Source organism: Pseudomonas sp. TWP3-2 (assembly GCF_049897765.1).
GTDB lineage: Bacteria > Pseudomonadota > Gammaproteobacteria > Pseudomonadales > Pseudomonadaceae > Aquipseudomonas.
This window is the reverse complement of record NZ_JAFCWW010000011.1, coordinates 1-169,140: the sequence shown is the minus strand read 5'-3', so window position 1 is coordinate 169,140 and position 169,140 is coordinate 1. Positions and strand designations below refer to the sequence as shown.

Annotated in this window: 149 protein-coding genes, 3 tRNA genes, 1 other RNA gene and 3 pseudogenes; 88 read left to right on the top strand and 68 right to left on the bottom strand. The window is 58.9% G+C overall.

Annotated features, from left to right (window positions below; genetic code table 11):
- Positions 1 to 226 precede the first annotated feature (226 nt).
- Entirely contained in the window at positions 227 to 1,252 is a 1,026-nt protein-coding gene (locus ACP7EE_RS18055; RefSeq protein ID WP_426235652.1) for an AraC family transcriptional regulator, read from the bottom strand.
- A 332-nt stretch (positions 1,253 to 1,584) separates the two neighbouring features.
- Here ACP7EE_RS18055 and ACP7EE_RS18050 point away from each other — a divergent pair, with 332 nt between their 5' ends.
- Both ACP7EE_RS18050 and ACP7EE_RS18045 read left to right on the top strand, forming a co-directional pair.
- Positions 1,585 to 1,851 carry a hypothetical protein gene (locus tag ACP7EE_RS18050; RefSeq protein ID WP_426235650.1) on the top strand — a complete coding sequence of 89 codons (267 nt, stop codon included), beginning with the start codon at positions 1,585 to 1,587 and terminating at the stop codon, positions 1,849 to 1,851.
- 254 nt (positions 1,852 to 2,105) lie between these two features.
- Positions 2,106 to 2,339, top strand: a complete 234-nt coding sequence (locus tag ACP7EE_RS18045) for a hypothetical protein (protein WP_426235649.1) — start codon at positions 2,106 to 2,108, stop codon at positions 2,337 to 2,339.
- A gap of 53 nt (positions 2,340 to 2,392) precedes the next feature.
- Here the strand turns inward: ACP7EE_RS18045 and ACP7EE_RS18040 are convergent, their stop codons facing one another.
- Positions 2,393 to 2,776, bottom strand: a complete 384-nt coding sequence (locus ACP7EE_RS18040) for a DUF6124 family protein (RefSeq protein ID WP_426235647.1) — start codon at positions 2,774 to 2,776, stop codon at positions 2,393 to 2,395.
- 477 nt (positions 2,777 to 3,253) lie between these two features.
- On the opposite strand from ACP7EE_RS18040, the gene ACP7EE_RS18035 reads away from it, so the two are divergent.
- Positions 3,254 to 3,481: a FitA-like ribbon-helix-helix domain-containing protein gene (locus ACP7EE_RS18035; RefSeq protein WP_426235645.1), complete on the top strand. Its 228-nt coding sequence runs from the start codon at positions 3,254 to 3,256 to the stop codon at positions 3,479 to 3,481.
- A 201-nt stretch (positions 3,482 to 3,682) separates the two neighbouring features.
- Here the strand turns inward: ACP7EE_RS18035 and ACP7EE_RS18030 are convergent, their stop codons facing one another.
- On the bottom strand, positions 3,683 to 4,387 hold the full coding sequence (locus ACP7EE_RS18030; RefSeq protein WP_426235663.1) for a methyl-accepting chemotaxis protein: 705 nt from the start codon (positions 4,385 to 4,387) through the stop codon (positions 3,683 to 3,685).
- Positions 4,388 to 4,588: 201 nt separating this feature from the next.
- Positions 4,589 to 5,467: pseudogene (locus ACP7EE_RS18025) on the bottom strand (methyl-accepting chemotaxis protein); the annotation flags it as partial.
- A gap of 401 nt (positions 5,468 to 5,868) precedes the next feature.
- Here ACP7EE_RS18025 and ACP7EE_RS18020 point away from each other — a divergent pair.
- Together ACP7EE_RS18020 and ACP7EE_RS18015 are read left to right on the top strand one after the other, a co-directional pair.
- Positions 5,869 to 6,537: a histidine phosphatase family protein gene (locus ACP7EE_RS18020; RefSeq protein ID WP_426235643.1), complete on the top strand. Its 669-nt coding sequence runs from the start codon at positions 5,869 to 5,871 to the stop codon at positions 6,535 to 6,537.
- Positions 6,534 to 7,373: a phosphatase PAP2 family protein gene (locus tag ACP7EE_RS18015; RefSeq protein WP_426235641.1), complete on the top strand. Its 840-nt coding sequence runs from the start codon at positions 6,534 to 6,536 to the stop codon at positions 7,371 to 7,373. The genes ACP7EE_RS18020 and ACP7EE_RS18015 overlap by 4 nt, the downstream gene beginning before the upstream one ends.
- Here ACP7EE_RS18015 and ACP7EE_RS18010 read toward each other — a convergent pair.
- The 12 genes from ACP7EE_RS18010 to ACP7EE_RS17955 form a co-directional block, all read right to left on the bottom strand.
- Positions 7,324 to 8,757, bottom strand: coding sequence for an ArnT family glycosyltransferase (locus tag ACP7EE_RS18010; protein ID WP_426235639.1), 1,434 nt, complete (start codon positions 8,755 to 8,757; stop codon positions 7,324 to 7,326). The genes ACP7EE_RS18015 and ACP7EE_RS18010 overlap by 50 nt on opposite strands.
- Before the next feature lie 68 nt (positions 8,758 to 8,825).
- The gene (gene rimJ / locus ACP7EE_RS18005) at positions 8,826 to 9,413 is read right to left on the bottom strand and encodes a ribosomal protein S5-alanine N-acetyltransferase (protein WP_426235637.1); all 588 of its coding nucleotides are present in this window, start codon (positions 9,411 to 9,413) and stop codon (positions 8,826 to 8,828) included.
- Between the two features lie 217 nt (positions 9,414 to 9,630).
- Entirely contained in the window at positions 9,631 to 10,059 is a 429-nt protein-coding gene (locus ACP7EE_RS18000) for a DUF6124 family protein (RefSeq protein WP_426202670.1), read from the bottom strand.
- 150 nt (positions 10,060 to 10,209) lie between these two features.
- Positions 10,210 to 11,166 (bottom strand): hypothetical protein, encoded by a 957-nt coding sequence (locus tag ACP7EE_RS17995; RefSeq protein ID WP_426235635.1) that lies wholly within the window; start codon positions 11,164 to 11,166, stop codon positions 10,210 to 10,212.
- 99 nt (positions 11,167 to 11,265) lie between these two features.
- Positions 11,266 to 11,662, bottom strand: a transfer-messenger RNA (tmRNA) gene (gene ssrA / locus ACP7EE_RS17990).
- 97 nt (positions 11,663 to 11,759) lie between these two features.
- The gene (locus ACP7EE_RS17985) at positions 11,760 to 12,035 is read right to left on the bottom strand and encodes a hypothetical protein (protein WP_420647533.1); all 276 of its coding nucleotides are present in this window, start codon (positions 12,033 to 12,035) and stop codon (positions 11,760 to 11,762) included.
- Between the two features lie 206 nt (positions 12,036 to 12,241).
- Positions 12,242 to 12,523, bottom strand: coding sequence for a hypothetical protein (locus tag ACP7EE_RS17980; RefSeq protein ID WP_420647534.1), 282 nt, complete (start codon positions 12,521 to 12,523; stop codon positions 12,242 to 12,244).
- Between the two features lie 129 nt (positions 12,524 to 12,652).
- Positions 12,653 to 15,463: an FAD-binding and (Fe-S)-binding domain-containing protein gene (locus ACP7EE_RS17975; protein ID WP_426235633.1), complete on the bottom strand. Its 2,811-nt coding sequence runs from the start codon at positions 15,461 to 15,463 to the stop codon at positions 12,653 to 12,655.
- Positions 15,460 to 16,131, bottom strand: a complete 672-nt coding sequence (locus ACP7EE_RS17970; RefSeq protein WP_426202660.1) for a LutC/YkgG family protein — start codon at positions 16,129 to 16,131, stop codon at positions 15,460 to 15,462. The genes ACP7EE_RS17975 and ACP7EE_RS17970 overlap by 4 nt, the downstream gene beginning before the upstream one ends.
- On the bottom strand, positions 16,131 to 17,585 hold the full coding sequence (locus ACP7EE_RS17965; protein WP_426235631.1) for a LutB/LldF family L-lactate oxidation iron-sulfur protein: 1,455 nt from the start codon (positions 17,583 to 17,585) through the stop codon (positions 16,131 to 16,133). Before ACP7EE_RS17965 ends, ACP7EE_RS17970 begins: the two co-directional genes overlap by 1 nt.
- The gene (locus tag ACP7EE_RS17960; protein WP_426235629.1) at positions 17,582 to 18,406 is read right to left on the bottom strand and encodes a (Fe-S)-binding protein; all 825 of its coding nucleotides are present in this window, start codon (positions 18,404 to 18,406) and stop codon (positions 17,582 to 17,584) included. The genes ACP7EE_RS17965 and ACP7EE_RS17960 overlap by 4 nt, the downstream gene beginning before the upstream one ends.
- 150 nt (positions 18,407 to 18,556) lie before the next feature.
- A complete protein-coding gene (locus tag ACP7EE_RS17955) occupies positions 18,557 to 20,251 on the bottom strand; it encodes a lactate permease LctP family transporter (protein ID WP_426235627.1) in 1,695 nt (564 codons plus the stop codon).
- A gap of 261 nt (positions 20,252 to 20,512) precedes the next feature.
- Between ACP7EE_RS17955 and ACP7EE_RS17950 the strand changes: the two genes are divergently transcribed.
- Positions 20,513 to 21,280 (top strand): FCD domain-containing protein, encoded by a 768-nt coding sequence (locus tag ACP7EE_RS17950; RefSeq protein ID WP_420647540.1) that lies wholly within the window; start codon positions 20,513 to 20,515, stop codon positions 21,278 to 21,280.
- A 150-nt stretch (positions 21,281 to 21,430) separates the two neighbouring features.
- On the opposite strand, the gene smpB is transcribed toward ACP7EE_RS17950, so the two are convergent.
- Positions 21,431 to 21,913 (bottom strand): SsrA-binding protein SmpB, encoded by a 483-nt coding sequence (gene smpB / locus ACP7EE_RS17945; protein ID WP_008088297.1) that lies wholly within the window; start codon positions 21,911 to 21,913, stop codon positions 21,431 to 21,433.
- A 119-nt stretch (positions 21,914 to 22,032) separates the two neighbouring features.
- Between smpB and ACP7EE_RS17940 the strand changes: the two genes are divergently transcribed.
- From ACP7EE_RS17940 to ACP7EE_RS17930, 3 genes are read left to right on the top strand one after another with little or no spacing between them, the layout of a single operon-like run.
- Positions 22,033 to 23,436 carry a sodium-dependent transporter gene (locus ACP7EE_RS17940; RefSeq protein ID WP_426235625.1) on the top strand — a complete coding sequence of 468 codons (1,404 nt, stop codon included), beginning with the start codon at positions 22,033 to 22,035 and terminating at the stop codon, positions 23,434 to 23,436.
- A 7-nt stretch (positions 23,437 to 23,443) separates the two neighbouring features.
- A complete protein-coding gene (locus ACP7EE_RS17935) occupies positions 23,444 to 23,878 on the top strand; it encodes a type II toxin-antitoxin system RatA family toxin (protein WP_420647542.1) in 435 nt (144 codons plus the stop codon).
- A complete protein-coding gene (locus ACP7EE_RS17930) occupies positions 23,871 to 24,185 on the top strand; it encodes an RnfH family protein (RefSeq protein WP_426235623.1) in 315 nt (104 codons plus the stop codon). The genes ACP7EE_RS17935 and ACP7EE_RS17930 overlap by 8 nt, the downstream gene beginning before the upstream one ends.
- 60 nt (positions 24,186 to 24,245) lie before the next feature.
- On the opposite strand, the gene ACP7EE_RS17925 is transcribed toward ACP7EE_RS17930, so the two are convergent.
- Complete coding sequence (locus ACP7EE_RS17925) at positions 24,246 to 24,773, bottom strand: outer membrane protein assembly factor BamE (RefSeq protein WP_420647544.1); 528 nt, start codon at positions 24,771 to 24,773, stop codon at positions 24,246 to 24,248.
- Positions 24,774 to 24,870: 97 nt separating this feature from the next.
- Here ACP7EE_RS17925 and fur point away from each other — a divergent pair, with 97 nt between their 5' ends.
- The gene (gene fur, locus ACP7EE_RS17920; RefSeq protein ID WP_016771770.1) at positions 24,871 to 25,275 is read left to right on the top strand and encodes a ferric iron uptake transcriptional regulator; all 405 of its coding nucleotides are present in this window, start codon (positions 24,871 to 24,873) and stop codon (positions 25,273 to 25,275) included.
- Positions 25,276 to 25,350: 75 nt separating this feature from the next.
- Here fur and recN read toward each other — a convergent pair whose 3' ends face one another.
- Positions 25,351 to 27,024 (bottom strand): DNA repair protein RecN, encoded by a 1,674-nt coding sequence (gene recN, locus ACP7EE_RS17915; protein ID WP_426235621.1) that lies wholly within the window; start codon positions 27,022 to 27,024, stop codon positions 25,351 to 25,353.
- A gap of 240 nt (positions 27,025 to 27,264) precedes the next feature.
- Between recN and grpE the strand changes: the two genes are divergently transcribed.
- The 7 genes from grpE to greA all read left to right on the top strand — a co-directional run bounded on the left by grpE (position 27,265) and on the right by greA (position 37,298).
- Entirely contained in the window at positions 27,265 to 27,831 is a 567-nt protein-coding gene (grpE, locus tag ACP7EE_RS17910; RefSeq protein ID WP_426202647.1) for a nucleotide exchange factor GrpE, read from the top strand.
- Between the two features lie 102 nt (positions 27,832 to 27,933).
- Positions 27,934 to 29,850: a molecular chaperone DnaK gene (dnaK, locus tag ACP7EE_RS17905; RefSeq protein WP_426202646.1), complete on the top strand. Its 1,917-nt coding sequence runs from the start codon at positions 27,934 to 27,936 to the stop codon at positions 29,848 to 29,850.
- Positions 29,851 to 30,145: 295 nt separating this feature from the next.
- Complete coding sequence (dnaJ, locus tag ACP7EE_RS17900) at positions 30,146 to 31,270, top strand: molecular chaperone DnaJ (RefSeq protein ID WP_426202644.1); 1,125 nt, start codon at positions 30,146 to 30,148, stop codon at positions 31,268 to 31,270.
- Between the two features lie 9 nt (positions 31,271 to 31,279).
- On the top strand, positions 31,280 to 32,086 hold the full coding sequence (gene dapB, locus ACP7EE_RS17895) for a 4-hydroxy-tetrahydrodipicolinate reductase (protein ID WP_426202642.1): 807 nt from the start codon (positions 31,280 to 31,282) through the stop codon (positions 32,084 to 32,086).
- A 258-nt stretch (positions 32,087 to 32,344) separates the two neighbouring features.
- A complete protein-coding gene (carA, locus tag ACP7EE_RS17890; RefSeq protein ID WP_426235618.1) occupies positions 32,345 to 33,481 on the top strand; it encodes a glutamine-hydrolyzing carbamoyl-phosphate synthase small subunit in 1,137 nt (378 codons plus the stop codon).
- 122 nt (positions 33,482 to 33,603) lie between these two features.
- The gene (carB, locus tag ACP7EE_RS17885) at positions 33,604 to 36,825 is read left to right on the top strand and encodes a carbamoyl-phosphate synthase large subunit (RefSeq protein ID WP_426235616.1); all 3,222 of its coding nucleotides are present in this window, start codon (positions 33,604 to 33,606) and stop codon (positions 36,823 to 36,825) included.
- Entirely contained in the window at positions 36,822 to 37,298 is a 477-nt protein-coding gene (greA, locus tag ACP7EE_RS17880) for a transcription elongation factor GreA (protein ID WP_420647552.1), read from the top strand. Before carB ends, greA begins: the two co-directional genes overlap by 4 nt.
- Positions 37,299 to 37,503: 205 nt before the next feature.
- On the opposite strand, the gene ACP7EE_RS17875 is transcribed toward greA, so the two are convergent.
- Positions 37,504 to 37,812 carry a YhbY family RNA-binding protein gene (locus ACP7EE_RS17875; RefSeq protein WP_426202637.1) on the bottom strand — a complete coding sequence of 103 codons (309 nt, stop codon included), beginning with the start codon at positions 37,810 to 37,812 and terminating at the stop codon, positions 37,504 to 37,506.
- A 101-nt stretch (positions 37,813 to 37,913) separates the two neighbouring features.
- On the opposite strand from ACP7EE_RS17875, the gene rlmE reads away from it, so the two are divergent.
- The 16 genes from rlmE to ACP7EE_RS17795 all read left to right on the top strand — a co-directional run bounded on the left by rlmE (position 37,914) and on the right by ACP7EE_RS17795 (position 53,558).
- A complete protein-coding gene (rlmE, locus tag ACP7EE_RS17870) occupies positions 37,914 to 38,543 on the top strand; it encodes a 23S rRNA (uridine(2552)-2'-O)-methyltransferase RlmE (RefSeq protein ID WP_201228023.1) in 630 nt (209 codons plus the stop codon).
- A 202-nt stretch (positions 38,544 to 38,745) separates the two neighbouring features.
- Positions 38,746 to 40,653, top strand: coding sequence for an ATP-dependent zinc metalloprotease FtsH (ftsH, locus tag ACP7EE_RS17865; protein WP_426235661.1), 1,908 nt, complete (start codon positions 38,746 to 38,748; stop codon positions 40,651 to 40,653).
- Between the two features lie 8 nt (positions 40,654 to 40,661).
- Positions 40,662 to 41,513, top strand: coding sequence for a dihydropteroate synthase (gene folP, locus ACP7EE_RS17860; protein WP_426202634.1), 852 nt, complete (start codon positions 40,662 to 40,664; stop codon positions 41,511 to 41,513).
- Between the two features lie 16 nt (positions 41,514 to 41,529).
- The gene (gene glmM / locus ACP7EE_RS17855) at positions 41,530 to 42,867 is read left to right on the top strand and encodes a phosphoglucosamine mutase (RefSeq protein ID WP_426235614.1); all 1,338 of its coding nucleotides are present in this window, start codon (positions 41,530 to 41,532) and stop codon (positions 42,865 to 42,867) included.
- 65 nt (positions 42,868 to 42,932) lie between these two features.
- The gene (gene tpiA, locus ACP7EE_RS17850; RefSeq protein ID WP_420647557.1) at positions 42,933 to 43,688 is read left to right on the top strand and encodes a triose-phosphate isomerase; all 756 of its coding nucleotides are present in this window, start codon (positions 42,933 to 42,935) and stop codon (positions 43,686 to 43,688) included.
- A gap of 4 nt (positions 43,689 to 43,692) precedes the next feature.
- Positions 43,693 to 44,076, top strand: coding sequence for a preprotein translocase subunit SecG (gene secG / locus ACP7EE_RS17845; RefSeq protein WP_011332406.1), 384 nt, complete (start codon positions 43,693 to 43,695; stop codon positions 44,074 to 44,076).
- A 23-nt stretch (positions 44,077 to 44,099) separates the two neighbouring features.
- A tRNA-Leu gene (locus ACP7EE_RS17840) sits at positions 44,100 to 44,185 on the top strand.
- Between the two features lie 97 nt (positions 44,186 to 44,282).
- Positions 44,283 to 44,359, top strand: a tRNA-Met gene (locus tag ACP7EE_RS17835).
- Between the two features lie 139 nt (positions 44,360 to 44,498).
- Positions 44,499 to 44,957: a ribosome maturation factor RimP gene (gene rimP / locus ACP7EE_RS17830; RefSeq protein ID WP_426202630.1), complete on the top strand. Its 459-nt coding sequence runs from the start codon at positions 44,499 to 44,501 to the stop codon at positions 44,955 to 44,957.
- A 59-nt stretch (positions 44,958 to 45,016) separates the two neighbouring features.
- A complete protein-coding gene (nusA, locus tag ACP7EE_RS17825; protein WP_426202628.1) occupies positions 45,017 to 46,498 on the top strand; it encodes a transcription termination factor NusA in 1,482 nt (493 codons plus the stop codon).
- A gap of 27 nt (positions 46,499 to 46,525) precedes the next feature.
- Positions 46,526 to 49,051, top strand: coding sequence for a translation initiation factor IF-2 (gene infB / locus ACP7EE_RS17820; protein WP_420647560.1), 2,526 nt, complete (start codon positions 46,526 to 46,528; stop codon positions 49,049 to 49,051).
- Between the two features lie 160 nt (positions 49,052 to 49,211).
- Complete coding sequence (gene rbfA, locus ACP7EE_RS17815) at positions 49,212 to 49,613, top strand: 30S ribosome-binding factor RbfA (protein ID WP_008088344.1); 402 nt, start codon at positions 49,212 to 49,214, stop codon at positions 49,611 to 49,613.
- Positions 49,614 to 49,617: 4 nt separating this feature from the next.
- Positions 49,618 to 50,535, top strand: coding sequence for a tRNA pseudouridine(55) synthase TruB (gene truB, locus ACP7EE_RS17810; RefSeq protein WP_420647561.1), 918 nt, complete (start codon positions 49,618 to 49,620; stop codon positions 50,533 to 50,535).
- Between the two features lie 143 nt (positions 50,536 to 50,678).
- Positions 50,679 to 50,948, top strand: a complete 270-nt coding sequence (rpsO, locus tag ACP7EE_RS17805) for a 30S ribosomal protein S15 (protein WP_003177875.1) — start codon at positions 50,679 to 50,681, stop codon at positions 50,946 to 50,948.
- 193 nt (positions 50,949 to 51,141) lie between these two features.
- Entirely contained in the window at positions 51,142 to 53,247 is a 2,106-nt protein-coding gene (pnp, locus tag ACP7EE_RS17800) for a polyribonucleotide nucleotidyltransferase (protein WP_426235611.1), read from the top strand.
- A gap of 238 nt (positions 53,248 to 53,485) precedes the next feature.
- A tRNA-Thr gene (locus ACP7EE_RS17795) sits at positions 53,486 to 53,558 on the top strand.
- A 4-nt stretch (positions 53,559 to 53,562) separates the two neighbouring features.
- On the opposite strand, the gene ACP7EE_RS17790 is transcribed toward ACP7EE_RS17795, so the two are convergent.
- The gene (locus ACP7EE_RS17790) at positions 53,563 to 54,057 is read right to left on the bottom strand and encodes a hypothetical protein (RefSeq protein ID WP_426235609.1); all 495 of its coding nucleotides are present in this window, start codon (positions 54,055 to 54,057) and stop codon (positions 53,563 to 53,565) included.
- 276 nt (positions 54,058 to 54,333) lie between these two features.
- Here ACP7EE_RS17790 and ACP7EE_RS17785 point away from each other — a divergent pair, with 276 nt between their 5' ends.
- The gene (locus ACP7EE_RS17785) at positions 54,334 to 54,633 is read left to right on the top strand and encodes a DUF6388 family protein (protein WP_420647564.1); all 300 of its coding nucleotides are present in this window, start codon (positions 54,334 to 54,336) and stop codon (positions 54,631 to 54,633) included.
- 51 nt (positions 54,634 to 54,684) lie between these two features.
- Here the strand turns inward: ACP7EE_RS17785 and nadC are convergent, their stop codons facing one another.
- Entirely contained in the window at positions 54,685 to 55,533 is an 849-nt protein-coding gene (nadC, locus tag ACP7EE_RS17780) for a carboxylating nicotinate-nucleotide diphosphorylase (protein WP_420647565.1), read from the bottom strand.
- A 295-nt stretch (positions 55,534 to 55,828) separates the two neighbouring features.
- On the opposite strand from nadC, the gene ACP7EE_RS17775 reads away from it, so the two are divergent.
- The 5 genes and pseudogenes from ACP7EE_RS17775 (at position 55,829) to ACP7EE_RS17755 (ending at position 61,739) form a co-directional block, all read left to right on the top strand.
- Positions 55,829 to 58,018: a DUF1631 domain-containing protein gene (locus tag ACP7EE_RS17775; RefSeq protein ID WP_426235607.1), complete on the top strand. Its 2,190-nt coding sequence runs from the start codon at positions 55,829 to 55,831 to the stop codon at positions 58,016 to 58,018.
- A gap of 65 nt (positions 58,019 to 58,083) precedes the next feature.
- Entirely contained in the window at positions 58,084 to 58,644 is a 561-nt protein-coding gene (gene ampD, locus ACP7EE_RS17770; protein ID WP_426235605.1) for a 1,6-anhydro-N-acetylmuramyl-L-alanine amidase AmpD, read from the top strand.
- The gene (ampE, locus tag ACP7EE_RS17765; protein WP_426235603.1) at positions 58,641 to 59,474 is read left to right on the top strand and encodes a regulatory signaling modulator protein AmpE; all 834 of its coding nucleotides are present in this window, start codon (positions 58,641 to 58,643) and stop codon (positions 59,472 to 59,474) included. Before ampD ends, ampE begins: the two co-directional genes overlap by 4 nt.
- A 267-nt stretch (positions 59,475 to 59,741) precedes the next feature.
- Positions 59,742 to 60,833: pseudogene (locus ACP7EE_RS17760) on the top strand (methyl-accepting chemotaxis protein); the annotation flags it as partial.
- A complete protein-coding gene (locus ACP7EE_RS17755; RefSeq protein ID WP_426235658.1) occupies positions 60,810 to 61,739 on the top strand; it encodes a methyl-accepting chemotaxis protein in 930 nt (309 codons plus the stop codon). The pseudogene ACP7EE_RS17760 and the gene ACP7EE_RS17755, both read left to right, overlap by 24 nt.
- An 8-nt stretch (positions 61,740 to 61,747) precedes the next feature.
- On the opposite strand, the gene ACP7EE_RS17750 is transcribed toward ACP7EE_RS17755, so the two are convergent.
- Positions 61,748 to 62,524 carry a TatD family hydrolase gene (locus ACP7EE_RS17750; protein WP_426235601.1) on the bottom strand — a complete coding sequence of 259 codons (777 nt, stop codon included), beginning with the start codon at positions 62,522 to 62,524 and terminating at the stop codon, positions 61,748 to 61,750.
- Between the two features lie 3 nt (positions 62,525 to 62,527).
- Positions 62,528 to 63,642 (bottom strand): annotated as a pseudogene (gene cra / locus ACP7EE_RS17745) (catabolite repressor/activator).
- A 180-nt stretch (positions 63,643 to 63,822) separates the two neighbouring features.
- Between cra and ptsP the strand changes: the two are divergent.
- The 4 genes from ptsP (at position 63,823) to ACP7EE_RS17725 (ending at position 71,486) form a co-directional block, all read left to right on the top strand.
- A complete protein-coding gene (ptsP, locus tag ACP7EE_RS17740; RefSeq protein ID WP_426235599.1) occupies positions 63,823 to 66,684 on the top strand; it encodes a phosphoenolpyruvate--protein phosphotransferase in 2,862 nt (953 codons plus the stop codon).
- A complete protein-coding gene (gene pfkB, locus ACP7EE_RS17735) occupies positions 66,684 to 67,625 on the top strand; it encodes a 1-phosphofructokinase (protein ID WP_426235597.1) in 942 nt (313 codons plus the stop codon). Before ptsP ends, pfkB begins: the two co-directional genes overlap by 1 nt.
- A gap of 11 nt (positions 67,626 to 67,636) precedes the next feature.
- Complete coding sequence (locus ACP7EE_RS17730; RefSeq protein ID WP_426235595.1) at positions 67,637 to 69,370, top strand: PTS fructose-like transporter subunit IIB; 1,734 nt, start codon at positions 67,637 to 67,639, stop codon at positions 69,368 to 69,370.
- A 574-nt stretch (positions 69,371 to 69,944) separates the two neighbouring features.
- Entirely contained in the window at positions 69,945 to 71,486 is a 1,542-nt protein-coding gene (locus tag ACP7EE_RS17725) for an alkaline phosphatase D family protein (protein ID WP_426235593.1), read from the top strand.
- A 229-nt stretch (positions 71,487 to 71,715) separates the two neighbouring features.
- Here ACP7EE_RS17725 and ACP7EE_RS17720 read toward each other — a convergent pair whose 3' ends face one another.
- The 3 genes from ACP7EE_RS17720 to ACP7EE_RS17710 all read right to left on the bottom strand — a co-directional run bounded on the left by ACP7EE_RS17720 (position 71,716) and on the right by ACP7EE_RS17710 (position 77,324).
- Positions 71,716 to 72,081: an endonuclease domain-containing protein gene (locus ACP7EE_RS17720; RefSeq protein WP_426235591.1), complete on the bottom strand. Its 366-nt coding sequence runs from the start codon at positions 72,079 to 72,081 to the stop codon at positions 71,716 to 71,718.
- A 262-nt stretch (positions 72,082 to 72,343) separates the two neighbouring features.
- Positions 72,344 to 74,872, bottom strand: coding sequence for a PepSY domain-containing protein (locus tag ACP7EE_RS17715; RefSeq protein WP_426235589.1), 2,529 nt, complete (start codon positions 74,870 to 74,872; stop codon positions 72,344 to 72,346).
- Between the two features lie 130 nt (positions 74,873 to 75,002).
- Positions 75,003 to 77,324, bottom strand: a complete 2,322-nt coding sequence (locus ACP7EE_RS17710) for a TonB-dependent receptor (protein ID WP_426235587.1) — start codon at positions 77,322 to 77,324, stop codon at positions 75,003 to 75,005.
- 207 nt (positions 77,325 to 77,531) lie between these two features.
- Between ACP7EE_RS17710 and ACP7EE_RS17705 the strand changes: the two genes are divergently transcribed.
- The 4 genes from ACP7EE_RS17705 (at position 77,532) to ACP7EE_RS17690 (ending at position 82,471) form a co-directional block, all read left to right on the top strand.
- Positions 77,532 to 78,212, top strand: coding sequence for a Fe2+-dependent dioxygenase (locus tag ACP7EE_RS17705; protein ID WP_426202605.1), 681 nt, complete (start codon positions 77,532 to 77,534; stop codon positions 78,210 to 78,212).
- Positions 78,209 to 78,982, top strand: a complete 774-nt coding sequence (locus ACP7EE_RS17700) for a tetratricopeptide repeat protein (RefSeq protein ID WP_426235585.1) — start codon at positions 78,209 to 78,211, stop codon at positions 78,980 to 78,982. The genes ACP7EE_RS17705 and ACP7EE_RS17700 overlap by 4 nt, the downstream gene beginning before the upstream one ends.
- 204 nt (positions 78,983 to 79,186) lie before the next feature.
- Positions 79,187 to 81,451 (top strand): alpha-xenorhabdolysin family binary toxin subunit A, encoded by a 2,265-nt coding sequence (locus ACP7EE_RS17695; protein WP_426202603.1) that lies wholly within the window; start codon positions 79,187 to 79,189, stop codon positions 81,449 to 81,451.
- A gap of 123 nt (positions 81,452 to 81,574) precedes the next feature.
- A complete protein-coding gene (locus ACP7EE_RS17690) occupies positions 81,575 to 82,471 on the top strand; it encodes a hypothetical protein (RefSeq protein ID WP_426202601.1) in 897 nt (298 codons plus the stop codon).
- 49 nt (positions 82,472 to 82,520) lie between these two features.
- On the opposite strand, the gene ACP7EE_RS17685 is transcribed toward ACP7EE_RS17690, so the two are convergent.
- The 5 genes from ACP7EE_RS17685 to ACP7EE_RS17665 all read right to left on the bottom strand — a co-directional run bounded on the left by ACP7EE_RS17685 (position 82,521) and on the right by ACP7EE_RS17665 (position 87,505).
- A complete protein-coding gene (locus tag ACP7EE_RS17685; RefSeq protein WP_420647583.1) occupies positions 82,521 to 83,684 on the bottom strand; it encodes a type III PLP-dependent enzyme in 1,164 nt (387 codons plus the stop codon).
- A 369-nt stretch (positions 83,685 to 84,053) separates the two neighbouring features.
- On the bottom strand, positions 84,054 to 85,211 hold the full coding sequence (locus ACP7EE_RS17680) for a betaine/proline/choline family ABC transporter ATP-binding protein (RefSeq protein WP_420647584.1): 1,158 nt from the start codon (positions 85,209 to 85,211) through the stop codon (positions 84,054 to 84,056).
- Positions 85,208 to 85,861 carry an ABC transporter permease gene (locus tag ACP7EE_RS17675; RefSeq protein WP_426235583.1) on the bottom strand — a complete coding sequence of 218 codons (654 nt, stop codon included), beginning with the start codon at positions 85,859 to 85,861 and terminating at the stop codon, positions 85,208 to 85,210. Before ACP7EE_RS17675 ends, ACP7EE_RS17680 begins: the two co-directional genes overlap by 4 nt.
- Before the next feature lie 13 nt (positions 85,862 to 85,874).
- Positions 85,875 to 86,768 (bottom strand): glycine betaine ABC transporter substrate-binding protein, encoded by an 894-nt coding sequence (locus ACP7EE_RS17670; protein ID WP_426235581.1) that lies wholly within the window; start codon positions 86,766 to 86,768, stop codon positions 85,875 to 85,877.
- Between the two features lie 20 nt (positions 86,769 to 86,788).
- Positions 86,789 to 87,505, bottom strand: coding sequence for an ABC transporter permease (locus ACP7EE_RS17665; RefSeq protein ID WP_420647587.1), 717 nt, complete (start codon positions 87,503 to 87,505; stop codon positions 86,789 to 86,791).
- Positions 87,506 to 87,835: 330 nt separating this feature from the next.
- On the opposite strand from ACP7EE_RS17665, the gene ACP7EE_RS17660 reads away from it, so the two are divergent.
- The 3 genes from ACP7EE_RS17660 (at position 87,836) to ACP7EE_RS17650 (ending at position 91,241) form a co-directional block, all read left to right on the top strand.
- A complete protein-coding gene (locus ACP7EE_RS17660) occupies positions 87,836 to 89,419 on the top strand; it encodes a peptide chain release factor 3 (RefSeq protein WP_426235579.1) in 1,584 nt (527 codons plus the stop codon).
- Between the two features lie 226 nt (positions 89,420 to 89,645).
- Positions 89,646 to 90,839 (top strand): MFS transporter, encoded by a 1,194-nt coding sequence (locus ACP7EE_RS17655; protein ID WP_426235577.1) that lies wholly within the window; start codon positions 89,646 to 89,648, stop codon positions 90,837 to 90,839.
- A 156-nt stretch (positions 90,840 to 90,995) separates the two neighbouring features.
- On the top strand, positions 90,996 to 91,241 hold the full coding sequence (locus tag ACP7EE_RS17650; RefSeq protein ID WP_420647590.1) for a hypothetical protein: 246 nt from the start codon (positions 90,996 to 90,998) through the stop codon (positions 91,239 to 91,241).
- A gap of 213 nt (positions 91,242 to 91,454) precedes the next feature.
- Here ACP7EE_RS17650 and ACP7EE_RS17645 read toward each other — a convergent pair whose 3' ends face one another.
- The 8 genes from ACP7EE_RS17645 to ACP7EE_RS17610 all read right to left on the bottom strand — a co-directional run bounded on the left by ACP7EE_RS17645 (position 91,455) and on the right by ACP7EE_RS17610 (position 102,181).
- Complete coding sequence (locus ACP7EE_RS17645; RefSeq protein WP_426235575.1) at positions 91,455 to 92,435, bottom strand: peptide ABC transporter ATP-binding protein; 981 nt, start codon at positions 92,433 to 92,435, stop codon at positions 91,455 to 91,457.
- Positions 92,435 to 93,403 (bottom strand): ABC transporter ATP-binding protein, encoded by a 969-nt coding sequence (locus ACP7EE_RS17640; RefSeq protein ID WP_426235573.1) that lies wholly within the window; start codon positions 93,401 to 93,403, stop codon positions 92,435 to 92,437. Before ACP7EE_RS17640 ends, ACP7EE_RS17645 begins: the two co-directional genes overlap by 1 nt.
- Positions 93,404 to 93,413: 10 nt before the next feature.
- Positions 93,414 to 94,337: an ABC transporter permease subunit gene (locus tag ACP7EE_RS17635; RefSeq protein ID WP_426202583.1), complete on the bottom strand. Its 924-nt coding sequence runs from the start codon at positions 94,335 to 94,337 to the stop codon at positions 93,414 to 93,416.
- A gap of 10 nt (positions 94,338 to 94,347) precedes the next feature.
- A complete protein-coding gene (locus tag ACP7EE_RS17630; RefSeq protein WP_042557626.1) occupies positions 94,348 to 95,358 on the bottom strand; it encodes an ABC transporter permease subunit in 1,011 nt (336 codons plus the stop codon).
- A 73-nt stretch (positions 95,359 to 95,431) separates the two neighbouring features.
- On the bottom strand, positions 95,432 to 97,027 hold the full coding sequence (locus tag ACP7EE_RS17625; RefSeq protein WP_426202581.1) for an ABC transporter substrate-binding protein: 1,596 nt from the start codon (positions 97,025 to 97,027) through the stop codon (positions 95,432 to 95,434).
- 77 nt (positions 97,028 to 97,104) lie between these two features.
- Positions 97,105 to 98,481, bottom strand: a complete 1,377-nt coding sequence (locus tag ACP7EE_RS17620; protein WP_420647595.1) for an OprD family porin — start codon at positions 98,479 to 98,481, stop codon at positions 97,105 to 97,107.
- A gap of 178 nt (positions 98,482 to 98,659) precedes the next feature.
- Positions 98,660 to 100,258, bottom strand: coding sequence for an ABC transporter substrate-binding protein (locus tag ACP7EE_RS17615; RefSeq protein WP_426202578.1), 1,599 nt, complete (start codon positions 100,256 to 100,258; stop codon positions 98,660 to 98,662).
- 297 nt (positions 100,259 to 100,555) lie between these two features.
- A complete protein-coding gene (locus ACP7EE_RS17610) occupies positions 100,556 to 102,181 on the bottom strand; it encodes an ABC transporter substrate-binding protein (RefSeq protein ID WP_420647597.1) in 1,626 nt (541 codons plus the stop codon).
- Between the two features lie 1,114 nt (positions 102,182 to 103,295).
- Here ACP7EE_RS17610 and ACP7EE_RS17605 point away from each other — a divergent pair.
- On the top strand, positions 103,296 to 103,652 hold the full coding sequence (locus tag ACP7EE_RS17605) for a DUF6124 family protein (RefSeq protein ID WP_426235571.1): 357 nt from the start codon (positions 103,296 to 103,298) through the stop codon (positions 103,650 to 103,652).
- A 186-nt stretch (positions 103,653 to 103,838) separates the two neighbouring features.
- Here ACP7EE_RS17605 and ACP7EE_RS17600 read toward each other — a convergent pair whose 3' ends face one another.
- Positions 103,839 to 104,555, bottom strand: a complete 717-nt coding sequence (locus ACP7EE_RS17600) for an SIMPL domain-containing protein (RefSeq protein ID WP_426235569.1) — start codon at positions 104,553 to 104,555, stop codon at positions 103,839 to 103,841.
- A gap of 710 nt (positions 104,556 to 105,265) precedes the next feature.
- Here ACP7EE_RS17600 and ACP7EE_RS17595 point away from each other — a divergent pair.
- The 4 genes from ACP7EE_RS17595 (at position 105,266) to ACP7EE_RS17580 (ending at position 109,863) form a co-directional block, all read left to right on the top strand.
- A complete protein-coding gene (locus ACP7EE_RS17595) occupies positions 105,266 to 106,534 on the top strand; it encodes an ATP-binding protein (RefSeq protein WP_426202571.1) in 1,269 nt (422 codons plus the stop codon).
- Positions 106,527 to 107,087 carry a response regulator transcription factor gene (locus tag ACP7EE_RS17590; protein WP_426202569.1) on the top strand — a complete coding sequence of 187 codons (561 nt, stop codon included), beginning with the start codon at positions 106,527 to 106,529 and terminating at the stop codon, positions 107,085 to 107,087. Before ACP7EE_RS17595 ends, ACP7EE_RS17590 begins: the two co-directional genes overlap by 8 nt.
- 96 nt (positions 107,088 to 107,183) lie before the next feature.
- Complete coding sequence (locus tag ACP7EE_RS17585) at positions 107,184 to 108,911, top strand: ABC transporter ATP-binding protein/permease (RefSeq protein WP_426202568.1); 1,728 nt, start codon at positions 107,184 to 107,186, stop codon at positions 108,909 to 108,911.
- A gap of 205 nt (positions 108,912 to 109,116) precedes the next feature.
- Positions 109,117 to 109,863, top strand: coding sequence for a FadR/GntR family transcriptional regulator (locus ACP7EE_RS17580; protein WP_426202566.1), 747 nt, complete (start codon positions 109,117 to 109,119; stop codon positions 109,861 to 109,863).
- Positions 109,864 to 109,870: 7 nt separating this feature from the next.
- Here ACP7EE_RS17580 and ACP7EE_RS17575 read toward each other — a convergent pair whose 3' ends face one another.
- The 4 genes from ACP7EE_RS17575 to ACP7EE_RS17560 all read right to left on the bottom strand — a co-directional run bounded on the left by ACP7EE_RS17575 (position 109,871) and on the right by ACP7EE_RS17560 (position 111,668).
- Positions 109,871 to 110,224, bottom strand: coding sequence for a hypothetical protein (locus tag ACP7EE_RS17575; RefSeq protein ID WP_426235567.1), 354 nt, complete (start codon positions 110,222 to 110,224; stop codon positions 109,871 to 109,873).
- 231 nt (positions 110,225 to 110,455) lie between these two features.
- Positions 110,456 to 110,659, bottom strand: coding sequence for a hypothetical protein (locus ACP7EE_RS17570; protein ID WP_426235565.1), 204 nt, complete (start codon positions 110,657 to 110,659; stop codon positions 110,456 to 110,458).
- A gap of 77 nt (positions 110,660 to 110,736) precedes the next feature.
- Positions 110,737 to 111,075 carry a hypothetical protein gene (locus tag ACP7EE_RS17565; RefSeq protein WP_426235563.1) on the bottom strand — a complete coding sequence of 113 codons (339 nt, stop codon included), beginning with the start codon at positions 111,073 to 111,075 and terminating at the stop codon, positions 110,737 to 110,739.
- A 218-nt stretch (positions 111,076 to 111,293) separates the two neighbouring features.
- Complete coding sequence (locus tag ACP7EE_RS17560; protein WP_426235561.1) at positions 111,294 to 111,668, bottom strand: hypothetical protein; 375 nt, start codon at positions 111,666 to 111,668, stop codon at positions 111,294 to 111,296.
- A 248-nt stretch (positions 111,669 to 111,916) separates the two neighbouring features.
- Between ACP7EE_RS17560 and kdgD the strand changes: the two genes are divergently transcribed.
- The 5 genes from kdgD (at position 111,917) to ACP7EE_RS17535 (ending at position 118,677) form a co-directional block, all read left to right on the top strand.
- Positions 111,917 to 112,828, top strand: coding sequence for a 5-dehydro-4-deoxyglucarate dehydratase (gene kdgD, locus ACP7EE_RS17555; protein ID WP_420647605.1), 912 nt, complete (start codon positions 111,917 to 111,919; stop codon positions 112,826 to 112,828).
- Between the two features lie 59 nt (positions 112,829 to 112,887).
- Positions 112,888 to 114,333: an aldehyde dehydrogenase family protein gene (locus ACP7EE_RS17550; RefSeq protein WP_426235559.1), complete on the top strand. Its 1,446-nt coding sequence runs from the start codon at positions 112,888 to 112,890 to the stop codon at positions 114,331 to 114,333.
- A 219-nt stretch (positions 114,334 to 114,552) separates the two neighbouring features.
- Positions 114,553 to 115,917 carry an MFS transporter gene (locus tag ACP7EE_RS17545; protein ID WP_420647607.1) on the top strand — a complete coding sequence of 455 codons (1,365 nt, stop codon included), beginning with the start codon at positions 114,553 to 114,555 and terminating at the stop codon, positions 115,915 to 115,917.
- A gap of 11 nt (positions 115,918 to 115,928) precedes the next feature.
- Positions 115,929 to 117,482: a galactarate dehydratase gene (gene garD, locus ACP7EE_RS17540; RefSeq protein ID WP_426235557.1), complete on the top strand. Its 1,554-nt coding sequence runs from the start codon at positions 115,929 to 115,931 to the stop codon at positions 117,480 to 117,482.
- 253 nt (positions 117,483 to 117,735) lie between these two features.
- Entirely contained in the window at positions 117,736 to 118,677 is a 942-nt protein-coding gene (locus ACP7EE_RS17535; protein ID WP_426235555.1) for an AEC family transporter, read from the top strand.
- Between the two features lie 8 nt (positions 118,678 to 118,685).
- Here ACP7EE_RS17535 and ACP7EE_RS17530 read toward each other — a convergent pair whose 3' ends face one another.
- From ACP7EE_RS17530 to gatC, 6 genes are all read right to left on the bottom strand, one after another.
- Positions 118,686 to 119,063, bottom strand: a complete 378-nt coding sequence (locus tag ACP7EE_RS17530; protein ID WP_426235553.1) for a carboxymuconolactone decarboxylase family protein — start codon at positions 119,061 to 119,063, stop codon at positions 118,686 to 118,688.
- Entirely contained in the window at positions 119,060 to 120,121 is a 1,062-nt protein-coding gene (locus ACP7EE_RS17525; RefSeq protein WP_426235656.1) for a calcium/sodium antiporter, read from the bottom strand. Before ACP7EE_RS17525 ends, ACP7EE_RS17530 begins: the two co-directional genes overlap by 4 nt.
- 46 nt (positions 120,122 to 120,167) lie before the next feature.
- Positions 120,168 to 120,539 (bottom strand): septal ring lytic transglycosylase RlpA family protein, encoded by a 372-nt coding sequence (locus ACP7EE_RS17520; RefSeq protein ID WP_426235551.1) that lies wholly within the window; start codon positions 120,537 to 120,539, stop codon positions 120,168 to 120,170.
- A gap of 188 nt (positions 120,540 to 120,727) precedes the next feature.
- Positions 120,728 to 122,173, bottom strand: a complete 1,446-nt coding sequence (gene gatB, locus ACP7EE_RS17515) for an Asp-tRNA(Asn)/Glu-tRNA(Gln) amidotransferase subunit GatB (protein WP_426235549.1) — start codon at positions 122,171 to 122,173, stop codon at positions 120,728 to 120,730.
- A gap of 10 nt (positions 122,174 to 122,183) precedes the next feature.
- Positions 122,184 to 123,635 carry an Asp-tRNA(Asn)/Glu-tRNA(Gln) amidotransferase subunit GatA gene (gene gatA / locus ACP7EE_RS17510; RefSeq protein WP_420647614.1) on the bottom strand — a complete coding sequence of 484 codons (1,452 nt, stop codon included), beginning with the start codon at positions 123,633 to 123,635 and terminating at the stop codon, positions 122,184 to 122,186.
- Between the two features lie 16 nt (positions 123,636 to 123,651).
- Positions 123,652 to 123,939 (bottom strand): Asp-tRNA(Asn)/Glu-tRNA(Gln) amidotransferase subunit GatC, encoded by a 288-nt coding sequence (gatC, locus tag ACP7EE_RS17505; RefSeq protein WP_007976465.1) that lies wholly within the window; start codon positions 123,937 to 123,939, stop codon positions 123,652 to 123,654.
- Positions 123,940 to 124,150: 211 nt separating this feature from the next.
- Here gatC and mreB point away from each other — a divergent pair, with 211 nt between their 5' ends.
- From mreB to tldD, 8 genes are all read left to right on the top strand, one after another.
- Entirely contained in the window at positions 124,151 to 125,188 is a 1,038-nt protein-coding gene (gene mreB / locus ACP7EE_RS17500; RefSeq protein ID WP_002555108.1) for a rod shape-determining protein MreB, read from the top strand.
- Between the two features lie 141 nt (positions 125,189 to 125,329).
- The gene (mreC, locus tag ACP7EE_RS17495; protein ID WP_426235654.1) at positions 125,330 to 126,436 is read left to right on the top strand and encodes a rod shape-determining protein MreC; all 1,107 of its coding nucleotides are present in this window, start codon (positions 125,330 to 125,332) and stop codon (positions 126,434 to 126,436) included.
- On the top strand, positions 126,436 to 126,927 hold the full coding sequence (gene mreD, locus ACP7EE_RS17490; RefSeq protein ID WP_420647615.1) for a rod shape-determining protein MreD: 492 nt from the start codon (positions 126,436 to 126,438) through the stop codon (positions 126,925 to 126,927). The genes mreC and mreD overlap by 1 nt, the downstream gene beginning before the upstream one ends.
- A gap of 43 nt (positions 126,928 to 126,970) precedes the next feature.
- On the top strand, positions 126,971 to 127,567 hold the full coding sequence (locus ACP7EE_RS17485) for a Maf family protein (RefSeq protein ID WP_426235547.1): 597 nt from the start codon (positions 126,971 to 126,973) through the stop codon (positions 127,565 to 127,567).
- Positions 127,568 to 127,625: 58 nt separating this feature from the next.
- Positions 127,626 to 129,083 (top strand): ribonuclease G, encoded by a 1,458-nt coding sequence (rng, locus tag ACP7EE_RS17480; protein WP_420647617.1) that lies wholly within the window; start codon positions 127,626 to 127,628, stop codon positions 129,081 to 129,083.
- A gap of 75 nt (positions 129,084 to 129,158) precedes the next feature.
- Entirely contained in the window at positions 129,159 to 132,962 is a 3,804-nt protein-coding gene (locus tag ACP7EE_RS17475; protein WP_426235545.1) for a YhdP family protein, read from the top strand.
- 58 nt (positions 132,963 to 133,020) lie between these two features.
- Complete coding sequence (locus ACP7EE_RS17470) at positions 133,021 to 133,881, top strand: carbon-nitrogen hydrolase family protein (protein ID WP_426202541.1); 861 nt, start codon at positions 133,021 to 133,023, stop codon at positions 133,879 to 133,881.
- A 5-nt stretch (positions 133,882 to 133,886) separates the two neighbouring features.
- Positions 133,887 to 135,329, top strand: coding sequence for a metalloprotease TldD (gene tldD, locus ACP7EE_RS17465; RefSeq protein ID WP_426202538.1), 1,443 nt, complete (start codon positions 133,887 to 133,889; stop codon positions 135,327 to 135,329).
- Positions 135,330 to 135,380: 51 nt separating this feature from the next.
- Here the strand turns inward: tldD and yjgA are convergent, their stop codons facing one another.
- Positions 135,381 to 135,905 carry a ribosome biogenesis factor YjgA gene (yjgA, locus tag ACP7EE_RS17460; RefSeq protein ID WP_420647621.1) on the bottom strand — a complete coding sequence of 175 codons (525 nt, stop codon included), beginning with the start codon at positions 135,903 to 135,905 and terminating at the stop codon, positions 135,381 to 135,383.
- Positions 135,906 to 136,013: 108 nt separating this feature from the next.
- Here yjgA and pmbA point away from each other — a divergent pair, with 108 nt between their 5' ends.
- The 4 genes from pmbA to ACP7EE_RS17440 all read left to right on the top strand — a co-directional run bounded on the left by pmbA (position 136,014) and on the right by ACP7EE_RS17440 (position 139,522).
- Positions 136,014 to 137,360 carry a metalloprotease PmbA gene (gene pmbA, locus ACP7EE_RS17455; RefSeq protein WP_426235543.1) on the top strand — a complete coding sequence of 449 codons (1,347 nt, stop codon included), beginning with the start codon at positions 136,014 to 136,016 and terminating at the stop codon, positions 137,358 to 137,360.
- Between the two features lie 184 nt (positions 137,361 to 137,544).
- Positions 137,545 to 137,985 carry a hypothetical protein gene (locus ACP7EE_RS17450; RefSeq protein ID WP_426202534.1) on the top strand — a complete coding sequence of 147 codons (441 nt, stop codon included), beginning with the start codon at positions 137,545 to 137,547 and terminating at the stop codon, positions 137,983 to 137,985.
- Position 137,986: 1 nt separating this feature from the next.
- On the top strand, positions 137,987 to 138,598 hold the full coding sequence (locus tag ACP7EE_RS17445; protein WP_426235542.1) for a superoxide dismutase: 612 nt from the start codon (positions 137,987 to 137,989) through the stop codon (positions 138,596 to 138,598).
- Between the two features lie 30 nt (positions 138,599 to 138,628).
- Positions 138,629 to 139,522 carry a ZIP family metal transporter gene (locus tag ACP7EE_RS17440; protein WP_426235540.1) on the top strand — a complete coding sequence of 298 codons (894 nt, stop codon included), beginning with the start codon at positions 138,629 to 138,631 and terminating at the stop codon, positions 139,520 to 139,522.
- Between the two features lie 4 nt (positions 139,523 to 139,526).
- Here the strand turns inward: ACP7EE_RS17440 and ACP7EE_RS17435 are convergent, their stop codons facing one another.
- The 10 genes from ACP7EE_RS17435 to ACP7EE_RS17390 all read right to left on the bottom strand — a co-directional run bounded on the left by ACP7EE_RS17435 (position 139,527) and on the right by ACP7EE_RS17390 (position 146,542).
- Positions 139,527 to 139,802, bottom strand: coding sequence for an HPr family phosphocarrier protein (locus ACP7EE_RS17435; RefSeq protein ID WP_420647626.1), 276 nt, complete (start codon positions 139,800 to 139,802; stop codon positions 139,527 to 139,529).
- Positions 139,803 to 139,817: 15 nt separating this feature from the next.
- Positions 139,818 to 140,675, bottom strand: a complete 858-nt coding sequence (rapZ, locus tag ACP7EE_RS17430; RefSeq protein WP_420647627.1) for an RNase adapter RapZ — start codon at positions 140,673 to 140,675, stop codon at positions 139,818 to 139,820.
- A gap of 2 nt (positions 140,676 to 140,677) precedes the next feature.
- Positions 140,678 to 141,142, bottom strand: a complete 465-nt coding sequence (gene ptsN / locus ACP7EE_RS17425; RefSeq protein ID WP_426235537.1) for a PTS IIA-like nitrogen regulatory protein PtsN — start codon at positions 141,140 to 141,142, stop codon at positions 140,678 to 140,680.
- An 11-nt stretch (positions 141,143 to 141,153) separates the two neighbouring features.
- The gene (gene hpf, locus ACP7EE_RS17420; RefSeq protein WP_047299778.1) at positions 141,154 to 141,462 is read right to left on the bottom strand and encodes a ribosome hibernation-promoting factor, HPF/YfiA family; all 309 of its coding nucleotides are present in this window, start codon (positions 141,460 to 141,462) and stop codon (positions 141,154 to 141,156) included.
- Between the two features lie 73 nt (positions 141,463 to 141,535).
- Positions 141,536 to 143,029: an RNA polymerase factor sigma-54 gene (locus ACP7EE_RS17415; protein WP_420647629.1), complete on the bottom strand. Its 1,494-nt coding sequence runs from the start codon at positions 143,027 to 143,029 to the stop codon at positions 141,536 to 141,538.
- Between the two features lie 175 nt (positions 143,030 to 143,204).
- The gene (lptB, locus tag ACP7EE_RS17410) at positions 143,205 to 143,930 is read right to left on the bottom strand and encodes an LPS export ABC transporter ATP-binding protein (RefSeq protein WP_007953572.1); all 726 of its coding nucleotides are present in this window, start codon (positions 143,928 to 143,930) and stop codon (positions 143,205 to 143,207) included.
- Entirely contained in the window at positions 143,930 to 144,475 is a 546-nt protein-coding gene (gene lptA / locus ACP7EE_RS17405; RefSeq protein ID WP_426235535.1) for a lipopolysaccharide transport periplasmic protein LptA, read from the bottom strand. The genes lptB and lptA overlap by 1 nt, the downstream gene beginning before the upstream one ends.
- Positions 144,462 to 145,034, bottom strand: a complete 573-nt coding sequence (gene lptC / locus ACP7EE_RS17400) for an LPS export ABC transporter periplasmic protein LptC (RefSeq protein WP_426235533.1) — start codon at positions 145,032 to 145,034, stop codon at positions 144,462 to 144,464. Before lptC ends, lptA begins: the two co-directional genes overlap by 14 nt.
- Positions 145,035 to 145,042: 8 nt before the next feature.
- Positions 145,043 to 145,567, bottom strand: a complete 525-nt coding sequence (locus ACP7EE_RS17395) for a KdsC family phosphatase (protein WP_426235531.1) — start codon at positions 145,565 to 145,567, stop codon at positions 145,043 to 145,045.
- On the bottom strand, positions 145,568 to 146,542 hold the full coding sequence (locus ACP7EE_RS17390) for a KpsF/GutQ family sugar-phosphate isomerase (protein WP_426235529.1): 975 nt from the start codon (positions 146,540 to 146,542) through the stop codon (positions 145,568 to 145,570).
- A gap of 275 nt (positions 146,543 to 146,817) precedes the next feature.
- Between ACP7EE_RS17390 and ACP7EE_RS17385 the strand changes: the two genes are divergently transcribed.
- The 10 genes from ACP7EE_RS17385 (at position 146,818) to hisC (ending at position 154,782) form a co-directional block, all read left to right on the top strand.
- Positions 146,818 to 147,630, top strand: a complete 813-nt coding sequence (locus tag ACP7EE_RS17385; RefSeq protein WP_420647634.1) for an ATP-binding cassette domain-containing protein — start codon at positions 146,818 to 146,820, stop codon at positions 147,628 to 147,630.
- Positions 147,630 to 148,427: a lipid asymmetry maintenance ABC transporter permease subunit MlaE gene (mlaE, locus tag ACP7EE_RS17380; RefSeq protein ID WP_420647635.1), complete on the top strand. Its 798-nt coding sequence runs from the start codon at positions 147,630 to 147,632 to the stop codon at positions 148,425 to 148,427. Before ACP7EE_RS17385 ends, mlaE begins: the two co-directional genes overlap by 1 nt.
- Positions 148,427 to 148,894: an outer membrane lipid asymmetry maintenance protein MlaD gene (mlaD, locus tag ACP7EE_RS17375; protein ID WP_420647636.1), complete on the top strand. Its 468-nt coding sequence runs from the start codon at positions 148,427 to 148,429 to the stop codon at positions 148,892 to 148,894. The genes mlaE and mlaD overlap by 1 nt, the downstream gene beginning before the upstream one ends.
- A gap of 11 nt (positions 148,895 to 148,905) precedes the next feature.
- On the top strand, positions 148,906 to 149,559 hold the full coding sequence (locus ACP7EE_RS17370) for an MlaC/ttg2D family ABC transporter substrate-binding protein (protein WP_420647637.1): 654 nt from the start codon (positions 148,906 to 148,908) through the stop codon (positions 149,557 to 149,559).
- Positions 149,556 to 149,870, top strand: a complete 315-nt coding sequence (locus ACP7EE_RS17365; RefSeq protein WP_426235526.1) for an STAS domain-containing protein — start codon at positions 149,556 to 149,558, stop codon at positions 149,868 to 149,870. Before ACP7EE_RS17370 ends, ACP7EE_RS17365 begins: the two co-directional genes overlap by 4 nt.
- A 115-nt stretch (positions 149,871 to 149,985) precedes the next feature.
- Positions 149,986 to 150,225, top strand: a complete 240-nt coding sequence (locus ACP7EE_RS17360; RefSeq protein WP_420647639.1) for a BolA family protein — start codon at positions 149,986 to 149,988, stop codon at positions 150,223 to 150,225.
- 22 nt (positions 150,226 to 150,247) lie between these two features.
- Positions 150,248 to 151,513, top strand: coding sequence for a UDP-N-acetylglucosamine 1-carboxyvinyltransferase (gene murA, locus ACP7EE_RS17355; RefSeq protein WP_150595035.1), 1,266 nt, complete (start codon positions 150,248 to 150,250; stop codon positions 151,511 to 151,513).
- Between the two features lie 127 nt (positions 151,514 to 151,640).
- Positions 151,641 to 152,276, top strand: coding sequence for an ATP phosphoribosyltransferase (hisG, locus tag ACP7EE_RS17350; protein WP_420647640.1), 636 nt, complete (start codon positions 151,641 to 151,643; stop codon positions 152,274 to 152,276).
- A gap of 125 nt (positions 152,277 to 152,401) precedes the next feature.
- The gene (gene hisD, locus ACP7EE_RS17345) at positions 152,402 to 153,727 is read left to right on the top strand and encodes a histidinol dehydrogenase (protein WP_426235524.1); all 1,326 of its coding nucleotides are present in this window, start codon (positions 152,402 to 152,404) and stop codon (positions 153,725 to 153,727) included.
- 2 nt (positions 153,728 to 153,729) lie between these two features.
- Entirely contained in the window at positions 153,730 to 154,782 is a 1,053-nt protein-coding gene (gene hisC, locus ACP7EE_RS17340; protein WP_426235522.1) for a histidinol-phosphate transaminase, read from the top strand.
- A gap of 230 nt (positions 154,783 to 155,012) precedes the next feature.
- Here hisC and ACP7EE_RS17335 read toward each other — a convergent pair whose 3' ends face one another.
- The 3 genes from ACP7EE_RS17335 to algW all read right to left on the bottom strand — a co-directional run bounded on the left by ACP7EE_RS17335 (position 155,013) and on the right by algW (position 159,096).
- Entirely contained in the window at positions 155,013 to 155,732 is a 720-nt protein-coding gene (locus ACP7EE_RS17335) for a DUF4198 domain-containing protein (RefSeq protein ID WP_426235520.1), read from the bottom strand.
- Positions 155,733 to 155,742: 10 nt separating this feature from the next.
- Entirely contained in the window at positions 155,743 to 157,848 is a 2,106-nt protein-coding gene (locus tag ACP7EE_RS17330; RefSeq protein WP_426235518.1) for a TonB-dependent siderophore receptor, read from the bottom strand.
- Between the two features lie 87 nt (positions 157,849 to 157,935).
- A complete protein-coding gene (algW, locus tag ACP7EE_RS17325; protein WP_426235516.1) occupies positions 157,936 to 159,096 on the bottom strand; it encodes a Do family serine endopeptidase AlgW in 1,161 nt (386 codons plus the stop codon).
- A 103-nt stretch (positions 159,097 to 159,199) separates the two neighbouring features.
- Between algW and ACP7EE_RS17320 the strand changes: the two genes are divergently transcribed.
- The 3 genes from ACP7EE_RS17320 to cysN all read left to right on the top strand — a co-directional run bounded on the left by ACP7EE_RS17320 (position 159,200) and on the right by cysN (position 162,920).
- Positions 159,200 to 159,958 (top strand): Nif3-like dinuclear metal center hexameric protein, encoded by a 759-nt coding sequence (locus ACP7EE_RS17320; RefSeq protein WP_426235514.1) that lies wholly within the window; start codon positions 159,200 to 159,202, stop codon positions 159,956 to 159,958.
- Between the two features lie 136 nt (positions 159,959 to 160,094).
- On the top strand, positions 160,095 to 161,012 hold the full coding sequence (gene cysD, locus ACP7EE_RS17315; protein WP_007912374.1) for a sulfate adenylyltransferase subunit CysD: 918 nt from the start codon (positions 160,095 to 160,097) through the stop codon (positions 161,010 to 161,012).
- Between the two features lie 9 nt (positions 161,013 to 161,021).
- Complete coding sequence (gene cysN / locus ACP7EE_RS17310; protein WP_426235512.1) at positions 161,022 to 162,920, top strand: sulfate adenylyltransferase subunit CysN; 1,899 nt, start codon at positions 161,022 to 161,024, stop codon at positions 162,918 to 162,920.
- Positions 162,921 to 163,131: 211 nt separating this feature from the next.
- Here cysN and ACP7EE_RS17305 read toward each other — a convergent pair whose 3' ends face one another.
- From ACP7EE_RS17305 to ACP7EE_RS17295, 3 genes are all read right to left on the bottom strand, one after another.
- On the bottom strand, positions 163,132 to 164,037 hold the full coding sequence (locus ACP7EE_RS17305) for an acyltransferase (protein ID WP_426235510.1): 906 nt from the start codon (positions 164,035 to 164,037) through the stop codon (positions 163,132 to 163,134).
- Positions 164,038 to 166,137, bottom strand: coding sequence for a phosphate acetyltransferase (gene pta / locus ACP7EE_RS17300; protein ID WP_420647649.1), 2,100 nt, complete (start codon positions 166,135 to 166,137; stop codon positions 164,038 to 164,040).
- Between the two features lie 64 nt (positions 166,138 to 166,201).
- On the bottom strand, positions 166,202 to 166,540 hold the full coding sequence (locus ACP7EE_RS17295; RefSeq protein ID WP_426202506.1) for a DUF3565 domain-containing protein: 339 nt from the start codon (positions 166,538 to 166,540) through the stop codon (positions 166,202 to 166,204).
- Between ACP7EE_RS17295 and ACP7EE_RS17290 the strand changes: the two genes are divergently transcribed.
- The 3 genes from ACP7EE_RS17290 (at position 166,509) to ACP7EE_RS17280 (ending at position 168,907) form a co-directional block, all read left to right on the top strand.
- Entirely contained in the window at positions 166,509 to 166,994 is a 486-nt protein-coding gene (locus ACP7EE_RS17290; RefSeq protein WP_420647651.1) for an FKBP-type peptidyl-prolyl cis-trans isomerase, read from the top strand. The genes ACP7EE_RS17295 and ACP7EE_RS17290 overlap by 32 nt on opposite strands.
- A 122-nt stretch (positions 166,995 to 167,116) precedes the next feature.
- Entirely contained in the window at positions 167,117 to 167,599 is a 483-nt protein-coding gene (locus ACP7EE_RS17285; RefSeq protein ID WP_420647652.1) for a glutathione peroxidase, read from the top strand.
- Positions 167,600 to 167,803: 204 nt separating this feature from the next.
- A complete protein-coding gene (locus ACP7EE_RS17280) occupies positions 167,804 to 168,907 on the top strand; it encodes an NADH:flavin oxidoreductase (protein ID WP_426235508.1) in 1,104 nt (367 codons plus the stop codon).
- The last annotated feature ends 233 nt before the right edge of the window (positions 168,908 to 169,140 follow it).

The window sequence follows — 169,140 nt, the reverse complement described above, 5'->3', positions numbered from 1 at the left end:
TCTTCACGACTTGCAGCTTGAAGCTGTCGTCGAATGCCCTGCGTTTTTTGGTCATGAATAACTCCTCGATAGATGCATTTTCCACCTATCGGGGTGTCCGGGGAAATTAGACCACTGCACAGGTCGATGTACAACGCCAGACACCTCGGTCGGCCCCCTCTCCCCCGGGAGAGGGCTGGGGTGAGGGCAAAAAATCCCAATCCAAACAAAAATCCCCGCAACCCACTCATCCACCACCCACCCGATGCATCTGCCGAAACTCCCCCGGTGGCATCCCCCGTCGACTCTTGAAAGTTCGATGAAACGAGCGCGGTTCGCTAAAGCCCAAATACTGCGCAATATCCTGAATCGGCAACGTGCTATTGAGCAAATAATGCTCAGCCAACTCCTGCCGCAAATTATCCAGAATCTGCTGATACGACGTGCCCGCCAGATGCAGTTGCCGTTGCAACGTGCGCACCGACACAGCGAGTTGCTCGGCTACTTGCTCCTTGCGCGGCAGACCTTCCTTGAGCAACTGCCGCAGAATACTTTTCACCCGCTGCTGCAGCGACGCATCCTCCAGCGTCGCCATCAAGCCCATCGCGTGTTCCTCCAGCGTGCGCAGCAATTGCGCATCGGCCTGGCGCAGCGGTAATTGCAGATACGCCAGCGGCACAATCAACGCCGAATAAGACTGATCGAACAGCACCGGACAATCGAAGAACTGCTCGTACTGTTCCTGCGTAGTGTCGGTTGGGCGCGGATGTTCCAGCCATACGCTGGCCGGCGCGAGTTGGGTGTCGGCAATCCAGCGCGCATAGTGCAGCCAGGAACCGAGCACGTTTTCCACCAGATGCCGGCGAATGCGCGGGCGCTGATAACGGCAACTCCAGATCAGATGCACGTGGTTTTCATGCACCTCGACGCGGCTGACGCCCATGTCGCCCACCAGCTTCTCGAACGGCATGATCCGGCTCATCGCATCGCCAAGCGTCGCGCAATTCATAGTGATGTAACCGAGCACGCTCCACGAGTTCGGCAGCACATAACGCGCGGCATTCAGACCGAACAGTGGATCGCCCGAGTGCTCGCAAAAGTAATCCAGCAACCGCTCATGCGCCTCACCCGGCAAGCGCAAGCTGTTGTCGCTCAACTGCTGCGCCTGCAACCCGGCCGCCGCTAACGCAGGCTCGATCGCCATACCGAGATGCTCGGCGTGGCGCAGGTATTTGAGCAGCGGGGGGACGGAGGTGAAGCCGAGCGATTGCATGATCGGGTTCTCTGGGTGAAGGCCAGCGGGGCGGGGGAATGCTCTGAAGGTAATTTGAAACCTTGAGTAAAGTCCACGATTTGCGGGCGCGGCGGTATTGCCGTAGTGCGGAACTCGCTGACTGCATACAAATCGGCTCCCTTTCCCCCTCGCCCCCTTGGGGGAGAGGGTTGGGGTGAGGGGGGGCTCTTGGCGGTATCCGTCGTGTCCTAGCCACACCGTCGATCACTCAGTCCCAATGAATGGCGCAACAAAGTGTGACGAACTATCTGCACCCCAGAACTCTGCATCCGAGATAAATTTCGTCCTCAATTAAGATCAGGGCCGAAAACATGAATCGCACTAAAGCCGAACCTGCAGTGCTGCATTCCTCAATAGCTGATATTTCACCGATGCTTGATGATTTCAACGATCAGATTGTTACTTCGCCACAAATATTGTCGGCCTGTAATGACCGTATTAAAAACGACGACTTGCAGGTGCGAATGGCGCTGATCGATGAGCTCTACTCTCACGCAGACAGCGAAGATCACGCGGCCGCGCACATTGCTGAGTTGATTGCTGATCGAGTGTATGAATACGAGGCTGAAACTTTCTGATTCCCCACTTCGGCTGGCTGGAAGACCTGCGGTGTTAATTCCGAAAAAATTTGTCGATCAAATCTGGATTCAGTGCGGAAGTTTTTTTCAATATTGAATCAAAGGTTATTCGTAGTTTCGAGATACCTATATTGCGAATTGTCATAAAAAACTGTCATTTGTGACAGTGGTTTTTGAGTTGCGTGAAGTGGCAAATTACGGGTTCGCTATATTGTTTTTTGTTTCTTGAATACTTTCGACTTGGAAGCACTGCTATGCCAACTACATTAGCAATAAACCTACCAGCACTGGCAACCAATGAAGAAATTCTTGGCGTGTTAAGAGATACGTTCGGAGAAGAAATTACTGGTATCACCCGCAAGGCAGGCGATACAACCGCCCTTGTAAGTTGGAATGTTCAACTAACAAGAGCCGCAAAGCCTGCGAAATACAATCAGATTCTGCGGATTGAAGAGGATTTGGATTATTCCGTTATCGGGCGCCGGTAGTGAGAGGTTGTTCGACTGCTGTGGCGAGGGCTACCCTTCGCCACAGCTTGGTGTCACTCAGTCGGAACCAAATTATCCAGCACCTGATTAACCGCCAACTCTCCCAACATCACGATCTGCGCAATGCCTAACAAAGTCTTGCGGTGCGTGCCTTGAAGCAGCGCGGCGAAGTCGCTGAGCATGACGTTGGCCGAGCCGAGGGTTTCGCTGGCGTCGACCAACAAGGCTTCATTGCTGGACTTGGGGTTGGCCATGTATAGGCGATTGGTGTAGTAGGGCGCGGCCATCATGTGCGCGGCTAATGGGCCCAAGTGGTAGTCGAGCGCGCGGTCTGCGGCTTCGTTGAATTTCTTCGAGCCGGGGCATTCGTAGGGGGATGCGGGATCGGGGATGGATGTTGGTTCGGTGATCGGTGGATTTGGCGTTACTTTGAACATGATGAGCTTACCTCTAATGAGGCCGCTTCCATCTCGCCGCTAAGCGAATGGGTGGCGGCTGTGCGCAAGTTAGCGGACCGGTAAGCTCTCAGAACCCGGTGCACCCGAGGGTGCCATGCGCACAGCCACCATCGAGCGCAGACGTATGTCTGACTAGATAAGACTTGTGCACTGAGAACAACCCGAGCCGCTAAGCTCGATCACTGGGAATCAGTGAAGCAACCAAATTACCCAGCCCGCCCAAGACGCACAAGCCGGCGGATTCTGGCGTAGCTGTAGGCAAAGGCGCAAGGTTTTGTGGGCTTGTGGACGTATCACGACGTGTCGCTAAACAGTGTCTACACGCCATGTTTAGCAACTTACAACATGCTGGAAAAAGCGCCGGCTAAATCCATCCGGCGTGCATGATCAGGCAAGAGACCTTCGGCATGATTTGCTAGTCTGCGATCACTCATTTCACCGATCGCAAGAGGCTTCATGACCAGCATCACGATTCGACTCGACGAGCAGATCAAAGAACAACTGCGCATTGCTGCCGCCGATAGCGGTCATTCCATGGAGGAAGAGGCGCGACTGATTTTGGAGCGAGCGCTGGCGACGGATGATCGCTTCGGTGGGCTAGGTACTCGGATCAGCAATCGGTTCGGCGCCATGGGTGGTGTCGAACTGGATCTGCCAGCACGCACAGAGCAATTCAGCGGCTGATTACTCCGCACACAAAAAAGCCCGCTGTCTCCATCGGGCTTCAAAATATTTTCTTCAGTCAGACCGCAATCGCGGGCAAGTCGAATCGTCGCACCGCCGCCCCCACAGGTTATGTGTCGAACACAACATCTGTGCCCGACTCGATCCCTGTGGGAGCGGGCTTGCCCGCGATTCGATTTGCGCTTCAACGTTGATAGAAAGTTAAACGCGGAAATGACTCACCATCTGCTGCAACTGCCCACCCAACCGCGCCAGTTCAACGCTCGACGCTGCCGTCTCATCACTCGCCGCCGCAGTCTGTTCAGACACGTCGCGCACGTTGATGATGCTGCGGCTGATCTCTTCAGCTACAGCGCTTTGCTGTTCAGCAGCAGCGGCGATCTGCTGGTTCATCGACTGGATGTTCGACACCGTGCGGGTGATGTTTTCCAGGGATACGCCAGCTTTGCGCGTCAGCGCGACGCTGCTGTCGGTCAGGGCGCGGCTGTTGTTCATCACGGCGGAGACTTGTTGTGTACCGTTTTGCAGACCGGCCACCAGGCCTTCGATTTCTTCGGTGGATTTCTGTGTGCGCTGGGCCAGGCCACGCACTTCGTCGGCGACTACCGCGAAACCACGGCCGGCTTCACCGGCACGTGCGGCTTCGATCGCGGCGTTGAGCGCCAGCAGGTTGGTCTGTTCGGCGACGGCTTTGATCACGTCCATGACGCTGCCGATCTTGTCGCTTTCCTGTTGCAGCACGGCCATGGCTTCGGTGGAACGCGCCACTTCGCTGGCCAGACGTTCGATCTGGGCGATGGCTTCGTTGACCACTTTGTCACCTTCGCGGGCTTCGCCATCGGCGGCGGCTGCAGCTTGCGAGGCTTCTTCGGCGTTGCGCGCAACTTCCTGCACGGTGGCAGTCATCTCGTGCATCGCGGTGGCCACCTGATCGGTCTCGATCTTCTGGCTGTTGACGCCGGCACTGGTCTGCTCGGTAACGGCTGACAGTTCTTCAGCGGCGCTGGCGATCTGGGTCACGCCGTCGCGGATGCCGCTGATCAGGTCACGCAGGGTTACGCCCATGCGCGCAATGCCTTGTTGCAACACGCCGAGTTCATCACGACGCGTGACAACCACGTTGTGGCTCAGATCACCGCTGGCGATGCGCTCGACCACGGCCATGGTTTCACGCAACGGACGGGTGATCTGACGGGTGATGATCACCGCAGCGATCACGCCAACCAGTAGCGCCAGCAGCGTGCTGATCAACTGGAAAGTCCGGGCTTGGGCACTTTCCACGTCGCGACGATCAAGCTGAATCTGATACAGCTGCTCGCTCAAGGCGACAATGGTCGCGCCTTGATCGGTCATTTCCTTGCGCGCCTGCACCGCTTCGGTGTTGGCGTTCTTGAACGCCTGCAGCGCGCTGCGGTAGTTGACCAGTGCGGTCTCCAGCTGACGCAATGCGTCTTGCTGGGTGGCGGCGAAATGCACGTTCAGCGGTTTGAGGCTGGCGATTGCCGCGTCCAGTTGGCCGACCGCTCTCTGCTCGGTTTCGGCATTGGTGGTGGCGGTGTAGCCGCGCACTTCGTAGCGCGCGAGGATGAACGCTTCCTTGGCTGCAGTGATGGCCTGGAACTGTTCGAAACGCTGTTCGCTCATGTCCATCTGCTGCACGCGTGCGCTGATCGACTCGATCAGTTTGTAGGCGGTGTCAGCGTTGACGCTCATGGTGTCGCGTGCGCTGTTGCCGGTGCGGTAGGCATTGCGCATTTTGTTCAGCGACGTCTGGTACTCGGCGATGGTTGCCGCCTGCTGCTTGAGCAGTTTGACGTTCTCCGGGCTTTTGAAGTTGTTGATCAGCGCTTGCTGTTGCGCGGCGAAGCCGTCGAGGGTGGTCTGCACATTCTGTGCGGCGGTTTCGTCGCCGTTGGTCAGCATGTATTGCAGGCGCACCACGCGCAATTTGGTCAGACCGGCATTGAGCTGGGTGATGTCGCTCATCCAGTTGCTGCGGTCAATCAGGCCACCGAGGCTGGTCCAGCCAGTCAGGGCCAGGACGCAGGTCAGTGCCAGAACCAGGCCGAAACCCAGGCCGAGTTTAAGGTTCACGCTGATGTTGCCGAACCAGCTATTCATCACAATTCCTCCAGAAACGTTGTGCTTCTTGATCGTCAGTTGGGCTGGAAGATTGTTGTTTTTTTCGAGCCAGCAAGGGTGTTAGCAGGTCTGTATCGGCCGTGTTTGCGAGAGCTGAAAGGTTTTTTGTCGGACAAATTCTGTAACAAGCTTTGCCTAAGCTGCCTCAAGACTTTTTTCACATGGGTTTCACCGGCTGCACACGCGCCGGTCGCTACCCTCGCGGCATCAAATGAACGTGATGTATGCCGGTGAGGCGGCTTGATGTGGAATTGAGACTGAGTCTGTTCGGCGTAAAACGCTCGATCGATCTGCGCGGGCTGGCGCGGTTTCGCAACACCTGGGTAGTGCTGGCAGCCTCGGTGCTGGTGATCCCGCTGACCCTGTGGCTGCTGGCACCGGCGGCGGTGCCTGACCTGGCCCACGGCAACATCAAGGGTGCGCAGGCGTTGAAGGATGGCTGGGCTAGGGGCGAGATGATCGCGCTGGTACGCCATGTCGAACGCTGCGATCACTCCAAAGCACCTTGCCTGAGCGGCGACGATGGCATCACTGACCGTTCGCGCAGCGTTGCCGTGAGTGTCGGCGCGCAGTTTGAGCAACTGGGGCTGAGTAACGTCGACATCTATAACAGCCCGATGGTGCGCACCGTGCAGACCGCGGGGTACATGTTCAACAAGGTCGCCAACGAAGACTGGCTGATCAGTTGCAAGGGCCGCATGTTGCAGGAAGCCCTCGCGCACAAGATTCCCGGCCGCAACCTGGTGCTGGTGACCCACAGCGAATGCATGGCGCAACTGGCAAAAGATCTGAAAGTCCCGATCGTCGATGTCGGTTACGGCGCCTCACTGTTTGTTTCCGCTGCAAGCCCGGCGGCTCCAAAGATGCTCGGCTTTATCGAAGCCTCTGACTGGCGCACGGTGAGCGCCCAATGAACTCTCGTTTTTACGCGTACAACTTCGGTATCCCGCTGATCTGTGCGGCGCTGGTGTTTTTCATGTTCGACAGGACCAACATCGATATCGCCTTCAGCAACTTGTTGTACGACCCGCTGACCCACACCTTCCCGCTGGACAAGATTCATTTCTTCGAGCAACTGACCCACAAGTGGGCGCGGATCATTCCGAACTGGACAGCGGAAATCGCCTTGATCGGCGCGCTACTGTCGTTTCTCTGGCCTTTGGTGAAGCCGGAGAAGCATCCACGGCTGGGCGGTTTTCTTCAGCGCAGCAACGTTGCGCCAGTGCTGCGCTTTGCTGCCGAGCATCGACGCGACTTTGTCTTCGTGGTGGTGGCGTTCGCGATTTGTACCGGAGTGATCCATTTCCTCAAGGCCCACACCAGCGTGTATTGCCCGATTGAAACCACGTTGTACGGCGGCAAAATGGCCCGCATCGAGTGGTATGAAAACTTCCAGTTGTTCCACGAGGCTGGTGATGGTCGTTGCTGGCCGGGCGGACATGCTTCCGGCGGGTTCACCATGCTCGCGCTGTATTTCGTGGCGCGGCGTTATCAGTGGCGCTTCTCCAACGCTGTGTTGTGGGGCTCGCTGCTGCTCGGTTTCGTCTATGGCACCACCCGGGTCCTACAGGGCTGGCATTACATGTCCCACACGTTCTGGGCCGGAATCTTTGTCTGGCTGGCGTGTTTGCTGACTGCGCTGGCGTTTTACGGGCGAGCACGGCTGGATCTGCCGGTGCTTCAGCGCAAGCAAGCTGCGCTTACAGGTTCACAAAGTAATACGCCTGACGCCCCACCTTCATTGTCTTGATTATCTTTAGCGGCGCGGCGGGCGGTTGATCCCCAGAGATCACCGCCACGTTGTTAGCGGATGCAGCGAGAAAGTCGCGTAACTGCGCCGCGGTATCCAGACCCTTCAGCACGCTCTGCGTATAGAACACGCTGGCGCCGCCCACGCGCTCATTGGCCTGGAACAGCGCGACCTGATGACCGTTGGCTTGCAGCGCTTGAATCTGTTCAGTCAGCGGCACGAACGACAGTTTGCGGTCCGCGTGCGGCAATGCCCACTGCGCGGCGGCCAGGTAACTGCCGATCACCAGCGCCAGAATGCTGATTGCCAGCGTCTGCCGATGGCGCGCAATCCATCCGCTGAAACCTTTTTCGTAAGCTTTCAACTTCTTGAACAGCACCCCGGCATATTCCGCTGCGATGACAGCGGCTGCGGGCGTCATCGACATCAGGTAACCCGTGCGTTTGCTGGAAGCGAGGGTCAGCATCACGAACTGCGCAATTATCCACAGGCTGAAAAACAGCAGATAGCGGTTGGCGCGCAGGTCTTTGCGAAAGTGCCACAGTCCCAGATACACCAGGATGTTCCACGGCAGAAACGCTTGCGGCAGTTTGGCCAGGTAGTAATAGAAGGGCTCGTAATGCCCGGCCTCGACGAACGAGCCGCTGAAACGCCCGACACTGTTGGTCAGCAACACTTCGCTGACCGCTTGCGCGCCACCACGCTGATACAGCACGGCGAGCCAGATCAGCAGCGGTATCAGGCCGATCGCCGTCAACACCCCCGGACGTATCCACGCACTGAGTTTGAATTGCCGATCGAGCAGGTTGTCGGCCAGCAGATACGCGAAAATCACTACACCCGGCATCGCCAGACCGAGTACGCCTTTGCTCAACGTGGCGATGGCGATCCCGGCGATGAACAGCAGACTGTTGGCGCTGGTCGATGCACGTTGCGCCTGAAAAAACGCCAGCAACGCCATCGTCACCCCGAGCGCGAGCAGCGCATCTTCACCGACTCCGCGCACGTTGCTCCAGTAACTGGCCATGGTCGCCAGCAGAATCCCCGCCGTCCAGGCAATCGCCTTCGGCCGTTCGAAGCGCCGCAACATCGCGTAAAGCAACAGTACGCTAAGCAGCCCGGCGACCGCCGAGGCCAGACGCACCGCCCACGGCGAAACCCCAAACAGGCGCATGGCACCAGCGTCCAGCCATAGGCTCAAGGGCGGTTTTTCCAGGAACGGTTCGCCAAACAGACGCGGCGTGACCCAGTCATTATCCAGGTGCATTTCCATCGCAATGCCCGCGACCCGGGCCTCGGTAGAGCCTTGCAGTTGGTGGTTGCCCAAGGCGAAGAAAAACAGCAGGGCAGCAAGCAGAAACAGCGAACAGGCGGCACGCGACATGATTTCAGGCAACCGGGCAGGAGCGGAAGCCTGAGCTTATATGGCCATTGCTTAACAATTGGTGAACGTCAGGCGAGACGTCGCGACCAGCGCTGATCCGGCGTTTCGAATCCCGGATTGACCAGCGCCGTCAGCACATGATCCTGCCAGCGCCCGGCGATATTCAGGTAGGCCTTGGCGTAACCTTCCTGCTCAAAACCGAGGCGCTCCAGCAGACGCGCGCTGCGTTCGTTACCGGGAACGTAATTGGCCATGATCCGGTGCAGGTTCTGCGTGTCGAACATGTAACCGATGCCAGCCTCCAGTGCTTCTTGCATCAAGCCTTGGCCCTGATGCGCCTGATCAATGTGATAGCCCACATAACACGCCTGAAACGCGCCGCGAATGATGCCGCTGAAATTGCACGCGCCGATCATCTGCTCACCGTCCGGCGTCAGCAGCGCCAGATGCACCGCCAGCCCTGCTTCGAATGCACTGGCCTGTATTTCCAGACGACGGCGAATCTGTGCGGTGGAGAAATATTCGGTGGTGCGGATTGGCGACCACGGCGCGAGGTGGCGTTGATTGCGCTGATAGAAAGCGCTTTCCAGCGCGGCTTGATCCGGCGAAAGAACGGCGAGCGTCAGGCGTTGGCAGGGCAGGGTGAGCAGGGACATCGGACGCTCCGGGGGGCTGGGAATCTCCAACAGAATTGCCCGACGGGCCTGGAAATACAAATCGCCACTGAACGCCAGGCAAAAAAAAGCCCGCGGGAGAGCGGGCGAACCGTAGTTTCTTGAATGAGCGAGTGGACTGTACACGGCCAAATCTGAACCAGGGGTGAAGATAAGTTCATCTTGATGCATGGCTCGGGCAACAGGCACTCGCTGATTCTCAGTGGCGCACGGGCGATGTCGGTCGGGTGGCGAGCTTCAACGGGTCGACGGTCTCGCATGCCCTGAGCACCAGCATCTCCGCCAACATCGTCAACTGCTGAATCGCCATGAGTTTCTGGCGCTGGGGTGGGGTAAGTTCGCCGGCGAAATCCAGGGCCAGCGCATTGACCGCCGCGAGCATTTCGCAGGCGTGGGTGAGCAGGGTGGGCAGATCGACGTCGGTACGCACGCTGAGGATCTGATCAAGCGGCAGGCGCTGACGCCGCTGTTCGCGGACCGCTGGTGCTGCTTCCACAGGCTTTGGAACGATTGAAAGCTCAAGCGTTTCAGGTTTGGATTGCGGCAATTCATCAACAGGCTTTGCGCTGTCTTTCTTCATCACGGTGGCTCCATGCAGTTCGGGATCCCGGCGCTGCCGGTTGGTCATCCAACGTCCGGTTGGAAACGAGGGCTGGAGACTAACCTTGCGCAGCTGTGGCCACCAGTTCATGAAAGTCGACGCGTGTTGCGGGAAATTTCCTAAGACGCCAATTCCTGATGGCCTGCACCGGAGAACCGTCGCCCCGCAGTGCCTGAATCAGTAAGTGCTCACCTTGTCCTCGCGTAAAACCCACCCGGACTCACCCGCCATTAACCGGTACTGAATCTGGCGGATTTTCCCCGTCCGTCCCGCGCTTGCATCCGCACTGTCGTACAAGGGAAAGCGCTGGACCAACGTGTTCTCCACCACCGCAAACGTATCCTCCCCCTGATAACCCTCACCCGATGTCGGGTTGTCGCTGACCGGTGGCAGGTAGATTTCACTCAGGGATTTTTTGTTGTTGGCCGAGTAGGCAATCAGTTCGCCCGGCATGCCGCGACCGGCAGAGCGCACAAAGGCGTAGACCTCAGGCGAGCCGTCGCGATTCAGGTCGGCAACTTCGGCGCGCACGATATTGCCGCCGAGCGGGCGGGAGACGGGAGCGTTGTCGATCTGCAGACCGCTGGGCGTGATGCGCAGCATGGATTTGCCATCAACCTGTTCGGTAGTGACATGAAAGATGATGCCGTTCAATTGCAGCGTCTGGTCGAACGGCTTTTTGTTATCTGTCGCATCGCCACCGGCGAGACTCACGGACAGCGCGTAATTCGCTACTTGATCCCGTCGTGCGGCATTGCGCATCAAGTAGACCTGAACCGTGTACTCGCCGTCGGCGGGCAGCGAACCCAAGAAGTGATTGCCCATGATCGAGCCGTTGAACAACGCGTAGTCCGAGCCTTTGGCTGCGATGTTGAAATAGGCGGAGGTGCTGGAAGGTTTGAAATCAACGGTCAGAATCTGCCCAGCCTTGGCGTCGAACTTGTATTCGGCAGTCTGATAGCCCTTGATCGATTGCTTGCGCTGCACACTGTCGGAGCCGCTTTTGAAGGTGATCTGCTCGACTCGCGCAGTGGGGGCGTCGGCTGCGTGGGCGCTCAGAGAAATCAGCGTGGTCAGAGCGGCGGCGAACAAAATTTCATGGGTTACCTCGGAGCAAATCAGTGTCCGCAGCATAGGGTGCGTCACGGGGATCCGTCCAACGGCGGCGGCAAAGCATTTATCCAAACGCCAGATGCGACGAAGCCCGCACTTGGCGGGCTTCGTCGTTGGAATTGGTGGAGCCGGGGGGATTTGAACCCCCGTCCGCCAGTACTCCGCTGTCGGTACTACATGCGTAGCCGTTTCTATTAAGTTAACCCTCAGCGACCCGAAGGGCAGGGTGCTTTGGGCGAGTTGTGTAAGTTTTAGCCGCTTCGTCCACAACGTACTGCACGGCGATTCTGTTCTATATGACAATCACTTTGGGTTTACAGACATCCCCTGGTGATTGCTGGACCCGAAGGTACCAGAAGCTCAGGTCTAAAGCTGCTTACGCAGCGAGAGAGAATTCCTGGCCGTAGTTTTCGTCATTGGCAACTATAAGTAGTTGCAACAGTGGATTTACGACTTCTGTTACCAAGTCGGCATGCACCTAAAGTTTCGCGACCGGCGTCGAATCCTAAACGGCCCCGTGCCTGTTGCTCGTTGTATCTCAGTGAGCAGCAGACGTGCGCAGTGTACGTCAATCAGTCGTGGAAGGCCAACCCGAAGGTTGGCCCTGTGACGGATCAGTTACGTGTCGGATTGCGAATTTGCATCTTGGTGATCAGGGACGAGGTGACCTCAACGCATTCCTTGTCGTTGCCGGCTGCCTGGGCCGCTACCGCTTGTTCCTGTGCTTCCTTGACGTTGTTCATGGACGTTTCAGGAATGGACGGCTGGCTGGTCACGAAGTCTTTTATGGTTTGAAGATTCCCGGCGCAAAGGTCTTTGTCTGCCGCAAACACCGGCGAGGTCAGCAGGGCACCAGCGATGAACAATCCAGCAATTGCAGAAAGCTTCATGGGTCTCTCCTAGAGCAGGTGGTCTCGGTGCTGCCGGACGATCTGGCGGCGATGCCGAGGTCGTAACAGGCCGCGTTCGAATCGGGCCTGTTCGATCGACCGCGACGGCACACAGGAATTCGGTTTTTTTTACGTCTGGTATGAAAAGGCCAGCGCAGCAAACTCCCATCCGACGACGTTGACCTAGAAGTTGGTCAGCCTAAGGGTCATTTTTTGGTGTCACCCGTGCCTTTCTGGATTTCCAGAAGGGTTTGCTGGGTTTCAATGAGGCATTCGTCGGTCTTGCCTTGTGCCTTGAGGGCCCGGGCTTTACTCACACTGGCTGAAACGCGCGCATTCAGATCGGGCGACGTCTGATATTGCGTCTTGGCACTTTCGATCTGGTTCAAATTGGCATCGCACAGGCTGTCTGGCTTATCAGCGGCGAACGAGGTGGAAGCCATCATCGAGGCAGTAACGAACAGACCCAGCAGTACAGAACGCTTCATGAGTATCTCCTTCAAATTGAGTAATCCACACTTCGCTGACCGTGAGCGGTCCAGCGAAAGCAGGACAAACCCCAACTGTCTGAGGCTTGTTCTATGGACTACCGTCTCCGCCAAGGGTTCTGATTTTCGTCAGGAGGCTTTGGCCTGAGTGACCCGATCCACCAGATAAACCAGGCCGTGATAATCGATCCCGCCATGTTGCGTCAGGCCGATTTCGCACGTCCGGCTGGTGGAAATCCCTTCGCTGCAATGCTGCACCGCGTCCTTGAGCGTGCGCAGCGAATGACGGTTCAACTCAGGCGTGGTGAAGCCTTTGTCGCCGGCGAATCCGCAGCAATGAATGCCTTCCGGAATCACCACGTTTTTGCTGCACTTGCGCGCCAGATCAATCAGCGCCTGGCTCTCGCCAAGATGCTGAGTGCTGCACGTCACATGCACGGCAATCGGCGCGTCTTGCGGCGTGAAGTCCAGCCGATCCAGCAGATGCGTACGGATAAAACGCACCGGGTCGTACAGGTCCAGTCGGGTTTCGCCGACATCCTGCACCAGGCGCAATGTGCACGGGCTGGTGTCGCAATAGATCGGATCGAGCCCGCCACGGCTGGCGTGCAGCAACGCGCTGATCAGCTCCTGACGTTTGTGCTCGGCCTGTTCGGCGTAACCCTTGGAGGCGAACGGCTGCCCACAACACAAGTTGTCCAGATTGTCGGGGAAGACGACTTGGTAACCAGCCTTTTCCAGCAAACCACGGGTTTTGTCGTACAGCGACATCTGCTCGTTGTCGCCCGCCACCGGCCCCATCACCCGCGACACACACGCCGCCAGATACACCACGCGCGGACGTTCGTCCGAGACTGCAGGACTGAAACGAATGGCTTTTTCCGGTTGCGGCATCGCGTTGTTCCACTGCGGCACCTGTCCCTTGGACAGTCGGGTCAAAGTCGCTGACAGTTTGGCCAGACGCGGCGCCCCCAACATCATCCGTGCGCCGTTGGCCACGTGCAGGGTGAGTCGCGCACCTTGCAGCGTCCTGGCGAAATTTCCTTCAATCCAGTTGGCCGCTTTCGTATGCGTGGCGGTGCGGGCGCGGAGCTTTTTCACCAGCTCCCCGGTATTGATTCCTACAGGGCAGCGTTGCGCGCACAGACCGGTCGCCGCGCAGGTGTCGATGCCTTGGTATTCGTAGGCTTTTTCCAGCTCGGTGGTGTCGACGCCTGCGCGTTTTTTCACCTGAATATCGCGCCAGATCACAATGCGCTGGCGCGGGCTCAGGGTCAGTCCTTTCGACGGGCACACCGGTTCACAGAAACCGCACTCGATGCACTTGTCGACGATCTCGTCAGCCGCCGGCAGCGGTTTCAGGTGTTTGAGGTGAATCTGCGGATCTTCGCTGAGCACCACGTCCGGATTGAGAATGCCCTTGGGGTCGAGCAGTCGTTTCAGCTGCCACATCAACTGGTAAGCGTCGCTGCCCCATTCCAGCTCCACGAACGGCGCCATGTTGCGCCCGGTGCCGTGTTCAGCCTTGAGCGAACCGCCGAATTCCACCGCGACCAGTTGCGCCACGTCGTCCATGAACGCCTGATAGCGTGCGACTTCTTCCGGGCTGTTGAAGCCTTGAGTGAAGACGAAGTGCAGATTGCCTTCCAGTGCGTGTCCGAAAAGGATCGCTTCGTCGTAGGAATGCTTGTCGAACAGCTCGATCAGACGGTTAACACCGATTGCCAGTTGCTCGACCGGGAAGGTCACGTCTTCGATGATCACCGTGGTGCCGGTTTTGCGCACCGCGCCGACCGCGGGGAAAGTGTCTTTGCGGATCGCCCAGAGACGGGCGTTTTCCAGCGGATCTTCGGTGAAGTCGACCTGTTTCTCCACCGCGAAACCGTGCAGTGAAGCCATGATTTGCGCAAGTTGTTCTTGCAACAAAGTGGAAGACGCCGCGCGGGATTCGATCAGCAGCGCGCAGGCATTGTTCGACAGCTGTTGTACGAAATCCGGCATGCCGGGTTTGTCCTGCACCGAGCGCAGACTGCGTCGATCAAGCAGTTCCACCGCTGACACCGGTTGGCTTTTCAACACCGTGACCGCGTTGCAGCAGGTTTCCACATCCGGGAACACGATCAATGCCGAAGCTTTGTTCGGATGATCGATCACCGTGTTGTAAGTCACTGCGCTGATGAAACCGAGGGTGCCTTCGGAGCCGACCAGCAAGTGGCTCAGGATATCCACAGGCTCGTCGAAATCCACCAGGGCGTTGAGTGACAGGCCGGTGGTATTTTTCAGACGATATTTGTGGCGGATTTTCGCGGCCAGTTCGGAATTCGCCCGAGTCTCGCGACCCAGCGTCGCCAGACGCTCAAGCAAATCCCCATGGTTCACACGAAACGCCGCAACACTGGCGGCATCTTCGGTATCAAGGCGCGTGCCGTCGGCCAGTACCAGACGAATCCCGGCCAGTGTGTGGTAAGTGTTCTGCGCGGTGCCACAGCACATGCCGCTGGCGTTGTTAGCGACGATGCCGCCGATCTTGCAGGCGTTGATCGAGGCCGGGTCCGGGCCGATCTTGCGCCCGAACGGCGCGAGCCACGCATTGGCCTGCGCGCCGATCACGCCGGGTTGCAGTCGGATCTGCATGCCTTGGCCGCGAATCTCGCGTGCGTTCCAGTTATCTCCAAGCACGATCAGCACCGAATCGCTGATTGCTTGCCCGGAGAGGCTGGTGCCGGCCGCCCGGAACGTCACCGGCACTTGATCGCGCTGAGCCAGTTGCAGCAGTGTCACCACTTCATCTTCAGACTCGACGCGGATCACCAGTTTGGGGATCAGCCGATAGAAACTCGCGTCAGTGCCGAAGGCTAAAGTCGACAACGCATCGTCGAAACGCCGTTCGGCCGGGATCAGTTTTTGCGCATCACGCAGAAAAGCCGCCGGTAACGTCATTGGTCCTCCAGGATCAGAACCACCAGGTCTTTCGGCCCGTGAGCGCCATAGGCCAGCACCTGTTCGATGTCAGCGGTTTTCGACGGGCCGGACACCAGCAGCGCGTTGGTCGGCATGCCTTGCGCCCATTCGAATTCCTGCTGCACCTGATAGAAGTTGTCGCGGATCTGGCTGGCCTTGAGCAGGGCAAAATGCACCGGCGGCACGAGACTCATCAGCCGTGGTTCTTCGCGGCTCGGCCAGAGAATCAGGCTGCCGGTTGCGGCGATGGCGCCGAGGGTGCCGGTGAGACTGGCCGGGGTGTCGTTGAACAGCTCGGCTTTCCACTCTTCCATCGGCCGGGCGTAGGATTTCAGTGTCGGCAGCTCGGGATTGTTCGCCCAGTGCTGTGCGATGCGTTGACCGTGGGGCGTAGTCGGGGCGATCAGCAGGCTTGGCAGTTGGCGATCATGTAACAGCTGCGCCAACAGCGCTGGCCACTCCTGATCGGTAGTCAGATGGATCTCGGTGTGCACCGCTTCCATCAGTTTGCGCAGTTGCGGAATGCGTTGTTCGGCGCTGTAGGTGTAAGGCTGAGTCACCAGCTCGACGTCGAAGTTGTCGGCAATCGGCGTGGCGCCGGTCAGACTTTTCCGAAGCTTGCCGAGGATATTTTGCTTGGCGCTCATCAACGATCTCCCTGTTTGGCCAGATGCTCGCGCGCCATGTCGTGCAGTGAGCGGGCGGCGGGTTTCGGTGCGCTGTGGTTTTGTGTCCACGGCCCGACGTTGCTCGGGGCGAGGGCGCGCAGGCGTGTGGCGCAGAACGCGAACAGTCGATACAGCGTTGGCGAGCTGTTGAGCTTCGCCCAGGCGTTCCAGATGAAACGCTCCTTGCGCGAATACTTGCTGCCCTGACCGCGCATCACCTGATTCGGCGCGTTCGGGGCTTTGACGTTTTCTTCGCGCAGGCGACGCAGCAGGGCAGGGATCGGTATCTTTACCGGACACACTTCACCACAAGCTCCGCACAGCGAAGACGCGCTGGGGTGATCCGGGACTTTCGCCAGCCCGACCATGTGCGGCGTGATGATTTTTCCGATCGGGCCGGGGTAAACCTCGCCATAGGCGTGGCCGCCGATTCGGGTGTAGACCGGGCAATGATTCATGCAGGCGCCGCAGCGAATGCAGTTCAAGGTCTGGCGCAATTCGCTGTCGGCGAAAGCCTGGCTGCGACCGTTGTCGAGCAGCACCAGATGCACTTCCTGCGGGCCGTCGAGCTCATGTTCCTTGCGCGGACCGGAGATCATGTTGACGTAGGTAGTGATCGGAATGCCCAGCGCCGAGCGGGTCAGCAATGACAGCAGCGGCACCACGTCGCGCAGGTTTTCCACGACTTTTTCGATGCCGGTGACGGCGATGTGCACGGGCGGCACGGTAGTGGTCATGCGCCCGTTGCCTTCGTTTTCGACCAGCAACAAAGTGCCGGTTTCGGCCACGGCGAAGTTGACGCCGGAGACGCCGATGTCCGCTTCGAAGAATTTCTGCCGCAGAACCCTGCGACCGATCTGAATGAGTTGGTCAACGTCCTTGGTGTATTCCACGCCAAGTTTGTCGTGGAACAAGGACGCGACCTGACCGGCATTCTTGTGGATCGCCGGCATAATAATGTGTGAAGGCTTCTCGTGGTCGAGCTGGACGATGTACTCGCCCATGTCCGATTCCAGGCATTCAATGCCTTGATCCGCGAGGAAATGATTCATCTCCATCTCTTCGCTGACCATCGATTTGCCCTTGATCACTTGCCGCGCCTCGTGAGCGCGGATGATCGAGAGGACGATGCCATTGGCCTCGTCCACCGTTTCCGCCCAGTGCACTGTCACACCGTTGCGGGTCAGGTTCTGTTCCAGTTGCTCGAGCAGGTCGGGCAACTTGGAGAGCGCGCGGGCACGGATTGCATTGCCCAGTTCACGCAAGTGTTCTCTTTCGTGGGCATCGCTGAAAGCCGCTGCCCGCTTGGTCATCAGTGAATCCATCGCAGTACGGAAGTTGTTCCGTAGCTGCGGGTCACCCAAGGCGTTGTGCGCCCGGGTGCGGAAATCTTCTTCTACGGCGACCGTAGGAATAATCGCGGAAGTGCTCATTGCGCACCTCCGGTTCGTTGCCAGAGGAAACTGGCGAGGTGTTGCCCGCGCAGCGCTTCCTGTTGTTTCTCCAGCGAGCCGTTGATATTCATCAAGCAGCCGCAATCGGCACTGAGTACCTGATGCGCGCCGGATTCCTTCAACGACCGGGTCTTGTCCGCCACCATCGCGCCGGATATGTCTGGCATACGGACGCTGAATGTCCCACCGAAGCCACAGCATTCGCTTTCGTGGTCGTGATTGACCCGCTCCACGTTGCTCAGTTGCGCCAACAGCTCGCGACCGTGCAGGTGGGTATTCATTTCCCGTCGCGCCGAACACGAGGTGTGCAGCGCCACTTTTACCGGTGCGCCGCTATCCTTGAGCTGCACCTTGCACACGAACAGCAGAAACTCGGCCAGTTCGTAGGTTCGCGCCGCGAGGGCTTGAACCTGTTGCAGCGTTTGCGGCTCGTCCTTGAACAAGTCGGCGTAATGCTCACGCAGCATGCCCGCGCAGGAACCTGACGGCACCACCACCGGATAATCTCCGGCAAACAGCGCCAGTTGCGAGCGCGCCACTGTCCGCGCCTGCTCGGTGTAACCCGAGGTGTAGGCCGGTTGTCCGCAGCAGCTTTGCCCTTGCGGGTATTCGACCCGAATGCCTTCGCGCTCCAGCAAGTGGATCGCGTCCATCCCCGCTTCGGGATAGAACAGATCAACCACGCACGTGCCGAACAGATAGACCCGCGACGGTTTCTCGCTGGGGTACTGCCGAGGTTCGGGGAGTGGCGGTGCGACGCGCGTGGCATTAGGCACTGCGTTGTAAAAAAGCTCGCTCATCAGGCGTGTCTCCGGGTGGGCCCGGTTATCCGTCTGTGGCGGCTGCTGAATATAAAGCGTGTTGCTTTCAGCAGCCTTACAGACCGGGTTGTGAATTGCTGACACCGGAATCACGCGCCGGCGTCGGTTTTATCCCTGTTGCTTGTAATCTCAATGCACCAGCATGCCGGTGAACCAGTAGGCCTGGGCCAGCGTGATCAGACCGACAATCGTTGCAAAGAATAGGCTGTGCTTGAGGGTGAAGCGGAACAGATCCGATTCCTTGCCCACCAGACCCGTCGCGGCGCAAGCCACGGCGATCGACTGTGGCGAAATCATCTTGCCAGTCACGCCACCGCTGGTATTTGCGGCCACCAGTAGCACGTCACTGACGCCGATCTGATGCGCGGTGGTCGCTTGCAGCGAACTGAACAGTGCGTTGGACGAGGTATCGGAGCCGGTGAGGAACACGCCCAGCCAGCCAAGGAACGGCGAGAAGAACGGGAACGCCGCGCCAGTACCCGCCAGCACCAAAGCCATGGTCGAAGACATGCCGGAATAGTTGGTGACGAAGGCGAAGGCCAGCACCATGCCGATCGACAGAATTGGCCAGCGCAGTTCGTAGAAGGTCTCTTTCAAAGTGGTAAGACCAGTTTTGAAATTGATCTTCAGTACCAGCATCGAGATCAGCGCGGAGAAGAAAATTGCCGTGCCGGTCGCGGAAATCGGGTCGAGTTTGAATACGGCCGGGATCGCGGTTGGCGCGGCGACGATCGGTGCGGTTTTGATCACCAGTTGATCAAGATGCGGGATCGCGAAGTTGAACACCCAGGCGTACATCGAGCCGCCGGCGGCAAACATCGCTTTGAAAGGTTTCAGGGTCCAGATGGTCACCAGTACGGTGAGGATCAGGAACGGCGACCAGGCGATGAAGATCTCCCAGAGGCTGTAAGGCGAGGCCACGGTAGTGCGCTTTTGGCCGAAACCGCCGACGTTGGCAGTGACGATTTCGCTGGAAGTCACGCCAGCAATTTGCGCGCCTGCGGTGCGTTTCGGCTGCCAGACTTTCAGGAACAGGGTCAGCGAAATCAGGCTGGCGAGGGCCGAAGTAATGTCCGGCAGCTCGGGGCCGATGAAGTTCGAGGTGAAGTATTGGGTGATGGCGAAGCTCAGGCCCGCGACCAATGCTGCCGGCCAGGTTTCGCGCACGCCGCGCAGGCCGTCCATCATGAACACCAGCCAGAACGGCACGAACAGCGACAGCAGCGGCAGTTGCCTGCCAGTCATTGCGCCGATCTTGAACGCGTCGATGCCAGTGACTTGTCCGGCAACAATGATCGGAATCCCCAGTGCACCGAAAGCAACCGGCGCGGTGTTGGCAATCAGGCACAGGCCGGCGGCGTACAGCGGATTGAAGCCCAGTCCTACAAGGAGTGCGGCGGTAATCGCCACTGGCGCGCCGAAACCGGCGGCACCCTCGAGGAAGGCGCCGAAGCAGAAACCGATCAGCAGCACTTGCAGGCGCTGGTCGTCAGTGATCGACAGTACCGAACTGCGGATCACCTCGAACTGACCACTTTTGACCGTCAGTTTGTAGAGGAACACTGCCGCAACGATGATCCACGCAATGGGCCACAGGCCGTAGGCGAAGCCATAGCCAGCGGCGGCGAAGGCCATGTCGACCGGCATCTGGAACGCGAAAATCGCCACGATGATTGCCAGCGCCAGCGTGATGCTGCCGGCCACGTGACCCTTGAGGCGGAACACCGCCAGAGCGAGGAAGAAAAACACGATGGGGATGACGGCCGCCAATGCGGAAACGCCGAGACTGCCGAGCGGGCTGTAGATCTGTTGCCAGGTTTGCATATGGGGTGGCCCCTAATTGTTGTTGGTCAGGCACTGTCAGCGTTCTTGGTTAATTGGTAAGACCAATTTACAATCGCTGTTGGCTAGGGTAAAAGCCTTGATGTGGGTGTGTCAATTTGCCGCCCCGAAAATTTCGTCGAATGAGCGGTGCAGAGCGCATCTGATCCGCTCGAGCGAATGCTGTCTGGTAGGTGTCGTGAAGGCGCCGATAGGCCAGAATAGAGAGCCCGGCGAGCGGTCGGGCTCGTGGAGAAGTGAGTTATGGGGTTTGATCAGATACGTCAGCGCCGTTTGTCTGACGATATTGTCGAGCGGCTTGAGGGGATGATCCTCGAGGGCACGCTGAAGTCCGGTGAGCGGCTGCCGGCTGAGCGCACGCTGGCCGAGCAGTTCGGGGTTTCACGCCCATCGTTGCGCGAAGCGATTCAGAAACTGGCGGCCAAAGGTTTACTGATCAGCAAGCAGGGCGGCGGTAATTATGTTGTGGAGTCGCTGGGTTCAACGTTCAGCGATCCGCTGTTGCAGCTGCTTGAAAGCAACCCTGAGGCCCAGCGCGATCTGCTGGAGTTCCGCCACACTCTGGAGGCATCGTGCGCGTATTACGCTGCGTTGCGCGCCACCGATGTGGATCGCGAACGTCTGACGGCTGCGTTTGAAGAGTTGCAGGACTGCTACTCGCGGCACGATGAAGTGAGCCGGGCGGAAGAGGGCGCGGCGGATGCGAAGTTTCACCTGGCGATCGCCGAGGCCAGTCACAACGCGGTGCTGCTGCACACCATTCGCGGATTGTTCGATCTGCTCAAGCGCAACGTGGTGACCAACATTGGCGGCATGTACAAACAGCGCACGGAAACTCGCGACATGCTGATCACTCAGCACCGGGAATTGTTTCAAGCGATTATCGAAGGGCATGCCGAGCAGGCGCGCGAAGTTTCCAGCCGACATATTTTGTATGTGCAGGAAGTGCTGGAAGAAGTGCGTCAGGAAGTACAGCGTATGGCTCGGGCCGAGCGGCGCAAAGGGATGTAGGACGGTAATTCAATTGTGGCGAGGGAGCTTGCTCCCGCTGGGGTGCGCAGCGGCCCTCGCTTTATTGATTGTCGCGAAAGCCGATGACGCCTGCTGCGCAGTCGAGCGGGAGCAAGCTCCCTCGCCACAGTGCAGCATCAAGGCCGGAAATTAATCTTCCTTGCCCTTGTTGCGCACCGCGCGCTGCAATTCGCGACCGGCATCGCGTTCGCGCTCGGTATCACGCTTGTCGTATTCCTTCTTGCCCTTGCCCAAAGCAATCTCGCACTTGACCATGTGCTTGCTCCAGTACCAGGACAGGCAGACGCACGCGTAACCCTTTTGCTGCACCATCGCGGCAAGCTTTTCCAGCTCGCGGCGGTTGAGCAGCAATTTGCGTGTGCGTACCGGGTCAGCGATGACGTGGGTGCTGGCGGTCATCAACGGCGTGATGTGACTGCCGAGCAGCCAGGCCTCGCCATCTTTGAGCAGCACGTAACTGTCGACCAGTTGCAGCTTGCTCGCCCGCAGACTTTTTACTTCCCAGCCGGCCAGGACCAGACCAGCCTCGAACTTGTGTTCGATGAAGTAATCGTGTCGCGCCTTTTTGTTCTGCGCGATGGTCCCTGTTGGGTGTTTCTTCTGTTTAGCCATAGGGGCGGCATTATATGGAGATAAACGGCTGTCCGCTACGGTGATGCTGCGTGCTTGAGCAGGTTGAGTGAATCCCGGACAATGCGGCCTCTTTTTCTAACGCTTGGGCGTGATAAACGATGTCGACAGACAAGGTTTCTGTCCACGGCAGTTGGGCTAGCCGCTGGGTCTTCATACTCGCCGCGACCGGTTCGGCCGTGGGACTGGGTAGTATCTGGAAGTTTCCCTACATGGTCGGGGTCTACGGCGGCGGCGCCTTTGTGCTGATGTTCCTGGCGTGTATCGCGCTGATCGGCATCCCGGTGATGCTCGCCGAAACCCTGATTGGCCGGCGTGCGCGGCAGAGTCCGGCCAACGCCCTCAAGGTATTGGCGGTCGAAGCCGGGCACTCGGGGAAGTGGTCGTGGGGCGCGTTCGCCGGGATGATCACGGCGTTGCTGATCCTGTCTTTCTACAGTGTGGTCGGCGGCTGGTCGCTGGATTACATCATTGACATGGGGCGCGGCGACTTCCAGGGCGCATCGGCCGCTCAGGTCGGTGCTTACTTCGGCAATGTCATCGCCGATCCGTGGCGTCTGACACTTTGGCATACGATTTTCATGCTGCTTTCGGCATTGGTGATCGCCAAAGGCGTGGTCGCCGGGCTGGAACGCAGCCTGCGCATAATGATGCCGTTGCTGTTCGTGATGATTCTGGTGCTGCTCGGTTACAGCATGACTACCGGGCATTTCATGGAAGGCGTGCATTTCATGTTCGATTTCCATCCGGAAAAAGTCCTCGACGGTCTGCTGCCAGCCATGGGCCACGCGTTTTTCTCTCTGAGCGTGGGCGTAGGTTCGATCATGATTTACGGCGCTTATATGCCGAAGAACTCGTCGCTGTCCGGCACGGTCGTGGGCGTGGCGCTGCTCGATACGTTCGTATCCCTGGTGGCCGGTCTGGCGCTGTTCCCGATCGTGTTCGCCGCTGGCCTGAACCCGAGCGAAGGCCCGGGTCTGATGTTCGTCAGTCTGCCATTTGCCTTTGGTAACGTAGCGTTCGGCCAGTTGATGGGGGTAGTGTTCTTCGTATTGGTGGCTGTTGCTGCCTGGAGTTCGGCGATTTCGTTGCTGGAGCCAATGGTCGCGTACCTCGTTGAGCGCACAAAAATCAGCCGCGCCTGGGTGACTTTCTGGCTGGCATTCACCTGCTGGTTCGTCGGTTTGGGCACGGTGTTTTCCTTCAATATCTGGAAGGAAGCCAAATTTTTCGTGAACGAAGGCGGGATGTTCCATCTCTACCAGTGGGGTGCGGCGAGCGGTCTGGACTTCTTCGGCGTGATCGACTTCTTCACCTCGCGGATCATGTTGCCACTCGGTGGTTTGTGTTTCGTATTGTTTGCCGGGTGGGTGATGGGGCGTGAAACGGTACGCGACGAACTGTCGATCCGCAATCCGGCGCTGTTTGCCCTGTCCCTGTTCTTGATGCGCTATGTGGCGCCCATCGGCATTCTTGTAGTGTTTGCCGCTCAGCTTTGGAAGTGACGCTTACATGACGACACATATTCAACGATCGGCATTGCTGCCGTACCCGGCGCAATTTCTCTATGACCTGGTCAACGACGTGGCGCGCTATCCGGAATTTCTGCCGTGGTGCTCGGCTGCCGAGGTGCTGGAAAGCTCCCCGGAGCACATGCGCGCCAGTGTCGGCGTGGCCAAGGGCGGGCTTAGTCAGCATTTCGTCACACGTAATACGCTGGTGCCAGGGCAGTCGATCGAGATGAATCTTGAAGAAGGCCCGTTCAACCAGTTGCATGGCGTCTGGGTGTTCAAGGCGCTGAGCGACAAGGCCTGCAAGATCAGTCTGGATCTGTCCTTTGACTATGCCGGGCCGATTGTGCGTGCCACTTTGGGGCCGTTGTTCAATCAGGCAGCGAATACGCTGGTGGACGCGTTTTGCCAGCGCGCCAAGCAGATGCATGGTTGAAGCAGTGATCGAAATCGAGGTGGTATACGCGGCAGTTGATCGTCAGGTGCTGCGCACCTTCAGAGTGGTCGATGGCTTGACGGTGCGTGCGGCGCTGATGGCGTCTGGTATTGGTGATGAGTTTCCCGAGCTGGATCTGGCGAGCTGTCCTGTGGGGATCTTCGGCAAGGTGATTGCTGATCCTGACGTTCGCTTGATTCAAGAGGGGGATCGGATCGAGATCTACCGACCGCTGCTGGCCGATCCGAAAGAAGTGCGGCGCTTGCGTGCCGCCAAGGCTGCCGAGGCCAAAGCTCGAAATCTGTAAGCTGGCCAAATGGCAGGCAATAAAAAACCCGGATATCCGGGTTTTTTATTGCCCCGCCAATTACTGCGGCGAGGTGTCCAGCGGTTCTGGTGTCGGGACCGGAACGGTCTCCACACCATCCACGTCTTTCTGGATCTGATCCAGCAAAGAACCTGGCTTGACCGGTTTTTCCGGTGCTGGCTTCTCGGCGTTTTCAGCAGGCGCGGTCACGTTAGTGTCGCTGCCCTTGCCGAGAATGGCTTCGTCACGGCTTACGCCCGGCATGAAGTCACCGGACAGGCTGACGAGCTGGTCGTTCGGGTTGAAGATAACACTCATGCGTTCCTGCTGGCGTTCACCGCCACCAGGTTGCAGGCTATACAGATAATCCCAGCGATCGGCATGGAACGTGTCGGCAAGCAGAGGGTTACCCATGATAAACCGTACTTGCTGGCGGGTCATTCCCGGGCGTAACTGGTCTATCATGTCCTGCGTGACGACATTGCCCTGCTGGATGTCGATTTTGTAAACCCCGGGGAATGAACAACCGGCGAGTGCGAGCAGTCCCACAAAGGTGAAACTGGTTAGCAAGAGCTTGGTGTTTTGCATCGGTGGGCGACTTCCACTATCTTGGCTGGGACAACGTAAACGCCGATCATACCCGCATTAAGAGAAGCTGCGAAGCAGCATCGCGAGAAAGCTGACCATGGTTGAAAATAGCGAACTACGCAAAGCCGGCCTCAAAGTGACCCTGCCACGGGTCAAGATCCTGCAAATGCTCGACTCTACAGAGCAGCGTCACATGAGTGCCGAGGACGTCTACAAGGCGTTGATGGAAGCGGGCGAGGACGTCGGTCTGGCCACGGTTTACCGTGTTCTGACCCAGTTCGAAGCCGCTGGCCTCGTGGTCCGTCACAACTTCGACGGCGGCCACGCAGTGTTTGAATTGGCCGACGGTGGCCACCACGACCATATGGTCAACGTGGAGTCGGGTGAAGTCATCGAATTCTTCGACGAAGAAATCGAAAAACTTCAGAAATCCATCGTCGAGAAGCACGGTTTTGAGATGGTTGATCACAATCTCGTGCTGTACGTACGCAAGAAAAAGTAAGCATGTCGCGCGAATTTCAGGTTCGCGAAACGAGCGAAGGCGACCCAAGGGTCGCCTTCGTGCTTTCTGCTGTGCTTAAACTTTTGCCGTAACAACCATTTTTTTCGCGTGAGCCAAGGATTCCTTGGTCAGATCGATGCCGCCGAGCATCCGCGCGACTTCTTCTATGCGCTCATTTTTGCTCAGCTTCGATACCGCAGTGTGGGTCGCCTGCTCGCCGCGCACCTTGTGCACGAACAAATGCTGATGACCTTGCGCAGCCACTTGCGGCAAGTGCGTCACGGTCAGTACCTGCCCGCGATCCCCGAGGCGCCGCAACAACTGGCCGACAATTTCCGCCGTTGGACCGCCGATCCCCACGTCCACTTCGTCGAATACCAATGTCGGTACGCGGGAGGTCTGCGCGGTGATGACTTGAATCGCCAGGCTGATCCGTGACAGCTCACCGCCGGATGCCACTTTGGCCAATGCCTTCAATGGTTGGCCGGGGTTGGCGCTGACCAGCAATTCAACCTGCTCCAGGCCGTTGGGCAGCAGTTCGTCACTGGAGTTGGCGCGCAACTCGATGGTAAAGCGACCACCGGGCATACCCAGACGCTGAATCTCTTGCTCCACAGCACTGGCGAGTTTACCTGCCGCCTGATGGCGCAAGTCGCTCAGCTCGCGGGCCTTCTCCTTATAATGGCGGGCAAACGAGGCGAGTTCTTCGCCCAACTGCTCGATGGATTCATCATTGGCGTTAAGGGTTTCGATCTCATCCAGCAGTTTTTGCTGCATGTCGGCGACTTCGGTCGGCTGGATCCGGTGCTTACGCGCCAGGGTGTAGATGGCGTCGAGGCGTTCTTCCAGGTATTGCAGGCGCGCCGGGTCGGCATCGAAGTTGTCGAGGAAACGGTTGAGCTCGCCGACGGCCTCCTCGACCTGGATCTGCGCACTGGTCAGCAGGCTGCTGGCTTCGCCCAGAGCGCCGACTGAATTATTCACGCTCGACAAGCGATTGAGGCTGGCGGTCAGCGCATTCAGCACATTGCCTGAATCACTTTCGCTGCACTGCTCGACCACTTGCCGGCAAATGCCGAGCAAGGTTTCGGCATTGGTCAGGTTTTTGTGTTCCTGCTCCAGCTGCTCCAGCTCGTTTTCACCGAGACCGAGGTTCTCCAGCTCTTCGAGCTGGTAGCTGAGCAGTTGATGGCGTGCGCGTTGTTCATCCCCGGAGTTGGAAAGACGTTCCAGCTCTTGACGCGTCTGGCGCCAGCGTTGGGCAGCCAGCTGCACCTGGCGGGCCAGGTCGTTGGCGCCGGCGTATTCGTCGAGCAAGCGTCGGTGGGTATCGGTCTTGAGCAGGGATTGGTGTTCATGCTGGCTGTGGATATCGATCAGTAACTCACCCAGGGCCTTGAGGTCGCAGAGCGGGCAGGGCGTGCCGTTGATGTAGCCACGCGAGCGTCCTTCCGAGGTGATGACGCGACGCAGAATGCACGGCCCTTCATTGTCCAGATCGCGCTCGGCCAGCCAGGCGCTGGCTTCGGGAATGTCGACCAGATCGAAGGTAGCGAGGATATCGGCCTTGTCAGCGCCCGGGCGGACCACGCCGCTGTCGGCACGGTCGCCGAGGGTCAGACCCAAGGCATCGAGCATGATCGACTTGCCGGCGCCGGTTTCCCCAGTGATCACGCTCATCCCGCGATCGAGTTCGAGATCGAGATGTTCAACGATGGCGTAGTTATGTACGGACAGGTGCACCAGCATGACGGCCGCTCCCAGGCTTTAGGTCTGGTTATTTATACAGTGTTTTGTTTCTGGCTGACAATGCCCTCGCTCAGGTCCATTTGCTTGATCCGACCAAACGCACATCGCGCGAGGAAATGAAAATGCAGCACTTTTTTGTAGGGTTAATGAATCGTCGCCCTTGAAGCCTGATTTTGCGGCCCCATATACCGGGACAGAAGCGCGAGTCGAGCTCGCGGACGTTATTGAAAGGAGAACTCCATGGCTGACGAACAGACGCTAGATCCGCAAAACACGGACGCCAATCAGGCGACCGCCGCGTCAGGTGATGACGCTACTCGTGTGCAATTGCTCGAAGAGCAACTGGCCGCTGCGCAGGATCAATCTCTGCGTGTAGCCGCCGATCTGCAAAACGTCCGCCGCCGTGCCGAGCAGGACGTGGAAAAGGCGCACAAGTTTGCGCTGGAAAAATTTGCCGGCGACCTGCTGCCGATTGTTGACAGTCTGGAGCGCGGCCTCGAGCTGTCGAACGCGGATGATGAAAGCATTCGTCCGATGCGTGAAGGCATCGAGCTGACCCTGAAAATGTTCCACGACACCCTGGCGCGCTACAACCTTGTAGCTGTTGCTCCGCAGGAAGGTGAGCCTTTTAACGCTGTAGAGCATCAGGCAATGGCCATGCAGGAAAGCGCCAACGTTGAGCCAAACAGCGTGTTGAAGGTTTTCCAGAAGGGCTACCAGCTCAACGGTCGTCTGCTGCGTCCAGCGATGGTTGTTGTCAGCAAGGCGCCATCGCCAGTTTCGCCTTCTATTGATGAGAAGGCTTGAAATTAGCCGCGGCGCCCCCATTTAGAAGTCAAGCGTTTAAGTGCTACCGCAGTTAGCCACCACTGCTGCGGCAACCAAATCCAAAGTTTCGGGAGAGTTAACATGGGCAAAATTATCGGTATCGACCTGGGGACTACCAACTCCTGCGTCTCCGTTCTTGAAAACGGCGTAGCCAAAGTTATTGAAAACGCTGAAGGCGCGCGTACCACGCCGTCGATCATCGCTTATGCCAACGATGGCGAGATCCTCGTTGGTCAGTCGGCCAAGCGTCAGGCTGTGACCAATCCGCACAACACCCTGTATGCGGTGAAGCGTCTGATCGGTCGTAAGTTCGACGAAGAAGTCGTACAGAAAGACATCAAGATGGTCCCGTACAAAATCGCCAAGGCTGACAACGGCGACGCGTGGGTGGAAGTAAACGGCCAGAAAATGTCGCCGCCACAAATCTCGGCTGAAATCTTGAAAAAGATGAAGAAGACTGCCGAAGACTACTTGGGCGAAACCGTAACCGAAGCGGTCATCACCGTTCCGGCCTACTTCAACGACAGCCAGCGTCAAGCCACTAAAGACGCCGGCCGCATCGCTGGTCTGGACGTAAAACGTATCATCAACGAACCAACCGCAGCCGCTCTGGCTTACGGTATGGACAAGGCCAAAGGCGATCACACCGTGATCGTTTACGACCTGGGTGGCGGTACCTTCGACGTTTCCGTGATCGAAATCGCTGAAGTTGACGGCGAGCACCAGTTCGAAGTGTTGGCCACCAACGGTGACACCTTCCTCGGCGGTGAAGACTTCGACATTCGTCTGATCGACTACCTCGTTGACGAATTCAAGAAAGAAAGCGGCATGAACCTCAAAGGTGACCCGCTGGCCATGCAGCGCCTGAAAGAAGCCGCTGAGAAAGCCAAGATCGAACTGTCCTCGAGCATGTCGACTGACGTGAACCTGCCGTATATCACTGCAGACGCTACCGGTCCTAAGCACTTGAACGTGAAGATCTCGCGTTCCAAGCTGGAAGCGCTGGTTGAAGACCTGGTTCAACGCACCATCGAGCCTTGCCGTATTGCGCTGAAAGATTCCGGTATCGATGTTGGCGCGATCAACGACGTGATCCTGGTCGGCGGTCAGACCCGTATGCCACTGGTTCAGAAGCTGGTGACCGAGTTCTTCGGTAAAGAAGCACGTAAAGACGTGAACCCGGACGAAGCCGTTGCCATGGGTGCTGCTATCCAGGGCGCAGTATTGGCCGGTGACGTAAAAGACGTTCTGCTGCTGGACGTCAGCCCGCTGACCCTGGGTATCGAAACCATGGGCGGCGTGATGACCGCGCTGATCGAGAAAAACACCACGATTCCTACCAAGAAATCCCAAGTGTTCTCGACTGCCGATGACAACCAGGGTGCTGTGACCATTCACGTGCTGCAAGGTGAGCGTAAGCAAGCCGCACAGAACAAGTCCTTGGGCAAGTTCGACCTGGCCGAGATTCCACCAGCACCACGTGGCGTGCCACAAATCGAAGTGACCTTCGACATCGACGCCAACGGCATCCTGCACGTTGGTGCGAAAGACAAGGCTACTGGCAAAGAGCAAAAGATCACCATCAAGGCCAACTCGGGCCTGTCTGATGAAGAAATTCAACAGATGATCCGTGATGCTGAAACCAATGCTGAAGCGGACAAGAAGTTCGAAGAATTGGCTGCTGCCCGTAACCAGGGTGACGCGCTGGTTCACTCGACTCGCAAGATGATCGCTGATGCTGGCGACAAAGTGACCGCGGAAGAGAAGACCGCAATCGAAGCCGCTCTGGTTGCCCTGGAAGCCGCCGTAAAAGGCGACGACAAGACTGCTATCGACGCCAAGGTTGAGGAGCTGTCGAAAGTCTCCGCGCCGGTTGCTCAGAAGATGTATGCCGAACAGGCTCAGCCTGCTGAAGGCGCGGCACCGCAGGACGACAAGGCTGAAAAGGCTGACGACGTTGTCGATGCCGAGTTCGAAGAAGTCAAAGACCACAAGTAAGTCAGTGGTCGTCCGGTTGACTGCCTCACGGCGGTGACTGGTAGGATGTCGCCGCGCGGGAGCTTGCTCCCGCGTTGGCGTATCTGGAATACGTGAATTTTTACAGCATGCGACAACGCTCGGGTGCTGGAGGTATGGCCGAAGATGCTCCTGCTTTTCCGCCGCAAATACCGCATGAATCAAAGACCAGGATCGTTGAATTGACGTGAGTTGGGTCCGGGCCTGTATTGGGGCTCAACGAGTTTGGCGAAGCTCAGGAGGGTTTTGCCGAACGTCCTTAAGAGTGCAAAGACTTATGGCTAAGCGTGACTATTACGAAGTATTGGGTGTTGAGCGTGGCTCAAGCGAAGCAGACCTGAAGAAGGCCTACCGCCGCTTGGCAATGAAGCATCACCCGGACCGTAACCCCGATGACAAAGCATCGGAAGAACTGTTCAAAGAGGCCAACGAGGCCTACGAAGTGCTGTCCGATTCGAGCAAGCGCGCGGCGTACGACCAGTACGGTCATGCCGGCGTTGACCCGAGCATGGGTGGCGGCGGTGCCGGTTTCGGCGGGCAGAACTTCTCCGACATCTTCGGCGATGTGTTCAGTGACTTCTTCGGTGGTGGTCGCGGCGGTGGCCGTGGCGGCGCTCAGCGTGGCAGTGATTTGCGCTACACCCTGGAGCTGAATCTGGAAGAAGCGGTGCGCGGCACGACCGTGAACATCCGCGTTCCGACGCTGGTCAACTGCAAGCCGTGCGACGGTTCGGGCGCGAAGAAAGGCTCCTCGCCATCGACCTGCCCGACGTGCGGCGGCATCGGTCAGGTGCGCATGCAGCAAGGCTTCTTCTCGGTGCAGCAGACCTGCCCGCGCTGCCATGGCCAAGGCAAGATCATTTCCGACCCGTGCGATTCGTGCCACGGTGATGGTCGTATCGAAGAATACAAAACCCTGTCCGTGAAAGTCCCTGCTGGCGTTGACACTGGCGACCGCATTCGTCTGTCCGGCGAAGGCGAGGCGGGTACTCAAGGTGGTCCGACCGGCGACCTGTACGTGGTTATCAACGTGCGCGAGCACTCGATCTTCCAGCGCGACGGCAAGCATCTGTTCTGCGAAGTGCCGATCAGTTTCGTCGACGCAGCATTGGGCGGCGAGCTGGAAATTCCGACCCTTGATGGCCGCGTCAAACTGAAAATCCCTGAAGGCACCCAGACCGGCAAGCAGTTCCGCGTGCGCGGCAAAGGCGTGGCTCCGGTGCGTGGCGGCGGGGCGGGCGACCTGATGTGCCGCGTGGCGGTCGAGACTCCGGTCAATCTGAACCGTCGTCAGCGCGAATTGCTCGAAGAATTCCGCAGCTCACTGGCGGATGACAACAGCCACTCGCCGAAAACCACTGGCTGGTTCGACGGCGTGAAGCGCTTCTTCGGCGATTTGTAAGGAGTCGGCATGCGACGTATTGCAGTGATGGGCGCCGCCGGGCGTATGGGTAAGATTCTGGTTGAGGCCGTGCAGCAGCGCGCGCCGCTGACCGGGCTGACTGCCGCCATCGTTCGTCCAGGCAGCACGCTGATCGGCGTCGATGCCGGTGAGCTGGCGTCACTGGGGCGGATCGGCGTGCCGTTGTCCGGTCATGTTGAAGCGGTAGCGGAAGAGTTCGACGTACTGATCGACTTCACGTTGCCGGAAGTCATGCTGAAAAATCTGGCGTTCTGCCGCAAGGCTGGTAAGGCCATGGTCATCGGTACGACCGGGCTGGACGCCGCGCAGAAGCAATTGCTGGCCGACGCGGGCAAGGACATTCCCATCGTGTTCGCTGCCAACTTCAGTGTTGGGGTCAACCTGTCGCTGAAGTTGCTGGATATGGCCGCGCGCGTGCTGGGTGATGATGCGGATATCGAAATCATCGAAGCGCATCATCGGCACAAGATCGATGCGCCGTCAGGTACGGCTCTGCGCATGGGGGAAGTGATCGCCGGCGCGCTGGATCGTGATCTGCAGAAAGTTGCGGTCTACGGTCGAGAAGGTCACACCGGAGTGCGTGAGCGTGAAACCATTGGTTTTGCCACCGTGCGTGGTGGTGATGTGGTCGGTGATCACACGGTGCTGTTCGCCTGTGAAGGTGAGCGTCTCGAGATCACGCACAAGGCTTCCAGTCGCATGACTTTCGCCAAGGGCGCTGTGCGTGCCGCGCTGTGGCTGGACGGCCGCGCGCCCGGTCTTTACGACATGCAAGACGTGCTCGACCTGCATTAAGACGCTACAAAAACCGGGTTCAAACTATACGTTTGAGCCCGGTTTGTTCCGCCAGGCGACGTCCTGTCGCATTCTCTGCCCTTTCGGGCTCATTGGCGGTAGACCAAAAAAGCCTTTTTCTGTAAGCTACAGCTTTAGTGTGTCCACTAAAAGCGCGCAGAATAATTCAGTGAACAAGCGGGGTGACGTGTCCATACGTCATTCCGCTTTTTTACAACCTGCGATTGCCCTTTCATGCGTTATTTACGGGAGGTCTTCTTGACTAAGCCAGCCATACTTGCCCTTGCTGATGGCAGCATTTTTCGCGGTGAGGCCATTGGAGCCGACGGCCAGACCGTTGGAGAGGTGGTGTTCAACACCGCAATGACCGGCTATCAGGAAATCCTTACCGATCCTTCCTACGCCCAACAGATCGTTACCTTGACCTACCCGCACATTGGCAACACCGGCACCACGCCGGAGGACGCCGAGTCGGATCGCGTCTGGGCAGCGGGCCTGGTCATTCGTGACCTGCCGCTGGTGGCGAGTAACTGGCGCAACACGATGTCCCTGGACGATTACCTGAAAGCCAACAATGTTGTGGCAATCGCTGGTATCGACACCCGTCGCCTGACGCGCATCCTGCGTGAAAAAGGCGCGCAGAACGGCTGCATAATGGCCGGCGACAACATCTCCGAAGAAGCCGCGATTGCCGCTGCGCAAGGCTTCCCGGGTCTGAAAGGCATGGATCTGGCGAAAGTCGTCAGCACCAAGAAGCAATACGAGTGGCGCTCGACTGTCTGGGATCTGAAGACCGACAGCCACGCGACCATCGAAGCTTCCGAGCTGCCATATCACGTGGTCGCTTTCGACTACGGCGTCAAGGTCAACATCCTGCGCATGTTGGTTGAGCGCGGCTGCCGCGTGACAGTTGTGCCGGCGCAAACCCCAGCTGCCGATGTACTGGCACTGAAGCCGGATGGCGTGTTCCTGTCCAACGGCCCTGGTGATCCGGAGCCTTGCGACTACGCGATCCAGGCGATCAAGGAAGTGCTGGAAACCGAAATTCCGGTATTCGGCATCTGCCTCGGTCACCAGCTGCTGGCTCTGGCCTCCGGCGCCAAGACCCTGAAAATGGGCCATGGCCACCACGGTGCCAACCACCCGGTGCAGGATCTGGACACTGGCGTCGTGATGATCACCAGCCAGAACCACGGTTTTGCGGTAGATGAAGCGACCCTGCCGGCCAACGTTCGCGCGATCCACAAATCGCTGTTCGACGGCTCCCTGCAAGGCATCGAGCGCACCGACAAGAGCGCGTTCAGCTTCCAGGGTCACCCTGAAGCCAGCCCGGGCCCGAACGATGTGGCGCCACTGTTCGACCGCTTCATCAACGAGATGGCCAAGCGACGCTAAGCGTTCGCCTTGAGACTGTAGAGAGAAGCCCTGAGGGCGGCCCCGAACCCGGCGGCCCCCTCGGGACTTCAGAAATCGATCAAGACGGCTTGCCGACTGACCTGCGGATTTGAGTGACAACCATGCCAAAACGTACAGACATTAAAAGCATCCTGATTCTCGGCGCTGGCCCGATCGTTATCGGCCAGGCCTGCGAATTCGACTACTCCGGCGCCCAGGCTTGCAAAGCCCTGCGCGAAGAGGGTTACCGCGTCATCCTGGTGAACTCCAACCCGGCCACCATCATGACCGACCCGGACATGGCCGACGCCACCTACATCGAGCCGATCAAGTGGCAGACCGTTGCCAAGATCATCGAGAAAGAGCGTCCGGACGCGCTGCTGCCGACCATGGGCGGCCAGACTGCTCTGAACTGTGCCCTCGACCTGGAGCGCGAAGGCGTTCTGGAGAAGTTCGGCGTGGAAATGATCGGCGCCAATGCTGACACCATCGACAAGGCTGAAGACCGTTCGCGTTTCGACAAGGCGATGAAATCCATCGGCCTCGACTGCCCGCGCTCGGGCATCGCCCACAGCATGGAAGAAGCCAATGCAGTGCTCGAGAAGCTCGGCTTCCCGTGCATCATCCGTCCGTCCTTCACCATGGGCGGCACCGGTGGCGGTATCGCTTACAACCGTGAAGAATTCGAAGAAATCTGCGCCCGTGGCCTGGACCTGTCGCCGACCAAAGAGCTGCTGATCGACGAATCCCTGATCGGCTGGAAAGAGTACGAGATGGAGGTTGTCCGCGATAAGAAGGACAACTGCATCATCGTCTGCTCCATCGAAAACTTTGACCCGATGGGCGTGCACACTGGTGACTCGATCACTGTTGCGCCGGCACAGACCCTGACGGACAAGGAATACCAGATCATGCGTAACGCCTCGCTGGCGGTACTGCGCGAGATCGGCGTGGAAACCGGCGGCTCCAACGTCCAGTTCGGCATTTGCCCGGACACTGGTCGCATGGTCGTCATCGAGATGAACCCGCGGGTATCCCGCTCTTCGGCACTGGCATCGAAAGCTACCGGTTTCCCGATTGCGCGTATCGCTGCCAAGCTGGCGATCGGCTACACCCTGGACGAACTGCAGAACGAAATCACCGGCGGCGCTACGCCGGCGTCCTTCGAGCCGTCGATCGACTACGTCGTCACCAAGCTGCCACGTTTTGCCTTCGAGAAATTCCCTAAGGCTGACGCGCGTCTGACCACTCAGATGAAGTCGGTTGGCGAGGTCATGGCCATCGGCCGGACTTTCCAGGAATCCCTGCAGAAAGCCCTGCGTGGACTGGAAGTCGGCGTGTGCGGTCTGGACGAGAAGCTCGATCTGAGCAATCCGGAAAGCATGAGCATTCTCAAGCGCGAACTGACCGTGCCGGGCGCTGAGCGTATCTGGTACGTGGCAGACGCTTTCCGCGCAGGCATGACCGTCGAAGACATCTTCGGCATGAACATGATCGACCCGTGGTTCCTGGTGCAGATCGAAGATCTGATCAAAGAAGAAGAGAAGGTCAAGACCCTCGGTCTGGCCAGCATCGACCGCGACATGATGTTCCGCCTCAAGCGCAAAGGCTTCTCCGACATGCGTCTGGCCAAGCTGCTGGGCGTCACCGAGAAAAACCTGCGGACTCACCGCCACAAACTCGACATCTACCCGGTCTACAAGCGCGTTGATACTTGCGCCGCGGAATTCGCCACCGACACCGCTTACATGTACTCGACTTACGAGGAAGAGTGCGAAGCTGCGCCGTCCGGTCGCGACAAGATCATTATTCTGGGCGGCGGTCCTAACCGTATCGGCCAGGGCATCGAGTTCGACTACTGCTGCGTCCACGCCGCCCTCGCTCTGCGCGAAGACGGCTACGAGACCATCATGGTCAACTGCAACCCGGAAACCGTTTCCACTGACTACGACACTTCCGACCGTCTGTACTTCGAGCCGGTAACCCTGGAAGACGTGCTGGAAATCTGCCGCGTCGAGAAGCCAAAAGGCGTGATCGTTCAGTATGGCGGCCAGACCCCGTTGAAACTGGCTCGTGCTCTTGAAGCCGCCGGCGTGCCGATCATCGGCACCAGCCCGGACGCCATCGACCGTGCCGAAGACCGTGAGCGCTTCCAGCAAATGGTCGAGCGCCTGAACCTGCGTCAGCCGCCAAACGCCACTGTGCGCAGCGAAGACGAAGCGATTCGTGCCGCGAGCAAGATCGGTTACCCGCTGGTGGTTCGCCCGTCCTATGTATTGGGCGGTCGTGCGATGGAAATCGTTTACGAAGAAGAAGAGCTCAAGCGCTATCTGCGTGATGCGGTGAAAGTCTCCAACGACAGCCCGGTGCTGCTCGACCACTTCCTCAACTGCGCTATCGAAATGGACGTGGATGCAGTCTGCGACGGTACCGACGTAGTAATCGGCGCAATCATGCAGCACATCGAGCAGGCTGGCGTTCACTCCGGTGACTCCGCGTGCTCGCTGCCGCCGTACTCGCTGCCGGCACACATCCAGGACGAGATGCGCGAACAGGTCAAGAAAATGGCCCTGGAGCTGGGCGTTGTCGGCCTGATGAACGTTCAGTTGGCGCTGCAAGGCGAAGACATCTACGTCATCGAAGTCAATCCGCGCGCCTCGCGAACCGTACCGTTCGTATCGAAGTGCATCGGTGTTTCCCTGGCCATGATCGCTGCCCGCGTGATGGCTGGTAAGACCCTGAAGGAAATCGGTTTCACCAAAGAAATCATTCCGAACTTCTACAGCGTGAAAGAGGCGGTGTTCCCATTCGCCAAATTCCCTGGCGTTGACCCGATCCTCGGCCCGGAGATGAAGTCGACCGGCGAAGTGATGGGCGTCGGTGACACCTTCGGCGAAGCCTTTGCCAAAGCCCAGATGGGTGCCAGCGAAGTGCTGCCGACCGGCGGTACCGCGTTCATCAGCGTGCGTGACGATGACAAGCCATTGGTTGCAGGCGTGGCGCGTGATCTGATCAACTTGGGCTTCGAAGTAGTCGCCACTGCCGGCACTGCCAAGCTGATTGAAGCCGCAGGTCTGAAAGTGCGTCGCGTGAACAAGGTGACCGAGGGTCGTCCGCACGTGGTCGACATGATCAAGAATGACGAAGTCACCCTGATCATCAACACCACCGAAGGTCGTCAGTCGATCGCCGACTCCTACTCCATTCGCCGCAACGCTCTGCAGCACAAGATCTACTGCACCACCACCATCGCTGCTGGCGAAGCTATCTGTGAAGCGTTGAAATTCGGTCCCGAGAAGACCGTGCGCCGCTTGCAGGATCTACACGCAGGATTGAAGGCATGATCAAGTACCCAATGACCGTCCAGGGCGCGAAAGCCCTGGAAGAAGAACACACTCACCTGACCAAGGTCGTCCGTCCGAAGCTCAGCCAGGACATCGGTACGGCTCGCGAGCTGGGTGACCTCAAGGAAAACGCCGAATACCATGCCGCCCGTGAACAGCAAGGCATGGTCGAAGCGCGGATCCGTGACATCGAAGGCCGGATTCAGAATCAGGTCATCATTGATGTCACGTCGATTCCGCACACCGGCAAAGTGATTTTCGGCACTACCGTTGAAATCGCCAACGTCGAGACTGACGAGTCGGTGACTTACCACATCGTCGGTGAGGATGAGGCTGACTTCAAACTCGGCAAGATTTCCGTTGGTTCGCCGCTGGCCCGAGCCTTGATCGGCAAGGAAGAAGGCGATGTGGTTGCCGTGAAAACGCCAAGCGGCGTGATCGAGTACGAGATCGTCGAAGTTCGTCACATCTGAAAAAGGGGCGCCCGCTAAAATGCGGGCGCCCTGCTTTCGTGGCTTTGGAATGACAGGCACGCCGAACGCGCTGATGGTTTGCGCCACAGCGTCACTGAATAATTAGGGTTTTGGTGCTGGTACAGGCCGAGGGCCTTGTCAGTCTATGGTGCGAGAGGTGGAGCGGAGTGGCAGGGTGCGCGAAGCACACCCTTGACCCTTGCCATCACTTGAAGCGATGGACGTTCGACAGCTGCTTGTTGACGCTGAAGTTCTTGCGGTAAAGCAGTGCCATCTTGCCGATGACCTGAACCAGGTCCGCCTTGCCGGCCTTGCACAGTTCTGCAATGGACGCCAGGCGCGACTCGCGATCGAGGATGTTGAGCTTGATCTTGATCAGCTCGTGATCCGCCAAAGCGCGTTCAAACTCGGCTAACACACCTTCAGTCAAACCGTTGTCAGCCACAGTCAAAACTGGTTTCAGGTGGTGGCCAATGGATTTGTACTGTTTCTTCTGCTCTGGAGTGAGCGGCATAATCTGACCCTTTCGTCTGGATTCTGTAAAATGGCGGCCATTTTACCCGAGGGTTCGTGGATCCGCCCAACTAATCACGACCCTAATCATCGAGGTGCCCAATGGCGCGTTCCAAGACAAGCCTTGGTTGGCTGAAAAGACATGTCAATGACCCCTACGTGAAGCAGGCGCAGAAAGATGGCTACCGCTCGCGTGCGAGTTACAAGCTTCTGGAGGTCCAGGAGAAATACAAGCTGATCCGTCCTGGCATGAGCGTTGTCGACCTGGGTGCGGCGCCTGGTGGCTGGTCGCAGGTGACAAGCCGGCTGATCGGTGGTCAGGGGCGTCTGATCGCTTCGGACATCCTGGAGATGGACAGCATTCCAGACGTGACCTTCATCCAGGGCGACTTCACCGAGGACGCCGTGCTCGCTCAGATCCTTGAGGCCGTGGGTAATTCGCAGGTAGACCTTGTGATTTCCGATATGGCCCCCAATATGAGTGGTACGCCTGAAGTGGATATGCCCAAAGCCATGTTTCTTTGCGAGCTGGCGCTTGATCTGGCAGAGCGGATTCTCAAGCCGGGTGGTAATTTCGTGATCAAGATCTTTCAGGGTGAAGGATTCGATGTTTATCTGAAGGACGCTCGTAAGAAATTCGACAAGATCCAGATGATCAAGCCGGATTCTTCCCGTGGCACCTCCCGTGAGCAATATATGCTGGCATGGGGCTATCGCGGTCGTAGTGAGTAAAACAAGGTTTTTTCGCGGGGTGATAGGTTTTTAGTATTTCGCCTCGCACGCTTTAGCGAATATTGTGTGGAAAGTGTTTCACAAAGGGTTACAGACGGCGCCTGCCAGAGTTGTAGGTAATGTAGTAAGTTAGGCCGGTGAATATCATGCGAAGCGCGCGCCAGTAGCGGAGCTTGCTTCAGAGGGTAGTTAATTGAACGATATGGCAAAGAATCTGATCCTGTGGTTGATCATCGCGGCTGTCCTGGTGACGGTGATGAATAACTTCTCCAGCCCTAACGAGCCGCAGACCCTCAACTATTCCGACTTCATCCAGCAGGTCAAGGATGGCAAGGTCGAGCGCGTAGCGGTAGACGGCTATGTGATTACCGGCAAACGCAACGATGGCGACAGCTTCAAGACCATTCGTCCGGCAATTCAGGACAACGGCCTGATCGGTGATCTGGTCGACAATCACGTTGTGGTTGAAGGCAAGCAGCCTGAGCAGCAAAGCATCTGGACCCAGCTTCTGGTGGCCAGCTTCCCGATCCTGGTGATCATCGCGGTGTTCATGTTCTTCATGCGCCAGATGCAGGGCGGTGCTGGCGGCAAGGGCGGGCCGATGAGCTTTGGCAAGAGCAAGGCGCGTCTGCTGTCTGAAGATCAGGTTAAAACCACCTTGGGTGACGTTGCCGGTTGCGACGAAGCCAAGGAAGAAGTCGGCGAGCTGGTTGAATTTCTGCGCGATCCGGGCAAGTTCCAGCGCCTGGGCGGTCGCATTCCTCGCGGCGTACTGATGGTCGGTCCTCCGGGTACCGGTAAAACCTTGCTGGCCAAGGCGATTGCCGGCGAAGCCAAGGTGCCGTTCTTCACCATCTCCGGTTCGGACTTCGTCGAAATGTTCGTCGGTGTCGGTGCCAGCCGTGTTCGCGACATGTTTGAGCAAGCCAAGAAGCACGCTCCGTGCATCATCTTCATCGATGAAATTGACGCCGTCGGTCGCCACCGTGGCGCAGGTATGGGCGGCGGTCATGACGAACGTGAACAGACTCTCAACCAGTTGCTGGTCGAGATGGATGGTTTCGAAATGAATGACGGCATCATCGTCATCGCCGCGACCAACCGTCCAGACGTACTTGACCCGGCTCTGCTGCGTCCGGGTCGTTTCGACCGTCAGGTTGTGGTTGGTCTGCCGGACATCCGTGGCCGGGAGCAGATCCTCAAGGTTCACATGCGCAAAGTGCCGATGGGTGACGATGTCGCTCCGGCTGTTATCGCTCGTGGTACTCCGGGCTTCTCCGGTGCCGATCTGGCCAACCTGGTCAACGAAGCGTCGCTGTTCGCTGCCCGCGCCGGCAAACGCATCGTCGAGATGAAAGAGTTCGAACTGGCCAAAGACAAGATCATGATGGGCGCCGAGCGCAAATCCATGGTCATGTCCGAAAAAGAGAAGCGCAACACTGCGTATCACGAAGCAGGCCATGCCATCGTTGGCCGCGTCGTGCCTGAGCATGACCCGGTTTACAAGGTGTCGATCATCCCGCGCGGTCGTGCACTCGGTGTGACCATGTTCCTGCCGGAAGAAGATCGTTACAGTCTGTCCAAGCGCGCGCTGATCAGTCAGATCTGCTCGCTGTATGGCGGCCGTATTGCTGAAGAAATGACCTTGGGTTTCGACGGTGTAACCACCGGTGCCTCCAACGACATCATGCGTGCGAGTCAGATCGCACGGAACATGGTGACCAAGTGGGGTCTTTCGGAGAAACTCGGTCCGCTGATGTATGCCGAAGAAGAGGGTGAAGTATTCCTCGGTCGCGGTGGTGGCGGTCAGGGCGCAAGTTTCTCCGGTGACACAGCCAAACTGATCGACTCCGAAGTACGCAGCATCATTGACCAGTGCTACGGCACGGCCAAGCAGATCCTCACGGACAACCGTGACAAGCTCGACGCCATGGCTGATGCCTTGATGAAGTACGAGACGATCGACGCCGAACAGATCGACGACATCATGGCGGGTCGTACGCCTCGCGAACCGCGCGACTGGTCGGGCGGCACCGGTACGCCTCCGCCTCCAGTGGCTCAGGATCCGCGTCCGGAAACACCGATTGGCGGTCCGGCTGCTGACGTTTAAGGCTTGAAATGACTTTTGTACAGTCCCTGACCCGGTTGCCTTGCGGCAACCGGGTTCTTGATTTGGCCCGGACGCATGTCATGGGCATTCTCAATGTGACCCCTGATTCCTTTTCTGATGGCGGCCGATACAGCCAGCTCGATGCGGCCCTGCGCCACGCTGAAGCAATGGTCACGGCCGGCGCGACGCTGATTGATGTTGGCGGCGAGTCCACCCGGCCCGGCGCTCGTGCGGTTTCTCCGTTGGAGGAGCTGGAGCGCGTGGCGCCAATCGTCGAGTTGATCAATCGCGAGCTGGATGTGGTGATCTCGGTCGATACTTCGACTCCCGCCGTGATGCGCGAAACTGCGCGGCTCGGTGCTGGCCTGATCAACGATGTTCGCTCGTTGCGTCGCGATGGTGCCTTGGATGCCGCTGCGGCTACCGGTTTGCCGGTGTGTCTGATGCACATGCTGGGCGAGCCTGGCGATATGCAGGACAATCCGCACTATCATGATGTCACTCGCGAGGTGGCCGAGTTTCTCGGCGAGCGTATGGCGCAGTGCGCTGCGGCCGGCATTCCCGCGGAGCGGATCATTCTCGATCCTGGCTTTGGTTTCGCCAAAACCTTGCAGCACAATCTAAGCTTGTTCAAACATATGGAGGCCCTGCATGCGCTGGGGCGTCCGCTGTTGGTCGGTGTTTCGCGAAAGAGCATGATCGGGCAGGCGTTGAATCGCCCTGTAGGCGAGCGACTGCACGGTGGTCTGGCACTCGCTGCGCTGGCGTCGGTCAAAGGTGCGAGAATCTTGCGCGTTCACGATGTCGCGGAAACGGTAGATGTAGTGCGGATGATCGCGGCCGTGGAATCAGCCGAATAAGGATGAAGGAGTATTTATGAGCAAAAAATATTTTGGTACCGACGGCATTCGTGGTCGCGTCGGCGAATACCCGATTACTCCTGACTTCATGCTCAAGCTTGGCTGGGCCGCCGGTATGGCGTTCCGCAAGATGGGTGCCTGCAAGGTATTGGTCGGCAAGGACACGCGGATATCCGGCTACATGTTCGAATCCGCGCTTGAGGCAGGTCTTACCTCAGCGGGTGCGGATGTGATGCTGCTCGGGCCGATGCCGACACCGGCTATCGCCTATCTGTCCCGTACGTTCCAGGCCGAGGCCGGGATCGTGATCAGCGCATCGCACAATCCGCACGACGATAACGGCATCAAGTTTTTTTCCGGCAAAGGAACCAAATTGCCGGATGAACTGGAGTTGATGATCGAAGAGTTGCTCGACACGCCGATGACTGTGGTCGAGTCGAGCAAGATCGGCAAAGTATCGCGAATCAATGATGCTTCCGGTCGCTACATCGAATTTTGCAAAAGCAGCGTACCTACCGGCACCAGTTTTGCCGGTTTGAAAATCGTGATTGATTGCGCGCACGGTGCTACCTATAAAGTTGCGCCGAGTGTGTTCCGCGAATTGGGTGCTGACGTAGTGGTTCTGTCAGCTCAGCCGAACGGTTTGAATATCAACGAAAACTGCGGTTCCACCCATATGGGTCAATTGCAGGCAGCAGTTCTGGCTGAGCATGCGGATCTGGGTATTGCCTTCGATGGCGATGGCGATCGGGTGCTGATGGTCGATCACACTGGTGCGATCGTTGATGGCGATGAGCTGATCTTCATTATTGCGCGCGATTTGCATGAGCGTGGCAAGTTGCAGGGCGGCGTGGTCGGCACTCTGATGAGTAACCTTGGTCTGGAGTTGGCTCTGGCGGATCTGGGTATTCCTTTCGTGCGCGCCAACGTGGGCGACCGCTATGTGATTGCCGAGTTGCTGGAGCGTGACTGGACTGTGGGTGGTGAGAACTCGGGGCATGTCGTGTGCTTCAATCACACCACCACTGGCGATGCGATCATCGCGGCGCTTCAGGTGCTGATGGCGCTGAAGACGCGCAATGAGGGTCTTGCCCAAACCCGCCAGGCGTTGCGCAAATGTCCTCAAGTATTGATCAATGTCCGTTTTGGCGGCGGCGACAGCCCGCTTGAGCATCCGGCTGTCAAGGAAGCCAGTGCGCGCGTAACCCAGGCAATGGCGGGGCGTGGTCGTGTGCTTCTGCGCAAGTCCGGCACTGAGCCGCTGGTGCGTGTGATGGTTGAGGGCGAGGACGAAACTCAGGTTCGTGGCTATGCCGAAGAACTGGCAAAACTGGTAACTGAAGTTTCTGCCTGATACGGCTTGCAAGCCATGAATGTGTTGGGTAACATCTGCGCCCACTTTGACCGACGAGGTACAGCATGCGTCGCCCTATGGTAGCTGGTAACTGGAAGATGCACGGTACCCGCGCCAGCGTCGCTGAGCTGATCAACGGCCTTCGTCATCTGGCCTTGCCAAGCGGTGTTGATGTCGCGGTTTTCCCGCCTTGCTTGCATATCAATCAAGTGATTGATGGTCTGAAGGGCAAGTCGATTTCGGTCGGCGCGCAGAACTCTGCGGTGGAATCCATGCAAGGTGCATTGACCGGTGAAATTGCACCGAGTCAGTTGGTGGATGCAGGTTGTTCCCTTGTGCTTGTCGGGCATTCCGAACGCCGTCAGATTATGGGCGAGCGAGACGGAATGCTGAATCGCAAGTTCGCAGCGGCACAGGCATGTGGCTTGATTCCGGTGTTGTGTATAGGGGAAACCCTGGAACAGCGCGAAGCCGGGAAAACTCTTGAGGTTGTCGGGCGTCAGCTGGGCAGCATCATCGAGGAGCTGGGTGTTGGTGCTTTTGCCAATGCAGTTATCGCTTACGAGCCGGTCTGGGCTATTGGTACCGGGCTGACTGCAACGCCGCAGCAGGCTCAGGATGTGCATAAAGCAATCCGCGAGCAGTTGGCGGCAGAGAATTCTGAAGTCGCACGAGGTGTGCGGCTTCTATACGGCGGCAGCGTGAAGGCGGCCAATGCGGTCGAACTGTTCGGCATGCCGGATATCGATGGGGGGCTCATTGGTGGAGCTTCCCTGAATGCAGATGAGTTCGGTGCGATCTGTCGCGCCGCGGGAAACTGAAAAAATGCTGGAAACAGTCGTAGTCGTTTTTCATCTGCTGGGTGCATTGGGCGTAGTTGCTCTGGTTTTGCTGCAGCAGGGTAAGGGTGCGGACGCTGGCGCGTCTTTCGGAGCAGGTGCTTCAAATACTGTGTTCGGAAGCCAAGGTTCCTCTACCTTTCTTAGTAAGTTTACTGCTATACTTGCCGCCGGTTTCTTCATAACCAGCTTGGGGTTAGGTTACTTTGCTAAAGAGAAAGCTCATCAGCTGACTCAAGCAGGTTTGCCAAACCCGGCAGTGTTGGAAGTACCTAAGCAACAACCGGCTTCTGATGATGTCCCGGTGCTTCAAGAGCAAAAGTCGGCTACTCCAGCGACTGACGTGCCTCCAGCTCAAGAGCAAAAGTAAGAAGGGTTTTAAAACGTAGTATTGCCGAGGTGGTGGAATTGGTAGACACGCAACCTTGAGGTGGTTGTGCCCATAGGGTGTAGGGGTTCGAGTCCCCTTCTCGGTACCAATTAGTCAAGAAAGCCCGCTGTTGCGGGCTTTCTTGCAGGTGGAAGGTTACATTGACCCTGTCAAGGATCGGTCGTATACTTCCGCCCCAGCTTTGTCGCGGGGTGGAGCAGTCTGGTAGCTCGTCGGGCTCATAACCCGAAGGTCGTCGGTTCAAATCCGGCCCCCGCAACCAGTTTCAGGAGCCCCTTTTAAGGGGCTTTTTGTTAGCTGGACACTTTCAACGCCGCTGTTCGACGGCGTTTCAAGGATGGGCGTTTCGCCCATTTTTTTATTTTGCACAGCATGCACATACATGCACGAGGGGGTTTCAGGTGTCGAGCAAGCTAGAAGAGTTGCAGGCCTTGCTGGCCCCGGTGGTCGTGGCCCTAGGCTATGAATGCTGGGGTATTGAGTTTTCGGCTCAAGGTCGCCACTCAATGTTGCGCGTTTATATTGATAAAGAAGGCGGCGTGCTGGTGGACGATTGTGCCATCGTCAGTCGCCAGATCAGCGGTGTGCTGGACGTTGAAGATCCGATCACCGTTGAATACACCCTTGAAGTTTCCTCGCCTGGCATGGAGCGCCCACTGTTCACTATTGAGCAGTTTGCAAAATTTGCCGGTGACCAAGTGAAGATCAAGCTGCGCTCGCCTTTTGAAGGTCGACGCAACTTTCAGGGCCTTCTGCGCGGTGTAGAAGAGCAGGACGTCGTGGTGCAGGTAGATGACCATGAGTTCCTGTTGCCGATCGATATGATCGACAAGGCCAACATTATTCCCAGTTTTGACTGAGACGTGCCGGATACTGCGGGTACCGCGGATCCAATGGCTTGCGAAAGGCGAGGCGTACGATGAGCAAAGAAGTACTGCTGGTTGTTGAGTCGGTATCCAATGAAAAGGGCGTACCGGCTAGCGTGATTTTTGAAGCGCTGGAGCTGGCTCTGGCCACTGCTACCAAAAAGCGTTTTGAAGACGAAGTTGATCTGCGTGTGGAAATCAACCGCCACACCGGTGCATACGAAACCTTCCGTCGCTGGACGGTGGTCGAAGAAGACAAGCTTGATGACCCGGCGATCGAAACCTGGCCAACCAAGGTTGCGGAAACGCATCCTGGCGCCAATGTCGGTGACGTTGTCGAAGAAAAAATCGAGTCCATCGAATTCGGCCGCATTGCTGCACAAACCGCCAAACAGGTGATCGTGCAGAAAGTCCGCGAAGCCGAGCGTGCTCAGGTCGTCGACGCTTACCGCGAGCGCCTGGGGGAAATCATCTCCGGCACCGTGAAAAAAGTTACCCGCGACAACGTGATCGTCGATCTGGGCAACAACGCTGAAGCGTTGCTGGCCCGTGAAGACATCATTTCTCGCGAAACCTTCCGTGTCGGCGTGCGTCTGCGTGCGCTGCTCAAGGAAATCCGCACCGAGAACCGCGGCCCTCAGTTGATCCTGTCGCGTACTGCGCCGGAAATGCTGATCGAGCTGTTCCGTATCGAAGTGCCGGAAATCGCTGAAGGCTTGATCGAAGTAATGGCAGCGTCCCGTGATCCGGGTTCGCGCGCCAAGATCGCTGTCCGCTCCAAGGACAAACGCATTGACCCGCAAGGCGCGTGCATCGGTATGCGCGGTTCGCGCGTCCAGGCAGTGTCGGGCGAGTTGGGTGGCGAGCGTGTCGATATCGTCCTGTGGGACGATAACCCGGCACAGTTCGTGATCAATGCCATGTCGCCGGCAGAAGTGGCGGCGATTATCGTTGACGAAGATGCACATGCAATGGACATCGCCGTTGGCGCAGACAATCTGGCTCAGGCCATCGGTCGAGGTGGTCAGAACGTGCGTCTGGCAAGCCAGTTGACTGGCTGGACCCTGAACGTGATGACCGAATCGGACATCCAGGCTAAGCAGCAAGCAGAAACCGGCGACATCCTGCGCAACTTCATCGACGAGCTGGAAGTCGACGAAGACCTTGCACAGGTGCTGGTAGATGAAGGCTTCACTAGCCTGGAAGAGATTGCCTACGTACCGTTGGAAGAAATGCTCAACATCGACGGCTTTGACGAAGATACCGTCAACGAGCTTCGCGCTCGCGCCAAGGATCGTTTGTTGACCAAAGCCATCGCTACTGAGGAAAAGCTGGCAGACGCCCATCCGGCCGAAGACCTGCTCTCGCTTGAGGGTATGGACAAGGATTTGGCGATGGAACTGGCGGTGCGCGGCGTAATTACCCGCGAAGACCTGGCCGAGCAGTCTATTGACGATCTGCTCGACATCGACGGCATCGACGATGATCGTGCCGGCAAGTTGATCATGGCCGCCCGAGCCCACTGGTTCGAGTAATTAGGCGCGGCCTGAGGAGAGAAATGCATGACGCAAGTCACGGTGAAACAACTGGCCGATGAGGTCAAAACACCGGTAGAGCGCCTGTTGCAGCAGATGCGTGAGGCAGGTCTGCCGCACACCGCCGCCGAAGAAAATGTGACTGACAGTGAGAAGCAATCCCTGCTGACTCACTTGAAGAGCAGCCACAAGGCGAAAGTGGAAGAACCACGCAAGATCACGCTGCAGCGTAAAACCACCAGCACCCTGCGTGTGGCTGGTAGCAAAAGCATCAGTGTTGAAGTTCGCAAGAAGAAAGTTTTCGTACAGCGCAGCCCGGAAGAAATCGAAGCCGAGCGCAAGCGTGAACTGGACGAACGTCGCGCAGTAGAAAATGCTGCCCGTCAGAAGGCTGAAGAAGAGTCCAAGCCGCGCGCCGAAGAAGAAGCGCGTCGCCAGCCTGCTACCGCACAAACAGCTAACGACGCCGTTTCGGCGCCGGCCGCTGCTGCCCAGCCAGTACGCGAAAGCGCCCCGGTTGCAGCTGCTCCAGCACCGTCTGCTGACGTTCGCAACAAGCAGAACGAACAGCGCCGTCCTGACAAACCACGTGCCGACGACAACAATCGTCGCAGTGGCGGTGGTGATGGCGAGCGTAAAAACGCTCCGCATCGCGCATCGGTCAAGGAAAAAGCACCAGCTCCACGTGTGGCGCCACGCACTACCGACGAAGAGAGCGATAGCTTCCGTCGCGGTGGTCGCGGCAAGGCCAAGCTGAAGAAGCGCAATGCCCACGGTTTCCAGAGCCCAACCGGCCCTGTCGTGCGTGATGTGCAGATCGGCGAGACCATCAGTGTTGGCGATCTCGCCAATCAGATGTCGGTCAAGGCTGCTGAAATCATCAAGTTCATGTTCAAACTGGGTACCCCAGCGACCATCAACCAAGTGCTTGATCAGGAAACTGCTCAACTGGTAGCCGAAGAACTGGGCCACAAAGTGACCCTGGTCAGCGACACCGCTCTGGAAGATTCCCTGGCCGAGTCCCTGAAGTTTGAAGGCGAGTCGTTCTCCCGTGCACCAGTCGTGACCGTAATGGGCCACGTTGACCACGGTAAGACCTCGCTGCTCGACTATATCCGTCGTGCCAAGGTAGCTGCTGGCGAAGCCGGTGGTATCACCCAGCACATCGGTGCATACCACGTTGAAACCGAACGCGGCATGGTCACCTTCCTCGACACCCCTGGTCACGCCGCGTTTACCGCAATGCGTGCCCGTGGTGCCAAGGCGACCGACATCGTGATTCTGGTCGTTGCAGCGGACGACGGCGTGATGCCGCAGACCATTGAAGCTGTTCAGCACGCAGTAGCGGCTGGCGTTCCACTGGTTGTTGCTGTGAACAAGATCGACAAGCCGGGCGCCGATCTCGATCGCATCCGTAGCGAACTGTCGGTTCACGGCGTGACGTCGGAAGAGTGGGGCGGTGAAACGCCGTTCGTATCGGTTTCGGCGAAAGTCGGTACTGGTGTTGACGAACTGCTCGAAGCCGTCCTGCTGCAAGCCGAAGTTCTCGAACTGAAAGCGACTCCATCGGCTCCTGGTCGTGGTGTTGTGGTCGAATCGCGTCTCGACAAAGGTCGTGGCCCGGTTGCAACCGTTCTGGTTCAAGACGGTACTCTGCGCCAAGGCGACATGGTGCTCGTTGGTTCGAACTATGGCCGTGTTCGTGCCATGCTCGACGAGAACGGCAAGCCGATCAAGGAAGCCGGTCCTTCCATCCCTGTCGAGATCCTCGGCCTGGACGGTACCCCGGACGCTGGCGACGAGATGAGTGTTGTTGCCGACGAGAAGAAAGCCCGTGAAGTGGCTCTGTTCCGTCAAGGCAAGTTCCGCGAAGTCAAACTGGCTCGCGCTCACGCCGGCAAGCTGGAAAACATCTTCGAAAACATGGGTCAGGCAGAGAAGAAGACGCTCAACATCGTCCTCAAATCTGACGTCCGTGGCTCGCTGGAAGCGTTGAACGGTGCCTTGAACGGCCTGGGTAACGACGAAGTGCAAGTGCGTGTTGTCGGTGGCGGTGTCGGTGGTATCACCGAGTCCGACGCCAACCTGGCACTGGCCTCCAACGCTGTACTGTTCGGCTTCAACGTGCGTGCCGATGCTGGCGCACGGAAGATCGTCGAGCAGGAAGGTCTGGATATGCGTTACTACAACGTGATCTACGACATCATCGAAGACGTCAAGAAAGCCCTCACCGGTATGCTCGGCAGTGATGTTCGCGAGAACATCCTGGGTATCGCTGAAGTGCGTGACGTGTTCCGTTCGCCGAAGTTTGGCGCGATCGCCGGTTGCATGGTTATCGAAGGTGTTGTTCACCGTAACCGTCCAATCCGTGTACTGCGTGAAGATATCGTTATCTTCGAAGGCGAGCTGGAATCCCTGCGCCGCTTCAAGGATGACGCTTCCGAAGTACGTGCCGGCATGGAATGCGGTATCGGCGTGAAGAGCTACAACGACGTCAAACCTGGCGACAAGATCGAAGTCTACGAGAAGGTTCAGGTTGCTCGCAGCCTCTGACTCGCGCACTTCAAGGGCCACGTCGGGCCGTAGCATGCAAATGCGCGGCACGGCGGCAGGACTCTAAACGCAACGCCCGGTCTGGCATTTAGCCAGGCCGGGCGTTTGCCGCTTTCAGACCCCACGGGTTTCACCGTGAGGCAGTAACAGGTAACAAGACATGGCAAAAGAATACAGCCGTACCCAACGTATCGGCGATCAGATGCAGCGTGAGCTGGCACAGCTGATCCGTCGTGAAGTCAAAGACCCGCGCGTCGGCCTGGTCACCATTACCGCTGTGGAAGTCAGCCGTGACGTCGGTCACGCGAAGATTTTCATTACCGTGATGGGTCAGGACAACGCTGAAGACATCGCGCAAAGCATCAAGGTGCTTAACTCTGCCGCCGGTTTCCTGCGCATGCAGTTGGCCCGTGAAATGAAGTTGCGCAGCGTGCCTCAGCTGCACTTCCACTACGACGAAAGCGTCGTGCGTGGTGCGCACCTCTCGGCCCTGATCGAGCGCGCCGTGGCTGAAGACAATCAGCACCCGGTTGCGGCTGAACCCGAAGACACCAAGGAGTAACTCGGTGGCTCAGGTCAAACGTATCCGTCGTAACGTCAGCGGCATCATCCTGCTCGACAAGCCATTGGGGTTCACCTCCAACGCTGCCTTGCAGAAGGTGCGCTGGTTGCTCAACGCCGAGAAAGCCGGGCACACCGGCAGTCTTGATCCGCTGGCCACCGGCGTATTGCCGTTGTGCTTCGGTGAGGCCACCAAGTTTTCGCAATACTTGCTCGATTCCGACAAGGCTTATGAAACCCTGGCGCAACTGGGCAAGACCACGACCACGGCGGATGCCGAGGGCGAAGTTTTGCAGGAGCGCCCGGTGACCGTTGGTCGCGCCGATGTCGAAGCTGCATTGCCGAAATTTCGCGGGCTTATCAGTCAGATACCGCCGATGTACTCGGCGCTCAAGCGTGATGGCCAGCCCCTGTACAAGCTGGCACGTGCAGGCGAAGTAGTGGAGCGCGAACCGCGTTCTGTTACTATTGCGCGCTTGGAATTGTTGGCCTTCGAGGGTGATACTGCGCGCCTCGCGGTGGATTGCAGCAAGGGCACCTATATTCGCACCCTGGTGGAGGATATTGGTGAGCAACTCGGTTGTGGTGCGTACGTCGCTGAATTGCGCCGTACCCAGGCCGGGCCTTTCACCCTGGCGCAGACCGTAACCCTCGAAGAGCTTGAAGCGGTACATGCCGAAGGCGGCAACGAAGCGGTTGATCGCTTCCTGATGCCATCGGACAGCGGCCTGCAGGATTGGCCGCTGCTGCACTTCTCGGAACACAGCGCGTTTTACTGGCTCAATGGCCAGCCGGTACGTGCTCCAGATGCTCCGAAGTTCGGCATGGTGCGGGTACAGGATCACAACGGTCGTTTCATCGGTATCGGTGAAGTGAGCGAAGACGGGCGCATTGCGCCGCGTCGACTGATTCGGTCGGAATGACCGAAAACCGGTCTGTGTAACAGCAGGCTGGCGAGGGTGGCTGTCAACAGGCACGGTCACTACTCATTTATAGATACAGGGATTTGTCCCTGGCCTGTTGAAACTGTTTTTCTGAAACAGTTTCCTGATAAAAGGATTGCCTCATGGCTCTCGACGTTCAAGAAAAAGCTCAAATCGTTGCTGACTACCAGCAAGCTGTTGGTGACACTGGTTCGCCAGAAGTGCAAGTTGCACTGCTGACCCACAACATCAACAAGCTGCAAGGTCACTTCAAGGCCAACGGTAAAGATCACCACTCCCGTCGTGGTCTGATCCGCATGGTAAACCAGCGTCGCAAGCTGCTGGACTACCTGAAGGGCAAGGATCTGGGTCGTTATCAGACTCTGATCGGTCGCCTGGGTCTGCGTCGCTAATAAGCGATTGCGCTAGAGGTTGGTTGTCTGTCGCGTGTCAGTGGGATTCCCGCTGGCGCCTGGCAGGCTCCCAGCCTCAAGTTTTATCTGGATACACGTTTTACCCTGGACAGGCGTTGGGCCGATTCCCGACATTGCCCAAGAATTCGCAAGAAACCAGTTTCCCCAAGAGCCACAAAGAAGGTAGGACACCGTGAACCCGGTTATCAAAAAATTCCAGTTCGGTCAGTCGACCGTTACCCTCGAGACAGGCCGTATCGCCCGTCAAGCCTCCGGCGCAGTGCTGGTTACCGTTGACGACGACGTTACCGTTCTGGTGACCGTTGTTGGCGCCAAGACCGCTGACCCGAGCAAAGGCTTCTTCCCTCTTTCCGTTCACTACCAGGAAAAAACTTACGCTGCCGGTAAGATCCCTGGCGGTTTCTTCAAGCGTGAAGGCCGTCCTTCCGAGAAAGAAACCCTGACTTCCCGACTGATCGACCGTCCGATCCGTCCGCTGTTCCCAGAAGGTTTCATGAACGAAGTGCAGGTTGTCTGCACCGTCGTTTCCACCAGCAAAAAGACCGATCCGGACATCGCTGCGATGATCGGTACCTCGGCTGCCCTGGCTATCTCGGGCATTCCGTTCGACGGCCCGATCGGCGCCGCCCGCGTTGCTTTCCACGAAAGCACCGGCTACCTGCTGAACCCGACTTACGAACAACAGAAAGCTTCGAGCCTGGACATGGTCGTTGCCGGTACTTCGGAAGCCGTTCTGATGGTTGAATCGGAAGCCAAAGAGCTGACCGAAGACCAGATGCTGGGTGCGGTACTGTTTGCTCACGACGAGTTCCAGGTTGTGATCAACGCCGTTAAAGAACTGGCTGCCGAAGCTGCCAAGCCAACCTGGGCCTGGGCTCCACAGCCTGAAGCCACTGCACTGCTGGGCGCTATCCGTGCCGAGTTCGGCGAAGCGATCTCCCAGGCTTACACCATCACCATCAAGGCCGACCGTTACGCTCGCCTGGGTGAGTTGAAGGATCAGGTTGTTGCCAAGCTGTCCGGTGAAGAAGGTCAACCTTCTGCCAGCGAAGTCAAAGCGGCTTTCGGCGAAATCGAATACCGCACCGTTCGCGAAAACATCGTGAACGGCAAGCCACGGATCGACGGTCGCGACACCAAAACCGTACGTCCTTTGAACATCGAAGTCGGTGTTCTGCCAAAGACCCACGGTTCGGCTCTGTTCACCCGTGGCGAAACCCAGGCTCTGGTCGTTGCAACGCTGGGCACCGCCCGTGATGCACAACTGCTGGACACTCTGGAAGGCGAGAAAAAAGACCCGTTCATGCTGCACTACAACTTCCCTCCGTTCTCGGTAGGTGAGTGTGGTCGCATGGGTGGCGCTGGTCGTCGCGAAATCGGTCACGGTCGCCTGGCTCGTCGTTCGATCGCAGCCATGCTGCCTGCCGCCGACGTGTTCCCGTACACCATCCGCGTGGTTTCGGAAATCACCGAATCCAACGGTTCGAGCTCGATGGCTTCCGTTTGCGGCGCTTCCCTGGCCCTGATGGACGCGGGTGTGCCGATGAAGGCGCCAGTTGCCGGTATCGCCATGGGTCTGGTTAAAGAAGGCGGCAAGTTCGCTGTTTTGACCGACATCCTGGGTGACGAAGACCACCTCGGCGACATGGACTTCAAAGTAGCCGGTACCGCCAAAGGTGTTACCGCGCTGCAGATGGACATCAAGATCAAGGGCATCACCGAAGAAATCATGGAAATCGCTCTGGGCCAAGCCCTGGAAGCGCGCCTGAACATCCTCGGCCAGATGAACCAGATCATTGGTCAGTCGCGTACCGAGCTGTCGGAAAATGCTCCGACCATGATCGCGATGAAGATCGACACCGACAAGATCCGTGACGTTATCGGTAAAGGTGGCGCGACCATCCGTGCGATCTGTGAAGAGACCAAGGCTTCGATCGACATCGAAGACGACGGCTCGATCAAGATCTTCGGCGAAACCAAGGAAGCTGCTGAAGCTGCACGTCAGCGCGTTCTGGGCATCACCGCAGAAGCGGAAATCGGCAAGATCTACGTCGGCAAGGTTGAGCGCATCGTCGACTTCGGCGCATTCGTCAACATCCTGCCGGGCAAAGACGGTCTGGTGCACATCTCGATGCTGAGCGACGCTCGCGTAGAGAAAGTCACCGACATTCTGAAAGAAGGTCAGGAAGTCGAAGTACTGGTACTGGACGTGGACAACCGCGGCCGTATCAAGCTGTCGATCAAAGACGTGGCAGCTGCCAAGGCGTCGGGCGTTTAATTACCCCACCGCTTTAGCGCAATAAAAATGCCCCACCGTGAAAACGGTGGGGCATTTTTTTGCCTGTGAAACAACTGTGGCGAGGGAGCTTGCTCCCGCTGGGTTGCGAAGCGACCCCGTGTTTTTTTGCCGAAGGTTCTTGCGACTGCTGCGCAGCCGAGCGGGAGCAAGCTCCCTCGCCACAAGAGCGGGCTACAAAGTTGCCGGACTTCAGGACCGGTGCTAGGTTTAGCCCACCGCCCGTGTAGCTCAGCCGGTAGAGCAGCGCACTCGTAACGCGAAGGTCGCAGGTTCGATTCCTGTCTCGGGCAAAAATTATTTCACCTTGCGGCTCAGCTCCTCAACAGTGCGTTTGAGCTGGTCGACCGCCCGATCCTGATCGCTGACTTTCTGCTTGAGGTTCGACAGTTCACTGGAGCTCGAACTTGAGCTTGAACCGCTGCTGCGCTTGAGCTCTTCTACTTGCCGGCTGAGGTTGCTCAAATCGCGCTCCTGCTCCTTGACCTTGTTCTTAAGGTCGTCGATTTCCTTGCCGCTGGAATTCGAACTGGAGCCGCTGCTGCGTTTGAGGTCTTCGATCTGCCGTGACTGCTCACTGATGGTGTCGCGCATTTTCTTCAGATCATCGATGCTGATCTCGCTCTTGATCACGACCTGCTTGCCGTAATCGTCGTGAATCAGGGAAACCTTGTCACCGAAAGACGGGCTGCTGGTGCTCAATTCAACAGCCATTGCACTGCTCGATACAGCCAGAAGTGCAAGCAGAGCGGTAGCGGACTTAACGGAAGAGGTCTTGAAAAAACTGCGCATCACTGGGATTCCTTGTGAACAGCGAATGTGAGTGCCGATGTGGCACAACGCTATGACTGGAAATGCGCATTTATGTTCCCCAGGTCAACTTTTTACGAAAGAGATGTAAAGAGGCGTGTAATTCGTCATGCAAACGTCCTATATTCGGTGCCTGCATGAGCATCGCTTAGCAGTTTTCAGATGATCCCGAATGGTTCCGAAGGCCGGACAATCCGCGTCAGAGAGATCCTTGATGATCCAGATCCATCCTCCATTCTTACGATCAACGAGAACGCCATGACCGAATTAACTCAAGAGCAACGTCACGAATTAGCGCTGGAAAAGTACATTCTGGCCGTGCCGGACCTGAAAGAAGAGATCAAGGACCTGAGTCCTGATGATCAGAAAGACCAGATCCAGTGGGCCTTCGAAGACGAAGCCGAAGCCCAGGGCTTGCAGCCGTGGGAACTGACGCTCAAGTACACGAGCACGCCGGAGGAGTTCGAGGCTGCGCGCCTGGTCCTGCACAAAGAGGCGGCCGAGGTGCTTGGCGTTGAATGGGACGAGTACTGCGAGATGAATAATCTGGTGGTCTGAAACCAAAACGCCAGCCTCATCCGGGCTGGCGTTTTTTATTGCGCGAGCGTCTCAGAGACTCAGGCGCATCGAAAGATCCACCGCCTTCACATCCTTGGTCATCGCGCCGATCGAGATGTAATCCACACCAGTCTGGGCGATCGGCAGCAGCGTGCTTTCGTTGATCCCGCCGCTGGCCTCCAGTTTCGCTTTACCGCCGTTCAGGCGCACCGCTTCGCGCATGTCATCCAGGCTCAGTTCGTCGAGCATGATGATGTCGGCGCCTGCCTCAAGCGCTTCTTTAAGCTCTGCAAGACTTTCGACTTCGACTTCCACCGGTTTGCCCGGCGCGATCTTGTGCGCGGCAGCAATGGCTTGCGCGATGCCGCCACTGGCAGCGATGTGGTTTTCCTTGATCAGGAACGCGTCGTACAGGCCGATGCGATGGTTGTGACAGCCGCCGCAAGTCACCGCGTATTTCTGCGCCAGACGCAGGCCGGGCAGGGTCTTTCGCGTGTCGAGCAGCTTCACTTGAGTCTCGCCGACGAAATCCGCCAGGTACTGCGCCCGCGTCGCCACGCCGGAGAGCAGTTGCAGGAAGTTCAGCGCACTGCGCTCACCCGTCAGCAGCGAGCGTGCCGGGCCTTCCAGATGAAACAACGGCTGATTGGGCTGCACCCGCTCGCCATCGCGCACCTGCCAATGTACGGCCACCCGTGGATCGAGCTGGCGGAACACCGCATCGACCCACGCCGTGCCGCTGATGACGGCGGCGTCGCGAGTAATGATGGTGGCTTTGGCCAGACGTTCGGCCGGGATCAGTTGCGCGGTGATGTCGCCGCTGCCGACGTCTTCGAGCAACGCACGGCGCACGTTGGCTTCGATTTCGGCGGTCAGATCGGCGAGACGTAGATTCGGCATAACGGACTCCACAAACTAAGTGATCCGATTATAGGGGCATGGCGCGAGCCAACCCAAGGCCGGAACCTGTATGCGGCGTGCATCCGGTCGATTGCTTTTGAGCAAACCCCTTTCCGGTGTGGTCAGTTGCATAGGTTGGGTACTAGGGGAAACCCTGAGGCTACTGGCACTCGCGACATGTTTTGCACGATAATTCGCCTTGCATTTGACGTCATGGCTTTGACGTGAAAAGTGGCTGCGGCCCGCGCACCGGACGTTTCTGACCCAAGAAGAATTACCGTTCCAGGAGGCTTGGATGCACAACGACGGGAAAGTAGTGCCTTTGCACAAGGCCACTACCGATCAGGCGAATCACTCGCCGCTCGCCCGCTTGCCTGTGATTCTGCTTCAGGTGCGCGACAAGGCTGCCCAGCAACTGCGCCAGGGCTTGCAGGAGCTGTTCGATAACGCCGACGACACCCTGTTCGAAATGGCCGACCGCGCGCGCAACGACGTCGAACAGAACATCTTCTTCGAAGCCATGCGCGACCTGCGCCTCAAGCGCAAAAACATCGAGCGTGGCTTTCTCGAGCAATTCTTCGAGGCCTTCGTCGGCCTCACTCAATACGATTTCACGCAGCACGCGTTGCCCGCGGCCCTGATGCCCGAGCAGAACCCGGCGCGCACCGACGACATGGAGCGCGCCGTTGCGATCGAGACCATGGTCGGCCGTGTGCTCAACCGTGACGGCTTCGCTCTCGACCAACTGACAGCGCGCCTGAATGCGTTGCTCGGCAAGACTCTCGACGGCCAGCACAACCCGCTGGGCCCGGCGATGCTCTGCGAATATTTCCTCAAGGCCGGGCGTGATCTGGGTGTGGAGATAAAGGTCAAACTGATCCTGCTCAAGTTGTTTGAGCGCTATGTGCTGACTCATACCGATCAACTTTATGCCGAAGCCAATCAATTGCTGGTGGCCACAGGCGTGCTGCCGGAATTGAAACCGGCGCCCGCCCGGCGCGTGACTGACCGTGCCGCCGCCAGTGTGCAAACCGAATCTGACGGCGCCGATCAGCCGCAGTCTGATGCCGGCGTGCAGGAAGTCTTCGCCGCGTTGCAGAAACTGCTGCTGCACGTACGCGGCAGTGTGGCGCCAACGCTTGAACCCAGTGCCGCCGCGCAACCGATTTCCTCCCGCGATTTGCTGCGCCTGCTCTCGCATTTGCAGCAATACGTACCGGCCCTGACTGCGGCGCAGGATGAGTTCGATCTGCGCAATCAGCTTGAACAGTTGCTCACGCGAGTCAGCGTCAAAAGCGGCAAGTCGCGTATCGTCGGCGGCGCCGATGAAGACGTGATCAACCTGGTAGCGATGGTGTTCGAGTGCATCCTCGACGATCACAACTTGCCGGACTCACTCAAAGCGTTAATCGCGCGATTGCAGATCCCGATGCTCAAAGTCGCGGTCATCGACAAAAGCTTCTTCAGCCGCAGCAGCCACCCGGCGCGGCGCCTGCTCAACGAAATCGCTGATGCGGCCATGGGTTGGGCCGATTGCCACGGTAGCAAGCGCGACAGTCTGTATCTGCGCATCGAGCAGGTGGTGCAGCGTCTGTTAACGGATTTTGTCGACGACCCGGCGATATTCTCCGAGCTGCTTGCCGACTTCCTCGCGTTCACCAGCGATGAGCGTCGCCGTAGCGAATTGCTTGAGCAACGTTTGCGGGACGCCGAGGAGGGCCGGGCGAAAACCGAGTTGGCCCGTCAGCGTGTAGAACAGGCGCTGAATCACGCACTGTTGGGCAAACGCTTACCGGTCTTGGTCGTGAACTTCGTCGAAAACGCCTGGAGCAAGGTCTTGCTGCTGACACGTCTCAAACACGGTGACCAGTCTGCCGAATGGCACGCTGACGTGCAGACCATGCAGCAATTGATCTGGAGCGTACAGCCGCAGGATGACGCCGATTCCAGTCTGCGTCTGCTGGCATTGGTGCCGGGTTTGCTCAAGTCACTGCGTGACGGGCTGAGCAGTTCAGCGTTCGATCCGTTCGCCACCAGCGAATTTTTCAGTGAGCTGGAAGCGTTGCACGTACGCGCGCTGCAAGGCGCCGTCGAGTCGCGTCAAACCGACGCGGCGCTGGTCGAGGTCACGCAGAAAATCGTCCTGCGCCTCGCCGACGACGGTGCTCAGGCACATTCATCCGCACTGCTGGCTCAGGACGACGCAGGGCTGCGTCAGGTGCAGCAATTGCGCCTCGGCAGTTGGGTGGTGTTTCAGGAAGAAGAAGAGCACACGCTGCGCTGCAAACTGGCGGCGATCATCGAGTCCACCGGCAAATACGTATTTGTCGATCGCACCGGAATGAAAGTGCTCGAACGCAACCGCACCAGCCTCGCCCTGGAATTCCGCCGTGGCGCAGTACGTACGCTGGACGACACCTCGCTATTCGACCGCGCGATGGAATCGGTGCTGGTCAATCTGCGACGGCTCAATCACGCCAACTGATTCGCGCGCCGGGGGCCGATCACGGCATACTGGGCGCCAACACAGTCGGCGTTGAAGGAATCGGTATGCAGTTGGATCCCGCAAGCGGGTGGTGTCACGGCGTGCAGGCTTGTCCGTCGCCCAACTTCAATGAGCGCCCGGCGGGCGAAGTTTCCCTGTTGGTGATCCACAACATCAGCTTGCCGCCTGCGCAGTTCGCCACCGGCAAGGTGCAGGAATTTTTCCAGAATCGTCTGGATGTCACTGAGCATCCCTACTTTGCAGGGATCGCCGACATGCGCGTCTCAGCGCATTTTCTGATTGAACGTGACGGAAAGGTCACTCAGTTTGTCTCCTGTCTGGAGCGGGCCTGGCATGCCGGCGTGTCGAATTTCGACGGTCGCGAAACCTGTAACGATTTTTCCGTGGGCATCGAGCTCGAAGGTACCGATGATCTGCCGTTCACCGATGCGCAATATCAGGCGTTGACCGTGCTGACCCGTCAGCTGCAAACGGCGTTTCCGGCGATCACCGCCGAACGCATCTGCGGCCACAGCGACATCGCGCCCGGGCGCAAGACTGATCCGGGACCGGCATTCGACTGGGCACGCTACCGTGCGGCCCTGGCACAAGAGGAAGGACAATGAGTTTTCTGGTGTTACTGCTGGCGCTGTGGATCGAGAAATTCTCGGCCCTGCGCCATCGGGTTCAACGCGATGGCGGATGGATCCGCGAGCTGCACAAACTTGAAAGCGGCGGCTTGGCGAAGCAACCGTGGCTGGTGCTGACGATTCTGGTGTTGCTGCCGGTGGCGCTGCTCGGCTTGCTGCTGTTGGTGCTGGAGCCGGTGGCCTACGGCCTGCTGGCGTTGCCGGTACATTTGCTGGTGGTGATTTACAGTCTGGGGCGCGGCGATCTGCTCGGCGGCCTCGGGCCGTTTCGCGATGCCTGGCGCCGTGAGGATCTGCAAGCGGCAGCGCACGTGGCCAAGCGTGATCTGAATATCTGCGCCGAGAGCGGCGAGCAACTGCTGGAGCAGGTGCAAAGTCACCTGTTGTGGCAGGCCTATCAGAGCTTTTTCGCGGTGATCTTCTGGTATTTCCTGCTCGGCCCGGTGGCTGCGCTGAGTTATCGCCTGTTGGCGCTGGCCGAAGAGCATGCGCAAAACCCGGCGGTGGCCGAACGTGCAGCGCAGTTGCGCCACGCCTTCGACTGGATTCCGGTGCGATTGCTGGCGGCGAGTCTGGCGCTGGTGGGCAACTTCGTCGCGGTCAGCCGGGTGATGTTGCATGAGCTGCTGAACTGGAACATCAGCGCGGCGCAGTTGATCAACAAGGTCGGGCTGGTGGCCGGAGAAATTCCGCCAGCGGCGGTTGGTCCCGAAGGCATCACCACCCTCGATAGCCTGTGGGAACTGCTGCTGCGTGCGGCGGTGTTGTGGTATGCCGGGTTTGCGCTTTGGACTGTGCTGCCTTAAACGTCAAAAGAAAGATCAAAAGATCGTCCGATCGCGGCCCGAGCCTTCGGCAGCTCCTACATTGGAATGCGTTCCCCTGTAGGAGCTGCCGGAGGCTGCGATCTTTTTCGCGTTAACCTTAAGTTACAAAACCTCCCCCCGATTTGAGCTATACAGAGATAGCGCCCGATAGTGGCTATCTGCTGTCGCCCTGCGCCTGCCAATAAAAACAAGAAAAACCAAGGGAGACTTCCAGTGAAGAGCTTGCTCTATCCCGCCGTCTCGCTGATGAACCGCTTGAGCTTCGGCATGAAGTTCAGCCTGATCAGCGTGCTGTTCCTGATACCGATGCTGGTGACCAATTTCTATCTGGTGCGCGACTCCTATCGCGAGTTCCAGGGCACCCGCGTCGAATTGCAAAGCCTCGATCTGCTCGGCAGCAGCCTGTCCCTGCGCCGTGATCTGGAAACCCTGAACAATCTGGTGCAGATCAACGTCACCCTCGGCCAGTCCGGCAAGGCCGGCAACATCGAAGCCGAGATCAGCAGCCTTGAGCAGAACGTGCTGGCGCGTCTGCAAGGGCTGACGGCGATGACCGATGATGCCGAGCAGATCAAGGTTTTCGACGGCAAGCGCGATGAGATGGTCGCGGCGTTCAAGACCCAGCAAGCGGAAAATTCGCTGCAAAGCAAAAGCGCGCTGATCGGCAAACTGTTGAGCAATGCGCAGATCTTCAGCCAGATCATCGCCAGCCAGGCCGGTCTGAGTCGCGACAACCAGAGCGACATCCGCCAGCTCAGCGAACTGGTGACCGCCGTCACCCCGGCCATCACCCAAGCCCTCGGCGAAGGCCGGGCGATGGGTTCGTATTCATTGGGTCAGGGATTTCTCAATAGCTCATCCAGCACGCGTTTCGACGAGTTGCTGGTGCAGATCGAAAAACTTCAGGCTGAATACGCCCTGAAATTACAGGACGCCCTCGGTTCGAGCACAGCTGCGCGCGAGTCTCTCAGCACTGCGGCCGAAAGCAGCAAGGCGTCGCTGAAGCAGGCTGGCACGCTAATCGAAGAGCAAGTGGTCATGGCTGAAACGCTCGATGCGCCGTGGCAGGGGTTTTACGATCAGCTCACCGGGCTGATGGCCCAGACCTATCAACTGAACGACGCGACCCTGAAATTCCTCGACACCCAGCTCCAGCAACGCCTGGCGCAAAACCGCACACACATGATCTTGCAGGCGTCGGCGCTGTCAGTGGTGTTCGTGCTGATTTTCTACCTGTACGGCGGCTTCTACGCCTCGACCCGCGCGACCCTGAAAAACCTCGGCGCGATGATGGACAAAGTGGCGGCCGGTGACATGACAGTGAATTTTCGCGCCACCAGTCGCGATGAGCTTGGCGAATTGGGCGAAGTGTTCAATGGCACGGTGAAGAAGATCCATGACCTGATCGAGCGCGTCGGCCACACCGTCGGCGAGGTCGAGCGGCAGGCCGGGCAGGTGGAAAACGTCTCGGCGCGAAGCAATCAGGCGGTTGCCGGGCAACGTAGCCAGATCGAGCAAGTGGCCACTGCGATGAACCAGATGTCGGCGACCTCGCAGGAAGTCGCACGCAGCGCGGCAGCGGCAGTCAGCAGTGCGCACAGCGTCAATGACGAAACCATCAATGGTCGCGGGTTGGTTGAATCGCAGCAAGGCAGCATCGCGGCACTGGCCAGCGAGATCGATCAATCGGTGCTGGTGATCAACCAGTTGGCCAGCGACAGCCAGTCGATCAGCCGTGTGCTGGAGGTGATCAAGAGCATCGCCGAGCAGACCAATTTGCTGGCGCTCAACGCGGCGATTGAAGCGGCACGGGCCGGTGAGCAGGGGCGTGGGTTTGCTGTGGTGGCGGACGAGGTGCGCACGCTGGCCAAACGCACTCAGCAATCGACTGAAGAAATCGAACAGATGATCGCCAAGCTGCATGGCGGCGTTGGCGCGGCGGTTAAAGCCATGGGCATCAGCCATCAGATGGCCAATGGCACGGTGGGTCAGTCGGAAAAAGTCCAGCAGGCGCTGGAAAACATCCTTGGCGCGGTCGGCATGATCGTCGACCAGAACCAGCAGATCGCCGCTGCCGTGGAGCAGCAGACGGCAGTGGCGCATGACATCGACCAGAACATCGTCGAAATCAACCGCGCGGGGGAGCGCACGGCTGAAGGTGCGCATCAGACTGAAAATGCCAGCCGTGCGTTGTCGGCACAGGTGGTGGAGCTGAAACAGTTGATCAGCGCCTTCCGCGTCTGATCATCTGATTACCAGCCGAATACTGCGCAACTGTTGGCGGTGCTGACGGCCGCCAGTTGCTCAGGGCTGATATTCATCAACTCGGCCAGTGCCGTACAAATCGCGGGCAAATGCGCAGGCGTGTTGCGTACGCCGGGAAACATCGCCGGTGCCATGTCCGGCGAGTCGGTTTCCAGCACCACTGACTCCAGCGGCAAATCCACCAGCACCCGATGCATGCGCAATGCCTGCGGCCAGGTCGGGGCGCCGCCGAGGCCGAGCTTGAAACCGAGTTTGATGTATTCGCGCGCTTCTTCAAGGCTGCCGGCGAAGGCGTGGATGATTCCGGCCCGTTTGAGTTTGAAGCGCTTGAGCGTGGCAATCACCGCCGCATGACTGCGTCGCACATGGATCAACGCCGGCAAGTCGAAGTCCGCCGCCCATTGCAGCTGCGCTTCGAACAGGGCCTGCTGACGTTCGCGGTCGAGGGTTTCGATGAAGTAATCCAGACCGATCTCGCCCACTGCACACAACTGCCGATGACCACGCAATCGCGTCAGCCAATCGCCCAAAGCATGTAAGTCTTCCGGCCGATGCTGATCGAGATAAACCGGATGCAAGCCAAAAGCCGCATACAGATCAGCATCGCTCTGCACCAGATCCCACACTCGCTGCCAGTTGCCTTCATACACCCCCAGCACCACCATCCGCCGCACGCCGAGGGCACGGCTTTCGGCCAGCAACGCCGCGCGGTCGGCGTCGAAGTCGGGGAAGTCCAGATGGGTGTGGCTGTCGATCAGCTCCACGGCTCAGTCCCGATGAATACGCTGCTTGAAGGTCCGCGCAATGGCCTGCACGCCAGGCTGATAGTCCGACTGCTCGATCGCCGCCAGCGCCAGTTGCAGCGCTTTGTCGGCAATTAACTGATGTTGCTGAGCCATGGCGTTGACCGGCAGTGGCAGGAAGTCCAGCAACTGCGTGTCGCCAAACGTGCCGAGGCTCAGTGGGCGCGATTTGAGCGGGAAGTCATGCAGCGCATCGAACACGCCCTGCAACAGCACGTAGGAAGTGGTCACCAACGCATCCGGCAAATGCCCGAGTCGTTGCAGGAGTTCTTCCATCATTTGCTTGCCGCACTCGCGGCTGAAGGATTCGGCGTGCTCGATCAGCACTTCACCTTTGAAGTCGACCAAGGCCTGTTTGAACCCGGCGGCACGTTCCTGGCTGATGCTCAGCTCCGGTCGAGCGCCGAGCAAAACGATCTGCTTGAGCTGCGGATCGAGCAGACTTTCGGTCAAGTGCAGACTGGCTTCGCGGTCGTCGCTGACCACTGAACAAAAGTGTTCAGGCTCCATCGCCCGGTCGATGGCGATCACCGGTAAACCTTTGGCTTGCAACTGGCGGTAACTGTCGTCAGCGGCCGGCAGGCAACTGGCGACGATCAACGCATCACAGCGCCGCGCGCGGAACAGTTGCAGCAATTGCCGCTCGCTGTCCGGTGCATCGTCGGAGCTGGCAATCAGCAATTGATAGCCGCGCGCTCGCGCACCTTGTTCCAGCAGCTTGGCAATCCGTGCGTAACTGGGGTTCTCCAGATCCGGCAGGATAAAACCCAGCGTGCGTGTGTGCCGACTGCGCAGCCCAGCCGCTTGTGGATTGGGCGTGAAGCCATGTTGTTCGACCACGGCCCGCACCCGCTCGACAGTCGCGGTGCTGATGCGTTGCTGTTCGGCCTTGCCGTTGATGACGTAGCTGGCGGTGGTCACGGACACGCCGGCCAATCGCGCGATATCACTGAGTTTCAACCCGGGATTTCCTTGTTTTTTCGAGCTTGCCGCGACATTTTCGCCAATCCTACCCGATTCAGGCAGGCGACCATTGTCGCAGGCATCCGACAAGTTGGACTTCAAGGATGAGACATTATCGAGTAACGTGCCGATCAATCTAGATTAAACGTTTCAGCAGGCGTATTTTCTACGTTTTAGGCGCCTTTGGCCGGTTCTGCCGCGAAACCGCCAAAACTGCCCCTTAACCGGAGGCAGCGCCTAAGCTGCAACCATTCAAAACAATACCTGGCGCCACATGACGCCAAAAAGGAGAACGCATGCTCGAGCTCACTATAGAGCAGATATCCATGGGCCAATCGGCTGTGGATAAACCCGCTGCGCTGCAACTGCTGGCCAATCATTTGGTCGCCGATGGTCTGGTCGCCGACGGTTACCTTGCCGGGTTGCAGGCACGCGAAGCCCAGGGCTCGACCTTTCTCGGTCAAGGTATTGCCATCCCCCACGGAACCCCGGACACCCGCGATCAGGTGTTTGCCACCGGCGTGCGCCTGATGCAGTTCCCCGAAGGCGTGGATTGGGGCGACGGCCAGATCGTCTATTTGGCGATCGGCATTGCGGCCAAGTCCGACGAACATTTACGTCTGCTGCAACTGCTGACCCGGGCCCTCGGCGAGACCGATTTGGGTCAGGCACTGCGCCGCGCGAGTTCGCCCGAAGCGCTGCTGAAACTGCTGCAAGGCGCGCCACAGGAGCTGGCGCTGGATGCGCAAATGATTGGCCTCAGTGTTTCTGCCGATGATTTCGAAGAACTGGTCTGGCGTGGCGCACGTCTGTTGCGACAGGCCGATTGTGTGAGCAACGGGTTCGCCGCTGTGTTGCAACAAGTAGAAGCACTGCCGCTGGGCGATGGCCTGTGGTGGCTGCACAGCGAGCAAACCGTGAAGCGTCCGGGCCTGGCTTTCGTGACGCCGGACAAGCCGATTCGCTACCTCGGCCAGCCGCTCAGTGGTCTGTTCTGCCTCGCGAGCCTGGGCGAGGCGCATCAGGCGCTGCTCGAACGCCTCTGCGCGTTGCTGATCGAAGGCCGCGGCCACGAATTGGGCCGCGCCACCAGCAGCCGCAAAGTTCTCGAAGTCCTCGGCGGCGAATTGCCTGCCGACTGGCCGAGCGCGCGGATTGCACTGGCCAACGCCCACGGCTTGCATGCACGCCCGGCGAAAATCCTCGCGCAACTGGCGAAGAGTTTTGACGGTGAAATCCGTGTGCGCATCGTCGACAGTCAGGACAGCGCGGTGTCGGTGAAGAGCCTGAGCAAACTGCTCAGCCTCGGCGCCCGTCGCGGTCAGGTGCTGGAACTGATTGCCGAACCGAGCATTGCCGCCGACGCCTTGCCCGCACTGTTGGCGGCCATCGAAGAAGGCCTCGGTGAAGAAGTCGAGCCGCTGCCGGCCGTCAGCGAACAGCGTGAAGTCATCGCAGATATTGCTGAAGTGCTGATCGCCCCGGCGTCCGGCAGCCTGCTGCAAGCAATCCCCGCCGCACCGGGTATCGCCATTGGCCCGGCGCATATTCAAGTCCAGCAAACCATCGATTACCCGTTGCGCGGCGAGTCCGCCGCCATCGAGCGCGAGCGTCTCAAGGAGGCGCTGGCCGAGATCCGCGGCGACATTCAAGGCCTGATCGAACGCAGCAAGGCCAAGGCGATCCGCGAGATCTTCATCACCCACCAGGAAATGCTCGACGACCCGGAACTCACCGACGAAGTCGACACTCGTCTCAAGCAAGGCGAGAGCGCTGAAGCGGCATGGATGGCGGTGATCGAAGCCGCCGCCAAGCAACAGGAATCGTTGCAGGACGCCTTGCTCGCCGAGCGTGCCGCTGACTTGCGCGACATCGGTCGCCGGGTGCTGGCGCAACTGTGCGGCGTGCAGACGCCGAGCGAGCCGGAGCAACCATACATTCTGGTGATGGACGAAGTCGGCCCCTCGGATGTGGCGCGACTCGATCCGGCGCGCGTCGCGGGGATTCTCACCGCACGCGGCGGCGCAACTGCGCACAGTGCGATTGTCGCCCGCGCCTTGGGGATTCCGGCATTGGTCGGCGCTGGCGCAGCGGTGTTGCTGCTGGCGCCGGGCACGCCGCTGTTGCTCGACGGCCAACGCGGTCGCCTGCATGTCGATGCTGATGCGCCGACGCTGCAACGCGCCATCGTCGAACGCGACACGCGCGAGCAGCGCCTGAAAGCGGCCGCCGAACAACGTTATCAACCGGCGCACACCACTGACGGCCACGCGGTGGAAGTGTTCGCCAACATCGGCGAAAGCGCCGGGGTGATCAGCGCGGTCGAGCAGGGCGCCGAAGGCATTGGCCTGCTGCGCACCGAACTGATTTTCATGGCGCACCCGCAAGCACCGGACGAGGCGACCCAGGAAGCCGAATACCGCCGCGTGCTCGATGGTCTGGCTGGGCGCCCGCTGGTGGTGCGCACCCTCGATGTCGGCGGCGACAAACCGCTGCCGTATTGGCCGATTGCCAAGGAAGAAAACCCGTTCCTCGGCGTGCGCGGCATTCGCCTGACCTTGCAGCGTCCGCAGATCATGGAAGCACAATTGCGCGCCTTGCTGCGCGCCGCTGACAACCGGCCGCTGCGGATCATGTTCCCGATGGTTGGCAGTGTCGAAGAATGGCGTCAGGCCCGCGACATGACCGAGCGTCTGCGCCTGGAAATCCCGGTCGCCGATCTGCAACTGGGGATCATGATCGAAGTGCCGTCCGCCGCGCTGTTGGCGCCGGTGCTGGCCAAAGAGGTGGACTTCTTCAGTGTCGGCACCAACGATTTGACCCAATACACCCTGGCCATCGACCGTGGGCATCCGACCCTTTCCGCGCAGGCCGACGGCTTGCACCCGGCGGTGTTGCAACTGATCGACATCACCGTGCGTGCGGCGCATGCCCACGGCAAATGGGTTGGCGTCTGCGGCGAACTCGCGGCAGATCCGCTGGCAGTGCCGGTGCTGGTCGGCCTTGGCGTCGATGAGTTGAGCGTGTCCGGCCGCAGCATCGCCGAGGTCAAGGCGCGCATCCGCGAACTCAGCCTGACCCAGTCTCAAACCCTCGCTCAACAGGCCCTGGCCGTGGGCAGCGCCAGCGAAGTGCGCGCATTAGTGGAGGCCCTGTAATGGCCAAGATTCTCACCCTGACCCTCAACCCGGCGCTGGACCTCACGGTCGAGCTGGCGCGGCTTGAACCCGGTCAGGTCAATCGCAGCGACGAGATGCACAGCCACGCCGCCGGCAAAGGCGTGAACGTCGCGCAAGTGCTGGCCGACCTCGGCCATCAACTGACGGTCAGTGGTTTTCTCGGCGAAGACAATCTGCAAGCGTTCGAAAACCTGTTCGCCAAACGCGGATTTGTCGACGCGTTTATCCGCGTGCCCGGCGAGACGCGCAGCAACATCAAAGTTGCCGAACACGACGGGCGTATCACCGACATCAACGGCCCCGGCCCGATAGTCGACGCAGCGGCGCAACAGGCATTGCTTGAGCGTCTGCTGCAAATCGCTCCGGGCCACGATGCAGTGGTCGTCGCCGGCAGTTTGCCACGCGGTGTCACGGCACAATGGCTGCGCGAGTTGATCGAAAAGCTCAAAGCGCTGGGTCTCAACGTTGCGCTGGACACCAGCGGCGAAGCACTGCGCGAGGCACTCAAGGCTGGCCCGTGGCTGATCAAGCCTAATACTGAAGAACTGGCTGACGCGCTCGGCTGCGAAGTGATTTCTCACACGGCGCAAGCTGAAGCGGCCAATCGGCTGCACGCGCAAGGCATCGAGCACGTGGTGATTTCCCACGGTGCCGATGGTGTGAACTGGTTCAGTGTCGGCTCGGCGCTGCACGCGTCGCCGCCCAAGGTCACGGTTGCCAGTACCGTGGGTGCCGGGGATTCGCTGCTGGCCGGCATGCTCCACGGTTTGCTCAGCGCCGATACGCCCGAGCAAACCCTGCGCACCGCTACCGCGATTGCCGCACTGGCGGTGACCCAGATTGGTTTCGGCATTCACGATGCAGCGCTGCTGGCGCCGCTCGAACAGGGCGTGCGCGTGCGCCCCCTGACAGAACAATAAGAGGGTTGGTCATGAAATTAGCCATTGTCACGGCCTGCCCGAACGGCATGGTCACCAGTGTTCTTTGCGCCCGATTGCTGGACGCCGCCGCTCAGCGTCAGGGCTGGAGCACCAGTGTCGAAGTGGTCGATGCAGCGCATCCTGAACGTGAATTGTCGGCGGCCACGATTGCCGCGGCCGAGTGGGTGTTGCTGGTCGCCACTGGCACGGTGGACATGACTCGATTCGTTGGCAAACGCGTCTTTCAGATCGCCCCGGCGCAAGCGTTGCAAGATGTCGAAGCAGTGCTGCGTCGCGGCGCTGAAGAAGCTGAAATTTACGTCGCTACAGACGCCGCGCCGGTTGCGGTTGCGCAGAACGCTCCGCGTCTGGTCGCTGTCACCGCATGCCCGACCGGTGTCGCTCACACCTTCATGGCCGCCGAAGCATTGCAGCAAGCGGCCAAGCGTCTGGGCTATGAGTTGCAAGTCGAAACCCAAGGCTCGGTCGGTGCGCGCACTCCGTTGAGCGCGACGGCAATTGCCGAGGCTGACGTGGTGTTACTGGCAGCGGATATCGACGTCGCCACCGAGCGTTTCGCCGGCAAGAAAATCTACCGCTGCGGCACCGGGATTGCGTTGAAACAGTCCGAGGCAACGCTGAAAAAAGCCTTGGCCGAAGGCGTGCAGGAAAGCGCTGCAAGCGACGGAAAAGCGTCGGCCAAACAAGAGAAAACCGGTGTCTACAAACACCTGCTGACCGGCGTGTCCTACATGCTGCCGATGGTCGTGGCGGGCGGTCTGATGATCGCGTTGTCGTTCGTGTTCGGCATCACCGCGTTCAAGGAAGAAGGCACGCTGGCGGCGGCGCTGATGCAGATTGGCGGCGAGACCGCGTTCAAGTTGATGGTGCCGTTGCTGGCGGGTTACATCGCCTACTCGATTGCGGATCGTCCGGGCCTGGCGCCGGGGATGATTGGTGGCTTGCTCGCGAGCACGCTGGGCGCCGGATTCATCGGCGGCATCGTTGCCGGGTTTATCGCCGGTTATGCCGCGAAAGCGATCAGTCGTTATGTGTCGTTGCCGCAAAGTCTCGAAGCGTTGAAACCGATTCTGATCATCCCGTTGTTCGCCAGCCTGTTTACCGGGCTGGTGATGATTTACGTGGTCGGCAAACCGGTGGGCGGGATGCTCGCGGCGCTCACGCATTTCCTCGACAGCATGGGCACCACCAACGCGATCCTGCTCGGTGTGCTGCTTGGCGGCATGATGTGCGTCGACCTTGGCGGGCCGATCAACAAGGCCGCGTATGCGTTCTCGGTCGGGCTGCTGGCCTCGCAGAGTTATGCGCCGATGGCCGCGACCATGGCCGCGGGCATGGTGCCGCCGATTGGCCTCGGTATCGCTACGTTCATCGCCCGGCGCAAGTTCGCGCAGAGCGAGCGCGAGGCGGGTAAAGCGGCGTTTGTGCTGGGGCTGTGTTTTATCTCCGAAGGGGCGATTCCGTTTGCCGCGAAAGATCCGCTGCGGGTGATCCCGGCGAGCATTGCCGGCGGCGCGCTGACCGGTGCGCTGTCGATGTACTTCGGCTGCAAACTGATGGCGCCGCACGGTGGGCTGTTTGTGCTGGCGATCCCGAATGCGATCAACCATGCGTTGTTGTATCTGTTGGCGATTGTTGCCGGGAGTTTGCTGACGGCGGTGGTGTACGCGGTGGTGAAACGCCCCGAGGCTGTCGAGTTGGCGCTGGAACCCGCGAAAGCCTGACAATGCGATACCCCTGTGGGAGATTCTATGTTTGGGGGGAAGCCCCCAAACCTGTTTTTGACTGAGTCCATTTCCGTTGCTGCGGTAACGGCTTCCTAGGGTTCCGCCCTTACGGCGGGTCACCTTTTCCAAACGCCGGGATGCCGGCCCAGCGAAAAGGTAACCCAAAAGGCTTTACCCTGACGTTCGGCCCTCGCTGTGGCTCGGGTTCCTTCGCTGCGGGATTGATCCGGGGGCATCGCCTCCGGTTTGCTGCGCTGCACCTCCTCTCGATGTGTTTGGCTGCGCCAAACGGTCGCTGCGCTCCCACCCCCTGATCAATCCCTCCACTCAGCCTGCCGACGGGCGCTTTAGATCAAAAGCTTTACTCGAGCTAACGCTCATCGTTGAGTGGGGCGGCTGCGCCGCATGCGGTGTGTAGATCAAAACCTGTGGGAGCTGGCTTGCCAGCGATGGCGGCCTGACAGCCGACCAGTCTGTTGCTGAATGCACCCAATCCCACTGTGGGCGCCAGTGTTGTCATCCCCAATTCATGATCGCGTGCTTTAGTTCTCCTTTTGTCAGGGAGAACACCATGAGCGATTTCAATCTCGGCCGCCGACGTGTGATGCAAGCCGTCGGTGCCGGGCTGCTCATGCCGGGGCTGGCGCCGGCGGTGATTGCATCGGTCAAGGACCGCCCGCAACTCACCGACGGCGTGCAGTCCGGCGACCTGCTCGGCGATCGCGCGATGATCTGGAGCCGCAGCGACCGTCCCGCACGCATGGTCGTCGAATGGGACACCCGCAGTCTGTTCGGCAACCCACGGCGCTTTGTCTCGCCGCTGGCCGATGCTCGCACTGATTTCACCGCCCGCGTCGAACTCACCGGGTTGCCCGCCGATCAGGCGATTTTCTATCGCGTGTATTTCGAAGATGCGCAAACCAGCGTCGCCAGCGAGCCGTGGTTCGGCCACCTGCGCAGCGTGCCGACGATCAAGCGCGACATCCGCTTCGTCTGGAGCGGCGACACCGTCGGCCAAGGCTTCGGCATCAACCCGGACATCGGTGGCATGCGCATCTACGAAGCCATGCGTCTGCGCCTGCCGGACTTCTTTATCCACAGCGGCGACACCATCTACGCCGACGGCCCGGTGCCGGCTCAGTTGGTCACCGAAGGTGGTCGTGTGTGGCGCAACATCACCAGCGAAGCCAAGAGCAAAGTCGCCGAAACCCTCGACGACTATCGCGGTAATTATCGCTACAACCTGATGGACGAAAACATCCGCCGCTTCAACGCCGAAGTGCCGCAGATCTGGCAGTGGGACGATCATGAAGTGGTCAACAATTGGTCGCCAGGCAAGCAGCTCGATGAGCGTTATCGCGAGAAAGATATCCAAAAACTGTTGGGGCGTGCGCGTCAGGCCTGGCTCGAATATGCGCCGATGCGTTTGCAGGCTGCCGATGGCGGCGGACGGATTTATCGCCAGCTCAGTTACGGGCCGCTGCTCGATGTGTTCGTGCTCGACATGCGCAGTTATCGCGAGGCGAATGACGACAACCTCGGCGCGGCGAAACCGTTCCTCGGGCGTGAGCAACTGGACTGGTTGAAGCACGGCTTGAAGGGTTCTCAAGCGCAGTGGAAAGTCATCGCCGCCGACATGCCAATCGGCCTCGGTGTGCCCGACGGTGAGGTAAGCCCCGGTGTCGCGCGTTGGGAAGCGGTGGCCAACGGCGATCCCGGCCCGGCGCAGGGGCGAGAGATGGAGATCGCTGAACTGCTGGGTTTCTTGCGCGCGCAGCAGGTACACAATTTCGTGTTCCTCACGGCCGACGTGCATTACTGCGCGGCACATCACTACCACCCGGATCGGGCGGTGTTTCAGGATTTCGAGCCGTTCTGGGAGTTTGTGGCGGGGCCGTTGAATGCCGGGAGTTTCGGGCCTAATCCGCTGGATAAAACTTTTGGGCCAGAGGTGGTGTTCGAGAAGGCGCCGTCGGTGCAGAACATGTCGCCGTTTGCCGGGTTTCAGTTTTTTGGCGAGGTGAATATTGAGGGTGTCAGCGGGGAGATGAGTGTGGTGTTGCGGGATCTGGATGGGGTGGCTGTGTTTGAGCAGAAATTGCAGCCGGTTTGATCTGGTTGAAGATCAAAAGCTAAAAGCCCCTCACCCCAGCCCTCTCCCGGAGGGAGAGGGAGCCGACCGAGGTGTCTCAAGCCTTGCATCAACCTGAAAAACTGAGTTGATTATGGATTCCGCACGAGGCCTTCAGGTCGATGTATTTCTGCAGCATCCCACGGTCGGTCCCCTCTACCTCTGGGCGGTCCGACGTTTCGGGAGGGCTAGGGTGAGGGCAGCCTTTGGATCAGGATCGCAATCTCCGCTCCGCCGCAATCCGCATAATCTGCTCCAACACATCCCCCATCTGCCCAATCACCTCAAGATTGCTGAACCGCACCACCTCAATTCCCAGCCCCTGAAGAAAAAGCGTACGCCGTCGATCATGAATAACCCCTGCTGTCTCGAAGTGCTGACCGCCCTCCAGCTCAACAGCCAGTTTCAATTCAACACAGTAAAAATCCAGCACATACGGATGACATGGAAACTGCCGGCGGAATTTCAGGTCGGCGAGTTGTCGTGAGCGCAGTTTTTGCCAGAGCAGGTGTTCGCAGTCGGTTTGGTTGATGCGCAGTTGGCGGGCGAATTGGGCGAGGGTGGGGCGGGTTGGCATGCTTCACGGTCCTTGTGAAGGTGGGTTGAGATTTTACGGTAGACCAGTTCCCCTCACCCCAGCCCTCTCCCGGGGGAGAGGGGGCCGACCGAAGTGTCTCAAGTTGTATATCGACCTGAAAAATCCAGGTGAATATGGAATCCACAAAGCAACACCAAATCCATTTTGGATTCACTAAAGCTCTTTCACGTCGGCGTATTTCCACAGCATCCCCCAATCAGTCCCCTCTCCCCCCGGGAGAGGGTTAGGGTGAGGGGGTCTTCTAATAGACGTCGCGGCGATAGCGGCCTTGTTCGATGAGGCGTTCTACTTCAGCAGCGCCGAGGATGTCATTCAGTACTTGGTCCACGCCGGATGCCATCCCTTGCAGACTCCCGCAGATATAAATCACCGCGCCATCCGCCAACCACTTCTTCAACTCCTCAGCCGACTCGCGCAAGCGATCCTGCACATAAATCTTCTCCACCTGATCCCGCGAAAACGCCAGATCCAGCCGCTCCAGATCGCCATTGATCAACCACTCTTCAAGCTCCGCACGGCAGAGGAAATCCTGCTCCCGATTGCGCTCACCGAACAGTAACCAGTGCCGCTGCTGACCATCGGCAATCCGCGCCTTGAGCAAGCTGCGCAGTCCCGCCAGACCTGTGCCGTTGCCCAGCAAAATCATCGGCAGCGGTTCGTTCGGCAGATGGAATCCGCTGTTGCGCCGCACGCGCAGGCTGATGCTGCCGCCCACCGGCGCATGCTCGGTCAACCAGCCGGAACAGATGCCGAGGTTACCGTCGGAGTGCTGTTCCTGACGCACGATCAATTCGAGGATACCGTCGGCGGCGATCGAGGCGATCGAGTATTCGCGCATCGTCAGCGGGACCATCGCATCGACCAACGCCTGGGCATGCAGCCCAACGAGCTGTGCGCGGTGTTCGGGCAATTGGCGGGTGGCGAGGGCCACTTCCAGCGGTTCTTCGAGGCCGTTGAGCTTGACCAGGGTTTCGCCGCGAATGCCCAGGCCATCGAGGAAATGCTCGACGATCCACGGGCAATTGCGTGGCAACACTTCTACCAGATCACCGGCCAGCCAACTGCTGGTATTCGGTGCGCTCAGGCCCAGCAGGTAAACCGGCGAGCCGCTGCTGTCAGGGTTCATCAAGTCGCGACGCACCAGCGTCCAGTTGTCGTAGCTCGGTGCTTGCCAGGTGTCGACCGCTGCTTGCCCGGTGAGCAGGCCGAGTTGGGTCTGCCAATGACGCAGCGCGTATGGGTCACCGCTGTCGACTTCAACTGGCGCGAACAAAGTCTTGCCACCGTGCTCGCTCAACCAATGATGCAGGCGTCGGGCGAAGCCGCAGAAGTTTTCATACTGACGATCGCCGAGGCCAAGTACTGCGTAATTCAGGCTGTCGAAGGTCGAGGCCTTGCTCAGCACTTTGCGCTCGAAACCGCGAGCGCTGTCCGGCGCATCGCCGTCGCCGAAGGTGCTGACCACGAACAGCGCATTGCTCGAATCACGCAGATCCTGCTCGCTGACATTCGCCAGTGGCTGCACCCTCACCGGCAATCCGGCAGCCTGCAATTGGCCGGCAGTCTGCCACGCCAGTTGTTCGGCAAAACCGCTCTGACTGGCGAAACCGATCAGCCAGGCCGAGGCATTGTCGGCCGGTTGATCGAAGCCTTTACGTGCGTCTTTGACCTGCTTTTTCTTGCGCCGACGATCCAGATACAGCAGCCAGCCAGTGATGAAAAACAGCGGCATGCACACGGCGGCGAGGGTAATGATGATGCGGCCGACCAGACCGAAATAGCTGCCGACGTGCAGCGCATAAATGCTGGTCAACAGCTGCGCCTTGAAGCTCTTGTCGGCGTAACGATCCACGCGTTTGACCACGCCGGTGGCCGGGTCGAGAGTGATCTGATTCAGCGCGCGATCATGCGGCGAGCTGTCGAGCAGGTAGAACACGGTCGCCGGTTGCCCGGCCACGGCAGGCATGCGGATGTTGTAGGCCGACAGGCCCGGGCCAGCAGTGCTGTAGATGCTGCTCCACATCGCTGCGTAATCGGCGGTCGGCGTCGGGCCTTCAGGTGCCGGGCCGCGACCACCGCGTACGCGCTCGTTTTGCGGCGCGTCGGAAAGCAATTTGGTCAGGCCTTTGTTGTACCACTCGTACGACCAGGACAACCCGGTCAACGCCAGCAGCAGATACACCAGCAGACACCAGGTACCGGCCACCGAGTGCAGGTCCCAGTTGAAATTGCGGCCCTTTTTCTTCCAGTCGAGGGTCAGCCACACGCGCCAGCTGTTCCACTGACGCGGCCAGCGCAGGTACAGACCGGACAGGCAGAAGAACAGCAGAATCAGGGTGCAGGCACCGGTGATGTTGCGGCCGGTATCGCCCATGGCGAGGAAGCGGTGCAGCTGCAGCATCAGGCCGAAGAAATCCTGACCAACCGCGTCACCCTTGAACTCGGCGGTGTACGGATCGAAGTAGCGCATCTCGCCACGCCGTTCACCCTTGGGCGGGGTGAAGAATACTTTCGCCGCGTTGCCGCTGTCGGTGTCGACCCAGAGCATCGCGACCTTTTTGCCGGACGCGGCTTCGATATGCTCCACCAGTTCAACCGGTGGCAGCACCCCGGCGACCTGCTTCTCGACCTGCAGCACCGAGGGATTCAATGCGCGCAGAATTTCATCCTGAAACGAATACGCAGCGCCGGTGATGCCCATCAGGGCCAGCACCAGTCCGGCAGTGATGCCAAAAAACCAGTGCAACTGGAACAGGGTTTTCTTCAACACGTCGCTTGCCTTGTTCGTCGAAAGTTGTTTTCACGGCGCGCATTATGCCGTGGGTTGGCGAGAAGCTTATTGATTACGCACAAAAGCCCCGTTCAATTGAATGAACGGGGCTTGGTGTTTCCGGCTTCTATCAGAAGTGGAAGTTGGTGCTCAACAGTGCCGTACGGCCCGCCGCCTGGTTGGCGAAGTGGGTCGAGAAGGCTTTGTCGTAATAGTTTTCGTTGGTCAGGTTCTGCACGTTGAGTTGCAGATCGACGTTCTTGGTCAGCTTGTACGCGGCCATCGCGTCGTAGCGAACATACGAATCAACCATCGTGGTGTTGGCCACACTGCCGAACACATCATCCACATAGAACGCACCGCCACCGATGGTTAGCTTCGGCGTGACCTGGTAAGTGGTCCACAGGCTGGCGCTGTTTTTCGGGGTGTTTGGCAGTTGGTTGCCGTTGTTGGCTTTGTTGGCCGGCAGGTCACCACCATCCACTTGCTCGCTGTCCATGTAGGCGTAACCGGCGAACACCTGCCACTTGTCGGTGATCTTGCCGCTGGCCGACAACTCGACACCTTGCACGCGGGTCTTGCCGGCGTTCTCGTAGGACGTGGTATCGACTTGCACGCGCGCGTTTTCTTTCTCGGTGCGGAAGATGTCAGCGGTCAGCGACAGGCGATCATTCAGTAGATCCCACTTGGTGCCGATTTCGTAGTTCTTGGTGGTTTCCGGCTCCATGTCGCTCTTGAGCAGGTTACCGCTGCGGTCCGGCGTGCCGCCCAGCGGGTTGCCTTCCTGACCTTCGCCAAGAGTGTTGCCCGGTGGAGTGGCGGAGGTGGCATACGAGGCGTAGATGCTGCCGTTTTCTGCCGGCTTGTAAACCACGCCGAACTGACCGGTGACGAACTCGCTGGTGTCCGCGCCTTTGGACGTGGTGCGGCCAGCGCCGTTGTAAGTCTTGTAGCCGGTTTCGAAGTGGTCGTAACGCAGACCCGTGTTCACCAGCCACTGCTCGGACAGTTCCAGGGTGTTGAACGCATACAGCGCGTAAGTATCGGACTGGGTGTCGGTGCCGGCATAGTTGCGCGAGATCGCGCCGTTCCACGGATCGTTCGGGTTCGGGTTCGACAGCGAGGTGCAGTTGTAGCCGCTGGATGCGCCGATCAATCCCGGGTTGCAATTGGTGGTCACAGCGCTGGTGCGGGGCGTGGTGTCAGTGTTGACGTTGTACGAGGACTTCTGACTTTCCTCACGGGTGTATTCGACGCCGGTGGAGAAGCTGTTCTTGAAGCCGGCGACGTAGAAGTTGCCGAACAGGTCAGTCTGATTGGTGGTGGTCTCGGTGTTGCTCACCCGAGTATTCGCCCGCCGCCAGACGCTGCCGTTGTTGACGTTGCCTTTGCTGTCGTCCGGCTGCGTGAGGATGTAATCCTGCATGCTGGTGCCGTGGCGCAGGGTGTTCTTGATCGTCAGCGAGTCGCTCAGATCATGCTCGATGGCGAAGGTCGCGGTATCGGTGCGACCCTTGCGGAAGTCGCGACCCAGACCGTAGAAATTGTCGTGATCGCCACCGGCATTCGGCTTGTCCGGATTGGACTTGGTGCGCGCCGCCGAACCTGCCGCTGGAATGCTGTACGGGATACCCGAATCCGGGGTGTCGTTGCTTTCGAGATGGTAATAATCGAGGTTGACGCGGGTGTCGGTGCCGAGGCCGAAAGCCAGGGAAGGTGCGATGCCCCATCGGTCGTAATCGACTTTGTCGCGGCCGGCAACGTTGCTCTCATGGCTCATCAGGTTCAGACGGCCCGCAGCGCTGTCGCTGAACTGATAGTTGCCGTCCATGGTGTAACGCTGAGTCTGGTCGGAACCCCAGGTGAAACCACCGTCGAACGAGTTGCCCAGGTGCGCTTTTTTGCTCACAAGGTTGATGCTGCCGCCCGCCGCGCCGCGACCACCGATGGCCGAGTTCGGGCCTTTGCTGACTTCGATGTTTTCCACGGCGAAGATTTCGCGGCTCTGCGAACCGGTGTCACGCACGCCATCAAGGTAGGTGTCGCCCTGAGCGTCGAAACCACGAATGAACGGACGGTCGCCCTGTGGGTTGCCGCCTTCACCAGCGCCGAAGGTAATGCCCGGCACGGTACGCAGCGCGTCCTGCATGTTCAGGGCGCCGGTGTCTTTCAAAACTTGTTGCGGAATCACGGTGACCGAGCGCGGCGTGTCGATCAGCGGCGCGGTGTACTTGGGCGAGGAGGCTTTTTCGACTTGGTAGGACGTCGCGTCCTGGGCTTCGCCGGTGATGGCGGTGGCGTCCAGGGCGATGGCATTGCCGGAGGTTTTGCTGTCGGTCTTTTCAGCGGCGAACACCATCTGGCCTGCGGAGCCGGCGGTGATTGCTACGCCGATTGCAGAGGCGAGCAGACGTGGTGAACTGACCGGTAATTGTGCGTGTAGACGTGCCATTTTTATTCCCCTCCCCAAGGATTTGAGGCGGCGGAATATAGGTCAAACAAGTATTCGTATCAATTGCGAAACATTACTATTCGCGACAAATTTACATTCTTTACAATTTAACCTTACGGTTTTTGCCAGTTCATCCGTCTGCCGGGTTTTACACAGACAATAAGAATCAATACCATTGCCGCCTCTTTGCCATCAGGGGTCATCGCCATGCTGCTGCACATTCCCGGTCTGTTCGAAAAAGACGAAGTGCAGCGTATTCGCGAGGCTTTGCAGCAAGCGGATTGGGCGGACGGCAAGATCACCGCCGGCTATCAATCGGCCAAGGCCAAGCACAATCTGCAACTGCCTGAAGGCCATCCGCTGGCCAAGGAAATCGGCGCGGCGATGCTTGAACGTCTGTGGAAAAATCCGCTGTTCATGTCCGCCGCACTGCCGCACAAAGTATTCCCGCCGTTACTCAACTGCTACACGGCGGGGGGCAGTTTCGATTTTCACATCGACAATGCGGTGCGCCAGCCCAAGGGCAGCCCCGAGCGCGTGCGCACCGATCTGTCAGCCACGCTGTTCTTCAGCGAGCCTGAGGATTACGACGGCGGTGAGCTGGAGATTCAGGACACCTTCGGCACTCAACAGGTGAAACTGCCCGCCGGTGACATGGTGTTGTATCCCGGCACCAGCCTGCACAAGGTCAACGCCGTCACCCGTGGCGCGCGGTTTGCCTCGTTCTTCTGGACGCAAAGTCTGGTACGCGAGGACAGCCAGCGGGCCTTGCTGTTCGAGATGGATGGGGCAATCCAGCAACTGACGCAGGACATGCCAGATCATCCGTCACTGATCCGCCTCACCGGGACTTATCACAACCTGTTGCGCCGCTGGGTCGAGGTATGAGTTTTCAACTGCGCCGCGAGGAAATCCTCGACGGCGAACAGCTCAAAGCCATGCTCGAAGAAAGCCCGGCACGTGCGGCTCAGGCGATTTTGATCGCCTCCACAGAAGGTGTGCTGGATGCTCAGGCGCTGCTAGGGCAGATCCTGCTGGACGGGCAAGGCATCGCGCAGGATCAACCGCTGGCCGTGCGTTGGTTCGAGATTGCCGCCAAGCGTGGGCACTTGATGGCGCGCAACATGCTCGGTCGTTGCCATGAGCAGGGCTGGGGTTGCGTCTCTGATGCTTCAATAGCTGCAAGGCATTATCGTCAAGCTGCTGAAGCGGGACTGGATTGGGCGATGTATAACTATGCCAATCTCTTGGCCACTGGTCGTGGAGTGATCAAGGATCAAGTGCAAGCCTTGACTCTCTATCGCCGCGCAGCGGAACTCGGCCATGCCAAATCGATGAACCTCTTGGGGCGGTATCTGGAAGAGGGTCTGGGCTGTTCGGTCGATTCCATAGCTGCGCACGACTGGTATCGCCGTTCCGCTGAAGCAGGGGATTTTCGTGGCCAGTTCAGCTACGCCAGTATCCTGATTGACCAGAAAAGGATCGAGGAGAGTCTGGCATGGTATCGCCGCGCGATGCTTGGCGGAAATCTTGCGTTTCTGAAGGTTGCGACTCAGGCATTGATGAGCGCGACGGACCCTCGTGTTCAGGCATTGGCCGAGGAATATCAACAAAGGTCGAAGTTGTTAAGCAACTCTTTGAGCGTTCCTGTTGCATAGTCTCAGCTTGACTGTAAATGCTTTTAAGTCTGATTTTCTACGGTCTGCAGTATTAATTCGCTATTTTTGATTGAGTTAATACATTTGGATTTAAGTTGGTGATTTGAGGTTTGTGTTTTCTCGGATAGTCTTTGTTCGAGACTAAAAGTTGTTCTGGTCTTTATTCTTTTCGGTTTTATTCTTTGACTAATTAATGGAGTAGTTATGTCTAATGGTTTTTTGTGGGGGGATGCGTTAAATAATGCAACGCCCGAAGAAGTAACAAAGTTCGCCGCTGCAGCCCCTAAGCTGTTTACTCAAGGTTCTGTCGGAGCACTTGATGGATCCACTCGTGACTCGGGGTTGTTGCTGACTAAAAAACAAGTAATTGATCTGCGCAAATATGAGGCCGCCGGTCTGGCGTTGCCCTATACCCTAGAGGATGTCAGGGACTATCTACGCTTTGGTGCAGGTCAGGATGGTGGCCCAGGACTGAGCCCTGCCGACTTTCTGGCTACTTTTTTGAATACCCGAAATCATGCCAGGCGCTGGTCGCCACTGCGCGAGCGGATCATGATGACGGGGCGTGGTCTTAAGGAGTTTGCCAGTAGCATGGTGAACTATGGCGCTTCGATGAAAGAGGTCTATAGCGAAGTAAAAGCCTCGGGACTCTTGGAAAAGCATAATGTTAGGACGCTGGAGCAGTTGAAACAACTGCAGCTTGAACTGGGTGATAAGTTTCCGGGTATTGAACTGGAAGAGGATACCATCAGTACACTCGATTATTACTTGAGGCGTATTTTTGAAAAAATTGATTTCAATCTACAAGAGGTGGGTAGTATCAAGAAAGACCTTGATATGTTTGGCTATGATCTGCGCGAACACATCTTGCCAGGTATAAAGCTGAGAGTCGGTCTGATCGAAAATAGTTCTTTGGCGGAAGACGTTAAACAGCTGAAAGCGGTGATCGATGAGCGTGCAAAAGAAATCGATATCAAAAATACTGAGTACAAGGCCGCTGTTCAAGAAGCCCTGAAAGCTGCTGCGGGAATGAATATTGTCGGGCTGGCGATGGCCATTTATATGGGGGTGGAGGCGGAAAATATTCGCGCCCGGCGCAACGAGCTGTACGCCGAACAAGAAAAGGACATTCTGATTCTTACAAACAAGAACCAGACCCTGGGATCGCTGGCGCGGGTCAAGCATGATCTGCAAAGTCTGATGATTGTCGCAATCGACGCCGATGTAGCCACGCAAAATCTGATGTATGTCTGGAGCGTTCTGCATCGGAGCATCATGAACTCTACTGGCGCGGTTGGCCGTATCGAGGACGCATTGGGTCTCAAGATTTTCATGTCTGAATTCGCAGAAGTCGTTAATCCATGGGTGCAGATCAAAACGGATTCGGACAAGTTGATTGAGGTGTTCAAAGAGGCGGACGAAGAATACGAGCGTAATTACGGAAACACATCGCGTTCGATGGCGTTCACTGCATCGTTTCAACAGACTTATCCGGAACTCGACTTGGTTGCGCTCAGGGATAGTCATTCACAGATGAGCGAGCATCGCACGCAGGCGCAAGTATGGCGGGTAAAGCTGAATTACCTCCCCGATCTGTTTGATCGCTTCAATCGACTTGTCCAAGGCGTCGGTCAAGGCGCTATTGGACTGCAAACTGCAGCCTTTGAAAGCAGTGATCAATTAGACAATAGCCTGCAACGTCTGGACAGACTCGAGAAGATGTTCGAAGAGGAAAACGACGCTCAGGAGATCGAAGAGATCAACGCTCAACGCCAACGCCTATTGAACGACGTTGCAGACGCGATTGGCCTGCAAACCACTCAAGTACGCAAGTGCCTGAAAGAAATCAGCGATACGTTCGACATGCGTTCAACGCGGGGGTACATCACCGACTTTGAACGTGATGAAGTGCTGGCAAAAGCGGAATTCGTCGCCTTGAAAGGAAAATGGGAAATCCTTAAGGAAGAGCGCAAGCTTGTTATCGACGCTATCGAGACTTTGGAAAAGAAAGGTATTGAGGAGCTTGGCAAAGATATCGCATTGACGGTCGATAAGGTGATAGCACTGGGCCTGACACCGCCGCAAGTCGCGGTGGTGATGTTAGCTATCGATCAGCTCAAAAAGACCATTGGTAATATCGGCGAAGGCATTCGTTTTCTGGATATGGTTCGGGAAAGCGACAAGCTGCAAGGCAAAATCGCGGCACTCGACAACGAAATCAATCTTCAAGACGGTGTGGTCAGTGCCTCGGCCGGCAAGATCAAATACCTGCAAGCCCTTCACGCGATTGAAGAACAACGCAAAATCCACGTAGCGAGTTACAGTCCCGCGATTAGCGCTTTTGAACTTTTCCAGACCGCTACCGACAAGAGCTCCTTCACCGATGATGACGTTCGCAGCGCCACCTTCAAGGCGCAAGCGAAATTGTTCATTGCATTCCTTACTCCTGTTTCGGTCCCTAACCGCTAGGTTGGGCTGAGCACTCCATCGATCCGTGTTAATCGAGGTGCAATGGCATATCGGTTAACACGGTTAGCCAAACGAGAGCTGGTCGTTGGCCATTGATGGTTTGCCATGTTTGAGGAAACACTGATGCTTGATTATTTATTGGCAGAAAAGAATTTTGCCACCTTGAAGCAATACGTTGATTTTTTGAATGAGCTGCCCGCGGCGTTGGTGGAAATCAATCGATTCTCCGATGCCATCGCCCGAACCGGGCACACCATGTTGCCGCCACCCAATGCTCAGGCATTGAGCCAGGTGGCGTCCGCCAACGAACTATGCTGGCGGGCGATCGGCATCACCGTGCCTTTGTTGGGCAATACATCCGCCCGGATATTGCACGACGTGAGCAGTTTCATCAGCGAGTTTGAAGCTGTTGTCTCCGTCACGCAGAATCGACGATTGCCCATTTCCGTGATTGATCCACAACAGTTCACTGTCGTGAGATCCGCCGATTGGGGAAGTGCCCCTCGTGCAGATGTGATTGATATTCTGCGCGAACTCGATGCTCGGTTGGGTTCTTGCCAACGTGCTGTGTCGGATTTCAAATCGCAAGTGACAAGTCTCGCTGAATCGATCCATGGCATTTTTGTTCGCTTTATCGAATCGCTGACGATGCCACTGTGCAGTTGCGACGGCCCAACCCCTAAGATCGAAGTCTATTACGGTTTGGGTCGAATCGGTCTACCGGGTATGGGCTATGATCCAGGCCAACCGTATTCGGAAGAGCGACGACAGGCGATGGCCAGAGAGCATGTCAGGCGGTTGTTCGATCTTCGTCGGCGTGCCGGTGTGGCAGCGAGCAATCTCGGCGATTTCTGTTATCGATGGGTATACATGCTGGATGAAGCGAAACGAACTTTGCGAACTCACCATCCCCATCAGACGATGGCTCGTGCCAAGGCTTCGCTGCCGCTGGTCATTGGCTCGCTTGATGAAATCAAAGGCATGTCCGAACAATTGGTTCAAATGGCAAAGACGCTCTAAAAAAAAGCCCATGACACGTCATGGGCTTTTTGCATTACCGGTTCAAGAGTTACACGTAGTAGGACTTCAGCGGCGGAAAGCCATTGAACTCAACCGCGCTGTAACTGGTGGTGTAAGCGCCGGTCGACAACCAGTACATACGATCACCGATCGCCAGGTTCAGCGGCAGACCGTACTTGTAGTTCTCGTACATGATGTCGGCGCTGTCGCAGGTCGGGCCGGCGATGACCACTTCTTCCATCTCGCCTTTCTTCTCGGTCCAGATCGGGAACTTGATCGCTTCATCCATGGTTTCGATCAGGCCGGAGAACTTGCCCACATCCGTGTACACCCAACGCTCTACCGCGGTGCGCGATTTACGTGCGACCAATACCACTTCACTGACCAGAATACCGGCGTTGGCAATCAGCGAACGGCCCGGCTCGAGAATGATTTCCGGCAGATCATCACCGAAGTCTTCTTTGAGGAAGCGGATGATTTCTTCGGCGTAGGTTTCCAGGCTGTTGGTGCGGGTGATGTAGTTGGCCGGGAAGCCACCGCCCATGTTGATCAGCTTGAGCACGATGCCGTCTTCTTCTTTCAGGCGCTCGAAGATCACTTTGACCTTGGCAATTGCGGCATCCCAGACGCTGATGTCGCGCTGTTGCGAACCGACGTGGAACGAGATGCCGTAAGGCACCAGACCGAGGTCGCGGGCGAGGATCAGCAAGTCCATGGCCATGTCGGTCTGGCAGCCGAATTTGCGCGACAGGGGCCAGTCAGCAGTGGTCGAGCCTTCGGTAAGGATGCGCACATAGACTTTCGAACCCGGCGCAGCCTTGGCGATGTTGCGCAGGTCGGCTTCGGAGTCGGTGGAGAACAGGCGCACGCCTTTGTCGTAGAAGTAGCGGATGTCCTTGGATTTCTTGATGGTGTTGCCGTAGCTGATACGGTCGGCGCTGACGCCGCGATCCATCACTTTGTCCAGCTCGTAGATCGAGGCGATGTCGAAGCTCGAGCCTTTGTCTTTGAGCAGGTCGATGATTTCGACAGCCGGGTTGGCCTTGACGGCGTAGTAAACCTTGGCGAATTCGAAACCGGCGCGCAGGTCATCGTAGGCCTGGCTGATCATCGCGGTATCAATCACCACGAACGGGGTTTCTTGCTTGTCGGCGAACGCCTTCATTTTGTCAAAAGTGGCGCGCGCGAAATAATCTTCGACGTTGATCGACATGCTAGGGAGCTCCTACTGGCAAACGTTAGTAATCAATGGGTGCAAATGAACGTCCTCCGTATCCCCACTTTGGTTCGCCTACTTCCCAAGGCATGTCGCCGAAAGCAAAAAGGCCATGGAAGCGGTGCTGCCCCTGGCCTGCTGTCTCGTCGTCAGTACTTGAGCCGGATGGATCGTTTCCAGCATGGACGTTCGGCGCGAACTTTAGGGTGTGAGGGGGCTGAGATCAACTAAAAATGTCGCGTTTTTGCACGCTTCCGTCGTGCGGTCGGCTCATCTACTGATGTAACCGACCTGCATGACAGTGTGATGTTCCCCCGGAAACGGAATTCCGGGGGGGGGGGGGGGGGCCGAGTTGCCACAAATCCATCAGGCCAGTGCAGTCTCGGCGGGAGAGACGATGCTGGTCTTGCCGCCGCGCGACTTGCCGGAGCTCAGGTACTCGGCAATCGATTCCTGAGTCACTTCCCCAAGGAACACCCGGTCGGCGTCCATCACCGGCAGCCACGAGCGGTTGAACTCGTACATCCGCGACAACAGGATGCGCAAATGCTCGTCATACGCCGCCGTGGCGTTGAACTCGCGCAGATACTGCGCGCAGGTCCCGGTCTGACGGTGCAGGTCGCGACGTCGAACATAACCCAGTGCTTTGTTATCACCGTCGGTGACCACCACATAACGACGGTCATGTTCGTCCATCAATTCCAGCGCATCGGCCACCGGAGTTTCCGGGCTGACCGACGGCGCGTTGTCCGCCGCGTCTTCAGCCTTGACCAACAGCAGACGTTTGAGGGTGCTGTCCTGTCCGACGAAGTTGCTGACGAACTCGTCGGCAGGGTGAGCGAGCAGGGTGTCCGGATGATCGATCTGCAACAGCTTGCCGCCGCGAAAGATCGCGATCTTGTCACCGAGTTTGATCGCTTCGTCGATGTCGTGGCTGACCATGATCACGGTCTTGTTCAGCGCGCGCTGCATCTCGAAGAATTCGTTCTGGATCATCTCGCGGTTGATCGGATCGACCGCGCCGAACGGCTCATCCATCAGCAACAGCGGCGCATCTGCCGCCAGCGCGCGGATCACGCCGATTCGTTGCTGCTGGCCGCCGGACAGTTCACGCGGGTAACGATGCAGATATTGCTTGGGCTCAAGCTTGATCATGCTCATCAATTCGCGGGCGCGGTCGTGGCATTTCTGTTTGTCCCAGCCGAGCAGTTTCGGCACCACGACGATGTTTTCTTCAATGGTCATGTTCGGGAACAGACCGATCTGCTGAATCACGTAGCCGATGTTGCGGCGCAGGGTCACGGCGTCGAGGTCGGTGGTGTCTTCGCCGTTGATCAGGATCTTGCCGGAGGTCGGTTTGATCAGGCGGTTGATCATTTTCAGCGTGGTGCTTTTGCCGCAACCCGATGGCCCGAGGAACACGCAGATTTCGCCTTCATTGACGGTCAGGCTCACCGAGTCCACGGCTTTGACATCTTTGCCGTTGCTCTGGAAGGTCTTGCTGAGGTTTTGAAGTTCGATCATTTGAGTAATCCTTTTGGAGTCAACGAGCGTTGCAGCCATTGCAAAAACAGGTCGGCGAAAATCGCCAGAAGACTGACCAGCAGTGCGCCGACAATCAGCATCGACATGTCACTGCGGCTGATGGCGGCGAGGATCAGCACGCCGAGGCCGCCGGCGCCGATGGTTGCGGCGATGGTCATCACGCCGATGTTCATCACTACGGCGGTGCGCACGCCGGCGAGAATCACCGGCACTGCGATGGGCAGTTCAACCATGCGCAGGCGCTGGCCGAAGGTCATGCCGATGCCGCGTGCGGCTTCGCGAATACCGGGCTCGACGCCAGTCAGCGCGAGGTAGGTGTTGCGCATGATCGGCAGCAGCGAATACAGGAACACGGCAGTGATCGCCGGCATTGGGCCGAGGCCCTGGCCGAATTTCGAGTAGAACGGCAGCAGCAGGCCGAACAGCGCAATCGACGGCACGGTCAGCAGCACCGTGGCGCTGGCCTGCAACGGGCCGGCAAGGCTCGGGAAGCGAGTCATCAGAATGCCCAGCGGCACGCCGATGAGGATCGCCAGGGTTACGGCAATGCCGACCAGCGTGATGTGCTGCCAGGTCAGGTGCATCACCTGCTGCCAGTCGAGGTGGGAAAAGGCGTTCAAGAATTCCATGACTTTTCCTCCCTTAATTCAGTGGATGCTGGCGCAGGAAATCAGCGGCAACAGCGGATGGGCTTTCGTGATCGACATCGACCCGCGCGTTGAGCTGACGCATCGTGGCGTCGTCGAATAGTTCGGCCAGCGGCTTGAGTTGCTCGGCCAGTTGCGGGTGCGCGTCGAGATACGCCTGACGCACGACCGGTGCTGCGGTGTAGTCCGGGAAGTAATGCTTGTCGTCTTCCAGCAACTTGAGCTTGAAGGCGTTCAAGCGGCCGTCGGTGGTGTAGACCAGACCGGCGAATACCTGACCATTGCGCAGCGCGGTGTAGACCAGCCCGGCGTCCATCTGACGGATGTTTTCACGCGTCAGGTTCATGTCGTAGAGCTTGACCATGCCGTCCAGACCGTCGGAACGGTTGGCGAATTCGGTATCCAGCGCCACCAGATGCTCGGTCTTGGCTTCGTCGCGCAGCACTTTATTCAGATCGCTGATGCTGTTGATCTGCGGGTAAGCGTCGGCGACGTTTTTCGGCAGGGCGAGCGCGTAGGTGTTGCTGAATTTCGACGGCGTCAGCCAGATCAATCCTTTTTTCGCATCGAGTTCTTTGACTCGGGCGTAAGACTGTTGGCTGTCGAGTTTCTCGGTCACATGGTTGTAAGCCACCAGCGACACGCCGGTGTATTCCCAGAGCATGTCCAGTTGCCCGCTTTCGTGAGCGCTGCGGGCGAGGTTGCTGCCGAGGCCGCCGGTAACTTGCGTGTCGTAGCCTTTGGCGCGCAGGTATTGCGAAGTGATTTCGGCCAGCAGGGTCTGTTCGGTGAACACCCGCGCGCCGATGCGGATTACCGGTTTTTCGGCGGCTTGGGCAAATCCCGCGAACAGCAGGACGCAGCCCAGAATCAGGGTCAATCGTTTCATAAGTATTCCTTTGCCAAGGCTCAAGACGTGCGCAAACCGCGTTCCAGCCACAGACGGCTGGCAAGGGTGACCACACCATCAAGCAGCAAGGCCAGCAGCGCGGTGCACGCGGCGCCGAGCAACAGTTGCGGCTGATTGTTCAGGGCGATGCCGGGGAAGATCAGGCTGCCAAGACTGTTGGCGCCGATCAGGAAGGCCAGCGGCGCAGTGCCGACGTTGATCGCCAAAGCCACGCGTACACCACCGATGATGATCGGTACGGCGTTGGGCAATTCGACTTTCCACAGCACTTGGCGCGGGGTCATGCCGATGCCGACCGCAGCCTCTTTCAACGAACCCTGAACGTTTTTCAGGCCTTCGTAAGTGTTGCGCACGATGGGCAGGAGCGAGGCGAGGAACAGCGCGAAGATCGCCGGACCACTGCCGATGCCGAGAATCCCCAGGGCAATCGCGAGTACGGCCAGCGGTGGCACGGTGTTGCCGATATTGAAGATCTGCATGAAGCGTTCAGCGCGGCCGACCATGCTCGGGCGACTGAGCAAGATACCGGCGGGGATGCCCACGACAAGGGCGGCCAGCATTGAAGCGAGGACGAGAATCAGATGAGCTTGCAGGTAAAACAACAAATCGTCGCGGTAGTGTTCGATCGTGTTGATGCCGATCCAGTGGACCAGCAGGGCCAGGAGCGCGATAACCACCGCACCTCCAATAAGCCCTTTGCCATAGCGGATAGCCACAGGCGGACTCCTTTTTTATAGTCGGCGAACGCCATCCCGAGTGACATGCCATGCCTGGCTGCCGGGACATTAACGTTCGCGAGAAGCAGCTCCCTCAGCACCGGCAACAGCGGTCTGAAAGCGAGCCATGAGCGCAGCCTCGTCAGGCTAACTTGCTGATTTTTCAGCCCCTGACGAAATTTCGTAACAGGGGATGGACGTCTCCGTGCTTCAAAAGGTTCCCACCTGCGGCAGCATTTGGCCACCCTTAATATGCTCAACGGTTCGGTTATTGCATCGACATGGGCTATAATCGGCGCCCTTTTTTAGATCACCGCCAGGCGATTTCCCATGACCAGACAGGCCGCCGAAGTCGCGAAACGCCGCACTTTCGCCATTATTTCCCACCCCGATGCCGGTAAGACGACAATCACCGAAAAGCTCCTGTTGATGGGCAAGGCGATTGCGATTGCGGGCACGGTGAAATCGCGTAAATCCGACCGCCATGCGACATCCGACTGGATGGAGATGGAAAAGCAGCGTGGTATTTCCATCACCACGTCGGTCATGCAGTTCCCGTATCGCGACCACATGGTCAACCTGCTCGACACCCCGGGTCACGAAGACTTCTCCGAAGACACCTACCGCACATTGACGGCGGTCGACTCGGCATTGATGGTTCTCGATGGCGGTAAGGGTGTAGAGCCACGCACCATCGCGCTGATGGACGTCTGCCGTCTGCGTGACACGCCGATTGTCAGCTTCATCAACAAACTCGACCGGGACATCCGCGACCCGATCGAACTGCTCGACGAAATCGAAGCCGTGCTCAAGATCAAGGCGGCGCCGATCACCTGGCCGATTGGTTGCTACCGCGACTTCAAGGGTGTCTATCACCTCGCCGACGACTACATCATTGTCTACACCGCCGGCCACGGTCACGAGCGCACTGAAACCAAGATCATCGAAAAACTCGACTCCGACGAGGCGCGCGCGCACCTCGGTGACGAGTACGATCGCTTCGTCGATCAGCTGGAACTGGTGCAGGGCGCCTGCCACGAATTCAACCAGCAGGAGTTCCTCGACGGTCAACTGACCCCGGTGTTCTTCGGTACGGCACTGGGCAACTTCGGTGTCGATCACGTGCTCGACGCTGTGGTCAATTGGGCTCCGCGCCCACTGGCCCGTGTGGCCAACGAGCGCACGGTTGAGCCGGTGGAAGAGAAGTTCTCGGGCTTCATCTTCAAGATCCAGGCGAACATGGACCCGAAACACCGTGACCGCATCGCGTTCATGCGTATCTGTTCCGGCAAATACGAGAAAGGCATGAAGATGCGCCATGTGCGCACCGGCAAGGACGTGCGCATCGGCGACGCCCTGACCTTCTTCTCCTCCGAACGTGAACAGCTTGAAGAAGCCTTCGCCGGCGACATCATCGGTCTGCACAACCACGGCACGATCCAGATCGGTGACACCTTCACCGAAGGCGAAGCACTGGGCTTCACCGGTATTCCGCACTTTGCGCCGGAACTGTTCCGCCGCGTGCGTCTGCGCGATCCGCTGAAATCCAAGCAGCTGCGTCAGGGCCTGCAACAGCTCGCGGAAGAGGGCGCCACTCAGGTGTTCTTCCCGGAGCGCAGCAACGACATCATCCTCGGCGCCGTCGGTGTGCTGCAGTTCGACGTGGTCGCCAGCCGCCTGAAAGAGGAATACAAGGTCGAGTGCTCCTACGAGCCGATCACCGTGTACTCCGCGCGCTGGATCGATTGCAGCGACAAGAAGAAGCTTGAGGAATTCTCCAACAAGGCAGTGGAAAACCTGGCAATCGATGGCGGCGGTCACCTGACCTACCTCGCCCCGACGCGGGTTAACCTGGCCTTGATGGAAGAGCGCTGGCCGGATGTGAAATTCCGTGCGACGCGTGAGCATCACTAAGCGCTGATGGATGACGCCGCGAAAGCCCACTGTGAAAACAGTGGGCTTTTTTTTGCGCGTTGATCAAGTATGAGCGCCCATACGGTTCATTCATGCCATGCACTGAACCTGTGGCGAGGGAGCTTGCTCGCGCTGGGCTGCGTAGCAGGCCTCGGTTTTTTGGGGCCGCTTTGCGACCCAGCGGGAGCAAGCTCCCTCGCCACAAGGTTGATCAAGGAGGGATCAAATGATCAGTAGGCTTACTCATCTGCTTCGCCTCAACGGCTATTTCAGCACCATGGCCTGGGTGCTCGCGGCATTGCTGTTCATCAATCGCTTGAGCAGCATGGTCAAGTTGTTCATGGCGCTGTATCTGCGTCAGGAGCTGGGGCTGGCGATTGAGACAGTTGGCTGGTTGCTGTCGGCGTACGGCGCCGGTTTGCTGGTCGGGTCGATGCTCGGTGGCTGGCTCAGTGATCATGTGCGCACGGCGCGGCTGACGGCGGCGCTTTTTTTCGTTTCGGTGTGGGTGTTGATTTTGCTGGGGCTGGTGACGCAAGTGCCGTTGCTGGCTGCCTTGTTGCTGCTCAGCGGGACCATTGATGGCGCCATTCGCACATTGCATCAGCGCCTGATCATGGAATATTGCGCGGTGGCGCAGCGCTCGCGTGCGCAGGCGTTGAGCCGGGTGGCGCGCAATCTCGGCATGGCGGCCGCCGGGGTGGCGGGTGGGGTGTTGGCGCAGAACGATTTTCGTTGGGTGTTTTTCGTCAGTGCGGCGATGACGCTGCTGGCGTTGCTGTGGTTTGTCCGCACCACATGGCGGCGGCCGGTGCTGATTGTCGAGGAGCAATCCGATAGCGGCGTGGGTGCCTCCGGTTCGCCTTTGCGCGACAGACCGTTTCTCTGGCTGTTGGCGGCAACCGCCGTGCTCGGCATCGCGTTCGACACGGTTTACAGCACGCTGGGCAACTATCTGCGTGATTACTATCAGTTAAGTACAGAGGCAATTGGCTGGCAGTTCGGGCTCAATGCGCTGCTGGTGATTGCGCTGCAGATTCCGCTGTCGCACTGGGGCGAGCGTTGGGGCTCGCGGCGGCAAATGGTGGTGGGCAGTGTGCTGCTGGCCTGCGGTCTGGGCATGTTGCCGTTCGGTACCGGGTTGGCGTTCGTCTGCCTGTCGACGGTGATCTGGACCCTGGGCGAGGCGCTGTTCATGCCGCCGCTGAATGTGTTGGCGATGCAGTTCGCCCAGCGTGGCAAGAGCGGCCAGTACTTCGGCCTGTTCTTCATGAGCTGGAGTGCCAGCGCGTTGCTGTCTCCGGTGCTCAGTGGTCAGTTGTACGGCAATTTCGGCGGGCACAGCGTATGGCTGGCCAGTGCTGCGCTGCTGTTGATGTCGATCCCTTTGACGTGGCAAGCCACCCGCCCGCTTAGCTGATCCGGTTATTGACGTTATTCGAAAGCAATCTGTCCGCCGACGGCATTTCTGCCCCCTCGTCAGCGTCCTAAGTGGTGAGTCCGGCTGATCGGAACTAGATTTCACACAGCGCCAGTCCGGCACGCATGTCTTACCTGAAAATGGATGGAGTCGGCTATGAAAAGCAGGTTGCTACGAATTTTATTGCTGTTGAAAGTGATGGTCATGCTGTCCCTCGGCACCGCGACGGCTTGGGCCGAGTGCGAGGATCATGATTCCCAGGCATTCAACGGACAGGTCGGGCACAGCGGCTTGATGCTCGCCAAGTCCGAATCCGAACCGGGTGATCAGGGGCAGGGTGGCAGTGCTGACGATGACGATTCGACTACTGATGATCCGGACGAAGGCGACAGCCAGACGTAGATTGCAGGCAAAAGAAAACCCCTTCTTTCCCGATTGATGCGCAATCGAAACAGAAGGGGTTTGGTCAACACGCCATCTCTGAATTCAACATCATCCCTGTGGGAGCGGGCTTGCCCGCGATTGCGGTGTGTCAGTCAACAAATCAGGTGACTGGCACGACGTCATCGCTGGCAAGCCCGCTCCGACAGGGTTTTGCATTTCCCCCAGATCTGCTTACGCCGCGCCGTCGAGGAACTGCTCGGCGTAGTGGCAAGCCACTTGCCGATTGTCGAGCAGGCGCAGGGCCGGCTCTTCAGTGCTGCAACGCTCGGTCGCATACGGGCAGCGCTTGTGGAAAGCGCAGCCCGGCGGCGGATTGAGCGGGTTGGGCAACTCGCCGACGATCTTGATTTTCGGCTTGTTCGGGTCCGGGTGAATCGTCGGGGTGGCCGACAGCAGCGCCTGGGTGTACGGGTGCAGCGGACGCTCGTAGATGGCGTTCTTCGGGCCCATTTCCACTGGGCGACCGAGGTACATCACCATCACGTCATCCGCCACGTGTTGCACCACTGCCAGGTTGTGCGAGATGAACACATAAGCGGTGTTGAACTCCTGCTGCAGATCCATGAACAGGTTCAACACCTGCGCCTGAATCGATACGTCGAGCGCCGAGGTCGGTTCATCCGCCACCAGCACTTTCGGTTGCAGCATCATCGCCCGAGCCAGCGCAATCCGCTGACGCTGACCGCCGGAGAACATGTGCGGATAACGCTGGTAGTGCTCGGGACGCAAGCCGACCTGCTTCATCATCGCCTGGACTTTTTCGCGACGTTCAGCCGCAGAAAGGTTGGTGTTGATCAGCAGCGGCTCGCCGAGTTGGTCACCGACTTTCTGCCGTGGGTTCAACGAGGCGTACGGGCTCTGGAACACCATCTGCACGTCTTTGCGCAGTTGCTTGCGCTGAGCCTTGTCGGCGCCGGAGACTTCCTGCCCGGCGATTTTCAAGGAACCGGAGGATGGCTCTTCAATCAGCGTCAGCGCACGCGCCAGTGTGGATTTGCCGCAACCCGACTCGCCTACAACCGCGAGGGTCTTGCCGGCTTCCAGTTCGAACGACACACCGTTGAGGGCGCGCACGGTCGCATGGCCCTTGAACAAGCCTCGGGACACTTCGTAGTGACGGGTCAGGTCGCGGGCGGTAAGTACGACGGCCATTACGCCACCTCCTGGTTCAGCGGGAAGAAGCAGCGGGCGAGGCTGTGGCTTTTCGGGTCAAGGGTCGGACGTTGTGCGCGGCAGCTGTCCTGCACGTACGGGCAGCGCGGCGACAACAGGCAGCCGTGCGGACGGTCATAGCGGCCGGGAACGATGCCCGGCAGCGTTGCAAGACGCTCGGCGCCCTGGCTATGTTCCGGAATCGCCTTGAGCAGCGCTTCGCTGTACGGATGCGCCGGGATGTCGAACAGTTGCGGTACCTGGCCGACTTCCACCGCTTGACCGGCGTACATCACGCACACGCGCTGGGCGGTTTCGGCCACGACCGCGAGGTCGTGAGTGATCAGCACCAGACCCATGTTCTGTTCTTTCTGCAACGCCAGCAGCAGGTCCATGATCTGCGCCTGAATCGTTACGTCGAGTGCTGTGGTCGGTTCATCGGCGATCAGCAGTTTCGGTTCGCCAGCAATAGCCATGGCGATTGCCACGCGCTGGCTCATGCCGCCGGACAGCTGATGCGGGTAGGCATCCATACGGCTGGCAGCGCCGGGGATTTCGACTTTTTCCAGCAGTTCGATGGCACGTTTACGTGCTTGCTTGCCGGACATTTTCAGGTGCAGACGCAGCACTTCTTCGATCTGGAAACCGACGGTGTAGCTCGGGTTCAGCGCGGTCATCGGATCCTGAAACACCATCGCCAGATCTTTGCCGACGATTTGCCGACGCTGACGGTTGCTCAGCTTGAGCATGTTCTTGCCGTCGAAATTCAGCGCGTCGGCGGTGACGATCCCCGGATGCTCGATCAGGCCCATCAGCGCCATCATGGTCACGGATTTACCCGAACCGGATTCGCCAACGATTGCCAGTACTTCGCCCTTGTCGACGCTGATGTCGAGGCCATCGACCACCGGCACAGCGTTTTTGTCGCCGAAACGAACGTTGAGATTCTTGATTTCCAACAGTGACATTTGAATCTCCTCAGGCGGCGTTCTTGAGTTTCGGGTCCAGCGCATCGCGCAGGCCGTCGCCCATCAAGTTGATTGCCAGCACGCTGAGCAAAATGGTCAGGCCAGGCAGACTTACCACCCACCAGGCGCGTTCGATGTAGTCGCGGGCCGAGGCCAGCATGGTGCCCCACTCAGGGGTTGGCGGTTGTACGCCAAGGCCGAGGAAGCCCAGGGCTGCGGCATCTAGAATCGCCGAAGAGAAACTCAGGGTCGCCTGTACGATCAGCGGTGCCATGCAGTTCGGCAGCACGGTGATGAACATCAGACGTGGCAGACCGGCACCGGCGAGGCGCGCGGCGGTCACGTAGTCGCGGTTCAGTTCGCCCATCACCGCAGCGCGGGTCAGGCGGACATACGACGGCAACGAAACCACGGCGATTGCGATCACGGTGTTGATCAGGCCAGGGCCGAGGATGGCGACAATCGCCACAGCCAGCAGCAGCGACGGCAAGGCCAGCATGATGTCCATCAGACGCATGATGGTCGGGCCAATCATTTTCGGGAAGAAGCCGGCGAACAGACCGAGCAGAATCCCCGGGATCAGCGACATCACTACCGACGACAAGCCGATCAGCAGCGACAGGCGCGAGCCCTGAATCAAGCGCGACAGCAGGTCGCGACCCAGTTCATCGGTACCGAGCAGAAATTGCATCTGCCCACCTTCCAGCCAGGCTGGCGGGGTCAGCAGGAAGTCGCGGTATTGCTCGCTCGGGTTATGCGGTGCGACCCATGGCGCGAACAGCGCGCAAAACACGATCAGCAGCATGAACAGCAGGCCGGCGACGGCACCTTTGTTCTTGGAAAACGCTTGCCAGAATTCTTTGTACGGGGACGGATACAGCAGGCTTTGATCGACTGCTGCCGCTTGATTTGCAGTTGAAGCTGGAGTGGTCATGGTCATGATCTCAGCGCTGATGACGGATGCGTGGGTTGGCAAAGCCGTAGAGGATGTCCACCACGAAGTTGACCAGAATCACCAGGCAGGCGATTAACAGGATGCCGTTTTGCACGACCGGATAGTCCCGTGCGCCGATGGCTTCGATCAGCCATTTGCCGATGCCGGGCCAGGAGAAAATCGTTTCGGTCAGCACCGCACCCGCGAGCAGGGTGCCGACTTGCAGGCCGACCACGGTCAGTACCGGAATCAGCGCGTTACGCAGACCGTGCACGAACACTACGCGCGACGGCGACAGGCCTTTGGCCTTGGCGGTGCGGATGTAGTCTTCGCGCAGCACTTCGAGCATCGATGAACGGGTCATCCGCGCGATCACCGCCAGCGGAATGGTACCGAGCACGATGGCTGGCAGGATCAGGTGGTGCAGGGCATCGAGGAACGCGCCCATGTCGTCGGCCAACAAGGTGTCGATCAGCATGAAACCGGTGCGTGGCTCGATGTCATAGAGCAGATCGATGCGCCCGGACACCGGGGTCCAGCCGAGGCTCACCGAGAAGAACATGATCAGGATCAGGCCCCACCAGAAGATCGGCATCGAATACCCCGCGAGGGAGATGCCCATCACCCCGTGGTCGAACAGGGATCCTCGCTTGAGTGCCGCAATCACCCCGGCCAGAAGCCCGAGGATGCCGGCGAACAGCAGGGCGGCCATGGACAGTTCCAGGGTCGCCGGGAAAAGGGAGGTGAACTCGGTCCATACGCTCTCACGAGTACGCAGGGATTCGCCAAGATCGCCTTGGGCCAGTTTGCCGATGTAGTCCAGATACTGGGCATACAGCGGTTTGTTCAGACCTAGGCGTTCCATTGCCTGAGCGTGCATTTCGGGGTCGACCCGACGTTCGCCCATCATCACTTCCACGGGGTCGCCCGGAATCATGCGAATCAACGCGAAAGTCAGCAAGGTGATGCCGAAAAACGTGGGGATCAACAACCCCAGTCGGCGGGCAATAAAACTAAACATCTTGTGTGGTACCTCATCAGCCGGTTAGGCGTGCCCGGCTTCCCTGGGGTCAGGGAGGCCGGGAGTTTCTTATCTACTTCACCTGGGTGGTGGCGAAGTTATTAGTGGTGAGAGGACTGATGTGATAGCCCTCTACGTTGTTGCGCATTGCGGTGAACATACGGGTGTGGGCCATGCTGATCCACGGCTGATCCTGGTTAAAGATCGCCTGGGCTTGTTCATACAGCTTGGCGCGTTCGGCCGGATCTACTTTAGCCCGTGCTTCGTCGATCAGCGTCTGGAATTTCTCGCTGCACCAGCGCGCGTAGTTTTCGCCGTTCTTGGCCGCTTCGCAACTGAGCATAGGCGTCAGGAAGTTATCCGGGTCGCCGTTGTCGCCCGCCCATCCGGCCGACACCATGTCGTGCTCGCCAGCCTTGGCGCGCTTGAGCATTTCGCCCCATTCCATCACGCGGATGTCGATCTTGATCCCGACTTTCGCCAGGTCAGCCTGCATCATCTGCGCGCCGAGCATCGGGTTCGGGTTGGTCGGACCGCCGCCGTTACGGGTGAACAAGGTGAACGTGGTGCCTTCCGGAACCCCGGCTTCCTTGAGCAAGGCGCGGGCCTTGTCCAGATCACGCGGCGGGTTTTTCAGGTCGTGGTTGTAGCCGAGCAGCGTGTCCGGGTACGGGTTGACCGCGACGGTTGCGTTGCCTTTGCCAAACACTGCGTTGACGTAAGCGGCTTTGTCGAAGGCCATGTCGATCGCCTTGCGCACGCGCACGTCGCTCATATATTTGTGCTGGGTGTTCATGGCGATGTACGAAACGGTCATCGCGTTCAGCTCATCAATCTTGAGGTTGCTGTCTTTCTTGATGCTCGGGATGTCATCCGGCTTCGGATACAGCGCGATCTGGCACTCATTGGCTTTGAGCTTTTGCAAGCGCACGTTGTTATCGATGGCGATGGCCAGGATCAACGCGTCTGCCGGTGGCTTGCCACGGAAGTATTCCGGGTTGGCCTTGAAGCGCACCTGCGCATCCTTGGCGTAACGCTGAAAGATGAACGGGCCGGTGCCGACCGGTTTGTTGTTGAGGTCGCCAGTCTTGTTGGCCTTGAGCAACTGGTCGGCGTATTCGGCGGAGTAGATCGCCGTGAACGGCATCGCCACGTCAGCGAGGAACGGCGCTTCGCGACGGGTCAGGGTGAACTTGACCGTGTTGTCGTCGACTTTTTCGACGTTCTTCAGCAGTTCTTTGAAGCCCATGCTTTCAAAGTACGGGAAGCCCACGCTCGACAGTTTGTGCCACGGGTGATTCGGGTCCAGCTGACGCTGGAAGCTCCAGAGCACGTCGTCGGCGTTCATGTCGCGGGTCGGCTTGAAGTATTCGGTGGTTTGGAACTTGACGCCTTTGCGCAGGTGGAACGTGTAAGTCAGACCGTCTTCGCTGATCTCCCACGAATCTGCCAGCGCCGGGACGATTTCAGTGGTGCCGGGCTTGAAGTCCACCAGTCGATTGAAGATGGTTTCGGCCACCGCATCGGCTGTGACTGCAGTTGTGTACTGGACCATATCGAAGCCTTCCGGACTGGCTTCGGTGCAGACCACCAAGGGTTTGGCCGAGACGCCGATGGCGGCGCTCAACAACGCGGCAGCGACGGCCGCACGTAGGGGAAGCATTTTCATCGATAACCCTCTGCAATCGGTTGAAGACAAACAACCGAACGGCCGACTCATCATGAGTCAGCCGTCGGTTGGCGTTTTTACAGAATGTTGAATGGTACGGTGGTCACCAGACGGAACTCGTTGATGCTGCCGTCAGCCTGGTTTTCGCTGGCGCGGTGCGTGGTGTAAGTCGCGCGTACGGTGGTGGCTTTCAGCGGGCCGCTCTGTACGGCGTACGAAGTACCGATGCCGTATTCGTAGTGATGTTCGCCGTCCATGCTATTCACGTCGTAAGCAGTGCCGGTGTAGTGAGTACCGTCGATGCCCCAGCCGCGAGCGGTGTAAGCGTTGAACTTCAGACCCGGCACGCCGTATTCGGCCATGTTGATACCGTAAGCCACCTGGAACGACTTCTCGTTTGGTCCGTTGAAGTCCGACAGCAGGGAGTTGGCCAGGTAGATGCCGTTGGTTTCGTGCAGGTAGTCGAAGTACTCGTTACCGTTCACTTCCTGATAGGAGAAAGTCAGCGAGTGTGCCTGGTGCGTCAGGCCGAACGACAGCGAGTAGGTGTCGTTGTCGATGTTGCCCATCAGGCGTTTGCCTTCATCGACAGTCTTGTAGTAGTTCAGGCCGGTGGTCAGGCTCAGCACCGAGCTGTCGCCCAGTTCGTGAGTGGCGCCGAAGTAGTACTGGTTCCAGAAGTCTTCAACCTGAGTCGCGTAGAGGCTGGTTTTCAGGCTCTTCAACGGCTGATAGTTCACGCCGGCGGTGTTGACGTGGTCGGTTTCGGCGCCGTTGTTGGTGTATTCCGAGCGGAATTTCGACAGGCTCTGTTCGGTACGTGGCGACACGCGGTCGAAGGTGGCCAGGTCGAACGACAGGTTGTCGAACTCTTCACTGTGGATCGCCACACCTTCGAAGCTCGAAGGCAGCGGACGGTTGCCGATCACATCGACGATCGGGCTGCTGAAGTTCATGCGGCCGGCGGTCAGCGTGGTGTTGGAAACGCGCGCCTTTACGTTGGCCAGACCCAGTTTGCTCCACTGATCGACGGCGTCGCCGTTGGAGTGGGCCAGCGTACGGTTGGAACCGCCCTTGATGTCTTCACGGCTGCGATCCAGCGCGATGGCGTTGTAGGCCGCCACTTCGGTGCTGAAACCGACGGTGCCCTGAGTGAAGCCCGAGGTGTAGTTGAGGATGGTGCCCTGAACCCAGTTGATCCGGCGCGAACCGGTCAGGGTTTCACCGTGGCGCTCGTACTTGAAGTTGCCGCCACGCTTTTTCTCTTCGTTGGCGTACCAGTTACGGGTCGAACCCGACAGGCTCTGGCCATCGATGAAGCCTTTGGCTTCCGACTGGGCGCTGGTGCTGGCCAGTTGGGTCGGCACGAAGTCCTGGCTGACGCTCTCGGCATGGGCCCCGGCGGTGATGCTGCTGATGGCCAGGGCCAGTATCGCAGTGCTGCTCAGTTTCATGGGTGAAGCTCCTTTACTTTCTTTTTATACCGGTCTTTTTTGGTTGTCCGGCTATTTGGTTTAGAACTTATTCACACACCGCAAACGTTTGCAAAAGGCCTGATGGGCGAAATTCGGCAAAGCGCTTGCGTGAGGGGCTAGACAGGCCCCTCAGGGTTGCGGCTAATCGGTTTGGTGTTTAATCGATGCTCACGCCCGAGAACACGTTGCGGCCGAAGGGGCTGACTTTGAACCCTTCGACTTTGGCGCTCAGCGGCTGGTTGACCGTCGAGTGAGCGACAGGCGTGATCGGCACTTGCTGTTTAAGCAATTGCTGGGCCTGTTTATAGAGCACGCTGCGCTGGTCGCGGTCGGTGACGACCTTGGCCTGTTTGATCAGCTTGTCGTAAGCCGGATCGCACCACATGGAGTAGTTATTGCCGCCGATGGCATCGCAGCTGTACAGCGTGCCGAGCCAGTTGTCCGGATCCCCATTATCCCCGGTCCAGCCGATCAGGCTGATGTCGTGCTCGCCATTCTTGGTGCGCTTGATGTACTCGCCCCATTCGTAGCTGACGATCTTCACTTTCAAACCGATTTTTGCCCAGTCAGCCTGAAGCATTTCGGCCATCAGCTTGGCATTCGGGTTGTACGGACGCTGCACCGGCATCGCCCACAGAGTGATCTCGGTGCCTTCTTTGACGCCGGCAGCCTTGAGCAGCTCTTTGGCTTTTTCCGGGTTGTAGACGGTGTCTTTGATGGTGTCGTCGTAAGACCACTGGGTCGGCGGCATGGCGTTGACCGCCAGCTGCCCGGCGCCTTGGTAAACGGCGTTGAGAATCCCTTGTTTATTCACTGCCATGTCCAGCGCCTGACGCACTTCGAGTTGGTCGAAGGGCTTGTGGCGGGTGTTGTAGGCGATGTAACCGAGGTTGAAACCGGGCTTCTCGATCAGTTGCAGGTTCGGGTCATTCTTCAGCGCTGGCACATCGGCCGGGCGTGGATTAACGGTGACCTGGCATTCGTTCTTTTTCAGTTTCTGAACGCGCACTGACGCGTCGGTGTTGATGGAGAAGATCAGATTCTTCAGCTTCACGCGGCTCGGGTCCCAGTACTGCGGGTTGCCGGTGTAGCGAATGTTCGAATCTTTCTGATAGCTCTTGAACACGAACGGCCCAGTGCCGATCGGCTTCTGGTTGATGTCGCTCGGCTTGCCTTCAGCCAGCAGCTCGTCGGCGTATTCGGCAGAAAGGATCGCGGCGAAGCTCATGGAAACGTTCTGAATGAACGCGGCGTCGACGCTGTTGAGCGTCATGACCACGGTCAGCGGCCCGGTTTTTTCGACCTTGGCAATGTTCTTGTTCAGGCTCATCCCGTTGAAATACGGGAATTCGGTTGGATAAGCCTTACGGAATGGCTGCTGCGGATCGAGCATGCGGTTAAACGTGAACAGCACGTCGTCGGCGTTGAAATCGCGGGTCGGCTTGAAGTACGGGGTTGTATGAAATTTCACGCCTTCACGCAGGTGAAAGGTGTATTTCAGTCCATCCTCGGAAATATCCCAACTGGTCGCCAGGCCCGGGACGACATTGGTCTCGCCTTTTTCGAACTCGGCCAGACGGTTGTAGATCGGCTCGGCGGCGTCGTTATCGGTCGCGGCGGTGTATTGCGCGGTATCAAAACCGGCCGGGCTGCCTTCGGAGCAGAACACCAGGCTGTCGCTGGCGGCGAAACTCGTGGACGTGGCGGCCAACAGGCCGGCGCCCAGCAATGCGGAAAAAACCAAGGTATGGCGCATGACGCTCCCTCTTTTTTAGTGTTTTCAATGCGCCGCGATCCCTTCCTAGGGATGTGGTAGCTGCATCGAGCTCAAACCAATACGTACAACAAACCGATCGCTCACACAGTCACTGGTCAGTACCCGACGGTAGGGGCCGCGGGCCTGGCAGTAAATGCGCAGAGTCCTAAAGACTCGTAGGAAAAGGCAACACGTCCTGAAGCGCCTCAGTAAGACCGGGCGGAAAAGGTTGTAGGCAAATTCCCAACTTCTCGGCAGAAAAAAAGCGGCAACGCTGAAAACGTTGCCGCTTTTTTCTTATTTGCTGACGCTGACGCCGTAGAAGGAGTTCAAGCCGAATGGGCTGATCTTGAAGTCCTGCACGTTGGCGCGCATGGGTTGATACACCGTCGAGTGAGCGATAGGTGTCATCGGCACAGCATCCTTGAGGACGTGTTGTGCCTGTTTGTACAGTTCGGTGCGTTTACCCTGATCGGTAGTGCGCTTGGCTTCCTTGACGAGGCCGTCGAACTTCTTGTCGCACCATTTGGAGAAGTTGTTGCCACTCAGCGAGTCGCAACCAAACAGCACGTTGAGCCAGTTGTCCGGATCACCATTGTCACCGCTCCAGCCGATGATCATCGCCTGGTTCTCGCCACCTTTGGAACGCTTGATGTACTCGCCCCATTCGTAGCTGGTGATCTTCACGTTGAGACCGATTTTCTTCCAGTCGGACTGGAGCATTTCGGCCATCAGTTTGGCGTTCGGGTTATACGGACGCTGCACCGGCATCGCCCACAGGACGATTTCGGTACCTTCCTTGACGCCGGCTTCCTTGAGCAGCTCTTTGGCTTTCTCGGGATCGTACTTGGCGTCTTTGATGGTGGTGTCGTAGGACCACTGGGTCGGCGGCATGGCGTTGACGGCCAGTTGGCCGGCGCCCTGGTAAACCGAATCAATGATCTGCGGCTTGTTCACCGCCATGTCCATCGCCTGGCGCACGCGCAGGTCAGCCAGCGGGTTTTTCTCGTCGCTGCCTTTGACCTTGTCCATCACGTTGTAGGCGATGTAACCGAGGTTGAAACCAGCCTGGTCAGGCATCTTCAGCGCTTTGTCTTCTTTCAGCGCTTTCAGGTCAGCCGGACGCGGGAACAGAGTGACCTGGCACTCGTTCTTTTTCAGCTTCTGAATACGTACCGACGGGTCGGTGGTGATGGCGAAGATCAGGTTGTCGATCTTCACGTCGTCAGGCTTCCAGTAGTCCTTGTTCCCGGTGTAGCGGATGTTGGAGTCTTTCTGGTAGCTCTTGAACACGAACGGGCCAGTGCCGACCGGCTTCTGGTTGATGTCGGCGGCTTTGCCGTCTTTCAACAACTGGGCGGCGTATTCGGCGGACTGCACCGAAGCGAAGCTCATGGCCATGTTCTGGATGAACGCGGCGTCGACTTCTTTAAGAGTGAACTTGACGGTGTGCTCGTCGACTTTGTCGATCTTGGTGATGTTGGTGTCCATCCCCATGTCGGTGAAGTACGGGAATTCGGTCGGGTACGCCTTACGGAACGGGTCATCCTTGTTAATCATGCGATTAAAGGTGAACAGCACGTCGTCGGCGTTGAACTCACGAGTCGGCTTGAAATACGGGGTGGTATGGAACTTGACGCCTTCACGCAGGTGGAAGGTGTAAGTCAGGCCGTCATCCGAGATGTCCCACTTGGTCGCCAGGCCAGGAATCACAGCGGTGCCGCCGCGTTCGAACTGGGTCAGGCGGTTGAACATGGTTTCGGCTGAGGCGTCGAAGTCGGTTCCGGTGGTGTACTGGCCTGGGTCGAAACCGGCCGGGCTCCCTTCGGAGCAGAACACCAGGTTAGTCGCAGCGGATGCGAAAGGTGCGGAGGCTAACAAGCCTGCGCCGACTAAAAACGGAATGACCGCGTGTTTAAGCATGTTGGCCTCATGATTTGTTGTCATTTTTTAGTTTTGAGGTACGACCTCGTGAGTCGTGCCTGCGGATACTTATGCAGGCGCCATACCCAATGCAAGATCCAGAGCGGTCGCGGGCGCCAATCGGTGGCACGAACGTACCTTAATGTCGCATCCGTATAAGTTCTGACGCATTTGACCGTTTGCGGGTGGTTTTTACGGTGCAAATGAAGCCCTGAAACGGTGCGCTGGTCACGATGTGTGCGCTGGATTGGGGCTGGGTGTTACTTATTTATACCTGTGGTATGGATCGGGTTGTACCGGGTTGGTTGATATGGGAGGGATCCGTAGCAGCGGTATGGCTGCTTATGGTTCCGCCCTGACGGTCGGGTCACTTTGGCAAACGCCCCAAAGTAACCAAAGGTCTTTACCCTGACGTTCGGCCCGCTCGCTGGGGCTCGGGGTTCCTTCGTTCCGGGATTCATCCGGGGGCATCGCCTCCGGTTTGCTGCGCTGCACCTCCTCTCGATGTGTTCGACTGCGTCGAACGGCGCTGCGCTCCCACCCCGAATGAACCCCTCCACTCAGCCTGCCGATGGGCGCTAGAGATCAAGAGCTTTACTCGAGCTAACGCTCATCGTGTTGAGTGGGGCGGCTGTGCCGCGAAGGGTGCACGCTGTACCTGTGGGAGCTGGCTTGCCAGCGATGGCGGCCTGACAGCCGACCAATTTCTAACCGAATGCAACCGGGTTCTAAATGTGGGAGCTAGCCTGCTAGCGATGAGGCCAGCCCGGCCAACCAGTCATTTGGAATGTTTAAGGGTGTGTGTGTTTTGCCGATCCTTCCCACAAGGTTTTCAGGTTGTCCGTCGGAAGTGCGGTCTCTAGTCTTTGGTTGTCGCAGAAAACTCTGCGATCGGGTGTGAGAACCCGGGCAAGTTAGTGTTATTCAAACGTCAGTCCGCCCATAATCGCCGCCAGCTTGTCTGCTGCCTGTGATTGTTTTATGGCGGCTGTGTGCGGGCAGACTTCGGTCTGGCCGGAACCTCCTTGCCCGGTTTCTCACCCCGCACATAGCTGCCACCATCTCGCGTGTGAGAACGGGATTTGATGGCTTCGAATCAGCAAGGAGGATATTTATGAACAAGGTTGTCCCCGACCCACCCCTCGAAACCCCACTCGAAGAAGCCCTGCGCACCGAAGACCTCGCCAAAAACCGCGAAGCCATCAAACGCGCCCTCGATTTCTATCTCTGCCCCAATCCAGTCCGACCCAGCCCACCGAGTACCATGTTCATGGTTCGCCCCAACGTCGACACCGAAAGCCTGCTCGCCCATGCCTGTGAATCGCTGGCGTCGGCCAGTACGCTGGCGAGCAATTTCGCCAACGAACTGAGCGGCGAGCAGCGGCATTCGGTGTTGGCGATTCAGCAGATCATCATGCTCGCCGAGCTGGCGGTGAATCGGGCGCTGGATCGGGTTGATCCACAAACTTAAGACCGCGTCATCGTTCATCGCTGGCAAGCCAGCTCCCACAGGATCAGCGCATATTTAAAAATGGCGCATGACCTTGTGGGAGCTGGCTTGCCAGCGATGACGTCGGATCATTCACCATAAATCCCAGGCACAAAAAAACCGGCGATCATTCTCTGATCGCCGGTTTTTCATTCAGCCCAAATCAAATCACGGCATCAACACTTCAATCGAGCCGTCCGCCGTCATGCTGACCTGGCTGGTGCCCGCTTCAACTTCAGGCGTCACCGGGGCCGAATCCATGCCCGCTGCTTTCATCATCATCGGTGCGCGCATGTACGGTTGAGGGTAGCCGTTGCTGTTGAGGTTCAGGTTGACGATTTTGTAGCCCTTGCCGCCCAGTGCATCGGTGGCCAGTTGCGCTCGGGCTTTGAAGGCGGTTACGGCTTCTTTGAGCAGCGCGTCTTCGCTGGTTTTGCGCGTCGGGTCGGCGATGGCAAAGTCCATGCCGCCCATTTTCAGGTCGGTCAGCAGTTCGCCGGTGAGTTTGGACAGGGCGGCGAAGTCGGCGCTTTCCAGACGCAGTTCGGCGCGCTCACGCCAGCCGGTAATTTTCTGGCCTTTGGTGTCGTAGATCGGGTAGCTGTTGCGGCTGCCCTGGCGCAGGGTGATGTCTTTGACTTGCTTGGCCTGGGCCAGTGCCTTGTTCATGGTGGTGCTGACGTCGGCGGCGAGTTTGGCCGGGTCGGTGTTTTGCTCTTCGGTGTAGAGAGTCACGATCATCAGGTCGCGTGCGACTTCCTGGCTGACTTCGGCGCGCAGGGCAATCTGGTTGTAGTGCAGCTCATCAGCGGCGAAGGCTGGAAGGCTGGCGACGCTGCCGACGGTCAGGGCGAGGAGGGCGGCGCTGCGGCGAAATGTGTGCATGAAAGCTCCTTGATGAGGGCGCAGGTGCTGGTTCGGGGGCCTGCGTGAACCATCAGACTCTAGCTTTAATGATCCGGTTCGCCCAGTTACAACTTCTATACAGATGATCAGGGGTTGCCGTTGGTCGGAGAAGGCGGGGTGCCTGTCAGATCTGACAGTAGAAATATTTCCTCGGCTGATTGAGCATGATCGAAAGTCGGACCTGACTGTCGGCTTCAAAACGTTCAACCATAAATAAGGAAGTTGATCATGACCGAACAAGGAAAGGTGGTTGCTCGAAGACGAGGTTATGACGTCAGACGACAGGAGCGCAACGGAGATCATGCGTTTTGGATTTACCTCAGTAACTACCAGGTCGGTTGCCCCTATGGGGCAGAGGTGGACGCATGGAGTTACGTCCAGACGTTGATCAGTCGAAACACCTACGGAATCGGTTGCAGACTGATCGAGTAAACCGGCGATCGATAACAGATGCCGATTGTCTGCGCATCATCTCCCTGTGCAATCGCGGTGGTCGCTGCGCGGCCAATCGCCAGCAGGCACCTCCAACAGTTTATAAGCATTCTCTGGAGCCAGCCTGCTGGCGATGGGGCTCTAATTGCCGCCGCCGATCTTTCTGCCATGTGGTCGTTTGCCGCACTTTCGCCTCTCGAGCCCCCTGCTTGGTTATACTCCGTGCGATCCGCCTGGAGCGCTCATCAGGAGAGCTCATGCTCGCCCCCGTTCAACTGACTTCCGCCACTCGCCAGAACCTCTGGCGGCTGACTTTCATCCGCACGTTGGTGCTTGCCGCGCAGGCCGGTTCGGTGGGCATTGCCTACTGGCTGGAGCTGTTGCCGTTGCCGTGGGTGCAACTGGCGATGACGCTCGGCTGCTCGACGCTGCTCTGCGTGTTCACCGCCGTGCGCCTGCGCACTTCGTGGCCGGTAACCGAGCTGGAATACGCGCTGCAACTGGCCTGTGACTTGTTTATCCACAGTGCGCTGCTGTATTTCTCCGGCGGTTCGACCAACCCGTTCGTTTCCTATTATCTGGTGCCGTTGACCATCGCCGCCGTGACGTTGCCATGGCGCTATTCGGTGATTCTGTCCGGGATCGCGCTGGCGCTGTACACCTTGTTGCTGGCGCGCTTCTACCCGTTTCCGCTGGATACTTTCCCCATCGCCCGGGAGAATTTGCAGACCTACGGGATGTGGCTGAGTTTTGCTCTGGCCGCCGCGGTGATCACGTTCTTCGCCGCACGCATGGCCGAAGAGCTGCGCCGTCAGGAAGAATTACGTGCAATCCGTCGTGAAGAAGGCCTGCGTGACCAGCAATTGCTCGCCGTCGCGACTCAGGCTGCGGGCGCCGCGCATGAATTGGGTACGCCGCTGGCAACCATGAGTGTGTTGCTCAGAGAGATGCAGCAGGATCACCACGATCCACTGTTGCAGGATGATCTCAAGGTGCTGCAGGATCAGGTCAAGGCGTGCAAGGAAACCTTGCAGCAACTGGTACGCGCCGCCGAGGCCAACCGGCGTCTGGCGGTGGACATGCAGGACGTCACCGACTGGCTCGACGAAGCGCTGAACCGCTGGCACCTGATGCGTCCGGAAGCCAGTTATCGCTTCCAGCGTCTCGGTCAGGGCACGGTGCCGCGCATGGCGCCGCCGCCGGATCTGACCCAGGCGCTGCTGAATCTGCTGAATAACGCCGCCGACGCCTGCCCGGAAAACCTCCAGGTAACGCTCGACTGGAACGCCGAAGACCTGACCATCAGCATTCGCGATCACGGTGCCGGTGTACCGCTGGCCATTGCCGAACAGATCGGCAAACCGTTTTTTACTACGAAGGGCAAAGGTTTCGGCCTGGGCCTGTTTTTGAGCAAGGCCAGCGTGACACGCGCCGGCGGCTCAGTGAAACTCTATAGTCATGAGGAAGGCGGCACGCTCACCGAGCTGCGCCTGCCCCACGGCGCCCGAGGAGACCAACATGAGTGACGAGATCCAAGTAGAAGGCGAAGAGCTGCCGCATTTGCTGCTGGTTGACGACGATGCAACTTTCACCCGCGTGATGGCTCGAGCCATGGCCCGTCGTGGCTTTCGCGTGAGCACCGCCGGTTCCGCCGAGGAAGGCCTGACCATCGCTCTGGCCGATATCCCGGATTACGCCGCGCTCGACCTGAAAATGGACGGCGATTCCGGCCTGGTATTGCTGCCAAAGCTGCTGGAGCTGGACCCGGAAATGCGCGTGGTGATCCTCACCGGTTACTCGAGCATTGCCACCGCGGTCGAAGCGATCAAGCGCGGCGCCTGCAATTATCTGTGCAAACCGGCGGATGCCGATGACGTGCTGGCAGCGCTGCTCTCCGAGCACGCCGACCTCGACACGCTGGTGCCGGAAAACCCGATGTCGGTCGATCGCCTGCAATGGGAACACATCCAGCGCGTACTGACTGAACACGAAGGCAACATCTCCGCCACTGCCCGCGCCCTGGGCATGCATCGCCGCACCCTGCAGCGCAAACTGCAGAAGCGCCCGGTTCGTCGCTGAACCTGCGCTGAACGACTATCGCCAGCTCTCGCGATAAATCGCACCGATCATCTATGATCGGTGCGTGTCTGTTGATTTCTTTATCGAGCCTTTTCCATGAATCAGAACGCTGAATATTCCGCGGTCAACGATACTGTGCGCGGCCAGTTTTTTCGTAAAGTGTGGGCGATGATCACCCCGTACTGGCGTAGTGAAGAGAAGGGCAAGGCCTGGGTTTTGCTGATAGCGGTGATTGCGCTGTCGCTGTTCAGCGTCGGCATTTCGGTGTGGATCAACAGTTGGTACAAGGATTTCTACAACGCCCTGCAAAAGAAGGATGAAGCGGCGTTTTGGCAGTTGATTCTGTATTTCTGCGGGATCGCGGCGGTGGGTATCCTCGGCGCGGTGTACCGCTTGTACTTGACGCAGATGCTGACGATTCGCTGGCGGGCCTGGCTGACCGAAAACCATTTCGCCCGTTGGCTCGGGCACAAGAATTACTACCAGATGGAGCAGGGCGGCTACACCGATAACCCTGACCAGCGGATTTCCGAAGACCTCAACAAATTCACGGCCAACACCTTGGGTCTGGGTTTGGGGCTGATTCGCACGGTCGTGAGTCTGGTGTCTTTCTCGATCATTCTGTGGGGCGTTTCCGGCACGATTGAGGTGTTCGGGTTCACCATTCCCGGTTACATGTTCTGGTGTGCATTGTTGTATGCGGCGGTCGGCAGTTGGCTGACGCACTTGATCGGCCGGCGCCTGATCGGTCTGAACAACAACCAGCAACGCTACGAAGCCGACCTGCGTTTCTCCATGGTCCGGGTGCGTGAAAACGCCGAGAGCATTGCGCTGTACAACGGCGAGCCAAACGAAAACCGTCGCTTGAGCAACCGCTTCGGACTGGTCTGGCACAACTTCTGGGACATCATGCGCGTGTCCAAGCGCCTGACGTTTTTTACTTCCGGTTACTCGCAGATTGCGATCATCTTCCCGTTTATCGTTGCCGGGCCGCGTTATCTGGCCGGCAAGATCGAACTGGGCGAGCTGATGCAAATCAACTCGGCGTTCGGCAATGTGCAGGAGAACTTCAGCTGGTTCATCAGCGCCTATGCGGATCTCGCCGAGTGGCGCGCCACGTGTGATCGACTGCTGAGTTTTCGTCAGGCCATGACCGATAACGAGGAGCGCACGCCGGCCATCGATGTGCAGAACCAGGGCAGCGAATTGCAGGTGCACAACCTCGGGCTGGACCTGGCCGACGGCCGTCATCTGCTGACCAACGCCGACATGACTGTGGAGCCGGGTGAGCGGGTGATGCTCAGCGGTCGTTCCGGTAGCGGCAAGTCCACGCTGCTCAGAGCGATGGGCCATTTATGGCCGGCGGGCCACGGCAATATTCGTCTGCCGGCGGCGCGATATCTGTTCCTGCCGCAAAAACCCTATCTGCCGATCGGTACCCTGCGCGAGGCGTTGAGTTATCCACAGCCGGGCGATACTTACGCGCCAGAACGTTATGCACAAGTGCTGGAAACCTGCCGCTTGCCGCATCTGATTGCGCGTCTGGATGAAGCCAATCACTGGCAACGCATGCTCTCGCCGGGTGAGCAACAACGCCTGGCCTTCGCCCGCGCCCTGCTTTACGCGCCACATTGGCTGTATATGGATGAAGCGACTTCGGCGATGGATGAGGAAGATGAAGCGACGTTGTATCAGGCGCTGATCGATGAGTTGCCGGGGCTGAGCATCGTCAGCGTCGGCCATCGCAGTAGCTTGAAGCGCTTCCATCCACGGCATGTGCGGATCGAGAACGGGCACTTGGTAGAACAGGCCGTGACTGCCTGATTATCACGCAATACCTGTGGGAGCTGGCTTGCCAGCGATGGCGTCCGAACAGTCGACTTGTTGGTTTACTGATAGGGCCTCATCGCTGGCAAGTCGAATCGTCGCACCGCAGCTCCCACAGGAGGACAAGTACGGCGGAAAGTGATCGTACAACCTGCTTGAGCTATGATGGCAACCAAGCCGAACTTTGAGACAAACGCACACCATGGAAAACCTGATCGACACCCCGCGCCTCCCGCGCAAGCGCCGCAGTCTGGCTCAGGAACTGGTAACGGTGCTGACCGAGCAGATCCGCGACGGCTTGCTCAAGCGTGGCGACAAGTTGCCCACCGAGTCGGCGATCATGGAAGCCCAAGGCGTCAGCCGCACCGTAGTGCGTGAGGCGATTTCGCGTTTGCAGGCGGCGGGCCAGGTGGAAACTCGCCACGGCATCGGCACTTTTGTGCTCGACACGCCGAGCCCAAGCGGGTTTCGCATCGACCCGGCGACCGTGGTGACCCTGCGTGATGTGCTGGCGATTCTCGAATTACGCATCAGCCTTGAGGTCGAGTCCGCAGGCCTTGCCGCACAACGCCGCAGCCCCGAGCAACTGGCAACCATGCGCGCCGCCCTCGATGCGTTGAATGACAGCGTGGCTCATGCCAGCGATGCGGTGGCGTCCGACTTCGCTTTCCATCTGGAAATCGCCCTGTCGACCGGCAACCGCTACTTCACCGACATCATGACCCACCTCGGCACCAGCATCATTCCGCGCACCCGTCTGAACTCCGCGCGCCTGGCGCATGACGATCAGCAGCACTACATGAGTCGCCTGAGCCGCGAGCACGAAGAAATCTACGAGGCTATCGCGCGGCAGGATTCCGATGCAGCCCGCGCGGCCATGCGCCTGCACCTGACCAACAGCCGCGAACGGCTGCGTCAGGCGCATGAAGAGGCGCAGGCGCAGGGTTGATCATTGCTTATCGTTGCAGTTGCACCCTCAGAACTGGCGAGGTGACCGGGTTGCCAACTGGGTTGGTAATTTTGTAGTGCAGATCAGCAGTGGCACCCGATACCAGGTTTTGCTCAAATGTGCCTTTCGGGACGCCAAATTCAATAGGATTGCCAACGGTAGCCGGCGTCAGTGTGACCTCGTAGCTCCACGCATTGCCAGTCGACGTGTTAACCGAAAGTTTGATTTTGTCACCCACCTGCACATTTTGGTACGACGGTACTCTCGCGGAAGTTGGATCACTTAGCGTTTCCATATAAAGCACCCCGCCTACAGCCTCGCTCAATACAACTGGTGCAACGCCACTCTGTTGTGCAGTCATGATGTAAGTCCCTTTTTCATTAAGATCGATAGTGTCTGCTTCGACTCTGAGCCGCTGTAGTTGGCTATCGGTTCAAGTGCTATTAGGGAGGGACTCGTCGGGCGCTGGCACCTGTAAGAAATAACAGTCCCGACGAACGCTTGAGCTCTGCCAAAGGTCTCGGGCCCCATCCGGACCCACTCCCGGTGCCTGAGCTATAGAGACGCAGAGTGGTTGAGAAGCCGTGCGGGATCAGGGTTCGTAAGGCTTGGTTTCCAGAGTGACTCTGGTGATCGGAAGGCTTATGTCAAACGGCACGTCTAACGTTCTTTTAGTAACGACGTACAGCTTATTCATGCCCTCGAACTGCAGAATGTCACCTGCAGAGACGATGCCGTCGAAATCGAACTGCTCGCGTTTGCCTATCGCGTCATTTAGCGTGTAGGTAATTGTCATGACAGGAAGCTCCATATTGGAAAAGGTGCTTAAAGTTGGGCCGTCTACGCAATTGGCGCCACTGGAAGGAATACTAATTATGCTTTCAGTTCGAATTCCAGAGGCAGGGAAGTCTCTGGGGGGGCGGAGCTGCGTGTAATGCTGTATTCCAACTTGGCGTTAGGCCCTGCAGCAAAGCCCTTTTTAAACTCAAGTTTTGGGATCTGGAAAAGTGTGGCCTCATTCAGCAATGCATATTGCTTGTCAATCCAGATGCCTGCGTCAGTTCTGAGAGTCAGTGTGATGAGGTCTGTTACGTCTGCGCCGAGGTAGGGGTCAACCGATGCCTCGCCTGGATCTTTCATCCGATCCACGTAAAGCACTAGGCTCCCGTTTACATTTACAAGTTCTTTGAGCATTGGTGGATACAACTTCATGATCAAAATCCTTTTGGAACCGAATCAAACCTTCGGGGTGGTACGCGGATAACCTCGCGCCAACGGAGCCGGTTCGTTAACTCCTGAGCCATTTACGCTGAGGCAGCCGTGCGCAGGGTACTGTTAGAAATAACAGTCCCGACGAGCGGTATGCGCGACTCCCATGCATTCAGCGCAAGAAAACGCCTGACCGGTAAACGATCAGGCGCCAACAGATTTCAGGCTTCGATATGCAGGTTCAGAGGCTCTGAACACGGCTCCAGACTGGACTCATCCGCGAATTTGTAACGCAGCTCGACCGTCGCATTCAGGTAGTTTTCCAGCGCAGATTTGGGAATACGCAGTTCGATACCTGTCACGCCGACCATGTCGTCTAGCTCTTCATTCCAGATACCGGTCGGTTCCGACGAGCCTTGCCAATCTGGCTCATCCGGATCTGCACCCAGAATCGGGTAGACCTCCCAGTTCGACGGCGTGTCCTGATCATCCGGGACGCGGACGATCAAATCCTCGCCCAGACTCGAAAGCTGCACTGTGACTACATCAGCTGCGTGGTCGGGAAATTGCGGCAGTTGTGCGATAGCAAACGTCATGTCGAATAACTCTCCTTGATAGCTCTACCGCGATCCTTCGCGGCAGTCGTCGTACGTTACCCGGCGATTTCGTGCGGTGCTCGACGCGATCATGACCGGGTATTTCCCGATTCTTGTCCGACAAAATTCACGCCCAACGATGAAATGCAGTTGACGGTTATCATTTAAGTTGTACGATGACCTACAACCTCGGCGAATAGCTGAACGATCCAATCACAAAAAAACGTTGCTACCAGGGTGTTCGAATAATGAATCCACAAGAACTGAAGTCCATCCTCTCCGCCGGTCTGCTGTCGTTCCCGGTGACCGATTTCAATGCGCAGGGCGATTTCAACCGCGCTGGCTACATCAAACGTCTGGAATGGCTGGCCCCGTACGGTGCTTCGGCGCTGTTCGCTGCCGGTGGTACTGGCGAGTTCTTCTCCCTGGCTGCCAGCGAATATTCGGAAATCATCAAGACTGCCGTCGACACCTGCGAAACCAGCGTGCCGATTCTCGCCGGCGTTGGCGGTTCGACCCGCCAGGCCATCGAATACGCTCAGGAAGCCGAGCGTCTGGGTGCCAAAGGTCTGTTGCTGCTGCCGCACTACCTGACCGAAGCCAGCCAGGACGGGGTTGCCGCCCACGTTGAAGCCGTGTGCAAGTCGGTGAAGATCGGTGTGGTGGTTTACAACCGCAACGTCTGCCGCCTGACCGCGCCGTTGCTGGAACGTCTGGCCGAGCGCTGCCCGAACCTGATCGGTTACAAGGATGGTCTGGGCGATATCGAATTGATGGTGTCGATCCGTCGTCGCCTCGGTGATCGCTTCAGCTACCTCGGCGGCTTGCCGACCGCAGAAGTGTATGCCGCTGCCTACAAGGCACTGGGCGTGCCGGTCTACTCGTCGGCGGTGTTCAACTTCATTCCGAAAACCGCGATGGATTTCTACCACGCCATTGCCCGCGAAGATCACGCCACCGTCGGCAAGATCATCGACGACTTCTTCTTGCCGTACCTCGACATCCGCAACCGCAAATCCGGCTATGCCGTGAGCATCGTCAAGGCCGGGGCAAAAATTGCCGGCTATGACGCAGGCCCGGTGCGGGCGCCGCTGACCGATCTGACTGGCGAAGAGTACGAAATGCTCGCCGCGCTGATCGACAAGCAAGGTGCGCAATAACAACTCTATAGATAAGGCCGCTGAGCAATCAGCGGCCTTTTGCGTGAGGAGCGATTTCCGTGACTGATTCAAAACGCTACGACAACTACATCAACGGTGAATGGGTCGCCGGCTCCGATTACTCGGCGAACATCAACCCGTCCGAGCTGAGCGACACCATTGGTGACTACGCCAAAGCTGATCTGGCTCAGGTCAACGCCGCCATCGAAGCGGCTCGCGCCGCATTCCCGGCGTGGTCGACTTCGGGCATTCAGGCTCGTCATGATTCGCTGGATAAGGTCGGCACAGAGATCCTCGCCCGCCGCGAAGAACTCGGCACCTTGCTGGCTCGGGAGGAGGGCAAGACCCTGCCTGAAGCCATTGGCGAAGTGACCCGTGCCGGCAATATTTTCAAGTTCTTCGCCGGTGAATGCCTGCGTCTGTCGGGCGATTACGTGCCGTCGGTGCGTCCGGGCGTCAACGTTGAAGTCACCCGCGAAGCCCTCGGCGTGGTCGGTCTGATCACGCCGTGGAATTTCCCGATCGCCATTCCGTCGTGGAAAATCGCCCCGGCCCTGGCTTACGGCAACTGCGTGGTATTGAAGCCGGCCGATCTGGTACCGGGTTGCGCCTGGGCGCTGGCCGAAATCATCTCGCGCGCAGGCTTCCCGGCCGGCGTGTTCAACCTGGTCATGGGCAGCGGTCGCGTGGTTGGCGAAGCACTGGTCAACAGCCCGAAAGTCGACGGCATCAGCTTCACTGGCTCCGTCGGAGTCGGTCGTCAGATCGCCGTCAACTGCGTGTCGCGCCAGGCCAAGGTTCAGCTGGAAATGGGCGGCAAGAACCCGCAGATCATTCTCGATGATGCCGACCTCAAGCAAGCGGTCGAGCTCTCGGTACAGAGTGCGTTCTACTCCACTGGTCAGCGTTGCACCGCGTCGAGCCGCTTGATCGTCACTGCCGGGATTCACGACAAGTTCGTTGAAGCGATGGCCGAGCGCATGAAGTCGATCAAGGTCGGCCACGCGTTAAAGGCTGGCACCGATATCGGTCCGGTGGTCTCGCAAGCGCAACTTGAACAGGACATGAAGTACATCGACATCGGCCAGTCCGAGGGTGCGCGTCTGGTCAGCGGCGGCGGTCTGGTGACCTGCGACACCGAGGGTTACTACCTCGCGCCAACGTTGTTTGCCGACAGCGAAGCGTCGATGCGCATCAGCCGCGAAGAGATTTTCGGCCCGGTGGCCAACATCGTGCGGGTGGCTGATTACGACGCTGCATTGGCGATGGCCAACGACACCGAATTCGGTCTGTCGGCCGGTATCGCTACCACGTCGCTGAAGTACGCCAACCACTTCAAACGTCACTCGCAGGCCGGGATGGTGATGGTCAACCTGCCGACCGCTGGCGTCGATTACCACGTTCCGTTCGGTGGCCGTAAGGGTTCATCCTATGGCTCCCGCGAGCAGGGCCGCTATGCGCAAGAGTTCTACACCGTGGTGAAAACCGCCTACATCGGCTCCTGAATGTTGTACGCGGTGTCGACCCTGACACCGCACCCCCTGTAGGAGCTGCCGAAGGCTGCGATCTTTTGATCCTGTTTCAAAATCAAAAGATCGCAGCCTTCGGCAGCTCCTACAGGTAACCCGAAGTACGGACATTCCCGTAATACAGGGAATACCCGGAAAACCGGGACCAAAGAAGATTCACCCGCGCATAAAAATAATCAGTGGGAGTACATCTACATGCAACCGACTCAAAAGCCGACTCACGTCCGCTATTTGATCCTGCTCATGCTGTTTCTGGTGACCACGATCAACTACGCCGACCGCGCCACCATCGCGATCGCCGGTTCCAGCCTGCAAAAAGACCTCGGCATCGACGCGGTTACCCTCGGCTATATCTTCTCCGCATTCGGTTGGGCCTACGTGGCCGGGCAAATTCCCGGTGGCTGGCTGCTCGATCGGTTCGGCTCGAAAAAAGTCTATGCCCTGAGCATTTTCACCTGGTCGCTGTTCACCGTGCTGCAAGGCTTCGTCGGTGAGTTCGGCATGTCCACGGCAATTGTTGCGCTGTTCATGCTGCGCTTTCTGGTGGGCCTGGCCGAAGCGCCATCCTTCCCTGGCAACGCCCGCATTGTTGCAGCCTGGTTCCCGACTGCTGAACGCGGCACCGCCTCGGCGATCTTCAACTCGGCGCAGTACTTTGCCACCGTGTTGTTCGCGCCGCTGATGGGCTGGATCGTGTACTCCTTTGGTTGGGAGCACGTGTTCATCGTCATGGGTATCCTCGGCATCATCTTCTCGCTGATCTGGCTCAAGGTTATCCACAGCCCGCGTGAACACCCGCGCATCAATGATGCCGAGTTCAAGCACATCGCCGACAACGGCGGCATGGTCGACATGGACCAGCGCGGCAAAAAATCCGACGGTCCGAAGTGGGATTACATCCGCCAGTTGCTGACCAATCGCATGATGCTCGGCGTGTATCTGGGCCAGTACTGCATCAACGGCATCACCTATTTCTTCCTGACCTGGTTCCCGGTGTATCTGGTGCAGGAGCGCGGCATGACCATCCTCAAGGCCGGTTTCATCGCTTCGTTGCCGGCGATCTGCGGCTTCATCGGTGGCGTGCTCGGCGGGGTGATTTCCGATTACCTGCTGCGCAAAGGCCATTCGCTGACCTTCGCCCGCAAAGCGCCGATCATCGCCGGCCTGCTGGTTTCCAGCAGCATCGTCGCCTGCAACTATGTTGACGTGGAATGGATGGTGGTCGGCTTCATGGCCCTGGCATTCTTCGGCAAAGGCGTTGGCGCGCTCGGTTGGGCAGTGGTTTCCGACACTTCGCCAAAACAGATTGCCGGTCTGAGTGGTGGCTTGTTCAACACCTTCGGCAACATCGCTTCGATCACCACGCCAATCGTCATCGGCTACATCATCAGCTCCACCGGTTCGTTCAAATGGGCCTTGGTGTTTGTCGGTGCCAACGCACTGGTTGCGGTGTTCAGCTATCTGGTGATCGTCGGCCCGATCAAACGTGTGGTACTCAAAGAGCCGCCAACCACGGGTGGTATTGAAGCCAGCGGTAAATTGTCTCAAGCGCATTCCTGAGGAGCGGCGTCATGCAGTTGATTGAACATTCCGACTCGCCGCGCTACATCCGCCTGCACGAGCGGGACAACGTAGTGGTAGTGGTCAACGACCAAGGTGTGCCTGCGGGCACTGAATTCGCCGATGGCCTGGTGACGGTGGATTTTGTGCCACAGAGCCACAAGGTCACGCTCGTGGATATTCCCGAGGGCGGCACGGTGATTCGCTACGGTCAGGTGATCGGCTATGCATTGCAGCCGATTCCCCGTGGCAGTTGGGTCAAGGAAGATCAACTGCGCATGCCGACCGCACCGCCGCTGGACAGCTTGCCGCTGTCCACCGAAGTGCCGGCCGCGCCTGAACCACTGGAAGGCTTCACGTTTGAGGGTTACCGCAACGCCGACGGCACCGTCGGCACGCGCAACATTCTCGGGATCACCACCACCGTGCAGTGCGTCACCGGCGTGCTCGATCACGCGGTCAAACGCATCAAGGATGAGCTGCTGCCGAAGTACCCGCACGTCGATGACGTGGTGGCGCTGACCCACAGTTACGGTTGCGGCGTGGCGATTACCGCCACCGATGCTTACATCCCGATCCGCACCGTGCGCAATCTGGCGCGCAACCCGAATCTGGGCGGCGAGGCGCTGGTGATCAGTCTGGGCTGCGAGAAATTGCAGGCCGGGCAGGTGATGCATGAGGACGATGCGTCGGTGGATCTCAGCGAGCCGTGGCTGTATCGCTTGCAGGATTCCAGCCACGGTTTCACCGAGATGATTGAGCAGATCATGGCGTTAGCCGAAACTCGCCTGAAGAAACTCGACCAGCGCCGCCGCGAAACCGTGCCGGCCTCCGAGCTGATCCTCGGCATGCAGTGTGGCGGTAGCGATGCCTTTTCCGGGATCACCGCCAACCCCGCGCTGGGTTATGCCTCGGACTTGCTCTTGCGTGCGGGGGCGACGGTGATGTTTTCCGAAGTCACCGAAGTACGCGATGCGATTTACCTGCTGACCTCACGCGCCCAGACCGAAACCGTGGCCAAGGAACTGGTGCGCGAAATGGACTGGTACGACCGCTACCTGGCCAAGGGCGAAGCGGATCGCAGCGCCAACACCACGCCGGGCAACAAGAAGGGCGGGTTGTCGAACATTGTCGAGAAGTCGTTGGGCTCGATCGTCAAATCCGGCAGCAGTGCGATCAACGGCGTGCTTGGTCCCGGCGAGCGTTTCAAGCAGAAGGGGCTGATCTTCTGCGCGACGCCAGCGAGTGATTTTGTCTGCGGCACGTTGCAGTTGGCGGCGGGGATGAATCTGCATGTGTTCACCACCGGCCGTGGTACGCCTTACGGGTTGGCGATGGCGCCGGTGGTGAAGGTTTCGACGCGAACGGAATTGGCACAACGCTGGCCGGATCTGATTGACATTGATGCCGGGCGGATTGCGACCGGGCGCGCGACTATCGAGGAGTTGGGCTGGGAGTTGTTTCACTACTACCTGGATGTGGCGAGTGGTCGGCAGCAGACCTGGGCGGAGAAGCACAAGTTGTTTAACGACATTACGTTGTTTAATCCGGCGCCGATTACTTGATGGACTAGGGGAAGATCAAGAGCTTACCCTCACCCCAGCCCTCTCCCGGAGGGAGAGGGGGCCGACCGAGTAGTCTTGCGCAATACATCGACCTGAAAGACCGAGTCGATTGTGGATTCAAAGATGTCATTTCAGGTCGGTGGATTTTTTGAATATCCCCCGATCGGTCCCCTCTCCCTCCGGGAGAGGGCTAGGGTGAGGGGCTTTTGCTTTATCATTGGCCCCTAACGACGCTCACCCAAGGCTCCTCGGCATGCTGGCAATCTTCCTCGAAACCCTGAACATCACCGCGCCGGTGTTTGCCATGCTGTTTCTCGGTGTGCTGCTCAAGCGCATCGACTGGATCAACGACAACTTCATCCACACCGCCTCGTCGCTGGTGTTCAACGTGACCATGCCGGCGCTGCTGTTTCTCGGCATCCTGCACGCCGATCTGCACGCGGCACTGCAACCGGCGCTGCTGATCTATTTCTCGATTGCGACGCTGGTGAGTTTCGCCTTGGCCTGGGGTTGGGCGATTTTCAAATGTCCGCGTGAAGATCGCGGCATTTATACCCAAGGCGCGTTTCGCGGTAACAACGGCGTGATCGGTCTGGCGCTGGCGGCGAGCATGTACGGCGACTACGGGATTTCGCTCGGGGCGATTCTCGCGGCGTTGGTGATCCTGTTTTACAACACGCTCTCGACCATAGTGCTGGCGGTGTACAGCCCGGTGATCAAGTCCGATCCGTGGAGCATCTGCAAAAGCGTGTTCAGCAATCCGCTGATCATCAGCGTGATCGCGGCGGCGCCGTTTGCCTATTTCAAGATCGGTCTGCCGGGCTGGCTGGAAACCTCCGGCCAGTATCTGGCGCAGACCACGTTGCCACTGGCGCTGATCTGCATCGGCGGCACGCTGTCGCTGGCGGCGTTGCGCAAAAGCGGCAACATGGCGCTCAGCTCGAGTCTGGTGAAGATGATCGGTTTGCCAGTGCTGGCAACCGCAGGCGCATGGCTGTGGGGGTTTCGCGGGGCCGAGCTGGGGATTCTGTTTCTGTACTTCGGCAGCCCGACCGCTGCGGCCAGTTTTGTCATGGCGCGGGCGGCGCAGGGCAATCATGAACTGGCGGCGGCGATTATCGTGCTGACCACGTTGATGGCGGCGATCACCACCAACGTCGGGATCTTCATCTTGCAGTGGGGCGGGTGGATCTGACCGGAAGGTCACTCAGGCTGGTAGCTGTCGATCACTTCCTGCGCCGCGCGAAACGCATCAATCGCCGCCGGTACGCCGGCATACACTGCGCAATGCAGCAGCGCCTCGCGGATCTCTTCGACCGTGCAGCCATTGTTCAACGCCCCGCGCACGTGGCCCTTCAGCTCTTGCGGGCACTTGAGCGCGGTCAGCGCGGCGAGGGTGATCAGGCTGCGCGTCTTCAGCGGCAGACCTTCGCGATTCCATACGCCGCCCCAGGCATGTTCGTTGACGAAATCCTGTAACGGCTGGGTGAACTCGGTGGCGTTGCCCAAGGCGCGATCAACGAACACATCGCCCATCACCTGACGACGGACTTCAACGCCGGACTTCTTCGAATCGTTCATGGCACATCCTTCCTGTGGTGTTGACGGCGCCAGGCGCGCACTGACGTGAATAGCAGAAACGCCAGCAGCGGCGGCAGGACATAAAACAGCATCAATCGCTCGAGCTTGCCGGCCAGCGGCATGCCGGTGGTGAACGACACCACGTGCAGCCCGTAGACCAGATACAAACTGAGCAGCAACAGGCCTTCGGCGCGGGTCACGCGGTAGCTGGCGTAGAACACTGGCAGGCAAAGTATCGCGACACCGAGCATCACCGGCAGGTCGAAATCCAGCGCATTTGGCGACACGGAAAGTGGCATCGGCGCGATCAGCGCAGTGACGCCCAATACCCCAAGCAGGTTGAACAGGTTGGCGCCGATCACGTTGCCCACGGCGATATCCCGCTGCCCGCGCAATGCGGCGATCAGCGAGGTGGCGAGTTCCGGCAGCGAGGTGCCGACGGCGACTACGGTCAGGCCGATCACCCGCTCGGAGAATCCCAGATCTGTCGCCACCACCACCGCCGCGCCGAGCAGCAGATGCCCGCCGAATACCAGCATCGCCAATCCGCCGACAATCATCAGCAGGCTGGTGAACCACGAGGCTTGCGGCCCCTGCGGTTGTTCGGAGTGCGGACGCGTCGAGTGTCGCGACTGGCGCAATAACAGGCCGAGATACAGCGCCAATGCGCCGAGCAACAGGACGCCGTCGAAGCGTCCAATCTCTTCATTCCACGCCAATAAAAACACCAGCAGACTGGCGCCGATCATCAGGGGAATATCGAGGCGCACCAGTTGTCGCGACACGCGCAATGGGATGATCAGTGCCGACAGACCAAGGGTCACAAGGATATTGAAGATGCTGCTGCCGACCACGCTGCCGACGGCGATGTCGGGGTTGTGCGCCAGCGCGGCTTGCAGGCTGACCGCCATTTGCGGGGCGCTGCTGCCGAGGGCGACGATGGTCAGGCCGATGATCAGCGGTCGCACATGCAGGCGCGCGGCCAGGCGCACGGCGGCGCGCACCATCAGCTCAGCTCCGGCGATCAGCAACAGCAGGCCGCTGAGCAATTCGATCAGGCTGATCAGAGGTAGGTCGGTTAGTCCGAAAATAGTCGGCGCTCCATCAGTCGAGGGCCTGCACACGAACCCGTGCGGTGCCGCTGCGCAGCATGCCGAGTCGGTCGGCCGCCGCGCGCGAAACATCGATCAAGCGGCCACGGGTGTGCGGGCCTCGGTCGTTGATACGCACTACGACCGATTCAGCGTTTTTCAGGTTGGTGATCTTCACCCGCGTGCCGAAGGGTAGCTGGCGGTGGGCGGCGGTCAGGGAATTCTGGTTGAACGCTTCGCCACTGGCGGTGCGTTTACCGTGATGTTTGGCTCCGTAATAGGAGGCGACGCCGGTCTGGTCGTAACCGTGCGGGTCGATGATGCCGGTGCTGCTGCAACCGGCTAGCAGGGAGAGCAGGGCGCAGGCGCCTAGCAGGCGTTTCATTCAAAGGCTCCTGAAATAATTGTGGCGAGGGAGCTTGCTCCCGCTGGTCTGCGCAGCAGACCCAAATCGGACAGCGCATTCATTGGAAAAATGCACCGTCCGGCTTTGCGACCGCTTCGCGGCCGAGCGGGAGCAAGCTCCCTCGCCACAGGGGATCAAGCCAGTCTTGTTGGCTGGCTCCATCCTTATCAGCCTTCGAGCTTGCTTTTCAGCAGTTCGTTGACCTGTTGCGGGTTGGCCTTGCCTTTGGAGGCTTTCATGGCCTGGCCGACGAAGAAGCCGAACATCTTGCCGCGTTTGGCTTCGTCTGCCGCGCGGTATTGTTCGACCTGCTCGGCGTTGGCCGCAAGCATTTCGTCCAGCACTGCCGAGATCGCGCCGCTGTCGGTGACTTGCTTCAAGCCGCGCTTGTCGATGATCTCGTCCGCGCTGCCTTCGCCATTGGCCATCGCTTCGAACACCACTTTGGCGATTTTGCCGGAGATGGTGTTGTCCTTGATGCGCTGCAACATGCCGCCCAGTTGCTCGGCGGAAACCGGCGACTGTTCGATGTCCAGGCCTTGCTTGTTGAGCAGGCTGCCCAACTCGACCATCACCCAGTTCGCCGCCAGTTTGGCGTCGCCGCCGATGCTCGCGACTTTCTCGAAGTAGTCGGCTTGCTCACGGCTGGTGGCCAGCACGTTGGCGTCGTAGGCCGATAGACCGAACTCGCTCTGGAAGCGCTCGCGTTTCTGCGGTGGCAGTTCCGGCAGGGTGGCGCGCACCTCGTCGAGGAACGAGTCTTCGATGATCACCGGCAACAGGTCCGGATCGGGGAAGTAACGGTAGTCGTTGGCTTCCTCTTTCGAACGCATCGGACGGGTTTCGTCCTTGTTCGGATCGTACAGACGCGTCTGCTGGATCACTTTGCCGCCGTCTTCGATCAGGTCGATCTGGCGCTGGATCTCGGAGTTGATCGCCTTCTCGATGAAACGGAACGAGTTGACGTTCTTGATCTCGCAGCGCGTACCGAACTCAACCTGGCCTTTCGGACGGATCGACACGTTGCAGTCGCAACGCAGCGAGCCTTCGGCCATGTTGCCGTCGCAGATGCCCAGATAACGTACCAACGCGTGCATCGCCTTGACGTAAGCCACGGCTTCCTTGGCGCTGCGCATGTCCGGCTCGGAAACGATTTCCAGCAGCGGCGTGCCGGCACGGTTCAGGTCGATGCCGGTGGCACCGTTGAATTCTTCGTGCAGGCTCTTGCCGGCGTCTTCTTCCAGGTGCGCGCGGGTGATGCCGACACGTTTGACCGTGCCGTCTTCCAGCGCGATGTCCATATAGCCCTTGCCGACGATCGGCAATTCCATCTGGCTGATCTGGTAGCCCTTGGGCAGGTCCGGATAGAAGTAGTTTTTACGCGCGAACACGTTGTGCTGACCGATCTCGGCGTCAACCGCCAGACCGAACATCACCGCCATGCGCACTGCTTCCTGGTTGAGCACCGGCAGCACGCCGGGCATGCCCAGATCGATCAGGCTGGCCTGAGTGTTCGGCTCGGAACCGAAGGTGGTGGAACTACCGGAAAAGATTTTCGACCGGGTGGTGAGCTGGGTATGAATCTCCAGCCCGATCACGACTTCCCATTGCATGTGTGTCTCCTCAGAAGCCGGTTGGGGTGCGGGTGTGCCAGTCAGTGTTGAGCTGATACTGGTGGGCAACGTTCAACAGGCGACCTTCCTGGAAATACGGAGCGAGCAATTGCACGCCGACCGGCAGACCGTCGACGAAACCGGCCGGCATCGACAGGCCCGGCAGGCCCGCGAGGTTGGCGGTGATGGTGTAGACGTCTTCCAGATAGGCAGCGACCGGGTCGCTGTTCTTCGCGCCGAGTTTCCAGGCCGGGTTGGGCGTGGTCGGGCCGAGGATGATGTCGACTTCATTAAAGGCAGTCATGAAATCGTTCTTCACCAGACGACGGATCTTCTGCGCTTTCAGGTAGTAGGCGTCGTAGTAACCGGCGGACAGCGCGTAGGCACCAACCATGATCCGGCGTTGTACTTCAGGCCCGAAGCCTTCGCCGCGCGAACGCTTGTACAGGTCTTCGAGATTTTTCGGCTGGTCGCAGCGATGGCCGAAACGCACACCGTCGAAACGCGACAGGTTCGAAGAAGCCTCGGCCGGCGCGATCACGTAGTACGCCGGAATGGCGTGCTGCATGTTCGGCAGGCTGATTTCCTTGATCACGGCACCGAGCTTCTGCAGCTCTTTGATGCTGTTCTGGATCAGCTCGGCGATGCGCGGGTCGAGACCGGCGCCGAAGTATTCCTTCGGCACGCCGATGCGCAGGCCTTGCAGCGAGCCATTCAGGCCTGCGGTGTAGTCCGGCACGGGTTCATCGATGCTGGTGGAGTCGTTCTGATCGAAGCCAGCCATACCCTGCAACAAAATTGCGCAGTCTTCGGCAGTGCGCGCCAGAGGGCCACCCTGATCGAGGCTGGAAGCGTAGGCAATCATGCCCCAGCGCGAAACACGACCGTAGGTCGGCTTCAGGCCGGTCAGGTTGGTGAACGCGGCGGGTTGGCGAATCGAACCGCCAGTGTCGGTCGCAGTGGCGGCCGGCAACAGGCGCGCGGCAACCGCTGCCGCCGAACCACCGGACGAACCGCCCGGCACGTGCTCAAGGTTCCACGGGTTTTTCACCGCGCCGTAGTAGCTCGACTCGTTGGCCGAACCCATGGCGAATTCGTCCATGTTGGTCTTGCCCAGGGTCACAGCGCCGGCAGCCGCCAGTTTGGCGACCACGGTGGCGTCATACGGAGCCTTGAAGTTGTCGAGCATCTTCGAGCCGCAGCTGGTGCGAATGCCCTTGGTGCAGAACAAGTCCTTGTGGGCGATCGGCGCACCCAGCAGCGCGCCGCTCTCACCGTTGGCCCGGCGCACGTCAGCGGCTTGCGCCTGCTCGAGGGCCAGCTCTTCGGTGAGGCTGATGAAACTGTTGAGCTGTGGATCGAGCTGGGTAATACGCGCCAGCAGGACTTTGGTCAGCTCTTCGGAGGAAAACTTTTTATCGGCGAGACCGCGGGCGATCTCGGCCAGAGTCATTTGATGCATTGCAGGCTCTTTCCCTTTAGTCGATGACTTTCGGAACCAGGTACAGGCCGTTTTCGACCGCTGGTGCGATGGACTGATAGGCCTCGCGATTATTCGTCTCGGTCACGACGTCAGCGCGCAAACGCTGACTGGCTTCCAGCGGGTGGGCCAATGGCTCGATACCGTCGGTATTAACAGCCTGCATTTCGTCGACCAGACCGAGAATGCTGTTGAGGGCCGAGGTGATGTGCGGAAGATCGGCATCATTAAGGCCAAGGCAGGCCAAATGCGCGATTTTTTCCACGTCGGAGCGTTCTAGTGCCATCGGGATTCTCCAGTGGAAAACAGAACGGACGGCGTCCGTGTGTTAGATTGTCGGAACACTACCGCACTTCTACGGTCATAAGGCCGCGATTGTGGGGCTTGGTGCACAGAAAAGCGGCCAATTTAACATATTGGCGCCTTGCCCAAAATCCCTGTCGTTGTTAGAGTTTGCCGCACTTTTTTACCCACGCGTTGCCTAGGGTCCCTTTCCCATGTTCAAGAAACTGCGTGGCATGTTTTCCAGCGATCTTTCCATTGACCTGGGCACTGCCAACACCCTTATTTACGTGCGCGAGCGCGGTATCGTCCTGAATGAGCCATCGGTTGTGGCCATTCGGACACACGGTAATCAGAAAAGTGTCGTCGCTGTCGGCACTGAAGCCAAGCGCATGCTCGGACGTACGCCGGGCAACATTGCTGCCATTCGTCCGATGAAGGACGGCGTGATCGCCGACTTCAGCGTCTGCGAAAAGATGCTGCAATACTTTATCAACAAGGTTCACGAAAACAGTTTTCTGCAGCCTAGCCCTCGTGTGCTGATCTGCGTTCCGTGCAAATCCACTCAGGTTGAGCGTCGTGCCATCCGTGAATCGGCCCTTGGTGCAGGTGCGCGTGAAGTGTTCCTGATCGAAGAGCCGATGGCTGCTGCGATCGGTGCCGGCCTGCCGGTTGAAGAAGCACGCGGCTCGATGGTCGTGGATATCGGTGGTGGTACTACCGAAATCGCGCTGATCTCCCTGAACGGTGTGGTGTATGCCGAATCCGTACGCGTTGGCGGCGACCGCTTCGACGAAGCGATCATCACTTATGTGCGTCGCAACTACGGCAGCCTGATCGGCGAATCCACTGCCGAGCGCATCAAGCAGGAAATCGGTACTGCCTACCCGGGCGGCGAAGTTCGCGAAGTCGACGTTCGCGGTCGCAACCTGGCCGAAGGCGTTCCACGCGCATTCACCCTGAACTCCAACGAAGTGCTGGAAGCTCTGCAAGAGTCCCTGGCCACTATCGTTCAGGCCGTGAAAAGCGCGCTGGAGCAATCGCCGCCGGAACTGGCTTCCGACATCGCCGAGCGTGGCCTGGTGCTGACCGGTGGTGGCGCGCTGCTGCGTGACCTCGACAAGCTGCTGGCGCAGGAAACCGGTCTGCCGGTGATCGTTGCCGAAGATCCGCTGACCTGTGTTGCTCGCGGTGGTGGCCGTGCACTGGAAATGATGGATAAGCACACCATGGACCTGCTCTCCAGCGAATAAGTCGCGGATTGCAATACGTGGGTGAGCGCGCAGGCAGCACTTTGCAGTGCTGCCTGTTGGCGTTTATCTTCTGTCAGTCTTCATCCAGGCCGGTTTGATGCCGTATGAATAAACAGAACATTTGCCTGGGAGGAGCGGCTTATTAAACCGCTTTTCGCCAAAGGCCCCTCACTGGGCGTGCGCTTGTTGGTGCTGGCCGTGCTATCGGTCGCATTGATGGTGGTCGATGCCCGCTTCAATCTGCTCAAACCTGCACGCAGCCAAGCGTCGCTGGTGTTGATGGATGCCTACTGGATCACTGATCTGCCCGGTCGTCTCTGGGAAGGAGTGGCCAGTCAGTTCGGCAGTCGCACCGAACTTGTCGCTGACAACGAAAAACTCAAGACCGAAAACCTGCTGTTGCAGGGGCGCTTGCAAAAGCTTGCGGCCCTTACCGAGCAGAACGTTCGGCTGCGTGAGTTGCTCAATTCCTCCGCGCTGGTCAACGAGAAGGTCGAAGTGGCCGAGTTGATCGGCATGGACCCGAATCCGTTCACCCATCGCATCATCATCAACAAAGGTGAGCGCGATGGCGTGGTGCTCGGTCAGCCGGTACTCGATGCCCGTGGCTTGATGGGGCAGGTGGTCGAGTTGATGCCCTACACCTCGCGTGTATTGCTGCTGACCGACACCACTCACAGCATTCCGGTGCAGGTGAACCGTAACGGTCTGCGTGCGATTGCCAGCGGCACCGGTAATCCGGAACGCCTGGAATTGCGCCACGTTGCCGATACCGCTGACATCAAAGAAGGCGATCTGCTGGTCAGCTCCGGTCTCGGCCAGCGCTTCCCGGCGGGTTACCCGGTGGCGACGGTCAAGGAAGTGATTCACGATTCCGGCCAGCCGTTCGCGATTGTGCGTGCCGTGCCGACTGCCGCATTGAACCGCAGCCGCTACTTGCTGCTGGTGTTCAGCGACTCGCGCACTGCCGAAGAGCGCGCCAATGATGCGGCACAGGCGCAAGAAGCGCTGGACGCTCATGGCGGTGGTCCAATGTTGCCGGCGACTGTGCCGAAACCGTTGGTCATGCCGGCGACCGCTACTGCTCCGGCCGTTCCTGCCGCAGAACCGGCGCCCGCCGCCGCACCGGCCAGCGCCACGCCAGCCAAACCTGCCGCGAAACCGGCTGCGGCCAAACCACCTGCGGCCAGCAAACCACCGGCCAAACCGCCAGTCACAGCGCCTGCTACTACCGGGGGACGAGAATAATGGTCGGTGTCAAAGCCTCCCGAAACGGCTGGATAGTCTGGCTGACGTTTGCCATCGGCATGCTGCTCAGCGTCTCGCCGCTGCCGCAATTCATGGAAATCCTGCGTCCGCTGTGGCTGGCGTTGCTGCTGACCTTCTGGGCGCTGTACATGCCGCACACGGTCGGCATGGTCACAGCGTTTTGTCTGGGACTGGCCGAAGACGTGCTGTACGGCACGCTGCTTGGGCAGAACGCTTTGATCCTGACGCTGATTACCTTCCTCGTGCTGTCCTTGCAGCAGCGCCTGCGCATGTTCCCGATGTGGCAACAGTGCCTGGTGATCCTGGTGATCTTCGGCCTCGCACAGTTGGTGCAGTTGTGGCTCAGCGCCTTGACCGGCAACCGTCAGCCAACGCTGGCACTGGTGTTGCCGGCACTGGTCAGCGCCTTGCTCTGGCCGTGGGTCAGCTTCGCTCTGCGTGGATTGCGCCGGCGCTACAAAATCAATTAACTCGGTCAGGCATGTGCCCGCACCTCGACAGGGAGATGTCTTGATGAAGTCGCTCTACCTCGCCTCCGGCTCGCCGCGTCGACGTGAATTGCTCACGCAGATCGGCGTGCCGTTCACCGCCGTCAACGCGGACATCGATGAAACCGCACAAGCCAACGAAGCCCCTGCCGCCTATGTCGAGCGTCTGGCGCGCGGCAAGGCCGAGGCCGGACGGCGCACGCTGGTCGCTGACGTAGACTGCGTGGTGCTGGGCGCCGACACCGCCGTGGTGCTCGACGGCAAAATTCTTGGGAAACCAGTGGACGAAGCCGATGCATGCGCCATGCTGATGATGTTGTCCGGCAAGGAGCATGAAGTGCTGACCGCAATCGCCCTGCTCGACGGCGCGCGCTGCGAATCACGAGTGGTACGGAGTCTGGTGCGCTTCCGGCCGATCAGCCGGGATGAAGCCGCCGCCTACTGGGCCAGTGGCGAGCCTCGAGACAAGGCCGGCGGTTATGGCATTCAGGGGCTCGGCGCGGTGTTTGTTGCCGGGCTCAACGGCAGCTACTCGGCCGTGGTGGGTTTGCCCCTATGCGAAAGCGCAGAACTGCTCGGCCATTTCGGCATACCCTGTTGGCAACCCCTGAGCGCGCCGTAAGCGGTGTGCGGATCAAGATGCGGCCATTATCGTGAACACGCCTGAACGAGACCCTGCCATGAGTGAAGAGATTCTGATCAACATCACGCCGATGGAATCGCGCGTGGCGGTGGTTGAAAACGGTGTGTTGCAAGAAGTGCACGTCGAACGCACGCAAAAACGCGGGATCGTCGGCAACATCTATAAAGGCAAAGTGGTGCGTGTGCTGCCGGGCATGCAGGCGGCGTTCGTCGATATCGGTCTGGATCGCGCGGCATTTATCCACGCTTCGGAAATCTCCCAGCGCGAAGGCTCGGCAGTCGAGAGCATCAGTGCGCTGGTACACGAAGGCCAGAGCCTGGTGGTGCAGGTCACCAAGGATCCGATCGGTTCCAAAGGCGCGCGGCTGACCACGCAGCTTTCGATCCCGTCGCGTTATCTGGTGTACATGCCGCGCACCGCCCACGTCGGCATTTCCCTGAAAATCGAAGACGAAGCCGAGCGCGAACGCCTCAAGCAGGTGGTCAGCGATTGCGTGGCCAAAGAAGGCATCAAGGAAGTCGGCGGGTTCATTCTGCGCACTGCCGCCGAGGGTGCCGGCGCTGATGAAATCCTCATGGACATTCGCTACCTGCGGCGCCTGTGGGATCAAATCAACGAGCAGATCAAAACCATCGGCGCGCCAAGCGTGATCTACGAAGACCTCGGCCTCGCCCTGCGCACCTTGCGCGATCTGGTCAGCCCGAAAATCGAGAAGATCCGCATCGACTCGCGGGAAACCTTCCAGAAAACCACGCAGTTCGTCGCCGAGCTGATGCCGGAAATTGCCGATCGCCTGGAACACTATCCGGGCGAGCGGCCGATTTTCGACCTGTACGGCGTCGAAGACGAAATCCAGAAAGCCCTTGAGCGCAAAGTCCCGCTCAAGTCCGGCGGTTATCTGGTGATCGACCCGGCGGAAGCCATGACCACCATCGACGTCAACACTGGCGCGTTCGTCGGTCATCGCAACCTCGAAGAAACCATTTTCAAGACCAACCTCGAAGCCGCCACTGCCATTGCGCGGCAGATGCGCCTGCGCAATCTGGGCGGGATCATCATCATCGACTTCATCGACATGGAAGATGAAGAACACCGGCGACAGGTGTTGCGCACGCTGGAAAAACAGCTCGAGCGCGATCACGCCAAGACCAACATTATCGGTATCACCGAGCTCGGTCTGGTGCAGATGACCCGCAAGCGCACCCGCGAAAGCCTTGAGCAAGTGCTGTGTGAACCGTGCAGCAGCTGTCAGGGCCGAGGCAAGTTGAAGACGCCGGAAACCGTCTGCTACGAAATCTTCCGCGAGATTCTGCGCGAAGCCCGCGCCTATCAGGCCGAAGGTTATCGCGTGTTGGCGAACCAGAAAGTCGTCGACCGCTTGCTGGATGAGGAGTCGGGCAACGTCGCCGAACTCGAGGTGTTCATCGGCCGCACGATTCGCTTCCAGGTCGAAACCATGTATTCGCAGGAACAATACGACGTGGTGCTGCTCTGAAACGCTGCAGCACATTTTTCCTGAAACGGCTGGCCTCAGCTTTTTGCAGTATTTTTGCCATGGGAGCCACCTGACATGGACCGTCTGACACGCATTTTGGCTGCACTGACCCGCTGGGGTCTGAGCCTGTGCGCGTTGGTTCTGGTGTTGCTGGCGTTGTACGTCAGTCTCGGCCGGGAACTCACGCCACTGGTGGCCGAATATCGTGCCGAGATTGAAGACAAAGCCACCGCGGCCTTGGGCATGCCGCTACAGATCGGTGAACTGGAAGGCAACTGGAGCGGGTTCGCGCCGATCCTGCTGGCGCATGATGTGATGGTCGGCGATGGCGCCAATGCCTTGCGTCTGGATCAGGTCCGCGTGGTGCCGGATCTGTGGGCCAGTCTGCTGGCCCGCGAAGTGCGCATTGCCCATCTCGAACTCAACGGTTTGAAGATCAGCCTCAAGGAAGGCGCGGACGGCCAGTGGGCGCTGGAAGGCTTGCCGGTGCAGAAGGATCAGCCGCTGGATCCCGAGCAACTGTTGAATCGCATGCAGATGGTCCAGCAACTGTCGGTGCTCGACAGTCAGGTGACGTTGCAGCCGCTGGATCACCCGCCAATGACCCTGACCTACGTCGGCCTCAGCCTCAAGACCGGTGCCAGCCGCCAGCGCCTCGATGCGCGACTGACCTTACCCGGTGGCCAACCGGTCGCCATGAGTCTGCGCACACGGATTCGCGCCGATCAGTGGAAAAACGGCGGCGTCGAAGGTTACGTCAGCCTGCCGCAAAGTGACTGGTCGAAATGGCTGCCGGAACGTCTGACTCAACAATGGAATTTCTCCACGATCAAGGCCGGCGGCGAGGTCTGGGTTGACTGGAACGAAGGCGCGCTGCAAAGCGCGGCGATCCGTCTGAACGCCCCGCAAGTCAAAGGTGCCTACGCCGAGCGCAAACCGATTCAGCTCGATAATCTGGCGCTCAACGGTTATTACCAGCGCGGTACCGAAGGCGCGACCGTCACTCTCGATTCGCTGGCGATGAACTTCGGCGAAACTCGCTGGGAATCTCGCGTCCAGATCAAGCAGACGCTTGCTACCGATAAAGTCGAAGAGCTCTGGCATCTGCAGGCCGACCGACTTGACCTAACCCCTATCACGCCGCTGCTCAATGCTCTCGGGCCACTGCCGCAAGGTGTCGCCACCGCCGTCGAGCGCCTGAAAGTCACCGGTGTTCTGCGCAATGTGCTGCTGGATTTCCGGCCGAATGCCACCGACGACACTAAATTCAGCTTCGCCACCAACCTTGACCGCATCGGTTTCGACGCCTACCACGGCGCCCCGGCGGCGCGGAACGTCAGCGGCAGCCTCACCGGCAACCTTGGAGGCGGTGAATTGCGCATGGACAGCGACGACTTCGTCCTGCACCTCGACCCGATCTTCGCCAAGCCGTGGCAATACATTCACGCCAACGCGCGGTTGACCTGGAAGCTTGATAAAGAAGGCTTCACCCTGATCGCGCCGTATCTGAAAGTGCTGGGCGAGGAGGGCAAGATTGCCGGCGACTTCCTGATCCGTCTGCATTTCGACCATAGCCAGGAAGACTACATGGACCTGCGCGTCGGCCTGGTCGATGGCGACGGTCGTTACACCGCCAAGTACTTGCCGAAAGTGTTGAGCCCGGCACTCGACGAATGGCTGCGCACCGCGATTTTGAAAGGCGCGGTCGATCAGGGCTTTTTCCAGTATCAAGGCTCGCTGAGCAAAAACGCCGGTGAAGCGGATCGCAGCATCAGTCTGTTCTTCAAGGTGCATGATGCCGAACTGGCGTTCCAGCCGGGCTGGCCGCATATAAGCAAAGTCAGCGGTGACGTGTTTATCGAGGACAGCGGCGTGCGCATTCTCGCTAGCAAAGGTCAGTTGCTCGATACCCTGGTCAGTGATGTGTTCGTCAACATCCCGCATGTGCCGACCGGGCAGAGCGCGCATATGTACCTCGATGGTGCGTTCGTTGGCGGGCTGGGCGATGGCTTGAAGATTCTGCAGGACGCGCCGATCGGCACGGGCGAAACCTTCGCCGGCTGGGAAGGCGCGGGTGATCTGCAAGGCAAGCTCAAGCTGGATATTCCGCTGGCCAAGGGCGAGGAGCCGAAGATCCGCGTCGATTTCAAAACGGCCAACGCGCGGCTGAAACTGGCTGAACCCACGCTTGAGCTGACGCAACTCAAGGGTGACTTCCGCTTCGACAGCGCGAAGGGCTTGAGCGGACAAAACATCAGTGCACGGGCCTTTGATAAACCGGTGACAGCGCAGATTTTCGCCGATGGCAGTCCCGGCAAGCTTAAAACCCGTGTAGCCGCGTCGGGGCAGGTCGAGGTCAAAAAACTCACCGACTGGCTTAACGTGACCCAGCCACTGCCAGTCTCCGGGACGATTCCTTATCAGCTACAAGTGAATCTGGACGGTGCCGACGGTCAGTTGCTGGTCAGCTCCAATCTCAAAGGCGTGGCGGTCGATCTGCCTGCGCCGTTTGGCATGAACGCCGAGACCGGGCGCGACACGACCTTCCGCATGACTCTGCAGGGGCAGGAGCGGCGTTACTGGGTCAACTACGATCAACTGGCCAACTTCACCTTTGCTGCGCCGCCGAGCAATTTCGCCGACGGTCGTGGCGAACTGTTCCTCGGTGCCGGCGAGGCGGTATTACCCGGCGCCAAAGGTCTGCGCGTGCGCGGTGTGCTGTCGGAGCTGGACGTCAAGCCGTGGCAGGATCTGCTCGGTAAATACGCCGGACAGAACCCCGGTGGCAATGCCAAGCAACTGCTGAGTAGCGCCGACTTCAAGATCGGCAAGCTCACGGCGTTCGGCACGACTCTGGATCAGGCTGCGGTGCAGTTGAATCGCAGACCGGCCGCGTGGGCACTGGCGCTCGACAGTCAGCAGGCCAAAGGTACGGTCGCAATCCCCGATGCGAAAGCTGCGCCGATTGCGGTCAACCTGCAATACGTGCGCTTGCCGGCGCCGGACCCGACAGTCCAGGCCGACGAAAATGCGCCGGATCCTTTGGCCGATGTAGATCCGACGAAGATCCCGGCGCTGGATATCACCATCAATCAGCTGTTTCAGGGGCAGGATCTGGTCGGTGGCTGGTCGCTGAAGATTCGCCCGACGCCTAAAGGCATTGCGCTGAACAATCTCGATCTCGGTCTCAAGGGCATTTTGTTGCAGGGCAGCGGCGGCTGGGAAGGTGCACCCGGTGCGACTAGCAGTTGGTACAAGGGCCGCATTGGCGGCAAGAATCTCGCCGATGTGCTCAAAGGCTGGGGCTTTGCGCCGAGCGTCACCAGTGAAGAGTTTCATATGGACGTCGACGGCCGCTGGCCAGGATCACCGGCATGGCTGGCGACCAAACGTTTCTCCGGCACCCTCGACGCATCGCTGAACAAGGGTCAGTTCGTTGAAGTGGAGGGCGGGGCGCAGGCGCTGCGGGTGTTCGGTCTGCTCAACTTCAACTCGATTGGCCGTCGTCTGCGTCTGGACTTTTCCGACCTGTTCGGCAAAGGCCTGAGCTACGACCGGGTCAAAGGCCTGCTGCAAGCGACCAACGGTGTGTACGTGACCAAGGAGCCGATCAAGCTGACCGGGCCTTCGAGCAATCTCGAGCTCAACGGCACGCTGGACCTGGTTGGTGACAAGGTCGATGCGAAATTACTGGTGACCTTGCCGGTGACCAACAACCTGCCAATTGCCGCGCTGATCGTCGGTGCACCAGCGGTGGGCGGCGCGCTGTTCCTGATCGACAAGCTGATCGGCGACCGTGTGGCGCGCTTTGCCAGCGTCAAATACACGGTCAAAGGCCCGTGGAAAGAGCCGAAAATCACTTTTGACAAACCTTTTTGATCAGCCAGTCCCCGAACCGATGGAGTAGCATGGCCGCATACCTCTCATGGAGTGCGCCATGTCTTTAGCGGTCATTCAAATGGTCAGCCAGAGCGATGTGCTGGCCAATCTGCGCGATGCCCGGCGCCTGCTTGAACAAGCGGCCGCCGCTGGTGCCAGACTCGCGGTGCTGCCGGAAAACTTTGCCGCCATAGGCCGTCGTGACGTCGCCGCTATCGGCCGCGCCGAAGCGCTCGGCGAAGGACCGATCCTGCCATGGTTGAAACAGACCGCTCGCGACCTCAAGTTATGGATAGTCGCCGGCACTTTGCCGCTGCCGCCGGTCGATCAACCGGACGCCAAGTCGCACGCCTGTTCGTTGCTGGTGAATGATCACGGCGAAATCGTTGCACGCTATGACAAGTTGCACCTGTTCGATGTGGATGTGACGGACAATCGCGGGCGTTATCGTGAATCCGATGACTATGCTTATGGCGGTGGCGTGGTGGTTGCTGATACCCCGGTTGGCCGATTGGGCCTGACGGTGTGTTACGACCTGCGCTTCCCCGAGCTGTATAGCGAGCTGCGTGCGGCCGGGGCTGAATTGATTAGCGCGCCGTCGGCGTTCACGGCAGTGACCGGCGCGGCACATTGGGACGTGCTGATTCGTGCACGGGCCATAGAAACACAGTGTTATGTGCTGGCGGCGGCCCAGGGCGGGACGCATCCGGGGCCTCGGGAAACCTGGGGCCATGCGGCGATTGTCGACCCGTGGGGTCGCGTGCTGGCGCAGCAGGACCAAGGTGAGGCCGTGCTGCTGGCCGACAGAGACAGCAGCGAACAGGCGTCCATCCGGGCGCGAATGCCGGTGGTGGGCCATCGGCGATTTTTCTCGCAGGGCGCGCAGCGACCTGCTTCAGAACATGAATTTAAGGCGTAGAACCTATGAGCGAGTTGTTGTCCTCAGTCAGTGATCACCTGTTGGCGCCCGGCGGCGTGACCATTGAGAGCCTGCAAGCGGTGCTTGGCGATCTGGCCGGCCCGGGCATCGATGCTGCCGACCTGTATTTCCAGGGGCAGATTTCCGAGTCGTGGGCACTCGAAGACGGGATCGTCAAGGAAGGCAGCTTCAATCTCGACCAAGGCGTTGGCGTACGTGCGCAGTCCGGGGAAAAAACCGGTTTCGCCTACAGCAACGCGATCACCCTTGAAGCCCTCGGCGCTGCGGCTCGCGCGGCCCGTTCGATCTCGCGTGCCGGGCAGAACGGCACAGTGCAGGCATTCACTACCCAAGACGTCGCCCAGTTGTATGCGCCGGATAACCCGCTGGAAGTGCTCAGCCGCGCCGAGAAGGTCGAGCTGCTGAAACGCATCGACGTCGCCACCCGCGCACTTGATCCGCGCATCCAGCAAGTCACCGTGAGCATGGCCGGGGTCTGGGAGCGCATTTTGGTGGCTTCCACCGACGGCGGTCTGGCGGCGGATGTGCGCCCATTGGTGCGCTTCAACGTCAGCGTGATCGTCGAGCAAAATGGTCGTCGCGAGCGCGGTGGACATGGCGGCGGCGGGCGTACCGATTACCGTTATTTCCTCGCTGAAGACCGTGCCATGGGTTACGCCCGTGAAGCGCTGCGTCAGGCATTGGTCAATCTGGAAGCGATCCCGGCGCCGGCCGGTACTTTGCCGGTGGTGCTGGGTTCGGGCTGGTCCGGCGTGCTGCTGCACGAAGCGGTCGGTCATGGTCTGGAAGGTGACTTCAACCGCAAGGGCAGTTCCGCCTACAGCGGGCGCATGGGTGAGATGGTTGCCTCCAAGCTATGCACCATCGTCGATGACGGCACTTTGAGCGGTCGTCGCGGTTCGCTGAGCGTCGACGACGAAGGCACCCCGACCGAGTGCACCACGCTGATCGAAAACGGCGTGCTCAAGGGCTACATGCAGGACAAGCTCAACGCGCGCCTGATGGGCGTGGCGCGCACCGGCAACGGTCGTCGCGAATCCTATGCGCACCTGCCGATGCCGCGCATGACCAACACCTACATGCTCGGAGGCGAAAGCGATCCGGCAGAAATCATCGCTTCGGTGAAGAAGGGCATCTACTGCGCCAACCTTGGCGGCGGTCAGGTTGATATCACCAGCGGCAAGTTCGTGTTCTCCACCAGCGAGGCGTATCTGATCGAGGACGGCAAGATCACCGCTCCGGTCAAAGGCGCGACGTTGATCGGCAACGGCCCTGAGGCGATGAGCCGGGTATCGATGGTGGGTAACGATCTGGCGCTGGACAGCGGCGTGGGGACTTGCGGCAAGGATGGGCAATCGGTGCCGGTGGGCGTGGGTCAGCCGACGCTGAAGATCGACGCGATCACCGTAGGTGGCACGGGCGGGTAAAAAGGGATGGAGCCTCGGGTGGCGCGCGATGCGGCCACCCGATGGCGAACATCAACGCAGACCGCGTTGAGTCTCGTCCAGCTCACGGATGTACTTGAAGATTTTACGGCTTGAGGCAGGCGCTTTGTTTTGCGCAACCTCATGCTGAGCCTGACGGATCAGGGAACGCAGTTGCTGGCGATCGGCATCCGGGTAATCGATGACGAATTTCTCCAGCACGGCGTCGTCACCGGCGATCAGGCGGTCACGCCAGCGTTCGAGATTGTGGAAACGCTCGTTGTACTGACGAGTTGAGGCGTCGAGTTGATCGAGCAAGATCAGAATTGCGTCAGTGTCCTGATCGCGCATCAGTTTGCCGATGAACTGTAGATGCCGTTTCCGCGCGATATTCGCGGTGTGCTTGGGCGCATCGGCCAAGGCACGACGCATAGCGTCGGTCAAAGGCAGTTTCGCAACCAAGTCAGGCTTGAGTGTTGTAAGGCGCTCGCCAAGGTCAACCAGAGCATGCAGCTCGCGTTTGACCTGAGATTTGCTTTTTTCTCCCGTATCGAGGGAGTCGTCGTAAGAATCAACCATGGTGGCAGTCCGCAAAGAAACGCCGCCATGATAACCAGTCGGGGGCCGCTTGTCCGGCCCGGTCGCTCGATGGCCCCAGCCGAAAGCAGAATTTGAGTGGAGATGAGCATGAGTGCAGTTGAAAGCGTCGGCCCGCAGGCATTGCCGGCACTGCAGGAACAAGTCGAGCAGATCATCGCCGAAGCCAAGCGTCAGGGTGCCAGCGCCTGCGAAGTAGCCGTGTCGCTGGAGCAGGGGCTGTCGACTTCGGTACGCCAGCGCGAAGTCGAAACGGTCGAGTTCAACCGCGATCAGGGCTTCGGCATCACTCTGTATGTCGGCCAGCGCAAAGGCTCGGCGAGTACGTCCGCCACCGGCCCCGATGCGATTCGCGAGACCGTGGCCGCCGCACTGGCCATCGCCAAGCACACTTCCGAAGACGAAGCGTCCGGTTTGGCTGACGCCGCGTTGATGGCGCGCGAGCAGCAGGATTTCGACCTGTTCCACAAGTGGGATATCACCCCGGAGCAGGCCATCGAGAAGGCTTTGATCTGTGAAGCGGCTGCGTTCGACGCCGATCCACGCATCAAGAATGCTGACGGCACCACGCTGAGTACCCATCAGGGCTGTCGCGTGTACGGCAACAGCCACGGCTTTATCGGTGGTTACGCGTCGACCCGCCACAGCCTGAGCTGCGTGATGATCGCCGAGGCCGATGGCCAGATGCAGCGTGATTACTGGTATGACGTGAGCCGTCAGGGCGAACTGCTGGCCGATCCGATCAGCATCGGTCAGCGCGCTGCGCAACGGGCTGCGAGCCGTCTGGGCGCGCGTCCGGTGCCTACTTGTGAAGTGCCGGTATTGTTTTCCGCTGAACTGGCGGGCGGGTTGTTCGGCAGTTTCCTGTCGGCAGTTTCCGGAGGCAGTCTGTATCGCAAGTCGTCGTTCCTCGAAGGCACGCTGGGACAGAAGCTGTTCCCGGAATGGCTGACCATCGACGAGCGTCCGCACCTGATGCGCGCCATGGGCAGTGCCTCGTACGACGGTGACGGTCTGGCGACCTACGCCAAACCGTTCGTCGAAAAAGGCGAATTGGTCTCGTACATCCTTGGCACGTACTCCGGTCGCAAACTCGGCATGCCGAGCACCGCCAACGCTGGCGGTGTACACAACCTGTTCGTCACCCACGGTGATGAAGACCAGGCGGCGTTGCTGCGGCGCATGGGGCGTGGCCTGCTGGTCACTGAATTGATGGGCCATGGCTTGAACATGGTCACCGGTGATTACTCGCGCGGCGCAGCGGGTTTCTGGGTCGAGAACGGCGAAATCCAGTTCGCGGTGCAGGAAGTGACCATCGCCGGCAACATGCGCGACATGTTCAAGCAGATTGTTGCAGTGGGGAATGATCTGGAACTGCGCAGCAATATTCGCACTGGCTCGGTGTTGATCGAGAAGATGACTGTCGCGGGCAGCTAAGCCTCCGCAGTTTTAGAAAAAGGCGCGCCACCCGATTGGGTGGCGCGCCTTTTTTATTGTGGATCAAAAAGATCGCAGCCTTGTTTTGCTTCTCATTATCATCTAATGATAAATCTCATTAGCGAGCTGGCTGAAACTCACCGCTGGCGGCGTGTAACCCCCGCAACCGCTTTGGAGGCTCACCATGGAGCACTGGAAACGCACGATCGAACGGGCTAATCGCTGCTTCATGCTGGGCGAGCTGATTGATGCCCGCGAGGCGTATCTGCAAGCACTGGCCTTGGCGCAGGTGCTGTTCGAACGCTGGGCGGATGCCGACGAAGCAGTGGCGGCTTGCGTCATCTCCCATCACAACCTGGCTGATCTGCACCTGCGCCTGAATCAGCCGGAGGAAAGCGCCGAGTACCTCTGCGCGATCCATCAACGGCTGTTGCAGACCATGCAGGACGAACGTCAGCGCCTCGCACTGCGGGAAGCGGCGTTGCGCCAGAGCAGCAAGACCTACGTCGAACTGCTGAATTTCATCAGCGATCACGGTGAATACCCGCGCACCCAGCGTCTGCTGCACCCGCACACTGGCAATGCGCGTCGACTGTCCGCCTCTCATCAGCATGGAGTCCATTGAAATGGCTTTTACTCTGCCTGCATTGCCTTACGCCTACGACGCACTGGAACCGCACATCGATGCGCAGACCATGGAGATCCACTACACCAAGCACCACCAGACCTACATCAATAACCTTAACGCTGCGGTCGAGGGCACTGAGTACGCCGAGTGGCCGGTGGAGAAACTGGTCGCCAGCGTCCAGCATCTGCCGGAAAAACTGCGCGCAGCGGTGATCAACCAGGGCGGCGGTCACGCCAATCATTCGCTGTTCTGGGAAGTCATGGAGCCCAATGGCGGCGGCAAACCGGACGGCGCGCTGGCCAAAGCCATCGATGAACAACTCGGCGGTCTCGACAGTTTCAAAGACGCCTTCACCAAGGCTGCGCTGACGCGTTTCGGCAGTGGCTGGGCGTGGCTCAGCGTGACCCCGGATAACCAACTGGTGGTGGAAAGCAGCGGTAATCAGGACAGCCCGCTGATGAACGGCAACACGCCGATTCTCGGTCTCGACGTTTGGGAGCACGCCTATTACCTGCGTTACCAGAACCGTCGGCCGGAATACATCAACGCGTTCTACAACGTGATCAATTGGCCGCAAGTCGCTGCGCGCTATCAGGCGGCGCTGGTTTAAGTCTCCAATGAAAACAATCCAAGGCTGACTATGGGCACTGAAACACTGGTGAGAGCAAGTGGGCGCATGTTCCGTTACGCAATCGGTTCGCTGTTGCTGTTGGCGGGCATGACCTTGCTGGTCGCTCACGGACTGCAATGGCTGGATCTGGAGCCGAGGCTGTCACGAGCATTGCAGGGCGGAGCGCTCTGCGCGCTGGGCACCGCGCTTGGTGCGGTGCCAGTGCTGGTGATTCGCAATATGCCGCAGGCGCTGGGCGACACACTGCTCGGTTTCGGCGCCGGGGTGATGCTGGCGGCGACGGCGTTTTCGCTGATCGTGCCGGGAATTGCTGCGGCAGAGAGCCTTGGCATGACGCCTTGGGGCGCCAGTGGCCTGATCTGCTTCGGGATCATGCTCGGTGCATTCGGTCTGTATCTGGTTGATCGCAAGGTATCGGGTGCCTCACCGGAAATGCTCATTGGCACGCTTGAGCACCCGGTAATTCCACCGCGTATCTGGCTGTTCGTCTTCGCGATCATCGCGCATAACATCCCGGAAGGCATGGCGGTCGGCGTATCAGCCGGCGGCGCAATGCCGGATGCCGATAGCCTGGCGATGGGCATCGCATTGCAGGATGTGCCGGAAGGGCTGGTGATTGCGCTGGTGTTGGCCGGGGCCGGCATGTCGAGGGTCAGGGCGTTTTTGATCGGCGCGGCGTCAGGGTTGGTCGAGCCGGTGTTCGCGATACTGTGTGCTCGGCTGGTCAGTCTGGCGCAGGTGTTGTTGCCGTTGGGATTGGCGCTGGCGGCCGGGGCGATGTTGCTGGTGGTCACGCACGAAGTCATCCCGGAGTCGCGGCGCAATGGTCACGACAAACTGGCAAGCCTCGGCTTGTTGATCGGCTTCTGCCTGATGATGGTGATGGATACGGCGTTGGGTTGAGCGATCAACCGCCTTCATCGAAGTAGTTGTTGATCAGATTCACCAACGCTTGCAGCGCCTCATCTTCCTGATGCCCTTCGGTACTCAGGTAGATTTTCGTGCCCTTGCCGGCAGCGAGCATCATCATCGCCATGATGCTTTTGCCATCCACGGTGGTTTCCGGCGTGCGGCCCACTCTGATGGTGCAATCCGGAAACTGACCGGCCACGCCGACGAACTTCGCCGACGCACGGGCATGCAGGCCCAGTTTGTTGATGATTTCGATTTCCAGAGCAGGCATCGCGATGTGAATCCTTTAGCTGAGGTCGCGGTGGCGAACCTGGACGTTCTTCAAGGTTTTCTGCAGCGCCTGACCCAGACGTTCGGTCAGGTAGACGGAGCGGTGGTGGCCGCCAGTGCAGCCAATGGCAATAGTGACGTAGGCACGATTGCTTGCGGCGAAACGTGGCAGCCATTTGAACAGATAAGCGTAGATGTCCTGGTACATCTCTTCGACGTCCGGCTGTGCCGCCAGATACTCGGCCACCGGTGCGTCGAGACCCGACTGCGCGCGCAGCTCGGGTTTCCAGTACGGGTTGGGCAGGCAGCGTACGTCGAACACCAGATCCGCATCCACCGGCATGCCGCGTTTGAAACCGAACGACTCGACCAGAAACGCCGTACCCGGCTCAGGCTGGTTCAGCAGGCGCAATTTTATGGTATCGCGTAGCTGGTACAGGTTCAGGTTGGTGGTGTTGACCTTCAGATCGGCCAGGTCGGCGATCGGCCCGAGCAGGGCGGTCTCGTCATCGATGGCTTCGGCCAGCGAGCGGTTGGCATTGCTCAGCGGGTGGCGGCGACGGGTTTCCGAGAAGCGCTTGAGCAGGGTTTCCTCATCGGCATCCAGATACAACACATCGCACTGGATGTGCCGGCCGCGCACTTCTTCAAGCAGCTCGGGAAAGCGTGAGAGATGGCTCGGCAGATTACGCGCGTCGATGGAAACCGCCACCAGTGGCTGTGCCAACTCGGTGTGAATCAGCGCGCGTTCGGCCAGTTCCGGCAGCAGGCCGGCCGGCAGATTGTCGATGCAGTAGTAGCCGTTGTCCTCAAGGACATTCAGAGCGGTACTTTTACCCGAGCCGGAGCGGCCACTGACGATGATCAAACGCATGATTACTGCCCGTTCTGCTCGTCGAGGACAACCTGATACAAGGCTTGGTTACTGGCGGCGCTACGCAGTTTTTCGCGGACGTCCTTGCGGTCGAGCATGCTGGCAATCTGTCGCAACAGTTCCAGGTGTGCATCGGTGGCAGCTTCGGGGACCAGCAGCACGAACAGCAGGTCAACCGGAGCACCATCGATGGCGTCGAAATCGATCGGAGCTTCCAGGTGTATCAAGGCGCTGATAGGGGATTCGCAGCCCTTGAGGCGGCAATGAGGGATGGCGATGCCGTTGCCAAAACCGGTAGAACCGAGTTTTTCACGGGCAATCAAAGCCTCGAAGACATCTTGCATCTCCAGATCCGGAACTTCCCGGGCGATCAGGTTGGCAATTTGCTCGAGGGCTTTCTTTTTGCTGCCGCCCGGCACGTTCACGAGGGAACGGCCGGGGGTCAGGATACTTTCAAGTCGGATCATGGAATGGGGGGTTATCGACCCGTCGCGCCTTGAAGCAGGCTCTGGGTCTTTTCCTTATGCTTTTTGAGTTGTTTGTCGAGCTTGTCGGTCAATGCGTCGATCGCTGCGTACATATCGGTATGTTCCGCGTTTGCGACGACCTCACTGCCGGGAATATGCAAGGTGGCTTCGATTTTCTGCTTGAGCTTTTCGACACACATCGTGACTTGCACGTTGGTGATCTTGTCGAAATGGCGCTCCAATCGTTGAAGTTTCTCGTTGATGTAGTCGCGCAGAGGTTCGGTCACTTCCAGTTGGTGTCCACTGATGTTGACTTGCATACAGCTTCTCCTTCGTTGCCAGTGCATAAAGCGGCAGGCCGAAAAGCCTGCCACTGGAACGCTGTAACGTGGCTTACATCAACCGCTTGCGTTCGCTCGAAGGCGCGATCCCGAGAGATTCGCGGTACTTGGCGACGGTGCGGCGAGCCACCTGAATGCCTTGTGCCTCCAGTAAACCAGCGATCTTGCTGTCACTCAACGGCTTTTTCTGATTTTCCGCGGCAACCAGTTTTTTGATGATCGCGCGGATCGCCGTGGACGAGCATTCACCGCCTTCGGAGGTGCTGACGTGGCTCGAGAAAAAGTATTTCAGTTCATATATACCGCGCGGGGTATGCATGAATTTCTGCGTGGTCACGCGGGAAATCGTCGATTCGTGCATGCCGACCGCTTCAGCGATGTCATGCAAGACCAGCGGCTTCATCGCTTCGTCGCCGTATTCCAGAAAGCCGCGCTGGTGCTCGACGATCTGCGTGGCGACTTTCATCAGGGTTTCGTTGCGGCTTTGCAGGCTTTTGATGAACCAGCGCGCTTCCTGCAACTGATTGCGCATGAAAGTGTTGTCGGCGCTGGTGTCGGCACGGCGGACGAAACCTGCGTACTGCGCGTTGACCCGCAGGCGCGGCACGGATTCCTGGTTCAGTTCGACCAGCCAGCGCTCGTTGTCCTTGCGCACGATGACGTCCGGCACCACGTACTCGGCTTCGGACGATTCGATTTGCGAACCCGGACGCGGATTGAGGCTTTGCACCAGCTCGATGACCTGGCGCAGCTCGTCTTCCTTGAGCTTCATGCGCCGCATCAGCTGACTGTAATCGCGGCTGCCTAGCAGATCGATGTAGTCGCTGACCAGACGCTTGGCTTCGACCAGCCACGGCGTTTTAGCGGGTAGCTGACGCAGTTGCAGCAGCAGGCATTCGCTGAGGTTGCGTGCGCCGATGCCGGCTGGCTCGAATTGCTGGATGCGGTGCAGCACGGCTTCGATTTCATCCAGCTCGATATCGAGCTCGGGATCGAAGGCGTCGAGAATTTCTTCGAGGGTCTCGTCGAGGTAGCCCTGATTGTTGATGCAGTCGATCAGGGTCACGGCGATCAGGCGATCGGTGTCGGACATCGGCGCGAGGTTCAACTGCCACAGCAGATGGCTTTGCAGGCTTTCACCGACGGAGGTACGCGTGGTGAAGTCCCACTCGTCATCGTCGTTGCTTGGCAGGCTGCTGGCGCTGGTCTGGTAGACGTCTTCCCAGGCAGTATCGACGGGCAATTCGTTGGGGATGCGCTCGTTCCAGTCGCCTTCCTCGAGGTTGTCCACCGTCGGGGCGCTTTCCTGAAAAGAGGGTTCCTGGGTTTCGGTGTTGGGCTTCTGCTCGACGTTGTCGGCGAGGGGATCGGAGTTGTCGAAGTCTTCGCCTTCTTCCTGGCGTTCGAGCATCGGATTGGATTCCAGAGCCTCCTGGATTTCCTGTTGCAGATCCAGGGTCGACAATTGGAGCAGGCGGATGGCCTGTTGCAGCTGCGGTGTCATCGTCAGCTGCTGGCCCATTCTCAAGACTAGCGATGGTTTCATGGCAGGGGCTTAACACCTTATTCGCCGGCGCTATGCGCCATCCACTACAGGGCGCCGGAGCGCCAAACTTAAGCAAATTATATGCCTGAAACTGAAGTGTTTGCCTAGAGCACCGTAACAATTAAACCAAGAAAATCGCAGGGATGCCCAGGCTCGTGCCAGGACACCCCAATGATCACAGGCGGAACTCGTGACCCAGATACACTTCCTTCACCAGATCGTTGGCGAGGATGGTGGCCGAGTCGCCTTCGGCGATCAGTTGACCGTCGTTGACGATGTAGGCAGTTTCGCAGATGTCCAGCGTCTCACGGACGTTGTGGTCGGTGATCAACACACCGATACCCTTGGCCTTGAGGTGATGGATGATCTGCTTGATGTCGCCGACCGAAATCGGGTCAACACCGGCGAACGGTTCGTCGAGCAGAATGAATTTCGGTGCAGTGGCCAGCGCGCGGGCGATTTCGACCCGGCGACGTTCACCACCCGACAGGCTCATGCCGAGGTTGTCGCGGATGTGGCTGATGTGGAATTCCTGCAGCAGGCTTTCCAGCTCTTTGCGACGGCCGGCCTTGTCGAGCTCCTGACGCGTTTCGAGGATGGCCATGATGTTGTCGGCCACCGACAGCTTGCGGAAGATCGAAGCTTCTTGCGGCAGATAGCCGATACCGGCCTTCGCACGGCCGTGCATTGGCTGGTGGCTGACGTCCAGATCGTCGATCAGGACGCGGCCCTGATCGGCCTGGACCAGGCCGACGATCATGTAGAAGCAAGTCGTCTTGCCGGCGCCGTTAGGGCCTAGCAGGCCGACGATCTGCCCGCTGTCAATCGACAGGCTGACGTCGCGCACGACCTGACGGCTCTTGTAAGCCTTGGCCAGATGCTGAGCTTTCAGAGTTGCCATTACTGGGTTTTCTCTTCGGTTTTCTTCTTCGGCTGGATCACCATGTCGATGCGCGGACGCGACTCGGTCACCTTGTTGCCGGTAGCACGACCAGCGCTGGCCAGCTTCTTCACCGTGTCATAGACGATTTTTTCGCCTTGAGTGGTGTTGTTGTCTTTGTCGACAACCTTGGCCTTGTCGATCAGCACGACGCGGTTTTGCGCAGCGTGGTACTGAATGGTCACACCCCAGCCCTGTACAGGCTTGGTGTCACCAGCAGTTTGCAGTTGCTCGAAGTAGGCGAGGTTGCCCACCGAGGTCACCACATCGATATCGCCGGCAGCGGTACGGGTGATGGTCACGGTGTTGCCTTTGACGATCATCGAACCTTGGGTAATGATCACGTCACCTTTATAGGTGGCGATGCCATTCTTGTCGTCCAGCTGGGCATCGTCGGCCTGAATGCGGATTGGCTGCGATTGATCGTTCGGCAGAGCCCAGGCGCTCACGCTTCCCAGTGCTGCGCCCAGGCTGAGCAAAATAGGGAGGGTTTTAACGAGCCTCATACTGTCCTCTTACGTTCGATAGCAGGTGTATCCTGCTTTCCTTCAAATACGCTTTCATTCCCACGCCAGTCGATACACCGCCAGCGCCGTCGATTCTAACGGGTTGCTGGGTCTGCGCATATTGCTGCTGAGGGAACACCGTCATGCGAGTGCTGGTGATCAGGGTGCTGCGGTTTTTTTCGTCGCTGCGCTGTACGCGTACCGAGTCGATCAGTTCGACTTCGGTACCGCCGGAATTCACTTCGCCGCGCTCACTGGTCACGTGCCACGGAAAGTCAGTCCCGCGGAACATGTTCAGATCAGGTTTGGTGACCAGAGTAATGTCGGTCACCTTCACGTGCTCGGCCTTCTCGGACGTCATGTCGTACTGCACTTTGCCGTCTTCGAGGTACTGCACGGTACGGGTGTTGGTCGCATACCAGTCGATCGGGCTCTCTGCTGCCGAGACTACGGGCTTGTCGAGAAAGCGCTCCGGACTGATGTTCCAGTAGCCGACCGCACCGAAGATCGCGGCGATGCAACCGAACAACAGGGTGTTGCGAAACTTTTTGCTAAACATGGTTCGACTCACAGGTAAGCGTTGTTGGCCGCATCGAGGTGGCCCTGAGCGCTCAGGATCAGTTCGCAGAACTCGCGGGCGGCACCTTCGCCACCACGGGCCTGAGTAACGCCGTGGGCGTGTTCGCGCACGAAGGCCGCGGCGTTGGCCACAGCCATGCCCAGGCCTACGCGGCGGATCACCGGCAAGTCCGGCAGGTCGTCGCCGAGGTAGGCGACCTGTTCATAGCTTAGGCCCAGTTGTTCCAGAAGACCGTCAAGAACCACCAGTTTGTCTTCGCGCCCCTGAAACAGGTGCGGGATGCCCAGATTCTTCGCCCGACGTTCAACCACAGGCGTTTTGCGGCCGCTGATGATTGCGGTCTGCACGCCGGCGTTCATCAGCATTTTGATGCCTTGACCGTCGAGGGTGTTGAAAGTCTTGAATTCGCTGCCGTCTTCGAGGAAATACAGGCGGCCGTCGGTGAGGACGCCGTCGACGTCGAAAACCGCCAGTTTGATCGCTTTGCCGCGTTGCAGCAGATCGTTGTTCATTTACATCACTCCTGCACGCAGCAGATCGGAGAGGTTGAATGCGCCGATCGGGCGATCTTCCTTGTCCACCACTATCAATGCGTTGATCCGGTGGTCTTCCATGATTTTCAGGGCCTCGGCGGCGAGCATGTCGGGGCGGACGGTCTTGCCGTGTGCGGTCATCACCTGATCGATGGTGGCGCTGTGCACGTCGATGCTGCGATCCAGCGTGCGGCGCAAATCGCCGTCGGTGAAGATCCCGGCGAGTTTGCCGTCGGCTTCGAGAATTGCCGTCATGCCCAGGCCCTTGCGGGTCATTTCCATCAGCGCGTCCCTCAGCAAGGTGCCGCGCTGTACTTGCGGCAGCTCTTGCCCGGCGTGCATGACGTTTTCGACTTTCAGCAGCAGGCGCCGGCCCAATGCGCCGCCAGGGTGGGAAAAGGCGAAGTCTTCAGCGGTAAAGCCGCGAGCTTCCAGCAGCGCCACGGCCAGAGCGTCGCCCATCACCAGTGCTGCGGTGGTCGAGGAGGTTGGCGCGAGGTTCAGCGGGCAGGCTTCGTGCTCGACGTGAACATTCAGATTCACTTCGGCGGCCTTGGCCAGCGGCGAGTTCGGGTTGCCGGTCAGGCTGATCAGCTGGATGCCCAGACGTTTGATCAGCGGCAGCAGGGTGACGATTTCATTGGTCGAGCCGGAGTTCGACAGGGCGAGGATCACGTCGTCGCGGGTGATCATGCCCATGTCGCCATGGCTGGCTTCGGCCGGATGCACGAAAAACGCCGTGGTGCCGGTGCTGGCCAGGGTGGCGGCAATCTTGTTGCCGATGTGCCCGGATTTGCCCATGCCGACCACGACGACACGGCCCTTGCTGGCCAGAATCATCTCGCAAGCGCGTACGAAATCGGCGTCGATATGGGGCAACAAGCCTTGTACGGCTTCCACTTCGAGGCGAATGGTGCGTTGTGCAGATTGAATCAGGTCGCTGGATTGGCTCATGTCAGAAATCGTATAGCCCGATGAAAAGGCGGCGATTATAGCGGTTATGTTGCAAAGCCTCACGCAAGTTCGTCGTGCTTTGTCATTACTCGTTACCAAAACACCCGAAAAGCCGGGGCGGCCCGCTCGTTTCGGCGAATGCGCGCGGGTTCAGCCCTTGGGCGCTTGGCCTTTGCAGTGATATAGTTCGCCGCCAGTTCGGCCTGCCCGGGATGTAAGTGCTTTCTTCAGAAAGTCTGGCGTCCGAGAGAGAGGCTGCATCGCAAGGAGTTTAGATGAGTGCCGATAACGCCTACGCGGTCGAGCTGAAGGGAGTCTCCTTCAAGCGCGGTGCGCGGAGCATTTTCAATAACGTCGATATCCGCATTCCACGCGGCAAGGTCACCGGCATCATGGGACCTTCCGGGTGCGGCAAGACCACGCTGCTACGGTTGATGGGCGCCCAGTTGCGTCCTTCCCAAGGTGAGGTCTGGGTCAACGGACAGAACCTGCCGACGCTGTCGCGCAGTGATCTGTTCGATGCGCGCAAGCACATGGGTGTGCTGTTTCAGAGCGGCGCGCTGTTCACCGATCTCGATGTATTCGAGAACGTTGCATTTCCCCTGCGCGTTCATACCGAGTTGCCGGAAGAAATGATCCGCGACATCGTCCTGCTCAAATTGCAGGCGGTGGGGCTGCGCGGGGCCATCGAGTTGATGCCCGACGAGTTGTCCGGCGGCATGAAGCGGCGCGTTGCGCTGGCCCGGGCGATTGCCCTCGATCCGCAAATCCTCATGTACGACGAACCCTTTGTCGGTCAGGATCCGATCGCCATGGGCGTGCTGGTGCGCCTGATTCGCCTGCTCAACGATGCGCTGGGGATCACCAGTATCGTGGTTTCCCACGATCTGGCCGAAACCGCGAGCATTGCCGACTATATATATGTAGTCGGTGATGGTCAGGTACTGGGGCAGGGCACGCCGGACGAGTTGATGAACTCGGACGACCCGCGCATCCGTCAGTTCATGACCGGCGACCCTGACGGTCCGGTTCCATATCACTTTCCAGCGACGGATTACCGCGCAGATCTTCTGGGGAAGCGTCGCTGATGCGCAGAATTTCATTAATTGAGCGCGTGCGTCGGTTCGGCCATGCCGCGATCGACGGCATTGCGGTGTTCGGTCGCGCGACCGTGTTCCTGTTTCATGCCTTGCTTGGTCGTGGTGGTATTGGCGGCGGTTTCGGTTTGCTGGTGAAGCAACTGCACTCGGTCGGCGTGATGTCGCTGGTGATCATCGTTGTATCCGGCATCTTCATCGGCATGGTTTTGGCGCTGCAGGGTTTCAGCATTCTGTCGAGCTACGGTTCGGAGCAGGCGGTGGGGCAAATGGTTGCGCTGACGCTGTTGCGGGAACTGGGGCCGGTAGTCACCGCGCTGTTGTTCGCCGGGCGCGCCGGTTCGGCGTTGACCGCCGAAATCGGCAACATGAAGTCCACCGAACAGCTGTCCAGTCTTGAGATGATCGGTGTCGACCCGCTCAAGTACATCATTGCCCCGCGTCTGTGGGCCGGTTTCATTTCCCTGCCAGTGCTGGCAATGATTTTCAGCGTGGTCGGTATCTGGGGCGGTTCGTGGGTGGCTGTGGACTGGCTGGGCGTTTACGAAGGCTCGTACTGGGCGAACATGCAAAACAGCGTGAACTTCGCCGATGATGTGCTTAATGGCGTCATCAAGAGCGCGGTTTTTGCCTTCGTCGTTACCTGGATCGCCGTATTCCAAGGCTATGACTGTGAGCCCACTTCCGAGGGGATCAGTCGTGCCACTACCAAGACCGTGGTATATGCCTCACTGGCAGTGCTCGGTCTGGACTTTATTCTGACCGCTTTGATGTTTGGAGATTTCTGATGCAAAACCGCACCCTGGAAATCGGTGTCGGCCTGTTCCTGCTGGCAGGGATCCTGGCTTTGCTGCTGCTTGCGTTGCGGGTCAGTGGCCTGTCTCCGACGTCGACCACCGATACCTACAAGCTTTACGCCTATTTCGACAATATCGCCGGTTTGACTGTCAGAGCCAAAGTGACCATGGCCGGTGTAACCATCGGCAAGGTCACTGCAATCGATCTGGATCGCGACAGCTTCACCGGTCGGGTTACCCTGCAAGTGAACAAGAGCGTCGACAACCTGCCGACTGACTCCACAGCGTCTATTCTGACCGCTGGCCTGTTGGGCGAGAAATACATCGGTATCAGTGTGGGCGGCGAAGACACCCCGCTCAAGGATGGTGGAACCATTCATGACACGCAGTCGTCTCTGGTACTGGAAGACCTGATTGGTAAATTCCTGCTCAATACCGTTAGCAAAGACGCCAAATGAGGAGCTTTTGAATGATCTCTACCTTGCGACGTGGCCTGTTGGTGTTACTCGCGGCATTGCCGCTGGTGGCTAACGCCGTGGCGGCACCTTCGGCGCACGAACTGGTTCAGGACACGACCAGCCGGTTGCTGGCTGATCTGGCCGCCAACAAAGAAAAGTACAAGCAGGATCCGACTGACTTCTACACGGCGCTGAACACCATCGTCGGGCCAGTCGTGGATGCCGAAGGCATTTCCAAGAGCATCATGACCGTCAAGTATTCGCGCAAGGCCACCCCCGCGCAGATGAAGACGTTCGAAGAGAACTTCAAGAGAGGCCTGTTCCAGTTCTACGGCAACGCTTTGCTCGAGTACAACAACCAGGGCATTACCGTCGATCCTGCCAAGGACGAGTCGGGCGATCGCACCAGCGTCAACATGACCGTCAAGGGCAGCAGTGGCGCGGTGTATCCGGTGCAGTACACGCTGGAGAAGATCAACGGCGAGTGGAAACTGCGCAACGTGATCATCAACGGCATCAACATTGGCAAGCTGTTCCGTGATCAGTTTGCTGACGCGATGCAGCGCAATGGCAACGACCTCGACAAGACCATCAACAATTGGGCCGGGGAAGTGGCCAAGGCCAAGCAGACCACCGAGCAAGCTGCCGAGAAGCAAGCGCAATGAATGAGGCGGCAGTACGTATGAGTGATGTCGACGAGCTGTCGCTCAGCGGCGTGCTGGACTATCGCACCGGCCCGGCCTTGCGCAAGGAAGGTCAGGCACTGATCAAGTCCAGCAAAGCCGCGTCGTTGGTGATCGATTGCTCGGCAGTGCAGAAGTCCAGCAGCGTCGGTTTGTCGTTGCTGTTGTGCTTCATGCGTGATGCGCAAGCGGCCGGCAAGGCCGTGAGCATCCGCGCGATGCCCGAAGACATGCGTGAAATTGCTCAGGTCAGCGAGCTGACCGAGCTGACCGAGCTGTTGACGCAACCCTGAACCCGCATCAGTAAATCAGCCCCCCGTCAGAGTCCTGCCACGCGGGGTTCGCAGGCGCGGGGCTTTTTTGTATGATGTGCGACCCGTGCGCACAGGGCGCCGATTGAGGTTGAGCATGCAGGCCGTAGAAGTGAAGAGCTTCCTTGAAGCAAATCTGCCCGGAATCCAGGTGGAAGTTGAAGGCGAAGGCTGCAACTTTCAGCTGAACGTGATCAGCGATGAACTGGCGGCGTTAAGCCCGGTCAAGCGTCAGCAGAGCATCTATGCCCATTTGAACCCATGGATCGCTGATGGCAGCATCCACGCGGTCACTATGAAATTTTTCAGCAGCGCGGCCTGGGCCGAGCGCACCTGAGCCTAAGGGCGTCGAGATTGTTATGGATAAATTGATTATTACTGGTGGCGCTCGTCTTGATGGCGAGATCCGCATTTCCGGGGCAAAGAACTCTGCCCTGCCGATCCTGGCTGCCACGCTGCTGTGCGATGGCCCGGTGACGGTGGCAAACCTGCCGCACCTGCACGACATCACTACCATGATCGAGCTGTTCGGTCGCATGGGCATCGAGCCGGTGATCGACGAGAAGCTCAGCGTCGAAATCGACCCGCGTACCATCAAGACTTTGATCGCTCCGTACGAACTGGTGAAAACCATGCGTGCATCGATCCTGGTACTGGGCCCGATGGTCGCGCGTTTCGGTGAAGCCGAAGTCGCACTGCCTGGCGGTTGCGCGATCGGTTCGCGTCCGGTTGACCTGCACATCCGTGGCCTCGAAGCCATGGGCGCAGTGATCGACGTCGAAGGCGGCTACATCAAGGCCAAGGCGCCTGAAGGTGGCCTGCGCGGTGCAAGCTTCTTCTTCGATACCGTCAGTGTGACCGGTACCGAAAACATCATGATGGCCGCTGCTCTGGCCAAGGGCCGCAGCGTGCTGCAGAACGCCGCCCGTGAGCCTGAAGTGGTTGACCTGGCGAACTTCCTGAATGCCATGGGCGCCAAGGTTTCCGGCGCCGGCACCGACACCATCACCATTGATGGCGTCGAGCGTCTGGGTTCGGCTTTCTACAAAGTCATGCCTGACCGTATCGAAACCGGCACCTACCTGGTGGCCGCAGCGGTCACCGGTGGCCGCGTGAAGGTCAAGGACACTGATCCGACCATCCTCGAAGCCGTTCTGGAAAAACTTCGTGAAGCCGGTGCAGAAATCACCTGCGGTGAAGACTGGATCGAGCTGAACATGCACGGCAAGCGTCCGAAAGCAGTGAACGTGCGCACTGCGCCGTACCCGGCTTTCCCGACCGACATGCAGGCGCAGTTCATCTCGCTCAACGCCATCGCCGAAGGCACTGGTGCAGTGATCGAGACGATCTTCGAAAACCGTTTCATGCACGTGTACGAACTGCACCGCATGGGCGCGCATATCCAGGTTGAAGGCAACACCGCCATCGTCACCGGTATCGACAAGCTCAAGGGCGCGCCAGTCATGGCCACCGACCTGCGTGCGTCGGCCAGCCTGGTGATCTCGGCACTGGTTGCCGAAGGCGACACCCTGATCGACCGCATCTACCACATCGACCGTGGTTACGAGTGCATCGAAGAGAAACTGCAGATGCTGGGCGCCAAGATCCGTCGCGTTCCGGGCTAAAAGCTGCATTGGGGCACAAGGACGTGTCCATTGAATTTGTTTCAAGTCGAGCCGGTTTCCGGCTCGATGTGTGTCCGGCGCCGATTGCGACCGGACATGAGTACCTTGATAAGGACTGACGTTTCCCATGTTGACCATCGCACTGTCCAAGGGCCGCATCCTTGACGACACTCTGCCGCTGCTTGCTGAAGCGGGCATCGTGCCGACCGAGAATCCGGACAAGAGCCGCAAGCTGATCATCCCCACGACTCAGCCGGACGTACGTCTGTTGATCGTGCGCGCCACCGACGTGCCGACCTATGTCGAGCATGGCGCGGCCGACCTCGGCGTGGCCGGTAAAGACGTGTTGATGGAATACACCGGGCAAGGCCTGTACGAGCCGCTGGACTTGCAGATTGCCCAGTGCAAACTGATGACCGCCGGCAAGATCGGCGCGGTCGAGCCCAAGGGTCGTCTGCGTGTCGCCACCAAGTTCGTCAACGTCGCCAAGCGCTATTACGCCGAACAGGGCCGTCAGGTCGACATCATCAAGCTCTACGGCTCGATGGAACTGGCACCGCTGATCGGTCTGGCCGACAAGATCATCGACGTGGTCGACACGGGCAACACCTTGCGCGCCAACGGCCTGGAACCCCAGGAACTGATCGCCACGATCAGCTCGCGTCTGGTGGTCAACAAGGCTTCGATGAAAATGCAACACGCCCGAATCCAGGCGTTGATCGACACCCTGCGTCAAGCAGTGGAGTCGCGACACCGCGGCTGATTTACCTGCGCGACCTTGAGTCGCGCCCGTCTATCCGCCTCATAGCCAGAAACTCAGGTGCCCAAGCGGAAACGACTGCTAAGTTAGGGCGCCTGAGTTTTTGCCATTCCTATGAGGCTCTCGCTATGACCGCACCGACTGCAATTCGCCGACTCAACGCTGCCGACCCGGATTTCGCACGTCATCTGGATCATCTGCTGAGCTGGGAAAGCGTGTCCGACGACTCGGTCAATCAGCGCGTGCTGGACATCATCAAGGCTGTGCGCGAGCGCGGCGATGCGGCGCTGGTCGAGTTCACCGAGAAGTTCGACGGCCTCAAAGTCAATTCGATGGCTGACTTGATCCTGCCGCGCGAGCGCCTGGAACTGGCGCTGACGCGCATCACTGTGCCGCAACGCGAAGCCTTGGAAAAAGCCGCCGCCCGCGTGCGCAGCTATCACGAAAAACAGAAACAGGATTCCTGGAGTTACACCGAGGAAGACGGCACCGTGCTTGGCCAGAAGGTCACGCCACTGGATCGCGCCGGTCTGTACGTGCCGGGCGGCAAGGCGTCGTATCCGTCATCGGTATTGATGAACGCGATTCCGGCCAAGGTTGCCGGCGTGACCGAAGTGGTCATGGTCGTGCCGACTCCGCGTGGTGAGGTCAATGAGCTGGTGCTGGCGGCGGCGTGTATCGCTGGCGTCGATCGCGTGTTCACTATCGGCGGCGCACAAGCGGTTGCCGCGCTGGCCTACGGCACCGAAAGCGTGCCGCAGGTGGACAAAGTCGTCGGCCCCGGCAACATCTACGTTGCCACTGCCAAGCGCCACGTGTTCGGTCAGGTCGGCATCGACATGATCGCCGGACCGTCGGAAATCCTCGTGGTGTGCGACGGTCAGACCGATCCGGACTGGATCGCCATGGACCTGTTCTCGCAGGCCGAGCACGACGAAGACGCCCAGGCGATTCTGGTCAGCCCGGACGCCGAATTCCTCGACAAAGTCGCGGCGAGCATCGACAAGCTGCTGCCAACCATGGATCGCGCGACCATCATCGAAACCTCGATCAATGGCCGTGGCGCCCTGATCCACGTGCGCGACATGGCGCAAGCCATCGAAGTCGCCAACCGCATCGCTCCGGAACACCTTGAGCTGTCGGTCGCCGACCCGCAGGCCTGGCTGCCGCAGATCCGCCACGCCGGCGCGATTTTCATGGGCCGTCACACTTCCGAGGCACTGGGCGATTACTGCGCAGGCCCGAACCACGTATTGCCGACCTCTGGCACAGCGCGCTTCTCCTCGCCGCTGGGGGTGTATGACTTCCAGAAGCGTTCGTCGATCATCTTCTGCTCCGAGGAAGGTGCTTCCGAACTGGGCAAGACCGCTTCGATCCTCGCCCGTGGCGAATCGCTGAGCGCCCACGCGCGCAGCGCCGAATACCGCATTCTTGACGACAAGCAGGGGAACTGAGCATGAGTAAATTCTGGAGCCCCTTCGTCAAGGATCTGGTGCCTTACGTGCCGGGCGAGCAGCCGAAGCTGACCAGACTGGTCAAGCTCAACACCAACGAAAACCCGTACGGCCCATCGCCCAAAGCTCTGGCCGCGATGCAAACCGAGCTGAATGACAACCTGCGCCTGTACCCGGATCCGAACAGCGATCTGCTGAAAAATGCTGTGGCGAAATATTACGGTGTGCAGAGCAATCAGGTGTTCCTCGGCAATGGTTCGGACGAAGTGCTGGCGCACATTTTCCACGGCTTGCTGCAGCACGATCAGCCGATCTTGTTCCCGGATATCAGTTACAGCTTCTATCCGGTTTACTGCGGTCTGTACGGCATCCAGTTCGACGCGGTGCCGCTGGACGCGCAGTTCCAGATCAATCCGGCCGATTACGCCAAACCGAACGGCGGGATCATTTTCCCCAATCCGAACGCGCCGACGGGTTGCCTGTTAGCGCTGGACGCGGTTGAGCAAATCCTCAAAGCCAGCCCGGATTCGGTGGTGGTTGTCGACGAGGCATACATCGACTTTGGAGGGGAGACGGCGATCAGTCTGGTGGATCGCTATCCAAACCTGCTGGTGACCCAGACCTTGTCCAAATCGCGTTCGCTGGCCGGACTGCGGGTTGGCCTGGCGGTCGGGCATCCTGATCTGATTGAGGCGCTGGAGCGGATCAAGAACAGTTTCAACTCGTATCCGCTGGATCGTCTGGCGAACGTCGGCGCCGCTGCTGCTTTCGAGGATCGCGAGTACTTCGAGAAGACTTGCGCGCTGGTGATCGAGAGCCGCGAGTGGGTGATTGCGCAGTTGCAGGCCAAAGGATTTGAAGTGCTGCCATCGGCGGCGAACTTCATCTTCGCCCGGCATCCGCAGCATGACGCGGCGGGGCTGGCGGCCAGGTTGCGTGAGCAAGGGGTTATCGTGCGGCACTTCAAGCAAGAGCGGATTGCGCAGTTCTTGCGGATTTCGATTGGCACGCCGGAGCAGAATCAGGCGTTGATCGACGGGCTTGGCGACCTTTAAAGGCAAGAGCCCCTCACCCTCACCCTAACCCTCTCCCGGGGGGAGAGGGGACTGATAGGGGGATGCTTCAGAGCATCGACCTGAGATACCGAGTCGAACGCCGGTTTCGAAGAGCAAGGAGATCGGCTCCCTTTCCCTCGCCCCCTTGGGGGCGGTCCGACGTTTCGGGAGGGCTGGGGTGAGGGGGATAGTTTTCGGATTGAACAAAAATTTCGGAAACCCCTCCACCATCACTCGTGATGAGCCTCCCCCAAAAACGTCAACGAACTAAACAGCCCGCGACTATTAACATCAGGGCTGTCCTTCACCGCCACCTCAACCTGCGCCGCAATCACATTCAACCCTTCATTGCGCACCAACACCTGCGCCCGCCCGTCCTTGTCGGTCTCGGTGCTCAGCGTATTCGGCGCATTGCGATAGTCGCCAATCAACTTGATCCCCGCCGCCGGTTTGCCGTCCAGCAACACCCGCACCGGCAATGAGTTCCCCGGTCCCACGGTGAGCGGATCGACCTCCGGCAGGATCAGCAATTTGATCTGATCCAGCTTGGGCAACTTCGCCCCCGGCTGATAGATCGCCAGGCTGTATTTGAACGTCTCGGTCGCCTCGATTGCGCCCGGCACTTTGCTGCGCCCCTGGTTGATCCACTTCTTGTCTGCCGTTTGCGACCACATGCCATTGTTCAAGGCTACGGCCAGTACTGCTGGGGGCTTTAGGGGTTGCAGGCGCGCATGATCGGGCAGGCGCTGCACGTTGACCGGAATCATCTTGCCGCTGACGTCATACGCCCACGCGCCGCTGATTTTCTGCGCCTTGAACGCGTTGTCTTCGGCGCCGTGGCCGTAGACCACTTCGATATTGCCGCGCCGTTGTTCGGTCCACAGGCCATGGGCCGATGCTTGAGTAGTGAACAACGCAGCGATGATCAATAAGAGTTTGCCGTGGTGCATGGTGACGTCCTTACAGGTTGAGGGTCAGGCTGACGGTGAAGTTGCGCGGCTCGCCGGGATTGACCCAGTAATTGCTGTACGAGCGCTCGTAGTATTTTTCGTCGAACAGGTTGTTCAGATTCAGGCCGACGGTGACGTTGTCGCTGGCCTTGTAATGCGCCAGCAGATCGACGGTGTGATACGCCGGCAACTCGAAATCGCTGCCAGCTTCGCCAGAGCGATCCCCGACATAAGTGAACGCAGCGCCGACGTCCGAGCCGCGCAGGCGGCCGTCCTGAAATTCGTAAACCCCAAGCAAACTGCCGCTGCGCTTGGCCACGCCGAGGATGCGGCTGCCGGCAGGAATTGCTGCATCGCCCTTGGTCACTTCGGCATCGATGTAAGCGAAGGCACCGATCACTCGCACTGCGTCGGTCACTTGCCCGGTCACCTGCAGATCAAAACCCTGACTGCGTGCCTTGCCCATGGCGCGGCTGCTGTCGGTGCCCGGATCGACCGCAAGCACGTTTTCCTTGTCGATATGGAAGAAGGCGAGGGTGCTGCTCAAACGTTCGTCGAACAGTTCGTTCTTGATGCCGATCTCGTAGCCGACGCCTTGTTCCGGGTCGAAGGATTTACCGCCGGCGTCGAGGCCATTGTTCGGTTTGAACGAGGTCGAGGCATTGGCGAACACGCCGGTTTGCGGGGTCAATTGATAGAGCAGGCCGGCGCGTTGCGTCAGTGCATCGTGAGTCTGGCGGCTGCGCGCGTCGCGGGTGTGGTCATCGATGCGTTGATCGAAATGCTCGAAGCGCGCACCGACCATCCCGCGCAGTTTGTCGCTGAAGACTATTTGATCCTGCACATTCAAGGCATGGCTTTCGACGTGCTCGAAGAAGTCAGTGCCCGAACGTGCGCCGTTGGGCTTGGGCTGGCCGTAGACCGGGTTGTAGATGTCGATGGCATACGGGCTGCCAGCGATGGTGGTGACGCGTTCGTCCTTGCGGTAGTTCTCGTACTCGCTGCCGATCAACAACTCGTGCTGCCAACTGCCGACGTCGAATAACCCACGCAATTCCAGTTGAGTAATGCTGTCGTGCCAGTTGTTGTCACGCTCGCGATAGCGGCGATTGACTGTGTGGCCGTCAGCATTCAGTGGCCGCGATTCGGAGGCGAAACCCCAGAGCTTGCCTTCCTTGTAATGGCTGGCGAGGCGCAGTTTCCAGGTGTCATTGAGCTGATGCTCAAGCGCGGCTTGCAGCATGTTGTTGTGGTTGTCGATGTCGCCGTCATTCGGTTCGCCGAGGAAAGTCGAGCGCGAGACACCGCTCCATTTATTGTTCGGCGCAACGATGCCCCGGTCGAACGTCGAGCTGTGGCGCACTATTTCGCTTTCCACCAACAACGACGTATCCGGGTTCAATTGCCAACTGATCGAAGGTGCGACGAATACGCGCTGACTGTCGACGTGATCGCGGAAGCTCTTGTTGTTGTCGACCGCGAGATTGATCCGCGACAGCACATCTCCTTGCTCATCCAGCGGCGTATTGACGTCGAGTGCGGTGCGATAGCGATCCCAACTGCCGGCGCTGGTCTGCAGTGTGGTGAAGGCCTGAGGCTGTGGCTTCTTGCTGACGATGTTTACCGTGCCGCCCGGATCGCCCCGGCCATAGAGGCTGGCGGCAGGGCCTTTGAGCACTTCGATGCGCTCGATGTTGGCCGCGTCCGGCGTGCTCGGGTAACCACGGTTAGCGCTGAAACCGTCCTTGTAAAACTCGGATGTGGTGAAGCCGCGGATGCTGTATTCGTACAGCGTCAGGCCGCCGAAGTTGTTCTGCTTGGACACGCCGCCAGCGAAATCCAGCGCGCGTTCGACGCTGGTACTGCCGAGATCCTTGAGCACGCTGGCGGGTATCACGCTGATGGCTTGCGGAATATCACGGATCGCGGTGTCGGTTTTGGTCGCGCTGGCCGAGCGAGTCGCGCGATAGCCGCTCACCGGGCCGCTCGCGGATTCGTATTCGGAAGTGACGCTGATGGCGTCGAGTTCGAGGGTTTGCGCTTCTTCGGCGAAGGCGGGCTCGCCGAGCAAACCAAGGGTCAGGCCGAGCAGGGAGGCCTTTGTTCGAGACGACATGTTATGTTGTTCCAATTCAGTGATTGAAACAATATAACATGCCTTTTGAGAATGTCTTGTATTCGCGCTCTCGGCGCGAACACAGTCTTACTCGGGGTCTTTTTCCTTTACCGGCGCCGGTGGCGGGCGCAGGCCGATTTCGGCGCTGAGCTTTAGCTCTTTGCCGTTGCGCATGACCTGAATCGTCACCTTGTCGGTCGGTTTTATCCGCGCCACCTGGTTCATCGAGCGCCGACCGTCACCGGCCGGTTCGCCATCGATGCTCAGGATCACGTCGCCCAATTGCAGGCCAGCCTTCTGCGCCGGGCCGTCACGGAAGATCCCCGCCACGACAATCCCCGGACGCCCGGACAAGCCGAACGACTCAGCCAGTTCCTGAGTCAGCGGCTGCACTTCAATCCCGAGCCAGCCACGAATCACCTGACCGTGCTCGATGATCGACTTCATCACTTCCATCGCCAGTTTCACCGGGATGGCAAAACCGATGCCTTGCGAGCCGCCGGACTTGGAGAAGATCGCGGTGTTGATGCCGGTGAGGTTGCCGTTGGCATCCACCAGTGCGCCGCCGGAGTTGCCCGGGTTGATCGCCGCGTCGGTCTGGATGAAGTCTTCGTAGTTGTTCAGGCCCAACTGGTTGCGCCCGGTGGCGCTGATGATGCCCATGGTCACGGTCTGGCCGACACCGAACGGGTTGCCGATGGCCAGTGCGACGTCGCCGATGCGGATGTTGTCCGAGCGCCCGACAGTGATCGACGGCAGGGTTTTCAAATCGATTTTGAGAACAGCGAGGTCGGTTTCCGGATCGCTGCCGATCACACGGGCGAGGGTTTCGCGGCCATCCTTGAGCGCGACAACGATCTGGTCGGCGCCGCTGGTGACGTGGTTGTTGGTCAAGATGTAGCCTTCCGGGCTCATGATCACGCCGGAGCCGAGGCTCGATTCCATGCGCTTCTGCTTCGGCGAATTGTCACCGAAGAACCGGCGGAACTGCGGATCTTCAAACAGCGGATGCGCCGGTTTGGCGATGACCTTGGTGGTGTACAGGTTGACCACCGACGGCGCGGCGATGGTCACCGCGTCCGCATAGGACACCGGCCCCTGCTGCACGCTGGTGGTTTGCGGGGCCTGTTGCAGATTGACGTCAAGGCTCGGCAGCCCCACCCACTGCGGGTATCGCTGAATAATCAACAGAGCGATAAGCACACCGGCCAACAGCGGCCAGCCGAAAAAACGCAGCGCCTTGAACATTAAGCACGTCCTGGAAAGGTTGCAGGCGAAGTCAGACCGCCCATAATGACGCGCATTATACGAGGCCGCGCGTGCCTCTGAACGGGATATTTAGGAGTCTTTCATGGCCGTCGCTTTGAGCACCCTGGTCGAGGAAGCCGACCGTTACCTCGCCAGTGCAAAAATTGCCGATTACTGCCCGAATGGCCTGCAGGTCGAGGGCCGTCCGCAAGTAATGCGCATTGTCAGCGGCGTCACCGCCAGCCAGGCGTTGCTCGATGCCGCGGTCGAGGCGCAAGCCGATCTGGTGCTGGTGCATCACGGTTACTTCTGGAAAGGCGAGAACCCATGCATCACCGGCATGAAGCAGCGCCGCTTGAAGACGCTGCTCAAGCACGACATTAGCCTGCTCGCCTATCACCTGCCGCTGGACCTGCATCCGGAGGTCGGTAACAACGTGCAGTTGGCGCGTCAGTTGGACATCACCGTCGAAGGGCCGCTGGATCCAAACAATCTGAAGATTGTCGGTCTGGTTGGCTCATTGAAAGAGCCGATGACCTCAAGGGATTTCGCCCGTCGCGTGCAGGAGGTCATGGGCCGCGAGCCGCTGTTGATTGAAGGCAGCGGGATGATTCGTCGGGTCGGCTGGTGCACCGGTGGTGGTCAGGGTTACATCGATCAGGGCATCGCTGCTGGCGTCGATCTGTTCCTCAGCGGCGAAGCCTCCGAGCAAACCTTCCACAGCGCCCGCGAGAATGACATCAGCTTCATCGCCGCCGGTCATCACGCCACCGAACGCTACGGCGTGCAGGCGCTGGGCGACTATCTGGCCAAGCGTTTCGCCGTCGAGCATATCTTCATCGATTGCCCGAATCCGATCTGAGCAGCCAAACGGGCGGGCATATTGATATACCCTTTCGATCTAGTTCACGTCCTGATTAGAAGCAGGCCGCTGTGCTAGGATTCCCCGCTCGAACACGGCCCGCTGGCCGTTCATAAGAAAGCTTTCGTGAGTAGCCATGGTCGACAAACTGACGCATCTGAAACAGCTGGAGGCGGAAAGCATCCACATCATCCGCGAGGTGGCAGCCGAGTTCGATAACCCGGTGATGCTGTACTCCATCGGTAAAGACTCCGCCGTGATGCTGCACCTGGCACGCAAGGCGTTCTTCCCGGGCAAACTGCCGTTTCCGGTGATGCACGTCGACACTCGCTGGAAATTCCAGGAGATGTACAAGTTCCGCGACAAGATGGTCGAAGAACTGGGCCTGGACTTGATCACCCACATCAACCCGGACGGTGTGGCGCAGAACATCAACCCGTTCACCCACGGCAGCGCCAAGCACACCGACATCATGAAAACCGAGGGCCTGAAACAGGCGCTCGACAAGCATGGTTTCGACGCTGCATTCGGCGGTGCCCGTCGTGATGAAGAGAAATCCCGTGCCAAAGAGCGCGTGTACTCGTTCCGCGACAGCAAGCACCGTTGGGATCCGAAAAACCAGCGCCCGGAGCTGTGGAACGTCTACAACGGCAAGGTCAACAAGGGCGAATCCATTCGTGTGTTCCCGTTGTCGAACTGGACCGAGCTGGACATCTGGCAGTACATCTATCTCGAAGGCATCCCGATTGTGCCGCTGTATTTCGCAGCCGAGCGCGAAGTGATCGAGAAGAACGGCACGCTGATCATGATCGACGACGAGCGCATCCTCGAGCACCTGTCCGATGAAGACAAGGCGCGTATCGTCAAAAAGAAAGTGCGTTTCCGTACCCTTGGTTGCTACCCGTTGACGGGCGCAGTGGAGTCCGAGGCCGAAAGCCTGACGGACATCATTCAGGAAATGCTCCTGACGCGAACTTCCGAGCGCCAGGGCCGGGTCATCGACCACGATGGCGCAGGCTCTATGGAAGACAAAAAACGTCAGGGTTATTTCTAAGGGGTTGTCATGTCGCACGTATCTGATTTGATCAGCGAGGACATCCTCGCCTACCTGGGCCAGCACGAACGTAAAGAGCTGCTGCGCTTTTTGACCTGCGGTAACGTCGATGACGGCAAGAGCACCCTGATCGGGCGCCTGCTGCACGACTCGAAAATGATCTACGAAGATCACCTCGAAGCGATTACCCGCGACTCGAAAAAAGTCGGCACCACTGGCGAAGACATCGACCTGGCATTGCTGGTCGATGGCCTGCAGGCCGAGCGTGAGCAGGGCATCACCATCGATGTCGCTTACCGCTATTTCTCCACCGCCAAACGCAAATTCATCATCGCCGACACGCCGGGCCATGAGCAGTACACCCGCAACATGGCCACTGGTGCGTCCACCTGTGACCTGGCGATCATCCTGGTCGACGCGCGTTACGGTGTGCAGACCCAGACTCGTCGCCACAGCTTCATCGCCTCGTTGCTCGGCATCAAACACATCGTGGTCGCCATCAACAAGATGGACTTGAAAGGCTTCGACCAGGGTGTGTTTGAAGAGATCAAGGCTGACTACCTGAAGTTCGCCGAAGGCTTGAAGCTCAAGCCGACGAGCATGCACTTCGTGCCGATGTCGGCGCTGAAGGGCGACAACGTGGTGAACAAATCCGAGCGCTCGCCGTGGTACACCGGCCAGTCGCTGATGGAAATTCTCGAGACCGTGGAAGTGGCGGGCGATCGCAACTTCACCGACCTGCGTTTCCCGGTGCAGTACGTCAACCGTCCGAACCTGAACTTCCGTGGTTTCGCCGGCACCCTCGCCAGCGGCATCGTCAAGAAGGGCGACGAAGTTGTTGTCCTGCCGTCGGGCAAGAGCAGCCGCGTGAAATCCATCGTCACCTTCGACGGTGAACTGGAACACGCAGGTCCAGGTCAAGCGGTGACGCTGACCATGGAAGACGAGATCGACATCTCCCGTGGCGACCTGTTGGTCCACGCCGACAACGTGCCACCGGTCACCGATAGCTTCGAAGCGATGCTGGTGTGGATGGCTGAAGAGCCGATGCTGCCGGGCAAGAAATACGACATCAAACGCGCCACCAGTTACGTGCCGGGCTCGATTGCCAGCATCGTCAACAAGGTCGACGTCAACACCCTCGAAGAAGGCCCGGCGAGCGCGTTGCAGCTCAACGAAATCGGCAAGGTCAGGATCGCGCTCGATGCGCCGATCGCCCTCGACGGTTACGAAAGCAACCGCACCACTGGCGCGTTCATCATCATCGATCGTTTGACCAACGGCACCGTCGGCGCCGGCATGATCGTCGCTCAGCCATTGACTCACGGCACCGCGACGCACCACGGCAAACTGGCGCACGTAGCAACTGAGGAACGCGCTCAGCGCTTTGGCCAGCAGCCGGCGACTGTGCTGTTCAGCGGCTTGTCGGGCGCCGGCAAAAGCACGCTGGCCTACGCGGTCGAACGCAAGTTGTTCGACCTCGGTCGTGCGGTGTTCGTGCTGGATGGCCAGAACCTGCGCCATGACCTGAACAAGGGGCTGCCACAGGATCGCGCCGGCCGTACCGAAAACTGGAGCCGTGCTGCGCACGTGGCGCGTCAGTTCAACGAGGCCGGTCTGCTGACGCTGGCGGCATTCGTTGCACCGAGCGCTGAAGGTCGCGAGCAGGCCAAGGATCTGATCGGCAAGGAGCGTCTGTTGACGGTCTACGTTCAGGCCTCACCAGCCGTTTGCGCCGAGCGTGATCCGCAAGGACTGTACGCCGCAGGTGGTGACAACATCCCGGGCGAATCCTTCCCGTACGACGTGCCGCTGGACGCCGATCTGGTGATCGACACCCAGTCGCTGTCGCTGGAAGACAGCGTCAAGCAAGTGCTCGATCTGCTGCGCAAGCGTGGCGCGATCTAAGCGTTAGCCGCAAACTGAAAAACCCGCCGATGAGTAATCATCGGCGGGTTTTTTATTGCCCTTGAGACCGCCATCGCTGGCAAGTCGAATCGTCGCACCGCAGCTCCCACAGGTTTCTCGGTCGTACACAAAATTTGTGTTCGCTGAAACTTACTGTGGGAGCTGCGGTGCGACGATTCGACTTGCCAGCGATGAGGCCCGGACAGACGCCTCAAGACTTCGCTGGATACTCGCGGTGCATCTGCGCAAGCAACGCATCCTTGTCCTGCCACAGCTGGTTGATCCAGCCCTGGAATTGCAGGCGGTACTCGCCGTCCTGATCGTAGTTCTTGCCGATGAATGCAGGCGGAATCTTCAGCTCTTCAAAGTGCACCACCACGTCACGCACATTGCCGCACAGCAAGTCCCAATAACCCGGACGCCCGCCCGGATAATGGATGGTCACATTGACGATCGACTCCAGCTGTTCACCCATCGCATCGAGCACAAACGCAATACCGCCAGCCTTGGGCTTGAGCAAATATTTGAACGGCGACTTCTGCTGCGCATGCTTGCCCTCGGTGAAGCGCGTGCCTTCGACAAAGTTGAAAATCCCCACCGGGTTATTGCGAAATTTCGCGCAAGTCTTGCGCGTGGTTTCGAGGTCTTTGCCTTTCTTCTCCGGGTGCTTTTCCAGGTACGCCTTGGAGTAGCGTTTCATGAACGGAAAGCCCAGCGCCCACCACGCCAGACCGATCACCGGGACCCAGATCAGCTCTTGCTTGAGGAAGAATTTCAGCGGCTGGATTCGTCGGTTAAGCACATACTGCAACACCATGATGTCGACCCAGCTCTGGTGGTTGCTGGTGATCAGGTACGAGTGCTGATAGTCCAGGCCTTGCAAGCCGCTGAGGTGCCAGCGGGTGCGGCAGACCAGATTCATCCAGGCTTTGTTGTTGCTGATCCAGGCTTCGTGAGTGTGGCCCATCAGCCAGCGCGTGAAGCGCTGGGCGAGGGCGAACGGCAGCACCTTGAACAGCGCCACCAGAAACAGGAACGAGCACAGCAGAATAGTGTTCAGTGCCAGCAGCAGTGCGGCGATCACGCCGCGTAACGGGGCAGGGAGAAAGGCCAGCATTTATACATCCATAGGTCGGTTGGCGGCTTGAATCGCGGTCAGGGCGATGGTGTAGACGATGTCATCGACCTGCGCACCGCGCGGCAGATCGTTCACCGGTTTGCGCAGGCCTTGCAGCATCGGCCCGAGGCTGACGCAGTCGGCGCTGCGCTGCACGGCTTTGTGCGTGGTGTTGCCGGTATTCAGGTCGGGGAACACGAACACCGTGGCGCGACCGGCCACCTGGCTGTTCGGCGCCAGTTGTCGGGCGACGGTTTCGTTGGCGGCGGCATCGTACTGCAGCGGGCCGTCGATCAGCAGCGAGTGCTGTTGCTCGTGCGCCAGCAGGGTCGCCTCGCGGACTTTCTCGACTTCTTCACCACTGGCCGAATCACCGCTGGAATAGCTGATCATCGCCACGCGCGGGGTGATGCCGAACGCGGCCGCCGAGTCGGCGCTTTGCAGGGCAATCTCCGCCAGTTCGATAGCACTCGGGTGCGGGTTCATCACGCAGTCGCCGTAGACCAGCACTTCTTCGGGAAACAGCATGAAGAACACCGATGACACCAGCGTGCAGCCCGGCGCGGTTTTAATCAGCTGCAAGGCCGGGCGGATGGTGTTGGCGGTGGAGTGAATGACCCCGGACACCAGCCCGTCTACTTCATCAAGTGCGAGCATCATGGTGCCGATTACCACGGTGTCTTCGAGTTGCTGTTCGGCCATCGGCGCGTTGAGACTTTTGCTCTTGCGCAGCGATACCATCGGTTCGACGTAGCGTTCGCGGATCAGGTCCGGATCAAGAATCTCCAGGCCTTCCGGCAGCTCAATGCCTTGGGCACGCGCCACCGCTTGCACGTCTTCCGGTTTCGCCAGCAGCACGCAACGGGCAATGCCGCGCGCCTGACAGATCGCCGCCGCCTGCACGGTCAACGGCTCGCTGCCCTCCGGCAGAACAATGCGTTTGTTCGCCGCTTGGGCGCGTTGAATCAGTTGATAGCGAAACACCGCTGGCGACAGGCGCATCTCGCGCGGTGTGCCGCAACGCTGGTGCAGCCAGTTGGCGTCGAGGTGGCTGGCGACGAAATCGGTGATGATCTCGGCGCGCTCGCGGTCATCGATCGGGATTTCCTTGTTCAGGCCATTGAGCTGATTGGCGGTGTCGTAGGAGCCGGTGCTCACCGACAACACCGGCAAACCGGCCTGCAACGCGCCCCGGCACAGATCCATGATGCGCGGATCGGGCAGGGTGTCACTGGTCAGTAGCAGGCCAGCCAACGGCACGCCGTTCATCGCGGCGAGGCTGACGGCGAGGATGATGTCGTCGCGGTCACCCGGCGTCACCACCAGCACGCCGGGCTTGAGCAGCTCGACCGTGTTGCGCATGGTGCGCGCGCAGATGATGATTTTGGTCATGCGCCGGGTTTCGTAGTCGCCCGCATTGAGCACTTGCGCGTTCATCAGATCAGCGACGTCGCGGGTGCGCGGCGCATTGAGTTCCGGCTGAAACGGAATGCAGCCGAGCAGGCGGAAATCACCGCTGCGCAGCAATGGCGAATGCTCTTTCAGACGTGTGGCGAAGGCCTCCATGCTCTCATCGGTCTTGACCTTGTTGAGAATCACGCCGAGGACTTTCGGGTCTTTCGGTCCGCCGAACAGTTGTGCCTGCAACTCGACGCGCCCGGACAGCTCGGTCAGCACTTCGTTTTCCGGCGCCGAAACCAGAATCACCTCGGCATCCAGGCTTTTCGCCAGATGCAGATTGACCCGTGCGGCATAGCTGGCGCTGCGAGTCGGCACCATGCCTTCAACGATCAGCACGTCTTTGCCGATGGCAGCCTGCTGATAAAGAGTGATGATTTCTTCCAGCAACTCGTCGAGCTGACCGTCGCCGAGCATGCGCTCGACATGCGCCAGACCCAGCGGCTGCGGCGGCTTCAGGCCGTGGGTGCGTGCCACCAGTTCGGTGGAACGTTCAGGGCCGGTGTCGCCTGGATGCGGCTGGGCAATCGGCTTGAAGAAACCGACTTTCAGCCCGGCCCGCTCAAGCGTGCGTACCAGCCCGAGGCTGATCGAGGTCAGACCCACACCAAAATCGGTGGGCGCGATAAAAAAAGTTTGCATGCGGATTCTCTAAGGGAGCGCAATGGCGATCAGCTTTCTATGACCTATGCCGATCTGCCGAAATTCAGTCGCCAAGGTTAGCGCTAACCGAGCCTTGTGCGCACCAACCGCAAGCAAAGGGTTGGCCTATTTTTTCAATACGCTGCGCCGGGTCGAGCACCCAGGCCCGCGATTGCCACGGTGGCTGGTGGCGCAGGTGTTGTGTGTGGCCGCAAGACAGTTCGACGACCCAGTGGCCATCCTCGTCCTGATGGAAGCCGGTGATCGTCGCAGGCGCCAATCCGCCCCGTTTGTCCGGGTTCTGTTCGCTTTCGGGCAAATCCTTGTTTAGACTTGTCCGTTCTTCATTCTTCTGCAAAAGGTCTCGCCCCATGCTGATCGCCGCCAATAAGGCTGTCTCCATCGACTATACCCTGACCAACGACGCTGGTGAGGTCATCGACAGCTCCGCCGGCGGCGCTCCGCTGGTCTACCTGCATGGCGCAGGCAACATCATTCCAGGTCTGGAAAAAGCCCTGGAAGGCAAAACCGTTGGTGACGAACTGCAAGTTGCCGTCGAGCCGGAAGATGCTTACGGCGAATACGCCGCCGAACTGGTCAGCACTCTGAGCCGCAGCATGTTCGAAGGTGTTGACGAGCTGGAAGTCGGCATGCAGTTCCACGCTTCGGCGCCGGACGGCCAGATGCAGATCGTGACCATCCGTGACCTCGACGGCGACGACGTCACCGTTGACGGCAACCACCCGTTGGCCGGTCAGCGTCTGAACTTCAAAGTGAAGGTCATCGACATCCGTGACGCCAGCCAGGAAGAAGTGGCTCATGGTCACGTGCATGGCGAAGGTGGCCATCAGCACTGATTTCTGCGCTAAGCTCAGAGAACTGGAGAGGCGCCCGAGGGGCGCCTTTTTAGTCCGCGGCTGTCCTTGGTGGCCTCGCCAAGTGGCTGTTTCGAGTAGAAAACGGGAATCTGGAGTTCGTCATGAGTGCTTTTCACGACCTTAAGTTGACAGCCCTGGATGGTCAGGAGCTACCGCTGGCACCCTTCAAGGGCCAAGTCGTGCTGGTGGTCAACGTCGCCTCCAAATGCGGCTTGACCCCACAGTACGCGGCGCTGGAAAACCTTTATCAGCAATACAAAGGCAAAGGCTTCGCCGTGCTGGGCCTGCCGTGCAACCAGTTTGCCGGTCAGGAGCCAGGCTCCGAGAAAGAGATTTCGGAGTTCTGCAGCCTTAACTATGGCGTGAGTTTTCCGTTGTCGAGCAAGCTCGAAGTCAACGGCCACGAGCGTCATCAGCTGTACCGTCTGCTGGCGGGCGAGGGCGCGGAGTTTCCCGGTGACATCACCTGGAACTTCGAAAAGTTTCTGCTCGGCAAGGACGGCCGCGTGCTGGCCCGGTTCTCGCCGCGCACGGCGCCGGATGATCCTACGGTCATCGCGGCTATCGAAAAAGCGCTGAGCTGAAGCGTCAGATCAAGATCAAAAGATCGTCCGAACGCGGCCCGAGCCTGCGGCAGCTCCTACAAATATCCATGTAGGAGCTGCCGCAGGCTGCGATCTTTTGCTTTGTGGCTTTTGAATCTAAATCACCCAAATCAATAGTGCTGTTCAACGGTCTCGGGCATCCATATTATCGCCGTCATAAAGCCATCCCTGTGGAGCTTCCCGATGCCCGTTCAAGCGCTGTTCAAACCGTTCCACCTCGGTACTCTCGAACTGCCGACCCGTGTGGTCATGGCGCCAATGACCCGCTCGTTTTCTCCGGGTGGCGTGCCCAATTCCAAAGTCATCGAATACTACCGTCGGCGCGCGGCGGCCGGCGTTGGCCTGATCATCACTGAGGGCACCACTGTCGGCCATCAGGCTTCCAACGGCTACCCGAACGTGCCGCACTTCTACGGTGAAGCTGCGTTGGCTGGCTGGAAGAAAGTCGTCGATGCAGTGCATGCCGAGGGCGGCAAGATCGTTCCGCAACTGTGGCACGTCGGCAGCGTGCGCCGCATCGGCACCGAGCCGGATGCGAGCGTGCCGGGTTATGGCCCGTCGGAAAAACTCAAGGACGGCCAGGTCGTTGTGCACGGCATGACCAAACAGGACATTAAGGAGGTGGTCGCCGCGTTCGCCCAGGCTGCCAAAGATGCGCAGAGCATTGGCATGGACGGCGTGGAAATCCATGGCGCTCACGGTTATCTGGTCGACCAGTTCTTCTGGGAAGGCAGCAACCAGCGGACGGATGAATACGGCGGCAGCCTGGCCAACCGTTCGCGTTTCGCCATTGAGCTGATTCAAGCCGTGCGTGCGGCAGTTGGTGAAGGTTTCCCGATCATCTTCCGTTTCTCGCAGTGGAAGCAGCAGGACTACACCGCGCGTCTGGTGCAGACCCCGGAAGCACTGGGTGAATTCCTCAAGCCTTTGTCTGACGCAGGCGTGGACATTTTCCACTGCTCGACACGGCGTTTCTGGGAGCCTGAGTTTGAAGGATCCGACCTGAACCTCGCTGGCTGGACGCGCAAACTGACCGGTAAGCCGACTATTACCGTGGGCAGCGTTGGCCTCGATGGCGAATTCCTGCAATTCATGGTCAACACTGACAAGGTCGCCCAGCCGGCCAGTCTGGAAAACCTGCTGACACGTTTGAACAATGACGAGTTCGATCTGGTGGCGGTAGGGCGCGCACTGCTGGTGGATCCGGACTGGGCGCTGAAAGTCCGCGAAGGCCGCGAGCAGGATATTCTGCCGTTCAGCCGTGAGGCGTTGATGACGCTGGTTTAACCGGCGTTCTCACCGACGCCATCGCTGGCAAGCCAGCTCCCACAGGTTTCAAGGGTGTTCACAAAACAGGTGTTCACTGGAGATCCCTGTGGGAGCTGGCTTGCCAGCGATGACCATTGGTATCTACACATCTCCCGATCCTGGTCTATAAAGGGACGGCATGGATATCAAATGACTGGGCTAGATGCCCGCCTGATAAAACGATACGACGAGTTAGTCATGGGACACAGTAA

Coding starts and splice junctions, on each gene's coding strand:
- ACP7EE_RS17285 (WP_420647652.1), top strand. CDS start 167,117: ATGAGTGCTTTTCACGACCTTAAGTTGACAGCCCTGGATGGTCAGGAG.
- fur (WP_016771770.1), top strand. CDS start 24,871: ATGGTTGAAAATAGCGAACTACGCAAAGCCGGCCTCAAAGTGACCCTG.
- ACP7EE_RS17980 (WP_420647534.1), bottom strand. CDS start 12,523: ATGAAGCGTTCTGTACTGCTGGGTCTGTTCGTTACTGCCTCGATGATG.
- ACP7EE_RS17605 (WP_426235571.1), top strand. CDS start 103,296: ATGAACAAGGTTGTCCCCGACCCACCCCTCGAAACCCCACTCGAAGAA.
- ACP7EE_RS17755 (WP_426235658.1), top strand. CDS start 60,810: ATGACAGTGAATTTTCGCGCCACCAGTCGCGATGAGCTTGGCGAATTG.
- ACP7EE_RS17485 (WP_426235547.1), top strand. CDS start 126,971: ATGAAGTCGCTCTACCTCGCCTCCGGCTCGCCGCGTCGACGTGAATTG.
- ACP7EE_RS17520 (WP_426235551.1), bottom strand. CDS start 120,539: ATGAAACGCCTGCTAGGCGCCTGCGCCCTGCTCTCCCTGCTAGCCGGT.
- folP (WP_426202634.1), top strand. CDS start 40,662: ATGACTTTTGTACAGTCCCTGACCCGGTTGCCTTGCGGCAACCGGGTT.
- ACP7EE_RS17655 (WP_426235577.1), top strand. CDS start 89,646: ATGATCAGTAGGCTTACTCATCTGCTTCGCCTCAACGGCTATTTCAGC.
- ACP7EE_RS17445 (WP_426235542.1), top strand. CDS start 137,987: ATGGCTTTTACTCTGCCTGCATTGCCTTACGCCTACGACGCACTGGAA.
- murA (WP_150595035.1), top strand. CDS start 150,248: ATGGATAAATTGATTATTACTGGTGGCGCTCGTCTTGATGGCGAGATC.
- ACP7EE_RS17955 (WP_426235627.1), bottom strand. CDS start 20,251: ATGCAAACCTGGCAACAGATCTACAGCCCGCTCGGCAGTCTCGGCGTT.
- ACP7EE_RS17995 (WP_426235635.1), bottom strand. CDS start 11,166: ATGCTGCGGACACTGATTTGCTCCGAGGTAACCCATGAAATTTTGTTC.
- ACP7EE_RS17590 (WP_426202569.1), top strand. CDS start 106,527: ATGAGTGACGAGATCCAAGTAGAAGGCGAAGAGCTGCCGCATTTGCTG.
- carB (WP_426235616.1), top strand. CDS start 33,604: ATGCCAAAACGTACAGACATTAAAAGCATCCTGATTCTCGGCGCTGGC.
- ampE (WP_426235603.1), top strand. CDS start 58,641: ATGAGTTTTCTGGTGTTACTGCTGGCGCTGTGGATCGAGAAATTCTCG.
- ACP7EE_RS17390 (WP_426235529.1), bottom strand. CDS start 146,542: ATGAGCCAATCCAGCGACCTGATTCAATCTGCACAACGCACCATTCGC.
- ACP7EE_RS17365 (WP_426235526.1), top strand. CDS start 149,556: ATGAATGAGGCGGCAGTACGTATGAGTGATGTCGACGAGCTGTCGCTC.
- ACP7EE_RS18000 (WP_426202670.1), bottom strand. CDS start 10,059: ATGACCAACCGGCAGCGCCGGGATCCCGAACTGCATGGAGCCACCGTG.
- ACP7EE_RS17695 (WP_426202603.1), top strand. CDS start 79,187: ATGTCTAATGGTTTTTTGTGGGGGGATGCGTTAAATAATGCAACGCCC.
- lptC (WP_426235533.1), bottom strand. CDS start 145,034: ATGTTTAGCAAAAAGTTTCGCAACACCCTGTTGTTCGGTTGCATCGCC.
- recN (WP_426235621.1), bottom strand. CDS start 27,024: ATGCTGGTGCACCTGTCCGTACATAACTACGCCATCGTTGAACATCTC.
- ACP7EE_RS17545 (WP_420647607.1), top strand. CDS start 114,553: ATGCAACCGACTCAAAAGCCGACTCACGTCCGCTATTTGATCCTGCTC.
- glmM (WP_426235614.1), top strand. CDS start 41,530: ATGAGCAAAAAATATTTTGGTACCGACGGCATTCGTGGTCGCGTCGGC.
- ACP7EE_RS17730 (WP_426235595.1), top strand. CDS start 67,637: ATGAAATTAGCCATTGTCACGGCCTGCCCGAACGGCATGGTCACCAGT.
- ACP7EE_RS17675 (WP_426235583.1), bottom strand. CDS start 85,861: ATGGAATTCTTGAACGCCTTTTCCCACCTCGACTGGCAGCAGGTGATG.
- ACP7EE_RS17560 (WP_426235561.1), bottom strand. CDS start 111,668: ATGACGTTTGCTATCGCACAACTGCCGCAATTTCCCGACCACGCAGCT.
- dapB (WP_426202642.1), top strand. CDS start 31,280: ATGCGACGTATTGCAGTGATGGGCGCCGCCGGGCGTATGGGTAAGATT.
- rapZ (WP_420647627.1), bottom strand. CDS start 140,675: ATGCGTTTGATCATCGTCAGTGGCCGCTCCGGCTCGGGTAAAAGTACC.
- ACP7EE_RS17305 (WP_426235510.1), bottom strand. CDS start 164,037: ATGCTGGCCTTTCTCCCTGCCCCGTTACGCGGCGTGATCGCCGCACTG.
- ACP7EE_RS17530 (WP_426235553.1), bottom strand. CDS start 119,063: ATGAACGATTCGAAGAAGTCCGGCGTTGAAGTCCGTCGTCAGGTGATG.
- nusA (WP_426202628.1), top strand. CDS start 45,017: ATGAGCAAAGAAGTACTGCTGGTTGTTGAGTCGGTATCCAATGAAAAG.
- garD (WP_426235557.1), top strand. CDS start 115,929: ATGCAGTTGATTGAACATTCCGACTCGCCGCGCTACATCCGCCTGCAC.
- ACP7EE_RS17775 (WP_426235607.1), top strand. CDS start 55,829: ATGCACAACGACGGGAAAGTAGTGCCTTTGCACAAGGCCACTACCGAT.
- hpf (WP_047299778.1), bottom strand. CDS start 141,462: ATGCAAGTCAACATCAGTGGACACCAACTGGAAGTGACCGAACCTCTG.
- ACP7EE_RS17320 (WP_426235514.1), top strand. CDS start 159,200: ATGGCCGTCGCTTTGAGCACCCTGGTCGAGGAAGCCGACCGTTACCTC.
- ACP7EE_RS17535 (WP_426235555.1), top strand. CDS start 117,736: ATGCTGGCAATCTTCCTCGAAACCCTGAACATCACCGCGCCGGTGTTT.
- gatA (WP_420647614.1), bottom strand. CDS start 123,635: ATGCATCAAATGACTCTGGCCGAGATCGCCCGCGGTCTCGCCGATAAA.
- gatB (WP_426235549.1), bottom strand. CDS start 122,173: ATGCAATGGGAAGTCGTGATCGGGCTGGAGATTCATACCCAGCTCACC.
- ACP7EE_RS17725 (WP_426235593.1), top strand. CDS start 69,945: ATGAGCGATTTCAATCTCGGCCGCCGACGTGTGATGCAAGCCGTCGGT.
- ACP7EE_RS17965 (WP_426235631.1), bottom strand. CDS start 17,585: ATGAGCACTTCCGCGATTATTCCTACGGTCGCCGTAGAAGAAGATTTC.
- ACP7EE_RS18015 (WP_426235641.1), top strand. CDS start 6,534: ATGAACTCTCGTTTTTACGCGTACAACTTCGGTATCCCGCTGATCTGT.
- greA (WP_420647552.1), top strand. CDS start 36,822: ATGATCAAGTACCCAATGACCGTCCAGGGCGCGAAAGCCCTGGAAGAA.
- ACP7EE_RS18010 (WP_426235639.1), bottom strand. CDS start 8,757: ATGTCGCGTGCCGCCTGTTCGCTGTTTCTGCTTGCTGCCCTGCTGTTT.
- ACP7EE_RS17595 (WP_426202571.1), top strand. CDS start 105,266: ATGCTCGCCCCCGTTCAACTGACTTCCGCCACTCGCCAGAACCTCTGG.
- yjgA (WP_420647621.1), bottom strand. CDS start 135,905: ATGGTTGATTCTTACGACGACTCCCTCGATACGGGAGAAAAAAGCAAA.
- cysN (WP_426235512.1), top strand. CDS start 161,022: ATGTCGCACGTATCTGATTTGATCAGCGAGGACATCCTCGCCTACCTG.
- secG (WP_011332406.1), top strand. CDS start 43,693: ATGCTGGAAACAGTCGTAGTCGTTTTTCATCTGCTGGGTGCATTGGGC.
- ACP7EE_RS17585 (WP_426202568.1), top strand. CDS start 107,184: ATGAATCAGAACGCTGAATATTCCGCGGTCAACGATACTGTGCGCGGC.
- ACP7EE_RS18035 (WP_426235645.1), top strand. CDS start 3,254: ATGACCAGCATCACGATTCGACTCGACGAGCAGATCAAAGAACAACTG.
- ACP7EE_RS17620 (WP_420647595.1), bottom strand. CDS start 98,481: ATGAAACTGAGCAGCACTGCGATACTGGCCCTGGCCATCAGCAGCATC.
- ACP7EE_RS17935 (WP_420647542.1), top strand. CDS start 23,444: ATGACGACACATATTCAACGATCGGCATTGCTGCCGTACCCGGCGCAA.
- mreD (WP_420647615.1), top strand. CDS start 126,436: ATGGTCGGTGTCAAAGCCTCCCGAAACGGCTGGATAGTCTGGCTGACG.
- ACP7EE_RS17960 (WP_426235629.1), bottom strand. CDS start 18,406: ATGAGCGAGCTTTTTTACAACGCAGTGCCTAATGCCACGCGCGTCGCA.
- ACP7EE_RS17450 (WP_426202534.1), top strand. CDS start 137,545: ATGGAGCACTGGAAACGCACGATCGAACGGGCTAATCGCTGCTTCATG.
- rimJ (WP_426235637.1), bottom strand. CDS start 9,413: ATGTCCCTGCTCACCCTGCCCTGCCAACGCCTGACGCTCGCCGTTCTT.
- ACP7EE_RS17600 (WP_426235569.1), bottom strand. CDS start 104,555: ATGCACACATTTCGCCGCAGCGCCGCCCTCCTCGCCCTGACCGTCGGC.
- mreB (WP_002555108.1), top strand. CDS start 124,151: ATGTTCAAGAAACTGCGTGGCATGTTTTCCAGCGATCTTTCCATTGAC.
- lptB (WP_007953572.1), bottom strand. CDS start 143,930: ATGGCAACTCTGAAAGCTCAGCATCTGGCCAAGGCTTACAAGAGCCGT.
- ACP7EE_RS17975 (WP_426235633.1), bottom strand. CDS start 15,463: ATGACGTTACCGGCGGCTTTTCTGCGTGATGCGCAAAAACTGATCCCG.
- mlaD (WP_420647636.1), top strand. CDS start 148,427: ATGCAAAACCGCACCCTGGAAATCGGTGTCGGCCTGTTCCTGCTGGCA.
- ACP7EE_RS18045 (WP_426235649.1), top strand. CDS start 2,106: ATGCCAACTACATTAGCAATAAACCTACCAGCACTGGCAACCAATGAA.
- ACP7EE_RS17575 (WP_426235567.1), bottom strand. CDS start 110,224: ATGACTGCACAACAGAGTGGCGTTGCACCAGTTGTATTGAGCGAGGCT.
- ACP7EE_RS17385 (WP_420647634.1), top strand. CDS start 146,818: ATGAGTGCCGATAACGCCTACGCGGTCGAGCTGAAGGGAGTCTCCTTC.
- ACP7EE_RS18050 (WP_426235650.1), top strand. CDS start 1,585: ATGAATCGCACTAAAGCCGAACCTGCAGTGCTGCATTCCTCAATAGCT.
- infB (WP_420647560.1), top strand. CDS start 46,526: ATGACGCAAGTCACGGTGAAACAACTGGCCGATGAGGTCAAAACACCG.
- ptsN (WP_426235537.1), bottom strand. CDS start 141,142: ATGATCCGACTTGAAAGTATCCTGACCCCCGGCCGTTCCCTCGTGAAC.
- ACP7EE_RS17650 (WP_420647590.1), top strand. CDS start 90,996: ATGAAAAGCAGGTTGCTACGAATTTTATTGCTGTTGAAAGTGATGGTC.
- ACP7EE_RS17395 (WP_426235531.1), bottom strand. CDS start 145,567: ATGAACAACGATCTGCTGCAACGCGGCAAAGCGATCAAACTGGCGGTT.
- ACP7EE_RS17785 (WP_420647564.1), top strand. CDS start 54,334: ATGACCGAATTAACTCAAGAGCAACGTCACGAATTAGCGCTGGAAAAG.
- ACP7EE_RS17330 (WP_426235518.1), bottom strand. CDS start 157,848: ATGTCGTCTCGAACAAAGGCCTCCCTGCTCGGCCTGACCCTTGGTTTG.
- hisC (WP_426235522.1), top strand. CDS start 153,730: ATGAGTAAATTCTGGAGCCCCTTCGTCAAGGATCTGGTGCCTTACGTG.
- cysD (WP_007912374.1), top strand. CDS start 160,095: ATGGTCGACAAACTGACGCATCTGAAACAGCTGGAGGCGGAAAGCATC.
- ACP7EE_RS18030 (WP_426235663.1), bottom strand. CDS start 4,387: ATGACTGCCACCGTGCAGGAAGTTGCGCGCAACGCCGAAGAAGCCTCG.
- ACP7EE_RS17615 (WP_426202578.1), bottom strand. CDS start 100,258: ATGCGCCATACCTTGGTTTTTTCCGCATTGCTGGGCGCCGGCCTGTTG.
- pmbA (WP_426235543.1), top strand. CDS start 136,014: ATGAGTGCAGTTGAAAGCGTCGGCCCGCAGGCATTGCCGGCACTGCAG.
- ACP7EE_RS17565 (WP_426235563.1), bottom strand. CDS start 111,075: ATGAAGTTGTATCCACCAATGCTCAAAGAACTTGTAAATGTAAACGGG.
- ACP7EE_RS18040 (WP_426235647.1), bottom strand. CDS start 2,776: ATGTTCAAAGTAACGCCAAATCCACCGATCACCGAACCAACATCCATC.
- ACP7EE_RS17335 (WP_426235520.1), bottom strand. CDS start 155,732: ATGCACCACGGCAAACTCTTATTGATCATCGCTGCGTTGTTCACTACT.
- dnaK (WP_426202646.1), top strand. CDS start 27,934: ATGGGCAAAATTATCGGTATCGACCTGGGGACTACCAACTCCTGCGTC.
- ACP7EE_RS17930 (WP_426235623.1), top strand. CDS start 23,871: ATGGTTGAAGCAGTGATCGAAATCGAGGTGGTATACGCGGCAGTTGAT.
- tpiA (WP_420647557.1), top strand. CDS start 42,933: ATGCGTCGCCCTATGGTAGCTGGTAACTGGAAGATGCACGGTACCCGC.
- ACP7EE_RS17685 (WP_420647583.1), bottom strand. CDS start 83,684: ATGTCGATCAACGTCGAAGATTATTTCGCGCGCGCCACTTTTGACAAA.
- lptA (WP_426235535.1), bottom strand. CDS start 144,475: ATGAGGCTCGTTAAAACCCTCCCTATTTTGCTCAGCCTGGGCGCAGCA.
- gatC (WP_007976465.1), bottom strand. CDS start 123,939: ATGGCACTAGAACGCTCCGACGTGGAAAAAATCGCGCATTTGGCCTGC.
- ACP7EE_RS17645 (WP_426235575.1), bottom strand. CDS start 92,435: ATGGCCGTCGTACTTACCGCCCGCGACCTGACCCGTCACTACGAAGTG.
- ACP7EE_RS17925 (WP_420647544.1), bottom strand. CDS start 24,773: ATGCAAAACACCAAGCTCTTGCTAACCAGTTTCACCTTTGTGGGACTG.
- ACP7EE_RS17470 (WP_426202541.1), top strand. CDS start 133,021: ATGTCTTTAGCGGTCATTCAAATGGTCAGCCAGAGCGATGTGCTGGCC.
- ACP7EE_RS17360 (WP_420647639.1), top strand. CDS start 149,986: ATGCAGGCCGTAGAAGTGAAGAGCTTCCTTGAAGCAAATCTGCCCGGA.
- ACP7EE_RS17720 (WP_426235591.1), bottom strand. CDS start 72,081: ATGCCAACCCGCCCCACCCTCGCCCAATTCGCCCGCCAACTGCGCATC.
- rbfA (WP_008088344.1), top strand. CDS start 49,212: ATGGCAAAAGAATACAGCCGTACCCAACGTATCGGCGATCAGATGCAG.
- ampD (WP_426235605.1), top strand. CDS start 58,084: ATGCAGTTGGATCCCGCAAGCGGGTGGTGTCACGGCGTGCAGGCTTGT.
- rng (WP_420647617.1), top strand. CDS start 127,626: ATGAGTGAAGAGATTCTGATCAACATCACGCCGATGGAATCGCGCGTG.
- ACP7EE_RS17640 (WP_426235573.1), bottom strand. CDS start 93,403: ATGTCACTGTTGGAAATCAAGAATCTCAACGTTCGTTTCGGCGACAAA.
- ACP7EE_RS17280 (WP_426235508.1), top strand. CDS start 167,804: ATGCCCGTTCAAGCGCTGTTCAAACCGTTCCACCTCGGTACTCTCGAA.
- ACP7EE_RS17710 (WP_426235587.1), bottom strand. CDS start 77,324: ATGGCACGTCTACACGCACAATTACCGGTCAGTTCACCACGTCTGCTC.
- algW (WP_426235516.1), bottom strand. CDS start 159,096: ATGTTCAAGGCGCTGCGTTTTTTCGGCTGGCCGCTGTTGGCCGGTGTG.
- ACP7EE_RS18055 (WP_426235652.1), bottom strand. CDS start 1,252: ATGCAATCGCTCGGCTTCACCTCCGTCCCCCCGCTGCTCAAATACCTG.
- rpsO (WP_003177875.1), top strand. CDS start 50,679: ATGGCTCTCGACGTTCAAGAAAAAGCTCAAATCGTTGCTGACTACCAG.
- ACP7EE_RS17435 (WP_420647626.1), bottom strand. CDS start 139,802: ATGCCTGCTCTGGAAATCGAAATCATCAACAAACTGGGCCTGCATGCC.
- ACP7EE_RS17290 (WP_420647651.1), top strand. CDS start 166,509: ATGCTGATCGCCGCCAATAAGGCTGTCTCCATCGACTATACCCTGACC.
- pta (WP_420647649.1), bottom strand. CDS start 166,137: ATGCAAACTTTTTTTATCGCGCCCACCGATTTTGGTGTGGGTCTGACC.
- hisG (WP_420647640.1), top strand. CDS start 151,641: ATGTTGACCATCGCACTGTCCAAGGGCCGCATCCTTGACGACACTCTG.
- ACP7EE_RS17475 (WP_426235545.1), top strand. CDS start 129,159: ATGGACCGTCTGACACGCATTTTGGCTGCACTGACCCGCTGGGGTCTG.
- dnaJ (WP_426202644.1), top strand. CDS start 30,146: ATGGCTAAGCGTGACTATTACGAAGTATTGGGTGTTGAGCGTGGCTCA.
- ACP7EE_RS17635 (WP_426202583.1), bottom strand. CDS start 94,337: ATGACCACTCCAGCTTCAACTGCAAATCAAGCGGCAGCAGTCGATCAA.
- ACP7EE_RS17680 (WP_420647584.1), bottom strand. CDS start 85,211: ATGATCGAACTTCAAAACCTCAGCAAGACCTTCCAGAGCAACGGCAAA.
- ACP7EE_RS17370 (WP_420647637.1), top strand. CDS start 148,906: ATGATCTCTACCTTGCGACGTGGCCTGTTGGTGTTACTCGCGGCATTG.
- mlaE (WP_420647635.1), top strand. CDS start 147,630: ATGCGCAGAATTTCATTAATTGAGCGCGTGCGTCGGTTCGGCCATGCC.
- ACP7EE_RS17985 (WP_420647533.1), bottom strand. CDS start 12,035: ATGAAGCTTTCTGCAATTGCTGGATTGTTCATCGCTGGTGCCCTGCTG.
- ACP7EE_RS17415 (WP_420647629.1), bottom strand. CDS start 143,029: ATGAAACCATCGCTAGTCTTGAGAATGGGCCAGCAGCTGACGATGACA.
- ACP7EE_RS17970 (WP_426202660.1), bottom strand. CDS start 16,131: ATGAGCGCCAAGCAAAATATCCTCGGCAAGCTTCGGAAAAGTCTGACC.
- ACP7EE_RS17690 (WP_426202601.1), top strand. CDS start 81,575: ATGCTTGATTATTTATTGGCAGAAAAGAATTTTGCCACCTTGAAGCAA.
- ACP7EE_RS17440 (WP_426235540.1), top strand. CDS start 138,629: ATGGGCACTGAAACACTGGTGAGAGCAAGTGGGCGCATGTTCCGTTAC.
- ftsH (WP_426235661.1), top strand. CDS start 38,746: ATGGCAAAGAATCTGATCCTGTGGTTGATCATCGCGGCTGTCCTGGTG.
- ACP7EE_RS17700 (WP_426235585.1), top strand. CDS start 78,209: ATGAGTTTTCAACTGCGCCGCGAGGAAATCCTCGACGGCGAACAGCTC.
- kdgD (WP_420647605.1), top strand. CDS start 111,917: ATGAATCCACAAGAACTGAAGTCCATCCTCTCCGCCGGTCTGCTGTCG.
- ACP7EE_RS17950 (WP_420647540.1), top strand. CDS start 20,513: ATGGGGTTTGATCAGATACGTCAGCGCCGTTTGTCTGACGATATTGTC.
- ACP7EE_RS17705 (WP_426202605.1), top strand. CDS start 77,532: ATGCTGCTGCACATTCCCGGTCTGTTCGAAAAAGACGAAGTGCAGCGT.
- smpB (WP_008088297.1), bottom strand. CDS start 21,913: ATGGCTAAACAGAAGAAACACCCAACAGGGACCATCGCGCAGAACAAA.
- ACP7EE_RS17940 (WP_426235625.1), top strand. CDS start 22,033: ATGTCGACAGACAAGGTTTCTGTCCACGGCAGTTGGGCTAGCCGCTGG.
- pfkB (WP_426235597.1), top strand. CDS start 66,684: ATGGCCAAGATTCTCACCCTGACCCTCAACCCGGCGCTGGACCTCACG.
- ACP7EE_RS17875 (WP_426202637.1), bottom strand. CDS start 37,812: ATGCCGCTCACTCCAGAGCAGAAGAAACAGTACAAATCCATTGGCCAC.
- ACP7EE_RS17790 (WP_426235609.1), bottom strand. CDS start 54,057: ATGCGCAGTTTTTTCAAGACCTCTTCCGTTAAGTCCGCTACCGCTCTG.
- tldD (WP_426202538.1), top strand. CDS start 133,887: ATGAGCGAGTTGTTGTCCTCAGTCAGTGATCACCTGTTGGCGCCCGGC.
- ACP7EE_RS17570 (WP_426235565.1), bottom strand. CDS start 110,659: ATGACAATTACCTACACGCTAAATGACGCGATAGGCAAACGCGAGCAG.
- grpE (WP_426202647.1), top strand. CDS start 27,265: ATGGCTGACGAACAGACGCTAGATCCGCAAAACACGGACGCCAATCAG.
- ACP7EE_RS17610 (WP_420647597.1), bottom strand. CDS start 102,181: ATGCTTAAACACGCGGTCATTCCGTTTTTAGTCGGCGCAGGCTTGTTA.
- ACP7EE_RS17625 (WP_426202581.1), bottom strand. CDS start 97,027: ATGAAAATGCTTCCCCTACGTGCGGCCGTCGCTGCCGCGTTGTTGAGC.
- nadC (WP_420647565.1), bottom strand. CDS start 55,533: ATGCCGAATCTACGTCTCGCCGATCTGACCGCCGAAATCGAAGCCAAC.
- ACP7EE_RS17295 (WP_426202506.1), bottom strand. CDS start 166,540: ATGGAGACAGCCTTATTGGCGGCGATCAGCATGGGGCGAGACCTTTTG.
- ACP7EE_RS17670 (WP_426235581.1), bottom strand. CDS start 86,768: ATGAAACGATTGACCCTGATTCTGGGCTGCGTCCTGCTGTTCGCGGGA.
- ACP7EE_RS17580 (WP_426202566.1), top strand. CDS start 109,117: ATGGAAAACCTGATCGACACCCCGCGCCTCCCGCGCAAGCGCCGCAGT.
- hisD (WP_426235524.1), top strand. CDS start 152,402: ATGACCGCACCGACTGCAATTCGCCGACTCAACGCTGCCGACCCGGAT.
- ACP7EE_RS17630 (WP_042557626.1), bottom strand. CDS start 95,358: ATGTTTAGTTTTATTGCCCGCCGACTGGGGTTGTTGATCCCCACGTTT.
- ptsP (WP_426235599.1), top strand. CDS start 63,823: ATGCTCGAGCTCACTATAGAGCAGATATCCATGGGCCAATCGGCTGTG.
- rlmE (WP_201228023.1), top strand. CDS start 37,914: ATGGCGCGTTCCAAGACAAGCCTTGGTTGGCTGAAAAGACATGTCAAT.
- ACP7EE_RS17660 (WP_426235579.1), top strand. CDS start 87,836: ATGACCAGACAGGCCGCCGAAGTCGCGAAACGCCGCACTTTCGCCATT.